Genomic DNA, 203,121 nt, shown 5'->3' on the forward strand with positions numbered 1-203,121 from the left:
GGCGAAGACACGGGTGTAGGTGGGCGCGTTCGCCTTGGCCTTGGCCTGGGCGCCCGTCACCACGTCGAACCGGCCCACCGCGTGCAGCTTGTCGGCCGAGGCCTCGGCCGGGGCGTAGCCCTTGCCCTTCTGCGTCACCGCGTGGATCAGCACCGGGCGGCCGTTCGGTTCATCCCGGATGTTCTCCAGGATGGGCACCAGCTGGTCCAGGTCGTGCCCGTCGATGGGGCCCACGTAGTAGAAGCCCAACTCCTCGAACAGCGTCCCGCCCATGACCATGCCGCGGGCGTATTCCTCAACCCGCCGCGCCGCGTTCTGCAGCGGCGAAGGCAGGGTTCAGCACCAAAAAACGCTGCTGGCATCCGAGTGCGAACGCGCTGACGTCCACGAGGGCCGCCAGGTTTGGCGGACGCACCGTCAGCCGCGCATGCGCCAGGAGCCCCACCGCCTGGTCTTCATCGATGAGACCGCTACAACCACCAAGATGGCCCGCCTGCGCGGCCGAGCACGGCGGGGACAGCGCCTCAGGGCCCAAGCCCCCTTCGGCCATTGGAAGACGCAGACCTTCATCGCCGCCCTGCCCTGCGATGGTCTGACCGCTCCATGGATCATCAACCAGCCGATGAACCGGGTTCTCTTCGAGGCTTATGTCGAAACCCAGCTGGCACCCACGCTCAGTCCGGGCGACGTCGTCATCCTCGACAACCTGGCCAGCCATAAGAGCGAGAAGGCCAAGGCCATCCTCAAGGAGGCTGGCGCCTGGTTCCTCTTCCTGCCGCCTTACAGCCTTGATCTGAACCCTATCGAGATGGCCTTCGCCAAGCTCAAGGCCCACCTCAGGCGCATCAGCGCCAGGACCATCGACGATCTCTGGAAGGCCATCGGAAACATCTGCGACCTGTACGATCCAGATGAATGCTGGAACTACCTCAAGGCCGCAGGGTATGCGTCCAATTAAAGGCTCGATGCTCTAATTTATCTATGGGTGCACGTAGGACACTTGAGCGCGCACCTATAAAGAGCCCCGGAAGGAAACTCTTCAGGAAAGCGCATCTGTACCAGGGTCACGCCGGTACGCACTGAAGCGCTTGTCTTGCAATTGGCTTATTCAAGAGCCCCGCTTGATCGCGTAAAGTCGCTTCAATTCCTTAAAATCACCTCTTAACAGCCGGCTAAGTAGCCGAAATGGCAAAGTAATTCTCCAAGATGTGGAATGGTACATTCCGGCGACCTGGCTGGTAAGGGCCAAGACCTGATGGGTCAGGTTGGCATCATGCCGCTGCAACGCCGCAGCTTCGATGAGCAGCTGCTCCTTCTCCTGGCGTAAAGCCTGCCCTTCGCTGGTTAGTACATCGTTGATCGCGGCGAGATTGTTAACATGTGCGATAATGCGGTCCCGCTCCTGCAGCAGAGTATTCTTTTCCTGTGCTAGGCTTTCATTGATGTCGGTAATATTTCTGACATGTACAGCCATGCGGTCCCGCTCTTGAAGCAAGGCATTATTTTCCTGCGCCAGACCTTCATTGATTGCGGTAATATTTTTGACGTGATTGACTATGCGCTCCCGTTCCTGAAGCAGAGCATCTTTCTCGTGCGACAGGTTTTCGTTGATCGCAGTGAGGTTATTGACGTGAGTGACTATGCGCTCCCGTTCCTGAAGCAGAGCATCTTTCTCGTGCGACAGGTTTTCGTTGATCGCAGTGAGGTTATTGGCGTGGGTAACCAGGCGCTCCCTTTCGCCTTGCATCGCGTGAAGCTGAGCGTGCAGCTGCTCCAGCTGAGACGCCTGAGATTGGATGGCATGGGCGGCGCGGTCCCTTTCCTCCGCCAGCATGACCTTGCTGGCGCGTGCCTCTTTCGTAAGGTCGTTCAATTGCTCGGTTATGGTGGTAGCGTAAGCGGCCGCCTGCTCCCTTTCCTGGGCCAGCAGGATTTTTTGGGCTCGGGCTTCTTTGACGCTGGCTTCCAGGTTCGCTTTCAGCGCGGTGGACTGCTCCGCCAGCGCTGAAGTTTTTTCCCGCTCCAGAATCAGGTCGGTATCCAAGGCCTGGATTTCCGCTTGTTGATCGTCAATGCGCTGCTGAAGCACGAGTGGCAGGGGAGGTGACCAAGGACGGCTCCCCCCATCCGGGACAAAGCTTACCAGATAGTCCTCCAGGTTTTCCCCCAGCAGGCTGTGGGCCGCCAGGGCCACCGTCTCCTGGTGTGAACGCCCCATCCAGGAGGCTGGGGCCCAGCGCGGGGTCGCCCACAGCGCCAACCGCAAATCCTCACGGCTTTCCACCCGCTTCAGAATGCATCCGGCGACCCGCAGGTCATCATCCAAGACGGGCGCTTCGCTTCGTGTGGCCCACAGTCCGGCTTCATAGCCATAGGGGAAGTCGACCGGCTCTGCCTTTTTGAAGTTGTCAGCCGTTGTCGCTGGAAAGGCGAAATAATAAACGGAGAAGCCCAGATCCAATAGAAATTCGGCCAGATCCAGTGAACCGGGAACCTCATTGCATTCCAGCCACAAGGTGGTGTCGGACGTGTCCAGGAATTCTTGATCATCCTGTAGGATGGCAAGCTCCAGTCCCTCAACGTCAATCTTGATCAAGTCGAAGGGGCCGTGCTCCTGCCGCAGCGCCGCCAGGGTCATGTGGCGGGCGGCTACGGGCACGGCGATCCTGTTATCGTCAGCCGCCATCGCCAGTGAAAAGCTGCCGGCGTTGCCGGGAGCCATGGATGCCTCGAATGGCAGGTTGCCCGCCGGTCCTATAATCGCCGCCAAGGCGACGGCCGACTTAAGGGAGGCGGGCTTGTTGGCGGCGATGTTATGATGCAGGAGCGGGAAGGTGGATGAATTAGCTTCCACGCAACACAAAGCACGGAGCGGCCTCAGCCCGGCCACGCCCAGCCCGAAGGTGCCCAAGAAGGCGCCGATGTCGGCCACTGCGGCGCCATCGGCCAGATTTGCAGCGACGAACCGCGTCTCACAGGAGCCCCACTCGCCATATGTCGCCAGGACACGGCTAATCAGATCGTTCGCAGGATCGACGACCTTCAGCCGGCCATACCGCGTTTCAACTTCCTGCACTTGCTTCTTACTCCCGTAACCAAGACCGTCATTGGCCGCCGGTTATTGCCAGCAGCATCAGTGTCGACCGGAGGTGATCCATGTGGTGGGACGTCAGCGTAGCCCTTCAGCCGCGCACCACGCTTGATAGCCGCTCGGACCGGACAGGAAGGGATCCTTAAAGTGATTACGCACATCCCAGCGCGCACGCCAAGTCAGCCGATGGGAACGGGGTATAGTCGTGCCATCGGCATAGGTGCCATATATCCACCATCGGTCGGGCAGCCCATCTGCCTTGTGGGCTGACAGCCGTTCACGGTACCAGCGCAATAACTCAAAAACCTCGGTGTCACCGTAGGAGTAGCGGGCCAGCATCCCCTCCCCGGCGGTGTTGACCTTCGTGAAGTGGAAGAAGCGCAATACCTCCCCGCCGGCGCGGATCATGCCGTCATCCCCAATAGTGATCGGCCGATTCCCCAGGTTCCACGATGCCACGTTATAGGCCGGATTGTGCAGGATCCCCACATCACGGAATAGGGCCGGTACCAGATCACACCACCGTTGATCCGTGAACAAGCCATTGGGGACGTCGTCGTGGCAGAACTGCAGCAGCCGATCCCGCCACCACCCGGCGAAGCGCTTGCCCTCGGTGCAGGCGCGGACAGCGACAAAGCCCAGATTGTAGACGCCGTGTTTGAGCGAACCGATTTCATTGTCCAGGATGCCGGCCAAGGACGATTCCGGCGTCGCGATGTGGGGGGTTAGAATCACGGAATGCCGCCCCAACATGTCCACGACATGATCAAGGGGAGAAAAGACGGCGATGTCCGGATCCAGGTAAACGACAAATTCAGCGCCTTCGCTGAGGAGCTTGTGCATCATCGGCCCTTTGACCGCCGTGCACAACTCCACCACATCATGGCCGAAAGCCCAGCTGCGATAGTCATCTATGCCCAGGTCACGGATGTTGACGACGTGGTCGAAATCTTCTTCCGCCAAGTCGAAACGGAATCCCGGCGGTGCGTCATCCGACAGCAGCAGCCACATCGTCCAATCTGGATGATGCCGTCTGACGGTTTCCGCCAGGACGCGCGCCCGGTCCAGGTAGCTGAATGAAATGCTCGTATAACAGTGGACCTTAGGCATCGCCGCTCTCTTGAAGCAGAATGGCACCCGTCCCCTGGCTGGGGATTAGGTGGCCGGTGCGGCGATCCGCCCCGGCCGCCAGTTCCAGAATATGGCCTTCAGCGAACAAGGCTTGCAACTCGACCTCCGTTTCGATCACGCAGGCGCGGTTGGGCGCCACGGCAGTCACCAGAGACCCGACGTTGCCCGCCCCCTTGCGCGCGATGACGAAGGCGCCGCCGGCCACCGCCTCCATGGCGGTGAAACTGAAGCTTTCGTAACAGAGGGACCAATTTATCGCCACGTCCACACCGGCCTCGATCACGGCTTTCACCATGGCGTGACGATCTTCCCGGCTGACTTGGGTGTAGATGTGGCGAATGTTGGGCACGTCTAGGGTCAGGGTTCCAAGCTGAATGAATTCATACCGCGGATCGCCCTGGTGCCAGCGGGCCAGCGATTCAAACGCCTGCCAACCCTTGGCGAATAGGGGTGCGCCCAGATGGCCCACGCGTAAGGGCCGCCCGCGGTTGAAAGGCGCTGCCTCCGACTGGAACTCTACACGGCACGGCGGGACGACGCGCGTCGGACCCGTGAAGCCCGTATGCCGCTGCCAAACCTTCAGGATGGTGGCGGAAGGGGCCAGCACCGTGGGGCACGTATTGGCCAGGAATGCACCCATGCGGGTGACATGGCCCGGTCGTTCACTTCCGGATGGGCAAATTCCGCAGGCGGGCGAACCGATGGGCGGGCTGCCGCAGAACGAGATGTCATTGCGCAGCAGATGGACACTGGGGCAGAGGGCGAAGAGATCGTGCGCCCAGAACACCGTCTGCGCATTGGGGCAGGCCGTGACCAACGCGGCGATCAATTCAGGCGCGTGGCCCAGCAACTGGTGAATGATGAATGTCAGGTTGCGATGGGTCCGGCCCAAAAGCGTGACGGTCGTCGCCACGTCAGCCATTGTAACAACGCCCAGCCGTACACCGTTCAGCGACGCGACCAAGCGCATCATGTGCGCCGGCACGGGGTCCGAAAGCATGGGCAGGGGCTGCACCGGACAGAAGTGTAGGTAAGTCCAGCCGGCGTGGCGCAGGGCTGCTTCCTCGTCGTTCATGCAGTTCTGCGTGCCACCGAAGACCGTGAGGTAGTGATCGTGGCTGAAAACGACGGCCCATCCGGCCGCCTGGGCGACACCCGCGTCTTCCAGCGCACTCAGCAGTTCCTCTCGGGGCAGCGGATCTTCCCGGGTCACAGGCTGCCAGTGCGCGGCGCGCGCGCGAGGCGAGATCGCGTGGTTAATTGTTTCGCGTGCCGGATCGCGGCGCAGCCGATAAGCCCAGCCCTCCAACGTGGGTGGAACTATCACCCCGCGCCGATCATAGTCATTCGGAATAGCATCCAATTCAATCTCCGCATAGCTATTAAGAATTACGCCCCGCAGGCAGCAGAACAATCCTCGGCAATATCTGGTGTTGGCACAGTTGGAGTCACCATTTGGAACATGCAACCCTTGGCGAACCTATGGCGAATTCTTCTCGAAATGAGCTTCCTATTTAAGCGCTCCAAGAATGAGGAGAGATGAGGCAATATAACAAAAAAGACCCAAGCAATTGACCAACGAGGAAAAATTACAGCAAGTTCAATGTTATTGAATGTTTATTTCTTTGTTTCGCCGCCTGACTTCATGGCACATTCTTGCGTTCCGTCATGTCTGCGTACGCCCTTCGGCGACGGAAATCACCGCCAAGTCTGTATTTTTAGTTGGAGAAGCGCGCGCCAATCAATGTCGACATGTGTCACCCCAAGGCGTCCTTCAGTAACATGTCCTTATTACGGGTTGCGCCCCAACTGTCGAAATTCTTGAGTGCAGCGACGGCGCCCGCCACGGGCTTGCCCGGGCGCCCCAACAGATCGACCAGCGGCCACGCCGTTTCCAGGGGCAGGGTCTTATCGGTCGTGGCGGCCGACCCGGACGCGCGCGCAGCCACCTGATCACGGGCATAGGCCTGCATGCCTTCGGCGACGGCGGCCGCAGCCGCAGACAATTCCCCTTTGGGATCGAACCGCCCGTCCTCAAGCCAACGGACGCCAGCGGAGCCCGGCTCCAGCCCGATTATGGAGTTATGCGGGGCGGTGAAGAATAGCTCGATCAGCACCCGATTGTCGTAAAGCCGACGTACTACGCTGTCGGCAACGCTGTCGGTGGAAAACAGCCCCCTCATAGCGTGGCGCCGTCGACGGCGTGCGGTGTCTGGGCTGTCGGCCAAGCAAAAATAATATCCCTGGACGCTCACGTCGACCATGGGCCGGACCGCAGTCTCAAACGCCTCCTGCGTGGTGCCATGCCAACCCACGTCGACCAGAGCGACGCGGGTGCCTCGCTGCAACTTCAGCTCTTTCAGATAATTGAACAGGCCGCGCCGATTGCGCCGGCAAACCGCCATGATTTCGAAGCGGTATTCATGCAGGAAGGCGTGCATGCGGGCGTGCAAGGCGGGCGACAGCATAACATCGTCCCCCAGCCCATACTGCTTCATCACTTCCGCAGCCGGCGCGGGCACGCCAATGCGCTCCAGCACCTCGTAAGGCGACAAGCCGTCGGATCCGGACAGGAGATAAGGAAGATACGTGGGAAAATTCTGATCGTTGATGGCGGCCAGGGTAAACGCGGTCCGGGAACCACCAAAATAGCTGCAGCGCGGCAGGTCCCAGGCTCCCAGGTTTTCACGGACGATGCGGTCCATGACATAACCATCGCGCGCCAGGAACAGTACATGATCGATACCGTCCTCGCGCACCTGCCGTTCCATCCAGTCCAGGAAAGCAACCGCGCAGCGCCCGCCTAAATTATATCCCAGTTCCCGGGGATCCACCGGCACTTCGTCGCAGGGCTTCGGCGCGACGGGGGACGTCACCGTCTCGCGCCGATAAAGGAAGGTGGCAAGACCCTTGGCATTGGCCTGGGCGATGTCGCCATGGGGATTGTCGCCGATATGCAGAAGCCGGGCTCGGGGCACCTGCAGGTAATCGGCCACCAAGTCGAACAGGTCACCGAAATCGCGCTTGGTGGCATCGCAGGCGCTGGAGATGAACAGCGGTACGGACGGAACACCGTAACGTTCCAGCGCATCCTTGAAAAATGGCTCCGTCAAATACATGTCGGAGGTAATAACGACCGGCTTACCCAAATTCAGCGCGTGGTGAAGCGCCCCCAATACAGTGGGATCGGGACGGATGACGTCAAGTTCCAGCGCATATTCCGCCGCCTGCAGCGACCGCACCAGAGCTTGGTCCAGGGGCAAGCATTCGTATATGCCGGTCAGCGAGATTTCATTGCGCCCGGCCTTGTGCATGCGGGCGAACGCCTCGGCTTGGGCAGCCTTCCGCTGCGCCCGGAAGTCGGGTAGGTCGAAACGGCGACCGATGATGTCGAAGACATCATCCGGGCTATCGACAATGCGGTAGAACAGCGTGTCAAAGAAATCGAAAGACACCGCATCCGCGGTGGCGACCGCGTGGTGCAACGCTGCCGCCATGCCTTCGTCCCCGCCCCGCATGTCGACAGTCGTGGCCATCGTCGTAGCAGCCGCGGCGCCACCCTGCATCACCACCGTCATCGCGCCGCCTCGAAATAGATCCCGTTGGGATGCAGGTTGGGGTTATGGAAGGGGTCGTGCTGATAGAAGTTGGGATGCAGGTCATACAAGCGGCGGCGATCACGCACCAACCGCTCCCTCTTTTCTTCGTTCATATGATCCACACCACGGCTGACGGATTCGTGATGGATCAGCCGCACCGCCTGGCACATCACATTAAAATATCCCGCCTCGTGCAGGCGCATGCAGATATCGATATCGTTGTACGCAATCGGCAGGCTGACGTCGAAGCCACCGATGGCCTGGAATTTCCGCCGTTCCACCATAAGGCAGGCGCCAGTCACGGCTAGCCAGTTGTATTCCAGGAGGTTGCGCAGGAAATAGCCAGGCGCGTCGGGATCCTGCCGCCAGAAGGCATGGCCAGGCCCATTCTCTAAATTGAGTACGCCGGCATGCTGCGTCTCGCGTCCGCCCGGATACAGCAGCTTCGCCCCCACGGCGCCCACGTGGTCCAACTGGGCATAACCGGTCATACGCTCGACCCAGTCGGCGGTCACCACTTCAGTGTCGTCGTTCAGGAACAGCAGCACGTCACCTGTGGCCGCTTCGGCCCCCAGGTTATTCAATTCCGAATAATTGAAAGGTGCATCATGGCGCACAACCTTAACCTGCGGCCAACCACGGATGCGGTTCAGATACGCCAGGGACGGCGGATCCTGTGTCCCGTTGTCCAAAACCACGATCTCGTACTTGTCATAGGAAGACTTGGCGCGGATGCTGTCGATGCAAGCGGACAGCACCCGCCAGTTGTCTCGCGTGGGGATGATGATGGAGACGGTTGGCGCGCCCCGCACATTGTACCGTACGCGGTAGTACCCCGGGACCTGGGGCAGAGGCTCCAGCGTGCCGTCCAGACCGCGACGGTTCAAGGCGTCCACGCGCAGCCTCTCGGACATGGCGATGGCATAAGGTTTGGCGTTCAAGTCGGCCGCGATGGATTGAGGAATGATACGCCAGTGGTAAAGGACCTTGGGGACATGCCGGATGCGGGTCGTCTTTTCCGCGATCCGCAGAACCATGTCCCAGTCCTGGCAGCCGTCATATTCCGACCTGAGACCACCCAATTCCTGTAGCAACGACCGGCGCACGCAGCTGACATGGCACGTGTACATCGTGCTCATCATCGTGTCGGGCGACCAATCCGGCTTGAAGAAAGGTTGGGCAAAGCACCCATCTTCCGTAATTTTATCTTCGTCGCTGTAGACGAAGTCTGGATCGTCGCGATCAATACACTGCGCCAGTTCGTATAAACAGTCGGGCGTCAGCTCGTCATCGTGGTCGAGAAAGACGATGAAGTCGCCCGTCGCCACCGCCAGGCCCGCGTTGGTCGCGCCCGCGATACCCCGGTTCTCCGTCAGCCTCAGCACGGTGACACGGGGGTCTCGCACCCCATCCAACACGGCGCTGGTCGCAGGGTCGGTGCCCGCATCGTCCACTAGAACCATCTGCCAGTGGGGATACCATTGCCCCAAGACTGAGCGCAGCGCCGCTTCCAGGATGGTGGGGGGCGTATTGTAGACGGGCACGACAATCGAGAATGTAATCGACCTGGACAGGGCGGAGATTGATGCCATCAAGTCCACGGGCGGACGGGGCATGCGGTAGGCATAGCCATCCGGCCCCAGACCGCACACCGGCGGAGCGTCGTTCTGGAGCACGGATACCGGCACGGATAGCATGCCGGGAGCAACACCGTGCAGCAGCCAGAACTTGATTCCGGGCACGCCATGATCGCGGCGTATGCGTAACAGATCGACGACAGGCGCCAGAAGGCCGTGGTTGCGCGCGGTGCGTGTCAGAGTTCGCAAGGCCACCTTGACCTGCCGGGCACGACGGGAGCTCCAGCGCAAAGGGGTCGTCAAACGCCAGCTGCGGGACTGATAAATTCGGGCCAATTCCAGACCTAGGGCCGTCTTGTCGGCCTCGATCGCTTGCAACTGATAGGCGCGCTCATCAACCAGCTGATTAAGACGCCCAATGTTGAGGTCACGATCCTCCAGCTGACGGATGAGTTCGGCGATACGCTCGTCCCGCTTATCCAAGGGGGACGCCAAACCGCCAGCCTTAAGGGAGGTCGGCATTCCTGTCAGGGCCATCGCGATTACCAAAATTTATTTCAAATAAATGTCTTCCAGCCCACAGGACTGGCACGATTACTTCAATGAGCAGGATAGACAAAGAAGCTGCGGCCAAGCTATATGGAACAGGCATTTCTGTCAACGAACGGGCTGGTTATTCAGTTACGGCGACGGCCACTGCGGTGACCGGGCCCGGTGCGCCGAACCGCCGTGCGACCGCGGCCCAGCCCTCCCGCCCCGCCGTGACCGCGGCGTCGGCCAGCGATAGCACCCGGTCGCGCTGCCGGTTCGGGGCGGCGCAGGCAGCGTGCAGCGCCTCGCCCAGCGCCTGCAGTTGCTTGAGGCCGGCACTTCCGGCGGTGGAGATGAGGTCGTGCGCCTCGGCGCGCAGCCCGTCCATGTCGCCGCGGGCGCGCAGCGCCGCCACTCGGTCCAGGCGTTCGCCCCCATGCGTCACCAGGCTTCTGACGAGACTCTGGAACTGCTCGCGGCCGGCGATAAGCTCCAGCCGCAGCAGCACGCTTTCATCCAGGACCGTGGCAGCCGGCAAAGGAGTAGCCGGCATGGCCGGCGCCACCTCGTGGGGTGAGGCTTTGGTCCATCGCGCTACGGTGCCCAGGAACTTGCGCTGGTCGAAGGGCTTGGCCACCACGTCGTCCATGCCAGCGTCCAGATATTCCTCGCGCATGCCGGCCATGGCGTTGGCCGTCAGGGCGATGATGGGCACACGCACGCTGCCCTGGTGCGCACGGATGAGCCGCGTGGCCTCCAGCCCGTCCATGCGCGGCATCTGCACGTCCATCAGGATCAGGTCGAAAATGCCACCCGGCGCGGTCGCCGCGCGCACGCCATCCTCGCCGTCTTCGGCCAGGGTGACCTCGTACCCCTCTTTCCGCAGCATCAGCAGCGCCACCTGCTGGTTGATCTGGTTGTCTTCCACCAGCAGCACGCGGCGGCCGGCGCCGGTGCCCACCTTGGCCGGGTCGGGCTTGACCGGGGACGCCGCCACTTGGCTTAGGAACAGGCGGCTCAACACGTCCAACAAGGTCTGCCGGCGCACGGGCTTGGCCAGCACGGCGGCGAAGACGTCGACTTCGGCGTTGCCCCGGTCCATGACCCCAAAGGACGAGATGAGCACCAGCTTGGTTTCGGCGAACCGGCTGTCGTCGTGGATGCGCTGGCCCAGCTCATCACCCCGGACGTCAGCCATGGAGAAGTCCACCAACACCAGATCAGGCGGCCGGCCCGCTTCCCAGCTTCTTTCCAGCGCCGCCAGGGCGGACGCCGCGCCGTCGGCCAGACTGACCACCAGGCCCAGATCGCTGAGCGCGCGGCTCAAGATCTTCTGATGCAGGGGGATGTCGTCCACCACCAGCACCCGCAGGCCTTTGATGCCGTCCACCAGAGTGTCCTGGTCCACCAGGGTGGCAACCACCGGTCGCAAGGGCACGGTGAACCAGAAGGTGCTGCCCTGGCCGGGAACACTGTTGACGCCGATCTCGCCCCCCATCAGCTCCACCAGCTGGCGGCAGATGGACAGGCCCAGGCCCGTGCCGCCGAAACGGCGGGTGATGGAGCTGTCGGCCTGGCTGAACTTCTGGAACAGTCGGGCACGCTGTTCCTCCGGGATGCCGATGCCCGTGTCGCTGACGGCGATGCGCAGCCGGCGGCGGCCGTCCGCGCCAACGGCGGCGCCGGGTTCCTGGCCGATCTCGATGGCGACACTGCCGGTGGTGGTGAATTTGATGGCGTTGGACACCAGGTTGGCCAGGATTTGGCGCAGGCGGGTGGGGTCACCGCGATAGGCGCCGCGCGCCGCGTCCTCCACATAGCAGACCAGGTCCAGGTCCTTTTCCGCCGCCTTGGGCGACAGCAGCATGGTGACGCTGTCCGCCAGCTCATCCATGGAAAAGTCGATCTCCTCCAGCTCGACCTTGCCGGCCTCGAGCTTGGAGACGTCCAGGATATCGTTGATGATGGACAGCAGCATTTCGCCGCTGTCATGGATGGCGGCGGCCAGTACCCGCTGCTCCGCATCCAGCGGCGTATCCAGGATCAGCTGCGCCATGCCCAGCACGCCGTTCATGGGCGTGCGGATCTCGTGACTCATGTTGGCCAGGAATTCCGACTTGGCGCGGCTGGCCGCCTCGGCCGCCAGGCGCGCCTGGTCACGCTGTTCCGCCAGGGTCGCCATCTCCAGCGCCTGGTGCTGCAGGGTGGCCTCGGCCCGGCGCCGCTCCGCCACCTCGACCTCCAGCCGGGCGACCGTGGCCGTCCGTTCCTCCAGCAGCATCTGCTTCTCATGGAAGCTGAGTTGCTTGCCCAGGGCGCCGCCCAAGGCCTTGGCCATCATTTGCAGCAGGGCCACGTCCTCGGCCGTGAAGGCGTCGGGTTCCGTGCCCATGACCTTCAGCACGCCGACCACGCGGCCCGCCTCGGACAGCGGCGCACAGATCATGGAGCGCACACCCACCATCCGGCAGGCGTTGCGGTCCACGCGGTCATCGGTCTCGCTGTCCCGGCACATCAGGACCTTCTCGGTCTCGACGCAATAGCCGGACAGGCTGCCCTTGCGTTTCAGGCGCACGCCGACGAACTGCGACACGGCACCGCTGGCGGCGCGGTAGACCATGTCGTCGCCCTCCGCCAGTTCGACCACGGCGCCCTTGGCGTGCATAAGGCGCTGCAGGCGGTCCACCACCGTCTGCATGAAGGCATCCAAGTCCAGGTCGGAATCGGCCAGTAAAGACTGGGTGAGCACCACTTCGCTCAGGCGCTCCACCTGATGCTCCAACGCACGGATGCGGTCCGCCTCGGACTCCGACCGGGTCACGCCTGCCTCTTTCACGCTCAAGCCATCGAACCTAGCCATACCAAGGCGCCACTATACGTGCACCTCGCCCTGCGAGCAGCGTTCAAGTTGGGACGCAAGGACTATCTTTGGCAGTAAATGGCAGGCGCCGCCAGCCAGGGCGCGCCCCGACGCTAGCCACGGCCCAAGCTATGGATCATGGTTCATGCAACCTTAACCTGGACGCTATATCGCTATATTTGGCGGAAAGCGCCCTGTCCACGTCAGGCTAGGTCCACGTCAGGCAAGCCAGGAGGTACCCCGGTGAACATCAGCAAGACCGTCTTGTCGGGGATCGGTGGCGTCGCCGCCCTCGCCGTGGCCCTATCGGGCATCATCGCCTTCGTCGCCGCCCGGGACCTGGCGGCACAGGCCGACGCCGGGCGGAACTTGGCGGCCTATAGCGACACCCTCAGGTTGGGCGCCCTGCTGGCCTCGGAACGGGCCGCCTGGAATGGCGCCTTCAGTGCGGACGGCCCGGCTGACACCGGTGCCAGCAGCGCGCCGGCCAGGGCCATGGCGGCCACGGACGCCGCCCTGACCGCCGCGCAGAGCAGTACCGCCGCCGCGCACCTGGACCTGGCCGGCCTGGGCCAGGCGGAAAAACTGCTGACCGACATGCGGGCCGGCGCCAAGACCGAAACCGCCAAGGCAAAAGCCGACCGGGCGGCGGACGGCGCGGGGCGCATGCAGGAGGGCATCGCCGCCGCCGCCGCCGCGGTGGACCATGCCGCCGACCTGGCCTTCCGCCGTACAGCCGCCTCGTCCGCCGACCTGACGGTACCCCTGCAGATCGCCGCCATGGCGCAGGACCTGCGCGCCGCTGCCGGTACCCGCTCCGCCATCCTCAGCCTGTTCCAGGCGGGCCAGGCGCTGGACGCCAAGCGCCTGCAGACCGCCACCCAGTTGACCGGCCAGGTGGCCACCCTATGGCGGCTGCAGACCCAGGCCGTGGCCAATCTGGGCAGCCCGGCCAAGCTGGCCGAGGCGCTGACCACTGAGGAGGCCACCCTGATGAAGGAGGGGGAGCCGCGCTATCAGGCCATCCTGGAGGCGGCTCGCACCGGCGCGACCAGCCCCATGGAAAACGCCGCCTGGCGGGCCTGGACCAGCCCCATGCTGGACAACGCCCTGATCCTGCGGGACCGCGCGCTGGAGACGGCGCGTGACATGAACCGCGACGCCCTGGCGGAGGCGCGCCTGCGCCTGGTGCTGGGCGGCCTGACCCTGGCCTTCGTCGCCGTCATCACCGCCCTGGTGGCCTGGGTGCTGCGCCGCCGCGTGACCCAGCCCATCAAGGACCTGACCCAGGCCATTACCCGCCTGGCGGAGGGCGACCTGGAGGTGGCCATTGCCGCGCCGCGCGTACAGGACGAGGTGGGTGCCATGGCGGTCGCCCTGACCGTGCTGCGCGACAACGCCGCCCAGGCCCGTGCGGCCGAGCGCGAGGCCGCTTCCGCCCGTCAGGCGGCGTTGGACCGCGCCCGGGCGGTGGACGGGCTGTGCCGCGACTTCGACAGCCGCGCCACCGTCGGCTTGAACGCCATGGAGGAGGCGGCGGATCATCTGGCCGCTACCTCCGCCGCCATGACGGAGACGGCTCAACACTCCAGCCGCCAGGCATCCACCGTGGCCAGCGCCGCCCAGACCGCGTCCAGCGGCATCAATACCGTGGCCGCCGCGGCGGAAGAGCTGTCAGCCTCCATCTCCGAGATCAGCCGGCAGATGGCCCAGTCCACCACCATCGCCAACGACGCCATGGCCAAGGCGGAGGAGACAGACCAGGCCATCGCCGTCCTGGCGGCCGCCAGCGCCAAGATCGGGGAAATCGTGGGCCTGATCACGGCCATTGCCAGCCAGACCAATTTGCTGGCCCTGAACGCCACCATCGAGGCGGCACGGGCGGGCGAAGCGGGCAAGGGCTTCGCCGTCGTGGCGGCGGAGGTCAAGAACCTGGCCAACCAGACGGCCCAGGCGACGGATGAGATCACCCGCCAGATCGGGGAGATCCAGTTGGTGACGCGCAGCGCCGTGGCCGGGGTGCGCGCCATCTCCGATGTCATCCACACCATGGGCGGCATCACCGCCGGCATCGCGGCGGCGGTGGAGGAACAGGGGGCGGCGACGCAGGAGATCGCCCGCAACGTGCAGGAGGTGGCCATGTCCACCCACCAGATCACCGCCAGCATCGATGACGTGCGCACGGCCGTGGAACAATCCACCACCGTGGCGGGCGATCTGCGCCAGGCGGCCACTTCCATGACCGACCGGGCGGAACGGCTGAAGGGCGACGTGGCCGGCTTCCTGGGCGGCGTGCGCACGGCCTGAGCTGGCCTGGCGGCCTGCTTGGCCGTACAAGGATTCCCAATGCAAATGGGGAATCGCATGGATCTGACCGACCGCTTGAGCCATCGGCCGCTGACACAGGATGACCTGGACCTGGTGTGCCGGCACCGCGCCGCCATGTTCCGCGAGTCTGGCCGGCCGGAGGACGCCATCGCGTCCATGGCGGCGCCCTTCCGCGACTGGCTGGCGCCCCGCCTGGCGGACGGGCGCTATTTCGGCTTCGTCCTGGAAGATGCGGATGGCGCGGCCGCGGCCGGCATCGGCCTGATGGAGATCGACTGGCCGCCCCATCCCGCACATCCCGGGGAAGCCCGGCGCGGCTATGTCCTGAACGTCTATGTCGAACCCACCCACCGCCGCCGGGGCCTGGCCCGCCAGCTGATGACTCTGGCGGAGGCGGAGTTCCGGCGGCGCGGCGTCGCCTATGCCATCCTGCACGCCACGGCGGCCGGCCGGCCCCTGTATGAGCAAGCCGGCTGGGCCCCGACCACCGAGATGGCCAAGGCCCTCACCTGACCGGATCAGGCCCGCGCCAAGCCCAGGCCCTCATCGATCCAGCCCGTCAGCCCGCCAATCATCTCCTTCACCGGACGGCCCATCCTGGCCAGCTTCAACGCCGCCTTGGTGGAGCCGTTGCAATGCGGCCCGGCGCAATAGACGACGAACAGCGTGTCGGCAGGGTAGTCGGCCAACCGCGCCTCGCTCAGCTGCCGGGTGGGGATGTTGACGGCACCCGGCACGTGGCCGGCGGCGTACATTGCCGGGGTGCGCACGTCCACCAGCACGAAGTCCCTGGTCTCATGGTTGGTGGCGTACCAGACGTCGGCGCAGTCGGTCTCAAACGCCAGCTTGGCTTCGAAATGAGCCGCGGCGGCCTGGGATGAGGCGGCTGGCGCCTTGGCGACGACGGAAGGGGAAGCGGGGATGTAAGCAGCGGTGGTCATGATCGGTATCCCTGTGAGACGATGGTGACGCGCACTTTGTCGCCCGGCGTCCGAATTCCCGCCAGTGGCGCGTCCGCCAATAGGCGGGCACTTCCAGCCAAGCGGCGCCTAACGGAAAAAGGCTGGCGCGAAGGCCCCGGATGCCCCACATTATGTCCCTAGATACGGGTAATTGATGAGGCGGCCATGGGCTCGCATGTGGCCTTCCTGGCGGAAGTGATGGCATCCGACGGCTTGGTCGCCACCGACCGCCTGGCAACCCAATTGCGCATCACCAAGACCGAACTGGCAGGCGCGATGGGCCTGTCCCGCGACGCCGTCTCCAAATCCGGCCGGTTGCGCGCGCCCAGCACCCAGGCCCGGCTGCGCGACGGGGTGGAGATCATCAATCGCATCCTGGCCTGGTCAGGTTCCCTTCCGCAGGCCTTCGCCTGGTACCGGGCGCAGCCCATCCCGTCCTTTGGCGATCAGACGGCCGAGGACCTGGTGAAGGAAGGCCGGGCCGAGGCGGTGAAGCGATACCTGAGCCGCATCGCCATCGGCGGCTACGCGTGAGGCTGACGGGCCTGGTCTACCGGGCACACAACCCGCGTTGGGCATTCCTGCCGGACTCTGGCGACGGGGCTGCCCGGTTCGGCGGACGCTTCAACCCGCCGGGAATGCCAACCCTCTATACCGCGCGCCGCCTTGAGACGGCTTGGCTGGAGGCGCAGCAAGCCTTCCCCTTCAAGGCGCAGCCCATGACGATGGTGGCCTATGAAGTGGACTGTGCGGGCATCGTGGATTTGACCGACCCCGCCGAACGGGCTGCCCATGGCATCGATGGGGCCGACTTGGCCTGCGCCTGGGAGGACCTGGCCGATCGGGGTCAGATACCAGGCAGCTGGCGAATAGCGCAGCGGCTACATCAGGCGGGGCATGTCGGCATCGTGGTGCCCAGCTTCGCCCCCGGCGCCAGCGCCATCGACATCAATGCCGTCTTCTGGACTTGGGGACCGATGCCGCCCCATCAGGTGCGGGTGATCGACGACGCCGGGCGCCTGCCCCGCAACGACCTGTCGTGGCGCTGATGCCCCGGGGGCCGATCCTGCTGACAGCTTCTGTCACCCGGCGCGGCTAGGAAGGTCCGACCAGACAAACGCAGGACAAAGGCACGCGATCCCATGCCCCGCCCCAACTACATCGAGCTGCCCACCCGCGACATCGCAGCATCACAGCGCTTTTACGAACAGGCATTCGGCTGGTCGCTGACCGGCTTCGGCCCCACCTACGCCTGCACCATGACCGGCGACGTGGACATCGGCCTGCAGGCCGACGCGGCGGAGGCGACCAAGGCCCCCCTGACCGTCATCGAGGTGGATGATCTGGAGGCGGCGCTGGCCGCCGTGACCGCCGCCGGCGGCACCATTGTCCGCCCGACCTTCAGCTTTCCCGGAGGCCGCCGTTTCCAGTTCACCGACCCCTCGGGCAATGAGCTGGCGGTGATGCAGCCGGACGCCCATCAGGATTGACCCGCGCGTAGTGTGCAACGCTGGGGCGGCACAGTCCTGCACCATGGGGTGGCGGGGCTGCCTTAAAATGCCCCCATCGCGGGTGGCCCCGGTCGTCATGGGGAGCCACCCGCGATGGGAGGTTCATATGGTTCATGCCCATTCCCTGCACAGCTTGGCCCTGCTGTTGCTGATTCTGGGCGGGCTGTTCGCCCTCGGTTTTGGCTTCGTGCTGTTTCACGTTCCGGGGGAGCCGGCCGATCGGCGCGCCATCCTGCCCTATTACTGTGCGGCAATTGTCATTCTGATGGGCACCGCGCTGCTGCTGGACCTGGGTCTGGCCAAGGGTTGGCCTGGGCTTTTGTTCCTGGTCGGCCTGGGGGTCGTGGCCTTGGCCACCTCCCGTGTCTGTAGCCGCTGCGGCATCGCCGTCCTGCCCCGCAGCTTGGTTCCGCCCGAACACTGCGCCCATTGCGGCCATGCGTTCGGCGGAGGGAGAGACGACCGATGACACCGGACTGGACCATCATCGGCACCATCCTGCTGGGCCTGGCCGTGGCACAGCTGGCCGCCGCCATAGCCTGGTGCCATCTGGTTCCCGGTAACCCGGTGCGGCGCAACCGGACCTACCACTGGTTCTATGCCGGCATCGCGCTGGCCGTCTTCCTTTACGCTTGGGTATGCTGGGGCTGGGCGCAGGCTTGGCCGCTGGCGGTGGCCACCCCCTTCATGATCGGCGTGGCATTGACGGGATTCCGGTTGTGCCCCACCTGCGGCGTCATCAGTGGTCACGTCGTCCGGCATTGCCCGCGGTGCGGTGCCGCGATGAAGGCCCCGGACGGTGAGGGCGCGCCACCATAGCCGTTCCGCCAATAGGCGGGCATTTCCCGCCATGGCGGCGATGCCCCCTTGGCGCCCCCGCCACGCCGGTGTTTCATGGGATGCCATGACCCTGCGCCGCCCCGCCCCCGCCGCTCCGCCGCCCCCGCGCAACCGCACGGTGGCCGTCCTGGCCTATGACGGCTTGTGCACGTTCGAGTTTGGCGTGGCGGTGGAGGTGTTCGGTCTGCCCCGGCCGGAGATGGTGGATTGGTACGAGTTCCGCGTCTGCGCCGCCGACACCGGCCCCATGCGGGCCATGGGCGGCATCCAGGTGCTGGCCGACGGCGGGCTGGAGGAATTGGCGGCCGCCGGCACCGTCATCATCCCCGGCTGGCGCGGCATGGATGCCCCGGTGCCGCCGGCCCTGCTGGACGCGCTGCGCCGGGCGCACGCCGCCGGGGCGCGGCTGGTGTCCATCTGTTCCGGGGTCTTCGTCCTGGCGGCGGCCGGCGTGCTGGCCGGCAAGCGCGCCACCACCCACTGGCGTTATGCCCAGGCCCTGGCGGAGCGATTCCCCAACATCCGCGTGGAACCGGACGTGCTGTACGTGGACGAGGGATCCGTACTGACGTCGGCCGGCAGTGCCGCCGGCCTGGATTTGTGCCTGCACATCATCCGCCGCGACCATGGCGCCCGCATCGCCAACCAGGTGGCCCGCCGCTTGGTCATCCCGCCCCATCGCGACGGCGGCCAGGCCCAGTTCGTGGAGGCGCCGCTGGCCGACGAGGCCGCGCCCTTGTCCGCCCTATTCGACTGGATCCGCCGCAACCTGGACCAGGACCTGCCCCTGGCCCGCCTGGCATCCCAGGCGCGCATGAGCGAACGGACCCTGGTCCGCCGCTTCCGCGAGGCCGCTGGCACCAGCCCCAAGGACTGGATCCTGACAGAGCGGCTGAACCGCGCCCGCACCCTGCTGGAAGCCACGTCGCTGCCGCTGGAGCAGGTGGCGGCCGACTGCGGCTTCGGCAGCGCCGATACCCTGCGCCACCATTTCCGCGCCCGCCTGCGCACCAGCCCCGCCGCCTACCGCGGCCGTTTTGCCGACGCGGCGGAGTGACCGGCTACAACCCTCCGCCAGCGGCATTCACGGCAGCCAGTACGGCGGCGACGTCCTCGGCCACCGTCTGATGGCCTCCGCCGACCAGCAGCGTCGCCTTGGCCGTGCCGCCCGGCGGGACCTCCGTTGGCAAAGGCGGGCGCAGCAGCGACACCGCCGACCCCCGCACCCACAGCGCCGATCCGTCCGGCCGCGTCAGGCGGGCGAAGTCCGACCCAAGGCCCAGGCGGGCCAGCAGGGCGTCCGGCGCCTCCGCCGTTGTCACCCCTTCGGCCAAGCCGCCCAGCGCCGTCCCGGATGGACCACCAACCAAGGTGCTGATGCCGCCGGCATCGATATGGATGGTGGTGCCGGCGGATGTCTTGATCTCGGCCATCGTCTTCCTCCTGACAGGGATTTTGCTCCAGCCAAACCCAGGGCTGCATCGGCGGCCTAGACGCGCATTCGGCCATCAGCCATCCGGCCTTGCCGCCAGGGCCGCACAAACCGGTTGCGCCAGTCCGGGCCAAACCCTAGAGTGCCCGCCATATGACAAGGTTGTCATATGCCCCGTCGGGCCCCCTCCGGCGGCAATAAAACTAGGGAGTAGACGTTCGTGCCCCATGCGCCGTTTGGGTCCTGCCTGCCTTCCACGCCCCGTGCCTTAACCCGCCGCCTTGCCGCCGGTGCCGCCCTCAGCGCGCTGATGATTGGGGGGGTGCCGACCTCGCCGGCCCACGCCCAGATCGCGCTGGAGGCCGAGATGTCGGCGCGGGCGACCGCCGCCGCCGTGCCGCCCACCCCGTCGGTGCCGGGGCCGTGGATGAACACCAAGCTGTCGCCGGATGAGCGCGCGCGCCTGCTGGAAAGCCAGCTGACCCTGGATGAGCGCATCGGCATGCTGCACGGCATCATGGCCCTGCCCTATAAGATCGAAGGCCTGCCGGACGGCGTCGTCTGGTCCGCCGGCTACATCCCCGGCGTGCCGCGCCTGGGCATCCCGGCCCTGCGCGAGACGGACGCCAGCCTTGGTGTGGCCACCCCCCACCGCCTGCGCCCCGACGGCGCCACCGGCCTGCCGGCCGGCCTGGCCATCGCCGCGACGTGGAGTCCGGAACTTGCCTACCAGGGCGGCGCCATGGTGGGCGATGAAGCGACGCGCAAAGGCTTCAACGTCCTGCTGGGCGGCGGGGTGAACCTGACGCGCGAGGCGCGGAACGGCCGCAACTTCGAATATCTGGGCGAGGACCCCCTGCTGGCCGGCACGCTGGCGGGCCAGGCCATCCGCGGCACCCAGGACCAGCACATCGTGGCGACGGTGAAGCACTTCGCCATCAACAGCCAGGAATCGAGCCGCCGCGCCGTGAGCGCCGTGATCGACGAGGCGCCGCTGCGTGAGAGCGACCTGCTGGCTTTCCAGTTCGCCATCGAGGCGGGCAAGCCCGGCTCGGTCATGTGCTCCTACAACCGGGTCAACGGCCCGTGGGCCTGCGACAGCGACTTCCTGCTGAACAAGGTGCTGAAGGGTGACTGGGCCTATCCCGGCTGGGTCATGTCCGACTGGGGCGCCACCCCGGCCCTGAGCGCCGTCACCAACGGCCTGGACCAGCAGTCGGGTGAGCAGATCGACAAGGAGGTGTTCTTCGACAAGCCGCTGAAGGCGGCAGTCGAGGGCGGCCAGATCCCGGCGGCCCGCGTGTCGGACATGGTGCGGCGCATCCTGCGCTCGCTGTTCGCCACCGGCGTGTTCGACGTGAAGGCGCCCACCGGCCCCATCGACTTCCAGGCCCACGCCGACATCACCCGCACGGTCGCCGAACAGGGCATCGTGCTGTTGAAGAACAGGGGCGACGTGCTGCCCTTCGCCAAGGGCAAGCGTATCGCCGTCATCGGCGGCCTGGCGGATGTGGGTGTGCTGTCGGGCGGCGGCTCATCCCAGGTGCTGGCGGCTGACGGGCCCAACCATGACTACAAGAACGGCGCCTTCGTCCACATCGGCGGCACCGGTGAGCTGGTCCACATCTCGGACGCCGTCTACCAGCCCGACGCGCCGCTGAAGGCCATCGAGGGCAAGGCCGGCAAGGACAACGTGTTCTTCGCCGACGGCCGCTACGTCAGCGAAAGCGTGGCCGCCGCCAAGGACGCGGACATCGCCATCGTCTTCGCCACGCAATGGAACATCGAGGGCCAGGACGTGCCGGATCTGAGCCTGCCCCAGGGCCAGGACGCCGTCATCGCCGCCGTGGCCGCCGCCAACCCCAACACCATCGTGGTGCTGGAGACGGGCGGCCCCGTCGCCATGCCCTGGCTGGACAAGGTGGCGGGTGTGGTGGAGGCCTGGTACCCCGGCACGCGCGGCGGCCAGGCCATCGCCAACGTGCTGTTCGGCGACGTGAATCCCTCGGGCCACCTGCCCATCACCTTCCCCAAGGATGAAAGCCAGCTGCCCAGCCCGGTGCTGGCCGGCTTCTATGAGCGCGACCGCACCAAGCTGATCGACGCCCATTATCCGGAGAAGTCGGATGTGGGCTACCGCTGGTACGCGGCCAAGGGCCTCACGCCCCTGTTCCCCTTCGGCTACGGCCTCAGCTACACTACCTTCGCGCAAGGCGGGCTGAAGGCCGCCGCCGGCACCAAGGCGGGTGAGGCGATGAAGATCAGCTTCACGGTCACCAACACCGGGAAACGCGCCGGCCAGGATGTGGGGCAGGTCTATCTGGTGTCGGGCCCGCAGGGCAACCGCACGCGCCTGCTGGGCTTTGGCCGCGTGGACCTGAAGCCGGGCGAGAAAAAGACGGTCAGCGTCAGCGTCGATCCGCGCCTGCTGGCCGATTTCGACGCCCAGGCCCATGAGTGGAAGGTGGCGGCCGGCAGCTACACCGTGGCCCTGGGCAGCGACGCCCTGAGTCTGGGGGAGAAGCAGACCGTGACGCTGAAGGCCCAGACCCTGAAGCCGTGACGGGATCGCCTGGCAAGTCGCCCCGGCGCTTGCCAGGCCCCACCCCTGGGGCCGACACTGGCGGCAAAACAGCCGCCTGGGAGAACGCCTCATGTCCGCCGCCGCACAAGCCGACATCTTCGACTACGTCGTCGTGGGCGCGGGGTCGGCCGGGTGCGTGCTGGCCAACCGGCTGTCGGCCGACCCGGCCGTGCGCGTGGCCTTGGTCGAGGCCGGCGGCAAGGACGACTGGATCTGGTTCCACATCCCCGTCGGCTATCTGTTCGCCATCGGCAATCCCCGCGCCGACTGGATGTTCAGGACCGAGGCGGTGCCCGGCCTGAACGGCCGCAACCTGGCCTATCCGCGCGGCAAGGTGCTGGGCGGCTGCTCCGCCATCAACGCCATGATCTACATGCGCGGCCAGGCCGCCGACTATGACGGCTGGCGCCAGATGGGGTTGCAGGGCTGGGGGTGGGACGACGTGCTGCCCACCTTCCTGGCGCAGGAGGACCATGTGGCGGGCGCCAGCCTGTTCCACGGGGCCGGCGGCGAATGGCATGTCGACCATCCCCGCGTCCGCTGGGCCCTGCTGGACGCTGTCATCGAGGCGGTCGAGCAGTGCGGCATACCCCGCACGGAAGATTTCAACCGCGGCGACAATGAGGGCTGCGGCTATTTCCAGGTGAACCAGAAGGGCGGCCGGCGCTGGAGTGCGGCCCGCGCCTTCCTGGACCCCGTCCGCCACCGCCCCAACCTGACCGTCATCACCGGCGCCCTGGCCGACCGCCTGGTGTTCGAGGGCACGCACGCCACCGGCGTGCGCCTGCGCGCCCCGAACGGCGTCCGCACCCTGGCGGCGCGGCGGGAGGTGGTGGTGGCCACCGGCGCCGTGGCCACGCCCGCCTTGCTGGAACGCTCCGGCATCGGCGCCGGCCAACGGCTGCGCGATCTGGGCGTGGAGGTCATCGCCGACCGCCCGGGGGTGGGGGAGAATTTGCAGGACCACCTGCAGCTGCGTCCCATCTTCAAGGTGACGGGCGTGCCCACCCTGAACCTGCTGTACAGGTCCCTGCCCCGGCGGGCGTGGATGGGTCTGCACTATGCCTTGCGCCGGCGCGGGCCGCTGACCATGGCGCCGTCGCAACTGGGTGCCTTCACCCGCAGCGGGCCGGAATACGCGACCCCCAACCTGCAATTCCACATCCAGCCCCTGTCGCTGGACAAGTTCGGCGACGCCCTGCACCCCTTCGGCGCCTTCACCGCCAGCGTCTGCAACCTGCGCCCCACCAGCCGGGGCAGCATCCACGCGCGCAGCCCCGACGCCACCGCCGCCCCCGTCATCCAGCCCAACTACCTGGCCACGGAGGAGGACCGGCGGGTGGCGGTGGACAGCCTGCGCCTGGCCCGCCGCATCGCCCAGGCCCCGGCGCTGGCCGCCTTCAACCCCGAGGAATACAAGCCCGGCACCCATCTGCAGAGCGATGCCGACATCGCGCAGGCCGCCGGCGACGTGGGCACCACCATCTTCCACCCCGTGGGCACCGCCCGCATGGGCGCCCCCGACGATCCGCACGCCGTCACCGATGCCCGCCTGCGCGTCATCGGCGTGCGGGGCCTGCGTGTGGCCGACGCCTCCGTCATGCCACGCATCACCTCGGGCAACACCGCCTCCCCCACCATGATGATCGCGGAGCGGGCGGCGGCGATGATACTGGAGGATGCGCGCTAGCGGGGACGGCGAACTCTATACCCGGACCTGCGCGTAGGCGCCCAGGATTGCCGCGATAAGGCCCGGGAAGCGCTGATCCACCTCGGAACAGCGCGAATGGTTGCGCATTTCCACGCCGTGCCGCTCGCACCGGATCAGCCCGGCCTCGCGCAGCACCTTGATATGGTGGGACAGCGAGGATTTCGGGATGACCTTGTCACCCACCACTGCAAATGCGGAGCACGCCTCCACACAGCCCTGCCCAGAAATCTGGGTAAAGATCGCCGCGCGCACGGGATCGGACAGGGCGTGGAGGATGGCTTCCGGTCGCATATCTCCGACCGCGGGGTGAAAGAGGGGCCTCATGATTTTTTTAATATGAGGGGGCTTGTTGCCTGCTTCAATAGTTCCGATATTCCGAACTATGGGACGAAGCCGGCATCCTGCGGCTGCCCCGACTCAAAAGAGGGAATGGAAAACATGGGAAAGCTTACCGGTAAGGTCGCCGTGGTGACGGGCGCCTCCAAGGGCATCGGCGCCGGCATCGCCAAGGCGCTGGCGGCGGAAGGCGCCGCCGTGGTGGTCAACTATGCGTCGAGCAAGGCCGGCGCGGACGCGGTGGTCCAGGCGGTCACGGCGGCCGGCGGCAAGGCAATCGCCGTGCAGGGCGACGTCGCCAAGGCCGACCAGGCGCAGGGCCTGATCGACGCAGCGGTCAAGGAATTCGGTCGCCTGGACATCCTGGTCAACAACTCCGGCGTTTACGAATTCGCCGCCATCGAAGAGGTGACCGAGGCGCATTACCGCCGCATCTTCGACGTCAACGTGCTGGGCCTGCTGCTGACCACCCAGGCGGCCGCGAAGCACCTGGGCGAAGGTGGCAGCATTATCAACATCTCGTCCGCCGTCACCAGCGTGCTCATGCCGAATTCGGCCGTCTATACCGGGACCAAGGGCGCGGTGGACGTCATCACCGGCGTGCTGGCCAATGAACTGGGCCCGCGCAAGATCCGGGTGAACGCCATCAACCCGGGCATCGTCGAGACCGAAGGCACGCATACCGCCGGGGTCATCGGCTCCGAACTCGAACAGGGCTTTGTGGCGCAGACCCCATTGGGCCGCGTCGGCCGGCCGGACGACATCGGGGCTGTCGCCGTCTTCCTCGCCTCCGACGACGCCCGCTGGCTGACCGGTGAGCGGCTGACCGCCAGCGGCGGCCTGCGCTGAGCGTCATGCCCCGTCTCGTGCGCTCCCCTTCACGGGGGGAGCGCACACTTACTCCGCCTGGCCCGGCTGGGCCGGCGCGCGTCAGGCGGGGCGCCCGAAGGCCAGACGCAGCCAGACCAGGGCGGCGATGGCGATCACCACCAGCGAGACCAGCGAGCCTTCGACCCCGAAGGCCCCGCCGGTCAGCCACGGCGCGCCGGCCAGATCCCCGCGCACCAGGCCGGACGTGACGGCGTGGCCCGACACGGGGACCGAGAACACCTGGCCCACGCTGTAATTCCAGGCGACATGGCTGCCGATGCACAGCCACAGGCGGCGCATCTTCATGTAGATGGCCGCCTGCAGCAGGCCGAAGGCACAGGCGGCGGCCACCGCCAACAGGGAAATGCCCTCGTTGGGCAGATGCACCAAGCCGAACAGCAGGGCGGAAATGGCAAGGGCGGTGCGGCTACCCCAGGCCCGTTCGGTCACGCCGAACACGATGCCGCGGAACACCGCCTCTTCCGCCAACGCGACCAGAACCAGTTCGGCCAAGGGCAGGAAAAGCGCCAGGCTGGCGCCATTCACCCCATCGACCCGATAGACGCCCAACAGGGCCAGCAGCGCGAAGACAGCCGTCACCATGGCGCCACCCAGCAGCAGGCCAAGGCCCAGTTCGCGCGGCGCTTGGGGCAGCGCCAGTTCCATCACCGGGCGCTTTTCAATGCGTCGCACATAAAAGCCATAACCGAACCAGACGAGGACCGCCGCCAGCAGCTGCGGCCACACGACGCGGTACGACTTATCCACCAGTTTGGTGGCCAGGATCATCACCATCGGCACCGGCGCGAAGGTGAGCAGCGTGCCAATGAGGATGCGCACCAGCGGGTGGGCCATCAGACGTGTGCCGAAGCGGGGACGGGGGACGGCCAGGGCCAAGGTGTGATCCATCATTCGCTTTCCGGGTTGGGGGATGAGGTGGCATCAGGCCGTGAGTGGCGGGCGGCGCGGATACGGTCGCCGAACGGGCGCTTGTGCAAGGCCTCGATGGCCTCGCGCAGGCATTGGGACAGGGGATAGGGCAGATCGGCATCCAGGCTGTCGGCGGCCTGGCGGGTCCTGTCCCAGCATTCCTGCAGCCGGCCCAGCAGGGACACGCCATGGTCGCTGAGCCGGACCAGGCGCTGGCGCGCGTCGCTGTCGCTGGCGGTGATGGACACCAGCTTGTCCGCCTTCATCAGCGCCAGTGTCTGCGTTACGGCCGGCTGAGTGATGCCGGCCAGTTCGGCGATGCGCCCCACCGTCAGGCTGCCGTGCGCCGCCAAGACCCGCATGACAGGCGTGTAGCGCGGCCGGTAGTGCAGCCCCGCCTCGCCGTAGGCGGCATCGACCGCCCCGTCGAGCAGGTCGATCAGATGCCGCAGCTGAGTTCCCAATCCCTGTTTCATGCGGTGATAATATCACCACTTATATAAGTGGTGATATAATTTTCTTCGATACGGTTTTGATACTGGTGGCCCCCCTCTGTAGACGAGACTCCCTAATCCAAGCCCCTTCCCAAATCGCCGCCCGACCGCTATAAGCGATTGCGAGTTATTTGCAATACCGGCGGTGGGACGCCGCCCGGGGGATGTGACAGTGACCAGCGTGACCAGAGACCAGGCCGGCGGCGACGCCGTGGCCAGCCAGAGCATTCGTGCGCCCGGTGAAGCGCGCCGGTTGTCGGTGAAGGGCCCGGCGGGCGGCGTCACGGGGCGGTGGGTGGTTTATCAACTGCACTGGCTGCTGGGCATCACGCTGGGCTTTGTGCTGGCCCTGATGGGCATCACCGGCGCCACCATGAGTTTCGAAGACCAGATCATGCGGGCGCTGAGCCCCGGCGTGATCACGGTGGCGCCGCGCGAGGCGCCGGTGCTGGCGCCCGACGCGCTGCTGGCCCGGGTGCGGGAGCAGCGGCCCGACACGCGGGTGGAGGGGGTGTTCCTATCCGCCCGCAAGGATGAGGCGGCGCGCGTGCTGTTCGCCGGCGGCATGGGTGGCAACCGGGGGGAACGCGCCTATGTCGACCCCTATGACGGCACGGTGCTGGGCCGCGCGACGGGGGAGGAGTTCTTCGCCTTCGTCCGCCGGCTGCACCGCTGGCTGGCCCTGCCCGGCAACGGCGACGGCGTCGGCCGGCAGATCACCGGGGCGGCCGTCATGGCCCTGCTGTTCTTCTGCCTCTCGGGCCTGTATCTGCGCTGGCCCCGCCGGCCGCTGGACTGGCGGGCCTGGCTGGCGCTGGACACGGGGGCCAAGGGCCGCGCCTTCCTGTGGTCCTTGCACGCCGTCATCGGCACCTGGGTGCTGCTGGTCTATCTGGTCATCGGCCTGACCGGGCTGTGGTGGTCCTACGACTGGTACCGCGACGCGGCCGTCCAACTACTGACCGGCCAGCCGCTGCCGGCGCACGAAGAGGGCCCGAAAGGCGAGAAGGGCGGCCGGGAACGGGGCAAGATTGAGGCCGGCCCCGTCTCCGTCGATACCGCCTGGGCCGCCTTCCTGGCGCGCGAGGGCGACCATTACGCCATGGCCCTGCTGACCCCGCCGGGCAAGCCGGGCGGCCCCACCCGTGTGCGTTATCGCCCCCTGGGCGCGCCGACGGACCAGGCCTATGACGAGATGGTGTTGGACACCGCCACGGGCGCCGTGACGTCGGAAAGCCATTACAAGGACAAGAAGCTGGGCGCTCAGTTGCTGGCCGGCGTGCTGACCGTGCACCGGGGCACCTATTTCGGCACCGGCGGCGCGGTGGTCTTCATGCTGGCCGCCGGGGCCATGCCCCTTTTCACCATCACCGGCCTGCTGATGTACCTGGACCGCCGTCGCAAGCAAAAGGCGGTGCGCCTGGCCCGGGGCGGTGCCCAGAATGCGGCCATCGCCGCCCTGCCGCCCACCGCCGCCAGCACCACCCTGACCATCGCTTACGCCAGCCAGACGGGCACGGCGGAACAGCTGGCCTGGCGCACGGCCGGCGCGCTGCGCGACGGCGGCCTGGCGCCCGAGGTGCTGCCGCTGGCCAAGCTGGATCCGAAGACCCTGCGCGGCCGCCTGCTGGTGGTGGCCAGCACCTATGGCGAGGGGGAGCCACCGGACGACGCCCGCGCCTTCGCCAGGAAGCGCATGGGCAGCCCCGCCGATCTGGCCGGTGTGGCGTTCGCCGTGCTGGCCCTGGGTGACCGGCAGTATGAGACCTTCTGCGGCTTCGGCCGCGCGTTGGACCGCTGGCTGGGCGACAGCGGCGCCACCCGCCTGTTCGAGCCCGTGCTGGTGGACGACAACAACGCCGAGGCCCTGCACCAGTGGCAGGAGCAGCTGCGGAGCATCGGGGCCGGCACCGCGCCTGACTGGGCGCCGGACGCATACGGCCGCTGGCGCCTGGTGGAGCGCCGGCTGCTGAACCCAGGCAGCCCGGGCGGCCCCGCCTATCACCTGTCGCTGGAGCCCCTGGACCAGCCCCAGCCCCTTTGGACCGCCGGCGACATCGCCCAGATCCTGCCCGGCAACGACGCCAGCGCCCATCACCGCGACTATTCCATCGCCAGCCTGCCCTCCTCCGGCCGCCTGGACCTGCTGGTGCGCCAGCAGACGCGGCCCGACGGCACCTTGGGCCTGGGTTCCGGCTGGCTGACCGCCGGTGTCGCGGTAGGGGATGAGGTGCGCCTGCGCCTGCGGCCCAACCCCAGCTTCCACGCCCCGGCGGCGGCGGTGCCCATGATCCTGATCGGTGCCGGCACCGGCTTGGCCGGCCTGCGCGGCCACCTCAAGCACCGCCAAATGCTGCGCCAGTGCGACGCCTGGCTGCTGTTCGGGGAGCGACATGCCGCCACCGACGCCTGGCATGCTGAGGAGATCGCTGCCTGGCAGGCGGACGGCACGCTGGCGCGCGTGGACCTGGTCTATTCCCGTGACGGCCAGGGCTATGTCCAGGACCGCCTGGCGGCCCTTGGCGACACGGTGCGCGAATGGGTGGATCGGGGCGCCGTCCTCTATGTCTGCGGCAGCCTGGAAGGCATGGCCCCAGGCGTCGACCAGGCGCTGGAGACCATCCTGGGCCGCGACCGCCTGGACGCGCTGACGGCCGAGGGGCGCTATCGCCGGGATGTGTACTGATACCTGCGCGCGATTACGTCGCGCGCACGACTAACCTAGTCGGCAGGATCAGCGAGTCCGGATGCTCGCCATTGATCAGCGCCAGCACGGCCTGCGCCAGCCGTACCCCGCCCTCCGTCCAGTCCTGGTGCACCGAGGTCAGGGCCGGCGTGTGGAAGGCGGCCATGGGGGTGTCGTCGTAGCCGATGACGGACACGTCGTCCGGCACGGTCAGCTTCGCCTCTGTCAGGGCGCGCATGGCGCCCAGCGCGATGGCATCGCTGCAGGCAAAGATGCCATCGAATCCACCTGGCGTATCGGTCAACAGGCCCCGCACCGCCGCCACGCCGGCGTTGAAGGTGAAGTCGCACGGCGCCAGCGCCACCAGCACCGCCCCGGCCGACGCCAGGGTTTCGGTGAAGCCGTGCAGGCGCTCGGCATTCTCGCGGTGACGGGTGTCGCCCAGGAAGACCAGGCGGCGGCGGCCGGTCTCGATCAAGCGGGCGGCAGCCAGCGCCCCGCCCTGGTGATTGTCGCTGCCCACGAAGACGGGATCCACACCCGGCTGGGGGGCGCCCCACACCACCAGCGGCACGCCCATGGGCAGCAGCTGGCGCACGGCCGTGTCGTCGGCGCCCTGGCCCAGCAGGATTGCGCCGTCGGCCGCCTGCACGGCGGCGGCCGGCTGCGACTGCCCCGTGGTCAGCAGCACGTTGTAACCGGCCGTGGTCAGTTCCTGGCAGATGCCGCCCAGCAGATCCAAGGGAAAGGGACCGGACATGGGGCGTTCCGGCGTGGGTTTCATGTCCACCACCACGGCGATGGTGTGGCTGCGCTGCAGGCGCAGGTTCCGCGCCGTGGCGTTGAAGCGGTAGCCCATTTCCCGCGCCAGGTCCTGGATGCGGCGGCGCGTGTCCTCACGCACGGACGGGCTGTCCCGCAGGGCGCGGGACACGGTGATGATGGACACCTGCGCCCGTTCCGCCAGGTCGGCCATGGTCAGGCGCGCGGCGTCACCGGGGACAGCATCCGCCATTAAGGACGAGGCCGCCGGGCGGCTGGACTTGGCGGGGCGCGGGCTCATCAGCGGGTCCGAAACGAGAAAGAAAGCCGGGAAGAAGGAACATCCCCATAAACGGACATTCCGGGTGATGACTGTTTCATAAACCCACTGTGCTTGCCAGACGAGGCCTTGCCAAGCGCGGGCTGGTCCTGCCCGGCGGCGGTATCGAGTCGCCGTCCAGTCCCATATGCGGATAGACGTTCCGCCCGGCCCAATCCCCTATCCTCCCTCTTTCCGCAGGTGGACCCGCGCCCATTCCCGGCCAGGGTCTACGCTTGTTCCACAGCCCAGCCCTAGCATTGAATGACATCGATAACAATAGTAACGGCCCACCTTACCCCGCATGAGGGAAGGAGGACGATACTGATATGCCAAGAGTTTGAAGGAAACGCGACACATCCAGGATTTATGCTGCGTCTGCGAAGTGCAGGCGCAGCAATATTGGCCCCGTCCACGCCCCTGGTGTTGCGCCGTTGCATCGCCCACCGCCCTCGTGAATTCCAAATGACATCGATGTCTTGTTATCGATGTCATTCGATGTTATCGATGGCCCCATTCAAGCAGGGGTGGTAGGCGACCCAACCAGGGCGTGCCATCCCGATAAGAAGCCTTGGGTCAGGGCGCGACGGGGCGAGCCAGTCCAAGTCACGATCACCACCAAGACATAAGGGGAGGGAAGAATGTCACATCCTCACAGGATAGGTGCGTTGTTGGGCGGCGTCGCGTTGGCCGCCCTGCTGATGCCGGCCGTGGGCTTGGCGCAAACGGCGGCCACCACGGCCACAAACACCGCACCGGCGCCGCAGGCCGCCGGCGCCGTGGACGAGCTTCAGGAAATCATCGTCACCGGCACCGCGCGCAGCGACGGCATGAAGAAGCTGGACGCCAGCTTCGCCATCAGCACCATCAAGGCCGAGGACATCGTCGCCCAGCAGCCCAACGGCACCGCCGACCTGCTGAAGCTGACGCCGGGCCTGTGGGTGGAATCCACCAGCGGCACGGCCGGCCCCAACATCGACGTGCGCGGTTTCCCGGGCGGCGGCGACGCGCCCTTCATCACCATGCAGATCGACGGCTCGCCCATCTACCCGGCACCCACGCTGTCCTTCATGGACAACTCCACCCTCATCCGCCTGGACGACACGGTGGAGCGGGTGGAGGTGCTGCGCGGCGGTCCGGCCACCGTCTTCTCCAACGCCCAGCCGGGCGCCACGGTCAACTTCATCCAGCGCAAGGGCACGGACACCCCCGAGGGCAGCATCCGCCTGACCGTGGGTGACGAGGGTCTGTACCGCGTCGACACCTACTACGGCGGCCCCATCACCAAGGACCTAAACTTCATGGTCGGCGGCTTCTACCGCTACAATGAGGGCATCCGCAGCACCCAGTTCCCTGCCGATGACGGCGGGCAGGTAGTGGCCAACATCACCAAGAAGTTCGAGAATGGCGAGTTCACGTTCTACGGCCGCCGCACGGACGACAAGAACGCCTTCTACACGGCCATCCCGCTGGTCAGCAGCAACGGCGGCAAGAACATCTCGGCCTTCCCTGGCACCGATCCGGGCACCTTCAGCCTGTACAGCAACGACGTCCGCAACGTCACCATCGAGACCGGCCCCGGCCAGTCCAAGAACGTGGACATCGGCGACGGCCGCGGCATCCAGCTGACCACCCTGGGCAACACCCTGGATTTGGACCTGAAGGGCTGGCAGCTCAGCAACAAGATGAACTTCGTCACCGGCCGGGCCTTCACCCAGTCGGAATTCACGGGCTCCAACCCCGAGACGCTGGGCCAGTTCATCAGCGACACCGTGACCTCGGCCAACGCCAACGCCGCCGTGGTGGCGGCGGCCGGCGGCATCGCCACCGGCGGCTCGGCCAAGATCGTCGGCTCGGGCGCCGCCCTGACCAACATGAACCAGCAGGTCATCGCCGTGGGCATGTGGTCGGTGGACAAGCGCATCCAGTCCTTCACCGACGACGCCCGCCTCAGCCATGAGCTGTTCCCCGGCAATACCCTGACGGTGGGCGCCTACTTCGCCCAGTATTCGTCCAAGGACCAGTGGTACCTGGGCAACAACTACCTGCTGACCATGCAGAACCACCCGCAGGCGGTGGACGTGGTGCTGAACAACGGCGCCAAGGCCTCGCGCGGCGGCCTGACCTCCGGTTCCTTCTACGCGCTGGACGCCAGCTACGACGGCACCGCCGTGGCGGGCTTCATCTCCGACGAATGGAAGATCACGCCGGACCTGCGCCTGGACGCCGGTTTCCGCATGGAACACCAGAGCATCAACGGCACCATCAGCAACGACAGCACCGGCGACCTGGATAACAACCCGCTGACGCTGTACGACAACGCCGCCAGCTACACCAACGGCACCTACTACGGCGTCAGTTCCCACCGGACGGAGCCGTCGTGGACCGTCGGCGCCAACTACTACCTGACCGACGACGTCAGCGTGTACGCCCGCGTCAACAGCGGCCACGAGTTCCCGCAGTTCGACGCCCTGCGCGGCGGCGACTACCAGATGGTCAACATCCGGCAGCAGGAAGTGGGCCTGAAGACGTCGTCACACTATTACAGCGCCTACGTCACCGGCTTCCACAACACCTTCTCCGGCCTCTTGTACCAGGCCGAGGTGGTGAACCCCGACGGCAGCGGCAGCCTGATCAACGAGATCTATGGATCGGAAGCCTGGGGTGCGGAGTTTGAACTGGCGGTGCGGCCCGTCACCAACCTGACGGTCAGCTTCCGCGGCACCTATCTGGATGCCAAGTACCAGGACAACCCCACTTTCAACGGCGACCAGGTGCTGCGCCAGCCCAAGTTCCAGTTCTCCATCGCGCCGTCGTACGAGATCCCGCTGGACTGGGCCAGCCTGCGCCTGTTTGGCACCTACACCCATGTGGGCGACCGCTACGGCGACCCGAACAACCAGCAGCCGCTGCCGGCCTACGACACCCTGGACCTGGGCGTCTCGGCCGAGTTCGACCGCTACACCGTCCAGCTGACCGGCACCAACCTGACGGACGAGTTGGGCATCACCGAGGGCAACGCCCGCGTGGTCGGGTCCGGCACCAGCAGCAGTGGCGTCTTCCTGGGCCGCCCGCTGTTCGGCCGGTCCATCCACCTGAGTGCCGCGGCCAAGTTCTGACCGCGGATTGATTAGGGGCGCCGTCCGCGGCGGCCCCCTCCGGTACGGGGCCGTCGCCCCGAAGACGGCCTCTGGGGATGGGCGGGCATTGCCCCGATCTTTGCCCGCCCATCCTCCTTTTCCATTCGGCTCCTTTTCCTTCGGCCTACAGTGAAGGTGACCATCCCGTGTCCAGCGCCGCCTCCCTCACCTCCGCCCCCCCCGGCCCGCCCGCGTTGACGGAAACCGACATCCCGGCCCGGCTGGATCGCCTGCCCTGGGGCCGGTTCCACAGCCTGGTGGTGGCCGCACTGGGCATCACCTGGGTGCTGGACGGGCTGGAGGTCACGCTGGCAGGTGCCGTCGCCGGCGCCATGAAGGAAAGCCCGTCGCTGGCGCTGAATAACGCCCAGGTTTCGGCCGCCAGCAGCGCCTATCTCATCGGCTGCGTGCTGGGCGGCCTGTTCTTCGGCTGGCTGACCGACAGGCTGGGCCGCAAGAAGCTGTTCAGCATCACCCTGCTGGTCTACCTGACCGCCACCGCCGCCACCGCCTTCAGCTGGGATTTCACCAGCCTGCTTCTGTTCCGCTTCATCACCGGGGCCGGCATCGGCGGCGAATACGTGGCCATCAATTCCACCATCCAGGAACTGATTCCCGCCCGCGCGCGCGGCTGGGTTACCCTGGTCATCAACGGCAGCTACTGGCTGGGTGCCGCCCTGGGCGCCATCGGCGCCGTCGTCCTGCTTGATCCGGGCTTGCTGGGGCCGGACATGGGCTGGCGCGCCAGCTTCTTCACCGGCGCCGTGCTGGGCCTGTTCATCCTGCTGCTGCGCCGCGCCATCCCGGAAAGCCCGCGCTGGCTGATGACCCATGGCCGCGTGCCGGAGGGTGAGGCCATCGTCGCCCGCATCGAGGCCGGCATCCAGGCCCAGGGCCTGACCCTGCCTCCCGCCGGCCCGCCGGTGCGCCTGCGTGAGCTGCGGACGGTATCAACCGCCGCCGTGGCCCGGTCGCTGCTGCGCGATTACGGCCGGCGCACGGTACTGGGCCTGTCGCTGATGACGGCCCAGGCCTTCTTCTACAACGCCATCTTCTTCACCGAGGCCCTGGTCCTGACCTCGTTCTTCGACGTGCCATCCAGTTCCGTGGGCTGGTACATCCTGCCCTTCGCGGCCGGCAACTTCCTGGGCCCCCTGATCATCGGCCGCTTCTTCGACACCATCGGCCGCGTGCCCATGATCGCCGGCACCTACGCCCTGTCGGGTGTGCTGCTGATCGGCACCGGCATCCTGTTCCAGCAGGGCCTGCTGACCGCCACCACCATCACGCTGGCGTGGAGCGTCATCTTCTTCTTCGCCTCGGCCGCCGCCAGCTCCGCCTACCTGACGGTCAGCGAATGCTTCCCGTTGGAGATCCGCGCCGTCGCCATCTCGCTGTTCTTCGCCTTCGGCACCGGCCTGGGCGGTGTCTGCGGCCCACTGGTGTTCGGCGCCCTGATCGACACCGGCTCCCGCACCAACGTGCTGTGGGGCTACGTCCTGGGCGCCGGCCTGATGATCGCCGCCGCCATCGCCGAACTGGTGCTGGGTGTGAAGGCGGAGGGCCGGTCGCTGGAAGACGTGGCTGCCCCGCTGTCTTCCACCCCGCACAGCTGAACCATCCCTGCCGGAGGGAACCCAGGCCCCCTTGCCCGGGTTACCCCCCAGGCCACCTGCAGATCGAAACCCCGCAGATCGAAACCACGTGGATCGCCCGTGACAGCCTCGCTCCCCCCCTTCCCCGCCATTCCGTCCGCCACCGATCCCTGGGTGGTCATTGCCCAGGGCGACAGCCCGGCGGCACTGAAATGCACCGAATCCCTGTTCACGCTCGGCAACGGCTTCATCGGCGTGCGCGGCGGCGTCGAGGAGGATGCACGCTCCACCGCGCCCGTCGTGCATCTGAACGGCGTCTATGAGATCACGCCCATCACCTATCACGAGAAGGCGCCGGGCTTCGCTGAGGCCAGCGACACCCGCATCCCGGTGCCGGACGGCACCCTGATCGGCCTGACCGTGGAAGGCGAACCGCTGGATCTGGCCACCGGCACCGTACTGGAGCATCACCGCTGGCTGGACCTGCGCACCGGTGTGCTGCACCGCGCCCTGCGCTGGCGCTCGCCTGCCGGCCGTACCCTGCGGCTGGCGACCGAGCGCCTGGTGGTGGAGGATCACCCCGGCCCCGTGGTCATTCAGTACCAGGTGACGGCGGAAGACTTCACTGCCGAGGTGGTCGTGGATTCGTGCCTGGCCCCGCACCAGCCGCCCTCGGGGGACGAGAGCGGCGTGCATGACCCCCGCGTGGGCCCGCAGCTGGCGGCCCTGGCCTTCCGCCGCTGGATCGAGGAAGACGGCAGCGACGGCATGGTGCTGCGCACCGGCCGCAGCCGCCAGGGCGTGGCCGTGGCCATGACCCATGGCGTGACCGTCACCGGCGACGCCCCCATCCTGACGGCCAGCATCCGCGACCAGGGCATCGTCAGCCACACCGTGCGCACGACCCTAACGCCGGGATCCGTGCTGACCCTGGTGAAGTGCGTGGCCTATGCCGCCGACAAGGGCGTTGACGGCACCCCCGCCGATGACGAGGCGCTGGCCCGCGCCGCCGTGGCCGCCCTGGCCCGAGCCAACGCCATCGGCCTGCCCGCGCTGCGCCAGGCGCGCACCCAGGCGCTTCAGGATTTCTGGCTGTCGTCCGACCTTGACATAGAGGGCGCGCCGGAGCTGGAGCGCGCCGTGCGTTTCAACCTGTTCCAGCTGCTGCAGGGGGCGGGGCGCGATGGCCTCACCTCCGTCGGCGCCAAGGGGCAGAGCGGCGAGGGCTATGAGGGGCATTACTTCTGGGACGCCGAGATCTTCGCCCTGCCGGTGCTGGTCTACACCCGGCCGGCCGTAGCCCGCGCCATCCTGGAATACCGGCACCGCACCCTGGACGGCGCCCGCGCCCACGCGCGCGCGATGGGCCATCGCAAGGGCGCCCTATACCCTTGGCGCACCATCGGCGGCGCCGAATGCTCCGCCTATTTCCCGGCGGGTTCGGCGCAATACCACATCAACGCCGACATCGCCCACGCCGTGCGCCAATACATGGACGCCAGCGGCGACGACGATTTCCTGGTGCGCCACGGCGCCGAAATCCTGTTCGAGACGGCGCGCCTGTGGCTGGACATGGGGCATTACAACCCCCGCCGCGGCGGCCGCTTCTGCATCCATGAAGTGACCGGGCCGGACGAATACACGGCCATGGTGGACAACAACCTCTACACCAACGCCATGGCCCAGGCGCATCTGGAGTATGCGGCCGAGGTGGCGGCCCGCCTGGGCCGGGAGAAGCCGGAGGCCCTAGCCCGCATCGCTGCCGCCATCGGCCTGGGCGCGGAGGAGCCGGAGGGCTGGCGCCAGGCGGCGGAGGCCATGTACCTGCCCCATGACGAGGCCAGCGGCATTTACCCGCAGGACGACAGCTTCCTGGACAAGAAACCCTGGGATTTCGCCGGCACGCCCGCCGACCACCATCCCCTGCTGATGCACTACCATCCCCTGGTGCTGTACCGCCACCAGGTGTGCAAGCAGGCGGACGCGGTACTGGCCTTCTGCTTGCTGCCCCACCGCTTCGAGCCGGAAGCCATGCGCCGGTCCTTCGCCTTCTATGAGGCGGTGACGGTGCATGACAGCACCCTGTCGGCGGGTGTGTTCGCCCTGCTGGCAGCGCGGCTGGGCCAGATGGACAAGGCGCTGGCCTATTTCAACGATACCGCCCTGGTCGATCTGGACGACCTGCACCGCAACACCGGCCATGGCCTGCACATGGCGGCCATGGCCGGCAGTTGGATGGCCCTGGTCCAGGGCTTCGCGGGGCTGCACGCCCTGGGCGGCACCCTGCGCTTCAGCCCCACCCTGCCCCCGGGCTGGACCGGATACCGCTTCCGCCTGGAGTTCCAGGGCAACCGGGTGGAGGTGGCCGTCGGTTGCGACGCCGCAACCACCTATCGCCTGCTGGCCGGCCCCGGCCTGGCGCTGAGCCATCACGGTCAGGTCGTGCACCTGACGCCAACCACCCCGGAACAGATGGCCCCGGAACAGATGGCCCCGGAACAGGTGATGGAGGGCGCCCGCGATGCCACGCTTTGATGCCGTGCTGTTCGACCTGGATGGGGTGCTGGCCGACACCGCCCACATCCATTTCGCCGCCTGGCGCCGCCTGGGGGAGGAACTTGGCATCCACCTCGAACCGGCCTTCGAGGAGAAGCTGAAGGGCGTGGACCGCATGGGGTCGCTGGAGTTGATCCTGGCCCATGGCCGTGTGGAGCGCACGGCGGAGGAAAAGCGGGTGCTGGCCGAGCGCAAGAACGGCTATTACACAGCCGCCATTGCCGAGCAGACGCCCGACGACCTGTTGCCCGGCGCCCGCCGCGTGCTGGAGGAGGTGCGGGCCGCCGGGCTGAAGATCGCGCTCGCCTCCGCCAGCCGCAACGCCCCGCCCCTGCTGCGACAGCTGGGCATCGCCCCATTGATCGACGCCATCGCCGACCCGGCGGCGGTCAAGGCGCCCAAGCCGGCGCCCGACCTGTTCCTGGAGGCGGCACGCCTGGTGGGCGCCGCACCAGAACGCTGCCTGGGCATCGAGGATTCGGTGGCCGGCATCATCAGCATCAAGGACGCTGGCATGGTCGCCGTCGGCATCGGCGACCCCACCGTGCTGACCCGGGCCGACTATGTCGTGCCCACGACCGAGCAGTTCCACATCGGCGATTTCCTGTAACGTGCCGGGCCATCCTTACGCCCCGGGGGCATTTCCCCCGAGGCGTAAGGGTATCCGTTCCCGCATATCCCTCCCGACCCGGCACGGACGGCGCCGCCGCCTGGCTTTTGGGTAAGGTCAGGCGACCGGTTCCGGCATCCGGCCCGCCGCCTGGGCGTGATGGAAGTAGGAACGCCCCCAGGAGGTGCGGATTTCCTCATGCCGGGGGGCGCGGTCGAAGCCCGGCTGGCGCAACGGCAGGGCCAACAGTTCGTCGCCCTCGCGCAGCAGCAGGTCCAACGCCTCCAGCTCCGCCACCGCCGCCGAAACGGCGGCCTCGCCAAAGCGGGGTGCCAAGGTCTTCAGCAGCGGGCCGGCACCCTGGATTTCGGCGCAGGCATCCAGCACCGCCGCGGCGACGGCAGTCAGCGCGTGTCGCCGGGGGGTGGCACCCCGGCCATCCTCCACCACCGCCGTGCCGTCATTGGCCGGCGTCAGGGTCAACGTCGCGTCGCCCCGGCGCCATAGGTCCAGCTGAACGGCGAGGGCGGCATGACCAGCCGCCAGATCCTCGTCCGGCCGCGCGGGCGTCATGTCGAAGTGATAGGCCAGGCGCGCGATGCCGTCCTCGTCGTGCGGGAATATGTGGCTGTAGCCGGGCACGGGACGGATGGTGACGCCGAAGGCCGCCGGGGTGTTGAAGTAAGGACTGAAGCGGTCGGCGCGCACCCGGTGGAAGCCGCCGGGCGGATGCAGGTGGGTGATCTTGGGCACCACCGCCGCGGCGGCATGGTAATGGGCCGCCGTCTCCCCCGGGAAGCCATAGAGGTGAGACCAGTCCACCAACACGCCCGCCTCCGCCGCCAGGCGCAGGGTCTGAACGTTGCGCAACAGGGTGGTTCCCTTGCGCATCAGGGCCAGCACCGGGGTGCTGAGCGATTCCACACCCGGTTGGATCTTGCGCACCCCCGCCTGCCCCAGCAGGGCCAGCTGGGCCGCGCGCAGGTTGGCCTTGACCTCGTAATGCAGCAGCAGCGGCCGGTCCAGCGCCGCCAGGCGGGGCAGGAAGTCGCCGAAGTAGCGGCTGTCCAGAATGTTGTCGACCACCATGATCTCACGCCCATAGCGGTCGGCCACCTCTGTCAGCTCGGCATAGGCGCGATCCTGGCTTTTGCTGCGATAGGCCATGCCCAGGCCGTTCAGGCCGCAGAAGGTGCAGTGGTGTTTCTGCCCCCACCAGCAGCCCCGGGCGCTTTCGAACAGGGGGAAGGCCGGGAAACGGTCAGCCACCGCCGGCAGGCGCGCCCGGTCGGCATAGAAATCGGCATAGTCCAGGGGCGGCAGGCTGTCCATGTCGGTGACCATGCCGGCGGGCACGGTGGCCGGAAGGGTCGTCCCATCGGCGGCGCGGATGGTGGTGCCGGGCAAGCCGGCCAGATCCAGCCCCGCCGCGTGGCGACGCACCAGCTCGGGCAGCACCTCCTCCGCCTCGCCGCCTACGACAACGTCGATGAAGGGATAGCGGCGGTGCAGCTCCACCCCCATCTCGTCGCTGCAATTGGCACCGCCGAAGACGATCAGGATGTGGGGATGCGCCGCCTTGATCCGCCGCGCCAGCGCCAGCGAGGCCATGGTCTGCTGGAAGGAGGTGGAGAAGCCCACGACGGCATAGCGCGACCAGTCGACCAGGCCGAAGCAATGCTCGATGAAGCCCGCCGCCTTGTTGCGGGCCGCCAGAATGCCCATTAGCCGCTGCGGTCCGAAATAGCGGCCGTATTCCCCGGTCAATAGGCCGTTCAGGAAGGTGAACGGCTCCCCCTCCGGCGCGCCCCCCTCTGGCGTGCCATGGGCGGCGCCGGCGAACACCCAGTCCCCCACCATGGCCAGGAAATAGCGGCTGTCCTCCACTGCGGCATAGACGTCGAAGCCGATATAGTCGGCGAAATCCAGGTAGAAATGGCGGATGTCCGCCGCCACGCCTTGGCGGGCCAGCGCCCCCTTCAGCAGGGACAGGCCAATGACGGGATAATGCAGGGCGGCGACGGGCATGGCCACCAGCAGGGTGCGGCCGTCACCGGCCTTCATCATTCCCGATCCATCGGCCATGCGCGTGCCTTGAAATTCCTCAGAACAAGCGATGCGTCCTACTGAGTTTCTCACTAGGGCGCGTCGCCCATGATCAAATCAGTACCAGACACTGGGAATCGGAAGGTTCGCAGCGGGCAGCATTTCCTCATCTTGAATGTCGCGCTCTTTAAGAGCACGGAGGAAAGCTTCGCTCGCCTCGGAAGCAGAGAGGCCGAAGGCTACCAAATTTTGCTCAATATCAGCAACGATCTGCGACATAGAAGTATCTCCCGATCTTTTGGTTTACTGGATGTGAGCAAACAAGAACCCCAAACCACAGGTGGGTTCATCTGAATACTAACGTCAATTATGCTAATATATTAAGGATGGGGCCCGCCACTTAGAGCGGGCCCTTATCTTTAGGACTGTCAGAACCAGGAATTGGGCAGCGGATTGGCCGCGAAGAAGCCCTCGATATCGCTGGCGGCATCGCTGAAAGGCTGGTTGCCCAGCTTGGCGAAGAAAGCCAGGGCTTCGGGCGAGGCCTTGAAGCCAAGGGTGGCAAGCGTTCCCGGAATGTCAGCCAGGAACTGCTTACGGAAACCGGGCTCCAACAGCGCCCGTCCCAGGACCTTTTGCACATCCTCGGGAGACATTTCACGTAAAAATTGCGTCATTTTCCCCTCATCTTTCACGCACAAGGCAAATTATTGCGCATCTTATACCATGCCCCATGCGAAACATAGCTCTTAATGAGTGTCAAACATCAGTATAGCACCCTCATAGAGGGTAGATTTCTTATACTGTCAATGGCGGTATTTGAATCGTTACGTGGGTACCACCCTCCGCTTCGCTCGCTACCACCAGACTGCCTTTTAGCCGCTGCGTCACCTGATTGAAGGCGACATGCAGCCCCAATCCCGGATGGCCGCTGCCACGGGCCGTGGTAAAAAAGGGCTCGAATACATGAGCAAGAACGTCGGCGGGAATGCCACAGCCATTGTCTGCGACTGTCAAGACCACGCTGCCAAAAGTATCCATCACCACGGAAACCATAACCTCGCCGCCCTGCCGGTCTGAAAAGGCATGGTCAATGGTATTCGCCAGAATGCGCGTCAAAGCATCCGTCAGCAGCTCCGGCACCGTGCGTATGCAAAGCCCATCCTCTATTTTAAGAGTCAGACCAATACCGCCCTTGTCGAAAGCGGGCCGAAATAGAGCGACCACATCCGTCAGCAAAATGGACAGATCGGTATCCAGGATGCGGCCGTCGCCCTCGGCAACGGCAACGGCGGAAAAACTTTTGACCAAGGTAGCGGTGCGGGCGGCATTGCGTTCCACGACCATCGCCAAGTCGCTCCATTCGGCAATACCTTGCTCAAGGGCGGCGCGAGTCAGCCTGCCCTGGCCCATTGCGGCCTTTAGATCTGCGACCCCGCCATGCAGACTTCCCGCGGCCGTCAATACGATGCCCAAGGGCGTGTTGATCTCATGCGCCACGCCGGCGACCAAGCGGCCGAGTGACGCCATCTTCTCCTGCTGGACGAGCTTGTCCTGAGTCGCCCGCAACTCAGCCAGCGTCGCTTCCAATTCATTATAGGAACATGCATTGGCTATGGCGATGGCTGCATAGGCGCATGCTGACCGCAGAACCTCGGCGGTCCGCTGGCCATAGGCATCGATGTCACGGCTTTGGGCGGTGATGAGCCCCAGCACGCGGCCGGAGACCACCAGCGGGCACCATATGGCGGCCTGGATCGGCCCACCAACCAACCCACCGGGGGTAATGGCCGCCGCCCATCGCTGCGCCTCCTCCCCCTGGATCAGGACCTCCTTCTCCTCGTTAAGGGCCCGGGCGGCTGGTTCGTTGATGACGGACAGGGCCCGAGGGGTAATGGAAATAGGGACGCCGTGCAGGATGAAGCGATCGAACAACAGCTCCCGGCCATCCCCTGACCGCCGGGCGATACCAAAGGCATCCATCGGGATGAGATCGGCCAAATGCTGGTGGAGCGCGTCGTGCACCTCGGCCAAGTCTAGAGTGGCCGTCAGCGCCCGGCCAGCATCACCCAATTGCCGCAAAGTTTCCGCCGAGTCAGCGAGATCGCTATTCGCCTGACGCAGTTCCGCCGTACGCGCCTCCACCTGTTGCTGCAGCAATTCGGAATTGATGCGCAGGCGCTGTTGATACCGGCCGATCAACCAAGCCAGTATCGCCACGCCAAGCATGACCGCCACCGCCGAGTACAGGAAGGTGCGCACCGTTTCAGCGGCTTGCCGGGTCGCCTCCTCCGCCTTGGACTGGGCGTCCTTACCGGTTTCCATGACGATCTGATTCAGATCGACCTGCATACGGCCGAACACGGCCCCAAAAGGCTCGATGAAACTTACCGTGCTGGCGAAATCTATGCTCAGCATGGAACCAACCCAGGCGACGGCACCTTTATAATCGGCCAAGCTGTGGAGGATTTCGTCCACGCGCGGCCGCTGGTCGGGCGTGGCGTACAGGTCGCGATAAGATTCCAGATCGGCGGCCAGAAGATCGACCTGCGCCGTGATCGCCCCCAATTCGACCGACACATCGATGGCTTGCCGCCCGGCCGACTTGACCGCCAGCAGCCGGTTGAAACGCGCGTTCACCGCCTGGACCCGTGTATTTATATCCGACAGCTTGATGCTGCTGGCTAGGTTCCGGTCGACAATCTGATCAATGGCGCCGGTCAGGCGGTAAAGGGTCCGTTCGCCGGTTCCAAAAAGGGCGACCATCAGGAACCCCGCCGCCAGAACTGGCAGAAGGATGCGCAGGGTCGCCCGGATGCGCGCGCCCTGTCGCAACTGTGCCAGGACGCCGGCGTCCCGCCGGCCCATATCGACGCTATCGCCCCGCACCAGTGCTCCCAATTCTGTCACCCGCCTGGCTTTTTGGAGACCGCTGCCACAGCCTTCATGGAGCTAAGGTCATAGCACCCGCACCAGTTGCGTCACAGAGTTATTTAACGACTGGCGATCGTCGCCACATTGCCCTGGGAGATTACCATGTTGGTGCCACCGCTCAGAAAATAAGCAGCCCACCCCAGCCGTGACCACGCGGGGCTGGCCCCAACCGCCCTCACAGCCGTGGGTGCCAATACTCCACCGGCGCCGACGCGAAGGTGCGCGCATCCACCGCACCGTCAATGCGCTTGTTCGCCAACGTGATCACCGTGCCGAACCACAGCGGCAACGCCGGCAAATCATCCGCATAAGCCTTTTGAACCTCCGTCAGCGCGTCGCGCCGGGGATCAACGGCACAGCCCGCCTGGGTCAAATGATCCAGGGCGTCATCCAGCGTCTTGATCCGCACGGCGAAATAGTTATTCCCCCGCTTGCCGTTGGCGGCGTTCGGGATCATCGTCGAATGGAACCAGAATCTGGCGGCTTCCAACCCCCCTTCCAAAGACTGGGAGAAACCGACAAGTCCGGAATACCGCTGGGTCGTATCCACGGCATCGCCAGACAGGGCGGCGTCTTCCACCAGGTCGACTTGCGCGCCAACGGCCTGCCAAGCCTCCGCGAGGCGCGGCGCCAATTGGGGCCAGGGATGGTTTCCCCTATATCGCAGCTCAAACCGTAGAGGCACGCCGGATATGTTATGGCGCATGCCGTCACGCCCCCTGACCCAACCAGCGACGTCGAGCAATTGGTTGGCCTTGGTGAGATTGAACGGATACCGGCTCACCGGAGCATATCCGGGCATGAAGGGACTTAACAGGCTTTGAGCGACGGTCCCCTTCCCCTCCAAAACCGAACTCACCAGGGCGTCGCGGTTCAGGCTGAATAACAAGGCCTTCCGGACCCGTAAGTCGGAAAGGATGGGGTTAGTGAAATTCACCTTCAGGTGGACCAGGAAATCGGACGGCGCGTAAAAAGCGTTGTAGGCATTGGCCAGATCCCGGGCCAGCCGGCTGCCGACATCAAAGGTAAGGGTAGTGAAAACATCCACCTTTCCAGCGCGGACGGCGGTTTCAAGGGCGGCCTGGTTGGCCGGAACCAGAAGGTCAACTTTTCCATAGGCGGGCTTTTGCCCCGGCCAGTAAATATTCTCCTCGAGATGCAAGGTTGTGCCGTCGGCGGCCACCACCCGATACGGACCACTATAAAGACCCGGGGTGCCTGGCTTCGTACGGTAAAGCGAGTTTGAGAAGTATTCCGCTGGGTTGGATTGCCAAATCGGCTTTTCCAAATGAGCCGGGAGCAATGGCGGCACTGAGAGCTGGTCGCTACAGGCGGAGCCCGTGTAAACGACGTCGAACCGCCGCTCATCGATCACCTGAATTGACTTCACGTTGATGATGCGCTGGTCAGAGTCCGCCAGGCCGCGGCCGGTGCTTGTTAAGACGTCCCAGGTAAATGCGACGTCAGCCGTCGTCATGGCGACACCGTCAGCCCATCGCACATCCGGGCGCATGATGTAGCGCGCGATCGTGATCCAGGTTCCATTCGAATCGCGCACCGTCCGCAAGGAACCATCGGCCACGGAGGGAACCGAGACGCAATAAACGCACGTCAGTCCACCCGGGCCGGCTTCCAGAAGTGGCCGGTTGACGAAGCGCTTCGCCATGACGTGGCCGAACTCGTCGCCTTGAAGCGGATGCAGGTCGACCGGCCAGCTGCCGATGACGGCGGTCGACACCACAGACTCCGCCTTGCCCGCCGCACGTGCTTGGTCGGACCATGCGGCCGAAGCCCCTATTGCCAAACAGACGATGACAAGGCCGGCGAACGCGTGGCGCGGCCACACTCGGGAAAAGCCGATATCAAACAACGAAGCGCCCCTGGTCTGCGGATAGGCGGAAGCCGAGGCACTATCATCCAACTCTCCACTCGATTGCAAAGGTCCATTAACGCACCATTGACATGGATCCTCTCGCCCCGCTGCGCCTGTCCTCGCACCCTCGGGGCGAAGGGGGATTCTGCCCGGATGCCATATTCCATCTACCCGTTCTGATTGTAGACTGGTAGCTTATCTGCCCAACTACAAACTCAACCGATGGGGGTAGTGATGCCGGACACCAGAATTGCGGACACCCAAGCGATCCTGACTGAAACCAAAGCGAAACAATCCAGCGGCAGCCTGGCCATTGTGGGCACGGGCATCCAGGCGCTGGGGCACCTGACCCGTGAAGCCGAGGGCCACATCCGCCACGCCGACGTCGTGTTCCATTGCATCCGCGATCCGCTGATGCTGGCGGACCTGCACGCCCTCAACCCCAACGTCATCGACCTCACCACGTTGTACGGCGCCGACAAGCGCCGCAGCCTGACCTATGTGCAGATGGCCGAGGTAATGGTGGCCGAGGTGCGGTCCGGCCGCCGCGTGACGGGCGTGTTCTACGGCCACCCCGGCTTCTACGTCGCCCCCGCCCGCCTGGCCCTGACCACCGCCAAGGCCGAGGGTTATGACACCTGCCTGCTGCCGGGCGTGTCGTCGCTGGACTACCTGTTCGCCGACCTGCGCGTGGACCCCAGCCAGTCCGGTTACCAAGCCATGGAGGCCACCGACTTCCTGCTGCGCAACCGGCCGCTGGTGACCAGCGGGCACGTCGTGCTGATGCAGGTGGGCCCGGTGGGCGACCTGTTCCGCCCGGTGACCGACAACCTGGAGCGCCGCGCCATCCTGTTCGAGCGCCTGATCGAGATCTATGGCGAGGACCACCCCTGCGTGGACTATGTCGGCGCCACCCGCCCGGGGCAGAAGCCCGTGCTGCGCCGCCTGAAGCTGGGCGCGTATCGCGACCCCGCCAACCTGAAGCGGCTGAGCAAGGCCAGCACTCTGTACATCCCACCCAAGGACAGCCTGGACAACGACATGGCCATGGCGGAGCGGCTGGGCATCAGCGCCATGGTGGGCAAGCCCCTGCCCGTGCCGGCAGAGGAATCCGCCCCCATCACGCTGGTGCCGTCCAGCCCGCCCGCCATGTCCCAGGCCTACTTCCAGGCCATGCAGCAGATCGCCCTGGACCCCGACGCGGCCCAGTCCTTCCGTGCCGATCCGGTGCGCTATGTCACCAGCTTCGGCGCGCTGAACGCCGATGAGCAGCGCTGGCTGGCCGCATTCGCCAGGCCGGCAACGCCGGTGAAGGTCGTCGCCGCCGTCGAAGAGGTTCAGGACCAAAACGTTTCGACCGAGGATGTCCAGGATCAGAACGTCTCCACGGAAGACGTCCAGGACCAGAACGTCTCCACCGAGGACGTCCAGGATCAGAATGTCTCTACGGAAGACGTCCAGGACCAGAATGTCTCCACCGAAGACGTCCAGGATCAGAACGTCTCCACCGAGGACGTCCAGGACCAGAATGTCTCCACCGAAGACGTCCAGGATCAGAACGTCTCCACCGAAGATGTCCAAGACCAGAACGTCTCCGTCGAGGACGTTCAGGATCAGAACGTTTCGGTCGAAGACGTGCAGGACCAAAACGTCTCTGCAGAATAAAAGCAGGTGAAATTACTGCGGGGTCTTGGCAGAAAGTCTGGGTACGGCATCGTATCTGGCCTGCTTGCCAAGGCCCCGTTTTACCGGGAGGCACATATCGCGACAGACTGATCGGTCATTACCCTGACGCCGCCGTTTGACGTATAAGATGAGCCTCATGCTGAATTTCGTTCAGGAAATTGGAAGATCGCTCAATAAAATCGGGCGCGCTGGCGTACTGATCGCCGTCTGTTTACCAATTCTCACGGCCGCACCGGCGCGTGCCGCCGAGATGTGGCGTAATTCGGTCATCGATCTGTTCACCCGGTACAACGAAGACAAAGGCAAAAGCATCGAATACATCACGGCCATTCAGCAGGACCGTGAGGGCTTTCTGTGGGTGGGCACTGCCGGCGACCTGGCGCGCTTCGACGGCTATCGTTTCAAATCCTATGGCGGTGGGGCCACCGGGCCCTATGGCCTGCCCGACAGCAACATCCGCACCCTGCACACCGACGTCCAAGGGCGGTTGTGGGTGGGCACCAGCGCCGCCGGCCTGGTGCGCTACGACGCCGCCACCGACCGGTTCGTGCGCGTGCCGCTGGATACGATGAGCCATATCGACGTCCGCAGCATCGAGGATGACGGGGCCGGCGGCCTGTGGGTGGGAACCGAGGGCGGGCTTGACCACCTGGCCGCCAACCAGGAACCGGCCACGCACCTGCACGGCGCCGACAATCCGGCGGGCGGCGTGGTGGGCGACAAGATCCAGGCGCTGAAGCGCGACCATCTGGGATATCTGTGGGTGGGAACGGCTAACGGCCTGGCCTATCTGCCGCCGGGGCAGACGGAATTTCGCAGCCTAACCCTGCCGCGGTCCGCGGCCATGGATGGCGTCACCACCCTGTACGAAGACGGCCATGGCCGCCTGTGGCTGGGCACCAGCCGCCACGGCGTGCTGCTGCTGCAGCTGGATAATACGGGCGTGCCGCAGTTCCAGGCCGTGCCGGCATCCTTCGCGGGCGTGGCCGGCGACTGGGTCAAGGCCATCCTTGAGGTGCAGCCCGACGTCTTCTGGATCGGCACCATGGGCGACGGGCTGCTGGAGGTGGACCTGGCCAGCGGCGCTGCAAAGGCCATCAAACGCAACCGCACGGTTCCGGACAGCCTGCTGAACGACAATATCCTGTCGCTGTACAAGGACAAGGCGGGCCTGGTCTGGGTGGGGACCTATCCCGGCCTGTGCCGCTTCGACCCCTCCGCGCAAGCTTTCCGCTTCCTCACCCCCATCTCCTCCAACCCCCAGACGGAAGACCGCAGCGCCCATTCGCTGATGGTCACCCCGGATGGCAAGCTGTGGCTGGGTCGCGGCCGGGGCGGCGTCGATGTCCTGGACGCTTCGGGGCAGCTGGTTTCCCACCTGGCCTCCGACCCCGGCAATCCCGAACACGCCCTGCCGGCGAAGGTGGCCCGATCCTTCGCGGTTCAGCAGAACGGTACGGTGTGGATCGGCACCCGCGACGGCCTGTACCGCACCGACCTCAGCGCCGGGGCCGTGCATCTGACCCGGGTGCCGGGGCTGGATGCCGCCCTGAACATCTCCAGCCTGCAATGGGATGGGACACACCTCTGGATCGGCGATTCCAACGTCGGCGTCTGGGCCTACAATCCCGCCACGGGAAGCGCGCACCCGCTGGGCCAGGGTACCGGCGGCCTGCAGGATCAGCGCATCACGGTGCTGCAACTGGCGGATGACCACGGCCTGTGGATTGGCACTTACAGCGGCCTGTACCTGGCCGGCATCGACAGCGGCACGGTTCAGAAGATCGACCTGGACAGCGGCAACCCCACCACCTTGACCAGCCACAACATCGCGTCGCTGGCCACCGACCGCCAGGGCCGGCTATGGGCCACCATCTACGGCCAGGGTGTCGCCATGATCGGCAAGCCGGACGCCAACGGCCGGCGGCCGGTGAAGTTCCTGGCCAGCGATGTGGAGCCCTTGCTGGCCACCGCCAACGCCGTGGCACAGGACGAGGACGGCTTCATCTGGGTGTCCACCGATACCGGAGTCGTGCGTATCGATCCCATCACCATGGCCATCCGCCCCTTCCAGCGGTCGGACGGCGTTTGGCTGACCACCCACTGGTCCACGTCCGTCGCCAAGGGCCCCAACGGTGAAATCCTGTTCGGGGCGGAGGACGGCGTCACCCTGATCCACCCGCGCATGCTGGCGGACTGGACCTACGTGCCACCGGTGGTGGTGACCCAGGCCTATATCGGCCGGCGGCAGATTCCAGGGTCGCAGGTGGCCCACGCCACCACGCCCCTGACCATCCATCCGGATGACCACGGCTTCCGCCTGGAGGTCGCCTCGCTGGATTTCTCCGCCCCGGAACGCAACCGCTATGCCTACAAGCTGGAAGGGTCGGATCGGGACTGGCTGGAGATCGACGGCAACTGGCGGCAGATCGCCTACACCAACCTGCCGCCCGGCAATTACACCCTGCGCGTGCGGGGCAGCAACCGCAGCGGCCAATGGTCGACGGCGGAGCTGACGGTGCCGCTGGCCGTCTTGCCCGCCTGGTACCAGACTTGGTGGGCACAGATGCTGGGCATCGTCGCCCTGGCCGGGGCCGTCGGCCTGCTGGTGCGGGGCCGCACCGCCATTCTGCGCCGCCGCCAGCAGGAGCTGGAGGCCGTGGTCGCGCAGCGCACGGTGGAACTGACGGAAGCCAACGCCGCCCTGACCCAGTCCGCCGCCATCCTGCGCCGCCTGGGTGACGCCGGGCAGGACATCACCGCCACCCTGATCCTGGACGCGGTGCTGAGCACGCTGAAGCGCTATGTGGGTGAGCTGCTGACCGGCCACCGCCTGGTGCTGTACCGACTGCAGGGGTCGTACCTGGAACCCGCCACCGCCGACGGCAGCGCCGTCGAGCCGGTCTACCTGGAGGATCCACTGTCCCTGCCCGCCCGCGCGGCGCAAAGCCGGCAGGAACTGACGGAGACGGTGGAAGACGGCGTGGCGCTGGCCTATCCGCTGGTGGTGGAAAACCGGGTGCTGGGCGTGCTGGTGGTGGTCGCCGACCATGCCTATGGCGACCGGGAACAGATGATCTTCCGCACGCTGTGCGCCTATAGCGCCATCGCCCTGGAAAACGCGGAATCCTACCGCCGTGCCGAAACCGCCTGGATGGAAACGGCCCAGGCGCTGGCAGATCTGCGCACCACCCAGTCCAAGCTGATCCAGCAGGAAAAGATGGCCTCGCTGGGCCGCCTGGTGGCCGGCGTGGCGCATGAGGTCAACACGCCCCTGGGCGTGGTGCTGACCGCCGCGGGCAGCCTGCGCGGCAGCCTGGAGGACGTGCGCGACAACATCGCCCAGGGCAAGCTGACCCGCAACGCCCTGGAAACCGGGCTGGAGGAATGGTCCGACCTGGCCGACCTGGTGGAACGCAACACCAAGCGCACGGCGGCCCTGGTGAAGAGCTTCACCGCCATCGCGGCGGAGGACGGCGAAAGCAAGGTGACGGAGGTCGACCTGTCCACCCTGCTTCCCGATGTGGCCAATGTGGCGCGGACAGCCCTGGCCCAAGGCGCCATAGAGCTGACGGTGGACGTGCCCTATGGCCTGGTCGTGCCCACGGTGCCGGAATCGCTGGTCAACGCCCTGACGCACATCCTGGCCAACACCGCCGACCATGCCTTCGACCCGGGTGCCCACGGCCATGTGACGGTCACGGCCTCGGCCGAGGGCGGTGTGGTGCTGATTTCCGTGACCGACAACGGGCGGGGCATTTCCGCCGAGGTACTGCCCCACATCCTGGACCCGTTCTTCACCACCGCCCGGGGTCGCGGCCATCCCGGCCTGGGCCTGCACGTGGCCTACAACCACGTGACCCAGCGGCTGAAGGGCAACCTGACGGTCGACAGCGTGCTGGGACAGGGCACCACCGTGACATTGGTCATCCCGTCGATGATCGGCGCCAGCCTGAGCGCCACCGCGGCCGACCGGCTGCGCGCCTTTCGTGCCTGATCCCTGACACCCGGATTCCGCGTCCGCCACCGTCCCGGCGGCCTTCATTTGCGACGTCGCAAATGCGGACGCCCGCCGCGTGCGGTCTATTGCGCTCATAATAGTTATTCTATATAAGTTAATAACCGGCCGCGAACCGGCCCTTTAAAGAAATGCAGTTGAGGAGGCCCTGAGGCCCATGCCCCAGTCCAAATATGCGGATCGTTGGAAGACCGTCCTAGTCGATGTCGTGGACGGTATCGCCTGGGTCACCCTCAACCGGCCGGACAAGCGCAACGCCATGAGCCCGACCCTGAACCGGGACATGGTCGATGTGCTGGAAACGCTGGAACTGGATGCGGACGCCCAGGTGGTGGTCCTGACCGGCGCCGGCGACGCCTGGACGGCGGGCATGGACCTGAAGGAATATTTTCGCGAGACCGACGCCGGCCCGGAAATCCTGCAGGAAAAGGTGCGCCGCGACGCGTCCACCTGGCAATGGCGGCTGTTGCGCTTCTATGCCAAGCCCACCATCGCCATGGTCAACGGTTGGTGCTTCGGCGGCGCCTTCTCTCCCTTGGTGGCTTGTGATCTGGCCATCTGCGCCGATGAGGCGGTGTTCGGTCTGTCGGAGATCAACTGGGGCATCCCACCGGGCAACCTGGTCAGCAAGGCCCTGGCCGACACCATTGGCCACCGCGCCGCCCTGCACCTGATCATGACGGGCGAGACGTTCACCGGCCAGGAGGCCGCCCGGATGGGCCTGGTGAACAAGAGCGTGCCGCGCGACCAGTTGCGGGAAGAGGTCACCAAGCTGGCCCGGGTCCTGTTGGCCAAGAACCCGGTGGTGCTGCGCGCCGCCAAGAACGGCTTCAAGCGCTGCCGCGAACTGACGTGGGAGCAGAATGAGGACTACCTGTACGCCAAGCTGGACCAGGCCCAGCTGCGCGACCCGGAAAAGGGCCGGGAGCAGGGCCTGAAGCAATTCCTGGACGACAAGAGCATCAAGCCCGGTCTGCAGACCTACAAGCGCGGCTCTTGAGAGGCGGGGGCTTAAACGCCCCCAGGCGGTAAGGATAAGCGCCGCCGCCCAGTTCCCGGGACGCTATCCTTACGTCTTGGGGGACAGCGCTGGCGGCCTGTGACAACGATAAAACCCCAGGGAGGGTCCCGATGACGACCACCACCATCGGCCTGCTGATCGGCGGACGCGACGTGCCCGCCGCCGGCGGCGCCACCTTCACCCGTGCCAACCCGGTCAGCGGCAAGGTCGTGACCACCGCCGCGGCGGCAACCGCGGCCGATGCCGACGCCGCCGTGGCCGCGGCGCAGTCCGCCTTCCCCGCCTGGGCGGCGCTCAGCCCTGGGGAGCGGCGCCAACGCCTGCTGAAGGCGGCCGACCTGATGGACGCCCGCACGGCGGATTTCATCGCCATCGGCGCCGCGGAAATCGGCGGCATGCCCAACTGGTACGGCTTCAACGCCATGCTGGCCGCCAACATGCTGCGCGAGGCGGCGGCCATGACCACCCAGATCAATGGCGAGGTCATCCCCAGCAACGTGCCTGGCAGCCTGGCCATGGCCCTGCGCCAGCCCTGCGGCGTGGTGCTGGGCATCGCCCCCTGGAACGCCCCCGTCATCCTGGGGACGCGCGCCATCGCCACGCCGCTGGCCTGTGGCAACACCGTGGTGCTGAAGGCCAGCGAGCAGTGCCCCGCCACCCATCGCCTGATCGGCCAGATCCTGACCGAGGCCGGCCTGGGCGATGGCGTCGTCAACGTCATCACCAACGCCCCCGCCGACGCGCCGGCCATCGTGGAGCGCTTGATCGCCAATCCGGCCGTGCGGCGGGTGAATTTCACCGGCTCCACCGGCGTGGGCCGTATCGTCGCCCAACTGGCGGCCACGCATCTGAAACCCGCCCTGCTGGAGCTGGGTGGCAAGGCGCCGCTGCTGGTGCTCCACGATGCCGACCTGGACGCGGCCGTTGCCGCCGCCGCCTTCGGCGGTTTCTTCAACCAAGGCCAGATCTGCATGTCGACGGAGCGGCTGGTGGTGGACTCCCGCGTCGCCGACGCCTTCGTGGACAAGCTGGCGGCCAAGGCCCGTACCCTGACCGCCGGCGACCCGTCCGCCCCTGGTTCCATCCTGGGCGCTCTGGTGAACGCCCAGGCCGGACAGCGCATCAAGGCGCTGCTGGACGATGCCGCGGCCAAGGGGGCCCACATCGCCGCCGGCGGAACGGTCGATGGCGCCATCATGCAGGCCACCGTGGTGGACGGCGTGACGCATGAGATGAAGCTCTATGCCGAGGAATCCTTCGGACCCGTGGTCGCGGTCATGCGCGTCGATGGCGACGAGGAGGCCATCCGCGTGGCCAACGACAGCGAGTACGGCCTGTCGGCCGCCGTGTTCAGCCGCGACGTCGCCCGCGCCCTGACGGTGGCGCAGCGCATCGAGTCCGGCATCTGCCACATCAACGGCCCCACCGTGCATGATGAGGCGCAGATGCCCTTTGGCGGCGTGAAAAGCAGCGGCTACGGCCGCTTCGGCGGCAAATGGGGCGTAGCCGAGTTTACGGAGCTGCGCTGGGTCACCATCCAGACCGGCCCCCGCCATTACCCGATCTGAGGCTCTCGAAAGCCGGCCATCCTTACCGTTTGGGGGATGGCTGGTCCCTTCCCGGCCGGAGTGCCGCGCGGTATCGCTCGACAAGCGGTGGTTCCCCTGGACGATCAGGACAATTACCGGGATACTTCCACCAACGCTATTGGCCCCGCCGCCCCGGCTGATATAAGGGCCTGAACCGATCATCCACCCTACCCTTTCACGCCGCTCCGCTTTTTTTTGAGACCGCTCCCATGCCGGCCCTGAAGAACACCACGCCCGCGACCGATGTGCTGACAGCTGAGGAAAGCCCCGACGAGTCCCTGCCCGCCACGGCCAAGGCGGAAACGGCGCTGGACTGTTCAAAGCTGGAGCGATTCGTCGGCTTCAACCTGTCGCGGGCGGAAACACTGGTGCGGCGCCTGGTGCTGGAGCATCTCGCCCCTTGCCAACTGACCTTGGCGGAATTCTCGCTCCTGAGCCTGGTGAGCGTGAACAAGGGCGTGAACCAGCGCCAGGCGGGTGAGGTTTTGGAAATCGCCCCGCCCAACATGGCCCACTTGGTCGACCGCCTGGCCAACCGGGGCCTGCTGAAGCGCGTGCGCGGCCGGCAGGACCGGCGGGTGCAGATGCTGAGCTTGTCGGACGCCGGACTTGAACTGTTGGTCCAGGCTGAAGGCCTGGTGGAAGAGCAGGAGGCCAAGGTGTCCGCCGTGCTGACGGCCGACGAGCAGACCCAGCTGCTGACCCTGCTGAACAAAATCCGCACTCTGTAAAGGCATGCCCGACTCGGCCGATCACGAAAATTAACTGCATCTTAGCTTTCTTCCTGGTCGCCAATAGCCAGCGAATCGGATAGCCGCGCGCGATTCAATATCCTTCGCGCCCCAGGTGGGCGACAGCACTGCGCGGCAAACCGTTGACAGGGGCCGTCGGCATCCGTCATAGCTGATTCTGGCAATGGATTTCTGCCTGGCCGTCTCCTGGCCGAACCGCCCCGTCCGGGGCTGATGATTCCTACCTTCGGTGTTTCGCCACCTGATGGTTGGAGTCCGTCCGCAGTGTCCGCGCCCTATCCTTACTTCATCAGTTCCGGGTTCCCCTCATGATCCCCCGTCGCCTGTTGGCCTCGTGGGCCGCGCAGACGCGCGCCCTGTTGAAATGGCTATGCCTGACAGCCCCTGTCGCCGCTCTGATCGGCAGCGCCTGCGCCCTGTTCCTGTGGGGCCTGGACCGGGCCACACAGGCCCGCTTCGATCACCCCGCCCTGCTTTACGCTCTGCCCCTGGCCGGCATCGCCATCGTCTGGGTCTATAGCCGTTTCGGCGGGCGGGCCGACGGCGGCAACAACCTGATCGTGGACCAGATCCACGAACCCGGCGCCGGCGTACCGTTGCGCATGGCGCCGCTGATCCTGGCCGCCACCGTCGTCACCCACCTCTTCGGCGGCTCAGCGGGCCGCGAGGGAACGGCGGTGCAACTGGGTGGCAGCCTGGCCAGCGGCTTCACCCGTCTGGTGAAACTGCCCCCGGTCGATACCCGACTGGTGTTGATGGCCGGCGTGGCCGCCGGATTTGGCGCGGTGTTTGGCACGCCCATCGCTGGCGCCATCTTCGCGCTGGAGGTGCTGAGCCTGGGTCAGGTGCGCTATGAGGCGCTCCTGCCCTGCCTGATCGCGGCCTTGGTTGGCGACTGGACCTGCCAGGCCTGGGGCATCGAGCATACCGCCTACATCATCGCCACCGGCGACGGCGGTTTTCACCTGCAAGGCTGGCTGCTGGCCAAGGTGACCCTGGCGGCGGTGATCTTCGGCCTGGGCGGCCTGGTCTTTTCCGAGCTCTCGCACAGCGCGGCGGCGCTGGTGCGCCGCCTCTGTCCCCAGCCCTTGCTGCGGCCAGTCCTGGGTGGCCTGCTGCTGATCGCCTTCGTCCACATCCTGGGCACGCGCGACTATCTGGGTTTGGGCGTCTGGTCGGCCGATCCAGCCGCGATCACCCTGCCCGGCCTATTCCAGGCCGCACCCTATCACCCGTTCAGCTGGCTGTGGAAGGCGCTGTTCACCATCACCACGCTGGCCACAGGCTTCAAGGGTGGCGAGGTCACGCCGCTGTTCTTCATCGGTGCCGCCCTGGGCCATGCCCTGGCTGGCGTAATGGGTGCCCCGACGGACCTGCTCGCCGGCTTGGGCTTCGTGGGGTTGTTCGCCGCAGCGGCCAACACCCCCTTGGCCTGCACCCTGATGGGGATAGAGCTGTTCGGCGCCGCGCACACCCCTTACATCGCGGTTGCCTGCTTCGTCGCCTATGCCTTCAGTGGGCATTCCGGCATCTATCTGTCACAGCGCATCGACGTGCCCAAGGGTCGGCTGTCACCGTCCTTACCTCTTGGGGGTACATTGCGGCAGGCGCGCGATCTGCCGCCAGCCCCCCTTACCCTGCATCGTCATATCCGTGTGCTGCTGAAGCGCCGATTGCGACGTCGCAATTAGCGGAGGATTTCGTCCAGCCGCTGGCGCAGCTTCTCCAGCCGCTCCCTGTCCTTGGCCGCCAGACCGTTGGGGCCGGCCGACACCTGCGCCAGGTCCCGCTCCATGCGCGTGATCAGGCGACCGGCAAGCGGTGGCACCTTGGGTGCCGGCACCGCCGACTCGGCCGGCTTGTTGGCGGCGCGCAAAGCCTTGATGGTGGCGCCACCCTTTATCAACCCCCACAGGCGATGGCGGGCGGCATCATCCTCGGCGTCGGCCAGGATGAACAGGTGGCTCTTGCTCACCTGGTCCCGATACGCGGGATATTCCGCCAGAATGCTGTCCGGCAGGCGCACCAGGGCCAACAGGCGCGAGACTTCGGACTTGCTGAGTCCCACGGCGCCGGCCAGCTGGTCCTGGGTGTATCGATGGGTCTCTCCCAGGCGGCTCAGGCCCCAGGCCACCTCCAGCGTGTCTAGATCCTGGCGCTGCAGGTTCTCGATCAAAGCGATCTCATCCAGCCCACCCTGGGTCACGATGGCGAAGATCGTAGCCTTGCCCAGCAGGCGGTGGGCGCGCCAGCGGCGTTCACCGGCGGCGATCAGGTAGCCGCCCTCCGCCCGCTTGCGCACGACGATGGGCTGGATCAGACCCTGGGCGCCGATGCTGTCGGCCAGCTCGCGCAGGGCCGTCTCGTCGAAATGGCGGCGCGGCTGATCCGGGTTGGGGAACACCTGGTCCAGGTCCAGTTCCACCAGCTCTGGAAAATCCTCCGACGTGCCATACAGCTTGTTCAGCGGCTTGGCCGTGGCCGGCAACAGGCTGGCCGCCGTCGCCGCCAGGGCGGGATTGCTGCGGGCCAGTTTACGCGACATGGGCGACGTCCTCTCCATCCGCCTCAAGCAGGGCTTGGGCAACCTCGCGGAAAGGTGCCACGGTTGCAGGGTCCGATGCCACATCGATGGTGGGCTGCCCGGCTGCCACGGACTGGGGGAAGATGGTGGCGCGCGGCACGGGGGTGAAGATGCGGATGGCGCCGCCGAACCGCGCTTCCAGGTCGGCCAGGGTGGCGCGGTCCTGGGTATGGCGGGCGGTGAACATGGTGGGCAGGATGCCGATGACGCTGAGGTCGGGGTTGCCGCGCCGGCGCACCTTGCTGATGGTGTCCAGCAGCAGGGGCACGCCCATGAGGGCCAGCATCTCCGTCTGTACGGGAATCAACACGCCGTCTGCCGCCGCCAGGGCGTTCAGGGTCAGCATGCCCAGGTGGGGCGGGCAGTCGATCAGGATGTAGTCATAGGCCCGGCGGACCATGGCCAACCGCTCCCGCAGCACCAGTGTGCCCATGGGCTCGGCGATCAGTTCCGTCTCCGCTGCCGATAGCAGGATGGTGCTGGGCAGCAGGTGGAAGCGGCCGTCGCACACCGGCACGGCCGCCTGGCCCGTCGCCTGATCCTTCAGCATGACGTGATAGGTGGTCTTGCCCGCTTCCGACATGTCGGCCTGGCTGATGCCCAGGTGCACCGTGGCACTGGCCTGCGGGTCGGCATCCACCAACAGCACCCGCTGGCCCAAGGCCGCCAGGGCGGCGCAGATGTTGACCGAGGCGCTGGTCTTGCCCACGCCGCCCTTTTGGTTGGACAGGGCGATGATGGCGGCCGTCTGGCGGGCGCGGCGGCGCGGGGTCAGCAGGTCGATGACCGCCTGGGGAATCTTCTCCCCGCCGGTTTCCCAGCGGCTGATGCGGCCCTTGTCGTACTTGCGGCCCAGGCTGGCGTTCAGCCAGTCGGCGAAGGTCTGCTGGGTTTCACCACGCGCTTCCCGCGCGATCCGCAATGCGGCGCCATCCATGGCCGTCCCTTCCGTTTTAAGCCCCAAGATGTTGGCATCAGAATAGTGGCGCCGAATTGGCGGCGTCAACAAGTCCCGTTGTGTTACGTCAACATCACGCAGCTGGTTGCGACGTCGCAACCGTTAGCGCAGGCGTCATCCTTACGCCGAGGGGGCGGGGTCGGCGGCCCTACCCTTACGGCGTGGGGGTGCGACGATCTCCACCCCGGTGATGGACCCGGAGGTCAGCGAGACCAGGACGCTGCGGATGCTGGGCTCGTGATTCATGCGGGCCGTCTGCGCCGTGGCGGGATGGCCCGCCACCAGCACCAGCCGGCGTTCGCCCCGTGCCGTCTCCTCGATGCGCTCAACCTCCAGGTCGCGCAGCAGGGGGGCGGGAACGTTCTTGGCCAACAAGGCGTGGCGGGCGGCGGCCCACAGGGCGTTGGCATCGTCGGCGTCGGGCAAGGGCGTGGCCTCGACCACCGCCGGCTCCAGCTTCTCCACCTTGCCGATGCGCCGTGCCCGCCGGCCCACACTGTGCCGTTCCCGTTCCAGGAAGGTGTCGGCGACCTCGTCCTCATCCTTGGCGAAGAAGTCCAGCGTGACCTCCTCCACCTTGCGGCCCCGGCGCACCATCTTGGCCTCCGGCATTTCCACGCGGAAGGGCGCCAGCTGGTTCACCTCGGCGATGGCGCGATCGATGGTGCGGGTGCGCAGAATGCCGAAGTCCTTGTATGCCCCCTCCGGCACGTTCAGCAGGCGGCGCAACGTGTCGATGTCCAGCGCCAGCGAGGGGAAGTCCATCTGGTAACGCTGCATGCCAATCTCGTAGAGCTTCAGCGCGTAGGTGCTGGTGACCTTCACCATGGCCGGGCCCGACAGCCGCGCCCACAGCTTGGAGGCGCGCTGCAGTTCCAGAAAGGCGTCGGTGAACTGGAAGTGGATGTCGGCGCTGTCGCTCTCGATCTCCTCCTCCGGGCGGACATAGCTGCTGAGGATGCGCAGCTCGGCACGCGACCGGCGGCCGCGGAAGGGGCCGATGACCACCAGGCTGGACTCGTAGATCTCCTTCACCGCGTCGAAGATGCGCTCATTGCCCTTGTGATTGCCGCGCACGACCTTCTTGGGCAGGCGGTAGAGCTTGTTGGCGAAGTTCTGGCTGCCGGCCAGGTGGATCATGAAGTTCAGCATCTTCTGCGCCGGCAGGGACAGGCGTGACCCGTTGGCGGGATAGGAATAGACCGCCTCCGCCGCCTTGATCAGGTGCTTGTAGCCATCCCGCTCGAACGTCGCTGCCGCCACCTTGGCCGTCAGGCCCAGCGCGTTCTCCTCCGCCAGCGCCGGCACGGAGGTGTCCATACCGCCGTCCATGTCGATGACGATGCCCGGTCCCGCCACGTCCTGTGGCCGATAGGGCATGAGGGCATCCCTGGTCGCGGCCATTGGGGGCGATACCAAACGATCAGCCGCAGGCCCCGTCGGTATCGAAACCGACGGTCTCAAGACCGGTTTATCGCTTTTGCGCGCCATGCCATCATCCCGTGAATGAATGGCCGCACTGTAGGGGCTTCCTTACATGGACCGCAAGTAAGGAAAGGGTGGAAAGCCCTGATTTGCCAACTCCTTACTTCCTGGGGGCGCAATAGAGCGCCGCCCTTACGCCCTGGGGCGGCAGGCGAATCGCCCCGGCCGGTAGGGATATCGCCCCCTGCTGGTAAGCATAAGGTCGCAAAACCCCAGGGTTTGCCAGGGTTTGCGCGTCCTAGAATCCTTTTTGAAAGGGAATACCTAAAAATAACGGTTCATTTTGAGGGTAAAAGGATCAACTAAGGACCAAGCTGGATGCCTTCATCACCTCGGTGACGACGACTCGTGAGGTAAGGATCTCGCGCCTCCTTTCCACTCGAATCATGAGAGGAGCCGAATGCCCATCCCTTCGCCTGCCCCGTCCGCGGAAACCTTACCGCTTGGGGGAACGAAGCCATCATCCTTACATCCCGGGGGCTCCCATGCCCTATCCTTACGGCGTGGGGGAGCCGCACGCGCAGGCATTCGGCGGGGAAAGTCAATAAACAGCTGAAATAGCTAAAGAAAGGCGGTTACGCGCCATCTCGGTCGCCCAAGGGGCGAAAGCGGGTGGAAATGGCCCCCCAGCGGTAAGGATGAACCGGCCGGTTCTCGAAAATCAACGGAGTCGCGGGCCCCCGATTGGTAAGGATACCGCATGACTCCGGTACAACACCGCCCTCAGCGTCTGGTCCGCCGCGACTCGCCCCCGGTGAGTAAGGATAGGGTGCCGCTACCGAGTCTCTTGGCTGGGGACCCTCCCCCAAAAAGTAAGGATGTCCCCCAAGCTGTAAGGACCCGTGGGGTGGGCCATCCGACCATGGCAGCCCGCCCAATGTCATCCTCATATGACTTTTGCCCTTACACCGGGTCCCTGGCACCTCACGCCGCTTCCCGCAAGGCCTCAGGTGCGCGTCTCCACCAGATGGAAGCCGCCAGGGATACCAGGCCCAGGAGGAAGAGGGCATAGCCCAGCGGCATGAAAGGCGGCTGGAAGTGGAAGGTGACCACCGATCGGCCGGCGGGCAGTTCCACGCGCTGGAACAGCGGTCCGTCGGCGTCCACGGGCTGGGCGACGCCGTTCACGGTGGCAGACCATCCGGCCATTGCCAATTCTAGCCGGCGCAAAGTGGCGGCGGCGGGACAGTTCGCCACCAGCGCCTCACGCGACTGTACATCCAGCGTACAGCCCTCAGCGGTGAAGTAAGGTGTTGCATTGTCCAGCTCATACACCGTCATGACGCTGTCGCGGAATACCGGGCGCAGGGGGCCGTCGGCACTCAATGTCAGGGAGAGCTTTGGTGCCTGCTCTTCGAACGCGAAACCGCCATCCAGCGCCTGGGTACGGATGCCGTCGGGCTGCACCGGATACATCCACACGGCCAGGGGCTGGGTGCCACCCGTCCGCTGCAGTTCCAACCGCGCATGGCCGCCGTTGACGGGCAGGCCGCTGTCCAGGGGAATGGGGAAGTACGTGTTGTCGGCCGGATGGTCTAGAACTGCAGATCCCTGGGCGCAGGTATCGGCCACACACAGCTTGACCGTCAGCAGTCCATCGCTCTTGCGGCCGTAGGTGCCTACTAGGATACCGACCTGGGTCACGACCCCGTGGTCGGGCAAGGGCAGGGTGAAGGCCGCATGGCCATCGCTGGGCAGGGGGGCGGCGCTATTGCCGTTCTGCTGTGCGGCACTCCCTGGAGGTGTCCAGTCATTGGCGTTGGTCGGTCCCCCCAGGACGTACTTCACACCCAGTTGCCGATATGCATCCAGGTTGCGCAGCAGGTTTTCGAGGGCCGTCGGTCCGCTGGCTGATGCCCGGCTGAAGCCGGTGAACAGCACATCTATGGTATTGTCGTCCAGATGTTTGACCACATGATCCACCCAGGCCCTGGGCAGGGGCATATCATTATGGTTGATGCCGGCGATACCGAAATAGGCGCCATAGTTGGGTGTCACCGGTCCCAGGGAATAAAAGCGCTGTTGACCCAGATGGTTTTGCAAGAAGGTCACGCCGCGCGTATCCACCACGGCCGCTGAGGGTAGGCTGCGCAGAGGCACAATAAACAGCAGCATCGCTTCCAACCCGGCCAGAATGGCTACCAGCATGGCGCGGCGTCTGGTTGCCAGGGGCAGTCCACCCAACAGAGCGAGGCCGCCCAGCACACCTTCTCCCACCATCAACGACCGCTGGAACCAAGGAGTAAGTGGCAGGCCGACAAGGGTGGGCGCGGCCGGAGTCAGGGCCGCTACCGTCACCGCGAAGGCTGCGGCCAAGCCGGTCCAGAATTCCCAGCCGGGGCGCCGCACCGACGCGGTGGCCAGATCCTGCACCGCGAAGCCCGCCAGGACGCTCAGCGAGAACTGCCACGAGGCGCAGAAATAACGGAAAAAGGCCGCTGTTCCCACGGCGGGAATGCTGGTGACCAGGGGGGTGATGACGGGTGCACCGTAGGTCGCGGTCATGGTCACGGCCGCCCAGGCGGCCAGGGCCAGGCGAAGAGCGCGGTACGTGCCGTCACGCAAGGCGCCAGCGGCGCCAACCAGCCCCAGGGCCACCAGGGCCATGCCGGCATAGCCGCCGACATTGCCCCAGAAAGCGCCGTTGCCGACAGGGACGGGCAATTCGCCCAAATGGCCGAAAAGATAAGGCAGCGTCAGGTTGACGATGTTGCCAGCCTGCAGGTGCATGTGTCGGAAGCCGTCGCCGCTGTGTCCGCCGACATTGGCCACGAGCAGGAAATCGGTGAAGGCGATCAGGATGGGAGCGGCCAGCAGCATACCCACAACGGCCCCGCCTGCCACGCTCGACAGGTAACGAGCGGCTACCCGGGCAGAGCCCAGGCCGATTAGGCGGACCAAGGTCCAAACACCGATCAGCAGGCCGTTAAGGTAAGCCGTTTCAGGAAAGCCGGCATACAGGGACAATGCCAAGCCTATTGGAATCCAATACCAACCGGCAGCACGACGCACCAACCCGTCATGGGACGGGGAAAAGCGGGCGCGCACCGCCTCCACCCCCAGCAGGATCATAGGTAGAAAGGCAATGGGATTGATGACAGCGTTGGCTAGCCAGGCGTAGGTGCCGTTGAACTCGTACAATACGCCGGCCAGGGTCGCAGCGACCTTGCCCGCCCCCAGGCGGCGCATGAGCAGTACCGTGAAGACGCCGGCGATAATCTGCAGGATGATATGCATGTATAACTGGCCATTAGGCAGGGCCAGCAGCGGTGTCAGTGGAAACAGGGCGGCGGACTGCATCTCACCCGCCAAGGGCATGCCCACGCCTTGGAAATAGTTCCACCAGGGCAAGTGACCGCTCAGCAGATCCAGCGCGGCGCGATGGCCCAGGGTCTGGCTGGTGAAGGCGATATTCGGATCCAGCGTCGGGTTGCCCGGATGGGCCATCGTGAGCTCGCTGGCCAGGCGACTGTAAAGCGGTGTCGGATCCGCGATGCGCAGCCCCAGGATCAGAGGCAGCTTCACCAAAATGGGGGCCAGAATGACCAGGGCCAGGGCCAGTCGATTGTTCCAGGTGGTACGGCCGGTATTATTTCGCATACGCTGCCTAATAAAGTGTAATCGTTTAAAAGTGGCGCCCTGGTCCGAAATAGGCAAAAAGGGCGACGCGCTTCCCAACGCGTCTACCGGTTTTGTCGCCTGTCCACAGAGCTGTCAAGGAAAGTCGGGGCCGCCGGCGCAGCCATCCCAACGCTGCAGCATGCGCGCTTCACCGTAGCATTCCTGCCAATTTCAATGATATAAATAGCGCTCTGCGCGCTCATTTCGTGCTTTGGCAGCGCAATTCTTGCAAACGGATTCGGAATAAAGATCGGTACGACTGATATGATTGACGCTGACTGGTTCTCCAATGTTACTTTTCTGGTTTATTTCACATTCGTAATTCTAGCGTTGACTTATTTGCCATGGGTGGCGGCCGTCACGGGCGGTGGCAGGTGGCTCAAATTGCCGGCTGAGAGAATTGTTTTGGGCGGCGTTAGCTATGGTGTGGCGGGTTACGTCACCTTTTTTGCTTATTTCTTTTCCCGGGCCATTGGCACCACCGTCACCTTAATAGGGGCCACGGGTTTCGTTGCCGCTGCCGTCTGCGCCTGGCGGGCGGGATGGCTGAGGAGGGAACGGCTGACCAACGATCCGGCCTTGACCGCGCTGGTGCTGGTCGGTCTGTTCACGCTGGCCCTTAGCGCCGCCGGGTTGATTTATGGTGGCATGGGGGATGTCCTACGGACGGCGGCTGTGCGCTTCTCGCATCATCTCCCCATAGACAACGCGTTGCCGCGCCTGTTCGAGGACGGTCTTTATCATAACTACATTCCCAGGCCTCTGACTGGTGATTGGCTGACCAGTGACCGCCCGCCGCTTCAGACGGGGTTGGCGCTGGAAGTGGCGCCGTTGGCGGTTCAGGCCGGGTGGCGCCATGATATGGCCTACGAACTCGCGTCCATCGGCGCCCAGGCGTTCTTCCTGCTGGGATTGGCAGCGTATCTGGCGGTCTGGCGGTTGAAGGATGGGGCCATCGCCGTTGGTCTTGTGGCGTGCGCCTTTTCCTCGGTCGCCATCATAAACGGATTCTTCGTATGGCCGAAGCTGATCGCAGCGGGCTTCATCCTGATGACGGCGGCGCTGCTGCTCTCTCCCTATTACCATGAAATCCGGGCCAGCTGGCGTCATGGAGCTCTGGTCGGTGCCACGGCTGCCTTGGCAATGTTGAGCCACGGCAGCACGGCCTTCATCCTGCTGGCCGTGGTTGTCCTTTTCCTTGCCATGGGACGAATCCCTACTTGGCGCTTTATCCTGGCGGGCGGCGTTTGCTTCATCGCCCTGATGCTGCCTTGGTCCCTCTATCAGGCCCTGGTCGATCCGCCCGGCAACCGACTGTTGAAGTATCATTTGGCGGACGTGACTCAGGTTGATCCCCGCAGCACCTGGGAAACGTTGCGCGACGTTTACGGGCCGCTATCCTGGCAACAAATCCTCCACACCAAGTGGATAAATTTCCAAAAGATTTTCGATGGGATGTGGGATATTCCCAAATGGATCGGGGAGGCCGGCGGGGCTTTGCTGGCCGGCGACAGCGCGCGGTATCACAGCCTGAGCGGGGGACTGCGTGGGGGACAGTTCTTCCTGGTGTCTAGCGTCGTCAGCGTGTTTTATTTGGGCTTGCCCGCCGTCTTGTTGGCCGTCCGCCATCAAAAGGATGCCGCCCGTTTCGTGTTGGTCACCGGAGGCGTGTTCCTGCTGACAGCAGTGGTATGGAGCCTCGCCATGTTCAAGGAAGGGGCTACCATTATCCATCAGGGCGCGCTGGCCATGCCGCTGATGGCGATTGCAGCCGGCGCAGTTGGTCTTTACGCCCTTTCGCCCTGGCTGGCCATCATCGTGACCGGAGCCGAAATCATGGTCAGCGTCGCCATATTCGGCATTGGGGTGCCGGACGATTTCCTGAAGGAGTATCACGAGCCCCTGATTAACCCGGGAATGGCTGTGGTGGCCGCGCTGGGCACGATTGGCTTCATCCTGGCCTGCCGAAGACTGGGTCGTCAGTTAGGAACCTAACGTCGCTTACTTGCGGAATGAAAAGTAACGATGGCCGAAATAGCTGGTCACGACCGGTGACAGCACGCCGATGATATGAGCGATATCCTCGGCGTGCCAGGTCAGGCCGATGGCGGGGAAGGCGAGGCGTGCCAGGCCTTCGCTGACCAGCCATACCTGTGCTGCGGCCACAGCGTTGACCATGCAAAAGCGGATGAATTCCTCATGGGCCTTGCGGCCCGACGCCTCGAACACGAAGCGGCGGGACAGCAGGTAGGCCGTGACCATGCCGAACAGATAGGCCACCAGCACGGCGGCCTCGAACGGCATGACGCGGTTCAGCAGGTAGCGCGCCACCACGTTCACGCCGGCGGAGAAGCCGCCCACGAGCAGGAAGCGGGCGAATTCACTGGCCATCAGCCTGTCCACGGGTGACGCGGGGCGTTTTTCCATGGCAGGGCTCACAGCGTGTCGACCATGCGCTTGGCGAAACGGATGCTTTCGGCGATGCCCCGATCCTCGGGGTAATAGTAGCAGGTGTCGGCCACCTGGAGGCCGGCGACCTCGGTCTGCACCGGCGGCAGCTTGTCCAGGAAATCGGGCTCGCATACCGGCTGGGCGTAGCGCAGGCGGCCGACGTGGGTATCGATCAGGTCGGCGTCGGTCAGGGCCGGGTTCAGGCGGTGCACGCAGGCCATCGTCTCCGCCACGAAATCGGCATCCGTCCAGCCCCACTTGGGGTGGCTGTGCGGCATGTAGTACGGGATGTAGACCACCGTGTCGGGCAGGGGCCGCAGGTTGGAAAATTCGATGATGCCGGGGATCTCCATCGTCGGATCATTCACGTTCAGCCAGAAGTGCCGGGTAACCGGCCGCTTCAGCTTAAGCATGACGCAGACCACGCCGATGTTCTTGATGGCGTCGTACTTGTCCTTGGTGGACTGGGTGAAGGCCGGGACGAGGCCCGCCACATAGGGCGTGGGCACAGTGCAGATGACGGCGTCGGCGGGGAAGAAGCCCTGGGCGGTGCGTACGCCCGTCACCCGGCCGTCCTCGGACACGATCTCCTCCACCTTGGCGCCCAGGTGCAGGCTGCCGCCGCGTCGCGTGACGTCGGCGGCGAGGGCCTGGACCAGGGTCTCCGACCCGCCTTCCAGATAGCCCAGCTGTTCTTTCATCAGGGATTGGCGGGAATTGCCGATGCGGCGGATGCGGGTGGCGATCCAGCTCGCCGAGACGTTATCGGCGTATTCGAAGAACTTCAGGTCCAGCAGCCGCTTCCACAGCACGTTGAACGGCTTCTCGCCCGCGCCGCGCTTGAACCAGGTGGCGGCGTCCAGATGTTCGATGGACTGGAAATCGCGGGCCTTGGTGGTCAGGAACATCTGCAGGCCCAGACGCAGCTTATCGATGGGGCCCAGCAGGGGGAAGGACAGCAGGGCCAGCGGATCGCCCCAGCGGTAATGCTTGCCGTCGATGAAATAGCCCATGGATGTGGTGCGCCATTTCAGCGTGTCGGCGATGCCCAGCTCCGCCAGCAGGTCGAAGGTCGGCTGGTCCGATTTGCAGATGAAATGGTAATAGCGCTCGATGCTCAGGCCGCCGAAATCGAAGTGCGCCGCCATGCCGCCGGGCTGGGTGTCGACCTCGTAGACCGCCACCTCATGGCCGGCCTTTAGGGCATAATGGGCGGCAGCCAGGCCCATGGCGCCGGCGCCGATGACGGCAAGTTTAGCCATTGCGGGAAACCCCTCGGGAAAATCAGAAGTCGAGGACGACGCTGGCGTAGCGCGGGTCGTTGAAAGTGACGGACAGCGCCTCGTCCAGCGGGGTGGAGCGCACGCCGAAGATGCCGGGCCAGTCGATGACGATGAATTCGTCGGGCGTCACCAGGGCCTTCAGCTGCTTGGTGGTGAAGGGCGGGTTGCGGTCGACCAGGGCGTAAACCGTTAACAGCGCGTGGAAGAGGCCGTAGGGAATGCGCAGCAAGGGCGTCTTGGCGCCCACCGCCTTGCGCAGGACGCGGATCAGCTCAATGTAGGTGATTTTTTGCTGGCCCGAGATGTCGTAGGTGCCCGTGCGGCGGCTTTCCAGACAGGCGATGATGATGGCGCTGAAATCTCCCACGTACAGCGGCTGGCGGATATAGCGGCCGGATCCGGGGATGGGGAAGACTGGCACCTTTTGCATGAAGCGGGCGAGCCAGCCCAGATGCTTGCGGTCGAACCATCCGAACATCAGCGTGGGGCGCAGGGTGACATGGGGGATGGGGCAGGCATCCACCAGCTTTTCCTGGGCCTTCTTGCTCTCGGTATAGAAGTCCACCGCCATGGAATTCACGACGGAGGAACTGGCGTGAACCAAGTAGGGCACGTCGGCGGCTTGCATGGCGGCCAGCACCCGCTCCGTCGCCGTGATATTGTTATCCTCAAACTCAGCCCAGTCCAGCCCGCCGATCTGGGCGTGCATCTGGATCACGGCGGCGGCACCTTCCAAGCTGTCCTGCCAGCCATCGTCCCGCGCCAAGTCGGCCTGGATGACGGTGAGGTCCGGGTGCATGCGGGCAAGCGCCGGGGTGTTCGCCGGATGCTTGTCGATGCAGACGATGTTGGTGTAGCCGGCATCCTTCAGGCGGACCACCAGGTTCTGGCCCACCAGGCCGGCGGCGCCGGTGATGACGATCTTGCCCACGGGCTTGCCATTGGGCATGTCGGTGCGGCTGGGCATCAGATTTTCATCCACCATTAGATTTTCATACGGTTGAAGATGGCGCCCGGCAGGTTGCGGATGATCATCATGATGCCCATCCAGAACCAGGGGGTGTAGAGGGTGGTGGCGCCCTTGGCGGCCGCCCGGTCGATGTCGGCCGCTACCTTCTCCGGCGTGGCCCACAGCGGCCCGCCCTTGGCCAGGCCATCGGTCATGGGCGTGTCGATGAAGCCTGGCTTCACCGTCAGCACCTTTACCTTCGTGCCGGCGAAGCGGTGGGCCATGCCCTGCGCGAACAGGGCCAGGCCGCCCTTGGCGGCGCCATAGACGTAATTGGACTGGCGTCCGCGATCCCCGGCGACGGACGCTATGGCGATCAGCGTGCCTTGGCCCTGGCGCTCTAGATGGTTGGCGGCGACGGTCAGCCAGGCGCAGGCGCTGGTCATATTGGTGATCAGCTGGCGGGCCATTTCGGCGGTGTCGGCCTCGGCTGCCTTTTGGTCGCCCAGGATGCCGTAGGCCAGCAGCACCGTGTCCACACGGCCGCCCAGCTTGGCGGCCATGTCGGCCCAGGCCGTGTCGAAGCCCGCTGCCGGGGCTGCCAGATCCATCATGGCCACCTCGGCACCGGCGGCACCGCGTGCCATCAGGTCGGCCGCGATGGCTCCAAGCCGGCGGCCGTCGCGGCCAGCCAGCACCAGGCGCGCGCCGCGTGCCGCGTGCAGGCGGGCGTAACGCTCCGCGACGGCGGAAGTCGCGCCCAGGATCACCACGGTCTGTCCGGTCATTTCGGTCACGCCTGCTTGCTCTTCGTAGGGGCCTGTTCCATGCGCCGCCAGAAGTCGGACATGAAGGCGGGGTCAATGTGCCGCTTGAAATCCGCCACAGCGGGATAGCCCGCCGCGAACAGGTCCGCCGGCATGCGCGCGTCCTTGGCGGGATAAAGCCGGCCGCCGGCGGCTGCCACCGTGCGATCCAGATCCGCCATCAGGGCCAGGGTGCGCTGACCCTGGTTAGGGAAATCCAACGCCAGGGTGGTACCGGCCATGGGAAAGGACAGGAGGCCGGCAGGCGCGACGTCGCCGAAGTTCTTGAGCACCACCAGGCAGGATCCGGTGCCCGAGGCCGCGATCCGGGCCAGCAGCTCCGTCACGGCCTCCCGCGCCACGGCGGGGGGCACGACGCATTGGTACTGGTAGAATCCCCGGGGACCGTACACGCGGTTCCAGTGATGCACACCGTCCAGGGGATAGAAGAACCCATCGAAGTGGCAGCGGCCGGCGAAGGTGGCGCCCGGACGGCTGTAATAGGCGGCGTTGAACGCGCGCAAGCTCAGGCCGTTGATCAGGCTGATGGGCGGGGTCAGGGGCACCGCGAGCTTGGCGCTAGCCGGCTGAGCCAGGCGCGGGCCATCCGGCGCGTGGCGCCCGCGGGAGAAGATGCCCCGCCCCAAGCTGGCGCCCTGGCTGAGGCAGTCGACCCAGGCCACGCTGTAAGGCCAGTCCAGGCTTTCGGCCGCCAAGTCGAAAAAGCGGTCGACATGGTCGAAGCGGATGTTCTCCACCTCCATGTCGGACGAGGCGATGGCTTGCAGCTGGATTTCCGCCCATTCGATCAGGCCGGTCAGGCCCAGGCCGCCGATCGTGGCGCGGAACAGGTCGGTATTGCGGTCAGGCGCGCAATCGACCAGGGTTCCATCGGACCGGCGCAGGCCCAAGGCCCGGACATGGTGGCCGAAGCTACCGGCCACATGGTGGTTCTTGCCGTGCACGTCGTTGGCCACGGCACCGCCCAGGGTAACGAACTTGGTGCCGGGGGTGACGGCCACGAACCAGCCGCGCGGCACGGTGATGACATGCAGATCGGCCAGGCTCAGGCCCGCGTCCGCCCGCAACACGCCGGTGGCGGTGTCGAAGGCGTGGCAGCGATCCATGCGGCGGGTGACCAGCAGGCCGCCGCCGGCGTTTAGCGGGCTGTCCCCATAGGAACGGCCCAGGCCGTGGGCCAGCGCGCTGCCGGTTTTCTCCAGCAGGGTGGTTAGCAAGGGCGCGGCATCTTCGCGAAAGGCGGGCGTCGCCACGTCATGTTCGACGCTGGCCAGATTTCCCCAGGACTTGATCGGCTGGCGCATGGGTCAGATCGCCGCTAGGACGATGGCCACCATAACGGCGCCGGTGATCAGGCTGGTGCGGTCGGTGGCGGCGAAGACGACGGGATCATCATGCAACTCGCCACGATGGGCCAGCAGCAGCAGGCGACTGATCCAGTATAGGAGGGGCGCGCAGGCCAGCCATAGCAGCGATGGATTGCGGTAAAGGACGTGAACCTCGGGGCTGTTGAAATACAGCGCCAAGATCAGGACGGAACAATAACCGCTGGCGCTGGCCAAGCCTGACAGGATGCTGAGATCCTCCAGCCGGTAGCCGCGACCTTTGGGATTGCCCTTGTTCGCCTTCAGGCTGCCGACCAGCTCGATGTAGCGTTTGATCAAGGCCAGGCAGAGGAAGACGAATACGGAAAAGCCCAGCAGCCAGGCGGATGATGGCCGGTCAATGGCGGCGCTGCCCGCCAGAATGCGCATGGTGTAGAGCCCGGCCAGCGTCAGCACATCGATCAGCATGTGGCGCTTGAGATGCAGCGAGTAAGCCAGGGTGATGATGTAATAGGCGGCCAAAACAGCGAGGAAATCGGCCGACACTATGAGCCCGCTCAGCACGGAAACACCCAGCAGCAGGGGCGCCAGAATGGCCCCGTGGATCAGGGGCAGGCGGCCGCTGGCCAGGGGCCGGTGGCGTTTGCTGGGGTGGGCCCGGTCATTGGGCAGATCCAGCAGATCGTTCAACAGATAAGCGCTGGAAGCCGCCAGACTGAAAGCCAGGGCCGCCAAAAGACTGTTGGCGATTGTGTGGCCGGTCAGGTCATGGCTGGCCAGCAGCGGTACCAGCACAAGCAAGTTCTTCAGCCATTGGTGCACTCGAATGGCTTTCAGATAAACCTTGATTCCGGCCTTGGGTGCCGTCAATTCAATGGCATCCCCACGTTCCGCCTTCAACCGCCGTACCAGGCGGGCCGTCGCGTTGGTCGCGATGGCCACGCGGCAACGGCGCCACACCGCGAAATCGACCCAATCATTGCCGATATAGTCGAAGCCCCGGTCGCCGAACTCACGGCACAGCATTTCGGCCTTGGCCTTGCCCGATAGGTTGATGGCCTCATTCGACCCGAAGGACCCATCGACGAAACCGAGATGCCGCGCCAAAGCCTCAACCAGTCGCTGGTTGGAGGCGGATGCCAAGTAAATACGACGACCATTTGCTTTTTCCTGAAGAAGAAAATCAACTACAGGCTGGTTAAGAGGAAGTGTCGTGACATCGACGCCGGCGTTAGCAGCCAGATAATCCTTCAACCACGCTTTGCTGCGCAGCGGCAAACGCCAGATGCCCAAGGCCGCCAAGGGCTTGGTGGCCAGCATGGTAAAGAAATTCTCAATTAGAAGATCAGTCCGAATAAGAGTGCCATCGATGTCCACCACCAATGGTACTTCGCCAACGTGGGCCAGGGGCTTGCTTTCAGCACCGTTCATCGGCTGGTGGACCCCCATAATATCATCGCCAGTGCGTTGAATAACTGTGCAAATATAATGCATCCTGTCCGTGACGAGGACGCTTGGGGCGAAAAAAGCCATAGGCCCGGGCCGGGCGTCAATCTTTTAATCTCCACCTTACAATCGCGAGGTTGATTGGGTCGAACGCGGTTGACCTTGGCGGAAGAGACCTGTTGGGCTGATGCGCGAATCGCTGCACCCGCGAACGGCGATACGGTCATTTTTTCCCGCCAGCAAGGGGAGAAAGCCCGCCGTCTCCGCCGAAGGTAATAGGCCTAATGGGCTAAAATCCCGGTCTGCTTGTCGATCGCTTTTCTTTGGCGGATGTGCTCCGGCGGCTTATGTCTAAAATTAAGGCGATAATCTTCTTGAATCCGTCTTGTGCAGCGGAACCGACGTGAATTATACCTACTTCCACGCGGGACTGGCGGAACGCGTTAATAAATTCGCCAAGGGGTTTTAACTGACGCGTCAGTGCCGCAGCGGGCTGCGGCTCCATAGCCAAAAGCGACGTTTTAGCGGGGGTATTAAAATATGCCGACTCTTTCCGGTGGTAACGGTACGGTTAGCTTCTCGACGGCTCCGACCATCTCGCAGGCGGATCAGAACAAGATCACGACGGCCCTGTCCGGTATCCTGGCGAACAGCACCGGCACGCTGAGCATCGCTAGCGTCGCGCCGACGTCGGCCAGCACCCCGACCCAAACCCTGTCCTCGACCATCACGTTCGGCACCAAGGCCGTTACCTCGGTCAGCAGCGTCGTCGTTTCCGGCTCCAGCGCCAACCCGACGCTGGCGGCTGTTGACCTGTCCCAGACAGCCGCGGGCACCTCCACCGGCAGCAGCATCGTCACCAACGTCGTGGCTGACAGCAGCCTTACTTCCGTCGTACTGACCGGCACCGCTGCCGGCAACACCACCGCCCTGTTCCTGGACGCCAGCTCTGGCGGCAAGGTCGTTGTTGGCGACGCCGGTAACAACTTCCTGGTGTTGAGCGGTGGCTCGGGCACTGGCTCGGGTGGCGTGAACACCGTCATCGCCGGCACCGGCAACGACAGCGTCATCGGTTCCTCCACCAACGACGTCATCAGTTCCAGCGTCGGCAACGACATCATCAACGGTGGCGCGGGCAATGACTCCATCGTCGGCGGCTCGGGTTTTGACACGCTGGGTGGTGGCGCCGGTAACGATACCATCGTTGCTGGCAGCGGCGGAGCCTACATCATTGGCGAGGCGGGCAACGACAGCCTGGTCGGCGGGGCCGGCAAGGACACCTTCATATTCAGCCCGGGTGACGGCAACGATACGGTCGCCGGCTTCGATGCGACGAAAGATGTGCTGGGCTTCACCAGCACCAATTACGGTGGCAAGTCACTTGACCTCGGTTCGCTGATCAGCAACGCCACGGTCAGCAACGGCAACACCATCCTGACCCTGCCGGACGGCAGCACCATTACCGTTCAGGGTGTCACGGGCGTGAACGTCAGCTGGTTCACCAGCAAGGGCTGATCCAGCCATCTATACATGAGGTACACTATGGCGGGCCCGGTGCCCGCCATAGTCGTTTCTGCACCACGGTTTTCTTGCATTCGACTTTATTCCAGGGCAGGGTTCGGTGCTTCCGCTCCCTTCTGTATTGGTAGACCCATGCAGCCTAATATCTTGGCGCCGGCCGGCACGACGGCGGTGACGACTCCCGCTCCCAGTGGCGATCCGGTGCGTGCGACGCCTAAGGTCATGGCCCTGCCGGAAGGCACCTATTACATCACCGTCCGTCTCGGCACCGAAGGACGGCAGCAGATCAAGGGCGTGACCTTCCCCTGTGTCCAACTTTCCTCACTGCCGGAACCCGGACGCAAGGCCCTGCAATTCCTGACACCCCACGGTCTCATCACCTCGACTTGGATCAACGGCTCGAACGGCGTGGCCGTGCTGGTCACGGCGGATTCGGCGCCCTTGCTGCTCACCACCTTGACCTTGAACGGCCAGCTGTCATCTTCGGTCTCCATCGGTGTGCAGCGATTGGGTGATGAGACGGTTCCTGCTACCATCGACGTACGGCTGGTTGCGCACATCCAGCGCATGGGCGATAAGGTGTTCGCTGGCGGCGAATGGGCCTCGGCCGGGGATCATCTGCTGTGGCTCGAGGGCTTCACCGTCGTCGGTTCGCCGGAGCTGGCCGATAGCTTGGAATATTGCGCCGCCAACCCGATTGACCAGACCGGTACCTGGGTGAAGGCCGGCACCTTGGCGGGAACCCAGGGCCGGGGGCTCCCCCTGTTGGGCGCCGGCTTCCGCTTGGTGGGACCGTTGGCCGCTACCCACCGCCTGGATTACACCGTTCGTTTCCTGCGCCACGGCGACATCGAGGGGCAGTCGGGGGTACTGTGCCGGTCCGGCCAGCCTCAGGATCCTTTGATGGCAATGAAGGTCGCGGTCCTGCCGCGATGATGCGATCCGCGTGATGTCCGGCTTATCTACTTCAACCCTGGGTCGGACGCTGCAGGACATGGAAGCGGCCGTGGCCGTGAAGGACTATGATACGGCCATAGCCTTGGGTTGGCTGGCGTTGGCCGAGCCTGAGACCCGGCTGGCCGCACTTCGAGGGTTGGTGCATGCCACTTTGGCGGCCGGCCGCCTGGAAGAAGCCGCCCATTACGCCGCCCGTTTGGTTCAGGGCGGAAAAATTGCGCTTGATGTCATCCTCGAAGGGGTCGTCGCCCTGAGCAGAGGCGAGCTTCGGCACGCCGCCGGTTGCTTCACCCGCGCCTTGGAGATGGACGGTACCCAACCCTTTGCGGCGGTCGGTTTGTTCCAGGCGCTGTCGGGATCCCGTGAAGACTTGGCGGTCGCCCTGGATCGCCTCGTCCCCGCGCTTTCTTGGAATGCCGAGGCCGACGATACCTGTCTTGCCGCCTTGCGGGGCTTGGTGGCAGGGGGCGCCGTGCCTGCGGTGGTCTACACTCGCGCGGGCCGGATCGAGGGCATCGCGGCGGCGCCCGGGGGACAGGCCGAACTTATATGGAAAGGCCTGACAGTGGATCGGGCTGCCCCGACTCCCGATCGGCGGGATCCCCGCTTGTGCCTTTTCAGCTTCACCGTGCCGTCGGAATTGGCGGGGAATGCCCAGGTCCAGGTCACCGTCAATGGCACGCTGGTGCCGGGCATGCCCCTGGCGGCTGCCATGACCCGTCCACCCCGCCTCATGGCGCGCTTCACCCGCGCACCCGTTTGCGCGATGCCGGGTTCCATTCCGCCGGGTGACCCCGAGTGGTCAGTGCTGGCCTGGGACGCCGCCCACCCGGCGCGTCCGGTCACCCTTGACCTGGTGGACCGGGACGGGCAGATGCGCCGGCTGGTATTCCGGCCGGAGCAAGGGGGCGCTCGGCCGGCGGAGCCACAGACGGTGTCGGCGGGGCTGGGCGTGCGGCCACTTTTCCCCGCCACCGGCGAACCCGCCTATTGGCAGGCCGGTGTGCTCCGTGTGGAAGACGCGGTCCGGCCTCGGGTGCCTCTATCAGGCCTGAGGCGGCCGGTGGACATCATCGTCCCCGTTTATGGCGACGCTGCCGTGACGCGGGCCTGTTTGGTGGCCCTGCGTGAGAGTATGGCGGGGGTGCAGATTGGACCACCGGTCGAAGTCATCCTGATCGCCGATGCTCCAGCGGACACGGCCGTGACGGCGCTGGTGGAGGAGGTGGCGACCGAGGGCTGGGCGACGGTATTACGCAATCCCGGCAACCTGGGCTTTGTGCGCACGGCCAACCGGGGCATGGCATTGCACCCGGACCGTGACGTGGTCCTGCTGAACGCGGATGCCATGGTTCACGGGGATTGGCTGGCTCGTCTGGTCGCCGCGGCTTACAAGGACGCCGCAATAGGCACGGTGACCCCACTGTCCAACGATGCCACCATCCTCAGTTATCCCGATCCCGAGGGTACTCAGCTGGCTGAGATCTCTGTGCCTTTCCTCGACGGGCTGGCCGCCGCGGCGTTGCCGGGCAAGGTCGCGGACGTGCCAACGGGCGTCGGCTTTTGCTTTTATATCCGTCGCGACTGCCTGGACGACGTCGGTTATTTCGACGCCGAAACGTTCGGCCTGGGCTATGGCGAGGAAAACGATTTCTGCTGGCGGGCCCGGGCGCGGGGTTGGCGTAACGTCGCGGCGCTGGATACCCTGGTCGGCCATGTCGGCGGTTCCTCCTTCGGTGCGGAAAAGGCGGATCGCATCGCCACGGCTCTGGCACTGCTGGACCAGCGGCATCCTGACTATCAGCCCGCTGTTCACGCCTTCATCGCCGCCGATCCGCTGCTGCCGGCCCGGCGGGCATTGGACGTGGCCTGGGCGCGCACCTTGGGCCCTCAGACCTGCCTGCTGCTCTGTCCCGTCCTTGGCGGCGGCACGGATCGTTTCGTCGATAGCCAGGCCGCATTGTTGAGGGCGCAGGGTGTCGGCGTGGTGGTGTTGCGGCCCGAGGGATGGGGAGACGAGGCCGGGGAGACGCCACGCGTCCGGTTGGAGATCGCGGCCGCACCGCAACTCCGGTCCCTGGTGTACGAAGGCTTGGCGGCCTTGCCGGACTTGCTGCGTGATTTGCAGGCCCTGGGCGTGGGCCGCATGGTGGTTCACCACGTCAAAGGCGTGCCAGCCGTTCTGCTGGCCATGCTGGCCGGTCGATGGTCCTATGACGTACATATCCATGATTACGTCTGGTACTGCCCGCGCATCAATCTGGTGGATGGCAGTGACCGCTATTGCGGCGAGCCGGCAGTGGCGGTGTGCGAGGCGTGCGTGGGTGACAATGGCCATTTCCTGCGGTCTGGGGATATGGCGGGCGACCGGCCGGTCGCGACCTGGCGCCGGTCCATGGCGGCCTTGCTGGCCGGAGCCCAACGGGTGATCTGTCCCACGCAGGATACGGCACGCCGTATGGCGGCGCAGTTCCCCCGGAACAGCATCCGCCTGGCGGTGGAACCCCACCCCGATCGGGAGATTCCGGCGGTGGAGCCAACGCCGGCCCGGCCGTCGATGGTGCGCGTGGCCATCGTCGGCGCCATCGGTGATGCCAAGGGATACGGCGTCCTGCTGGCGTGCGCCCAGGATGCCCAGGCACGGGCCCTGCCTCTGGAATTCCTGCTGGTCGGCTACTCCCGCGATAACGCGCCGTTGCTGGGTACCGGGCGCGTGCGCGTCACCGGCGCCTACACCGAGGATGAGGGCGTGGATCTTGTCCGGGCTTATCAGGCGCATCTGGGCTTCCTTCCCTCCGTCTGGCCGGAAACCTGGTCCTACACCCTGACGGAAATGCTGGCCGCCGGCTTGGCCGTCGCCGCCTTCGACCTGGGTGCTCAGGCGGAACGCCTGCGGATGCACGGCCGAGGCATGTTGCTGCCGTTGGGCATGACGGCGCCCCGCATCAATGATGCCTTGTTGGAATTGGCGCGCCGCCAGGGGATAGTACCGTCCGTCGATGCCGTGCCGGCGTCGGCGTGAGTTTGGGATTAAGTGGGCATGACCTTGGACACCCCGGTTTCACGCACCGTCCTGCATGTCGGATGCGGCGTCCACAAGCCGGAGAAACTGCACAGCCTGTTTCATAGCGGCGAATGGCGTGAGGTTCGGCTGGACATCGATCCGGCGGTCCGGCCTGACATCGTCGCGTCCATCACCGACCTGTCCATGGTGGCGGATGGCAGCGTGGACGCCATCTGGTCCTCCCACAATGTCGAACATCTGCACGCCCATCAGGTACCGGTGGCCTTGACTGAATTTCGCCGGGTGCTGAAGCCCGATGGCTTTGCCCTCATTACCTTGCCGGATCTGCAGGCGGTCGCCGCCCTGGTGGTTGAGGACAAGCTGGATGACGCCGTCTACGTGTCAGCCGCCGGCCCCATTGCGCCCCTGGACATGCTGTTCGGGTTGCGCAGCGCCATCGCGAACGGCAACGAATATATGGCGCACCGTACCGGCTTCACCGCCCAAACCCTGGGCAAGGCCTTGTTGGCCGCCGGCTTCGCCGCCGTGAAGGTGACCAAGGACAAGCCCAGCTTCAACCTGTGGGCCATCGCCTACGTCACGCCGCCGGCGGGGGCTGCCAAGCCATCATGAAGCTGCTGTTCATCCATCAGAATTTTCCCGGTCAATATCGCCATCTGGCGCCGGCGATGGCGGCGGCGGGGCATGAAGTGGTCTGCATGGGCGAGGACGGGAATGTGGTGGTGCAGAGCCCGCCACCCGGCATGGTTATCGTTCGCTATCCCCGGCCGGCAGGCGCCAGCCGCGGCAGTCATCATTATGTGGCCGGGTTCGAGGCGGCGGTCCGGCGGGGCCAGGCGGTGCTGCGGGCCTGCATGGAACTGGGCCGGCAAGGCTTCATTCCAGACCTCATCTGCGCCCATCCCGGTTGGGGCGAATCACTGTTCCTGAAGGACATCTATCCCCAAGCCAAGCTGCTGGCTTACTTGGAGTTTTTTTACAACGCGCGCGGTCAGGACGCGGGCTTCGACCCGGAATTTCCCGGCACGCTGGACGACACCTTCCGCATCCGCATCAAGAACAGCGTGCTGCTGCACGGGCTGCAGACCATGGACTGGGGTGTCGCACCCACCCGCTGGCAGGCGCAGCGCTTCCCGGCTGACGTCCAGCACCGCATTTCCACCGTGCACGATGGGGTTGACACCCGCCTGGTTCGTCCGGATGCGGCGGCGACCCTGACAGTCACGCCCGAGGGCGCTTCCACCCCTTTGACCTTGCGGCCGGGCGACGAGGTGGTGACGTTCGTGAACCGCAATCTGGAACCCTACCGCGGCTTCCATACCTTCATGCGCGCCTTGCCCGAATTGTTGCGCCGCCGCCCCAACGCCCAGGTGGTGATCCTGGGTGGGGATGAGGTCAGCTACGGCTCGCGGCCCACCAATCACCCGCACTATCGCGCCCAATACCTGGCGGAGGTGGGCGCGAACCTCGATCTGTCGCGCGTCCATTTCCTGGGCAAGGTCCCTTACGCCACGTTCCTGTCGGTGCTGCACGTCTCAGCCGTGCATGTCTACCTCAGCTATCCCTTCGTGCTGTCCTGGTCTCTGATGGAGGCCATGGCCGCCGGGTGCCTGGTGGTGGCGTCGGATACGGCGCCGGTGCGCGAGGTGGTCCGCCACGGCCAGAATGGCCTGCTGGTGGACTTCTTCTCGCCCGGCCAACTGGCGGAGACCGTGGCGGCGGCCCTGGAAAACCCCCAGCGGCTGGAACGCCTGCGCCGCCGGGCGCGGGAGACTATCCTGGCCCGCTACGACCTGGAGACGATCTGCTTGCCGACGCAAATGCGCCTGATCGAGGATCTGGCGGCCAGCCGCATCCCACTGCGGCGTCCGCCGGGTTCGAAACCGCTTCCCACCCCCGGGACGTAAGGAAGCGCTTCCCGCGGTGCCGATCGACAGGTTCCTGTCAGGAAATGCGTGGAAACTGGACTGGCCCGTCCCATATTGGAAACGGGCCTGCCGCCCGTCCCGGTCGGCTGATGCGGTTTCCCCGCCGGTCCTGGAGTTGAATGCTATGCCTGCCGTCCATTCATCCAAGCTCTTGGGTAAAGCCGTTGGCAAATCCGGGGTGTCCGCCCTGTTGCTGGTGGCCTGCCTCACCGCCATGGGCGGTGGCGCCTGGGCGCAGACTGGGACGGTGAGCACGCCGGCAAACGCCATCGACGAGGGCCCGGCGCGCCCGCCGGTGCTGGACGGTCCCGGCGTCGCGACGGCCGATGGCCGGGATGATGGCGTGGTTGCCGCCCGCCCCCCGGAGGATGATGGCTGGAAGTCCAAGGACACCAGCTGCCGGGCCGGTGGCAGTGTCACCATGGGCATCGGCTTCGGCGGCGGCATGATCGAACGCGGCGCGGGCGCCACCTTGAATTATGGCCAGGACGGCAATCCGCTGCGCCCCTGCGAGGACACGGGCATCGGCTTCTCGCTATCGGTGTCGCAGGGCAATGTCACTGGCCATCCCCGCAATGGGGGCTGGGGCGTTGGCCCCTGGGGTGGGATTGGCGGCCCATTGGGGCCGGGGCTGGTCGATGGCGCGGACGGTGCTTATCCCTATTATGGATCGGCTTACCCTTATGGCGGCACCTATGCCGCCCCATACGCCTATGGCCGCTGGCTGGATCGTGGCAGCCTGGACAGCTGGTTTCCCAGCCGTATCCATCCCTGACCGTGCTGGCCCTGACGGTGCCGGCGCCTCAGCCCCTGGTGCCATACAGCGTGTCCAGCCGGTCGATCAGGACCTTCACCGACAAGGGCTTGATGAAAAAGGCATCGGCGCCGCCGGCGCGGGCCGTGGCCTCGTCCACATTGGCGCTATAGCCGGTGCACAGCACGCAGATCAGACCGGGGTTCCTTCCCTTGGCGGCGTGGATCAGGCTCAGGCCCGTCATGCCCGGCATGGTCTGGTCCGTGATCAGTGCGTTGTAGCCTCTGGACTGATCGGCCAGCAGGGCCAGTGCCGCCTGCGGCTCACCGCAGACGGTGACGTCGTGCCCCCGCCGGGTCAGGCCCTCGCGCAGCAGTTCGCCCATGGCCTCGGTGTCGTCCACCACCAGCACCCGCAGCCGGGCCGGAGCCGGGTTGAGGGGTGAGGCCGTGGCCGCACTGCCAGAGGACCCCGCGGCTGCCCGGCCCGCGGTTATGCTGGGGCCCGACAGGCTGGGAAGGGTGATGCGGATGACGGTGCCGGCCCCGAGCTTGCTCGCGACCGCGAGGCCGCCGCCATGGGCCTTGACGATGCTGTGCACATTGGCCAAGCCCAGGCCGGTGCCTTTGTCCTGGCCCTTGGTGGTGAAAAAGGGTTCGAACATGCGGGAAAGGTGGTCGGGCGCCAAGCCGGTTCCCTGGTCGGTCACCTCCAGCACCACATGCGGGGCGTCCACCGGTGCCGGCAGGATGTCCGCCACCGCCCAGTCGTCGGGGAAGGTGAAGGGCAAAGGGCCCCGGTTCAGGCGGATGGTGATATCGCCCGTCTCACCCCGGCGGGCGTCGTGGGCGTTGATGACCAGGTTCATCAACACCTGCATCATCTGCGTCTGGTTGGCGCGCACGGGCGGCAGGCCTTCCTCAGTCATGCACGTCAGGCGGGTTGTGGCCGGCACGGTGGATCGCAGCACCACCTGCGCGTCGTCCACGATGGCGCGGGCGGGCACCACCTCCTGGACGCCGGCGTCGGTGCGGGCGAAGCCCAGGATCTGGCGGACCAGTTCCTTGGCGCTGGCGCCTACCGCCAGGATGCGGTCGGCATAGCCGCGCGCCGGGCTGTCCGCCGGCAGGTCGGCCACCAGGAATCCGGCATAGCCCAGGATGGCACCCAGCAGATTGTTGAAGTCGTGTGCCACGCCGCCTGCCAAGCGGCCCACCGTTTCCAACTTGTCCTGCTGCAGGATCTGGCGTTGCAGGATCTGGCGCTCCCGTTCCACCCGGTCACGTTCCGATACGTCTCGGGCCACGACCAGGATGTCGCCGCCGGGGTCGTTGCTGGCGGTGAACTCCACGGCCTCGATGCGATGGCCGGTCAAGGTTGTCCAGTTGTCAACCTGGCCCGTCCACACGCCGGCATGGGCCAGGCTAGCGGCGATGTGCTGGCGCAGTCCTGCCAGCGAGGCGGCCGTCTCGGGCGTGACGAATTGGGAAATGCGCCTGCCCAGCAGGGTCTCGCGGTCGGTGACGCCCACCAAGGTCAGCGCCTGGCTGTTGGCGTACAGCACCGTGTAGTCGCGGCTCATCATGTAGATGGCGTCATGAGCCACCTCGATGCAGGCGGCCACCCGCTGCAGGTCGCGGCGCAGATGGTCCCGTTCCACCAGGGTCCGGCGGAAATCCTCCAACCCGCGCGCTAGGTCGCCAATGACATCGGGGCAGTTCTGATCCAGCAGGGGGTGGTCGTACTCGCCCCGTTTCAGACAATCCACCCCCGCCTGCAGACGCTTCAGCGGCCTGGCCACGATTAGGCGGACGGCCAGGACCATCAGGCCGCTCAGCAACAGGGCGCACAGCAGCCCGGCCATCAGGATGGCGGTGCGGATGCCGGCGAAGGGTCGCGCCAGCCGGTCCAGGGGCACGTCCATGATCAGCAGGCGTCGGCCCTCACCCGGGAACAAGTCCACCGGCCAGGTAAAGCGGCGCAGCCGGGACCCGTCGGGCAGGCGGCGTTCCAGGCTATAGGGCTGGGCCTGGTTGACGAACACCCGTTCCCCTGGCGTGAACTGATAGTCGGGGCCGTCGCCGAAGGTGGCGGCAGTGCCCAGCCGGGCCGGGTCCGGGTGATAGCCCCAGACACCGGAGGTGTTGATGATGGCGATGGGCGCGCCGAACGGGTGGTGCCCCTCATAAACGTGGGCGCGCTGCCGCTGGTCCAGGTCCACGCCGGCCACGCCGATGAGGCGGTCGCCCACCATGGCCGGGAAGGCGTGGGAAACCAGGGCGGTGGGCACGCCCTGTATGGGGAAGATATGGACCGGCAGGATGGCCAGGCGGTGGCTGCGCTGGGCGCGGGTGTAATAGTCCTGGGCGTCGAAGTCCGGCGGCGGGGACTGCAGGCGCACGGCACCTTCCTGGCTGGTGGCATACAGGGCGTAGCGGCCGGTGCCCGCCATTCCCACCAGGGAATCCCGCAGGGCCAGCGCCGCGGCGTCGGGGCCCAGGGCGTCGGGCTCGGCAAAGAACCAGATTCCCACGGCCTCGGGATGCAAGGCCGCCGCCTGGCGCAGGTATTCGGTGATCTGCCGCCGGTCTGCCAGCGTGGGGGCGACCCCTTCCCGCTCCCGCGTGGCGGCCAGGGCGGAGACCAGGCGGGCGGCGCCTTCGGCCAGGGTCATCTCTTCCTGGATGCCGGCGCTGATGGCCAGCGCCTCGCGCTGGGCGGTGTCGCGGCCGTAGTCGTTGATGAAACGCTCCACCACCCGCTGGCTCAGATGCAGGGTGACCAGGATCATCCCCCCCAGCATGACGCCAGCGGCCGGCAGGATCGCCAGCAGCAGCCGCACGGGAAGGGAGAAGCGGATCATCCGCGGGTCCATGATTGGCGCCCGGGCCGGGCTCGGGGCGGGCGGGCGCGGCGGGGGTGGCCTGGTTGGCACAAGCGCCCGAAAAGCGTAGCGCAATCAACGTGGATTTGCGCCTTACCAAGAAGGTCAGGGTTGGGGCGTCACCGCCCGCTCGGCAGCGCTTCCCACGGCCAGGTCTCCCCCCGCCATTTCCGCCGCCAGGCCATCAGGCACACCCAGATCAATGAGGGGGCTGGTCAGGACAGGCCGCGTCGCGCGACGGCGCAGCAGGGCCGCCGGCAGGGATATGGCATTCGGCACCCGCAGCGCCGGCTCTGCCTCATCCGTCGCCTCTTCGGTTTGGCGCAGGCGGGTGTTCAGCGCCAGGACGAACACAGGGACCAGCCACACCAGCCGGTTCTGATAGCGGTCGTGCGGGTTGGACAGCGCGCCGCAGATCAGGGCGTTGCCGGCCAGCGCCGCCCATAGGAACAGCAGGGCGCCCAGGGCCATGCCGTCGCGACGCCTTACCGCTTGGGGGACCAGGACGGCCAGGGCAGCCAGCGCCAGATAGGCCAGGGGAACGGTCAAGTAGTTGGACAGGTCCGCCATGCCGGGGGTCGGCCCCTCGCTCTGCTGGTCGGCCTTCAGGTAGGCGGGCTCAAGGGGAGCCAGCCACTGGTGCATCGCCTCGCGGGTGCTGCGGTGGAACTCGTCCAGGCCGTCGCCCGTCTGCACGCGGAAGAACTGTTCCATTCCCGCCTGCAACGACGACAGGGCCAGGGCCAGGGGATAGGCCCGCATCACCGCCATGTTGATACGCGCGGCTTCGGGCTCCATGCCTTCCCAGCCGCCCAGGGCGACTAGGGGGGAATCCTCCGCCCACAGGAACTCATCTGCCGTGGTGGGCAGGCGTTGGCGATAGGCACACAGGGTGTAGGCGTGCGGGTCGTCGGCGCATCGTTCGTCCAGCAGGCGGCGCACCTGGCCCTGCTGCAGCAGACTGCCGAACAGGAACAGCGGCCCGCCGGGGGTCAGCCTGGTCTCGCCGGTGACGGCGCCATTCAGCAGGGGCAGGGTCACCATGCTGCCCGCCACCAGGGCCGCCGCCGGCAGCAGGCGCAGGGCCCGCCAGGATCGCGGGCGGCCCAGGACGCCAACGGCCTTCATCAGCGCCAGCACCGCCACCAGGCCGGCGCCCAGGGCCATGCCTGACATGTGCGACAGCAGGCCGATCAGGCCCACGGCGGCCGCGCCCAGGCGCGTCCCCCAGGGCAACCGATCCCAGCGGAAGGCCAGCAACCACAGCGTCGCCACCACCAGGGGGATGGCGATGTCCGGCATCAGCTGGGCCGTGTACCAGGCCATGCCGGTGCCCAGCGCCAGCACCGCCACCAGGCCCAGGGCCCCGAACCCATTGCCTTTGCCGCCCGGCAGTCCGTCGCCGGGCGCCAGGCCGGCGCACAGCAGGCGCAACAGCCACAGGGTCAGCAGGCTCTGCGCCACCACCGGCCCCCACAGCGTGCGCCAGTTCAGCGACGTCGCCTGCAGGAACAGGCCGTAGGCCAGCGACCGCCCCTCCACCAATTCACGCTCGGCCGCAGCCTCGATGTAGCCGCCGGTGTCGAAGAAGACGATGGGGAAGCCGTTCAGCAGTGCCGGCCACAGCATCAGGACCAGGGCGGCGAGGATGGCCAGCAGCGGAAGCAGGAAGCGCCGGGCCAGGCAGGTGCGCACAAGCCCGCCCAGCCGCGCACCAAGGTGGCGGACAGTAGACGACCCAGGCATGGCGGATGGGTCCCCCAAAACCAAAACTTCCCCAAAATTCTTATACTTAGCGTGTTAGTAGCACTGGCGTCGGCCCCCGCTGTCAAGGGCAAAGGGTGGGGATGGTTGCAGATGTGCGGCCAAGGTGGTTTTCCTGCCACGGGGGTGGCCCACCGTGCTGTGCCGCTACAGCCCCAGGTCGGGCCCGCCGCCGATCCAGGCGGGGTTGGCCGGGCAGGGGGCCGTGGGCCGCTCGGCGAATTCCGCCGCCAAGGCGTCGATGAAGCCGCGCACCGCCGGTACCAGGCCCCGGCGCGAGGGGAACACCGCGTGCACCACGCCCGCCGGCAGGGTCCAGCCGGGCAACAGCGCCTCCAGCACGCCCTGAGCCAGATAGTTGTCGATGATGAAGTGGGGCAACTGGGCGATGGCAACCCCGGTCAGCGCCGCATCGCGCAACAGGGCCATGTCCTCGGTGATCAGGCGGGGCTGATGCGGCACGGTGCGCAGGATGCCGTCGGGACCATAGAGGCGCCAGACGTAGTCGCCGCCCGTGCGCGGCATGTCGGCGGCGGGCAGGGCCGACAGCTCCTCCGGTGTAGCGGGCCGGCCGTGGCGGTCCAGGAAGTCTGGGCTGGCCACCAGGGCCGAGCCGTGGCTTTCCAGCACCTTGACGATCAGGTCGCTGTCCTCAAGCGGCGGCATGCGCACGCGGATGGCCAGGTCGTAGCCCTCCTCGATGACGTCGACGCGGCGGTTGCTGGCCTCCAGCCGGATGGTCACGCGGGGATGTTGCGCCATGTAGCGGGTGACGACCGCCCCCACGCGGGTGGGCACCAGGGCGGTGGGGCAGCTGACGCGCACGGTGCCCTGCGGCTCCGCCCGGGTGCGGTCCACCACCTCTTGTGCCGCTTCCGCCTCGGCGATCATGGCCAGGCAGTGGGCATGGTAGGTGCGGCCCACGTCGGTGACGGCGAAGCGGCGGGTGGAACGCTGCAGCAGGCGCACGCCCAACTGGTCCTCCAGCATCGAGACGCGGCGGCTGAGCGTGGACTTGGGCACGCCCAGCGCCCGCTCTGCCGCGGCGAAGCCGCCATGCTCCACCACCTGGGCGAAGTAGTAGAGATCGTTCAGGTCGCGCATGGTGAGGCCCCGATCGCCGTCCGGTTGCCGGGGACGGCCATTGTTCCAATCATGGAACATAGAGTGTGAAATCTGGCCCCTGATGGCAAGAGCGTTCCAGTGGCAATCTCAAGGGGTCTTCGGCGGCCGGGCCTCACCGGCGCCCATCCCAGAATTGAGAGTACGGATCATGAAGCTCCTGCATATCGACTCCAGCCCCCTGGCCCAGGCCTCCGTCTCCCGTCAGCTGACCGCCGCCGTGGTCCAGGCGTGGCAGCAGGCCAACCCGTCGGGCGAGGTGGTGTACCGTGACGTCGCCGCCGTGGCCCCCGCCCACCTGGACGCCGAGCTGCTGGCGGTCGCTAAGTTTGGTGCCGACCAGAACCTGACCCCCGCGCAACAGGCCGAGCGCGCGCTGGTCGATACTTTGGTGGACGAGCTGCTGTCGGCCGATGTCGTGGTCATCGGCGCGCCCATGTACAACTTCTCCATCCCCAGCCAGCTGAAATCCTACCTGGACCGCCTGGCCCAGGCCGGGCGCACCTTCCGCTACACCGAGGCCGGTCCCCAGGGCCTGGCCGGCGGCCGCAAGGTCATCGTCGTTTCCTCCCGCGGCGGCAAGTACGCCGGCACCCCGTATGAGGCGGCGCTGGACCATCAGGAAGCCTATCTGAAGGCCTTCCTGGGCTTCCTGGGCATGACCGATGTCACCATCGTCCGCGCCGAGGGCGTCGCCATGGGCCCGGATGCCAAGGCCGGCGCGCTGACCGCCGCCAACACCCAGATCGGTGACCTGTTCGTGGCCCAGGCCGCCTGATACCTTCGGTCCCTGAACAAAATTCCCCCGTTGGCGGTTGGAAGCCGGCGTCCCTGACCGTCAGGGGCGCCGGTTTTCTTTTGGCCGGCGCTGTATGCTGAGCGCCGGCCGTCGTGGAAACAAGGGAAGGGAGCCATGGACCACCCTGTCGACTCATTCACCGCCAGCCCACACTGGGACCTGCAACGCTTCGTCGATGCCCAGAACCCGCAGTTGGACACGGTGATCCAGGAGCTGACCACCGGGCACAAGCGCAGCCATTGGATGTGGTACTTCTTTCCCCAGATCGCGGGGCTGGGCCAAAGTGCGACGTCGCAACATTACGCCCTGGCTTCGCTGGGGGAGGCACGGGCTTACCTGGAGCACACCATCCTGGGCGGGCGCCTGCGCCAACTGACCGGCCTGGTCAACGAGCTGCCCGGCCATGACGCCCGGGCGGTGTTCGGTCCCGTGGACGCGCTGAAGTTCCGCTCCAGCATGACCCTGTTCCATCTGGCGGCCGGCGACTGCGACAGCCTGTTCCAGGATGCGCTGGACAAGTATTTTGACGGCCAACCCGATCATCGAACGCTGCAGCTGGCCGGTGCTGTCGATAAAATGCCTGCATAAGTAGTGGTGTATGGATCTATGCGCGTTTATCGGGCAGTTTATCCCGAAAGGGATACGCTGACGGGGGAACGTGCATGTCCATTATCGCGAAGCCGGGCCGGCGGGCGTCGGCCTTGGGGGGCTTGGCCCTTACGGCCCTGGCCGCCGGCCCCGCGCCGGCGGGGGAACTGGTCCAGCCGGCGCCCATGCCAGTGGTGGCCGGTGTGTCGCAACTGATGGCCTTCCCGCAGATCTTCACCCTGCCCAACGGCGACGGCGCGCCGCTGAAGGTGCAGGCCAACGCCTTCGTCAGCTTCGGCGACCGCAAGGGGGCGGAGGTGAAGGCGGCGGTGACCGCGCGCAAGCAAGTCATGGGCGCCGCCCTGCCGACGGGTGAACTGCTGGCCGGCCCCACCATTCGCGCCCATCCCGGCGACACGCTGGACATCCTGTTCACCAACGGCCTGCCGTTCGACGCGGACGAGGGCGACGGCACCATGTTCAACGCCGTGCCCCATGGCTTCGACGTGCTGAATCTGCACACCCACGGCCTGCACGTCAGCCCGCAGAAGGACGGCGACAACGTTCTGCTGGCCCTTTATCCGGCCGACACGCCGGCCGATGTCATGGCCATGTGCGTGCGGGACGCGAACGGCGACGCCAGCCTGTGCCAGAAGGGCGACTACCACTACCGCATCAAGATTCCGGAGCAGCATCCGGCCGGCACCTATTGGTACCACCCGCACAAGCACGGGGCGGTGGCCCTGCAGCTGGCCAGCGGCATGAGCGGCGCGCTGATCATCCAGGATGAGAAGAACGGCATCGACAGCCTGCCCGCGGTGCGGGGGGCGGCGGAAAAGGTGATGCTGCTGCAGAGCATCGAATCCGCGCCCAACCTGACCAGCCCGCAACGGGTGACGTGCAAGAGCGTCTATTCCTTCGCCCGCTGCACCTATGTCGACGGCCAGCCGGCGCCCGAGCCGGCGCAGAACGTCAACCAGAAACTGTCCGTCAACGGCCAGCTGAACCCCACCGTCACCATGACGACGAATGAGGTGCAGCTGTGGCGGGTGGTGAACACCACGGTGGGCACGGTGGTGCCCATGTGCCTGGTGCCCCAAACCGGCGTGGACGCGGCGACGGCGCCCGCCGCCTATGTCCTGGCGGCCGACGGCGTACCGGTGCAGCGTCCCCTGTCGCCGGGGGAAGAGGATTTGCCGCTGCGCCTGACGGCGCCGGTGGCCAAGCCGGACGGCAAGGGGGTGGTCAACAATGAGCTGCTGTTCCTGGCGCCCGGCCAGCGCCTGGACCTGATGGTCAAGGCCCCGGCCAAGCCCGGCCGGTACCTGCTGGTCCAGCCCGCCCCCGGCACGGTGGTGAAGCGGCAGCAATCCTCGCAGGATCCCCTGGCGCGCCAGCCCGGCATCGGCGATCTGTGCAAGCCTGGCGTTGTCCCCGACGCCCAGCTGGTGATGACGGTGAACGTGGTGGCGGCGGCATCCGGGCCCACGGCGACCGCCCTGCCTACCCAGTCCCAGCTGAACCGGCTGTACGCCCCCACCACCCTGGTGGACGCGGCCGACCGGCCGGCCTCTCCCACCCAGGGGGTGGTGTTCGGCTTCACCAGCGGCACCTACGCGGAATCGGCCGGTGGCGCCTCGGTGGTCAACGGCCGCCCCTTCAATGCCGAGGGCGGGCCGCAGCGCATCCTGACCCTGGGCCAGACGAACCTGTGGGGGGTGATGAGCGCCGCCGACACCCACATGTTCCACATCCACACCAATTCCTTCCAGGTGATGAAGCGGGGCACGGTCGACTATGCGTTCCCCATCTGGCGCGACACGGTGCTGATCAATTGCGCCCGGGCGGTGGGGGGGACGAACTGCACCTTCCCGGGCGGGTTGACCAACGTCGACGCCAACACCGGCTTCAATTACGGCGAGGTGGTGCAGTTCCTCAGCCAGGCGCTGGACTACACCGGCGCCATCGTCATGCACTGCCACAACACCAGCCACGAGGACAACGGCATGATGGAACTGGTGGAGATGGTGGAACCGGGCAAGGCGCCCACCATCACCCCGCATGCCCATCACCACGAAGGGGCAGGGCATCACTAAGCCGAAGGAGGCCGCCGGCTTTTACGCTTACTTCATCTCCCACACGTCGTTGGCCCGGTTGGTGTCGGGCAGGGCGTGGGTGGGGTCGATGGTGACGCGGGTGATGGCGGGGCCGCCGTCCAGCCGCACGGTGGTCTCGGCCCGGCCGCGCCAGGTCTCCACCGGAATGCGGAGGCTGCGCTGGCTGCCGTCGGCGTAGTCCACCTGCAGGGTGGCCGGCAGGACCAGGCGGTCCAGGGCCGCCAGGGTGACCAGGGCGCCCTTGTCTGGCCCGCCCTCGGCATAGGCGACCTTGCGCACGGCGAAATCGACCGCCCAGTTGTTGAAGTACCAGCCGCGCCAGAACCAGGTCAGGTCCTCGCCCGCCCCGGATTCCATGGCGCGGAAGAAGTCGGACGGTGACGGATGCTTGTAGGCCCAGGCGCGGATATAGCGGCGCAGGGCGGCGTCGAACCGCTCCGGCCCCAGGATCTGCTCGCGCAGCAGCACCAGGCCCAGCGCCGGTTTGAAATAGCTGACGGGGTGGCGGTACTTCTCCGACATGCCGTCGGGGGCGTTGACGATGTTGGGGGCGTCGGCGTCGGCCAGCAGGGGCAGGATCTCGTCTGCGGGGTTGCCGCCGCCGGGCGCATATTCCCCGTCGCGCTTGGGGGCGTATTCACCGTGGTTGAAGGCGTCCTGGGCATAGATGTCGATGAAGGTGTTGGACCCCTCATCCATCCAGGCGTCGCGCCGCTCGTTCGAGCCCACGATCATGGGGAACCATGTGTGGCCGATCTCATGCGCCGTGATCCAGTACAGGTTCTTGCCCTGGTCCTTATACCCGTCGAACACCATGCCCGGATATTCCATGCCGGCGCCGTGGCCGCCCAGGTTCACGGCGACAGGCCAGGGATAGGGGAACCACTGGCTGGAGAAATGCTCGATGGAAGCCTTCAGGTACTCCGTCGACCGGTTCCACTTGTCCGGCCCCACGCCCTCCACCGGGTAAACCGACATGGCCAGGGCGTGCTTGCCCTCCGGCAGGTTCACGCGCGCGGCGTCCCAGACGAAGGCGGCGGAGGCGGCGAACACCACGTCGCGGGTGTTCCGCATGCGGAAATGCCAGGTCATCTCGCCATTGGTGCGCGGGCGGCCTCGGGGGTCCGTCACCTCATCCGGCGTGCGGATCATGACCGTGGCGTCGCTGGCGCGGGCCTGGTCCAGGCGCTTCACTTGCGTGGGCGTCAGCACCTCCGCCCCGTTCACCAACTCGCCCGAACCCGCCACCAGCATGGTGGCCGGCACGGTGACGGTGTAGTCGAAGTCGCCGTACTCCAGATAAAACTCCGACCCCAGATAGGGCAGGGTGTCCCAGCCGCGCAGGTCGTCGTAAACCGCCATGCGCGGATACCATTGGGCGATCTCATAGATCTCGCCGTTCTGCGTCGGCGTGTGGGCGGTGCGCCCGCCCCAGGTACCGGGAATGGTGTAGGCGTAGTCGATGTGCAGCGCCAGCTTGCCGCCCTTGGCGGCCAGCGGCTTGGGCAGGTCGATCCACAGGCGGGTGTCGTCGATATGGAAAGGCAGGGCCACCGCCTTGCCGTCCCCCATATCGACCGCGACCGCCTTGATGGTCATGCCGTCGGTGTTGCCCCGGCTGGGCCGCCCGCCACCCGCCACGGCCGCGCGCGCGTCCTTGCGATAGATGTTCTGGTCCAGCTGCAGCCACAGCCGGTCCAGCGCGTCCGGGCTGTTGTTGGTGTAGCGGATGACGCCGCTGCCGCTCAGCGCGGGAGCATCAGGGTTGCTCAGGTCCAGGCGGGCGTGCAGCTCATAATCCGCCCGGTTCTGCCAATAGGCCGGGCCCGGCAGGCCGCTGCCCGACCGGTACTGGTTCACCGCCTGCGGCAGGGTCAGGGGCGCGAACGCCTCGAATGGGCGGTAGGCGGTGGTCAGCGGCGGTTCGGTGTCGGCGGGTTTTTCCAGCTGCTGGGTGATCCGGGTTGACGTCTGTTGCGTATCCACGTGCTGAGCGGTTTGGCTGCGGCCTGTTCCCGTCGTCGTCAAAGTCAACGTGGACACGATGAACATGGTACGGCGGAACCAGGACATGGCCATGGAGAAAGCAACCTCTGGCTATCGTTTCAGGGTGGCGGAAGGATAGGGGGACCGCACCCCATCCCCTGCCCTGGATGATGGCGCCGGTCGTTAAGTCCCTGCCATCATGAGGGATTTGGCAGAGGAGTGGAAGCCCTGCGGCGACCGGCGAGCACCCCGCTCCCTGGTTGATGACATCAAATATTAACCAAGGAAAGTAAAGTGCATGTCTGTGGACTTTAGAATCCGGCTAGACAGTCGATAGCATTAATACTACATTCACATCCCAACAAACACCCCTGTCAGAATCATCAGATGCACTGCTTGTTTTCAAGCGGTGCGCTGCGCTTTTACGGGGTGGCCCTTTAACCATCTTTAAAAGGGCGAATCCCTTACTTCGCGGAGTGGTTAATGTTTCGGTCTTTTCTGGCACGGCATATCCGGGACATGAAGGCAACGCTGGCCGCCCTGGGCAAATCCCAAGCCATTATCGAGTTTGCCCTGGACGGCACCATCCTCACCGCCAACGACAACTTCCTGAAGGCCATGGGTTACACCCTGGCCGAGGTTAAGGGACAGCATCACAGCCTGTTCGTGGCGCCAGGGTATCGGGACAGCCTGGAATACCGCCAGTTCTGGGACAGCCTGCGCCGGGGGGAATTCCGGGCCGCGCAGTTCAAGCGTTTGGGAAAGGGCGGCCGCGAAGTCTGGATCGAGGCCTCATACAATCCCATCCTCGACCGCGCCGGCCGGCCGTACAAGGTGGTGAAGTATGCCACCGACGTGACAGCGGCGAAGCGGGAACACGCCGACCTGCTGGGCCAGGTCACGGCCATCAACAAGTCGCAGGCGGTCATCGAATTCAGCCTGGACGGCACCATCCTGCGCGCCAACGACAATTTCCTGAACACCATGGGCTACACGGCGGCGGAGGTCGAGGGCCGGCATCACAGCGTTTTTGTGGAACCGGGCCAAAAGGACGCGCCGGAGTACCGCCAGTTTTGGGAGACCCTGCGCCGAGGTGAGTTCCAGGCGGGCCAATTCAAGCGCCTGGGCAAGGGCGGCCGCGAGGTTTGGATCGAGGCCTCGTACAACCCCATCCTCGACCCCGATGGCCGTCCGTACAAGGTGGTGAAGTATGCCACCGACATCACCCGCCAGGTGCGCATGCTGGCAAACCTGAAGCAGTTGATCGACAGCAACTTCAAGGAGATCGACACCGCCGTCGAACAGTCGGTGGGCCGGTCCGAGGGCGTGGCCGCGGCGGCGAACCAGACGGCCGGCGCGGTCCAGGGCATCGCCGCCGGCGCGGAAGAGCTGGCCGCGTCCACCCGCGAGCTGGCGGCCAACATGGCCCAGTCCCGCGCGGCGGTGGACAGTGTCGCGGCCGAGGCGGAAACCGCCGGGTCGGCGACCGAGCGCCTCAACGCCGTCGCCCAGTCCATGGAGCGGGTGGTGGACGTCATCCGCGGGATCGCCGGCCAGATCAACCTGCTGGCCTTGAACGCGACCATCGAGGCGGCGCGGGCGGGGGAGGCCGGCAAGGGCTTCGCGGTCGTCGCCACCGAGGTGAAGAATCTGGCCAACCAGGCGGCGAGCGCCACGCAGGGGATTTCGGACGAGATCACCGGCATGCAGTCCGTGGCCGGCGAGGTGGTCGGCGCCCTGGAGGGCATCCGCCGGTCCATCGATGCCGTGCGGGACCACGTCACCTCGGCCGTCGCGGCGGTGGAGCAGCAAGGTGCGGTCACGCTGGAAATGTCGCAGAACATGCAGCAGACGGCCGGCGCGGTGGACACCGTGACGGAAAACATCAACGACATCGGCCGCGCCATCCGGCAGGTGGAAACCATGGTGGACAAGACCCGGGAAGCGGCCCGCGTGTTGGCCCAGTAAGCGGACCATCTCACTACCGGTGATCCGGCGGCCGGTTCCTCCCCGTACAAGTCATGACCCGGCACCGCGCCGGGGGTGATTGAGGCGGAGGGGGCCATGACCTACAGCGTCGTCTGGTTCAAGCGCGACCTGCGCCTGGACGATCACGCCGCCCTGCATCGGGCGGCGGGGCAGGGCCCCGTGCTGTGCCTTTACGTGATCGAACCCAGCTTCTGGCGCCAGCCCGATGCCGCCAACCAGCATTACCAGTTCATCCTCGAATGCCTGAGCGACCTTGCGGCGGAGCTTCGCCGACGGGGTGGCGTCCTGCATGTGGTGACGGGCGAAGTGGTGGAGGTGCTGGAGTGCCTGTACCGCCAGGCCCCCTTCACCGCACTCCATTCCCATGAGGAAACAGGCAACGACCTGACCTACCGGCGGGACCGGGCGGTGGCCCGGTGGTGCCGCGACCACGGCGTGCCATGGCATGAGACGCCGCAATTCGGCGTCATCCGCCGCCTGGACAGCCGCGACGCCTGGCAGGCGGCATGGGAGACCCGCATGGCCGCACCCCGCCTGCCGGTGCCGGCGATGGTCTTCTCCCCGATTCCGTGGCCGGACGCACCGCCGCCGGGTCCGGCGGATCTGGGCCTGGACGCCGCCGACCCGCCCCTGCGCCAGGCTGGCGGGCGTCGCCAGGGGTTGGCGATCCTGGACAGCTTCTTGGATGATCGCAGCGGCCGCTATCGCGGCGGGCTTTCCTCGCCCCTTTCCGCGCCCACGGCCTGTTCCCGCCTGTCGCCCTATCTTGCCCAAGGCGCGGTCAGCCTGCGGGAGGTCGTGCAGGCGACGCGCCGCCGGCTGGCGGACCTGCCGGATGGGCCGGATCCCCGTCGCCAGGGCCTGGCCGCCTTCCTGAGCCGCCTGCACTGGCACTGCCATTTCATCCAGAAGCTGGAAAGCGAGCCCGCCTTGGAATGGCGCAACCTGCACCCCGGCTACGATGGTCTGCGCGAAGGGGAATGGAACGAGGCCCATTTCCAGGCGCTGGTGGCTGGGCGTACCGGCTGGCCGCTGGTGGACGCCTGTGTCGCCATGCTGCGTGAGACCGGTTGGATCAACTTCCGCATGCGGGCCATGCTGGTCTCGGTCGCGGCCTATCCCCTGTGGCTGCACTGGCGCCCGGTGGGCCTGTGGCTGGCCCGCCAGTTTCTGGACTACGAACCCGGCATCCACTGGAGCCAGATGCAGATGCAATCGGGCACCACGGGCATGAACACCACCCGTGTCTACAATCCCCTGAAGCAGGCCCGCGACCATGACCCCCAGGGCCGCTTCGTCCGCCGCTGGCTGCCCGCCCTGCGGCGGGTGCCGGACAGCTGGTTGTTCGAGCCGTGGCGCATGCCGCCGGAGGTGCAGGACCGCTGCGGCGTACGGGTGGGACGCGACGTCCCTTTGCCCATCGTGGACCTGGAAACGGCGACACGGGCGGCCAAGGCCCGCGTGCATGGCCTGCGGGCCCAGCCGGCGGTCAAGGCCGTGGTGCCGGCGCTGGTCGACCGCCATGGCTCGCGCAAGCCGGCGGCCCCGCGCTCCCGGCCCCGTCCCGTCGCACGCGGCCAGCTCAGCCTCGATCTGTGATCCCAGGAAGCGACGCCATGCGCATGCGGCGGAAATCGGACCTGCCCACCAAGATCTGCCCCCAGTGCGGGCGCCCCTTCGCCTGGCGGCGCAAATGGTCCCGGGTGTGGGAGGAGGTCAAATACTGTTCCGACCGGTGCCGGCGCGCGGCGCGGGGGCGCCCATGACGGTGCTGCGCCTGATCCTTGGGGATCAGCTCAATCCCCACCACCGGTGGTTCGACCAGGTGGACGGGGCCGTGGTCTACACCCTGATGGAGGTGCGGCAGGAGACGGACTACGTCCTGCACCACGCCCAGAAGATCCTGGCCATCTTCGCCGCCATGCGCGACTTCGCCCGGCACCTGCGGGCGGCTGGTCACCGGGTGGATTACCTGGCCATCGACGATCCCGCCAACCGCCAGGCGCTGCCCGCCAACCTGGACCTGCTGCGCGACCGGCATGGCGCCACGGCGTTCGAGTACCAGGCGCCCGACGAATGGCGGCTGGACCGCCAGTTGGCGGACTACGCCCGGCACCTGGGGCCGTCGGCCCGCATGGTGGACACCGACCATTTCCTCAGCGCCCGCGACACCGCCGCTGCGCTGTTCCAGGGGCGGCGGCGCTGGCTGATGGAGCATTTCTACCGCCACATGCGCCGCGTCCATGGGGTGCTGCTGGAACCGGATGGCGGGCCGGTGGGCGGTCAGTGGAATTTCGACCACGACAACCGCAAGCCCTGGCCGGGCCTGCCGGCTGAGCCCGATGACAGCCGGCCGCGGCACGACCATGGCGTCCTGTGGCGGGCCATCACCGCCGCCGGGGTCGGCAGCTTCGGTGATCCCATGGCGGATCGGCTGCCCTGGCCCCTGAACCGAGCCGAGGCGCTGGCGCAGCTGGACGCCTTCCTGGCGCAAGGCCTGCGGCACTTCGGTGACTATCAGGACGCCATGAGCATACGGGGCTGGCGCCTGTTCCATTCCCTGCTGTCCTTCGCCCTCAACACCAAGATGCTGTCGCCGGCCGAGGTGGTGGCGCGGGTGGAGGAGGAATGGCGGCGCGGGGTGGCGCCGCTGCCGGCCGTGGAGGGGTTCATCCGCCAGATCCTGGGGTGGCGCGAATATGTGCGCGGCGTCTACTGGGCCCACATGCCGGGATATGACGACCGCAACGCCCTGGGCCACGACCTGCCCCTGCCGTCCTGGTTCTGGACCGGCCAGGTGGGGATGCGCTGCCTGGCCCACGCGGTGGGACAGTCGCTGCGCCACGCCTATGCCCATCACATCCAGCGCCTGATGGTCATCGGCAACTTCGCCCTGCTGGCCGGCCTTGATCCGGCCGCGGTGCACCGCTGGTATCTGGGCGTCTATATCGACGCCTTCGAATGGGTGGAGTTGCCCAATACCCTGGGCATGAGCCAGTTCGCCGATGGTGGGCTGATGGCCACCAAACCTTACGTCTCGGGGGCGGCCTACATTGACCGCATGGGCGACTATTGCCGGGGGTGTCGCTACGACCGCAAGGCCAGGGTGGGGCCGCGCGCCTGCCCCTTCAACGCGCTCTACTGGGACTTCCTGGATCGCCATGCGGCCGCCCTGTCCGCCAACCCCCGGCTGGCCTTGCCCTATCGCCAGCTGGCGCGCATGGACCCCGCCGACCGCAAGGCGCTGCGCGACCAGGCGGCGGACACGCGCCGCCGCCTGGAAACGATCTGACCTGGGCCTGGAAGACACTTAAGCCGGGAAGTCAGTGCCAAGGGTGACCGGCCGCCAGCCGGCCAGATTGGCGGTGAACGCCTCCTGCCGGGCCTGCACCCGGTTCCAAGCGTCGGTGCCCAGCACCAGGTGCTGCGGCGGGTTGGGTGAGCGCACGGCGGCCACGATGGCGCGGGCGGCCAGCACCGGGTCCCCCGGCTGTCTGCCGTTCAGCGCCTGCAGGCGGGCCACCGCCGCCCCGGCCGTCGCGGCATAGTCCGCGATGGGGGCGCCGGTCAGCCGCAGGGAATGATCGGTCAGGAAATCGGTGCGGAAGGCGCCCGGCTCCACCAGCGTGATGCCGATGCCCAGGGGCGCCACCTCCTGCGCCAGGCTGAGCGACACGCCCTCCAGCGCGAACTTGGACGCGGCGTACAGGCCGGATCCCACGCCCGGGGCCAGCCCGGCGATGGAGGTGATGTTGACGATGTGGCCGGACCGCCGCGCCCGCATCAGCGGCAGGGCCGCCTGCATCACCGCCAGCGCGCCGAAGAAATTGACCTCGAACATCTGGCGCGTGGCGGCGGTGTCGGCATCCTCAACCGCGCCCAGAAGGCCATAGCCGGCGTTGTTGACCACCACGTCCAGGCGGCCGTGCAGGGCGTGGGCCTTGGCCACCGTCTCCTTGACCTGGGCCGCGTCCGTGACGTCCAGCGGCAGGATGTGCAGCCGGCCGTCGGCGGGCAGGTCGCTCCGGCCGTCGCGGGTGGTGCCGATGACCACCTGGCCCTGATCCAGCAGGGTGCGCGCCAACTCCCTGCCGAAGCCGCGCGAAACGCCGGTGATGAACCAGACCTGTTGGGTGTCGTTGACCATGATCCGCATCCTTCCTGAAGGCCGGCCCGGAAAATGGGCCCCAAAACGGGACCAGGGGCCGGGGGATGCGCTGAAGATGGGGCGTGTCCGCTCTGTGGGGTATGCGCCATAGTCGAAACGGTTAATGAAGGGGCCGGTATATAATCAGCCGTAGGTCGCGCGCATGAAATCGGTGAAGACGCGCAGCGGCAGGGGCGTATGCCGCTGCTTGGGATAGCACAGGAAAAACCCGGGGAAGGCGCCCGACCATTCCTCCAGGATGGGCACCAGCCGGCCGTCCTGGACATAGGGCAGGATGCGGTCCTCCAGCCATAGGGCGATGCCCACGCCCTGCAGGGCCGCGGCCAGCACCATGCTGCGGTCGGTGACGATGATGGGGCCCTTCACCGCGACGGAGAACCAGTCGCCGCCAGGTTCCTGGAATTCCCAATGGTAGATGCGGCCCGTCTCCGTCCAGCGCCAGTTGATGCAGGCGTGGTCCAGCAGGTCGCGCGGATGCTGCGGCACGCCGTGGCGGGCCAGGTATTCTGGGGTGGCGACGGCCACCTGGCGCAAACTGCCGCCCAGCTTGATGGCCACCATGTCGTCGGAGATCATCTCGCCCAGGCGGATGCCGGCGTCGTACCCTTCCGCCACGATGTCGCGCACCACGTCATCCACCGTGGTGTCCAGGACGATGTCGGGATAGGCGCGGTGGAAATCCCCCAGGATGGGCGCCAGGAACCGCTCCGCCCCGACGCGGGAGGAGGTCAGGCGCAGGGTGCCGGCCGGCCGCTCACGCAGGTCGTTCACGTCGGCGACGGCGGCCTCCAGTTCCTCCAGCACCGGCTTCAGGCGGGCATAGAGGCGCGAACCGGCATCGGTGACGGAAACGCTGCGCGTGGTGCGGTTCAGCAGGCGCACACCCAGCCGCGCCTCCAAACCCCGGATGGTCTGGCTAAGCGCCGAGGGGGAGACGCTCAACTGCACCGCCGCCCGCGCGAAGGTGCCATAGGCCACGATGGTGGCGAACGCGCGCAGATCCGCGAACTCACTGCCCCGCATTCTATCCCTTCCCCTTCAGGATCAACCGGGGACAGCTAGCATAGCGGATGGCGCCGTCGCTGTGTCAGCCGACACTACTTGATGGAAATCATGGCATAAGGCGGTTGCAGGGCTTCCCATGCCAATTGTCCGCATACGCATAATCCATGCAATAAGGGCAGGCCCGCAATATGGACGGGGAGGTGACCGTGGCTGACGATGATCTGTGGAAACCCCGTCTGGACCGCCGGGGCGGGCCGCTTTACCTGGCCATCGCCGACGCCATGGCGGCCGACATCGGCGCCGGCCGCCTGGTGCCGGGGGAACGCCTGCCTACCCAGCGGGCTTTGGCGGAGGCGCTGGGCATCGATCTCACCACCGTCACCCGCGCCTATGCCGAGGCGCGGCATCGCGGCCTGCTGTCGGGCGTGGTGGGGCGGGGCACCTTCATCTCCGACCGCGCGGCGGCGGATATGGCGCCCCTGGCCCAGGGCGACATCGACATGTCCATGAACGTGCCGCCGCAACCGCTGGCCTTGCTGCGCACCCACCTGGCGCAGGGGCTGGAGCGGTTCGTGCGGGCACCGGACCTGGGGCGCCGTCTGGGCTATCGCGCCGCGGGCGGCGGCGCGACGGAACGCACCGCCGGGGCCGCCTGGCTGCGCCGCCGCTACATCGCCGCCGGGCTGGCGGCCAACACCAGTCCCCATGCCGACCGCGTGCTGGTGGCGCCGGGGGCGCAGGCGGCGCTGCACGCCCTCCTGTCCCTGCTGGCGCAGCGGGCCGATGTGGTGCTGGCGGAAACGCTGAGCTATCCCGGCTTCACCGCCGTCGCGGCGCGCCTGGGGCTGCGGGTGCTGGCGGTGGACTGCGATGGCGAGGGGCTGGTGCCCGATGCGGTGGCGGCCGCCTGCCGCAGCAGCGGCGCCCGCTTGCTCTACTGCACCCCCACCCACCATAACCCCACCACCGCGACGATGTCGGAAGGGCGGCGCCAGGCCCTGGCCGCCGTCATCCAGGCCCAGGGTCTGACGGTGGTGGAGGATGACGCCTATGGCGCGCTGGCGGCCACCCCCGGCACGCCGTTGGCGGCCTTGGCGCCCGCCCAGGTATGGCACGTGGCCACCCTGTCCAAATGCCTGACGCCGGCTCTGCGCACCGCCTATGTCGCCGCGCCCGACGCCATCCAGGCGGAACGGTTCGAGGGCGTGCTGCGTACCCAGACGCAGATGCCCTCGCCCTTGGCCGCCGGCCTGGCGGCGGATTGGATCCTGGACGGCACCGCCGCCACCCTGGCGGAGGCCATCCGGGCCGAGGCGGTGACGCGCCAGCGCCTGGCGGCGGAGCTGCTGCCCCCGGGCAGCTACCAGGCCCAGCCCGACAGCCTGCACCTGTGGCTCAATTTGCCACCCGATTGGACGCCTCACGCCTTCGTCCAGCGCGCCGCCCGCACCGGCCTTACCCTGGTGGCGGGCGACGCCTTCCTCTCATCCGACACCCCGGTGCCCGCCGCTGTGCGCCTGGCCCTGGGCGCTGCCCCCGACGCGGCGTCGCTGAAGGGGGCGCTGATCCGCGTGGCTGGCCTGCTGGCGGGACCCAGGGGCGGGGCGACAGGGGTGATCTGACTTCAGCCCATGGTGCGGCCGCCATCCACCACCAGCGACTGCCCCGTCATCATGGATGAGGCGCGAGAGGCCAGGAACAGCACGGCGCTGGCGATGTCCTCGCCTGACAGGGGGCGCTTCAGACATTGGGCGGCCAGGGTTTCGGCCAGGGCCTCGGGCGTCACCCACAGGCGCTGCTGCCGTTCCGTCATGACCCAGCCGGGCACCACGGTGTTGACGCGGATGCCGTCGGGGCCGAACTCGCGGGCCAGCGCCCGGGTCAGGCCCGTGACGCCGGCCTTGGCGGCGACATAGGCCGGGTATCCCGCCAGGCCCAAATTATGGGCGGTGGACCCCAGGTTGACGATGGCGCCGCCGCCGGCGCGCTTCATGCCCGGCGCCACCGTCTGGGCCAGGAAGAACTGCGGGCGCAGGTTGATGGCCAGGTTGTCGTCCCACTCCGCCACCGTCATGTCGGCGGTGGCGTGGCGGTCATCGCGGGCGGCGTTGTTGACCAGCACGTCGAAGGCGCCCATCTGCGCCTCCGCCTCGCGCACCTTGGCCTGCAGCGTCTCCACGTCGCGCAGGTCGCAGCGCAGGAACAGGGGGCGCTGGCCGGTCGCGGCCTCCACCGCCTGCACCAGGTTCATGGCCGACTGCTCACGCAGGGCGATGAAGGCGACGCGGCAGCCCTGGGCCGCGAAGGCGTAGGTGAGATAGGCGCCGATGCCCGACCCCCCGCCGCTGATCAGCACGGCCTTGCCCGCCAGATCGCCATAGACGGGATAAAGATGCTGGGTGACGCCTTCCGGGGCGCCGGGCGGCGGCTCTTCCGGTGTGTCGATGGGACCGGTGGCGGTCTGGTTGCTGTCTGGCATGGGGGCGCCTTCCTTACGCATTGGGCCCATGGGCGCCCATGGGGCGTCGGGTCACGGGCGGCCGGGTCAGGAAGGATAGTTAGAGCGGTCCCACCCGGGCCGCAATTCCCCATGCCACCAAATCCCCTTTACAGAGGCTATTTTTGTCCGATAAATCATACCAAGAACCGGAGGCTGGGCGCCGGCTCGTGGGCTCGGGCCGGCACGGTCACGATACCGCGAACCGCGCCGGAACCTCCTACCATAACGACATTGGGTGGGGAAACGGCGGGTGCGGGCGGCCACTGTTTGGCGCCATGCCATCAGCCGCCGCTGGCGACCGGTTGACTTGCATGCCCAGGCCACGACCAGGCCTGCGCCTTGAAGGGTCCGGCCAGCCATCACCCTACCCAGTGCCCAAGGACAGGGGCCGTTCCAGGCTCCGAGGTGGACGGTAGACGATGACCGACGACGGCAAGCGGACGTTACGCAGCGCGCACAGCTATGGAAAACTGGACCGCGACGGGTTCATCCACCGCAGCTGGATGAAGAACCAGGGCCTGCCCGGCGACGTGTTCGACGGCCGCCCCGTCATCGGCATCTGCAACACCTGGTCGGAACTGACCCCCTGCAATTCCCACCTGCGCGAGGTGGCGGAGCATGTGAAGCGTGGCGTGTGGGAGGCCGGCGGCCTGCCGGTAGAATTCCCCGCCATGTCGCTGGGCGAGACGCAGATGCGCCCCACCGCCATGCTGTTCCGCAACCTGCTGGCCATGGAGGTCGAGGAATCGATCCGCGGCAACCCCATCGACGGCGTGGTGCTGCTGGGCGGCTGCGACAAGACCACCCCCGGCCAGATCATGGGGGCGGCCAGCGTCGACCTACCCACCATGGTCATCTCCTCCGGTCCCATGCTGAACGGCAAGTACCGCGGCAAGGACATCGGCTCGGGCACCGACGTGTGGAAGTTCAGCGAGGCGGTGCGCGCCGGCGAGATGACGCTGAAGGACTTCATGGGGGCGGAGGCCGGCATGTCCCGCTCGCCCGGTACCTGCATGACCATGGGCACCGCCTCCACCATGGCCTGCCTGATCGAGGCCATGGGCCTGTCGCTGCCCTTCAACGGCACGCTGCCGGCCATGGATGCCCGCCGCCGCGCCATGGCGCATGAGACGGGCCGCCGCATCGTCGCCCTGGTGAAGGACGACGTGAAGCCGTCGCGCATCCTGACCCGCGCCGCGTTCGAGAATGCCATCCGCGTGCATGCCGCCATCGGCGGGTCCACCAACGCCGTGATCCACCTGCTGGCCCTGGCCGGCCGGCTGGGCGTTGACTTGTCGCTGGAGGACTTCGACGCCTTGAGCGCCGACATCCCCCTGCTGGTGGACCTGCAGCCGTCCGGCCAGTACCTGATGGAGGATTTCCACTACGCCGGCGCGCTGCCGGGCCTGATGACCAAGATCAGGGACAAGCTGAACCTGGACGCCGTCACCGTCGGCGGCATGACCATCGGCGACATCGTGGCCGAGGGTGAGGTCTACAATGACGAGGTCATCCGCCCCATGGCCAACCCGGTGAAGCCCGTCTCGGGCATCTGGGTGCTGCGCGGCAACCTGGCGCCCGATGGCGCGGTGATGAAGCCCAACGCCGCCTCACCCGAGTTGCTGACCCATCGCGGCCGCGCCGTGGTGTTCGACACCATCGAGGATTTCAAGGCCCGCATCGACGATCCGGCGCTGGAAGTGGACGAAACCTCCATGCTGGTATTGCGCGGCTGTGGCCCGAAGGGGTATCCCGGCATGCCGGAAGTGGGCAACATGCCCCTGCCGCCCAAGCTGCTGGCCAAGGGGGTCAAGGACATGGTGCGCATCTCCGACGCCCGCATGAGCGGCACGGCCTTCGGCACCGTGGTGCTGCACGTGGCACCGGAATCCACCGCCGGCGGCCCGCTGGCCCTGGTGCGCACCGGCGATGAGATCGAGCTGAACGGCCCCAACCGCAGCCTGAGCCTGCTGGTGGATGAGGCCGAGCTGGCCCGCCGCCGGGCCGAACTGGCCGCCCAGCCCGCCGCCCCCGTCCCGGCGCGCGGCTACTACCGCCTGCATGTCGAGCATGTGATGCAGGCCGACAAGGGCTGCGACCTGGACTTCCTGGTGGGCGCCAGCGGCGACCGCGTCACGCGGGAGTCGCACTGACATGGCGGCACCCGTCTTCATCGCCGGCGACTGGGGCACCAGCAACCTGCGCCTGTCGCTGGTTGACGCGGACGGCGCCGTGCTGGACACCCGCACCGGCCCCGGGGCCGCCGCCGTGCCGGCGGGCGGCTTCCCGGACACGGTGCGCGGCTTGCTGGCCGACTGGGATGCCGCCCATGGCCGCCTGCCCCTGCTGCTGTGCGGCATGGTGGGGTCCACCCTCGGCTGGGTGGAGGTGCCCTACGCCGCCGCCCCGGCGGGGGCGGGGGAGATCGCCGGGCATCTGCACCGCATCGACCTGCCGTTCGAAGGTGAGGGGGGCCGGCCGGTCTATGTCGCGCCGGGCGTGAAGGGCACCAACCTGCAGGGGGCCCCCGACGTCATGCGGGGGGAGGAAACCCAGGTGCTGGGTGCCCTGATCACCCATCCGGATCTCGCCACCGGCGACCACCTGCTGTGCCTGCCCGGCACCCATTCCAAATGGGTGGACCTGTCGGACGGCCGCATCACCGGCTTCACCACCGCCATGTCGGGCGAGATCTACGCCCTCTTGTCCAAGCACAGCACCCTGGCGCGCGGGGCGGCCGACTGGGACGGCGCGCCGGACGCCGGTTTCCGCCAGGGCCTGGCCCGGGTGGCGGAGGCGGGCGCCGACGTCCTGCACCTGCTGTTCGAAACCCGCGCCCGGCAGATGGCGGGTCTGCTGAGTCCTAAGGACGCCTTGGGCTTCCTGTCCGGCCTGGTCATCGGCGGCGACGTGGCCGCCACGCTGGCCCGGCACCGGGCGCTGGGCAGGCCGGCGCCCACGCGGGTGGTCCTGGTCGGCGCCCCGGCGCTGAACACCCTATATACCCTGGCATTGGCCAGCCACGGCGTGACCGCCCTGGCGCTGAACGGCGCCGAGCAGTCCACCGCCGGCCTGCTGGCCTATTTCCGCCGCCTCTGAAGGGCCGCCTGTGAAGGGCCCGCCTGTTAAGGAACGCGTCATGACCGAAGCCTGGTTGAAGCATATGCCCGTGGTGGCCATCCTGCGCGGGGTGACGCCCGATGAGGTGGTGGCCGTGGCCCGCACCCTGCACGACGCGGGCATCCGCGCCATCGAGGTGCCGCTGAACTCGCCGGAGCCGCTGCGGAGCATCGAGCGGCTGGTGCAGACCTTCGGCGACGATTGCCTGGTGGGGGCGGGCACCGTGCTGTCGCCGGACAAGGTGGACGCGGTGCGCGCCCTGGGCGGCCAGCTGATCGTCTCGCCCAACGTCGATATCTCCGTCATCGCCCGCACCGTGGCGCTGGACATGGTGTCCATGCCCGGCTTCTCGACCGGGACCGAGGCTTTCGCCGCGATCGGCGCCGGCGCCCGCTACCTGAAGCTGTTCCCGGCCAGCAGCCACGCGCCTGGCCATGTGAAGGCGCTGAAGGCCGTGCTGCCGGCCGACGTCGCCGTCTACGCGGTGGGCGGTGTCACCGCCGCCAACCTGCAGCCTTGGGTGGACGCCGGCGTCACCGGATTCGGTTCCGGCGGCGACCTGTACAAGCCGGGCGTGGATCTGGGCCAGATGGCGGAACGCGCCGCCGGCCTGGTGGCCGCCGTGCGCGCCGCGCTGAAGCTTTCGTAAAGTCTGATACTGAGGACCCGCCACCGACCCTCGGTGGCGGTGGGACGCGGCCCGCATCCGCCGGACGTTTCCGGCGACTGAGGGGGCCTTGAAAAGGCCAAATAACATAAGGGGGGTAAGCCGATGGGTTTGGCGACGCTTGATATTGCGGTGCTGGGGTTCTACGCCGTGTTCATTTTCCTGCTGGCCCAGTGGGTGTCGCGGGAAAAGGTCGGCCATGAGAAGAACGCCAAGGATTATTTCCTGGCCGGCCGCTCGCTGCCCTGGTGGGCCATCGGCGCCTCCCTCATCGCCGCCAACATCTCGGCGGAGCAGATCATCGGCATGGCGGGCTCGGGCTACGCCATCGGCCTCGCCATCTCCTGCTATGAATGGATGGCGGCGCTGACCCTGATCATCGTGGGCAAGTACTTCCTGCCCATCTTCCTGGAAAACCAGATCTACACCATGCCCCAGTTCCTGGAGCAGCGGTACGGTCCCAGCGTGCGCCTGACGCTGGCCGTGTTCTGGCTGGGCGTCTACGTCTTCGTCAACCTGGCCTCCATCCTGTGGCTGGGCTCCATCGCCGTGCACGCGGTGGCGGGGGTGGACCAGATGTACGCCCTGATCGCGCTCGGCCTGTTCGCCTGCGCCTATTCCCTCTTCGGCGGGCTGAAGGCGGTGGCGCTGACCGACATCGTGCAGGTGGGCCTGCTGGTCATGGGCGGGCTGATCATCAGTTACTTGGCCCTGAACCAGATCGCGGACGGCCAGGGCGTGGTGGCCGGCTTCCACCAGCTGGCGGCCAACGTGCCGGAGAAGTTCAAGCTGATCCTGACCAAGGACAGCCCCTTCTACAAGGACCTGCCCGGCATCTCCGTCCTGGTGGGCGGCCTGTGGGTCATGAACGTGTCCTATTGGGGCTTCAACCAGTACATCATCCAGCGCGCCCTGGCCGCCAAGTCGGTGCGCGAGGCGCAGCGCGGCGTGGTGTTCGCGGCCTTCCTGAAGCTGCTGATGCCGGTCATCATCGTGCTGCCGGGCCTGGCCGCCGTGATGCTGATCCCCAACCTGCCGGTGCCCGACCAGGCCTACCCGGAACTGATGAAGATGCTGCCCACGGGCCTGAAGGGCCTGGTGTTCGCGGCCCTGGTCGCGGCCATCGTCGCGTCGCTGGCGTCCAAGATCAACAGCGTGGCCACCATCTTCACCCTGGACCTCTACGCCCACATCAAGACGAACGCGTCCCAGCATCACCTGGTGGCCGTAGGCCGCATCGTCAGCGTGGTGGCTGTGCTGATCGGCATCGTGGTGGCGAAGCCCCTGCTGGGCAACTTCGACCAGGCCTTCCAGTACATCCAGGAATTCACCGGCTTCTTCACGCCCGGCATCTGCGTCATCTTCCTGCTGGGCATGTTCTGGGCCCGCGCCAGCGCCGCCGGCGCCCTGACGGCCGCCATCGGATCCGCCGTGCTGTCGCTGGCCTTCAAGATCTGGCTGCCGGCGCTGCCCTTCATGGACCGCGTGGGCGTCGTGTTCCTGCTGTGCCTGGCCGGCGCGGTGCTGGTGTCGCTGGCGGCCCCGGCCGCCATCCCGGGCCAGATCAAGGTCAAGCTGAAGGGCATCGACTATTCCACCACCACCGGCTTCAACATCGCGGCCTTGGTGGTGCTGGTGGTCCTGTCCGCCCTCTACATCACCTGGTGGTAAAATGACGAACGCCCGTCCGCTGAACGCCCATCCGGTGCTCGATGCCCCGCTGGTCGCCACCTTCGCCCTGGGCAATACCCTGGGCGAAGGGGTCACCTGGGATGAACGTGACCAGTCGCTGTGGTGGACGGACATCCACGAACGCCGTCTGCACCGGCTCAACTGGGCCAGCCGCGCGGTGGAAACCTTCGCGGCCCCGGAACGCGTCTGCTCCTTCGGCCTGATCGAGGGTGACCCCGGCCGCCTGGTGGTGGCCTTCGAAAGCGGTTTCGCCCTGTTCACTCCGCGCACCGGCCACGTCGAATGGCTGGCGCGGCAGGACCTGCCCGCGGGCGTTCGCTTCAACGACGGCCGGGTGGACCGCCAGGGCCGCTTCTGGGCCGGCACGATGGTGGAGGATGAGGCGGCGCGGGCGGCCAAGTCGCTGGCCGGCGCGCTCTACCGCCTGGACGGGCGGGACCGGGCCACGCCCCTGGTGCATGGCGCCCTCATCTCCAACAGCCTGTGCTGGAGCCCGGACGGCACGCGCATGTACTACACCGACGGCCCCACCCGCCGGATTCGCGCCTTCGATTACGATCCGGCCACCGGCACGCCGTCGAATGAACGCGTTTTCGTGACGACGGAAGAGGGGGCCTACCCCGACGGCGCCAATATCGACGCCGCTGGCCACCTGTGGAGCGCGCAGTGGGGGGCGTCGCAGGTGGTGCGCTACGCCCCGGATGGAAGCGTGTCCGGCGCCATTCCCGTGCCCACGGCCCGCGTCAGCTGCGTCGCCTTCGGCGGCCCGGACCTGACCCTACTGTTCGTGACCACGGCGCGCGAAGGCATGACGGCGGCGGAGATCGCGGCCGATCCCAATGCCGGCACCCTGTTCGTATATGATATCGGTACCATCGGCGTGCGCGGCCTGGTCGATAGTGCGTTCAAATTGGCCTCGGCAGGGATATAAGTAGTTGTGAGGAATAATGTGGGGGAAGGGATGATTGCCAAGTTTCGCGGCCAAAACCTGACGTTCGCCATCGTCCAGGATCTGGGGGCCGCGATCGTTACCGGGACCTACAGCGCCGACAAGCCCTTCCCCATCGAGGCCGACCTCTGCAAGCATTACGGCGCCAGCCGCAGCGTGCTGCGCGAGGCGGTGAAGATGCTGACGGCCAAGGGTCTGCTGCGCGCCCGCCCCCGCCAGGGGACCTGGGTGGAGCCTGAGGAAAGCTGGAGCCTGCTGGACCCCGACGTCCTGCGCTGGATTCTGGAGCGCAAGTTCTCCCTGCCGCTGCTGGCCGAATTCACCGAGATCCGCCTGGCCGTGGAACCACTTGCCGCCCAGTTGGCCGCCGCCCGGGCGACACCGGCGGAGAAGGCCGCCATCAAGGTGGCCATCGACCGCATGTATGCGGCCGAGCGGGGGGAGGATGACCCCCTGACCACGGACATCAACTTCCACGTCGCCATCCTGAAGGCCAGCGGCAACCGCTTTTACCTGCAACTGCGGGAACTGATCGACACCGCCCTGCGTTTCAGCATCCGGCGCACCAACCAGTACAAGGGCGTGAGGCTTGCCAGCGTGGCCGACCACAACGCGGTGGCCGAGGCCATCCTCGCGGGCGATCCCCCCCGGGCGGAGGCCGCCATGCGCTACCTGATGCAAGAGGCGCTGGACCTGCTGTCGCAGGGCGAGGAGGCCGAGGGCAAGGCCGCGGCCTCGTGAGATCCCGTCTGAAAATCCGGAGTCTGCAGGATGCGTGAAGACGCCAGTCGTGAAAATGGCAGGCTGGCCATCGGGCTGATCGCCCATGACGGCAAGAAGCAGGCGATGGTCGATTGGGCCCTGGCCCATGCCGACTTCCTGCGGGCGGGCAAGATCTTCGCGACATCCTCCACCGGCACCCGGGTGGCGGAGGTCATCGACGGCCTGGACATGACCCGCCTGCGCAGCGGCCCCCTGGGCGGCGACCAGCAGATCGGCGCCATGATCGTCGAGGGTAAGCTCGACATCATGATCTTCTTCGTCGACCCGCTGGGCACCCTGCCGCACGACGTGGACGTGAAGGCCCTGCTGCGCCTGGCAACGCTGGCCGACCTGCCCTTCGCCTGCAACCCCGCCACCGCCAGCCTTCTGGTGGCGGCGATGGCGTGAAAAAAGGGCGGCCCATCAGGACCGCCCCTCTTTTGCCCGTGGTCCCGAGATTTACTTCGTCTTGTCCAGGGTCTTGGCCATTTCCAGATGCGAGGCGATGGTGGGTTCGGTCTTGGCGGCCCAGTCCTTGAGGGCCGCGTTGTCGCCGCCCTTGGCATAGCGCTGGAAGGCCGAGTCCGCGTCCTTGTGGGCACTCACCTGGTCCTCGCGGTACTGCTTCACGAAGTCGGCGCCGCTCAGGCCCTTCAGCTTGTCCAGCTTCTTCTGGTGGGCGTTGTCCAGTGCCGTGGGGATGGTCGCCTGCACGGTGCCGCCGGTGACGATGGTCTTCAGCTCCGTGGACGTCTTCTGGTGCGCCTGGATCATCTGGTTGGCGAAGGACTTGGTGGCCTCGTCACCCTTCTGCTGCGCCAGCTCGCTGGACTGGATTTCGAACATGTCGCTGATGGCGACTTCCTTCACGAAGTCCTCCGTGCGCGGGGTGACGCCCAGGACAGAATTGGCGCCGGTCTTCTCGCCCATGGACTTGGCCTTGTCGCCCACGGAATCCTGCGCCGACGCCTGGGTGGCGATGGCGGGGGTGAACAGCATCAGGCACAGGGCGGAGGCGGCGGCCGCCTTGCCGGTCAGGGTCCTCATGATGGCAACTCCTCATGACGGGGATGGGTCGGGCGGTCCGGGTGGGCCGCCCACAACCCCAGCAGAAGTGCCAAGGCGGCTGTTCGGTTCCGCCGGTCGCGGTTATTGCGCCGGCGGTCCCCCGCCTCCTATGGTGGCAACCCGCCGCTGGCGGGTGATGAGTGAGAGATGGGGGACGGAGTTGGCCCAGGTGGTCATTCTTGCGGGCGACGGCGACACTCCCGCCCTGACCGACATCGCCGGTACGCCCTTGCTGGGCCGGCAGCTGGCGATGATCGCCCGGTCCGCCCTGCGCGACGTGCTGGTGCTGAGCGGTTCGGCCGCCGTCGCCCAGTACTGCGGCGATGGCGCCCGCTGGGGCCTGGCGGTGCGGGCGGCTCCCAGGGCGGGGGAGGCGGCCGGGGAGGCCGGGACCATGGTGGTCCTGCCTGGCGACGTCCTGCTGGACGTGGACCTGGATCGCCTGCTGGACCATCACCGCGGCCAGGGTGCTGACGCCACCCTGCTGCTGCGGGCCAGCGACAATATGGCGGACGCCGACCTGGTCGACAGGGCGGAGGATGGCCGGGTGCTGGGCGTTCATGCCCCGCCGCACGTGGATGATTTCCATAACCAGGCATGGCCAGGCCCTTACGTCGTGGCGTGGTCGGCGCTGGCCGGTGGCGACCTGCGGGGCCGGCCGCTTGTGGATCGCCTGTTGCGGGCGGGCCGCCCGGTGCAGAGCTATCTCAGCCCGGAATATGTTCGCCGCGTCGGCTCGGCCGGCGACCTGGATCAGGCGCGGGCGGACGTGGCCGCCGGTCTGCCCGACCACCTGTCGCTGCGCTCACCCCAGCCCGCCGTGTTCCTGGACCGCGACGGCGTGCTGAACGTGGAGAAGGGCAGCGTCAACAGTGTGGCGGCGCTGGACCTGATTCCCGGTGCCGCGCCGGCCTTGGCGCGGCTGAACCGGGCGGGGTTCCGCACCCCGGTGGTGACCAACCAGGCGGCGGTGGCGCGGGGCCTGTGCAGCCTGGAAACGCTGGACGCCATCCACGCCCGCCTGGAAACCGGCTTGGGTGCCGATGGGGCCTACGTCGATCGGATCTATTTCTGCCCGCATCATCCCGACCCCACCCTGCCCGGGGGGGTGCCGTCGCTGCTGGTCCGTTGTGATTGCCGCAAGCCCAAGCCGGGCATGGTCCACGCGGCGGCGGCCGACCTGAACATCGACATCGCGCGGTCGTGGGTGGTCGGCGACAGCTCCAGCGACATGGGCCTGGCGCGGACCTGCGGCATGGGCGGCATCCTGGTGCGCGACGGTCATGGCGGGCGCGACGGCAAAAGCCCGGCACAGCCGCACGTCGTTGTCGACGACCTGGCCGATGCCGTGCGCTTCATCCTGGATGTCTGGCCGGGGCTGTCGGCGCATCTCGACGGCCTGGCCGCCGGTATTGGGCCGGGCGATGTGGTGCTGGTCGGCGGCCTTGCCCGCGCGGGCAAGAGCCTGCTGGCGCAGTGCCTGTCCTTGCGCCTGGGTCAGCGGGGCCGCCGGGCCGTGGTGCTGGGCCTGGACAGTTGGCTGAAATCCCACGACCGGCGGGGCGTGGGTGTCCTGGGCCGCTATGATTTGGAGGCGGCGGGCCAGGCGCTGGCCGCCGTGACGAACCGGGGCACGGCCATCACCCCGCCGCGCTATGACGTGCTGACCCAGACCAGCCACCCCGGCCGCGAGGAGGTTGTGCTGGGGCCGGACGACATCCTGATCGTCGAGGGCGTGCCCGCGCTGACACAGCCCGCCTGGCGGGCCCTGGCCACGCGCCGCCTGTACGTCGCCACGGACGAGGCGGGCCGACGGGCGCGCTTTCACGCGGAATACCGGCGCCGGGGCTGGTCGGATGATCGTATCGAGTCGACCTATGAGGACCGCTTGCGGGATGAGCGGCCCATCGTCCTTGCCAGCAAAGGTTACGCCGACGTGGAAACCAGCCTGGACGGCCTGCTGGACTGACGCCGCCGGCACGGGGGCGCGGCGTATCAAAAATTTCGCCGTTCAAATTATTAAAGAAACAATGCAAGATTTTTACATATGAATTGAAGGGCTAAGCTAAGATTTGGCCCATGCCAACATGCCTGCGCGGGGCGGGCCAACAAGATGGGGTTTGATGTCCGTGAAGTCTTCCGTCCTGTCCCTGGCCGCCGTGCTGGCGGCCGGTACCGCCCTGATGAGCCCGCTGTCGGCCGTGCCGGTCCGGGCTGATGAGGTTCTGCCGCAGCCGTATCCCGCCGCGGCCCCCATACCCGAGCCGCAGGACGTGGCCTATCCCGGCACCATCCGGCTGCAGGTCGATGCCACCGATACCGAGCGTCGCATTTTTTGGGTGAAGGAATCGGTGCCGGTGAAGGGCCCCGGCCCCATGACCCTGCTGTACCCGAAGTGGCTGCCCGGCAACCACTCCCCCACCGGGGCCATCGACAAGCTGGCCGGCCTGATCATCCATGCCAAGGGTGGGGCCGCCGACGGCCAGCGGGTGGAATGGGAACGCGACCCGGTGGAGGTCTATGGCTTCCACGTCGACGTGCCCAAGGGTGCCACGTCGCTGGAGATGGAATTCCAGTTCGTCTCCCCCACCGCCGACAACCAGGGGCGCATCGTCATGACGCCCGACATGACGAACGTGCAGTGGAACGCGGTGGCCCTCTATCCCGCCGGCTACTTCACCCGCCGCATCCCGGTGGAGGCCAGCGTGAAGCTGCCGGAGGGCTGGGGCTTCGGTACCGCCCTGGACGTGGCCAAGGAGGCGGGCAAGGACGGCGTCACCACCTTCAAGACCGTGCCCTTCGAAACCCTGGTGGACAGCCCCATGTTCGCCGGCCGCTACTACCGCCGGCTGGACCTGGACCCGGGCGGGCGCTCACCCATGCACCTGAACATCGTCGCCGACCGGCCTGAGTTGCTGGAGGCGACGCCCGACCAGATCGCCTTCCACCGCAACCTGGTGGTCCAGGCGGACAAGCTGTTCGGCGCCCGCCATTACGACCATTACGAGATGCTGCTGGCGCTCAGCGACAAGCTGGGCCACATCGGCCTGGAACATCACCGCTCCAGCGAGAACGGCACCACGCCGACGTACTTCACCGACTGGAACAAGTCGGCGGGGCATGAACTGCTGTCGCACGAATACACCCATTCCTGGAATGGCAAGTACCGCCGCCCGGCGGACCTTTGGACGCCCAATTTCAACGTGCCCATGCGCGACAGCGGCCTGTGGGTGTATGAGGGCCAGACGCAGTTCTGGGGCTGGGTGCTGGCCGCGCGCGCCGGCCTGACCACCCGGCAGCAGGCGCTGGACAACCTGGCCGGCGTGGCCGCAACGCTGGAAACCCGCGCGGGCCGTGCCTGGCGCGACCTGGCCGACACCACCAATGGCCCCACCGTCGCCATGCGCCGCCCGGCGCCGTGGATCAGCTGGCAGCGCGCCGAGGATTACTACATCGAAGGCCAGCTGATCTGGCTGGACGCCGACAGCCTGATCCGCGAGCGGTCGGCCGGCAAGCGCAGCCTGGATGATTTCGCCAAGGCCTTCTTCGGCATCAACGACGGCAGCTACGTTCCGGCCACTTACACCTTCGACGATGTGGTCAAGACGCTGAACCAGGTGGAGCCCTATGACTGGGCGACCTTCCTGCGCACCCGCTTGGACACCCACCAGTCAGCCCCCATGGATGGCCTGGCGCGGGGCGGCTACAAGCTGGTCTACACCGACCAGCCGCTGTCCGAGGCCAGCCGCGCCAACGAGGCGCCGGGTTCCCTGAACCTGACCTATTCCCTGGGCTTGGCCCTGGACAAGGCCGGCATGCTGACCAGCGTCCAGTGGAACGGCCCGGCCTTTAAGACGGGCCTGACCGTGGGAACCAGCGTGGTGGCGGTCAACGGCGTCGCCTACGACGCCGACCGCATGAAGGCGGCGGTGACGGCGGCCAAGGGCCAGGGCCCGGCGGTGGAACTGATCGTGAAGAACGGCGACCGCTATCGCACCGTGCGCATCGACTACCACGACGGCCTGCGCTATCCGCACCTGGAACGGGTGGAGGGCACGCCGGCGCGCCTGGATGATTTGCTGACCCCGCGCAGCTGATGGAACTGCCACCCCCGGCCCTGCGCGGGCCGGGGGTGTGCGCAATAAAATGTCCAGGACGGTGGACTTCTGCGCAATGCAGGCCCCAGGTTCCGGTGGTGGACATGGAACAAAATTATCCTATGGTGGCAACGCAAAATTTTCTGATTCAAATTTTTTGACCGGCCCCAACGCATCATGCGGGTGCGGGGGGCATGCGCGGGTGGGGCCCCGGCAGACGGTGCGCGTGCGAATAAAGGGCCGGGACCGATCCAACGGTTGCGGAATGGGGCCTAGCGTTTCAGGAGGAGGTGGGGGCGGCCGGGTATCTCCTGGTGTCGGCCCGTTGAGGAAGGTCGAGGAGTCCCAATGCAGATTTTGAGTACCCGGGCCAAAAAGCCGTCCATGCCTATCGGGGAGCAAATCCGCAAGCGTCGCAAGGACATGGGCCTGACGCTGCAGCAGCTGGCCGATCGCTCCGGCCTGTCGGCGCCGTTCATCAGCCAGGCGGAGCGCAACCTCAGCGTCCCCTCGCTGGTGTCCTTGCTGGCGCTGGCTGAGGCGCTGGAGGTCGACATCTCCTTTTTCATGCAGGTGCCCAACACCGGCACCATCGTGCACCGCGCCGCCAAGCCCAACATCATCGAGGTGGACAGCCCCGTCCAGTACATCGACCTGGCGTCGGACCTGGATGACCGCAAGCTGGACATCATCCTGATGAGGATCCCGCCGGGCCACACCTTCCCGGTGGACACCCGTAACGGCGAACACTTCCGCTACGTCCTGTCAGGTGAGCTGTACGCCACGGCCGGCAACACCCGCACCACCCTGAAGGCCGGCGACAGCATGCATTTCGATGCCCGCATGAAGCACACGGTGGAAAACCGCACGGACCAGGAAGCGGTGCTGCTGTACGTCGGCACGCCCAGCGTCTTCAAGAAGGCCCAGCGGGCGAAGTAAGCCCGGCTTGGCCTGGACGGCGGGCGCGATGTAGGGTGGCGCCGGCAGTATCAGGCATCAAGAAAGACGGGACATGGCGGCAGTGCGTCCGGAGGCAGGCGGATCCGGCTGGGAATTCTGGGTCGATCGCGGCGGCACCTTCACCGATGTCGTCGCCCGCCGGCCCGACGGCCGGCTGCTGACCGCCAAGCTGCTGTCGGAAAATCCTGAGCAATACCAGGATGCGGCGGTCGCCGGCATCCGCGCCCTGCTGGCGGACCATTCCGACTTCCCCGCCGACATCGATGCTGTGAAGATCGGCACCACCGTCGCCACCAACGCCCTGCTGGAGCGCAAGGGCGAGCCCCTGGTGCTGGCCATCACCCGGGGCCATGCCGATGCCTTGCGCATCGGCTATCAGGCGCGCCCGCGCCTGTTCGACCGTCACATCAGCCTGCCCGATGCCCTCTACACCCGCGTGGTCGAGGTGGCGGAGCGGGTGGACGCCGACGGCGCCATCCTGACGCCCCTGGATGAGCAGGCGACCCGCCGTGACCTGCGGGCCGCCTATGACGCCGGCTATCGCGCCGTGGCCATCGTGCTGATGCACGGCTACCGCTTCGACGATCATGAAAGGCGTGTGGCCGCCATCGCCCGCGCCATCGGCTACACCCAGGTGTCGGTCAGCCATGAGACCAGCCGGCTGATCAAGCTGGTGCGCCGGGGCGACACCACGGTGGTGGACGCCTATCTGTCGCCGGTGCTGCGACGCTACGTCGACCAGGTATCGGGCGCGCTGAAGGACGATGAGGGTGATACACGGCTGCTGTTCATGCAGTCGAACGGCGGCTTGGTGGACGCGCGGCTTTTCCAGGGCAAGGACGCCGTGCTGTCCGGCCCGGCCGGCGGCATCGTTGGCATGGTCAGCACGGCGGTGGAGGCCGGGTTCGACAGGGTCATCGGCTTCGACATGGGCGGCACCTCCACGGATGTGTCCCACTACGCCGGCACGTACGAACGCACGTATGAGACCATGGTGGCCGGTGTGCGCCTGTGCGCGCCCATGATGAACATCCACACCGTGGCGGCCGGTGGCGGCAGCGTCTGCACCTTTGACGGTTCGCGCTTCCGCGTCGGCCCGGAATCGGCGGGGGCGGTGCCTGGCCCCATCTGCTACCGCCGGGGCGGGCCCTTGGCCGTCACCGACTGCAACCTGATGCTGGGCAAGATCCAGCCGGCCTTCTTCCCCCACGTCTTCGGGCCCGGCGCCGACCAGCCGCTGGACCTGGACGCCGTCGCGGCCCGTTTCCACGCCTTGGCCGCCGAGGTCAAGGCGGCCACGGGGGAGGAACGCACACCGCATCAACTGGCGGAAGGGTTCATCACCATCGCGGTGGAGAAGATGGCCAAGGCCATCAAGGAAATCTCCGTGCAGCGCGGCTACGACGTGGCCCAGTACACGCTGGCCTGCTTCGGCGGCGCCGGGGGGCAGCACGCCTGCCTGGTGGCCGACGCCCTGGGTATGAAGCGGGTGATGATCCATCCCTTCGCCGGGGTGCTGTCGGCCTATGGCATGGGCCTGGCCGACCTCCGTGTCATCCGCGACCGCACGGTGGAACAGCCGCTGTCGGCGGGCCTGGATCTCACCACACCGGCCGACGCCCTGGCGCGGGAGGCCAAGGCGGCGCTGACCGCCCAGGATGTGCCCGTCGCGCAGGTGGAGGTCGAACTGACCGCCCGGCTGAAGTACGCCGGCACCGACACCAGCCTGGCCGTGCCATTCGGGGACGCCGCGGCATTGGCCGCCGCCTTCGCCGACGCCCACCAGCGCCGCTTCGGCTTCACCGCCCCGGGCAAGGCCGTGGTGGTGGAGGCCCTGGCGGCCGAGGCCATCGGCCATCCCGGCCGGGGCAGCATCACGGCCGCGCCGGGGGACGCGGCCACCGGCGCACCACGGCCCTTGGCCGAGGTCCGCACCTATATGGCGGGTGCCGAGGCCGGCACCCCTGTCTATGACCGCGCCGACCTGGCGCCCGGTCATGAGGTGAACGGCCCCGCCCTGATCCGCGAAGCCACGGCCACCACGGTGATCGAGCCCGGCTGGCGCGCCCGGGTGGACGGCCATGCCAACCTGGTCTTGGAACGGGTGGTGGCCCTGGCGCCCCGCACCGCCATCGGCACCACCGTGGATCCGGTGATGCTGGAGGTGTTCAACAACCTGTTCATGGCGGTGGCGGAGCAGATGGGCTACGCCCTGCAGAACACCGCCTATTCGGTCAACATCAAGGAACGGCTGGATTTCTCCTGCGCCCTGTTCGACCGTAACGGCGGGCTGATCGCCAACGCCCCGCATATGCCGGTGCACCTGGGCTCCATGGGTGACAGCGTGCGGGCCATCGTCGAGGCGCGGTCCAAGGATGGCCGGGGCATGCGGCCCGGCGACGTCTACATGCTGAACGCGCCTTACAACGGCGGCACCCACCTGCCCGACGTCACCGTGGTCATGCCGGTGTTCGACAACGACGGCAGCCTGCTGGTCTTCGTCGCCGCGCGGGGCCACCAGGGCGACATCGGCGGAATCACGCCCGGCTCCATGCCACCCGACAGCCGCACCGTGGAGGATGAGGGCGTGCTGATCGACAATTTCCTGCTGGTGGAGGGCGGCCGGTTTTTGGAGGAAGAGACGCGGGCCCTGCTGGCGAGCGGCCGCTATCCCGCCCGCAATCCCGACCAGAACATCGGCGACCTGCGCGCCCAGGTGGCCGCCTGCGCCAAGGGGGCGGAGGAGATGGCCGGGATGGTGGCGCAGTTCGGCCGCGACGTGGTCGAGGCCTACATGGCCCACATGCAGGACAACGCCGAGGAGGCGGTGCGCCGCGTCATCGACGTGCTGAAGGACGGCACCTTCCGCTATGAGATGGACAACGGCGCCGTCATTCAGGTGGCCGTCACCGTGGACCGGCGGGCGCGCCGGGCGGTGGTGGACTTCACCGGTACCAGTCGGCAGCTGGAGACCAACTTCAACGCGCCGCTCAGCGTTTGCCGCGCCGCCGTGCTCTACGTCTTCCGGACCCTGGTGGATGACGAGATCCCGATGAACGAGGGATGCCTGAAGCCCATCGTGCTCAAGGTCCCGGCCGGCTGCCTGCTGAACCCCGCCTATCCGGCGGCGGTGGTGGCCGGGAATGTGGAGACCAGCCAGGTGGTGGTGGACGCGCTCTACGGGGCGCTGGGCGTCATGGCCGGTGCCCAGGGCACCATGAACAACTTCACCTTCGGCGACGACGCCCGCCAGTATTACGAGACCATCTGCGGCGGCTCCGGCGCCGGGGCCGATTTCGACGGCACCAGTGCGGTGCAGACGCACATGACCAACAGCCGCCTGACCGATCCCGAGGTGATGGAGGTGCGCTACCCGGTGCTGGTGGAACGCTTCGGCATCCGCCGCGGCTCCGGCGGGGCCGGGCGCCATCGCGGCGGTGATGGGGTGGAGCGGCTGATCCGCTTCCGTGCGCCCATGACCGCCGCCATCCTGTCCAACCGCCGCCGCGTGCCGCCCTTCGGCCTGGCTGGCGGCGAGGCGGGGGCGCCGGGGGTGACGGAGGTGCACCGGGCCGACGGCACGGTCCAGGTGCTGGCCGCCACCGATACCGTCGCCATGAACCCCGGTGACGCCATCCTGGTCAAGACACCGGGCGGTGGCGGCTATGGCAAGGCGGGCGAGGGCGACGCCTGATGCTCAGCCTGGTCGGCATCGCCATCGTCGCCGCCGGCTTCGCCGCCCGCCTGAACCCGCTGCTGGTCGCGGTGGCGGCGGCCTTCGGCACCGGCCTTGCCGCGGGCATGGGCGTGCTGGAGATCGTCGCCGCCTTCGGCCGCCTGTTCAATGCCAACCGCTACATCTGCCTGGTCTACCTGTTCCTGCCCCTGATCGGCCTGCTGGAACGCCTGGGCATCCAGGTGCAGGCGCAGCGCCTGATCGGCGGCCTGAAGGCCGCGACGGTGGGGCGCACCTATCTGGTGTTCTTCATCCTGCGGCAGGTGCTGGCGGCCCTGGGCGCCAAGGATCTCAGCGGCCATGCCCAGACGGTGCGCCCCGTGCTGGCGCCCATGGGCGAGGCGGTGGCGGAGGAAAACCTGGGCCGCCCCCTGGCCCCGGCGGAGCGCACGCTGGTGCGGGCCCACGCGGCGGCGGCGGAGAACATCGCCCTGTTCTTCAGCGAGGACATCTTCGTCGCCATCGGCTCCGTCATCCTGATCAAGGGCTACCTGGCCGCCAACGGCATCGAGGTCAGCCCCTTGGACGTTTCGGTCTGGGCCATCCCCACCGCCCTCGTGGCCGTGGTGATCCACGGCGCCCGCCTGCTGCTGCTGGACCGCCGGCTGAAAGCTGGAAAAGGGGCGGTGGCGTCATGATCGGCATCAGCGTCGCCTATGACCTGGCCGGTCTGATGTTCGCCGCCATCGCCTGGCGCTCGGCGCGTGATGCCGGCAATCCCCGGCGCCTCGGCGCCAGCCTGTTCTGGGCCCTGCTGGCGCTCAGCTTTTTGGCCGGCGATTACCTGGGGGATCTGGGCAACGGCACCCTGGTTCTGGCCTTGGCCATCCTGGGTGGCTTCGGCCTCATGGGCCGGGGGACGGAGGCGGAGGCGCCAAGGGCGGAACGGGAGGCGCAGGCTCGGCACTGGGGCTATTGGCTGTTTCCCGTCCTGTTCCTGCCGCCCGTCATCGCCCTGGCGGGCACGATCTGGGGCCCGGCCCTGACCTGGAACGGCCGGCCGCTGGTGGACCCCAAGCAGGGCACGCTGATCTGGCTGGCGCTGGGCATCGTGGCGGCGCTGGCGGCGACGGTCCTGTACACCCGGCAGCGTTTGGGCACCCCCCTGCGTGACGCCCGGCGCCTCGTGGAACTGGTGGGCTGGGCCGCCATCCTGCCGCAGGTGCTGGCGGCCCTGGGCGGCATCTTCGCGCTGGCCAAGGTGGGTGACGCCGTCGCCGCGCTGGTGGGCCAGTACCTTACCCTGGACCACCGCTTCCCCTTGGTCTGCGCCTACACCGGCGGCATGGCGCTGCTGACCATCCTGATGGGCAACGCCTTCGCCGCCTTTCCGGTCATGACCTCGGGCATCGCCCTGCCGCTGTTGGTGGGCCGCTTCGGCGGCGACCCGGCCGTCATCTCCGCCATCGGCATGCTGTCGGGCTTCTGCGGCACGCTGATGACGCCCATGGCCGCCAATTTCAACATCGTCCCGGCCGCCCTGCTGGAGTTGCCGGACCGCAACGCGGTCATCCGGGCGCAGGTGCCGACGGCCCTGCTGGTCCTGGTGGCCAACACCCTGCTGATCCAAATCCTGGGTTTCCCCAAATGACCGATTCCGCTTTTCCCGGCCTCAGCGAGGCCCACGCTGTCCGGTTCGCCGAGATCGCGCTGGGCCACGTCACCCGTGAATACCCCAATGTCATCACCCATTTTCTGAACGGGCCGGAGGACGCGCGGACGCCGCGTGCCATGCACCCCATCTTCTTTGGCAGCCTGGACTGGCATTCCTGCGTCCATGGCCACTGGCTGCTGGCCCGCACCCTGCGGCTGTTTCCCGGCAGCCCGGTGGCCGACCGCATCCGCGCCCTGTTCGCCGACAGCTACACCCCGGAAAAGGTCGCGGGCGAACTGGCCTATTTCCAGCGGCCCAACACCGGCACCTTCGAACGGCCCTACGGCTGGGCCTGGTACCTGCTGCTGGCGGCCGAGCTGCGGCGCACCGGCATGGGCGCCGTGGGGACGGCCTGGGCCACGGCGCTGGCGCCCCTGACGGCGGAGATCGTGGGCCGGCTGAAGGCCTATCTGCCCAAGGCGACGTACCCGGTGCGCACCGGCCTGCACATCAACACCGCCTTTGCCCTGACCCTGTCCATGGCCTATGCCCGTCGCCGGGGCGACGACGGTCTGGCCGACCTGATCGCCCAAACGGCTCGGGCCTGGTACGGCGGTGATGCCGATGCCCAGGTGTGGGAACCGTCGGGTACCGATTTCCTGTCGCCGGTGCTGACCGCCGCCGTCGCCATGGCGGCCGTGCTGCCGCGTGCGGAGTTCCGCGCCTGGTTCGCCCGCCTGCTGCCCGGCGTGGCGGATGGCCAACCACGCACCCTGTTCACCCCGGCCACGGTCAGCGACCGCAGCGACGGCACCATCGCGCACCTGGATGGCCTGAACCTCAGCCGCGCCTGGTGCTGGCGTGCCATCGCTGCCCAGCTGGACCCGGCCGATCCGGTGGCGGTGCAGGCGCGGGCGGCGGCCGACGTGCACCTGGCCGATGCCCTGCCGCACCTGGAATCCGACTATATGGGCGAACATTGGCTGGCCAGCTTCGCCGTGCTGGCGCTGGATGGGGTGTGACGGTGACAGCTTGGATGAGGGAGGGGTGAGATGGGGCGGCGCGCGATCCTGCTGGACGGTGGCATGGGACGGGAATTGCAGCGCATGGGCGCGCCCTTCCGCCAGCCGGAATGGTCGGCCCTGGCGCTGATCGAGGCGCCTGATTATGTGCGCCGGGCCCATGACGCCTTCCTGGATGCCGGCGCCGATATCGTCACCAGCAACAGCTATGCCCTGGTGCCCTTCCATATCGGGGAGGAAAGGTTCGCCGCGCAGGGCGGGGCCCTGGCCTCCCTTGCCGGACGGCTGGCCCGACAGGCGGCGGACGCCAAGGCCGGCGCCCGCGTCGCCGGATCCCTGCCGCCGCTGTTCGGTTCCTACCGCGCCGACCTGTTCGATGCGGCCCGTGCGGCGGATCTGCTGGCCCCGTTGGTAGATGGCCTGGCGCCGCATGTCGACCTTTGGCTGGCGGAAACCCAAAGCGCGGTGGCGGAGGTGCGGGCTGTGCGCGCGGCTTTGGGGGGCGCCTTGGGGAAGGGTGAGGCCAAGCCGCTGTGGCTGTCCTTCACGCTGGAGGATGAGGCGGCCGATGCGGCCATCCATCCCCGCCTGCGCGGGGGCGAGTCGGTAACCCATGCCACCGAGGCGGCGCTGGCCCTGGGGGCCGCGGCCCTGCTGTTCAATTGCAGCCAGCCCGAGGTCATGGGGCCGGCGCTGGTCGCGGCCCGGGCCGCCGCCGCCGGCGCGCCATTGCCCTTGGGCGTGTACGCCAACGCCTTCCCCCCGCAGCCCAAGGAAGCCACCGCCAACGACGGCCTGGATGAGCTGCGCGCCGACCTGACGCCCGCCAGCTACCTGGACTGGGCACGGCGCTGGGTGGATGCCGGCGCCGCCATCGTCGGGGGCTGTTGCGGCATCGGGCCCGATCATATCCGCGCCCTGGCGGCGGCTTTGCCGTGAGGGGTGCCGAGTCCGCCGCCCTTAGGGACCGCCTGCTGGGGTGGGGCGCCCCCTGGCTGTTCATCCTCATCTGGTCCACCGGCTTCCTGGTGGGGCGGGCGGTGCTGCCCTATGCCGACGTGCAACTGTTCCTGGTGGCGCGCTTCGGCCTGACGGCGTTGCTTTTCACCGGCGCCACGCTGACGGCTGGCGTTTCCTGGCCGCGTGGCCGGGCGGCGGGCCTGCACCTGCTGGCCGGCGCCCTGATGCAGGGCGTCTATATCGGCTTCTCCTACTGGGCCATCGCCCAGGGGCTGGCCGCCGGCATCATGGCGCTGATGGGTGCCTTGCAGCCGCTGTTCACCGCCCTCATCACCACCCTGGTGTTCCGCCAGCGGCTCAGCCGCCTGGCCTGGCTGGGCTTGGCCATCGGCTTCGCCGGCGTCGCTTGCGTGCTGGCGCCGAAGCTGGCCCTGCACGCGGCGGCCGGGGCGGGGTCGGGTGGCTTGCCGCCGCTGGGCGCCGCCCTGGCCGTGCTTAGTGTCTTGTCGATCACCATCGGCACCCTGCTGCAGAAATCCTCCGTGGCCGGGGATGACCTGCGCCCGGCCGGCGCGCTGCAGAACCTGGGCGCCCTGGGCGTGGTCTGCCTGCTGTTCCTGACCGTGGGCACGCCGCACTGGGATCCGCATCCGGTGTTGTGGACGGCGCTGGCCTGGGCTGTCCTGGGGCCCTCGGTCATCGGCATCTCGCTGCTGGTGTGGATGGTGCGCCATGGCGAGGCCACGCGCGCCACGGCGCTGCTGCTGCTGGTCCCGCCGCTGGCGGCGCTGGAGGCCTTCTTCCTGTTTCATGAAACACTGACGCCGCTGCAACTGGTCGGCTTCGCCTTGGCCCTGGGCGGCGTCGGCCTGACCCGCCGGGGATGAGGGGTGCGGCCGGTTGCCCTCCGCCACGGGCGGTGTGCTAAGCTGCGCGGATCATCTGTGGCCTGTTGTTTGATCTGGGATGGGGAAGCCATGAGCCGCTTCGTCGGTTTGAGTTCCACGGTGGAAGGCTTGGCGGGGGGCCGGGTCATGGTCATCGGCGACGTCATGCTGGACCGTTTCGTGCGCGGCAAGGTGGGGCGCATTTCGCCGGAGGCGCCGGTGCCCGTGCTGCGCAATGCGCATGAGGACGTCATGCTGGGCGGTGCGGGCAACGTGGTGCGCAACATCACGGCGCTGGGCGGCCACGTGGTGTTCGGCGGCGTCATCGGCGGGGATGCCGCCGGCGTGCGCGTCAGCCAGCTGGTGGCGGCCGACGCCCAGGTCACCCCCATCCTGCAGGTGGATACCCGGCGCCGCACTTCGGAAAAGACGCGCTTCGTGGCCGATGGCCACCACCTGCTGCGCTCCGACTGGGACAGCGAGGAGGCGGTGGCGGAGGATACGCATCGCGGCCTGGTGACGGCCATGGCCGCGCACCTGTCCGGCATCGACGTCGTCATCCTGTCCGACTACGGCAAGGGCGTGTTCACGCCGCCGGTGCTGAAGGAATTGATCGCCCTGGCGCGCGAGGCCGGCAAGCCGGTAATCGTTGATCCCAAAAGCGCCGACTATGCCATCTATCGCGGCGCCACCCTGGTCACGCCCAACCGGGCAGAGCTGGCGCTGGCCGTGGGGCACAATCCCAGGACCACGGAAGAGATCGTGGCCGCCGCCGGCACCCTGATGCGCGACCATGGCATCGAGGGCATGCTGGTCACCCGCAGTGAGGAAGGCATGACCCTGGTCCGGGGCGATGGCACGTCCCTGAACGTGCAGGCCGAGGCCAAGGAGGTCTTTGATGTTTCCGGTGCCGGCGACACCGTGGTGTCCGTCATCGCCACCGCGCTGGCGACGGGGGCGGACATCGCCGAGGCGGTGGAACTGGCCAACGTCGCCGCCGGCCTGGTGGTGGCCAAGGTGGGCACGGCCGTGGTCAGCCCGGCGGAACTGCTGCACGCCCTGGCCGAACAGGACGACCGCCAGAACCTGTCCAAGGTGCTGGGCGGGGCGGAACTGCGGGAGCAGATCGCCCGCTGGCGCCGCCGGGGCCTGAAGGTGGGCTTTACCAACGGCTGCTTCGACCTGATCCATCCCGGCCATGTCCAGCTGCTGGCCGCCGCGCGCGCCACCTGCGACCGCCTGATCGTCGGCCTCAACTCCGACGCGTCGGTGCGCCGCCTGAAGGGGCCCGAGCGGCCCATCCAGGACGAGCGGTCGCGGGCCATCGTGCTGGCGGCTTTCGGCTCGGTCGATGCCGTCGCCCTGTTCGAGGACGACACGCCCCTGGCGCTGATCACCGAGGTGATGCCCGACGTGCTGATCAAGGGTGCCGATTACACCATAGACCAGGTGGTGGGCGCCGACGTCGTCCAGGCCCACGGCGGCCGCGTGGCCCTGGTGGAGCTGGTGCCCAACCAAAGCACCACCGGCATCGCCAAGCGCATCCGCGTGACGGGCTGACCCGGTCGCCCCTCTGGCGTGCGTTGGGGCGGCTTGCCCCGGGGGACGTGGCCCCCTATCAAGGCCGTGTCGGCCTCGACACCAGGGTCCGGCACGGATTTTTACGGGAAGCAGCAGTCCATGATCATCGTGACCGGCGGCGCCGGCTTCATCGGGTCCAATCTGGTGGCCGGCCTGGAACAGCGGGGCCTGGGCCCCCTCGTCGTGGTCGATCGGCTGCGCCAGGGGGACAAGTGGCGCAACATCGCCAAGCGCAACCTGCATGACTTGGTCACGCCGGAACAGCTGCCGGAATTCCTGGAGCGCCACGGCGACGCGGTAAAGGTCATCTTCCACATGGGCGCCATATCGGCCACCACCGAGACGGATGCAGACCGGGTGGTGGAGAACAACTTCCGGCTGACGCTGGACCTTTGGTCGTGGTGCGCCGTCACGGGCGTGCGGCTTATCTACGCCTCCTCCGCCGCGACATACGGCGACGGCGCCCAGGGATTTGACGATGATTCCTCGGCCGGGGCGCTGGCGCGTCTGCGGCCGCTGAACCCCTATGGTTGGTCCAAGCACCTGCTGGACCGCCGGGTGCGCGCCGCCCTGGACCAAGGGGCGCCCAGGCCGCCGCAGCATGTGGGCCTGAAGTTCTTCAATGTCTATGGCCCCAACGAGTACCACAAGGGCGGCATGCGCTCCGTCCCGGCCAAGCTTTATCCCCAGATCACGGGGGGCGAACCGGCCCGGCTGTTCGCCAGCGACCGGGCGGACTACGCCGATGGCGGCCAGCTGCGCGACTTCGTCTGGGTGGGCGATACGGTCGATGTCATGCTGTGGCTCTATGACAACCCGGGCGTCAGCGGCCTGTTCAACCTGGGCACCGGCAAGGCGCGCAGCTGGAACGACCTGGCGCATGCCCTGTTCGCCGCCGCGGGCCTGCCGCCCCGCATCGACTACATCCCCATGCCCGACCATCTGAAGGGCAAGTACCAGTATTACACCCAGGCGAACATGACCCGCCTGCGCGCCGCCGGCTACGATCGCCCCTTCACCGAGCTGGAGGAAGGCATCCGCCGCTACGTCCAGGACCACATGGGGACGGTGGATCCTTATGTGTGACGGCTTCGGCTCGCGCTGGTTCAGTTCCCCAACTTCTGCAGCCAGTTGATCACCGCCGCCTCCAGCGCGATACGGTGGTCGGACCAGCCATGGTCGGTGGCGGCGTGGGCGGTGCTGATCCGGGTGCCGCCGTGGGCGCGGATGCCGGCCACCAGGGCGTCGGTGTGGCTGGCCAGCCCGTCGTCGGATGTCAGGGCCAGCAGGGGCGTGTCCGTGAGGCGGGCGGTCAGCGGGGCGGTGGCGAAGGCGTCGGCATGGCTCTCGATGTCCTTGGCCATGCTTTCCGGCGTGACACCGGCCAGCGACTCGCGATTGTCGGCGGCCAGCGCCACCAGCTTGTCATGGGGCAGGTGGGCGATGACGCCAATGTCCCCCATGGAAATCAGGATCAGACCGGCCAGCTTGCCATCCTTGGCCGCGGCATGGGCGGCCGTCCAGGCGCCCATGCTGTGTCCGGCGATGACCAGGCGCCCGATATCGACACCCAGTTCCTGCGCATGGGCCGGATCGCGCAGGTAGGCCAGGGCCGCCGCTGCGTCCTCCGGATTGTTGGCGAAGCGGAAGCTGCCGGGGCTGCCCCAGGATCCGCGATAGTTCATGGTCACCACGTTCCAGCCGGCGCGGCGCACCGCCTGGGCCAGGTCCAGGTTCTTCTCGTTGCCCGGCAGGCCGTGCAGCAACAGCAGGGTGGGGTGGGGTCCGGCACCCGCCGCCAGATAGGCGACGCCGTTGATCTCCACCGGATGGCCGGTGCGGCCGCCGGTGGGGATGTGCAGCACCGCCATGCGGGCGGGGTGCTGGGAATCGGGGGCGGGATCGGTGCCGACGGCGGCCGGGATGGTCTGCGCCGCCAGGTTGATGTCGCCGGCTGGCGCTGTGGCACCCGCGACGGTTCCGGTCGCGACGGACAGCGCGCAAAAGGCCACGGCCAGGGCGGCGGTGGCAAGCGGATGCCTACGCATGATTGTCGAAGTCTCCCAGGTTTTCCCAGCCCGCATCCTGGCGCAGGAAAAGCGTCCAGGGAATCAGGAACTTCGCGCCGGTCCGGATGGGGATAAAAAAAGAAGCCGGGGCGACGCGCGCCCCGGCTTGGGGAGATAAGACCCTGGGAACGGGAGGGTTCTCTCAGGGCCATCGGGTAACCCCTGCCGGACCATGAGCGGGCCTCTGCAGGACTTGCCAGATGCGATGTGCCGACAGGGCCGGCGAAACTCGGGCGATGGGAAAACGGGAAGCGGTGGCCGTCGGGCCAACCCGCCGCACGCCCAGTGGGCGATGCCGCGTCTTCGGGTGTTTCGTCCCCCATCTTGGTCGATCGATCTCATAGGACCGTTCGCTTGGGATAAATAATATTTATATCCGGCTGTGTCGTCAAGTGACTTTTGTTAGCGGTAACAAATTTTAATGGCGTTACATGATTGCCCTCGCCCCTACCCCGGTAGGCCCCCCGAGGGTCATGTGCCATTTTTCCCAGGACCGGGGCGTCGCGTTTGCGCATTCTTGCACAGCCGTTTCGCGTACTTGCTACCTATGTCGCCAAGCTCCCCGCCCGGATAATGGCGATCCGCGCAGGGCCATGCCATGTCTTCAGCGGCACGCGGGTCCTAGGTCCAGCCGGAACCGCACACAGAATAAACAGGAGTGAATCCCCATGAGCACCACCGCCGCCCCGCTGGCCCCGCAACTGGATCCCTATGCCCTGGCGGCCGAGCTGTCAGGAAAGCACCTGATCGGCGGGCGCCTGGTGCCCTCGGCCTCGGGCAAGACCTTCGACGTGGTCAACCCGGCCAAGGGTGAGGTCATGGGCCGCGCCGGCTATGGCGAGGCCGCCGACGTGGATGCCGCCGTGGCCGCTGCCGTCGAGGCGGGCGTACCGTGGAAGGCCCTGCCGGCGCGGGAGCGCGGCCGGCTGGTGGCGGAATGCGGCCGCCTGCTGACCGCCCACACCGAAGAACTGGCCCGTCTGGTGGCGCTGGAGACGGGCAAGGCTCTGCGCACGGAAAGCCGGGTCGAGGCCGGCGTGCTGGCCGACGCCTTCACCTTCTTCGGCGGTCTGGGCGGTGAGCTGAAGGGCGAGACCGTACCCTTCAATCCCAAGATGCTGACCTTGACGGTGCGTGAGCCCCTGGGCGTGGTGGGCGCCATCATTCCCTGGAACGTGCCCATGATGCTGATGGCGCTGAAGATCGCGCCGGCGCTGGTGGCGGGCAACACCGTGGTGGTGAAGTCGGCGGAAGAGGCGCCGTTCGCCGTTCTGCGCGCCTGCCAAATTATGGCCCAGGTGCTGCCGGCCGGCGTGCTGAACATCCTGTCCGGTTTCGGCCCCGAGTGCGGTGCGCCCCTGGTGGCCCATCCCAAGGTGGCCAAGGTCACCTTCACCGGCTCGGTCGAAACCGGCCGCATCGTCAGCCGCACGGCGGCCGACAAGCTGATCCCGGTGACGCTGGAGTTGGGCGGCAAGAGCCCCATGATCGTCATGGGCGACGCCGACCTGAACCAGGCGGTGGCGGGCGCCATCACCGGCATGCGCTTCACCCGCCAGGGGCAGAGCTGCACCGCCGCCAGCCGCATCTTCGTGCACGACAGCCTGCACGACGCCTTCGTCACGGCGCTGAAGGCCAAGGTGGATGCCATGGTCATGGGCGACCCGCTGGATGAGAGGACGGACATCGGCACCATCGTCTCGCCGCAGCAGTTCGACCGCGTCCAGGGCTACATCGCCGAGGGCAAGCGCACCCCCGGCGCCACCGCTCATGAATGCTCCGCCCTGCCCACGGATGCCGCCCTGGCCAAGGGCCTGTACGTCCGCCCCGTCATCTTCACCGGCATGACCAACGACAGCCGCCTTGCGCGGGAGGAGATCTTCGGGCCGGTCACCTGCGTCATCCGCTTCACGGACTATGAGGACGTGATCGCCCAGGCGAACGACAGCGAGTTCGGCCTGGCCGCCACCATCTGGACGCGCGACCTGAAGACGGCGCTGGACGCCACCCAGCGTCTGCAGGCCGGCCTGGTGCAGGTGAACCAGAACCTGGTGGTGCAGCCCAACCTGTCCTACGGCGGCGTGAAGTCCTCCGGCCTTGGCAAGGAGGCGACGCTGGAGGCCATGCTGGAACACTTCACCCACAAGAAGACCATCATGCTGAACATGGCCTGAGGCCGGGCCGCGTAAAACCAAGAACAGGGAGGATAGGGCCCATGGACTTCAACCTGACCGAGGAGCAGGCGGCGTTCCGTGACATGGCGCGGGACTTCGCCGCCGAGCATCTGGCGCCGCACGCCGCCGAGTGGGATGAAAAGGAGATCTTCCCCCTCGACGCGCTGCGCGCCGCGGCAGCCCTGGGCATGGGTGGGCTCTATTGCGGGGAGGAACATGGCGGCTCCGGCCTCACCCGCCTGGACGCGGCCCTGTTGTTCGAGGAGCTGTCGGCCGGCTGCGTCGCCACCTCGGCCTTCCTGTCCATCCACAACATGGCGGCGTGGATGATCGATCGTTTCGGAAACGATACAATTAGGGCGAAGTACCTGCCGGGCCTGATGACCATGGACCGGGTGGCCAGCTACTGCCTGACCGAACCTGGCTCCGGCTCCGATGCCGCCGCTTTGCGGACCAAGGCGGTGCGCGACGGTGACCACTACGTGCTGAACGGATCCAAGGCATTCATCTCCGGCGCTGGCGTTTCGGACCTGTACGTCGTCATGGTGCGCACCGGTGGGCCTGGTCCCAAGGGCATCTCAGCCTTGGTGGTGGAGAAGGGCACGCCCGGCCTCAGCTTCGGCAAGAAAGAGAAGAAGATGGGCTGGAACTGCCAGCCCACCGCCCAGGTGATTTTCGAGGAGTGCCGGGTGCCGGTGGAGAACCGGCTGGGGGAGGAGGGTGCGGGCTTCGGCATCGCCATGAAGGGCCTGGACGGCGGCCGCATCAACATCGCCTCCTGCTCCCTGGGTGGGGCGCGGGCCTGCCTGGACCTCGCCACCCGCTACATGGGCGAGCGCGAGGCCTTCGGCCGCAAGCTGGCGGATTTCCAGGCCCTGCAGTTCCGGCTGGCCGACATGGCGACAGAGCTGGAGGCCGCGCGCCTGATGGTGCACCGCGCGGCGGCAGCCCTGGACGCCGGCGACCCGGAGGCCACCACCTGGTGCGCCATGGCCAAACGCTTCGCGACCGACGTGGGATTCCAAGTTTGCAACGAGGCGCTGCAACTGCACGGTGGCTACGGCTACATCCGCGAATACCCGCTGGAACGCTACGTCCGCGACGTTCGGGTGCACCAGATTCTGGAGGGCACCAACGAGATCATGCGCCTGATCATCGCCCGCCGCCTGTTGGCGAAGGGCTAAAAACTAATCATTACGGGAGAGAAACGATTATGAGCCGCATCGCGTTCATCGGCCTGGGCAACATGGGCCTGCCCATGGCCCGCAACCTGCTGAAGGCCGGTCACACCGTCGTTGGCTTCGACCTGGCGCCTCAGTCGTTGGCGGCCCTGGCCGAGGCAGGCGGCGTCATCGCCGGGTCCGTCGGCGATGCCGCCTCGGGTGCCGAGGTGGTGGTGACCATGCTGCCCGCCGGCCGCCATGTGTGCGGTGTCTATGAGGACGCCGGTAACGTGTTCGACACCGCGGCCCCGGGCGCCCTGCTGATCGACAGCTCCACCATTGACGTCGACAGCGCCCGCGCCGTGGCCGCCGCCGCCGCCGCCCGCGGCTTCGCCATGGTGGATGCTCCCGTCTCCGGCGGCACCGGCGGGGCCGCGGCTGGCACCTTGACCTTCATGGTGGGCGGCAGTGACGAGGCAGTGGAGCGGGCGCGGCCTTATCTGGCACAGATGGGCAAGACCGTGGTGCATACCGGCGGGCCCGGCACCGGCCAGGCGGCCAAGATCTGTAACAACATGATCCTGGGTATATCCATGATCGCCGTGTCCGAGGCCTTCGCCCTGGCCGACAAGCTGGGCCTGGACCGGCAGAAGCTGTTCGACGTCAGTTCCACCTCCTCTGGCCAGTGCTGGGCGCTGACGAGCTACTGCCCCGTGCCCGGCCCGGTGCCGACCTCCCCCGCCAACCGCGACTACACCCCCGGCTTCGCCGTCGATATGATGCTGAAGGACCTGAAGCTGGCCCAGGCCGCCGCCGCCTCCAGCGGTGCGGCCACGCCCTTGGGGGCCAACGCGGCGGCGCTATACGCCTTATTTTCCGCCGCAGGGAACGGGCATTTGGACTTCTCGGCCATCGTGAAGATGCTGCAGTAGTCGAGTAAATAGTCGGCGGTGAATAAGGGCCCAATCGGCTCAATTGGAGCTGATTGGCGCAGCGGCGGCTTCCGTCGCCGCCAAGAAAAGATGGTAGGGCGTGCTGCCCGGCAAATCCCGCATAGTGGGCACGCCCGTTTCATCCTGTGTTTCGATCCAGCGGCCGTCGGCCGGGTCAAGGAAGGCTGCCCGCAGATGGTCCATAAGCCTCTGAGCCAGCGCCCTTGCGGCATCGCCGGCGCTGGTCCCGTGGTGCCGGCGGGCCTGCGACAAGGCTGCCTTGATGGCTTCAGCCACCGGCCAGATGCGGCGGGTACGCAGGATGGGCGCGCCTTGGGGATCCATCTGGTCCATGATGCCCCCGTCGGGCAGGAAGCCATGCGCCACCGCCTTGTCGAACAGGGCGTCGGCCAGGGGAAGTACGGACGTGTCGCCGCCCTGGTTGGCGTAACGGTCCAGCAGCCAGGCCCACTCGAAATGGTGGCCGGGCTCGACGATATGCCCGGTGACGGGATCGGAACGCCAATCCTGGGTGAAGAATTCTCCCAGGGTATTCGTCGCGCCGTCAAAAAAGCGGGCCTGGAACAGGCGGATGACGGCGGTCGCCTCCGATAGCCACGCGCCGTCACCAGTAAACTCATGCAAGGCCAACAGGGCTTCCAGCAGGTGCATGTGCGGGTTCTGGCGGCGCGTCGCGCCGTTGGGGACCCAGTCGGCACTTGCCCCTTCCGCCAGGCCGCCCCAGCCGCCGTCCGCCAGCGCCGGCATGGCCAGGCGGTCGCGCATCAGCACCCAGGTTTCCTGCGCCAGCGTCAGGGCGCGGGGGGCGGCGAAAGCGGCATGGGCGTAGGCCAGGCCAAACAAGACGAAGGCGTGACCGTAAAAGTCCTTGGAGCTGTCCAAGGGTTGACCGTCGGGCAGCACCTTGAAGAACCAGCCGCCGTTACGGTCATCCCAAAAATTGCGGACCAGGAAGTCGTAGCCCTGTTCCGCGGCGTCTTGGCCGCTGCGATCTCCCGACAAAGCGCCATGGGCCAGCACGTACAGCTGCCGGGCCTGCACCATGGACCGCTTGTAGCCCAGGGGCAGGGGCTGTTCCGCCGGATCCAGTCGTTCATGGAAGCCGCCATGGATCGTGTCAGCGAACCGGTCGCGGCACAATGGCAGCAAGTGATCAAAGGCATAGCGGACGAAGGCGGCGGAAGATGACATGAGGCCCTCGGGCTGGAGCGGCCTCCCTTACCGGCGGGGAGGGAGCGCCATGGTGAAGGTAAGGGTCATCTGATCGACCGCGCTGGGCGCCGTCGCTGGGGGCGGATGATGTCCGTGTCCGCCCGCTGGCGCGGATGGCGCCGGTGGCACTTGCGCCACGCCGCGCACCGTCAGCACCGGCCGTCCCGCGCGGCCCAGCAATTCATACAACAGCGGTTGGGTGGAGGTCAGCGCGGCGCTGGTTTCCAGCGCCTGGATGCGGGCGACCGTTTCCGGCGCCGGGGCTCCCGAGACGGTGGCGGCCGACGCAACCTTGGTAATCGCGGCATCCACATGCTCCACCGGGGCGGTGGTGGGGCAGGCACCCGCCGCCATACCCGGCGTATTGCCGTCGCAGGTGAGATAGCGGGCCAGCAAGGTGGCCGCTTCGGCCATTTTTTCACGGCCCTCGGGCTTCAGCGCGGCTGCACCGGGCGCGAAGAACTGCGCGGAAGGCAACGTCAGGATGCCTTTGGCGGCGTCGGCCTCTACCGCGATGTGCCGGGCTTCCAAATCCCGGCGCAGCGCCTCCACCATGCGGGCACGCTCCGCCATGATCTTGGCGATGGTTTCCTGGTAGTCTTGCTCCGACTGCTGATCCTGCTGCTTGGGGGTCTCGTCGATGTTGTACATCGACAGGGCCATAAGCATGATCAGGAAGATGAAGACGATGCCGGCCATCAGGTCCGACATGGAAGCGAAGTAGCTTTCCTGGTCGTCCCCGTGTGCCCTGGTTCCCCGTCGCATGACAGCCTTCCCGTCTTACGGCGCCTGGCCGGCGATATCCGGCTGGGGTGCGGGGGAGAGCGGGGGGCGCGGCGCCGATACCGCGGCGGCCGCCCCGTCCTGTGTCCAGTCACCCATCAGGCGATGGGCAGAGATCAGGGGGAAGCAGAGTTCGATGGCGCGGCACAGGTCATCCAGCGCCGCCTGAACCTTGCGTTGCCAATGGCGGACCACCATCGACGTCACCAGTGACGCGCCGATGCCGACGACGGAACTGACGAACTTCATGGTAGATGCGGCCAGCAACTGGCCCAGCGCCTGCCGGGCCTGCGCCAGATCACCCATCTGCAGACCCTTGCTGGCGAAATACAAGCCGGCCACCAGGCCAAGGAAGGTGAACATCAGGCCCACGCCCACGAAGTAGTTGGGCAAGGCGACGTAAAAGCGGAAATCCAGGCCGCGGCTTTCCATGGCCTCCATGGAAAAATATTCCTGAGGACGAATGGTAGAGTAGGCGCGCCGCTGGGCACCCTGGCCGGCGTCCAACAATGTGGATTCGAACATCCGCCATTCGTCAATCAGCAGCGGACTGGATTCCATCAGGCGCTTCATCGATCCGACCCGGCGGTCGTTCGGTTCCCCCATGATCAGCATGGCGGAGCCCGTGATGGTCTTCAGTGTGTCCAGCGTGCGACGGACCTGGCCCGCCCAGAAGCCGCCCAGCAGGGCGACACAGGCCAGCATCATGCCGGCGGCCAGTACCAGGGCGAATTCCGGCTGACCGAACAAGGCCAGGTAAACCGTGGCCAGTGGCTTGGCCAATTCCCGGATGGTCAGGAAAAAGGACGCGGAATCCCCACCCTGGCTAAGCCTGAACACGAGGACGGCAAGCACGACGGAGATGCCTGCCCAGACGTATTTTCTGACCATGATCGACGGCGGGTTCCGGAGTGTCCCTGGGCATGCCCTGGGGATTGGGATGGGGCAAGCGGCGGGCTCAGGCCTCTGCCAGCGACTGCTGGTAGATGTCCGCCACCTCTTTCAGCGGACCGTAAGCGATCACGTTGCCGTTACGCAAGTACAGCCCCTTGTTGCACCACCTCTCCAGCAGATCCAGAGAATGGGAGGCCAGCACCATCAGGCTGGACCGCTGCACGAAATCTTCCATGCGTTTTTGGGCCTTGGCCAAGAAATGGCTGTCGCCCGCCGCCAGCCATTCATCCATCAGCAGGATCTCGGGCTCGACACAGGTGGACGCGGCGAAGGCCAGGCGCAACATCATGCCGGCGGAATAAGTGCGCACCGGCATGTCGATGTACGGACCCAGTTCGGTGAACTCGACCACCTCCTCGACATGGACCTGCATATCCTTGGGGTGGATGCCCATGTACATGCCGCGCAGCATGATGTTCTCGCGGCCAGTGGCATCCGGGTTCATGCCCATCTGCACATCCAGCAGCGCAGAAACGCGGCCTAGGGTGTGAAGGGTGCCGCTGGTGGGCTCATAAATCCCGGCCAGGGTCTTGAGCAGCGTCGTCTTGCCCGATCCATTGGGGCCGATCAGCCCGACGCGGTCGCCCTTGTCGATCGTCAAGGTCAGATGGTTCAGCGCGCGAACCAGGATGCGATTGGCGGCGTCACGGGCCAGGTTGGTACCCATGGGCGCCGAAAACAGCGCTTTCTTCAGTGAGCGGCCGTTCGCCTGATAGATGGGGAATTCGACCGTCAGGTCATGCAGATGCAGGGAGGCCATAAATCACACCCAGTAAGCGATCCGGGACCGGAAGCGGCTGAAGAAAATGGCGGTCACCAACAGTCCGCCCACGGTCATGATACCCACGATGGACCATGAATAAGGGGCGAACGGCTCGTCCAGCAATGGCGCGCGAACGACGTCGATGGCGGCAAACAGGGGGTTGAAGTCGCCCACATGCCGATACTTGCCCAGCGTTTCCACGGTCCAGAAGACGGGCGTCACGAAAAAGATGACTTGGAGCAGCGCCGCCACGATCGGCGGAACGTCACGGAACCGGGCGCTCAGCATACCCAGCAGGATGCTGATCCAGAAACCGTTGACGCACAGGAGGATAAGACCGGGAATCACCATCAGCGCGCCCCAGCCGATGCCGTGCCCCATCAACAGGAAGACGATGGGGATCAGGACGGCGTTGTGGCCCAGGATCAGCAGGTTGCGGAAGACGCTGCGCAGCACATGCACCGTATAAGGCAGTCGAACCTGTTGGATGGCGTGCTGCACCGACATGAAGGCGGAACAGCCGTCCGTGATCACCGACGAGATGAACTGCCAGACCAGCAGGCCTAGGGTCAGGAAGGGGACATAGCGTACCGGGTCCAGATGGAAGATCTGGGAGTAAACGAAACCCATGGCCGCGATCATGATGGCTGTGCTGAACGTCAGCCACAGCGGGCCCAGCACGGAGCCGCGATAACGTAGCACGATGTCCTGCATGGCCATGGCGCGCCAAAGCCAATGCTGGCCCAGGCCGCTTGCCAGGTCACGCAGGGCCAGACGTGCCCGGTTGGGCGTCGCGGCTGGCTTGGTGGGCGGAATGGGGTCCGCCTGGGCGGAAAGCGGCTTACCGGCGACTATCATGTGAAAGACGGCTCCAAAACTAATCTCACCAGCTCTCGGTCCCAGGACGGTGGCCACTCGACCTCTCTGGAGGCGCGGGCGCGCCGGAAACATCTGACTGTCGGCACCCGGTGGAACAAGGCCATGGCGGTCAGCCTCTTGAGGAAATCCGCCGCCACCTGAAAGGGCTGTGGCCCCAATCAGGGATGGCGCAGGGCATCCTCAACCGCTCAGGGGTTACCATAACCCCATCCCGCTGTTCCATCCTAAAACCTCAAGCCTCCCCGCGGCCAATCGCGGGGGCGAAATATCCGGAGGCTATCGGCCCCAAAGGCCCGGCCGCCCGGGCGGAGACCACACCTTTATACTGTGGCCTTTCCAAGGCGGCGCGGGCGTCATTCGACATCCCAGCGCCCGCGCCTAAGGATCGGGCATGTCCTCATCGGGCAATGCTTAAATATTGGGCAGTTTGCATCGATGCCGCGGCAACCGACCAACGCCCTCCTTACACGCCCAGGGCGGCTGGAATTGGCGCCGTTCTTGCTAGAAGCCGGGATGGGGTGCCGCATTGCGGCAACACTCGCGCGTCAAATATGTGCGTTGCGGCAAAATTTCGGTCGGGTCCTCGCTTTCTTGTTGGATTTGAAAGACCTTCGGTAGTAGTGGGGCTGCCGCAAACGAAATCTGCCGTGTACCCTCCCCCGGCTGTTCCCAGCCTAGCCTTTTGGCGCGGGGACCGGTGCGACGGGCAACGCAAAAGCAGGTCTGGCAAGGGCCTGGAAAAAGTGAAGGGATCGAGCATGATGAGGGTTGAGAAGAGCCGCGGGCTGAAGTCCGCGCTGCTGGGTATGTCGGCGTTGAGCCTGCTGGGTCTGGCCAGCGTGGCGCGGGCCGCCGATGACAGTTCCGACAAGCTGGACGAGATCATCGTGTCGGCCGAACGCCGGCCAGCGCTGGAGCGTGAGGTGCCGATCGCCGTCACCTCCATCAGCGGTGAAAAGCTGGACGTGCTGAACTCCGGCGGCCAGGACATCCGCTTCCTGGCGGGCCGCGCCCCCAGCCTGCAGGCTGAGTCGTCCTTCGGCCGCACTTATCCCCGTTTCTATATCCGCGGCCTGGGCAACGCCGACTTCGACCCCAACGCCTCCCAGCCGGTGTCGGTGGTGTTCGACGACGTCGCCATGGAAAACCCCATGCTGAAGGCCTTCCCGGTCTTCGACGTCGGTGCGGTGGAAGTGCTGCGCGGCCCGCAGGGCACGCTGTTCGGCAAGAACACGCCGGCCGGCGTGGTCAAGATCGACAGCGCCAAGCCCAGCGACACCTTCGGCGGCTTCGCCGACCTGACCTATGGCACCTATGACACGGTGAACTTCACCGGCGCCGTGGGCGGCCCCATCGTCAAGAATGTGCTGAAGTATCGTGCCTCGGTCAATCTGCAGCGCCGTAACGACTGGGTGCAGAACGAAGACATCTCCACGAAGAACGATACCGACTTCGAGGGCTATCGCGACCTGGCCGGCCGGTTCCAGCTGGAATACACGCCCAATGAGAACCTGGATGTCCTGCTGAACGTCCATGGCCGCCAGCTGGACGGGTCCGCCCGCCTGTTCCGCGCCAACATTATCCAGAAGGGCACCAACGACCTGGTCCCCGGCTTCGACATTGAGAAGGCCAACCAGGACGGCGCCAACCCGCAGAAGCTGAACTCCTTCGGCTCCAACCTGCACATCGTTTACGATGCCGGCCCCGTCACCGTCACTTCGGTCAGCGGTTATGAGCGCGCCAACGTGTTCAGCCGCGGCGACATCGACGGCGGCGTGCCCTCCGACGTGCCGTTCTCGGTGGAAACCGGCGGCTACAACTCCCCGCGCGAGCTGAGCCAGGAAGTGCGCTTCGCCTCCAACGACCTGGGGCCGTGGCTGCTGCAGGGCGGCCTGTACTACTTCAACTCTTACCTGGCCGGTAAGGATTACGACTACATCACCGCCACCGGCGCCATCGACGATCAGGTCCGCCACAAGGACCGCAGCGAGACCGACGGCGTCTTCGGTTCGGTGAAGTACAAGGTCACCGATGCCCTGACTCTGGGCGGCGGCGTGCGCTATTCGCACGACAACAAGTCGGTCGAGTCCATCCGTGACTTCGGCTACACCGGCCCGATCTACCTGCGCACCAGCGTCAACGGCGGCAACGCCTCCTGGGACGTGTCGGCCGACTATGCCATCAACAGCGACGTGAACGCCTTCGTCCGCGTGGCGACCGGCTATCTAGCCCCGTCCATCCAGGATCGTATCACTTTCGCCAACTCCACCTCGACCGCGAAGGCCGAGACCACCATCTCGTATGAGGCGGGTGTCAAGTCGTCGCTGTTCGACAAGCGCGCCAGCTTCAACCTGACCGGCTACTACTACGACACCAGCGACATGCAGCTGACCGCCGTGGGCGGCGCCAGCAATACCGCCCGCCTGCTGAACGCCGACCATGCCGTCGGTTACGGCGTGGAAGCGGAGCTGGAGGCCAAGCCGGTGGAGCACATGCTGGTCACCTTCGGTGGCAGCTACAACCACACCGAAATCCAGGACCCGAACGTGTCGGTCGCCACCTGCGGCGGTGGCTGCACCGTGACCAACGCGCTGAACGCCCAGGGCAACGCCCTGCTGGACGGCAACCCGCTGCCCGAGGCGCCGGAATGGGTGCTGAACGCCACGTTCCGCTATGGCGTGCCGGTGGGCGATAAGGGTGAGGTGTTCTTCTACACCGACTGGGCCTACCGCAGCGACGTGAACTTTTTCCTGTACAAGTCGACGGAGTTCACCGGCAAGTGGCTGCTGGATGGCGGCCTGCGCCTGGGCTACAAGAATGACGCCGGCTATGAGGTCGCGGCCTTCGTCCGTAACGTGTTGGACCAGGTGCGCGTCATCGGCGCCATCGACTTCAACAACCTGACGGGCATGGTCAACGAGCCCCGCATCATCGGTGTGCAGGCCAAGTACTCGTTCTGATGGTGTAGGCGCCTCTCCGGAAGCTTGGCGGCTGGTTGCCGCCAGGCTTCCGTGATACCGCTAGTGGAAGGGGCCGGCCGTGGCAGCGGCGGGCCCCTGTCCGTATCCGGCCCCCAACGGGGCGCGGCCCTTGGCCCTGACGGGGACCTTTTCCATGAACCGGCTGTCCCGGATCGCCTTCCTGTTCCTGCGGCTGTGCGCGGGCGTGTTCTGTTTCGTGCCGCTGGCCGGGCCCGGCTTGGCGGCCTCCACAGCGGCGACGCCGGCCCGGGAAAAGGTCATCATCGACACCGACATCGGCGACGACATCGATGACGCCTTCGCCCTGGCGGCGGCTTTGAACGACCCGCACCTTGACATTCTGGGCGTCACGGCCGCGTGGGGCGACACGGGCCTGCGCGTGCGCCAGCTTCAGCGCCTGCTGGCCATCGCCGGGCGCGGGGACATTCCCGTGGCGCAAGGACCCGCTACCCCCAACACCACCCCCTATACGCAAAAGCGTTGGGCGGAGGGGCAGCCGGCCCCGGCTTCGCCCGTGCCGTCCTCCGTGGACTTTATCCTGGAACAGGCGCGGCGCTACCCCGGGCAGGTCACGCTCATTTCCCTGGCCCCGCCCAGCACCCTGGGCGCCCTGATCGACCGCGACCCGGTCGGCTTCGCCAAGCTGAAGCGCGTGGTGATGATGGGCGGCTCCGTCTACGCCGGCTATGACGACACGGGCTACGGCCCGCTGAAGGGACCGACGCCGGAATACAACATCTATTCAGACATCGGCTCGGCCAAAAAGCTGTTCACCAGCGGCGTGCCCCTGGTGGTGATGCCCCTCGACAGCACTCGGCTGAAGCTGGATGAGGTGAAGCGCGACCTGCTGTTCGCCGCCGGCACGCCCATGACCGACGCCCTGGCCCTGATGTATCACCAGTGGCGCCACCTCAACGGCTGGGGCCAGATCACGCCCACGCTGTTTGACCTGGTGCCCGTGGCCTATGTCCTGGACCCCAGACTGTGCCACACGACGCCCCTGCGCCTGGTCGTGGGCGACAAGGGGGAGACGACGCCGGCGCCAGGCCCGGCCAACGCCCAGGTCTGCCTGAAGGAGGACAAGGAAGGCATCCTGGACCTACTGATGACCGGCCTGCTGGCCCGGCAGTAGGGAGACATTCCATGCGCCGCCTGCTGGCCGCCGCTTTTCTAGGTATGCTTGTGACCGGTGCCGCCGGGGCGCAGGACACCCAGGCGGTGCCCTACGGCAGCTGGAAACAGCTGATGATCAACGGCCCCGCCTGCCTCACTTGGCGGGAGGCTTGGGAGGGCGGAACGCGGGAGTGCGCGAACGCGGATTACGAGGCCTGGTTGGCGGATGTACGTCATTGGCGCCAGGAACGGCGCATCCGCATCGGCTACGACCCCGCCCGCTATGACGATCCCCGCCTGGCCTGGACGCGCACCAGTTTCGTTCAGACCCAGATGATGGTGGAGGATGGCTATTTCTATGACCCGGTGGCCGGCCGCTACACCATCGACCGCTACCTGGATGACCTGACGGCCCGCTTCGGTGGCATCGACGCCGTGCTGCTGTGGCCCGATTACCCCAACATGGGCATCGATGACCGCAACCAGCTGGACCAGGTGGCCAACCTGCCGGGCGGGCTGCCGGCGGTGAAGGCCATGGTGGCGGACTTCCATCGCCGGGGCGTGCGTGTGCTGCTACCCATGATGATGTGGGACCAGGGAACGCGGGCGCCGGACCGTCCCTGGCCGCAGGCCATCGCCGAGCTGGCCAGGGAGGTCGGCATCGACGGCATCAACGGCGACACCCAGGACGGCGTGCCCCTGGCGTTTTCCCTGGCGGCCGACAAGGCCGGCCACCCCCTGGCCTTCCAGCCGGAGGGGGTGCTGGCGGATGAGGCCGTGGCCTGGGACCTGATGTCCTGGGGCCAATACACCTTCGCGCCGGTGCCCAAGGTCGACCGCTACAAGTGGCTGGAGCCCCGGCACATGGTCAACATCTCGGACCGCTGGGCCCGGGACAAGACCGACGACCTGCACTACGCCTTTTTCAACGGCATCGGCTGGGAGGCGTGGGAGAACGTCTGGGGCATCTGGAACGGCGTCAGCGCCCGCGATGGCGAGGCGATGCGCCGCGTGGCGACCCTGGAGCGGGGCCTGGGGCCGCTGCTGTCCAGCCCCGATTGGCAGCCTTTTTACCCCACCCGCGCCGCGGGGGTGTACGCCAGCCGCTGGCCGGGTACGGACGGCCGGGTGGCCTGGACCATCGTGAACCGCAACGACCACCCGCTGGACCAGACGGTGTTGGCCGTACCGGCGGACGGAACGGCCCTGCGCTATTTCGACCTTTACCATGGCGTGGAGCTGACACCGCGGCGGGAGGGTGATCAGCTTCTCCTGTCCTTCCCGCTGGAGGCTCAGGGCTTCGGCACCGTCCTGGCGCTACCCGGCGCGCCGGACCCCGCTATACGCGGACTGATGGAGCGCATGAAGGCGCTGACGGTCACGGATCTGGCCAACCTACCGCGCGTGTGGGCTCCGCTGCCGCAGCGCCTGGTCGATATCCCAGCCACGGCGCCCGCCGCTACAGCGCCTGACGGCATGGTGGAAATCCCGCCCGGCGACTTCACCTTCCGCGTCCAGGGGCTGGAGATCGAGGGCGGCACCAGCGCCGGTGTCGATGTGGCCTACCCCTGGGAGGGGGAGGCGCGGCGCTATCATGAACATCGCCTGTCGTTGCCGCGCTTCTTCATGGACCGCTTCCCCGTGACCAACGCGCAGTTCAAGCGTTTCCTGAACGCCAGCGGCTACCGTCCCAAGGACGACCGCAACTTCCTGAAGGATTGGAAGGGCGGCACCTATCCCGCCGGCTGGGACGACCGGCCCGTCACCTGGGTGTCGCAGGAAGATGCGCGCGCCTACGCCGCCTGGGCGGGCAAGCGACTGCCGCACGAATGGGAATGGCAGTACGCGGCGCAAGGGCGGGATGGCCGCCGTTATCCCTGGGGCGACACCTGGCGGGATGACGCCGTGCCCGTGCCGGAACGGGGCCGCGCCGTGCGGCCGCCCGATGCCGTGGGCGCCCATCCGGCGGGGGCCAGCCCCTTCGGTGTCCAGGATCTGGTGGGTAATGTCTGGCAGTGGACGGATGAGTACCAGGACGAGCACACCCGCGCCGCCATCCTGCGCGGCGGCAGCCTGTACCAGCCCCAGGGCTCCATCTGGTATTTCCCGCAGGCCTACCGCAACGACCAGCACGGCAAGCTGTTGCTGATGGCCCCCTCCCGCGATCGCTCCGCCTTGGTGGGCTTTCGCTGCGTGAAGGACGCGGACTAGAGCAAGCTGCGATCAGCCATGATCGCGTTCCGCTAAGGGATCAAAGCCCAGGGGCGCGGCCCGCGTGGCGCCGGGCGATGCGTTCCAGCGTGCCGTCCGCGGCCAGGCGGTCCAGCCCCGCTTCCAGCCGTTCCCGCACCTCAGGATCCAGGTGGCGGGAGAAGACCATATATTGATCCTCCACCGCCAGCGGCTGGGGCAGTATGCGAATCCGCCCGTCCCAGCCGTTGCTCTGGATGACCTCGGTTAGGCCAGGGTTGCGAAAGATGAAGAATCGGCCCCTGCCGCTCATCAATTTGCGCAGGTTGGTGTCGCTGTGCGCGGCCCAGGCGTCGATGTTGCGGTCCTCGATGCCGGCGCGGTGCAGCCGATCCAGAAAGGCGGAGCCGGCGTTGACCAGGATGGTGTCGTGTCCATCCGCCAGCGCCGCGCGCAGCTCATCGAAGGTGGCGATGGCGGCCGGGTCGTTGGTGCGCACGGCCAGCACCGTTTCCATGCGGATGACGGCGCGGCGGGAATAGAGTATCCGGGCTTCCCGTTTCGCCGTGCGGTAGTAGCCGCAATCCGTGTCCAGCCGGCCCGCCGCCAGTTCCTGTACCGCCCGGTCATGGGTCAGCCAGTCAGTGGACCATACCAACCGCACGCCGGCCACCTGGCGCGTCAAGGCCAGCAGGATTTCCTCGCACATGCTGGGCGCTTTGGCATCCAACGGCCCGTGGCGTGGGATGCGCAGTTCCAGGACCGGTGTCGGCGCGCCGCTGGGTGCAGGGGACGCGTCCGCTCCCCCCCATACACCGAGAAGGGCGATTGTCAGCAGTGCCACGCGCCATGCCCATGGCCCCAGGCCTTTTTCTTGATGTCGGCTTTTCCTGTCCACGCGGGCCCCCGTTTCCCACGGACGCCAGTCTACACCCTGGCGCGGCGTTCTTCTAAGCGCGCCTTCGGTCAGGCCATGCCCAGACGCACGCGGCGGGCCAGGGCGTCCAGGTCCGCGCGCCGGGCCAGAATGGCGGCGTCCAGGGCCGCCACCACGGCGGCGCAGTCGGGCAGGCTGCGCCGGATGGCGAGGGTCCGCACCACCTGGCCCAGGAAGGGGCGCGGGGTATAGGCCAAGGTGCCGGTCAGGCCGGCGGCGCGGGCCAGATAGCCCATCTGCAGCTCATCATGGACAAAGGCGTCGATACGGCCAGCGGCCAGCATCTTCAGCACGCTGACGGGCTCCGGTACCACCGCCAGCGTGGGGATGGCGTCCACGTGCTCCGTCGCCCAGCCGTTGCCGACGTAGCTGCCCAGACGGAAAGCCGCCAGTTCCTCCAGGCTGCCAATCGACTTGAAACGATCGTCGTCGCGGCGGTGCCAGATGCCGATGTCGCTGGTCATCACCGGCTGCAGGCAGAACTGGACATAAGCGGCCCGATCGGCTGAGGGCACGGTGCAGAAGCCGTCGGCCTGGCCGGCCCGCACCATGGCCTGGGCACGGCCCCAGGGCATGAGGCTGGTGGTCTGGCTATAGCCGGCGGCCGAGGTCACGATGTCCACATCGTCTTTCAGCAGGCCGGTGGCGTTGCCGTCCGCATCAGCATAGCTGAAGGGCACCACATTATCGGCGTAGACGAAACGCAAGGGCGCCGCCACCGCGCGGGCGGCATACGGCCCTAGGGCCATACCCAAGCCAGCGGAACCAGCCCCCAGCAACAGGGCGCGGCGGTCCATGATGGTGCCACTCATCTAGCCCCCGCCTGTCCGGTCCTGGACGATCGAAGGTGTCGGGACGTGCGTTAACTAAGGTAGTCTGGAAACGGGTCGGTTCGTATTTCTAATCCAGATAGGCTACACCAGAGGGGCTGCGGGAGAAAGCGCCACCATCGGTAGTGGCGGCGGCGCCACCCCGGATCAGCGGACGGCGTCCGTCATCATGCGGACGAAACCTTCGCGGTCAGCGCGCTTGATGACGCGCATGTTGGGCACCTGGGGCACCAGGTCCGGATCGGCATCGGCCGCGTCCGGCAGGATGGCGGACGAGACGCTGGAATAGCCGCGCGTGAGCGTGCCGGCCGTCTCAACGTCCACCACGCACTCCTCCGCCTCCAGCACCAGGGCCTCATTCAGGGCGCAGGCGCAGGTCAGGGCGTCGGGATGGATGCTGCCGTCGATGCGCTGGCGTTCACGCGAGAAGGCCAGGCTGTCGCGGTTCACGCGGGTGAAGAACCGGGAAACAGGCGTGCCCAGGGCCGCGATGGCGTCCAACTCGGCGCTGGTGATGACACCCTCGACCATCGAGCGGGTCCAGGTCAGCAGGCTGGCCTTGAAGCCGGCGTTGACCACGATCTTGGCGGCTTCGGGATCGACGTAGAAGTTGAACTCGGCCGCGCTGGTGACGTTGCCCACGGCATTGTCGGTGCCGCCCATGATCCATAAATGCTTGGTGGCCTGGGCGATGGCCGGTTCCTTCATCACCGCCAGCGCCAGGTTGGTCAGGGGCGCCTGGGCGATGATGGTGACCTCGCCCGGGTGGGCCAGGACGGTGTCGATGATGGCGTCGACGGCGTGCTTGGCTTCCGGCCGCTGCTTGGCCGGCGGATAATTGGCGTCGCTCATGCCGTCCTTGCCGAAGACGTAGGCCGCGTCCAGCGGCTTGCGCATCATGGGCAGGCGGGCGCCCGGGTAGACCGGCACCTCCCCGCCGCGGCCGGCGGCCTCTACCGTGTACAGCGCATTCTCCACGCACTGGTCGAAGGTCACGTTGCCGTGGCAGATGGTGATGGCCTCCAGCGTCACCTTGGGATTGCGCAGGGCCAGCAGCAGGGAAAAGGCGTCATCGCCGGCGGTATCGGTGTCGATCAGAAGGCGCATGGGCGCGGTCTCGCTTCGCTGCTCAGGTGGGGGATGGGCCAGGGGATGCGGCGGTGGTTTTAGGGCCCTGGCCCTGGCCCCACAAGCCGCTTTCGGCCTCGGCGGCCACGGCCGCCTCGAAATCGTGGAAGTCCGCCTCCAGCCGCCATTGCAGGGCGGCCTTCTGGCTCTGATCCAGGAAGGTCTGGCAGGCGGCGGACGGGCTCGTGCCGGGATGATCGGCGGCGCAGGCGGCCGTCAGCTGCCCCGGCGTGCCCCACAGGCTGGCGCCCGGCAGGAAGGCGTGCTCCAGCCCGTTGCGGGAGAAGGCCTTCAGCGTGGCGTAATCCAGACCGTAGGTTTCCGCCGCGCGCACATACTCATGCGTCAGGTCGATGCGCGACACGCCCTCGTCATCGGTGGACAGGGCCAGGGGCACGCCGAAGGCGCGGTAGGCGGTGATGGGGTGGTCGCGGCCCGTCACGCCCAGGATGACGTCGTTGCTGGTCAGGTTGATTTCCACCAGCACGCCCCGGTCGGCCATGGTCTTCAGCACATGCTGGGCGTCCATCTCCTGCCCAATGTCCACGCCGTGGCCGATGCGCTTGGCGCCGGCCACCTCCACTGCCAGGCGGATGTGGTCGCGCAGGTCCTCCGGCGGCACCAGGCCCAGGGCCAATTCGCCGGCGTGCAGCGACAGGTTGGCCGCCGGCATGCGCCGGCCCAGATAACCCAGCAGGCGCATCTGCAGGCCATAGTCCCTCAGCGTCACCGGGTTGTCCTCCGGCGCCACCAAGTTGATGCCGACGAAGCGTGGGTCGGCGGCTGTCAGGGCATAGCCGTACAGGCTTTGCGCAAACACCTGCGGGGCGGGCAGCACGCGGATGACCTGGGCCAGATAGCGGATGCTGACGGCACAGCCCGGCTGGGCGTCCGCCGTGCCACAATGCAGGATGTGGCGCATCTGGGCTTCCGCCGCGTCGGTATCCGCCTTCGCGGCGGCGATGATGGCCGTCAGGCCGGGTTCCACCTTGGCGCGCCAGGCCTCGAACGTGGCGGTGTCGCCGGCGATGGTGCCGGGGGCCGGCGTGCCCAGCGGAACGGCCAGGGCCGCCGCCTTGGACATCCCGTTGGACCACATCAGTTCCAGGTACAGCACATGGCTGGCGGCAGCGCGGTTCGCCGCCTCCGCCAACATCTCGGGCACCCGGGTCTTCAGCGCCGGTTCGAACTTGGCGAAGCTGTCGAAGAAATGGTCGTGCCCGGATTCGGCACCCGCCACGAAGTTGCGCATGGACAGGGCGTTGATCAGCCGGTTGTACAGGCCGACATCGCGCCGCGCGTCGGCCGCCGGCACCAGGCCGCCGGTGCAGGGGGCTGGCTTCAGCACCAGCGCCTTGGGGTCGACGCACGCCGAGTCCGCCGCCGCCCAATCCACCATGTTCTCGGCATAGATGCCGCCGCTCATGTGGTTGTGCAGATCGGCGCCCTTGGGCATGCGGCGCAGGAACATGGCCAGCCGCACCGGGTCGGCGCGCAGGTGGGCGAACAGAGCGGACGTCCGGGATTCTGGTGTCTGGGGAGCTTCGGCCAGGGCGGGAGCGGGGGAAACGGACGCTGGTGCGTCGCCATGGCCGCCATCGGCGGCACAGGCGGCCAGAAGCACCAGGCCACACGCCGCCAGAATGGCGCGCATACGCGTCGCCCAGATACGCCCCGTCTGGGTGCGCCCCGTCTGGGTAGGCCCCCTTTGGGTACGCAATGCCCCCATACTCATGCCCCTCGCCCCTTGTCATTTCAACCGCCCACGGATGGCCCACCGCCGGGATGGGTCAGGGTCGGGCCGTCGACGCGTCCAGGGGCGGGGGCCACGGGGCGGATACGCCGTTGCCAGTCCAGGGCATTATGGGCGTTGGCGGCCAGCGGTGCCACCGCCCAAATCCGGGAAGACTTTCAAGCCGGTTATGGGTGTCCCGCCATAGCCGCCGGCTATCAAAACGGGATGTTGAACCTTAACCATTGGCCGCTAAACTTCCGGCTGATCAGGGCGCTCCCGTCCCGGGGCGTCTTTCCAGCCGTCAGGAGATCCCAAGGTGCGCGCCCTTTCCGCCCTCACCCTTTGCACCCCGCTTGCCGCTTCGCTGCTGCTGTCCCTGCCTGCGGCTGCCCAGAGCGCCCCGCCGGCCGATGCCGACAAGAAGGCGGTGATTCAGCAGCAGAAGGAGAATGAGGACGCGGAAACCCTCTGCCGCGTCATCAAGGACAAGGCCGATTACGACAAGTGCCTGGAACTGTATTTCTTGGACCAGGACCAGTTTCGCGCCTTCCTCGATGCGCACAAGCCCAAGCCCGCGCCCAAGGCCTGAGGAGCCCAAGGCCTGAGGAAAAGGAGACGACCGCCCCGGTGAACTCGCGGGGGCGGCCGTCGTCTCATTGACCGCCTTAGAACTTGTAGCTGACGCGGCCGTAGTAGAACGCCCCGTTGAAGCCGAAGGGCGAGTAGTTGCTGTAGGGATAGATGCCGCTCGTGCTGTTGGCGGCGATGACCTTGTCGGGATAGACGTCGAACACGTTGTCCGCCCCTATGGTCACGCCGATGGCATTCGTCACCTGATAGCTGATGGCGATGTCGGTGATCCACTTGGCCCCATAGGTCTGGTCCAGCGCCGGGTTGCTGCTGTCCAGTGAGGTGGTGCTGCCATAGCGGGTGGTGCGCACCGTGGTCGACAGCTTGTCCCAGTCGTACGTTGCCGCCAGGTTCAGCTTGTTCTTGGGCTGGCCCTTCTCGATGCGGCCCTTTTCCGACCGGCCGAAGCGGAAGACGGTACTCCCCAGGCTGGCCAACTGCGACGGATTGCCTTCCACCCGCGTCACTTCCGTGTCGTTCAGGTTCAGGCCGGCGGTCAGCGACAGGCTGCCCACGTCGCCCAGGTCGATGGCATAGCGGCCGACGATATCCACACCCCGGGTGCGGGTATCGACGGCGTTGGTGAAGAAGCGGCCGCCGCCAATGCCGGTGACGCCGTTGGCCGCCAGCAGTCGCACCACCGCCGCGCCCGTCAGGTTTTCCGACAGCACGATGCGGTCATCGATATCAATCTGGTAGAAATCCACAGTGGCATAGAAGTTGTCCGTGGGGCGGAACACCAGGCCGGCGCTGTAGTTGGTGGACTTCTCCGGCTTCAGCGGCTCGGCACCCAAGGCCTTCGCTGCCGGGTCCGTCACCGGGAAGGTGCGGACGTCATAGGGCACGCTGTTGATGAACACCGTGCTGGTGGCGGAATAGTGCGATTGGGCCAAGGATGGCGCGCGGAAGCCGGTGCTGATGGCACCACGCACGGACAGGGCCGAGATCAGGTCGTACTTGGCCGACAGCTCGCCGTTGGTGGTGTCGCCGAAGTCGCTGTAATGCTCGTAGCGGCCGGCCAGGTTCACCAGGAAGTCGGGCGTCAGCTTGGTTTCCAGCTCGGCATAGGTGCCGACGCTGCCCCGGCTGTTGGTGCCGGCGTCGGCCGGCTCGAAGCCGGGGAAGACCTGGGCGCCCGGGGCGGCCGCCGTGCCCCTGGATGGGCCGTCCAGCACCGGCACGCCGCCGTTGATGTAGCTGGCGGGTTCGCCGGCCTTGATCGTGTAATCCTCGCGCCGCACCTCGGTGCCTACGGCGATGGACAGCGTGTCGGGCAGGAAGCCGATGTGGGCCAGCTTGCGCACATCCAGGTTGCCCACCAGCTCGTCCGACACCAGCTCGCCAGCGTGGAAGTCGCGCGGGCTGGCCGTGCCCAGCGACACGTTGACGGAATTCTCCACGCCATAGTCGAAGCGGTTGCGGCCGTAATCGACGCTCAGGTCGTAGGTCCACGCGTCCGGCAGGTCGCCGCGCACACCCACCGTGGTCGACAGGTCCAACTGCTTGGACGTGATGTAGGGCAGATAGCCGTCTGGCGTCAGGGTCCGCACCGTGCGCACGTCCTGCGCCCGGCGGAAGAAACCGGCGCTCTGCCCGTCGCGCTGGCCCAAGCTGGCGAAGGCGTAGATCTCCGCCTTGTCGTTCACCGGCAGGCTGGCGTTCAGGAAAAGGTTGTATTCCTTGTCCAGCGGATCGCCGAAGCGGCTGTCGTGGCGGTCGAAGGTGGCCTCGCGCGGGTCACCGGCCGTCAGGTATTGCTGGCGCGGGTCGTCGCCGGACCGGTCCGTGGGCCGCGACCGGTGGGCCTCCGCCGACAGGGTGACATAGCCGTTGCGGGGCAGGGGCAGGCCGACATTGGCCTCCACCCGACCGGTCTGGCCGTCGCCGGCGCCGTACTCACCATATTCCACGGCGGCGCTGCCGCCGCTGTCCTGACCCTTCAGACGGATGTTGATGACGCCGGCGATGGCGTCGGACCCATATTGGGCGGCGGCGCCGTCGCGCAGCACCTCGATCTTCTCGATGGCGATGGACGGGATGGTGTTCAGGTCCACGGCGTCGGACCCGCGGCCCACGCTGCCGTTCAGGTTCAGCACGGCGCTGACGTGGCGGCGCTTGCCATTGACCAGCACCAGGGTTTGGTCGGGGCTCAGGCCCCGCAGGGTGGCCGGGCGCACATGGTCGGTGCCGTCGGTGTTGGCTGGCTGGGGAAAGTTAAAGCTGGGCACCAGGGCGCGCAACATCTGGGTGGTCTGGACCAGGCCGGTCTTTTCCAGTTCATCCACCGGCAGCACGTCGATGGGCACGGGGGAGGAGGCGACGGTGCGGTCGCTGCGCCGCGTGCCGGTCACCACCACCTCGTCCAGGTCGCTCAAGGCGGCATTGTTTTGCGGCGCGGGATCGGCCGCCTGGGCGTTCGGGATGAATAAGGGGGCGGCCAGGATCAACGCCAGCGCGGTGGCGGCCCGGCGCTGCTTGCCCTGGGGCAGGGACCTTGAGGAAACGGTCATGGATGAAGGCTCCCAATGGGGTGTCGCCGTCCGCCATCAGGATGACGGACATGAACAACACTTTTTTTGTGTTCAAATTTTTATTCAACATACGATGGAAACATGGCGCAGATCGTCGCAGTCCCGCAAGCGCCGACCTGGAATGGAGCGCGGCGGGGTGCCATGCCAGAATTGTATAGATAGCGTGGCGTTTGGCTAATCTATGGCCTGCCCAATTTCACGGTACCTCTAATGTGGTATGTAAGCCAAACGTCGCTTGACAGCGGGGGTGGACGCCATTGAGCATGGGGATCAATTTGCGGTCCCCTTGGGCTCGCCCCACCGGCGCCGGGTAGGAACACCCATGACGACACGGCCGACCATCGCCATCATCGGCGCGGGCTTCAGCGGTTCTTTGCTGGCCTTGCACCTCCTGTCCCGCGGGGCCGACTGTCCCCGCATCCTGTTGATCGAACGCGCCTCCGACTTCGGTCGGGGGCTGGCCTACGCCACCGGCAATCCCGCCCATCTGCTGAACGTTCGGGCCGGGAACATGAGCGCGTTCCCCGACCAGCCGGAACATTTCCTGGCCTGGCTGCGCCAGCAGGGCGATGCGGTGCCGGGGGCGGCCGGCGCCGGCCCCGCCAGTTTCGTCGCGCGCCAGACCTACGGCCATTACCTGCAAAAGCTGATCTCGGACGCCGCCAAGCAGTCACGCTCCGCCGGTCGCCTCATCCTGGTGCCGGATACGGCCGTGGCCCTGCGGCACGAGGGCGGGCGCATGGTGGTGCGCCTGGACGTGGGCCGGGAATACAAGCTGGACGCGGCCGTGCTGGCCATCGGCAATTTCCCGCCGCAGCCGCCGCACCTATTCGACGGCGCCTTTTTCCGGTCCAGCCGCTTCCACCCCGATCCCTGGGCACCCAGCGTGGCACGCGACATCGGCGTGCGCGACAGTGTGCTGGTGGTGGGCACTGGCCTCACCATGGTCGACACGGTGCTGTCCCTGCGGGCGCGCGGCCATCAGGGGCAGATCGTGGCGCTGTCGCGCCGTGGCCTGCTGCCTCGCCGGCATACGGACGCCGTGCCCCACGTGGTGCCGCCGCCGCCGGATATGCCCACCTCCCTCTCCCGCGCGCTGGCCCATGTGCGCCGCCTGGTGCGGCAGGAACAGGCGGCGGGGCGCGCTTGGCAGCCGGTGATCGACAGCTTGCGTCCGCGCACGGTGGCCTATTGGCAGGCCCTGCCCTTAGGCGAGAAGAAGCGTTTCCTGCGCCACCTACGCCCTTGGTGGGACGTGCACCGCCACCGCCTGGCGCCCGCCGTCGCCACCCAGCTGACGGCCCTGCAGGCCACGGGTGCGCTGATCGTCACCGCCGGGCGGCTGCAATCCATTGAGGAGGTGCCGGACGCCCTGCAGGGCCGGGTGCGCGTGACCTACCGTCCCCGGAACGAGGATGGCGACATCACCTTCCCGGTCGACCAGGTCATCAACTGCTCCGGCCCGGCGTGCGACATCCTGCGGGTGACCGATCCGCTGGTGCGCGACCTGCTGGCCCAGGGCACCATCCGCCCCGACCCCCTGCACCTGGGCCTGGACGTGGACGCCGAGGCGCGGGTTCTGGATGCCGGCGGCCGGCCGGTTCCCGGGCTGTACGCCATCGGCCCGGTCACGCGTGGCACCTTCTGGGAAATGACGGCCGTGCCCGACATCCGCATGCAGGCGGCCACCCTGGCCCAGCACATCGGCGCCTATATCGACCGCCATGCCAAGGTGGCGGTGGAGGCCTGACGCAGATTTTCCCGGCCCCTTGTCGAAGTCGGGGAAGGTGGAATTATATGCAGCGGTGGTTGGACCGCTCACGGCTCAGCCCGTTTTTCGTCATGAAAGAGTCCGTCCATGGGTTGCCAGGCCTGCCGCGAGGGTGCGGAGCTATCCTTTGACTTCACGATGGCTTTCCAGCCTATCGTTGATATCGCGGCCCGTACCGTCTTTGCCTATGAGGCCCTGGTGCGTGGGCCGAATGGCGAAGGTGCGGGCACCGTGCTGGCCGCCGTGGATGCTGACAACCGCTATTCTTTCGATCAAGCCTGCCGGGTCAAGGCCATAGAGCTGGCGGCGGCGCTGGGACTGCCGGGCACGGGCGCCCGCCTGTCCATCAACTTTATGCCGGCGGCGGTCTACCAGCCGGAAAATTGCTTGCGCACCACCGTGCAGACCAGCCGCGCCGTGGGCATGGCCCTGGATCGCCTGATGTTTGAGGTGACGGAAAATGAACCCATCAACGATCCGGCCCACCTGTTGGGGATATTCCATGAATACCGCCGCCGGGGCTTCCTGGCCGCCATCGATGATTTCGGCGCCGGCTACGCCGGTCTCGCCTTGTTGGCCAAGTTCCAGCCGGACGTGTTGAAGATCGACATGGAACTGACCCGTGACGTCGCCAACCGTTCCGTCAGCCGGACCATCGTCGCTGCCATCGTTCAGGTTTGCCAGACCCTGGGCATCACCGTGGTGGCCGAAGGGGTTGAGACGGCCGAGGAACTGGCCACCCTTCGCGATCTCGGCATCACCCTAATCCAGGGTTATCTGTTCGGCCGACCGGCGTTCGAGGCGCTGCCCAAGCCTTTAGGTCTCTAGGCGCGCGAGGAAATGGTCGAAGGACCGGTCCACCGCTTCCCGCCCGCCGCTGATGATGTTGCGGCCCCAGGTATAGCCATAGACATCCTCGAACCGGAGGCCGGCCAGCCGGTCGCGGATACCCCGCACATCCGCCGCCGTCATGGGCAGGTAATTGGGATAGCTGTACATGAAGGTGACGTGCCGGCGGTCCATCACCACCTGCAGCGCGTCGCCGGGGAACAGGGCGCCGCCGGGGCGGGGACCGTCGCGCCAGTGCAGGGCGGTGCTGCCGGGGAAATGCCCGCCACAGCGGATGAGGGTGACGGCGTCCGACAGGACCAGGCGGTCGCCCTCCCAGAATTCCACCTGCGGCGCCGGGCGCATGACCCAGTCGCGGTCGGCGGCATGCAGCAGGATCGGGATATTCCCCAGCGCCTCGCTCCACGACACCATGGACGCGTAGAAATGGGGATGGGAGATGACGATCCTGTCCACGCCACCCCGCGCCTTCAGCGCCGCCACCCCTTCCTCCGTCACCAGTGGCACGCATTCCCACAGGATGGTGCCGGCATCGGTGGGCAGCAGCAGGGCGCGCTGGTCGATGGCGAAGGGCGGCGTCATGCCCAGCGCGAACAGGCCCGCGTCTTCCTCCACGCGGCTGCGATGGCGGGCGGCCAGCCCCTCCATGGTGGTCCAGCGCTGGCCCCGCCAGCCGACATATTGGCGCTCATCCTCGCAGATGGGGCAATGGTCGGGTGGCGTTGTGGCGGTGAACTGGGTGCCGCAGGTCTCGCAGATGGCGTGCATGGCGGTGCGTCCGGTCAGGCCAGGGCGGGATGCGGGGCGACACCCTGGGCAGCGCACCAGGCCAGATAGGCGGCCCGCGCGCTGGCGCTGTTGGTGGTCCCTATCACTTGGCCCCGCTCATCCAGATAATCGATATCCCCCGTCAGGCTGATGTGGATGACGCAGGGCTCATCCCCCACGGTCCGCCAGCTGTCTATATTGCCTGCGGGCTCGTGGACGAAAACGCCGGGGCCGATGATCTCCCCCGTCTCGATGATTTCGCGCGATCCCGACAGGGTGTAGGCGTGAACCTCCCCGCTGTGACGGTGGCGGGGGATGACGGTGCCGGGCTCCACCCGCAGCTGCAGGTCGTAGCCGTCCTCGGCGAAGTGCAGCGGACGGAACGACAGGCCGGGGCGCAGCGGAACCCAGGCCTGGGCCAGGGCGTCGATGGGATGCGCGGTGGGGGCGCCGACGGTGGGGGTCATAATGGTTCCTCCGTTGTTCATATCGGTCAGCGGGCTTGGGCGACGGTGCGCTGGGCGGTGGCCAGGGTGATTTCCTCCGGCCCCAGGATGCGGGTGATGCGGCCCTTGGCATCGATGATGGCCAGGCTGGGCACCTCGCGCACACCGAAGGCACGGAACAGGTGGCCATCAGCGTCCAGGGTCAGGGGCAGGCCGCTCGGTACCGCCGTCTTGGGGTTGGCCTGGTAGTCGGCAAGGTCCTTGGCCGAAGCCCACAAGCCCGAGGCCACACCCAGCCAATGGGCCTGGCCCTGGTCGGCCAGGCTGGACGCCACCTCCCGTGCCTGGCGGCAGGCGGCCGCCATGGCCGGGCGACTGGTGGCAAGATAGGATTCGCACCAGGGGGAGAAGAACAGGACGGCGCGGGGCTTGCCGTCGCGGCTGGGGCCGCCCACGGGGAAGGCCTGGCCGGTGGTGATGCTGGTGGTCAGGCCGGGCAGGATGTCGCCCGGTTTGTAGCTCGCTTCCTGCGGATGGCCAGGGGCGGCGGCGATGCCGGCGGCACTCTCGCCCTCCGCCAGGGCTGCCCGCAGCGCCTGGTGCAATTTGTCGTCCGCCAGGTGGCCGACGTACAGGATGCGGCCGTCGCGGCCGATGACCACGTGTTGCGGCGTCACCCGCAGGTTCAGGGCGGCGGCCAGGCTGCCGTCGTCCACCGCCACCGGCATGCGCAGGCCCATCTTCTGCCGGAAGTCGCGCACCGTCGCCGGCTTGTCGTTGAAGCCGGTGTTGACGGCGATGATGGCCATCCTGTCGCCCAGGGCCTCATAATCTGCCTCGAAGCCCGGCATCTGCTCCCGACAGGGCACGCACCAGGTGGCCCAGAACTTCAGGTAGACCGGCTTCTTGCCGTAGTAGGCGCCAAGGTCGATGCGCTCCCCCTCCAGGGTGGTCAGCGTGGCCGCCGGACCGGGCAGGCCCAGCAGGCCGGTGCCCGCAGCCTCCGCCCGGCCTTGGCCGCTTTCCGCATTGACGGCTGGCGCGCTGTCCGTGGCGGCATGGGCAGGGAAGGTGGCGAGCGCGGCCATCAGCAGGCCGGCATGCAAAAGGGTGCGCATCAGGGCATTCCTTCAGGATCCGATAGGGACAGCATGGCGCGGAATTGGATCAGGAACGAGAGCCGATCCGTGGTATTCTTGGTGATCCAATTACGGATGCCGACACCTTGACCATCGCCTTGCAACTCGGCCTGACGCTGCCGCCGCCCGGCTCGCGCCATGTCCGCCGCGCCCTGCATGACCAGTTGCGCGCCGCCATCCTGGACGGGCGGCTGGCGCCGGGCCTGGCCCTGCCGCCCAGCCGGACCCTGGCGCAGGAACTCGGCCTGTCCCGCACCACGGTGGTGACGGTATACGACCTGCTGTTGAGCGAGGGCTATGTCGTCGCCCGCACCGGCGCCGGCACCTTCGTCGCCGACACAGGCTCCAAAGCCCAGGCCGGCGCCGCGGCCGGGGCACCGCCGCCCGGCCCGCCCAGCGGCGTGCGGCTGAACCCCGCGTTGCTGGCGCCCGGCGGCGCCCGCACGCCTACCCCGCCGCCGGAGGTGGCGGTCAATTTCCGCCTGGGACTGCCGGACACCAGTGGCTTTCCCTTCGACATCTGGGGGCGGCTGTACATCCGGGCGCTGCGCGCCTTTGCCCGCACCCAGCCCGGCTATCGCGAGCCGGCGGGCCGGTCGGCGCTGCGGGCGGCGGTGGCGGGCCACGTTTCCTTCACCCGCGCCGTGGCTTGCCGGGCGGACGACATCATCATCACCGCCGGCGCGCAGCAGGCCTTCGACCTGCTGGCCCGCGTGCTGGTGACGCCGGACCGGCCTGTGGTGGCGATGGAGGATCCCGGCTACGCCTCCGCCCGGGGCGCCTTCCTGGCCGCCGGCGCCCGGCTTCATCCGGTGCCGGTGGATGGGGAGGGGCTGGTGGTCGACGCCCTGCCGCCGGACGCGGCGGTGGTCTACGTCACGCCATCGCACCAGTTCCCCCTGGGCGTGCCGCTGTCGCCCCGGCGGCGTCAGGCGCTGCTGGCCTATGCCGCCGCCAGCGGCGCTGTGATCGTCGAAGACGATTACGATGGGGAATTCCGCTACGGCGGCCGGCCGCTGGATGCCCTGCAGACCCTAGATGGCGGGACCCGCGTCTTCTATGTCGGCACCTTCTCCAAAAGCCTGTTCCCGGCCCTGCGCCTCGGCTTCATCGCCGTGCCCGCCTGGGCGCGGGACCATGTGCTGAGGGCCAAGCAGGTGGCCGATTGGCACGCCCCGGTGGTGGAGCAGGACGCCCTGGCCGCCTTCATGGCCGAGGGGCATCTGGCCCGCCACGTCCGGCGCATGCGGGCCGTTTATGATGACCGTCGCACCGCCTTGCTGGGGGCCTTGGCCGCCCATTGCGGCGATCTGCTGGCGCCGGTACCGGCGGTGGCGGGGCTGCACCTGGCCACGCGCTTCCGCCGGCCGGTGGACGCGGACGCCGTGGTGGCCCGGGCCCTGGCCGCCGGCATCGGGGTGGAAAGCCTGGCCAACTATGCGCTGCGGCCCACCCAAGGGGGACCCGTCCCGGGGGATGGCGTCGCCGGTCTCGCCTTCGGTTATGGCGGGGTGGGGGTGGATGCCATCGCACCCGCCATCAGCCGGCTGGCGGCCATCCTTCGGGACGCAGCGCGGTCCGCAGGCTGAAGGCCAGCAGGCCGGCCGACAACAGCAGGAAGATGGCGGCATGCGGTTCCAGCCAGGTGCCGGCGATGGCGGCGAAGGCAACACAGCAGCCCATCCACGCCATCAGGCCGGCGGCGCAGATCCACGCCAACGCCCTATCCCCCGGCCGGCCGCTCCGCAGCAGGTTCAAGGCGCCCAACAGGATGACCAGGATGCTGGCGCTCAAGGCCCACAGCAGCACCATGGGCTGGCTGCCATACGCGTTGAAGGAGCCGGCGGTGTGCCCACCGGCGCCCAGGATCAGCAGCACCGCCAGCGCGCGGTCGACCATCTTCCCCATCGAGTCTCCTCCCCTTGGCCCCCATCTGTTTTCACCCGTTGGCGGCGGTCGCGTACAGGTCCAGGATGCCGCCCCAGCCACCGTCGCTGCCCACCTTGGCCCGCAGGCGCTCGCCATTCTCCGCGCCGAAGCGGTCCAGGTCGCGGTGTTCCAGCGTCACCCGGGTCAGGGTCTCATCCAGGGCGGTGAAGGTCACCTCCACCTCCGAATAGGTATCGGTGCGGACCTGGAAATCGCCGTCCAGGTGCCAGCTCAGCACCAGGCGGGCCGGCGGCTCCCACGCCAGCACGCGACCCCAGTCGCATTCCGATCCGTCGTCGCCCACCTCATACCAGCGGCCGTCCACCTTGGGTTCGATGATGGCGTTGGCCAGGGGCGCCTTGCCGATGTGGTGGGTCGCGGGCCACCAACTGGCGAAGCGGGTGTTGAAGACCGTGAAGGCCTGGGCCTGGCTGGCCCTCACCGTCACGGTCTTCACCACGGGGGCGATGGCGATGGTGCGTTCAGCAAGCGGCATGGCGGTGCCTACCTCTTATGGTTTGTCGCTCGTCCTCTCCGCTTCGGCCGCGAAGGCATCGAGCGCGGTCTCCCAGAACTGGTCCAGCCAGCGGCGCAGCGCGCCCAGGCCGTGCGGGTCGATGTGATAGATGCGCCGTGTCCCTTCCGCCCGGTCGATCACCAGTCCGGCGTCCTTCAGCACCTTCAGGTGCTGCGACACCGCCGGCCGGCTGATGGGCAGATGCCGCGCCAATTCCCCCACCGGCTGCGGCCCCGCCCGCAACCGCTCGAACACCGCCCGCCGGGTGGGATCGGCCAGGGCAGTCAGCGCTTGTTCGTAAGACATGGCTTACGGTAAGCGATGGCGAACGGATAAGTCAAGGGCCTTGGGTCGGGGGCCACAACGGCGTCCTCAGTCAATCCGCCAAGGATTTAAAATCGGCTGCTGCAACAGGCCAAAATCGGCGACGTTGCGCGTCACCAATGTAAGGTCGTGAATTTCCGCCGTGGCGGCGATGAAGGCGTCCATAACGCTAATGGATCGGCCGGTTGCCTGGCCGCGCGCCACGATGACACCCCAGGCATTGGCCACCGCCATGTCGATGGCCAGGACACGGCGATCGAAACGCAAGGGCAGGTCATCCCGCAACCATGTATCCAGTCGGGCTCGGCGCTGCCCCGGCATCAATCGCTGCACGCCTTGACGCAGTTCCGCCAGGGTGGCGACGCTGAGATAGAGACGATCCTCATCAGCCGTGGCCAGCCATTCGATGACGCCGGCGTCAGGGTGAGGTTTCACCCATTCCGACACCACGTTGGTATCCAGCAGATAGTTCACAGATCAATCTCGCGGGCGCTATCCGCCGCGCGTTCCACTATCAGGCCGGAATCACGCAAGGGGGACGCGGCGAAGAATTCGGCCAGATTGCCTACACGTCTCGTCTTGCGTTCCCACTCTTCGGCCGAGACGACCACGGCGGTGGTGCGACCATTACGAGAGATGACCTGTGGGGTCCCGGCGGCGGCGCGATCAATCACCTCACTGAACTTGGCTTTCGCTTCCGCGACGGTCCAGGTTTTCATGTTCGCCTCCTCCTGATGACTATATTGGTCATTATAGTCATCCGGGTGCTCGCCGGCAAGGTCTACAGGCCACAATGAAAACCGATAGCCAAGGCGGCAAGCCATCCCGTAAGACAGCGGTAGTCCTGCTTAAGCGTGATCAAGCCGTCATGATTCTCGACATCATCGCCGCCCTGGGTCTGCTGGCCATCCTTGCCATCTGCGTCCACGGCATGCGCACGCCACAGAAGCGCACGGGCTTCCTGCTCATGGCCGCCGTGACCCTGGTGGCCATCGGTGTGCTGGTGGCGGATAATCTGGTGGCCATCGGCCTGGTGCATGGCGCGCGCTTCGGCGCCGTGATCCTGGGCGTGATGGGTCTGATCAACGGCGCCCTGGTCCTGGCGCAGATCGTCAGCGGCAAGCCGTGGAACCCCCGCCGGCCTGGGCGGTGAGGCGGGGGCTGGGGCATCAGGCCGTCAGGAAATCCACCAGCGTCAGGGCCATGACCTCGGTCGCCTTGTACAGGTCGCTCAGCGGCAGGCGCTCATCCGCGCGGTGGGCGTTGGCTTCCTCGATGGTGTGGGGGCCGGCGCCGTAGAGCACGGTGGGGATGCCGGCGGCGGCGTAGTGGCGGGCGTCGGTGTAGATGGGCACGCCTTTGGCGGCCACGGGCTCACCCAGGATGCGGCTGGCGTGGCGGCTGATCGCGTCGGTCAGGCGGTCGGTGCCGGCGATGGGCTTCAGCGGCTCCGCCAGCAGGATGCGGCGCACGGTCACCGTCGCTTCCGGCCGTTCGGCGGCGGCCGCGGCGATGACCTGGCGCAGGGTGGCCTCCACCGCCGCGCCCTGCTCTTCCGGGATCATGCGGCGGTCCAGGCGGAAGGTGATGCGGTCGGGCACGACGTTGGTGTTGATGCCGCCGGAGATGAGGCCCACGGTCAGCTGCGGGCTGCCGATGCCGGGCACGGCCGAGACGGTGGCGGCATAGCCGGCGCGGTGCTGGTACAGCCAGCTGAGGATGACGGTCGCAGCCTCCAGCGCGTCGATGCCGGTGGCTGGCAAGGCGGCATGGGCGGACTTGCCCCGCACCTCCACCTCCAGATGCAGGCAGCCGTTGTGGGCGGTGACGATGCCGTAGCTGAAGCCGGCGGACACGGCATAGTCCGGCTTGGTCAGGCCCTGGTCCAACAGCCAGCGCGGCCCGATCTCCCCGCCCGCCTCCTCATCATAGGTCAGGTGCAGTTCCACCGTGCCGTTCAGGGCCACGCCCTGGCGCGCCAGCTCATCCAGCGCCATCAGCGCGTAGGTGTAGCTGGCGAAGTCGGACTTCGAGACGGCGACGCCGCGCCCGTACATCCAACCGTCCTTGACGGTGGCGGCATAGGGATCGACGGTCCAGCCCTCGCCCGGCGCCACTACATCGCCATGGGCGTTCAGGGCGATGGTGGGGCCGTCGGCACCAAACGTCCGGCGCACGATCAGGTTGGTGGCGCTGATCATGCCGTTGGCCTTGACCAATTCGTCGGGCACGACGTGGCGTTCCACGGAGTAGCCCAAGCCCTCCAGCAGCTCGGCGGCGCGGGCGGCGTGGGGCGCGCAGTCGCCCGGCGGGTTGTCGGAGGGCACCTTGATCAGTTCCGCCAGGAAGCGCACCTGCTCCTCCCGCTTGGCCGTCAGGAAGGTGTGGACGGCCCCCTGGATGGTGGCGGCGGTGTCGGCGGTCATGACAGGGGTCCTTCAAGGGGGGAAACAGGGTCGAAACGGCGCAGGAAGTCCAGCAGCACGGTGACGGCCAGGTCGGCATCCTCCACCGTGATGGCCTCCGCCGGGTTGTGGCTGATGCCGCCGGCGCAGCGCACGAACAGCATGGCCATGGGGCACAATGCCGCCAAGGCCATGGCGTCGTGGCCGGCGCCGCTGGGCAAATGGTGGGGGATGATGCCGGCCCGCGCCACCGCCTGGCCCAGCTGGCGCATCAGGCCGGGGTGGCAGTGGGCGGCGGGGGCGTCGTGCGTGGGCTGTATGTCCAGCACCACGCCCCGGCGCGCCGCGATGGCGGCCAGGGTGTCCAGCAGACCGGCGGCGGCCGCTTTGCGGCTGTCGTCACGCGGGCTGCGCAGGTCGATGGTGAAGCTGGCCTGGCCAGGAATGACGTTTACCGCACCCGGCTTGGCCTCGATGCGGCCCACGGTGGCGACCAGGTCGGGTTCCGCCCCGCCGGCCGTCTCCACCGCCAGCACCATTTCCGCCGCCGCCGCCAAGGGGTCGTGGCGCAGGGCCATGGGCACGGTGCCGGCGTGGCCCGCCTGGCCGGTGACGGTGACGGCGTAGCGGCTGGCGCCGTTGATAGCGGTGACGATGCCCAGGGGCAGGCCCCGGGATTCCAGCACCGGGCCCTGCTCGATATGCACCTCGACGAAGCCCAGCACCTGGGACGGGTCGCGCGCCACGGCCCCCAGGCCGTCGGGGTCGCCGCCGAAATCCTTCAGCGCGGCGCCCAGGGCGATGCCGTCGCGGTCGCGCGCGGCCATGGCGTCGGGGGCGATGGTGCCGGCCACGGCGCGGCTGCCCGTCAGGGTGACGGGGAAGCGCACGCCCTCCTCATCGCCGAAGCCCAGTACCTCGATGGCATAGGGCAGGCGCTCCCCCCGGCGGTTCAGTTCCGCCACGGCGGCCACGGCGGCCAGCACACCCAGGTTGCCATCGTATTTGCCGGCGTTGCGCACCGTGTCGATGTGCGACCCCAGCAGCAGGGCCGGTTGGCCTGGGGCCGCGCCTTCATAGCGGCCGACCACGGTGCCGGCGGCGTCCAGGTGCGCCTCCATCCCCGCCTCGCGCATCCAGGTCAGCAACTGCTCGGCGGCGGCGCGGTGCTCCCGCGTCAGGTACAGGCGGGTCAGGGCCGGCCGGTCGGCGCTGTGCCGGGCGAAGTCGTCCAGGCGCGCCATCAGGGCGGGGCCGAAGGTCACGGCAGCATCTCCTTCAGGCGCAGCAGCGCGATGCGCTCTACCTGGGCCGTCGCCGTGGCGAACTCGGTATCCGTATCATTGCCCACCCGGGCCTCGAAATTCTTCAGAATGGCGGCGCGGGTCAGGCCGCGCACCGCCAGGATGAAGGGGAAGCCGAAGCGCGCCTTGTAGGCGTCGTTCAATTCCTGGAAGCGCGCGTATTCCTCCGGCGTGCACTTGTCCAGCCCGGCGGAGGCCTGCTCCGCCGTGGAGTCCGCCGTCAGCTCCCCCCGCACGGCCAGGCGGCCGGCCAGGTCGGGGTGGGCCAGCAGCACGCCCAGGCGCCGCTCCCGCCCCGCCGCCCGGAACTGCGTCACCAGCGCGGCGTGCAGGCCCTGGGCCGTGCGCCCGTCGGCGGGCAGGCCGGCGTCCCACGCGGCCTCGGCGATCCAGGGCGAATGCTCGAACACCCCGCCGAAGCGGGCGACGAAAGCCTCGCGGCTGTCGAAGAAATCGCTCATGCCGCGGCGCCCTTGTAAGGATGGCGGGCGTGCCAATGCCGGGCGATGTCGGCGCGCCGGGCGAACCATACGCCCTCATGGGCCGCGGCATAGTCCAGGAACCGTTCCAGCGCCTGGATGCGGCCGGGCTTGCCCACCAGGCGGCAATGCAGGCCGACCGACATCATGCGCGGCGTCTCCGCCCCCTCCGCATACAGGGCATCGAAGCTGTCCTTGAGGTAGGTGAAGAACTGGTCGCCGGAATGGAAACCCTGGACCTGGACGAAGCGCATGTCATTGCAGTCCAGGGTGTAGGGCACGATCAACTGCGGCCTGTCGCCTACCAATTGCCAGTAGGGCAGGTCGTCGTCATAGGCGTCGGCATCATAGAGGAAACCGCCATGCTCCGCCACCAGGCGGCGGGTGTTGGGGCTGGTGCGGCCGGTGTACCAGCCGACGGGGCGGGTGCCGCTGACCTGTTCCAGGATGGTCATGGCCTTGGCCATGTGCGCCGCCTCTTCGGCCGGGTCCATATACTGGTAATTGATCCAGCGATAGCCATGGCTGGCGATCTCATGCCCCTGGTCCACCATGGCGCGGATGACGTCCGGATGACGCTCGGCGGCCATGGCCACGGCGAAGATGGTAAGGGGGATCTTCTTCTTCTCGAACAGCCTCAACAGGCGCCAGACACCGACGCGGGAGCCATATTCGTACAGCGATTCCATGGACATGTGGCGCACGCCGGGCAGGGCCTGCGCCGCCACCATTTCCGACAGGAAGGCCTCGGACGCGGCGTCGCCATGCAGGATGCAGTTCTCCCCGCCCTCCTCATAATTCAGCACCAGCTGAACCGCGATGCGGGCGGCGTTCGGCCAGTCCGCCTGGGGCGGGTTGGCGCCATAGCCGATCAGGTCGCGCGGGTAATCCGCCGTCATCATGCCCCCAGCATCCCCTGTTGTGCCCAGATCCTTTAGGCGCATCATCGCCCGATAGGGTTGCCGCCGCGACCCCTAAAGGTCCAGCATGGCGAGAGGCAGCATATCGTGCGCCTGGGTATGGGCGCTTTCCTGATTGTTTTGAAAGACTTTCCAGGGGCGGCTGGCTGACGGGGCGATGCCACCCCATGTACCTTTTGTGCATAAGCGAGATCAGGGCGACGAACGGGCGATCATCATGAGTGCAGGCCATATGAATGCGGGCCGGGGCGAAGGACGCCTGACCACCCACGTGCTGGACACCATGGCGGGCAGGCCCGGGGCCGGCATCACCGTCGTGCTGGACCGGCTGGGCGATGGTGGCGCCCGCACCCGCGTGGCGGAGGCGCGCACCAACGCCGACGGCCGCTGCGACGCGCCGCTGCTGGCGGGTACCGACTTGACTGTCGGCCGTTACGAACTGACCTTCGCCGTCGGCGCCTATTTCCAGGCGCGCGGCGTGGCCCTGACCGACCCGCCTTTCCTGGATGAGGTGCCCATCCGCTTCGCGATATCCGATGCCGGCCAGCATTACCACGTGCCCTTGCTGATCAGCCCCTACGCCTACTCGACATACCGGGGCAGCTGAGATGGCCCACCGCACAACCATCCGCTTCCTGCTGGGCAATGAACCACGCACCCTGACCGACGTGGATCCGACGCTGACCGTACTGGACTGGCTGCGCGGCACGGAGCGCCGCATGGGCACCAAGGAGGGTTGCGCCGAGGGCGACTGCGGCGCCTGCACCGTGGTGGTGGGTCGCCTAGTCGACGGTGCTGTGAAGTATGAGGCCATCAACGCCTGCATCCGCTTCCTCGCCACCCTGGACGGCTGCCAGCTGCTAACGGTGGAGCACCTGAAGCGGCCGGACGGCGCCCTGCACCCGGTGCAGCAGGCCATGGTGGATTGCCACGGCTCGCAATGCGGCTTCTGCACCCCCGGCTTCGTCATGTCGCTGTATGCCCTGAACCGGGCGGAGGCGGCGCCCTTAGAGGGTGTGCTGGATGAGCAGTGTATCGACGATGCCCTGGCCGGCAATCTATGCCGCTGCACCGGTTACGCCCCCATCGTGGCGGCGGCTCAACAGGTGCGTAATAGGACGCCGGACCATATCGACGACGCCCTGCCCAGCGTGACACGGGCGCTGGCCGCCTTGGCCGATGACGCGGTGGTGGAGACGGGCCGCGATGGTCGCCGCTTCCTGGCGCCGGCCACGGTGGACCAGCTGGCCGACCTGGTGCTGTCCAACCCGGACGCCACCATCGTTTCCGGCGCCACCGACGTGGGCCTGTGGGTGACCAAGCACCAGAGGGTGCTGTCCACCGTCATCTACACCGGCCGCGTGGCCGGCCTGGCGCGCATCACGGACCGGGGTGACGCCCTGGAACTGGGGGCCGGCGTCACCTTCACCGCCGCCAAGGCGGCCCTGGGCAGGCTGCATCCCGACCTGGACGAATTGCTGCGCCGGGTGGGGGCGGAGCAGGTGCGCAACGCCGGCACCATCGGCGGCAACATCGCCAACGGCTCCCCCATCGGCGACACGCCGCCCGCCCTGATCGCCCTGGGCGCCAGCCTGACGCTGCGCTGGGGCGCGCAACGCCGCACGCTGCCGCTGCAGGACTATTTCCTGGCCTATGGCAAACAGGACCGCCAGCCGGGCGAGTTCGTGGAAAGCGTGACCGTGCCCAAGCCGGGCAAGGGCGACCTGTTCGCCGCCTACAAGATCTCCAAGCGCTTCGACCAGGACATCTCCGCCCTGTGCGCCTGCTTCCTGGTGACGGTGGGCGACGATGGCCTGGTCACCCGCGCCCGTCTGGCCTATGGCGGCATGGCGGGCACGCCCAAGCGGGCGGATGCGGCGGAGGCGGCGCTGCTGGGCCGTCCCTGGGACGCGGCGGCAGCCCGGGATGCCAAGGCGGCCCTGGCCCAGGACTTCACCCCGCTCAGCGACTGGCGCGCCAGTGCTGCCTACCGCCTGGCGGTGGCCGGCAACCTGCTGCTGAAGTTCCAGGCGGAGAGTGTGGCCGACGCCCCCGCGACCCGTGTGCTCGCCCAGCGGACCCAGGGGCGTCCAGCGGGTTGCGACATCGCAAAGGCGGTGCCCCATGCCTGACAAGACGCCCATCGACATTTCCGCCGTCACCCCGCGCCGCATCGACGGCGCCGTGCACGACAGCCGGCGTCACGAAAGCGCGCACAAGCATGTGAGCGGGGAGGCGCTGTACGTCGACGACATCGCCGAGCCCGCCGGCCTGCTGCACGTGCAGTTGGGGCTGGCCACCCGCGCCCATGCCCGCGTGCTGTCCCTGGACCTGGACGATGTGCGCCGGGCGCCCGGCGTGGTGGCGGTGTTCACCGCCGCCGACATCCCGGGCGACAATGACATCGGCGCCGGCCTGCGCCATGACGAGCCGCTGTTCGCCGAAGACGTGGTGCAGTACCACGGCCATCCCCTGTTCGCCGTGGCGGCGGAGACCCGCGACCAAGCCCGCCGCGCCGCGCAACTGGCCAAGGCGGAATATGAGGATCTGCCGGCGGTGCTGGACATCGCGGCGGCGCGTGATCCGGGCACGCTGGTCACCCCGCCCATGACCCTGCGCCTGGGCGATGCCGAGGCGGCGCTGAAGACGGCCCCGCGCACCCTTTCCGGCCGCATCAAGATCGGTGGGCAGGAGCATTTCTATCTGGAAAGCCAGATCGCCATGGCCATCCCGGGGGAGGATGAGGACGTGCTGGTCCACGTCTCCACCCAGCACCCCAGCGAGGTGCAGCACATCGTCGCCCACGTCCTGGACATCCCCGACGGCGCGGTGACGGTGGAGGTGCGGCGCATGGGCGGTGGCTTCGGCGGCAAGGAGACGCAGGCCAACCTGTTCGCCGCCTGCGTCGCCCTGGTGGCCAAGAAGACGGGCCGCGCCGCCAAGCTGCGCCCCGATCGCGACGACGACTTCCGCATCACCGGCAAGCGCCATGATTTCGAGGTGGACTATCAGGTCGGTTTTGACGACCAGGGCCGCATCCTGGCCACCGACATGCTGTTCGCCGCGCGCTGCGGCTTCGCGGCGGATCTGTCGGGCCCGGTGACGGACCGCGCCCTGTTCCATGCCGACAACTGCTATTTCTACGGCAATGCCCGCATGTCTTCCCTGCCGCTGAAGACCAACACGGTGTCCAACACCGCCTTCCGCGGTTTCGGCGGGCCCCAGGGCATGGTGGCTGCCGAGCGGGTGGTGGAGGAGGTGGCCTTCGCCACCGGCCTGGACCCGCTGGACGTGCGGAAGGTGAACTTCTACGGCACCACCGACCGCAACGTGACGCCCTATCACCAGACCATCGAGGACAACATCATCGGCCCCCTGGTCGATGAACTGGAGGTCTGGTCGGACTATCGCGCCCGCCGTCAGGCCATCCGCGCCTTCAACGCCGCCAATCCCTATCTGAAGAAGGGCCTGGCCCTGACGCCGGTGAAGTTCGGCATCTCCTTCACCTTCACGCCCTACAACCAGGGCGGGGCGCTGATCCACATCTACACCGACGGCTCCATCCACCTGAACCATGGCGGGACGGAGATGGGGCAGGGCCTGAACACCAAGGTCGCCCAGGTGGTGGCCGATGAGTTCCAGGTGGACATCGGCCGCATCCGCATCACCGCCACCACCACGGGCAAGGTGCCCAACACCTCGGCCACCGCCGCCTCCTCCGGTGCCGACATCAACGGCAAGGCGGCGCAGAACGCCGCCCGCGTGCTGAAGGCCCGGTTGGTGGAATTCGCCGCCGGCCATTGGAACGTTCCCCAGGACGCCGTGGTTTTCACCGCCGACGGGGTGCGGGTGGGCGACCAGCTGCTGACCCTCAGGGAGGTGGCGAAGGCCGCGTACATGGGCCGCATTTCCTTGTCGGCCACCGGCTATTACAAGACGCCCAAGATCCACTGGGACCGGGCCAAGGGCCAGGGCCGCCCCTTCCTCTATTACGCCTATGGCGCGTCGGTGGCGGAGGTGACGGTGGACACGTTGACGGGCGAGTATGTGGTGGACCGCGTGGACATCCTGCACGATTGCGGCGACAGCCTGAACCCGGCCCTGGACAAGGGCCAGGTCGAGGGCGGCTTCATCCAGGGCATGGGCTGGCTGACGACGGAGGAACTGTGGTGGGACGCCCAGGGCCGCCTGCGCACCCACGCCCCCAGCACCTACAAAATCCCGGCCTGCGGCGATCGCCCGCGGCAATTCAACGTCCGCCTGGTGCGGAACAGCCCGAATGTCGAGGACACCATCCACCGCTCGAAGGCGGTGGGCGAGCCGCCGCTGATGCTGGGCATCAGCGTGCTGCATGCCCTGTCCGACGCCGTGGCCAGCGTGGCGGACCATAAGATCTGCCCGCAACTGGACGCGCCGGCCACGCCGGAACAAGTGCTGGCCACCATCGAACGCCTGCGGGAGCGGACGGCATGACGGTGACGGCGCCCAAGGTTCCGCTCTCCGCCCCCGGCCCGCAATCCGCCGGCCTGGCCGCCTGCCTGGCCCGGGGTGAGGCCGTGGTGCTGGTCACGGTGGCGGAGGCGCGCGGCTCAACCCCGCGTGAGGTCGGCGCCTGCATGGCGGTGGGCGCCGACTGGCAGACAGGCACGGTGGGCGGCGGCCGGTTGGAACATCTGGGCCTGGAAACCGCCCGCCGCCTGCTGGCGGAGGGCGGCGAGCCGGTGCGCCTGGACGTGCCCCTGGGCCCGGCGGTGGGCCAGTGCTGCGGCGGCCATGTCGTGCTGACGGTGGAACGGGTGGACGAGGCGGTGCTGTACCGCCTGCGCGCGGCGGAGGCGACGGCCCTGGCCGGACAGCCCTGGCTGATGCTGTTCGGCGCCGGCCATGTCGGCAAGGCGGTGGCCCGCGCCATGGCGCCCCTGCCGCTGCGCCTGGTGTGGGTGGACAGCCGCGCCTCGGAATTCCCCCCCGACCCGCCGGTGGATGCCGACATCCGCGTGGCGACGGAACTGCCCAGCCAGGTGGCCCTGGCGCCGCCCGGCGCCGGCTACCTGATCATGACCCACAACCACGACCTGGACTTCGCCATCACGGCGGAGGCGGTGCAGCGCACCGATACGGCCTATGTCGGCCTCATCGGATCGCACACCAAGCGCCAGCGCTTCTCCCGCTGGTACCAGGCGCAGGGGTATGACCCCAACCATTTGCGGCGCCTGATCTGCCCCATCGGCGCGGGCCTGTCGGGCGACAAGCGGCCGGAAGTCATCGCCGCCCTGACGGCGGCGGAGGTGCTGACGGCCCTGTTGCGCCGGCCGCCGCAGACCACGGTGATGATGGGCGACATTTACGGGGCCATCTAGTGGGGGACCATCCAGGGGAGGGCGGTCCGGTGGCCGGCGCCGGCATCGGCGTGATCTACCTGGATCATCTGGCCAGCACGCCCCTGGACCCCGCCGTGCTGGCCGCCATGCTGCCCTGGTTCCAGCCGGACCGCGCCGGCAACGCCCAGTCCGCCCATCACAATCCCGGCCGTCAGGCGGCGCGGGCCGTCGCCCAGGCCGCCCGCGCCGTGGCGGCGCTGGTGGATGCGCCGGCGGATGCGACAGTCACCTTCACCCCCAGCGCCAGTGAGGCCAACCGCCTGGCGCTCCAGGGACTGGCACCGGCTGGCGCCCCGCTGCTGGTCTCGGCCATCGAACATGACAGCGTGCTGCGCCAACTGGACGGCCTGCGCGCCAGCGGCCATGCCGTGACCCTGCTGCCGGTGGACGGCCAGGGCGTCATCCGCCTGGATGCGCTTGAGGCCGCCTTGAGCCGGCCCGGTCCCCGGCCCGTGCTGTCGCTCATGGCCGCCAACAATGAGGTCGGCAGCCTGCAGCCGCTGGCGGCCGTGGCCGACCTGTGCCGCCGCCATGGCGCCCTGTGGCACTGCGACGGGGTGCAGCGCGTGGCCACCGGGCCGTTGGCCCTGGGGAGCAGGGATCGTTCCGGACCCGATATGATCACCCTGTCGGCGCACAAGCTCTATGGGCCCCAGGGCGTGGGCGCGCTGGTGGCGCGGGCGGGGGTGGCGCCGGCGGCACCGTGGTCCTGGGGTACCCCGCCCACCGCCTTGATCATGGGCTTCGCCGAGGCGGCGCGGCTGGTCCTGCGGCGGCGCGGGGCGGATCGCGATCATCTGGTGGCGCTGACGGCGCGGCTGTGGGCGGGCCTGAGCGCCGCCGTTCCCGGCGTCACGCGCAGCGGCCCGGCCGATGGCCTGCCCGGCTGCCTCAATGTCACGCTGCCGGGCGTGGACGCCGCCGACCTTCTGCTGGACCTGCCCGACCTCGCCTTGTCCACCGGTTCCGCCTGCCGCTCCGCCACCGGCCAGCCCTCGCATGTGCTGATGGCGATGGGCCTGGACGCGGCGGCGGCCTTCGGCAGCCTGCGTTTTGGCCTGGGACGGGGGACCACCCCGGTGGATGTTGACCAGGCGGTGGCCCGTATCGCGGCGGTGCTGCGGACGCGCTAATATCCCGGATGCGCAAACGGGGGAATGGCCCATGCCTGAGCAAGACGCGGTGATTCTTTGGCTGACGCGCGCCGACCCGGCCATCCGCTGGCAAGTGATGCGTGATCTGCTGGACTTGCCGGAAGCGGATTGGGCGGCGGAACGCGCCAAGGTGGAAACGGAAGGCTGGGGTGCCCACCTGCTGGCCTGCCAGGATGCGGACGGGCAATGGGCTGGCGGCGCCTTCTTCCCCGCCGACTTCACCCCGGATGAGTGGCACCGCAGCGGCCAGCCGTGGACCGCCACCGCTTTCGCGTTGGACCAGCTGCGGGAATTCGGCCTGGACCCCACGACGGAGCGGGCCCGCCGCACTGTCGCCCTGATCGGTGCCCACTCCCGCTGGGATGAGGGTGGCCAGCCCTACTGGCAGGGCGAGGTGGAGGAATGCATCAACGGCCGCACGGTGGCCAATGGCGCCTATTTCGGCGCCGACGTCGCCGCCCTGGTCGAACGCCTGGTGGGCGACCGCCAGCCGGACGGCGGCTGGAATTGCGAGCGCGCCGCCGGTTCTGCCTGTTCCTCCTTCGCCAGCACCCTCAACGTGCTGGAAGGCCTGCTGGAGTATGAGCGCGCCACCGGCGGCACCGACCGGTCCCGCGACGCGCGGCGGACGGGGGAGGACTACCTGCTGACCCGCCACTTGTTCCGCCGCCTGACGACGGGCGAACCGGCCGACCCGCAGTTCCTGGACCTGCTGCACCCCAATCGCTGGCGCTATGACATCCTGCGGGCGCTGGACTATTTCCGCGCCGCCGGCCAATTCACCGGCGCCAAGCCCGCCCCCCGCCTGGCCGAGGCCATCGCCCACCTGCGTTCCCGCCGCCAGGCGGACGGCACCTGGCCGCTGGACTGGGACTTGCGTGGGCGGGTGTGGTTCAAGGTCAACGACGGGCCGGGCAAGCCGTCGCCCTGGATCACCCTGCGGGCGCTACGGGTGCTGAGATGGTGGGACGCCAACGCGGCCTGATCGGGCATGACGCCCGTCGGCTTTCCATGATTTTTGAAGCTGTTGCCGATACGCGAGCCCTGGCGCGGCGGCGCCCGTGCCCGTAGCGTTGTGCGGTTGCACAAAAATGCGGGGCGGCGGGGCCATGGAGTTCGTTTTCTGGGAATGGGTCAATACGCTGGCGCGCTGGCTGCATATCGTGGCGGCCGTGGCCTGGATCGGATCCTCCTTCTATTTCATGGCCTTGGATGCCAGCCTGCGCAAGCGGCCGCACCTGCCCCAGGGTGTGCAGGGGGAGGCCTGGCAGGTCCATGGCGGCGGCTTCTACAACATGGTGAAGTATCTGGTGGCGCCCAGCCAAATGCCGGCCGAGCTCACCTGGTTCAAGTGGGAGGCCTACACCACCTGGCTCAGCGGCTTTTTCCTGCTGTGCGTCCTTTATTACCGGGGTGCCGACCTGCTGCTGATCGACCAGTCGGTCATGGCGCTCACGCAAGGACAGGCCATCGGCCTCAGCGTCGGCCTGCTGGCCGCGGGCTGGATCGTCTATGACCTGATGTGCCGCTCGCCCCTGGGCAAGCATAACGGCGCGCTGGCGGCGGTGGGCTTCGTCTTCCTGGTGGCGGCCTGCTGGGGCACGACGCATGTGTTCAGCCCGCGCGGCGCCATGCTGCAGATGGGCGCCCTGATCGGCACCATGATGGTGGCCAACGTCTTCCTGCTGATCATCCCCAACCAGCGCAAGGTGGTTGCGACCCTGCTGGCCGGCGGCACGCCGGACGCCAGCCTGGGCAAGGCGGCGAAGCAGCGGTCCATGCACAACAACTACCTGACGCTGCCGGTCGTCTTCCTCATGATTGGCAACCATTATCCGCTGACCTACGCCACCCGCTACAACTGGTTGATCTTCGCCGTCATCCTGGTGGTGGGCGCCAGCGTCCGCCACTTCTTCAATACCAAGCATGCCGGCAAGCCGGCGCCGTGGTGGACCTGGGCGGTGGCGGCGGCGGGCATTGTGCTGACCGCCTGGCTCAGCGCCCAAGGGTCGGCCGACGGCGGCCCTGCCGCTGGCGCTGCAACCTCCACCACCGCCACCTTTGCCCAGGCGCAGGAGGTGGTGATGAACCGATGCAGCATGTGCCACACGGCGGCCCCGGCCTGGGACGGCATCAACGCCCCGCCGCATGGCGTCATCCTTGACAATCCGGGCGATATCCTGCGCCATGCCGACGACATCCGGCGCCAGGCCGCGCTCAGCAGCGCCATGCCGCCCGGCAATGTCACCCTGATCACGCCGGAGGAACGGGCCATCCTGGCCGCCTGGTCCGCCGGTGCGGCATCGCCCCATGTGGCATCCGCAAGCGTCCCGTAACCTGGATTTCGTCATGGCGTTCACCCCCGGCACCACCGCCCTGCGCGGCCGGCTTTTGACCTTCCTGCGCGCGCCCCAGGGCCCGGGTGACCGCGACAGCTATCGGTACATCGCCGACGGGCTGGTGGTGGTCACGGCCGGCCGCATCACGGCGGTGGGGGATGCCTCGGACCTGCTGCCCACCCTGCCGGCCGGGATGGCGGTGGACCATTACCCCGACAGCCTGATCCTGCCGGGCTTCATCGACACCCACATCCACTTCCCCCAGACCCAGGTCATCGCCTCCTACGGGGCGCAGTTGATGGAATGGCTGGAGAAGTACACTTTCATCGAGGAACAGCGGTACGCCGACCACGCGCACGCCAGCCGCAACGCCCGCTTCTTCCTGGATGAACTGGCCCGCAACGGCACGACGTCGGCCGTGGTCTACGGCAGCGTCCACCCCGGCTCGGTCAAGGCCCTGTTCACCGAGGCGGAGGCGCGCGGCGTGGGACTGGTGGCGGGCAAGGTCATGATGGACCGCCACGCCCCCACCGCCCTGACCGACACCGCCCAGACCAGCTACGACCATTCCAAGGCGCTGATCGGCGCCTGGCACGGCGTGGGCCGCCAGCGCTACGCCGTCACCCCGCGCTTCGCCATCACCTCCACGCCCGAACAGTTGGCGGCGGCGGGTGCGCTGCTGCGCGAGCATCCCGGCGTCTACATGCAGACCCACCTGTCGGAGAACCATGAGGAGATCCGCCAAGTGGCGCGCCTGTATCCGGAGGCCGCGGATTACCTGGACGTCTACGACCGCTACGGCCTGTTGGGTGATCGCTCGCTGTTCGGCCATTGCATCCATCTGAGCGAGCGGGAAATGGCCCGGATGCATGAGACGGCATCCATCGCCGTCTTCTGCCCCACCAGCAACCTGTTCATCGGCAGCGGCCTATTCGATCGCGCTGCCTTGGAGAACCCGGCCCGGCCGGTGCGCCTGGGCCTGGCCACCGATGTGGGCGGCGGCACCAGCTATTCCCTGCTGCAGACGGCGGGGGAGGGGTACAAGGTCCTGCAACTGCGCGGCCAAAGCTGGCCGGCGCTGGCCGCCTTCGACCTCATGACCCGGGGCAACGCGGCAGCCCTCGGCCTGACGGAGGAGATCGGCCAGATTGCCCCCGGCCGCTACGCCGACCTGGTGGTGCTGGACCCCTCCGCCACCCCCGCCATGGCCCATCGGCGCGAGGCCATCCAGGGCGACCTGGAGGAAGAGCTGTTCCTGCTGATGACCCTGGGGGACGACCGCGCCGTGCGCGCGACCTATATCCAGGGCCAGCGGGTGCACAATCGGGATGGCGGCCCCGCCCTTGCATGATATCGCCCCCGGGTGAGATTATCTGCCTGGAAAAACGGCCGTTTAGTCGGGGGACGGGGTGATGGCCCTGCTGGAGAACATGCAGGTCTTCGTGCGCGTGGTGGACCTGGGCAGCCTGTCGGCGGCCGGGCGCAACCTGCGCATGTCGCCGGCCCTGGTCAGCCACCGCATCCAGCAGCTGGAGGCGCACCTGGGCGCCCGGCTGCTGAACCGCACCACCCGCCAGTTGCAGGCCACCGAAACCGGCCAGGTCTTCTACCAGCATTGCCTGGAGGTGCTGGAGGCGGTGGAGCGGGCGCACAGCAGCATCGCGGCCGAGGGCGGCGCCCCCTCGGGTAGCGTGCGGGTGACGGCCCCCCTGGGCTTCGGCCGGCGCGTGCTGGGCCCCTTGGTGCCGGAGTTCCGCGCCGCCAACCCCATGGTGGACGTGCGCCTGCGCCTGTCCGACCACCTGCTGGATCTGCTGCGCGAGTCCGTGGACATGGCCATTCGCATGGCCACACTGAAGGACAGCAGCTTCGTCGTGCGCAAGATCGCCGACCTGCGCCGGGTGCTGGTGGCGGCACCCCGGTATCTGGAGGCGCGCGGCCGGCCCACGGCGCCGTCCGACCTGCTGGAGCATGACTGCCTGCTGCTGCGCTTCCCCGGCACGCAGCAGTACCGCTGGACGCTGACCAGTCCCGGGAAGGACGAGGGCAAGAGCACCAAGCTGTCCATCGCCGGCCCCATGGACGCCGACGACGGCGACGTGCTGACCCGTTGGGCCGTGGATGGCCATGGCATCGCCCTGAAACCCCTGTGGGAGGTGGCGGAGGAGGTGAAGTCCGGTGCCCTGGAAATCGTGATGCCCGAGCACCCGCCTGAGCCGGTGCAGCTGGCCATCGTCTATCCGCACCGCGCGCTGTTGCCGGCCAAGGTGCAGTCGCTGTCGGACTTCCTGGTGCCGCGGGTGCGCAGCCTGCTGGCCGCCAGCCATCCGGATGCCGTGCTGTGAGGGGGCGGCCCGTACGTCAAATGACGTATGGGGCCTGCCCATCTTTTAAGCGCACATCGACAGACGCCCAATTTCTGGGCGATGATCGTCGCCCGCGCGGGTGGGCGTGCCAAGCTGACCGCGTGGTCAACCCCTGGCACGGCGGTTGCGAACCGCCGGCCGGGAAACAGTGGGGTGGCCTGGGAATGACGCGGGACGGAACAGCGCCGAAGGGGAACGGGGGGTGTTGTGCCTGACGCCGCCTTGGGACCGGCCAGCCGACTGCAGCGCCTGGAGGGCCGCGTCGTCCTGGGTGTGAAGGCGGACGCGGACGGCATCACCCGCCTGGATCGCCTCTACCAGTCCGGTTCCGCGCGCCTGCGCCTGCCCAAGGGGCCGGGGGTGGAGGGCGTGCTGATCAACACCGGCGGCGGCCTGACCGGCGGCGACGTGCTGGAGACGGAGGTGATCGTGGCGGCCGGCGCCCGCGCCACCGTCACCACCCAGGCCGCCGAGAAGGTCTACCGCGCCAGCGCCGGGGAGGCGCGGGTGCTGAACCGCCTGGTGGTGGCTGGCCGGCTGGACTGGCTGCCGCAGGAGACCATCCTGTTCGATGGCGCCCGCCTGTGCCGCCGGTTGGAGGTGGACATGGCGCCGGACGCCACCCTGCTGGCGGCGGAGGCCACGGTGTTCGGCCGCACCGCCCGGGGGGAGCGGGTGACCCACGGCCTGTTCCGGGATGACTGGCGCATCCGCCGGGGTGGCCGCCTGGCCTATGCCGACGCCGTGCGGCTTGAGGGTGACATTGATGCCCAGCTGGCGCGCGCGGCGGTGGCCGGCGGCGGCCGTGCGGTGGCGTCCTGCCTTTATGTGGCGGAAGATGCGGAAGCCCGGGTGGACGCGGTACGCGAGGTGTTGCGTGTCGACGGTGTGAAGGCCGGGGCCAGCACCTGGAACGGCCTGCTGGCCCTGCGCCTGGTGGCGCCCGACGGCCAGGCCCTGCTGCGCGCCTGGGCGCCCCTGATCGAATTCCTGCGCGGGACGCCGGTCCCGCGCGTCTGGCGTTGCTGATGGAGGATATGCGGTGAACCTGACCCCGCGTGAGAAGGACAAGCTGCTGATCGCCATGGCGGCCATGGTGGCGCGCCGCCGCCTGGAACGGGGCGTGAAGCTGAACCACCCCGAGGCCATCGCTCTCATCACCGACTTCGTGGTCGAAGGCGCCCGCGACGGCCGCCCGGTGGCGGAGCTGATGGACCAGGGGGCCCATGTGGTGGGCCGCCACCAGGTGATGGAGGGCATCGCCGAGATGATCCCCGACGTGCAGGTGGAGGCGACATTCCCCGATGGGGTGAAGCTGGTCACCGTCCATAACCCCATCCGCTGAGGTGCCGTGATGACGATGATCCCGGGACAAGTCTACACCGATGAGGGCGAGATCGAGCTGAACGCCGGCCTGCCCACGGTGACGCTGGACGTGGCCAACACCGGCGACCGGCCCATCCAGGTTGGCAGCCACTTCCATTTCTTCGAGACCAACGCGGGCCTGAGCTTCGACCGCGCCCAGGCCTATGGCCACCGGCTGGACATCGCCGCCGGCACGGCGGTGCGGTTCGAGCCGGGGCAGACCCGCACCGTCACCCTGGTGCCCTATCGCGGCGCCCGGATGGTCCACGGCTTCAACGCCCAGGTTTCCGGTCCCCTTAAGGGAGGCAATTGATGGCCGTGAGGATCAGCCGCGCCGCCTATGCGGACATGTTCGGCCCCACCGTGGGCGACCGGGTGCGCCTGGCCGACACCGACCTGATCGTGGAGGTGGAGAAGGACTTCACCACCTATGGCGAGGAGGTGAAGTTCGGCGGCGGCAAGGTCATTCGCGACGGCATGGGCCAGTCGCAGGCCACGCGTGCCCAGGGGCCGATGGGGGGTGCCGTCGACACCGTCATCACCAACGCCCTGATCATCGACCACTGGGGCATCGTCAAGGCCGACGTGGGCCTGCGCGACGGCCGCATCCACCACATCGGCAAGGCCGGCAACCCCGACGTCCAGCCGGGGGTGGACATCATCGTCGGGCCGGGGACGGAGGTCATCGCGGGCGAGGGCAAGATCCTCACCGCCGGCGGCATCGATACCCACATCCACTTCATCTGCCCGCAGCAGATCGAAGAGGCGCTGATGTCCGGCGTCACCACCATGCTGGGCGGCGGCACCGGCCCCGCCACGGGCACCAACGCCACCACCTGCACGCCCGGCCCCTGGCATCTGGCCCGCATGCTGGAGGCGGCGGAGGCCTTCCCCATGAACCTGGCCTTCGCCGGCAAGGGCAACGCGGCGCTGCCGGCGGCGCTGGAGGAACAGGTGCGCGCCGGGGCGGCCGCCCTGAAGCTGCATGAGGACTGGGGCACCACCCCGGCGGCCATCGACACCTGCCTGGATGTGGGCGACCGCTTCGACGTGCAGGTGATGATCCACTCCGACACCCTGAACGAGTCCGGCTTCGTCGAAGACACGATCGCCGCTTTCAAGGGCCGCACCATCCACGCCTACCATACCGAGGGGGCGGGCGGCGGCCACGCGCCGGACATCATCAAGGTCTGCGGCCTGGCCAACGTCATCCCATCCTCGACCAACCCGACGCGGCCCTATACCCGCAACACGGTGGATGAGCATCTGGACATGCTCATGGTCTGCCACCACCTGGACCCCAACATTCCCGAGGACGTGGCCTTCGCCGAAAGCCGCATCCGGCGCGAGACCATCGCGGCGGAGGATGTGCTGCACGACCTGGGCGCCCTCTCCATCATCTCCTCCGACAGCCAGGCCATGGGCAGGGTGGGGGAGGTGCTGATCCGCACCTGGCAGACGGCGCACAAGATGAAGGTGCAGCGCGGCCGCCTGGGCGAAGAGACGGGCGAGAACGACAACGCCCGGGTGAAGCGCTACATCGCCAAGGTCACCATCAACCCCGCCATCGCCCACGGCATGAGCGCGTATGTGGGGTCCATCGCCGCCGGCAAGCTGGCCGACCTGGTGCTGTGGTCCCCGGCCTTCTTCGGGGTGAAGCCGGATCTGGTGCTGAAGATGGGCACCATCGTGGCCGCGCCCATGGGCGACCCCAACGCCAGCATCCCCACGCCCCAGCCGGTGCACTACCGCCCCATGTTCGGCGCCTATGGCCGGGCGGTGCGGCGCAGCGCCGTCACCTTCGTCTCGCAGGCGGCCTTGGACGATGGGCTGGGCCAGCGCCTGGGTCTGGAAAAGACCCTGTTGGCCGTGGCCAACACCCGGGGCGGCATCGGCAAGGCCGCCATGGTGCACAACAACGCCACGCCGCAGGTGGAGGTGGACCCGGAAACCTATGAGGTTCGGGTGGACGGCCAGATCGTCACCTGCGAACCCGCCGACGTGCTGCCCCTGGCGCAGCGCTATTTCCTGTTCTGAGGATCGCCGCCTTGAGTGAAGACCTTCCGCCTTTGACTGATTTGCCCCGGGCCCACACCGTCCTGCCCGCCGGCTATTGGGATGCCGCCAAGGCGGTGGGCACCGTGACGCTGGATTTCGACCACCGCTGCCGCCGGCGCCTGCGGCTGGAGCGGGACGGGAACGGTGGGGCCGTCCTGCTGGACCTGCCCAGCCCCCGGCACATCCGCGACGGCGACGGGCTGGTGCTGACCGGTGTCGGCACCGTGGCGGTCAAGGCGGCACCGGAGGATTTGATGGAGGTGCGGTGCGAGGCCATCGCCGACCTGCTGCGCATGGCCTGGCACATCGGCAACCGCCACATCCCGGCCGAACTGCGCGGCGACCGCCTGCGCATCCGTGCCGACCATGTGCTGGCCGACATGCTGACCGGCCTGGGCGCCATCGTCACCCCCGTCTCCGCCCCCTTCGACCCCGAGGGCGGCGCCTATGGCGACAGCCCGGCCGGCGGTGGGCATGGTCACTCCCACGGTCATGGGCATGATCACGACCATGGACACGACCATCACCACCACGGGCACGGCCATGGCTGAGGCCGTCACCGACGCTGCCGGCGTCTACCGCCTCATGACCTGGCTGACGGCCAGTTTCCCTGTGGGCGCCTTTTCCTACAGCCACGGCCTGGAATGGGGGGTGGAGGACGGCACCATCCGCACGGTGGATGCGCTGGCGGCCTGGGTGGACGATCTGCTGACCCTGGGCTCCGGCTGGAACGACGCCGTGCTGGTGGCGGCGGCCTGGCGCGCCTCGGCGGCGGGCAACTGGACGGGCCTGGCCGAGGCGGCGGAACTGGCGGCCGCCCTGACGCCTACGGCGGAGCGGCGGCTGGAAAGCCTGTCCCAGGGCCGCGCCTTCGCCGCCGCCATCGCCTCGGCCTGGCCGTGCGAGGCCGTCGACCGGCTGAAGGCGATGGGCGGTGACCTGGCCTACCCCGTGGCGGTGGGCGCGGTGGCGGCCGGCCATGGCCTCAGCCTGCCCGCCACCCTGCTGGGCTATCTGCACGGCTTCGTCGGCAACCTGGTGTCGGCGGCCCTGCGCCTGGTGCCCCTGGGCCAGACGGATGGTCAGCGCGCGTTGGCGCGGCTGGAACCGCTGGTGCTGGCCACCGCGGCCCGTGCGGCCCTCAGCACCCTGGATGATCTGGGCGGGGCGGCCTGGGTGGCCGACATCGCCTCCATGAACCACGAGACGCAATACACGAGGTTGTTCCGCTCATGAGCACGTCTACGTCTTCACCCCATGGCCCCCTGCGGGTGGGCATCGGCGGCCCCGTCGGCTCCGGCAAGACCGCGTTGATGGAGGCGCTGTGCAAGCGGTTCCGCGACATCTACAACATCGTCGCCATCACCAACGACATCTACACCAAGGAGGACGCGCTGATCCTGACGCGCGTCGGCGCCCTGGATCCCGACCGCATCCTGGGGGTGGAGACGGGCGGCTGCCCCCACACCGCCATCCGCGAGGACGCGTCCATCAACCTGGCGGCGGTGGACCAGATGAACGCCAAGTTTCCCGGCCTGGACATCATCTTGATCGAATCCGGCGGCGACAACCTGGCCGCCACCTTCAGCCCGGAACTGGCCGACATCACCATCTACGTCATCGACGTGGCGGCGGGGGAGAAGATCCCGCGCAAGGGCGGCCCCGGCATCACCCGGTCCGACCTGCTGGTCATCAACAAGATCGACCTGGCCCCCCTGGTGGGCGCCAGCCTGGAGGTGATGGACAGCGACACCAAGCGCATGCGGGGCGAACGCCCCTACGTCTTCACCAATCTGAAGACGGCGCAGGGACTGGACGTCGTCACCCGCTTCATCGAACGCGCCGGCGGCCTGGCCGCTTAGTGGATTCAGAGCGGCTTGGCCGCCAGAGCTTCATAGACATCGAACAGGGGAACCCGACCATGATGCACCGCCGCCTGCTGTCCGCCCTGGCCGTCGCTGCCGCTTTCGCCCCCGCCGTGGCGATGGCCCACCCCGGCATGCCCGGCCACACCCACGGCTTCACCGATGGCTTTGCCCACCCCTTCGGCGGGCTGGACCATCTGGCCGCCATGACCGGCGTGGGCCTGTGGGCTGGGCAGCAGGCCAAAGGGGGGCAGGCCAAAGGGGGGCAGGCCAAAGGGGGGCAGGGCAGCCGGGCGGTGTGGCTGTGGCCGCTGGCCTTCCTCGCCCTGCTGGTGGCCGGTGCCATTGCCGGCGCCAACGGCCTGGCGCTGCCGGGTGTCGAGTGGGGCATCGTCCTGTCGGTGGCGGCCCTGGGCTGGCTGACGGCCTTCGGCGCCCGGCTGCCCTTGGCCGCCGGCGCCGCCCTGATCGCCGCTTTCGCCCTCTGCCACGGCGCCGCCCATGGGGTGGAGATGCCGGCGGACGCCGATGGCCTGGCCTACGGCCTGGGCTTCGTCACCGCCTCCGCCACCTTGCATCTGGCCGGCGTCGCCCTGTCCCGCCTGGCGGAGCGTGCCGGCTTGGCCCTGGTCCCGCGCCTGGCTGGCCTGGGTTTAGCGGCCATGGCGCCGCTGTTGCTGGCGGTGTGATGAGGCGCCTGCTTCTCCTCGGTGCGCTGGCCGGTGTCGCCGTCCCGGCCATGGCGGCAGATACGCCGCGTTGGATGGGCAACGGCGACAAGGCCGGCCTCGCCCATGACGGGGCGGGGGAGTTTTCCGGCATGGCGTTGGGCTGTGAGGCCGGCCCCCTGACCCTGTGGCTGGAAACCGACTGCGGTGGGGACGACACCTGTCCCGTGGCCCTGGTCCTGGATGGCCGCCCCATGCTCCTGGGCGTGGGACGGTATGTCGCCGACGGGATGAGCGGCGTGCTGGTGCCATTCCCGGCCGCGGCGCTGGACCGCCTGGGCCGCGCCCGCCGCCTACAGTTTCGCATAGGGTCGGCAGTGAGCCCGGCAATCACCACCGAGGGCTTGGCCGGGGCAATGAGTGCATTGAAAGCCAACTGCGCGGCGTCCTAGCACCCCACGCCCACGGCATAGAAATGCCCGCCCAGTGCCGTGCGCACGCGATAGCCATAGGGGCAGGCGAGGTCGGTGTGCTCGGTCCGCGCCTTCCAGGAGGCGGATTGCCGCTCGGGCGGCAAGGTGATCTCATCGCTCTCGTCATAGACCAGGCTGGTCGAGGCGACGATGAAGCCACCCCAGCCCCAGACCAACAGCTTCGGCTCGCCAGTGCTGGGCAGCGCGCGGACCTGGGCCAGGTAGGAGGGGCGTCCCTTGGCGAAGTGCAGGTGGTCCCCCAGCGACTGCGCGCCGCCCATGACCAGGCGGGGGTGCACCACCGTCACCAGGAAGGCCAGGGGCAGTATCGCGAGTGATAGGGCGCGCCGGGGCCGCCTGTCACGGCGCGCCCGCACCGCCTGGCGTGCCGCCCCCATCGCAGCACCACACCAGAGCGCGAGGAGCGCGAGCAGCGCCAGGGCGTCGAACGGCGGTTCCCACTCAAGCGCGGTGTCGACCAGCACCAGGCCGGCGAAGAGGACGGCGACGGCCAGGATGGGCCAGATGGCGGGACGGTCGGGCGCAAGGGCGGCGGTGGGCATGGGGCAGCTCGGGCGGTTGAGGAATAGCCGCCACGCTAACCGTGTTGCCCCCGAGGCCGGCGCGCATTTTCTCTGAAAGAACAAGCACTAACTGTGCAGGATCTGTGCAGGCTGGGCCTCATTGCGCCCCTACTCGACCGGGCGCCATAACACCTCCCGTGTCGCCGGGTCCACGGTGATGATCTGGCGCTCCAGTGTCGCGCGCAAGGCCGGTCCCATGCGCTCTTCCGGCATGGGCGTATAACCGTGGCGGCGGAACCAGGGACCGTTCCAAGGCGGCGCCCGGAAGGTGGTCAGCGTCAGTGCCTCGGTCTCCAAGGCGCGGGCGTGGCCCAATGCCTGGGCCAGCAGGGCGGCCCCGATGCCCTGGCCGCCGGCCTCGGGCATCACCGAAATATTGGCGATGTAAAGCTGCCCATCCTGCGGCTGCAGCAGGATGAAGCCGGCGGCTACTCCCGCATGGTCGGCCACCCACACCGTGCCTGCCGCCAGGCGTTCGAGCGCGATGGGAGGGCGGCCGGCAACGAAGGCCAAGCCCGGCCAAGCGGCATAGCGGCGGCGGGCGGCGGCCTCCAGCGCTTGCAGGGCGGGCAGCTCATCGGCTTCGGGCGTGCGCAGCGTCACGCTCACGGCTTTGCCGGCCCGCTGTGCGCCACCACCCAGTCGTTGATCAGGTCCAGGGCCACGGGCGCGATCGTTTCAGGGATGCGGGCATATTCGGTGGGGGCGCCGGTGTCGGCGGTCTGGAACATGTGGTTCAGGCCGGGCACCTCGCGCACTTCGGCCTTGGGATCGTCGGCCAATGCGGAACGCAGGGCCGGCAGGTTCTCGGCGGCTGAGACCTGCAGGTCCTTGGACCCCACCAGGGCCAGAACGGGCAGGCGCAGGGTGCGCAGCGCGGGGGCGGGGTCGTAGGTCAGGAACCAGCGGTACCAGGGCTTGGTCACCGCCTCGATCACCGCTTCGGACGTGGCGATGCGGTTGTCGCCGCCCATCATGCCGCCCTGCAGCAGGATGCGCAGGCGGGCGCGGGCGCGCTCCGGGTCCGGTTCGTCCTTCACGATGGCGTATTCGCGGCGATCCATGTCCACCAGGCGCTCGGCCCCGGATGCCCCCACGCCGGTGGCGCCGGCGATCAGGCGCTTCTGGCTCAGCAGGATGGTCTCCCCATCCACCCCTGGGCCGGCCATCAGCACCAGCCAGGCGATGTCGCGGTCGCGGCTGGCCACCATGGGGGCGATCAGCCCGCCCTCGCTGTGGCCTATAAGGCCGATGCGGCGCGGGTCGATGTCGGCGCGGCCGCGCAAATAGGCGATGCCGGCGGCGGCGTCGGTGGCGAAGTCGGGCGTGATGGCGGCATCGAAATCACCGGTGGATTGGCCCACGCCCCGGTCGTCCACCCGCAGCACGGCGATGCCGCGCCGGGTCAGCGCGTCGGCCAGCACCAGGAAGGGCTTGTGGCCCTCGATGGTCTCATCGCGGTCCTGGGGGCCGGATCCGGTGATCAACAGCGCGGCCGGAAACGGGCCCTTGCCCGGCGGCAGGGTCAGGGTGCCGGCCAGCCGGACGCCGGATGCGGCCGGGTTGTCGTAGGCCACGCTGACCGCGCGGTAGGGGAAGGGCGGCCGGGGCACCTGGGGCCGCGCCTGCTCCGCCTGGATCTGCGCCGTGGTCAGGCGGGTCAGGACCAGCGGGCGGGACTGGTGGGCCTGCCGCCAGGTGCCGGTCAGGGTCTGCCCGTTGGCCGACAGCGTGCCGGTGTAGCCGCCCAGCACGGCCGGGATGTCGAAGGTGACGGCGTCGCCCTCACGGCTGATGCTGGGGATGGGCAGGCCCAGCACCTGCTGGTCGACGCTGTCCAGCGTACCGGCCAGGGCGGGGGTGCCATCGCCAGGGCCGGGGGCGGCGGTCACATGGAACTCCAGCCGCAGGCGGGTGAGGCCCGTGTCCAGCGTGCCCCGCCAGTCGCCGGTCAGGGCGGCGGCGGGTGCCGTCGTCGCCTGGGATGGCGGCGGTGGCGCCCCGGCGGCGCCAAGCGGGGGGCCGCCGGCGCAGGCGGCCCACATCAGCACCGTCATCCGCATCCAAGCCCGCCGTCGCACCGTCCAGAGCCCTTTGCCAACTGGTCGTCCCGACATAAGCGTGGGGTCGACGGGTGTCGCTGTCCAGGGGGCAAGAGGTGGTGTGGCGGTGGGACGGGCTCAGCCGCAAGGGTCAGGCGACGGCGGCGGCGCGCCGGATACTGGGATGGAAACGGCGGGTCGCCAGGATGCCGGCCACCACGAACAACAGCAGCAGAACGCCTTCCGCGGCGCCGAAGGGCGGCTCGCTGCCCGTGGGGGCCAGCGCGTGCAGGGCAGGCACCTTCAGGAAGGATTGGGCCACGGCGACGAAGGCTAGCAGGAAGACGCTGGCGGTCAGGCTGGCGGCATATATCCACCGCCAGGCCCCGCGCAGGCCGAAGGCGTAAAGCGCGGCGATGGCCATGGCCAGGATCAGCAGCGACAACGCCCCCACGCCATGCGAGGGCAGGAAGCCGGCGAAGGGGAAGCCGAAGCCGGTGAGGTCGGTCAGGACGGCCGCCGCCAGGTAGACGGCGGTCAGCGCCGGCGGCACCCGGCTGCCGAACAGGCCGTTGAGCAGGAGCAGTCCTGCCGCCAAGGCCAGCAGACTGAGATCGGTATGGAAGCCCACATAGCTGGTCGGATCGAACATGGCTTGCTCCCCTTGGTCGAAAGGGCGGTTCCCTGCCGCCCGTCGCCAATCTGCCACCCTCCGGCATGTGCGGTCTTGTATCGGCGGACCCTCTTCATTGATCATGCGCCGGATGCGGGGCGCCGGGAGCGGGGCCCCCGAGCCTAATAAACAGGCTGCGGGCGGGATGCGGTCAACAGGGTCGCGCCCCGTTCTCGGGAGAGGGCGCCGCACGGCATGATCGACAAGCTGGAATTCTTCATCGCGCTGGCCCGGGAACAGCATTTCGGCCGCGCGGCGGAGGCCTGCGGCGTCACCCAGCCCACCCTGTCGGCCGGCCTGAAACAGCTGGAGGACCAGCTGGGCGTGCTGCTGGTCAACCGTGGCGCGCGCTACATGGGCCTGACGCAGGAAGGGGAGCGGGTGCTGGACTGGGCCCGCCGCATCGTGGGTGACGCCCGCGCCATGCGGCAGGAGGTGCGGGCCTTGCGCCACGGCCTCAGCGGCCACCTGCGCATCGCCGTCATCCCGACGGCGCTGGCCATGGTGCCCATCCTGACCACGCCCTATCGCGAGCGGCACCCGGGCGTGAAATTCACCGTGCTGTCGCGCACCTCCATCGAGATCCTGCATCTGCTGGAAGGGTTGGAGATCGACGCCGGCCTGACCTACCTGGACAACGAGCCCCTGGGGCGGGTGCGCACCGTACCCCTGTACCGGGAGCAGTACCGCCTGCTGATCTCCCGCGACAGCCCGCTGGGCGCCCGCGCCCAGGTCAGCTGGGCCGAGGTGGGGGAGATACCGTTGTGCCTGCTGACGCCGGACATGCAGAACCGGCGCATCATCGACCGGCTGCTGGCCATCGCCGGCGCCACCTCGGCGCCGACCTTGGAATCCAATTCCATGATCGTGCTGTTCTCCCACGTGCGCACGGGCAAGTGGGCCAGCATCATGCCCGAGGTGCTGACCACGGCCTTCAACTTTCCGGAAGAGATCCGGGCCATCCCCATCGTCGACCCGGCGGCGGTGCATGACATCGGTCTGGTGGTGCCCTATCGCGATCCCATGACGCCCCTGACCGCCGCCTTGGTGGCCGAGGCCAAGAAGGTGGCCCGCACCTTTGGCGAGCCCATGGCTCCCTGACGGCCGCCCCCGGATCGCAAAAAAGAAACCCCCGGGGACGGCGGCCGCTCCGGGGGTTCCTCCATATGATGCCCAGCGCTCGGGCGGTACTCAGTTCGACGCCACCAGCTTCTGGCGGACGTCGGCCAGCAGGGCGCGGGCCTCGGCGCGGCGGCCGGCGTCCCACACGGGCTGGGTCACCGACACCGGCGCCTCCAGGGCGTGGGCCAGCACCTTGGCCGAGCGCTCGTACTCACCCTGCTGCGACAGGAACTCACCGTAGAAGTAGTTGGATTCCAGCCCGTTGGGGCTCAGCGCGATGCCGCGCTCCAGATACTTGCGCGCCTTGCTGTCGCTGCCGAAGCCGATGGGGAAGCCCGGCATCAGGTAGTAGAGCGAGCCCAGGTTGACCGCCGACGCGCCGTCCAGGGCGGTGGGGTCGATCTTGTCGGCCTGCTCGAACAGGTCGCGGGCCTTGCGCACCAGCTCCAGCGAGCCGGCGTTCTGCTCATAACCCGCGATGCTGCCCAGGATCAGGGCGGTGCTGATCATCGGCTCGGCCCGGCCCGGGTAGCGGGTCTGCAGGTCGGTGGCGCGCACCAGCAGATCCCGCATCTTCAGGGCCTGGGCCTTGTCGTCGTGCATCTGGTACTTGATAACCGACCAGTCGCGCAGCAGCTGCGTCACGTCCTGCGTCATCGCCGGATCGGTGGCCTGGGGGGCCGCCGGGGCCGCCGCCGTCACCGCCGCCGGGCTGTCGACCGAGGCGGCCTGCACCGCGATCGGGGCCACCAGCATGAGGCTCAGCAAGGTTGAGGTCGCAACAAAAATACGCGCACGCATGATCCACGTCCCAGTGACGGGCGTCCTATTTGGGCGTCCTATGTGATTTCGAGGTGCCGCGGGCGGGCATGTGCGGGCCGGGCGGCGTGATAGAAGTTTTCTATCGCAACATGGAACGGCTGCGTTGATTAAGTTCCGGCGATAGCCAACTTCTAATGACAGGGAGATTGCCTGAGAAGTGAGGCCGCTGCTGTGACGTCTGCCACAACAAGTACCCCGTGGGACCGTGAAAAGGCCGCTGAAGTCATTGCGGCGCACCAAAATCTTGAAGGGCCAGCATTGCCGATACTGCATGCCTTGCAGGAGACCTTCGGCCATGTGCCCGAGGATGCGGTGCCCTTGCTTGCGGACGCGCTGAACCTTTCGCGCGCCGATGTTCACGGAATTGTAAGCTTTTACCACGACTTTAGGGAGGCACCCGCCGGCCGCCACGTGGTGAAGCTGTGCCGGGCCGAGGCGTGTCAGTCCATGGGCGGCCATACCTTGGCGGAAGGCCTGCTGCGGCGCCTGGGCCTGGACTGGGGCGGCACCACCGGCGATGGTCAGGTGACGATTGAACCTGTCTATTGCCTGGGCCTGTGCGCCTGCGCCCCGGCGGCCTTGATCGACGGCCGCCCCCTGGGCCGCCTGAACCGCGAACGCCTGGACGCCGCCGTGAACGAGGCCCGCAACGATTGGTCGACGCCATGAGCACCCGCATCTTCATCCCCCGCGACGTGGCCGCCCTGGCGGTGGGCGCCGATGAGGTCGCGCGCGCCGTGGCGGCGCAGGCCGCCGCCCTGGGCAGCGCCGTCACCATTGTCCGCACCGGCTCGCGCGGGCTGTTCTGGCTGGAACCGATGGTGGAGGTGGAAACACCCCTGGGCCGCATCGCCTACGGTCCGGTGCAGGCTGGCGACGTGGCCGCCCTGTTCGCCGCCGGCTGGCTGACCGGCGCCAGCCACCCCTTGCGCGTCGGCCGTCCGGAGGACCACCCCTTCCTGGCCCGCCAGACGCGGCTGACCTTCGCCCGCTGCGGCATCGTCGATCCCCTGTCGGTGGAGGATTACAAAGCCGCCGGCGGCTATCGCGGCCTGGCCAAGGCCATCGAGGTGGGCGGTGCCGCGACGGTGGAGGCGGTGACCAAGTCCGGCCTGCGCGGTCGTGGCGGCGCCGGCTTCCCCACCGGCATCAAGTGGAAGACGGTGCGCGACGCGGTGGCGGACCAGAAGTACATCGTCTGCAACGCGGACGAGGGCGACAGCGGCACCTTCGCCGACCGCATGATCCTGGAGGGCGACCCCTTCTGCCTGATCGAGGGCATGACCATCGCCGGTTTGGCGGTGGGCGCCACGCGGGGTTACATCTACTCCCGTTCCGAATACCCGCACGCCAACGCCACCATGCGGGCGGCGCTGGATATCGCACGCGCCGCCGGCCTGCTGGGCCGCGACATCCTGGGCTCCGGCCTGGAGTTCCACCTGGAACTGCGCGTGGGCGCCGGCGCCTATGTCTGTGGCGAGGAAACGGCGCTGCTGGAAAGCCTGGAGGGCAAGCGCGGCGTGGTGCGGGCCAAGCCGCCGCTGCCGGCGCTGAAGGGCCTGTTCGGCCGCCCCACCGTGGTCAACAACCTGCTCTCCCTGGCCACCATTCCCGTGATCATGGATCTGGGCGCGCAATACTACGCCGACTTCGGCATGGGCCGGTCGCGCGGCACCATGCCCATCCAATTGGCCGGCAACGTCCTGCATGGCGGCCTGTTCGAGACGGCCTTCGGCCTGACCTTGGGTGAGATCGTGATGGAGGTGGGCGGCGGCACCGCCAGCCGCCGACCGGTCCGCGCGGTGCAGGCGGGCGGGCCCCTGGGCGCCTACCTGCCGCCCAGCCAGTTCGACACCCCTTATGATTATGAAGCCTTCGCCGCGCGCGACGCCCTGATCGGCCACGGCGGCCTGGTGGTGTTCGACGACACGGTGGACATGGCGCACATGGCGCGCTTCGCCATGGAATTCTGCGCCGAGGAATCCTGCGGCAAGTGCACGCCCTGCCGCATCGGTTCCACCCGGGGGGCCGAGGTGGTGGACCGCATCCTGGCGGGCCGCGACGTGGCGGCCAACATCGCCCTGCTGGAAGACCTGTGCAACACTATGAAGTTCGGATCGCTGTGCGCGCTGGGGGGCTTCACGCCCTATCCGGTGCTGAGCGCCATCCGTCATTTCCCCGAAGACTTTCATACACGCAATTCCCCGGGCCGGCCTCTGCCGGCCGCGGCTGAGTGAAGGAGGGTCCGGCCATGGGCTTGGTTCCTGAGATTGACTACGGCACCCCGCATCCCCGCGGCCTGAAGGGCGACACCGACGCCAAGATGGTCACGCTGACCATCGACGGCGAGACGGTGACGGTGGCGGAGGGCACCTCCATCATGCGCGCCGCCATGGACGGCGGCGTCACCATCCCCAAGCTGTGCGCCACCGACACGCTGGACGCCTTCGGCTCCTGCCGGCTGTGCCTGGTGGAAATCCAGGGCCGGGCGGGCACGCCCGCCTCCTGCACCACGCCGGTGGCCCCGGGCATGGTGGTGTCCACGCAGACGGAACGGCTGAAGCGCCTGCGCAAAGGGGTGATGGAGCTGTACATCTCCGACCACCCGCTGGATTGCCTGACCTGTGCCGCCAACGGCGATTGCGAGTTGCAGGACATGGCCGGCGCCGTGGGCCTGCGCGAGGTGCGCTATGGCATGGAGGGGGCCAACCACCTGGGCCAAGCCAAGGACACCTCCAACCCCTATTTCACCTTCGACCCGTCGAAGTGCATCGTCTGCTCCCGCTGCGTGCGGGCCTGCCAGGAGGTACAGGGCACCTTCGCCCTGACCATCCAGGACCGGGGTTTCGCCAGCAAGGTCTCGGCCGGCATGGACGAGGATTTCATGGACAGCGAGTGCGTCAGCTGCGGCGCCTGCGTCCAGGCCTGTCCTACCGCCACCCTGATGGAAAAGTCGGTCATCGAGATCGGCCAGCCGGAGCATTCCGTCGTCACCACCTGCGCCTATTGCGGCGTGGGCTGCAGCTTCAAGGCGGAGATGCGCGGGACCGAGCTGGTGCGCATGGTCCCCTACAAGGACGGCGCCGCCAACCGCGGCCATTCCTGCGTGAAGGGCCGCTTCGCCTGGGGTTACGCCACCCACCGTGAACGCATCCTGAAGCCCATGATCCGGTCCAAGATCACCGACCCGTGGCGCGAGGTGTCGTGGGAAGAGGCCATCAGCTACACGGCCTCGGAATTCAAGCGCATCCAGGAGAAATACGGCCGCGCTTCGGTCGGCGGCATCACTTCCTCCCGCTGCACCAATGAGGAGACGTACCTGGTGCAGAAGCTGGTGCGCGCCGGCTTCGGCAACAACAACGTCGACACCTGCGCCCGCGTCTGCCACTCCCCCACCGGCTACGGCCTGGGCACGGCCTACGGCACCTCCGCCGGTACCCAGGACTTCGATAGTGTCGAGGATACCGATGTCGTCATGGTCATCGGGGCCAATCCCACCGATGGCCATCCGGTGTTTGGCTCCCGCCTGAAGAAGCGGCTGCGCCAGGGTGCCAAGCTGATCGTCGTCGATCCACGCCGCATCGACCTGGTGAAGACCCCGCACGTGAAGGCGGCCCACCACCTGCCGCTGCGACCCGGCACCAACGTCGCCGTGGTCACCGCCATCGCCCACGTCATCGTCACCGAGGGCCTGGTGAATGAGGCCTTCGTGCGCGAGCGCTGCGATTGGGACGAGTTCCAGGACTGGGCGGCCTTCGTCGCCGAGGAGCGGCACAGCCCCGAGGCCATCGCCGACTACACCGGCGTGCCGGCGGCCGAGCTGCGCGCCGCTGCCCGCCTCTACGCCACCGGCGGCAACGCCGCCATCTACTACGGCCTGGGCGTGACGGAGCACAGCCAGGGCTCCACCACCGTCATGGCCATCGCCAACCTGGCCATGGCCACGGGCAACCTGGGCCGGCGCGGCGTGGGCGTGAACCCGCTGCGCGGCCAGAACAACGTCCAGGGCAGCTGCGACATGGGCTCTTTCCCCCATGAGCTGCCGGGCTATCGTCATGTCCACGACGACGCCACCCGCGCCATCTTCGAGGACATGTGGGGCGTGACCCTGGAGAGGGAGCCGGGCCTGCGCATTCCCAACATGCTGGACGCGGCCGTCGACGGCACCTTCAAGGGCCTGTACGTCCAGGGTGAGGATATCGTGCAGTCCGACCCCGACACCCACCATGTCACCCACGGCCTTGAGTCTATGGAATGCGTGGTGGTGCAGGACCTGTTCCTGAACGAGACGGCGAACTACGCCCACGTCTTCCTGCCGGGCTCCACCTTCCTGGAGAAGGACGGTACCTTCACCAACGCCGAACGGCGCATCAACCGCGTGCGTCGGGTGATGCCCCCGCGCAACGGCTACGCCGACTGGGAAATCACCCAGCTGTTGTCCAACGCCCTGGGCTATCCCATGAGCTACAGCCACCCGGCGGAGATCATGGCGGAGATCGCGGCCACCACCCCCGGCTTCCGCAACGTGACCTACGAAATGCTGGACGAACGCGGCTCCGTCCAGTGGCCGTGCAACGACGACGCGCCCGAAGGCACGCCCATCATGCACATCAACGGCTTCGCCCGCGGCAAGGGCAAGTTCGTGCTGACGGAATACATCCCCACGGATGAACGCACGGGCGCCCGCTTCCCCCTGCTGCTGACCACCGGCCGCATCCTCAGCCAGTACAATGTCGGCGCGCAAACCCGGCGCACGGCCAACAGCGAATGGCACAAGGAGGACAGGCTGGAAATCCACCCGCACGACGCGGAGAACCGTGGCGTGCGTGACGGCGACTGGGTAAAGCTGCAAAGCCGCGCGGGTGAAACCACGCTGCGCGCCCTGATCACCGACCGGGTGTCGCCCGGCGTGGTCTACACCACTTTCCACCACCCCATGACCCAGGCCAACGTGATCACCACCGACTATTCCGACTGGGCCACCAACTGCCCCGAATACAAGGTGACGGCGGTGCAGGTCAGCCCCAGCAACGGCCCGTCCGACTGGCAGGAGAAGTACAAGACCCACAGCGACCTCAGCCGCCGCATCGTCGGCACGGATGCCGCTGAATGACGGACCGGGTGACGCCGGTGCCGCAAGCCTTGCCGGATGCCAGCCGCCCGGTGACCCGGGTGGCCTGGCGCGATGGCGTTCCCCTGGACGGGGACCGGGTGGTGGCGGAGGAGACGGCGGTGGCCATCAGCTACGACAGCGCGGCCTATGCTGTGCTGATGGCGACCCCGCGCGACCTGGAAGACTTCGCCCTGGGCTTCAGCGTGACCGAGGGCATCATCACCGGCCGCGCGGACATCGCCGACCTGGACCTGGTGGTGGTGCCGGAAGGGGTGAACGTCCGCCTATGGCTGGCCAAGACCCCGGGAGAGGCGCTGGAGCGCCGTCGCCGCCGCTTGGCCGGCCCCATGGGCTGCGGCCTCTGCGGCCTGGAAAGCCTGGCGGAGGCGACACGGGCCCTGCCGGTGGTGCCGCAGGGCTTCACCATCGATGCGACCCAGGTGGCCGCCGCGCGCGACGACCTGGCCAACCATCAGCCGCTGTTCGAGGAGACGCGGGCCGTTCACGCCGCCGGCTTCTGGCGCCCCGGCACGGGCATGGTGGCGGTGCGCGAGGACGTGGGCCGCCACAACGCACTGGACAAGCTGGCGGGCGCCCTGATCCGGGGCGGCGTCGACGCCGCGTCCGGCCTGGTGGTGATGAGCAGCCGGGTGTCGGTGGAACTGGTGCAGAAGGCGGCCGCCATGGGCGTGCCGGTGCTGGTGGCGGTTTCCGCCCCCTCTGCACTTGCCATCCGGACAGCCGAGGCCGCCGGCATCACGCTGGTGGCGGTGGCCCGGCGCGACGGGTTCGAGGTGTTCACCCATGCCGGCCGGATCGTGCCGGGCGGCGGGGCGGAAGCGAAGCAAGGGAATACACGGCATGTCGCCTGACAAGCTGGTCTACATGGCCAATCAAATCGGCAAATTCTTTACCTCCCAGCCGGGCGACAAGGCGGCGGCCGGCATCGCCAACCACATCGCCAAGTTCTGGGAACCCCGGATGCGCCAGGCGATCCAGGCGCATGTGGCCCAGGGCGGCGGTGGATTGGACCCAGAGGTGCTGAAGGCGGTGGAAAGTTTGCCCAAAGTAAATTAGACTATCTGTGTAGAATAAAAACAGTACGCGAGGGAACCGGTGGCGCCACTGGCGGGGCAGCCACCTGCTTTTTACTGTCCATAAATAAAGCGGGAGACGTCAATGAGTGTGGCAACTTCGGGCCGCACGGGTGGAAGCTCGTCCGGCTCGATCCTGGATCGCGAAAGGATAGTCGCAAAGGCGGGTTTTAACCGGTGGCTGGTACCGCCGGCGGCGCTTGCCATCCATCTCTGCATCGGTATGGCCTATGGTTTCAGCGTCTTCTGGCTGCCGCTGTCCAAGACCTTGGCCGGTACGGACGAGGCGGCGTGCAAGAGCATCTCTCTAATTGCAGAGCTTACAACCACCACATGCAATTGGCAGGTCTCCGACCTGACCCTGATGTATACCCTTTTCTTCGTTGTTTTAGGCTCGGCAGCGGCGGTCTGGGGGGGCTGGCTGGAACGGGTGGGTCCCCGGCGCGCCGGTGTCGTCGCTGCTTTCTGCTGGTGTGGCGGCATGGTGGTGTCGGCGGTGGGCATCATGGTCCACCAGCTCTGGTTGCTGTGGCTGGGCGGCATCGTCGGCGGCGTGGGCCTGGGGCTGGGCTACATCTCACCCGTCTCCACCCTCATCAAATGGTTTCCCGACCGGCGCGGCATGGCCACCGGCATGGCCATCATGGGCTTCGGCGGCGGCGCCATGATCGGGTCGCCCCTGGCCAACATCCTGATCAATCAGTTCAAGAGTTCCGATAGCGCGGGCGTGTGGCAGACCTTTCTGGCGATGGCCGCCATCTATTTCGTCTTCATGATGGCCGGCGCTTTCGGCTATCGCGTCCCGCCCGCCGGCTGGCGGCCGGATGGCTGGACGCCGCCGGCGGCGGCGCAGCGGGCCATGATCACCCATGGACATGTTCACCTGGACAACGCGCACAAGACGCCGCAGTTCTGGCTGATCTGGGCGGTGCTGTGCCTGAACGTCAGCGCTGGTATCGGTGTCATCGGCATGGCCTCGCCCATGCTGCAGGAAATCTTCGCCGGCAAGCTGATCGGCCATCCCGAGTTGGGCTTCGATCAGTTGGACCCGGGACAGAAGACGGCCATCGCCACCATCGGCGCGGCTTTCACCGGCTTGATCTCGCTGTTCAACATCGGTGGCCGCTTCTTCTGGGCCTCCATGTCGGACAAGCTGGGCCGCAAGATGACCTATTGCGTCTTCTTCGTCCTGGGCCTGGTGCTGTACGCGGCGGCGCCCAGCCTAGCTCGCGCCGGCAGCGTAGCGCTGTTTGTGCTGGCCATCGGCGTCATCCTGTCCATGTACGGCGGCGGCTTCGCCACTGTGCCGGCCTATCTCGCCGACATCTTCGGCACCCAGTTTGTGGGCGCCATCCATGGACGTCTGCTAACCGCTTGGTCGGTGGCGGGTGTCGCCGGGCCGTTCGTCGTAACCCGCATCCGCGACGCTGAACTGGCGCTGAAGGTGCCGAAGGATCACGTCTATGACGTCACCTTCTATGTCCTCGCCGTGTTCCTGATCATCGGCCTGCTGTGCAACCTGGCCATCAAGCAGCTGGCGGCCAAATGGTTCATGAGTGATGCGCAGGTGGCGGCCTTGCAGGCCAAGACCGCCAACGCCAACGCTACCGGCGGTTCCTTCGGCATCGGTCGGGGCGGCCTGAACGGCCCGGCCCTGCTGGCCTGGCTGGCGGTGGGCCTGCCCATCCTGTGGGGTGTGTGGACCACCCTGCAGAAGGCGGCGCCGCTGTTCAACTAAGCGTGCGGTTGGGTCCTAACGACAAGGGGCGCGCCTGGATGTCAGGCGCGCCCCAAAATCGTATAAATGTAGATGGGCGTGTCTTAATTCAGGTTGCGGCGAATGGATGGAATTTGGAAATGGGTGGCTATTATTGGGTTTTCCGGGCTTGGTATCTTGGGTCTTGTTCTCATATTCCCAGTGTTCATCACCTTCGTGATGTCATTTGACGGCGGGAATGGGAATTATCAGGCATGGATAATAAGATTTATCATTATTTCTATTCCACTCTTGTTGATAATTTTCTCGTTGATGTCCTTCACCATATTTGGGAGAAGCCCCTATAAGGCCAAAGCTATCACTGTCATTGCGATCTGGTTTTTTCTGGTATTGGGCTGGCATCTAATTTAATCCCACTGACTGGACAAAAGTTAAGGGCGCCTCCCTGGGGAGGCGCCCTTTGTCGTGGGGAATGTTCGCACTTACTGCGCGGTCCAGCCGCCATCCATGGGCAGGGGCACGCCGGTCATCTGGGCGGCGGCGTCGGTGCAGAGGAAGGCGGCCAGTTCGCCCAGCTCTTCCGGTGTGGTGAACTTCTTGGACGGCTGCTTTTCCGACAGCAGCTTCAGCTCGGCATCCTTCTCGCTGATGCCATCCTTGGCCGCCATGTCCTTGATCTGCTTTTCCACCAGCGGCGTCAGCACCCAGCCGGGGCAGATGGCGTTGGCGGTGATGTCGATCTCGGCCGTTTCCAGGGCCGCCACCTTGGTCAGGCCGACGACGCCGTGCTTGGCCGCGACATAGGCCGCCTTGTGCGGGCTGGCCACCAGGCCGTGGGCGGAGGCGATGTTGATCAGCCGGCCCCAGCCCTGCTTCTTCATGTAGGGCAGGGCGTAGTGCATGCCCCAGAACACGCCGGACAGGTTGATGGCGATGATGGCGTTCCACTTGTCCTCGGGGAAATCCTCGATGGCCGCCGTGTACTGGATGCCGGCGTTGCTGACCAGCACGTCGATGGACCCGAAGGTTTCCACCGTGGTGTCGATCATCTCCTTGATGGAGGACGGCTTGGAAATGTCGGCGGCATTGTAGGCGGCGCGCACGCCGAACTCGCTTTCCAGGCCGCTGCGGATCTTCTCGATCTCCGCCGCGTCGCCGAAGCCGTTCAGCATGATGTTGGCGCCCTTGGAGGCCAGGACGCGGGCGATGCCCAGGCCGATCCCGCTGGTGGAACCGGTGACGACGGCGGATTTACCCTTCAGCATGACTACCCCTATAAGTTGAGGATGTTCGGTGAATCTCGATTCCGTTGGCATCGCGCGGCCGACCATGGCGACCGCACCCTGTGCCTGGTATGCCGCCTTGATATAAGGCCATGTGTGCGCCGCCGAAAGCCCCGCCCAAGGCCTAAGCCGTTGTCATAGGCCGATTGCCGCCGGAATCTACAAATCACGGCATCCGGTTCTGGTGCACCGGCGTCCTGGCATGCGGCGTCCGCGCATCAACGGTTGCCGGGTCATCACATAACTGTCACCGTCTACGGATATTACTGAAGAACACACTCTTTATTGCGGCCTGAAGGTCCGATCCCTCCTTGATCTTGATGCCTGAAGAGCGAGAGACCGGCATCCCCCGGCAGGGAACCCAGGGGCGTCCGGCCGCCGGATCGTCAGCGCCGCCCCCCGTCGTCCCGCCGGCGGGGGAGGGGGGCGCCGTCGCCTTGCCGGCCCGCTGGCGCGACGTTGTGGCGCACCTGCATCCCGTCTTCCAACCCATCGTGCAGATGCGAACGGCGCGCGTGCATGGGCATGAAGCCCTGCTGCGCGGGTGGGAGGCTGCGGGCTTCGCCAGTCTGGCGGCCCTGTTCCAGGCGGCCGCTGACGAGGGCGCGCTGCCGGCCTTGGAAGCGCACGTCCAGGCCGCCGCCGTGGCCGCCTTCCTGGCGGCCGGCGGCACGGCCGAGGTGCGCCTGTTCCTGAACATCCATCCCCTGGCCCAGGGTCAGGTGCCGCCCCCGCCGCAGGGCGAACAGGTGCACCTGGTCTATGAGACGACGGGCACGGGGCCCGTTCCCACCCGTGCCGGCCGTGACGGTGGCGACCGGCGGGGCCGTGTCGACATTGCCTTCGATCGCTTCGGCGTGGGTGTCGCGGATTTCCAGCGCCTGCTGGCCAGCCCGCCCAGCTATGTGAAGATCGATCGCGCCTTCATCAGCGGCGTGGACGGCGACCAGGCGAAGCGCGCCTTGCTGGGCCAGCTGGTCGGCAGCGCACACGCCCTGGGCCTGGCCACCATCGCCGTGGGCGTGGAAACCTCGCGTGAATTCTATGTCTGCCGGGATCTGGGCTGCGACCATGCCCAAGGCTTTCTGCTGGGCCGCCCCGGCGGTAGCCTGTTGGCCGAGGCCAGCGAGATCGCCGAGTCCCTGACCCGCAGCGACCGTCGCCGCCCGTCGGATGCCCGCCAGCGCCTGTTTGAGCTGATCGAACGCATCGCGCCCCTGCCGCTGGAGGCGCCCAAGGCCAAGCTGCTGGAGTATTTCGGCAACCTGGCCGCCCCACCGGTGGTGCCGGTGGTGGACCGGGCGGGCGTGCCGCGCGGCCTGATTCGCGAACGCCACCTGAAGCCCTTCGTCTATTCGCGCTACGGCACGGAAATCCTGCGCAACCGCGCCTTCGGCAACACGCTGAAGGATTTCGTCATCCCCTGCCCGGTCTGCGACATTGGGACGCCCCTGGAACGCGTGATCGAGCTGTTCGCCGAGGCGGCGGACAGCGACGGCGTCATCATCGTCGAGGGCGGCGAGTATGTCGGCTTCCTCAGCAGCCAGTCGCTGGTGCGCCTGCTGCACGAACACCGCCTGGCCACGGCGGTGGACCAGAACCCGCTGACACGCCTGCCCGGCAACAATGCGATCACGGCTCAGGTGGAGGCGCTGGTGGCGGATGGCGAGCGGGATCATGTGCTGGTCTACCTGGACTTCGACAACTTCAAGCCGTTCAACGACTATTTCGGCTTCCGCCAGGGCGATCGCGCCATCCTGATGTTCAGTGAGCAGTTGAAGGTCCAGGCTTCCGCCCTCGGCGGGTTCGCCGGCCACATCGGCGGTGATGACTTCTTCCTCTCGTGCAGCGGCCTGACCGCCGACCGGATGCGGGAACGGCTGGTGGCCTTCCTGGGCCGCTTCCGCTCCGACGCCGAAAGCCTCTACGACGTGGAAACCCGCGAACGCGGGTGGTTCGAGGCGAAGGACCGCGAGGGGCGCGTGCGGCGCTACCCCTTGCTGCGGGTCAGCGCCGTCATGGTGCAGCTTGTGGCGGGCGCGGCCCGTCCGGGTCTGGAAACACTTGTGGAACTGATCGCCGTCCATAAAACTGCGGCGAAGGCGGCGCCAGACAACCTGTTCCTGGTGGCAGGATGACGGATGCGGTCGTCAGCCGGCCGGTCCCGGATGTTTTGGGGCGCCGGCCGGAACATAAGACATTTGGGGCGCTATTCTCCTTGGTCAGGTACTCTTTCCACCACTCGGCGGGTGATCCGGCCGGCCCCGGCGGGGCTGCGGCAGGCATGGGCGGCGCTCCGACGGATGGCGCCGACACCCCTGACGATTCGCTGGCTGGGGTTCCCCCGGGCGGTGCGCCGGTCGATGGCGGGAGCGACGACGACGCCCGCGTGGCCGGCTCCCGTTTCCATTGGTCGTTCTGGTCCTCCCTGTCGTTCAAGGAAGGCGTGCGTGGCGCCCTGGCCGCCCTGCTGATCGGTTTCGCCTTTTCCGCGGTGGAGATCGGCTGGGCCGCCAGCCGTGAGCGTGAAAAGGTCCTGACCATCATCGATGACATCGCCGCCCAGGTCGAGGGCAGCGCCGCCATTGCCGCGTGGAACCTGGATGCCCAGCTGGCCAACCAGGTCATCATGGACAACCTGAAGCTCCACGCCGTTTCCGGCGTGGAAATCCTGCTGAAGGATAATGAGCGGCTGGCCGGTGTGCGGCGCAAGCCGGCGCAGGACGGCTGGCTTACGGGGCCGCTGTCGCGCCTGGTGTTCGGCGACCTGTCCACCATCCGCCGCCCCTTGCGCCAGCCCAATAGCCCCAATGGCGAGATCATCGGCGAACTGCGCCTGGATCTGGACCCCGTGGTGCTGGCCCGCGACCTGCTGATCCTGGCGGGCACCGGCCTGGTCAGCGGCGTGCTGCGCAACCTGCTGCTGGGCCTGGCGCTGGTGGCGGTGCTGCACCGCTACGTGACCCGGCCGCTGTTCGGCCTGGGCCGGTCCATTTCCCGCATTGATCCCGACCGGCCCATGGAAACGGCCCTTCCGCTGCCCGCGGGGCACGAGCGGGATGAGTTGGGCTACATCGCCGCGCGCACCAATGAACTGCTGGCCCGCCTGGCCTCCAGTCAGGAGGCGCAGCGCCGCATGGCCACGCGCGACCTGCTGACCGGCCTGCCCAACCGCGTGCTGCTGACGGAGGAACTGGGCCGTTCCCTGCCCAAGGCGGAGCGCGCGGGCTATCACGTCGCCGTCTTCCACCTGGATCTGGATCGGTTCAAGACCGTCAACGAAAGCTATGGCCTGGATGTGGGCGACCGCGTGCTGCGCGAGGTGGGCGCCCGCTTGACCAGCGTGCTGCGCGCCGGCGACAGCGTGGCGCGCCTGGGCGCCGACGAATTCGCCGTGGTGGCCGAGGACATCGCCCAGCCGGAGATGGCGGCCCGCCTGGCGGAACGCATCCTGGACACCCTGGCCGCCCCCTATGCCGTCGACGGCCATTCCGTGGCGCTGACCGCCAGCGTGGGCATGGCGCTGTTCCCCGGCGACGGGCGCGACCCCGAGCCGCTGCTGCGCGGCGCCGACGTCGCCATGTGCACGGCCAAGGCGGCCGGCGGCGGGCGTTACCGCTTCTTCGCGCGGGAGATGATGGACCGGGCCGTGGCCCGCCTGCACAACGAGACGGCGCTGCGCCGCGCCATCGAGGAAAACCAGTTCGTCCTCTACTACCAGCCCAAGCTGGAGACGCTGACCCGCAAGCTCAGCGGGGTGGAGGCGCTGCTGCGCTGGCAGAAGCCGGACCGGCTGGTCATGCCGGGCGATTTCATTCCGCTTGCGGAAGAAACCGGATTGATCGTGCCTATCGGCGCCTGGGTGCTGCGCACGGCCTGCGAACAGGCGGCACGCTGGCTGGCGGCGGGGCACACCGTGCCCGTCTCCGTCAACGTCTCCGCCCGCCAGTTGCAGGAGGCGGGGCTGGTCGATCTGGTGGCGGACTGCCTGGCCAAGTCCTATCTGCCGCCCGAGCTGCTGAACATTGAGATCACCGAGACCAGCATGATGCGCGACCTGGACCACAGCGAGGCGCTGCTGGCGCGCCTGCGCGACCTGGGTGTGGGAATCAGCGTCGACGATTTCGGCACCGGCTATTCGTCGCTGGCCTACCTGCGCCGCCTGCCGGTGACAGCGCTGAAGCTGGACCGCTCCTTCGTGAACGACATCCCCGCCGAAACCGCCATCGCCACGGCTGTGCTGGACCTGTCGCGCAGCTTCGGCCTCAAGACTGTGGCCGAGGGCGTGGAGACGGAAGAGCAATGGCATTGGCTGGCCCAGCAGGGCTGCGCCGAGGTCCAGGGCTTCCTGTTCGCCCGGCCCATGCCGGTGGATCTGGTGGAGCGCGACTTCCTGCAGGGCTAAGCCCTGCACCGAAGAAAGATGAAGTGGCCATACAACCATAGGACAATACGCCGGCTTCTGCGGCCGGCGTACCTTGGCGCATCCTCATAGCCTGAACCAAAGCCAGGACGACGCCATGATCAAAGTCAGCGTGCTGTACGCCAACGAACCCGGCGCCCGCTTCGACCATGATTACTACAGGGACCGCCACATGCCGCTGGTCCAGGAAAAGCTGGGCGCCGCCTGCCTGTTCTACACGGTGGACAAGGGCCTGACCGGTGCCCCGCCCAGCGAAGCGCCGGCTTATGTCGCCATGTGCCACATCTTTGCCGAGTCCGCCGACAGTTTCTGGGCCGCCTTCGGGCCCGTGGCCGAGGAGATCGTGGCCGACATCGCCAACTACACCACCCTGTCGCCGACCATCCAGGTGAGCGAGGTGGTGGTGGGCGCCGGCCGCGGCTGACCTCCGGCCCCCTCGGCCCTATCCCCGGGGCAGCGGGGCGTTCGCCAGTTCCACCACCAGGCAGCAGCCGTCCAGGCGGGTGTGGTCGTAAAAGGCGCGTCCGTCGTGCAGTTCCGCGATGCGCCGCACCAGGTAGAGGCCGACGCCGATGCCGGGCACACGCTCAGCTGAGGACAGGCGCACGAACTTGCCGAAGATGCGCTCCCGGTCGGCGGGTGGCACGCCGGCGCCGGCGTCGATCACCCGCACGGTGCTGCGCGTGGCCGTCTGGGCCAGTTCCACCCGGATAGGCTGGCCGGGGGGCCCGTACTTGGCAGCATTTTCCAACAGGTTGAGGATGGATGTCTTGAGAAGGGCGGGGTCGCCCTGAATCTCGTTCGGCACCATGCCCTCCAACCGCACCGCCTGCTCGGGGTGCGAGGCGCGCAGGGACCGGACGGCCTCGGCCACCACTTCTTCCAGGATCAGCGGCTGGGTTTCCAGGTGCAGCCCAGGCGACCGGTCGGTCTCACGGCGCAGGCCGACCTCGATGATCTCCACCAGGCGGTCCACGGCCCGGCCCATGCGCTTCAGCAGGTCATGGCCTTTGGCGCCCTCCGCCAAGGCGGCGGAGCCTTTGATCTGCAGGATGTCGATGCCGGTGCGGATGATGGACACCGGCGTGCGGTATTCGTGCGACACCATGTCAATGAACTGGATCTGTTCGCGCACCGCCTGGCGCTCGGCGGCCAGGGCCTCCTCCAGGCTCTCCTTGGCGGCCGACAGCTCCCGGGTGCGCAGCGCCACCATGTCCAGGGCCCGCTGCTCGGCATGGACAGAGGCCGACAACGCTGCCGCCTGCGCCTCCTTCCGTTCCTTTTCCGACCGGCGCACGCGCGACGCGATGGCGATGTTCATCAGGATCATGTGCACCAGCGACGCCGCCTGCGACGCGGCTTCGGTCAGGCTGATCTCGGGGATCACGCCCAGGGTGCGCATGAAGCCCATCAGGGCCGCCATGCAGGCGGAGCCGAAGGCCAGGCTGTACATCAAGGCGCCGGGATGCCCCCGCCGCGCCAGCCAGATGGCGCTGCCGATATAGATGAACATATAGGCCGACGTGACCGTGGCCAGCGTGGCGCCAGCCATCGTGTAATAGCCGGCGACGGTGGCGACGATACCCAGGGCGCCCAGGATGATGGGGATGCGGTTCAGCAGGCTGATCAGCGGCAGGGTGCGCCGCAGGTTCAGGAACTCCTCCGTCAGCAGGGCGCCGGCCAGGATGCCGCCGCAGACGCTGGTGCCGGTGATGAGGTTGGCCAGCTTGGGCGCGGGCCCGGGAAGGATTTGCGCCAGCGCGCCGAAAGACCCGAACGCCAGTCCGATCAGGCTGATCAGGTATAGGGCGTAGTAGAAGTAAACCCGCTCTTGCAGCCAATAACTATGGATGAGGTTGGAGATCAGCACCGCCACCGCCATGCCCAGCACGAAGCCCAACCAGATGGACTGTACGCTTACATGGTTCATCAGCGGGATCAGGCGATAGATTTGGCCGCTGAGGATGGTGGCGCTGGTGGTGTGGACATGGACATAAATCCAGGCCTGGCCGGCGCCGTCGAACACCAGCGGCTGGGTGAAGCTGCGGAAGCGCAGCATGCGGTTGGCCGTGGGCTCGCTGTCGCCCTGCACCGTCCTGGCATAGGCCTCGGCTGGCGGCGGCGGCGCGTCGGCGGCCGTGTAGGCGACGTTGGTTTCCACCGTGTCGAGGAAGCTGGGCAGCAGTTCCAGGTACCAGGTGTCGTTGCTCCCTGGGGCTCGTGCGACGCGCATCCTGACCCAGGTGTCGGTCAGGGTGAAGCCGCGGTTGAGATTGCCCGGCAAGGGCTGGAAGCGCCGGCTCGCCTCGCCAGCCGTCACATCGGCCAGGGTCAGCGACCCGTCAGGATCGACCAGGAATTCGAGGTGGCCGGCAATGGGCAGCGTCCGCGTTTCGGCCCCCAGGCGCAGAGGCGGCGCCGTCCAGCCGTCGGGGCCCGCTCCGGCCCATGCGGGCGGCACGCACAGCAGGGCCAAGGCGACAATGCACAGCCATAGCCACCCACCCTGAGGCCATCCGCCCCAAGGCCATCCGCTGGGTCGCCGCCGGGTGGGCGCTACGAAGGGCGGGGCGGTGGCGGTCATGGTGCGGTGGGGGACTACAGCTGCTTGATGGGGGCGGAGAACAGGTAACCCTTGGCATGGACGGTCTGGATAGGAAAGGCCTCACCCACCGCGGCCTCGATTTTCCGGCGCAGGCGGCTGACCAGGGCGTCCAGACCCCGGCTGCCTTGCACCGTGTTGGCGTAGTCCAGCGTTTCCAGCAGGGCGGTGCGGTCCACCGCCCGGCCCGGGTCCTGGGTCAGGGCCACCACCAGGTCGAATTCCTTGGCGGTCAGACGTACGGGCAGGCCGCGCGGCGACAGGACGGACCAGCGCGCACTGTCCAGCACCCAGGGCTCACTGGAGGATGGGGCATGCAGGCTGGGAAGATCGTTGACATCCGGCCCGGCGGCCAGGCGGCGCGCCAGGTTGGTGGCGGCGATGGCCAGCTCCCGGCAATCCACCGGCTTCACGAAGTACAGGTCGGCGCCGCTGGTGAAGCCTTTCAGCCTATCGTCCACCCGCGACCGGGCCGTCAGGATGATCAGGCCCATGTTCGTGTTGGAGCGCAGGAAACTGGCAATGGCGTAGCCATCCTGGTCGGGCAGGCCGATGTCCAGGATGACGATGTCCGCCGGTTCCTTGGCGATCTGCTGGTACAACTCCAGCCCCGAGCCCGCCGTGGTGACCGCCAGGCCTTGGCTGCTCAGGCAGTGGGCCAGTAATTCCCGAAGGTCCACATCGTCTTCCACCAAAACCACGCGCGGGGCGACGACTCCAACGCTCGCATCCAGGTCTGCCATAGAAAATCTTTTCTATTAAAAGGTTTTAGCGATGGTTCGGTTACAAATTTTTTGGGCCATGTCCCCAGATCGGCCCTGCCGCTGGAACTATTCTGATGCGCATTCTAATTTTTCATTAATTTTATAGCAATACGATGCGTGCCGCCTCGATTCCTGGCGGGTATGTGCGCCATCACCTGCGGATTTCAGCTCCCGGTGGCATGAAGGGCGTTGCCGCCGACGGCCCGGTTGTTTACGCTCTTCCCTTCACGAAAAAGGTCGCCGGCCTGGATGGGACGGCGCCAAAAGAACCAGTCCGCCGGCCGCGCCGGTGCCAAGGCTGGATCATCGGGGTGTCATCGATGGGTCAGGCGAAGCAATGGACGCTGCTGCGCGCCGCCGAGCAATGCTATCGCGTTGCCGCCAGCGTGCCCTCGGGTCCTGAGCGGGACCTGTGGATCCGCCGGGGCGGCATGCTGGAGGCGGATAGCGTGGCCGCCCTGCTGACCGGTCCTTGGCCTGAGCGCTGGCCGGCTCGGACTGTGGCGGATGATTTGCCTTATGATGAGGCCGCCGAGTCTCCATCGGTTTCGTCTGTGTCGGCCGACACCGCCAAGCCCAGTCTGGTCGAATAATTTCCCGGGACCATCGCCGGCGTGTTCATTCCTGACCAACCTCTTGTTACGTGCGACGCAACGGCGCCCTGCGGTCGCCAGTAATTGACACTGGCAGATGGCTGGCAGAGTGTGCCCAGCTTATACGACGCGTCATCATCTTCGAGGTTTCTTCAAGTGACCGGCCTAGTTTCTTCCGCCGCACCCTCTTCCTCGGGCCGTTACCCCTCGGGTCGTGAATTGCTGGAGGCCATGGGCCTCGCATCGCGCCAGACCGAACAGCGCATGGAAGCGCTGCTGCCCACCCCCGCCCGCTACATCGGCCGGGTGCAGGAAGCCGCCCGCTACGCCGTGTTCGCCGGCGGCAAGCGTTTGCGCCCCTTCCTGGTGAAGTCGTCGTCCGCCCTGTTCGGCGTGTCCGAGGACAACTGGCTGCAGGCCGCCGCGGCGGTGGAGATGGTGCACACCTACAGCCTGGTGCACGACGACCTGCCCTGCATGGATGACGACACCCTGCGCCGGGGCAAGCCCACCACCCATGTCCAGTTCGATGAGGCGACGGCCCTGCTGGCCGGTGACGCGCTGCTGACCCTGGCGTTCGAGGTGCTGTCCCAGCCGGCCGCCCACGCCGATCCGGCGGTGCGCTGTGCCCTGATCGCCAAGCTGGCCCAGGCAGGCGGCACGTTGGGTATGATCGGCGGCCAGATGATGGACATGGAAGCGCCGAATTCCGATTTCGGCTACGACGAAATCCTGACCCTGCAGAAGCTGAAGACGGGCGCGCTGTTCGAATTCTGCTGCGAGGCCGGGCCCATCCTGGGCGGCGCCAGCGAAGCGGAACGCGCCCTGCTGCGTGACTACGCCGCGGATTTCGGCCTTGTCTTCCAGATCTCCGACGATCTTATTGACGCCACCGGCGACGCCGGCAAGGCGGGCAAGACCGTCGGCAAGGATGAGGCCCAGGGCAAGGCGACCCTGATCTCCTTGCTGGGCCTGGACGCGGCCCGTGCCAAGGTGGTGGAACTGGCCGAGCAAGCGGCGGCCCGTCTGGATGGTTTCGGTCCGGCGGCGGATTCGTTGCGCGGCCTGCCCTTTATGCTTATCGACCGAGAGTCGTGATTTATCACGATCTGTGCAAAAGTGTTTGTCTGTCACCGGCCCGTAAGAGGTCGGTTAGAATTATTTGGGAGCCGATGAATGGCGACGAAGACCCCGTTGTTGGACCAGTGTCCGACGCCTGAGCGCCTGCGCGCGCTGCGT

At 67.3% G+C, this 203,121-nt stretch carries 163 protein-coding genes, 2 pseudogenes and 1 riboswitch; of the genes and pseudogenes, 97 read left to right on the forward strand and 68 right to left on the reverse strand.

Annotated elements, in window-relative coordinates:
• A pseudogene (locus P5F91_RS05230) lies at nt 1-333 on the reverse strand (1-deoxy-D-xylulose-5-phosphate synthase N-terminal domain-containing protein); the annotation flags it as partial.
• A gap of 7 nt (nt 334-340) precedes the next feature.
• Here P5F91_RS05230 and P5F91_RS05235 point away from each other — a divergent pair.
• Nucleotides 341-958: pseudogene (locus P5F91_RS05235) on the forward strand (IS630 family transposase); the annotation flags it as partial.
• Nucleotides 959-1,108: 150 nt separating this feature from the next.
• Here the strand turns inward: P5F91_RS05235 and P5F91_RS05240 are convergent.
• From P5F91_RS05240 to P5F91_RS05265, 6 genes are all read right to left on the reverse strand, one after another.
• On the reverse strand, nt 1,109-3,076 hold the full coding sequence (locus P5F91_RS05240) for an FkbM family methyltransferase (protein ID WP_277906711.1): 1,968 nt from the start codon (nt 3,074-3,076) through the stop codon (nt 1,109-1,111).
• A gap of 93 nt (nt 3,077-3,169) precedes the next feature.
• Complete coding sequence (locus P5F91_RS05245) at nt 3,170-4,201, reverse strand: hypothetical protein (protein ID WP_145612940.1); 1,032 nt, start codon at nt 4,199-4,201, stop codon at nt 3,170-3,172.
• A complete protein-coding gene (locus P5F91_RS05250; RefSeq protein WP_277906712.1) occupies nt 4,194-5,585 on the reverse strand; it encodes a hypothetical protein in 1,392 nt (463 codons plus the stop codon). The genes P5F91_RS05245 and P5F91_RS05250 overlap by 8 nt, the downstream gene beginning before the upstream one ends.
• 394 nt (nt 5,586-5,979) lie before the next feature.
• On the reverse strand, nt 5,980-7,800 hold the full coding sequence (locus P5F91_RS05255; RefSeq protein WP_145612942.1) for an HAD family hydrolase: 1,821 nt from the start codon (nt 7,798-7,800) through the stop codon (nt 5,980-5,982).
• Entirely contained in the window at nt 7,797-9,881 is a 2,085-nt protein-coding gene (locus P5F91_RS05260) for a glycosyltransferase family 2 protein (protein ID WP_277906713.1), read from the reverse strand. The genes P5F91_RS05255 and P5F91_RS05260 overlap by 4 nt, the downstream gene beginning before the upstream one ends.
• A gap of 190 nt (nt 9,882-10,071) precedes the next feature.
• A complete protein-coding gene (locus tag P5F91_RS05265; protein ID WP_277906714.1) occupies nt 10,072-12,750 on the reverse strand; it encodes a response regulator in 2,679 nt (892 codons plus the stop codon).
• Between the two features lie 282 nt (nt 12,751-13,032).
• Between P5F91_RS05265 and P5F91_RS05270 the strand changes: the two genes are divergently transcribed.
• Nucleotides 13,033-15,096 carry a methyl-accepting chemotaxis protein gene (locus P5F91_RS05270; RefSeq protein WP_186454932.1) on the forward strand — a complete coding sequence of 688 codons (2,064 nt, stop codon included), beginning with the start codon at nt 13,033-13,035 and terminating at the stop codon, nt 15,094-15,096.
• A gap of 57 nt (nt 15,097-15,153) precedes the next feature.
• A complete protein-coding gene (locus tag P5F91_RS05275; protein WP_277906715.1) occupies nt 15,154-15,630 on the forward strand; it encodes a GNAT family N-acetyltransferase in 477 nt (158 codons plus the stop codon).
• 5 nt (nt 15,631-15,635) lie between these two features.
• Here the strand turns inward: P5F91_RS05275 and P5F91_RS05280 are convergent, their stop codons facing one another.
• On the reverse strand, nt 15,636-16,058 hold the full coding sequence (locus tag P5F91_RS05280) for a rhodanese-like domain-containing protein (RefSeq protein WP_277906716.1): 423 nt from the start codon (nt 16,056-16,058) through the stop codon (nt 15,636-15,638).
• A 186-nt stretch (nt 16,059-16,244) separates the two neighbouring features.
• On the opposite strand from P5F91_RS05280, the gene P5F91_RS05285 reads away from it, so the two are divergent.
• From P5F91_RS05285 to ftrA, 6 genes are all read left to right on the forward strand, one after another.
• The gene (locus P5F91_RS05285; RefSeq protein ID WP_145612947.1) at nt 16,245-16,613 is read left to right on the forward strand and encodes an antitoxin Xre/MbcA/ParS toxin-binding domain-containing protein; all 369 of its coding nucleotides are present in this window, start codon (nt 16,245-16,247) and stop codon (nt 16,611-16,613) included.
• The gene (locus tag P5F91_RS05290; RefSeq protein WP_186454933.1) at nt 16,610-17,128 is read left to right on the forward strand and encodes an RES family NAD+ phosphorylase; all 519 of its coding nucleotides are present in this window, start codon (nt 16,610-16,612) and stop codon (nt 17,126-17,128) included. The genes P5F91_RS05285 and P5F91_RS05290 overlap by 4 nt, the downstream gene beginning before the upstream one ends.
• 93 nt (nt 17,129-17,221) lie before the next feature.
• Nucleotides 17,222-17,569: a VOC family protein gene (locus P5F91_RS05295; protein WP_145612948.1), complete on the forward strand. Its 348-nt coding sequence runs from the start codon at nt 17,222-17,224 to the stop codon at nt 17,567-17,569.
• 127 nt (nt 17,570-17,696) lie between these two features.
• Nucleotides 17,697-18,059, forward strand: coding sequence for a hypothetical protein (locus P5F91_RS05300; protein ID WP_145612949.1), 363 nt, complete (start codon nt 17,697-17,699; stop codon nt 18,057-18,059).
• Complete coding sequence (locus P5F91_RS05305; protein ID WP_145612950.1) at nt 18,056-18,409, forward strand: hypothetical protein; 354 nt, start codon at nt 18,056-18,058, stop codon at nt 18,407-18,409. The genes P5F91_RS05300 and P5F91_RS05305 overlap by 4 nt, the downstream gene beginning before the upstream one ends.
• Before the next feature lie 85 nt (nt 18,410-18,494).
• Nucleotides 18,495-19,487 (forward strand): transcriptional regulator FtrA, encoded by a 993-nt coding sequence (gene ftrA, locus P5F91_RS05310; protein ID WP_277906717.1) that lies wholly within the window; start codon nt 18,495-18,497, stop codon nt 19,485-19,487.
• 4 nt (nt 19,488-19,491) lie between these two features.
• Here ftrA and P5F91_RS05315 read toward each other — a convergent pair whose 3' ends face one another.
• The gene (locus tag P5F91_RS05315; protein ID WP_277906718.1) at nt 19,492-19,863 is read right to left on the reverse strand and encodes a hypothetical protein; all 372 of its coding nucleotides are present in this window, start codon (nt 19,861-19,863) and stop codon (nt 19,492-19,494) included.
• A gap of 321 nt (nt 19,864-20,184) precedes the next feature.
• Between P5F91_RS05315 and P5F91_RS05320 the strand changes: the two genes are divergently transcribed.
• Complete coding sequence (locus P5F91_RS05320; RefSeq protein WP_277906719.1) at nt 20,185-22,425, forward strand: beta-glucosidase family protein; 2,241 nt, start codon at nt 20,185-20,187, stop codon at nt 22,423-22,425.
• 91 nt (nt 22,426-22,516) lie between these two features.
• Nucleotides 22,517-24,136, forward strand: coding sequence for a GMC family oxidoreductase (locus tag P5F91_RS05325; RefSeq protein ID WP_277906720.1), 1,620 nt, complete (start codon nt 22,517-22,519; stop codon nt 24,134-24,136).
• Between the two features lie 15 nt (nt 24,137-24,151).
• On the opposite strand, the gene P5F91_RS05330 is transcribed toward P5F91_RS05325, so the two are convergent.
• A complete protein-coding gene (locus tag P5F91_RS05330; RefSeq protein WP_277906721.1) occupies nt 24,152-24,448 on the reverse strand; it encodes an ArsR/SmtB family transcription factor in 297 nt (98 codons plus the stop codon).
• 147 nt (nt 24,449-24,595) lie between these two features.
• Here P5F91_RS05330 and P5F91_RS05335 point away from each other — a divergent pair, with 147 nt between their 5' ends.
• Complete coding sequence (locus tag P5F91_RS05335; RefSeq protein WP_277906722.1) at nt 24,596-25,342, forward strand: glucose 1-dehydrogenase; 747 nt, start codon at nt 24,596-24,598, stop codon at nt 25,340-25,342.
• A gap of 81 nt (nt 25,343-25,423) precedes the next feature.
• Here the strand turns inward: P5F91_RS05335 and P5F91_RS05340 are convergent, their stop codons facing one another.
• Nucleotides 25,424-26,275 (reverse strand): CPBP family intramembrane glutamic endopeptidase, encoded by an 852-nt coding sequence (locus tag P5F91_RS05340; protein ID WP_277906723.1) that lies wholly within the window; start codon nt 26,273-26,275, stop codon nt 25,424-25,426.
• On the reverse strand, nt 26,272-26,769 hold the full coding sequence (locus P5F91_RS05345; RefSeq protein WP_277906724.1) for a MarR family winged helix-turn-helix transcriptional regulator: 498 nt from the start codon (nt 26,767-26,769) through the stop codon (nt 26,272-26,274). Before P5F91_RS05345 ends, P5F91_RS05340 begins: the two co-directional genes overlap by 4 nt.
• 190 nt (nt 26,770-26,959) lie before the next feature.
• Between P5F91_RS05345 and P5F91_RS05350 the strand changes: the two genes are divergently transcribed.
• Nucleotides 26,960-29,473 (forward strand): sulfite reductase flavoprotein subunit alpha, encoded by a 2,514-nt coding sequence (locus tag P5F91_RS05350; protein ID WP_277906725.1) that lies wholly within the window; start codon nt 26,960-26,962, stop codon nt 29,471-29,473.
• Between the two features lie 13 nt (nt 29,474-29,486).
• Here the strand turns inward: P5F91_RS05350 and P5F91_RS05355 are convergent, their stop codons facing one another.
• The gene (locus P5F91_RS05355; RefSeq protein ID WP_211107120.1) at nt 29,487-30,536 is read right to left on the reverse strand and encodes a LacI family DNA-binding transcriptional regulator; all 1,050 of its coding nucleotides are present in this window, start codon (nt 30,534-30,536) and stop codon (nt 29,487-29,489) included.
• Between the two features lie 689 nt (nt 30,537-31,225).
• On the opposite strand from P5F91_RS05355, the gene P5F91_RS05360 reads away from it, so the two are divergent.
• From P5F91_RS05360 to pgmB, 4 genes are all read left to right on the forward strand, one after another.
• Nucleotides 31,226-33,673, forward strand: coding sequence for a TonB-dependent receptor (locus P5F91_RS05360; protein ID WP_277906726.1), 2,448 nt, complete (start codon nt 31,226-31,228; stop codon nt 33,671-33,673).
• A 167-nt stretch (nt 33,674-33,840) separates the two neighbouring features.
• Nucleotides 33,841-35,310: an MFS transporter gene (locus tag P5F91_RS05365; RefSeq protein ID WP_244410983.1), complete on the forward strand. Its 1,470-nt coding sequence runs from the start codon at nt 33,841-33,843 to the stop codon at nt 35,308-35,310.
• Nucleotides 35,311-35,409: 99 nt separating this feature from the next.
• A complete protein-coding gene (locus tag P5F91_RS05370) occupies nt 35,410-37,824 on the forward strand; it encodes a glycoside hydrolase family 65 protein (protein WP_277906728.1) in 2,415 nt (804 codons plus the stop codon).
• On the forward strand, nt 37,811-38,455 hold the full coding sequence (pgmB, locus tag P5F91_RS05375; RefSeq protein ID WP_277906729.1) for a beta-phosphoglucomutase: 645 nt from the start codon (nt 37,811-37,813) through the stop codon (nt 38,453-38,455). The genes P5F91_RS05370 and pgmB overlap by 14 nt, the downstream gene beginning before the upstream one ends.
• A gap of 117 nt (nt 38,456-38,572) precedes the next feature.
• Here pgmB and P5F91_RS05380 read toward each other — a convergent pair whose 3' ends face one another.
• The 5 genes from P5F91_RS05380 to P5F91_RS05400 form a co-directional block, all read right to left on the reverse strand.
• Nucleotides 38,573-40,522 carry a RiPP maturation radical SAM C-methyltransferase gene (locus tag P5F91_RS05380; RefSeq protein WP_277906730.1) on the reverse strand — a complete coding sequence of 650 codons (1,950 nt, stop codon included), beginning with the start codon at nt 40,520-40,522 and terminating at the stop codon, nt 38,573-38,575.
• Between the two features lie 96 nt (nt 40,523-40,618).
• Nucleotides 40,619-40,780, reverse strand: a complete 162-nt coding sequence (locus P5F91_RS05385; RefSeq protein ID WP_186454936.1) for a hypothetical protein — start codon at nt 40,778-40,780, stop codon at nt 40,619-40,621.
• A gap of 149 nt (nt 40,781-40,929) precedes the next feature.
• Entirely contained in the window at nt 40,930-41,196 is a 267-nt protein-coding gene (locus P5F91_RS05390; protein WP_145612962.1) for an Os1348 family NHLP clan protein, read from the reverse strand.
• A gap of 103 nt (nt 41,197-41,299) precedes the next feature.
• The gene (locus P5F91_RS05395; RefSeq protein ID WP_145612963.1) at nt 41,300-43,402 is read right to left on the reverse strand and encodes an ATP-binding protein; all 2,103 of its coding nucleotides are present in this window, start codon (nt 43,400-43,402) and stop codon (nt 41,300-41,302) included.
• 208 nt (nt 43,403-43,610) lie between these two features.
• Nucleotides 43,611-45,305, reverse strand: a complete 1,695-nt coding sequence (locus P5F91_RS05400; RefSeq protein ID WP_186454937.1) for an ABC transporter substrate-binding protein — start codon at nt 45,303-45,305, stop codon at nt 43,611-43,613.
• Between the two features lie 237 nt (nt 45,306-45,542).
• Here P5F91_RS05400 and P5F91_RS05405 point away from each other — a divergent pair, with 237 nt between their 5' ends.
• From P5F91_RS05405 to P5F91_RS05430, 6 genes are all read left to right on the forward strand, one after another.
• Complete coding sequence (locus tag P5F91_RS05405; RefSeq protein ID WP_277906731.1) at nt 45,543-46,973, forward strand: SAM-dependent methyltransferase; 1,431 nt, start codon at nt 45,543-45,545, stop codon at nt 46,971-46,973.
• 271 nt (nt 46,974-47,244) lie between these two features.
• Nucleotides 47,245-50,991 (forward strand): two-component regulator propeller domain-containing protein, encoded by a 3,747-nt coding sequence (locus tag P5F91_RS05410; RefSeq protein WP_277906732.1) that lies wholly within the window; start codon nt 47,245-47,247, stop codon nt 50,989-50,991.
• Between the two features lie 178 nt (nt 50,992-51,169).
• Nucleotides 51,170-52,012 carry a p-hydroxycinnamoyl CoA hydratase/lyase gene (locus P5F91_RS05415; protein WP_145612967.1) on the forward strand — a complete coding sequence of 281 codons (843 nt, stop codon included), beginning with the start codon at nt 51,170-51,172 and terminating at the stop codon, nt 52,010-52,012.
• 131 nt (nt 52,013-52,143) lie between these two features.
• Entirely contained in the window at nt 52,144-53,601 is a 1,458-nt protein-coding gene (locus P5F91_RS05420; RefSeq protein WP_145612968.1) for an aldehyde dehydrogenase, read from the forward strand.
• Nucleotides 53,602-53,831: 230 nt separating this feature from the next.
• Nucleotides 53,832-54,353, forward strand: coding sequence for a MarR family winged helix-turn-helix transcriptional regulator (locus tag P5F91_RS05425; protein WP_145612969.1), 522 nt, complete (start codon nt 53,832-53,834; stop codon nt 54,351-54,353).
• Between the two features lie 171 nt (nt 54,354-54,524).
• Nucleotides 54,525-54,604: riboswitch (Fluoride riboswitch) on the forward strand.
• Nucleotides 54,605-54,682: 78 nt separating this feature from the next.
• Nucleotides 54,683-56,065 (forward strand): voltage-gated chloride channel family protein, encoded by a 1,383-nt coding sequence (locus tag P5F91_RS05430; RefSeq protein WP_145612970.1) that lies wholly within the window; start codon nt 54,683-54,685, stop codon nt 56,063-56,065.
• Here P5F91_RS05430 and P5F91_RS05435 read toward each other — a convergent pair.
• The 4 genes from P5F91_RS05435 to P5F91_RS05450 all read right to left on the reverse strand — a co-directional run bounded on the left by P5F91_RS05435 (nt 56,062) and on the right by P5F91_RS05450 (nt 63,001).
• Entirely contained in the window at nt 56,062-56,919 is an 858-nt protein-coding gene (locus P5F91_RS05435) for a ParB/RepB/Spo0J family partition protein (RefSeq protein ID WP_186454940.1), read from the reverse strand. The genes P5F91_RS05430 and P5F91_RS05435 overlap by 4 nt on opposite strands.
• The gene (locus P5F91_RS05440; protein ID WP_277906733.1) at nt 56,909-57,895 is read right to left on the reverse strand and encodes an AAA family ATPase; all 987 of its coding nucleotides are present in this window, start codon (nt 57,893-57,895) and stop codon (nt 56,909-56,911) included. Before P5F91_RS05440 ends, P5F91_RS05435 begins: the two co-directional genes overlap by 11 nt.
• Nucleotides 57,896-58,036: 141 nt before the next feature.
• The gene (locus P5F91_RS05445; RefSeq protein WP_246134547.1) at nt 58,037-59,296 is read right to left on the reverse strand and encodes a replication initiation protein; all 1,260 of its coding nucleotides are present in this window, start codon (nt 59,294-59,296) and stop codon (nt 58,037-58,039) included.
• 1,029 nt (nt 59,297-60,325) lie between these two features.
• A complete protein-coding gene (locus P5F91_RS05450) occupies nt 60,326-63,001 on the reverse strand; it encodes a glycosyltransferase family protein (RefSeq protein WP_277906734.1) in 2,676 nt (891 codons plus the stop codon).
• Between the two features lie 285 nt (nt 63,002-63,286).
• Between P5F91_RS05450 and P5F91_RS05455 the strand changes: the two genes are divergently transcribed.
• Entirely contained in the window at nt 63,287-65,017 is a 1,731-nt protein-coding gene (locus P5F91_RS05455; RefSeq protein WP_145612974.1) for a hypothetical protein, read from the forward strand.
• A 6-nt stretch (nt 65,018-65,023) separates the two neighbouring features.
• On the opposite strand, the gene P5F91_RS05460 is transcribed toward P5F91_RS05455, so the two are convergent.
• From P5F91_RS05460 to P5F91_RS05485, 6 genes are read right to left on the reverse strand one after another with little or no spacing between them, the layout of a single operon-like run.
• Nucleotides 65,024-65,449: a GtrA family protein gene (locus P5F91_RS05460; RefSeq protein WP_277906735.1), complete on the reverse strand. Its 426-nt coding sequence runs from the start codon at nt 65,447-65,449 to the stop codon at nt 65,024-65,026.
• 8 nt (nt 65,450-65,457) lie between these two features.
• On the reverse strand, nt 65,458-66,735 hold the full coding sequence (locus tag P5F91_RS05465) for an NAD(P)/FAD-dependent oxidoreductase (RefSeq protein ID WP_145612975.1): 1,278 nt from the start codon (nt 66,733-66,735) through the stop codon (nt 65,458-65,460).
• A gap of 22 nt (nt 66,736-66,757) precedes the next feature.
• Nucleotides 66,758-67,723, reverse strand: coding sequence for an NAD-dependent epimerase/dehydratase family protein (locus P5F91_RS05470; protein ID WP_246134549.1), 966 nt, complete (start codon nt 67,721-67,723; stop codon nt 66,758-66,760).
• A gap of 17 nt (nt 67,724-67,740) precedes the next feature.
• Nucleotides 67,741-68,493, reverse strand: coding sequence for an SDR family oxidoreductase (locus P5F91_RS05475; protein WP_145612977.1), 753 nt, complete (start codon nt 68,491-68,493; stop codon nt 67,741-67,743).
• Nucleotides 68,494-68,498: 5 nt separating this feature from the next.
• Nucleotides 68,499-69,836, reverse strand: a complete 1,338-nt coding sequence (locus P5F91_RS05480) for an FAD-binding oxidoreductase (RefSeq protein ID WP_145612978.1) — start codon at nt 69,834-69,836, stop codon at nt 68,499-68,501.
• Between the two features lie 3 nt (nt 69,837-69,839).
• Nucleotides 69,840-71,288, reverse strand: a complete 1,449-nt coding sequence (locus tag P5F91_RS05485) for a UbiA family prenyltransferase (protein WP_145612979.1) — start codon at nt 71,286-71,288, stop codon at nt 69,840-69,842.
• A 555-nt stretch (nt 71,289-71,843) separates the two neighbouring features.
• Here P5F91_RS05485 and P5F91_RS05490 point away from each other — a divergent pair.
• Together P5F91_RS05490 and P5F91_RS05495 are read left to right on the forward strand one after the other, a co-directional pair.
• Nucleotides 71,844-72,818 carry a calcium-binding protein gene (locus P5F91_RS05490; protein WP_145612980.1) on the forward strand — a complete coding sequence of 325 codons (975 nt, stop codon included), beginning with the start codon at nt 71,844-71,846 and terminating at the stop codon, nt 72,816-72,818.
• 228 nt (nt 72,819-73,046) lie between these two features.
• Nucleotides 73,047-73,760, forward strand: a complete 714-nt coding sequence (locus P5F91_RS05495; protein ID WP_277906736.1) for a hypothetical protein — start codon at nt 73,047-73,049, stop codon at nt 73,758-73,760.
• 31 nt (nt 73,761-73,791) lie between these two features.
• On the opposite strand, the gene P5F91_RS05500 is transcribed toward P5F91_RS05495, so the two are convergent.
• Nucleotides 73,792-74,055, reverse strand: a complete 264-nt coding sequence (locus P5F91_RS05500) for a hypothetical protein (RefSeq protein ID WP_277906737.1) — start codon at nt 74,053-74,055, stop codon at nt 73,792-73,794.
• A gap of 333 nt (nt 74,056-74,388) precedes the next feature.
• Here P5F91_RS05500 and P5F91_RS05505 point away from each other — a divergent pair, with 333 nt between their 5' ends.
• The 4 genes from P5F91_RS05505 (at nt 74,389) to P5F91_RS05520 (ending at nt 79,509) form a co-directional block, all read left to right on the forward strand.
• A complete protein-coding gene (locus P5F91_RS05505; RefSeq protein ID WP_277906738.1) occupies nt 74,389-76,803 on the forward strand; it encodes a glycosyltransferase in 2,415 nt (804 codons plus the stop codon).
• Nucleotides 76,804-76,821: 18 nt separating this feature from the next.
• Nucleotides 76,822-77,418 carry a class I SAM-dependent methyltransferase gene (locus tag P5F91_RS05510; protein WP_145612983.1) on the forward strand — a complete coding sequence of 199 codons (597 nt, stop codon included), beginning with the start codon at nt 76,822-76,824 and terminating at the stop codon, nt 77,416-77,418.
• Nucleotides 77,415-78,713, forward strand: coding sequence for a glycosyltransferase family 4 protein (locus P5F91_RS05515; RefSeq protein ID WP_145612984.1), 1,299 nt, complete (start codon nt 77,415-77,417; stop codon nt 78,711-78,713). Before P5F91_RS05510 ends, P5F91_RS05515 begins: the two co-directional genes overlap by 4 nt.
• A gap of 199 nt (nt 78,714-78,912) precedes the next feature.
• Complete coding sequence (locus P5F91_RS05520; protein WP_277906739.1) at nt 78,913-79,509, forward strand: hypothetical protein; 597 nt, start codon at nt 78,913-78,915, stop codon at nt 79,507-79,509.
• Between the two features lie 28 nt (nt 79,510-79,537).
• Here P5F91_RS05520 and P5F91_RS05525 read toward each other — a convergent pair whose 3' ends face one another.
• The 3 genes from P5F91_RS05525 to P5F91_RS05535 form a co-directional block, all read right to left on the reverse strand.
• Nucleotides 79,538-82,363, reverse strand: a complete 2,826-nt coding sequence (locus P5F91_RS05525) for an ATP-binding protein (RefSeq protein ID WP_277906740.1) — start codon at nt 82,361-82,363, stop codon at nt 79,538-79,540.
• A gap of 114 nt (nt 82,364-82,477) precedes the next feature.
• A complete protein-coding gene (locus P5F91_RS05530; protein WP_277906741.1) occupies nt 82,478-84,118 on the reverse strand; it encodes a hypothetical protein in 1,641 nt (546 codons plus the stop codon).
• Nucleotides 84,119-84,283: 165 nt separating this feature from the next.
• Nucleotides 84,284-85,240: a LysR substrate-binding domain-containing protein gene (locus P5F91_RS05535; protein ID WP_145612988.1), complete on the reverse strand. Its 957-nt coding sequence runs from the start codon at nt 85,238-85,240 to the stop codon at nt 84,284-84,286.
• A 169-nt stretch (nt 85,241-85,409) separates the two neighbouring features.
• Between P5F91_RS05535 and P5F91_RS05540 the strand changes: the two genes are divergently transcribed.
• The 3 genes from P5F91_RS05540 (at nt 85,410) to P5F91_RS05550 (ending at nt 88,741) form a co-directional block, all read left to right on the forward strand.
• Nucleotides 85,410-86,036 carry an FMN-dependent NADH-azoreductase gene (locus tag P5F91_RS05540; RefSeq protein WP_145612989.1) on the forward strand — a complete coding sequence of 209 codons (627 nt, stop codon included), beginning with the start codon at nt 85,410-85,412 and terminating at the stop codon, nt 86,034-86,036.
• Nucleotides 86,037-86,171: 135 nt separating this feature from the next.
• Nucleotides 86,172-86,645, forward strand: a complete 474-nt coding sequence (locus tag P5F91_RS05545) for a DUF1810 domain-containing protein (RefSeq protein WP_145612990.1) — start codon at nt 86,172-86,174, stop codon at nt 86,643-86,645.
• 74 nt (nt 86,646-86,719) lie between these two features.
• Nucleotides 86,720-88,741 (forward strand): multicopper oxidase family protein, encoded by a 2,022-nt coding sequence (locus tag P5F91_RS05550; protein ID WP_277906742.1) that lies wholly within the window; start codon nt 86,720-86,722, stop codon nt 88,739-88,741.
• A gap of 27 nt (nt 88,742-88,768) precedes the next feature.
• On the opposite strand, the gene P5F91_RS05555 is transcribed toward P5F91_RS05550, so the two are convergent.
• Nucleotides 88,769-90,841, reverse strand: a complete 2,073-nt coding sequence (locus P5F91_RS05555; protein WP_145612992.1) for a M1 family metallopeptidase — start codon at nt 90,839-90,841, stop codon at nt 88,769-88,771.
• Between the two features lie 426 nt (nt 90,842-91,267).
• On the opposite strand from P5F91_RS05555, the gene P5F91_RS05560 reads away from it, so the two are divergent.
• The 4 genes from P5F91_RS05560 (at nt 91,268) to P5F91_RS05575 (ending at nt 96,029) form a co-directional block, all read left to right on the forward strand.
• Nucleotides 91,268-92,716 carry a methyl-accepting chemotaxis protein gene (locus P5F91_RS05560; protein ID WP_277906743.1) on the forward strand — a complete coding sequence of 483 codons (1,449 nt, stop codon included), beginning with the start codon at nt 91,268-91,270 and terminating at the stop codon, nt 92,714-92,716.
• Between the two features lie 96 nt (nt 92,717-92,812).
• Nucleotides 92,813-94,336: an FAD-binding domain-containing protein gene (locus tag P5F91_RS05565; protein ID WP_145612994.1), complete on the forward strand. Its 1,524-nt coding sequence runs from the start codon at nt 92,813-92,815 to the stop codon at nt 94,334-94,336.
• Nucleotides 94,337-94,359: 23 nt separating this feature from the next.
• Nucleotides 94,360-94,503, forward strand: a complete 144-nt coding sequence (locus P5F91_RS05570) for a DUF2256 domain-containing protein (RefSeq protein WP_145613074.1) — start codon at nt 94,360-94,362, stop codon at nt 94,501-94,503.
• Complete coding sequence (locus P5F91_RS05575) at nt 94,500-96,029, forward strand: cryptochrome/photolyase family protein (protein ID WP_145612995.1); 1,530 nt, start codon at nt 94,500-94,502, stop codon at nt 96,027-96,029. Before P5F91_RS05570 ends, P5F91_RS05575 begins: the two co-directional genes overlap by 4 nt.
• An 18-nt stretch (nt 96,030-96,047) precedes the next feature.
• Here the strand turns inward: P5F91_RS05575 and P5F91_RS05580 are convergent, their stop codons facing one another.
• Both P5F91_RS05580 and P5F91_RS05585 read right to left on the reverse strand, forming a co-directional pair.
• Complete coding sequence (locus tag P5F91_RS05580) at nt 96,048-96,884, reverse strand: oxidoreductase (protein ID WP_277906744.1); 837 nt, start codon at nt 96,882-96,884, stop codon at nt 96,048-96,050.
• A gap of 144 nt (nt 96,885-97,028) precedes the next feature.
• A complete protein-coding gene (locus P5F91_RS05585) occupies nt 97,029-97,928 on the reverse strand; it encodes a LysR family transcriptional regulator (protein ID WP_145612997.1) in 900 nt (299 codons plus the stop codon).
• A gap of 188 nt (nt 97,929-98,116) precedes the next feature.
• On the opposite strand from P5F91_RS05585, the gene P5F91_RS05590 reads away from it, so the two are divergent.
• The gene (locus P5F91_RS05590; RefSeq protein WP_246134550.1) at nt 98,117-99,532 is read left to right on the forward strand and encodes an aminotransferase-like domain-containing protein; all 1,416 of its coding nucleotides are present in this window, start codon (nt 98,117-98,119) and stop codon (nt 99,530-99,532) included.
• A gap of 2 nt (nt 99,533-99,534) precedes the next feature.
• Here the strand turns inward: P5F91_RS05590 and P5F91_RS05595 are convergent, their stop codons facing one another.
• On the reverse strand, nt 99,535-100,389 hold the full coding sequence (locus tag P5F91_RS05595; RefSeq protein ID WP_081486692.1) for an SDR family NAD(P)-dependent oxidoreductase: 855 nt from the start codon (nt 100,387-100,389) through the stop codon (nt 99,535-99,537).
• Between the two features lie 440 nt (nt 100,390-100,829).
• On the opposite strand from P5F91_RS05595, the gene P5F91_RS05600 reads away from it, so the two are divergent.
• The 7 genes from P5F91_RS05600 to P5F91_RS05630 all read left to right on the forward strand — a co-directional run bounded on the left by P5F91_RS05600 (nt 100,830) and on the right by P5F91_RS05630 (nt 108,008).
• Nucleotides 100,830-102,563 carry an IlvD/Edd family dehydratase gene (locus P5F91_RS05600; protein WP_277906746.1) on the forward strand — a complete coding sequence of 578 codons (1,734 nt, stop codon included), beginning with the start codon at nt 100,830-100,832 and terminating at the stop codon, nt 102,561-102,563.
• Between the two features lies 1 nt (nt 102,564).
• Nucleotides 102,565-103,509: a 2-dehydro-3-deoxygalactonokinase gene (locus tag P5F91_RS05605; RefSeq protein WP_277906747.1), complete on the forward strand. Its 945-nt coding sequence runs from the start codon at nt 102,565-102,567 to the stop codon at nt 103,507-103,509.
• A gap of 40 nt (nt 103,510-103,549) precedes the next feature.
• Nucleotides 103,550-104,179 carry a 2-dehydro-3-deoxy-6-phosphogalactonate aldolase gene (locus P5F91_RS05610; RefSeq protein ID WP_277906748.1) on the forward strand — a complete coding sequence of 210 codons (630 nt, stop codon included), beginning with the start codon at nt 103,550-103,552 and terminating at the stop codon, nt 104,177-104,179.
• Between the two features lie 123 nt (nt 104,180-104,302).
• The gene (locus P5F91_RS05615) at nt 104,303-105,868 is read left to right on the forward strand and encodes a sodium/sugar symporter (protein ID WP_277906749.1); all 1,566 of its coding nucleotides are present in this window, start codon (nt 104,303-104,305) and stop codon (nt 105,866-105,868) included.
• Nucleotide 105,869: 1 nt separating this feature from the next.
• The gene (locus P5F91_RS05620; RefSeq protein WP_145613003.1) at nt 105,870-106,820 is read left to right on the forward strand and encodes an SMP-30/gluconolactonase/LRE family protein; all 951 of its coding nucleotides are present in this window, start codon (nt 105,870-105,872) and stop codon (nt 106,818-106,820) included.
• Nucleotides 106,821-106,850: 30 nt separating this feature from the next.
• Nucleotides 106,851-107,579, forward strand: a complete 729-nt coding sequence (locus P5F91_RS05625; RefSeq protein ID WP_044562306.1) for a FadR/GntR family transcriptional regulator — start codon at nt 106,851-106,853, stop codon at nt 107,577-107,579.
• A 30-nt stretch (nt 107,580-107,609) separates the two neighbouring features.
• Complete coding sequence (locus P5F91_RS05630) at nt 107,610-108,008, forward strand: methylglyoxal synthase (protein WP_145613004.1); 399 nt, start codon at nt 107,610-107,612, stop codon at nt 108,006-108,008.
• A 51-nt stretch (nt 108,009-108,059) separates the two neighbouring features.
• On the opposite strand, the gene P5F91_RS05635 is transcribed toward P5F91_RS05630, so the two are convergent.
• Nucleotides 108,060-108,647, reverse strand: coding sequence for a DUF4142 domain-containing protein (locus P5F91_RS05635; protein WP_246134551.1), 588 nt, complete (start codon nt 108,645-108,647; stop codon nt 108,060-108,062).
• A gap of 157 nt (nt 108,648-108,804) precedes the next feature.
• On the opposite strand from P5F91_RS05635, the gene P5F91_RS05640 reads away from it, so the two are divergent.
• The 11 genes from P5F91_RS05640 to rfaD all read left to right on the forward strand — a co-directional run bounded on the left by P5F91_RS05640 (nt 108,805) and on the right by rfaD (nt 124,591).
• Nucleotides 108,805-110,637, forward strand: coding sequence for an HAD-IIIA family hydrolase (locus tag P5F91_RS05640; protein WP_277906750.1), 1,833 nt, complete (start codon nt 108,805-108,807; stop codon nt 110,635-110,637).
• A gap of 154 nt (nt 110,638-110,791) precedes the next feature.
• The gene (locus P5F91_RS05645; protein WP_211107126.1) at nt 110,792-112,765 is read left to right on the forward strand and encodes a M61 family metallopeptidase; all 1,974 of its coding nucleotides are present in this window, start codon (nt 110,792-110,794) and stop codon (nt 112,763-112,765) included.
• Between the two features lie 384 nt (nt 112,766-113,149).
• Nucleotides 113,150-113,704, forward strand: coding sequence for a helix-turn-helix domain-containing protein (locus P5F91_RS05650; protein ID WP_246134552.1), 555 nt, complete (start codon nt 113,150-113,152; stop codon nt 113,702-113,704).
• 73 nt (nt 113,705-113,777) lie between these two features.
• Nucleotides 113,778-117,419, forward strand: a complete 3,642-nt coding sequence (locus P5F91_RS05655) for a hydantoinase B/oxoprolinase family protein (protein ID WP_277906751.1) — start codon at nt 113,778-113,780, stop codon at nt 117,417-117,419.
• Nucleotides 117,419-118,099: a DUF969 domain-containing protein gene (locus P5F91_RS05660; RefSeq protein ID WP_145613008.1), complete on the forward strand. Its 681-nt coding sequence runs from the start codon at nt 117,419-117,421 to the stop codon at nt 118,097-118,099. Before P5F91_RS05655 ends, P5F91_RS05660 begins: the two co-directional genes overlap by 1 nt.
• A complete protein-coding gene (locus tag P5F91_RS05665) occupies nt 118,096-119,052 on the forward strand; it encodes a DUF979 domain-containing protein (protein ID WP_186454944.1) in 957 nt (318 codons plus the stop codon). Before P5F91_RS05660 ends, P5F91_RS05665 begins: the two co-directional genes overlap by 4 nt.
• A complete protein-coding gene (locus P5F91_RS05670) occupies nt 119,049-120,077 on the forward strand; it encodes a DUF2891 domain-containing protein (protein ID WP_145613009.1) in 1,029 nt (342 codons plus the stop codon). Before P5F91_RS05665 ends, P5F91_RS05670 begins: the two co-directional genes overlap by 4 nt.
• Nucleotides 120,078-120,107: 30 nt before the next feature.
• Complete coding sequence (locus P5F91_RS05675) at nt 120,108-121,016, forward strand: homocysteine S-methyltransferase family protein (protein ID WP_277906752.1); 909 nt, start codon at nt 120,108-120,110, stop codon at nt 121,014-121,016.
• Entirely contained in the window at nt 121,013-121,924 is a 912-nt protein-coding gene (locus tag P5F91_RS05680; RefSeq protein WP_277906753.1) for a DMT family transporter, read from the forward strand. The genes P5F91_RS05675 and P5F91_RS05680 overlap by 4 nt, the downstream gene beginning before the upstream one ends.
• A 90-nt stretch (nt 121,925-122,014) precedes the next feature.
• Nucleotides 122,015-123,484, forward strand: coding sequence for a D-glycero-beta-D-manno-heptose-7-phosphate kinase (rfaE1, locus tag P5F91_RS05685; protein ID WP_277906754.1), 1,470 nt, complete (start codon nt 122,015-122,017; stop codon nt 123,482-123,484).
• A 120-nt stretch (nt 123,485-123,604) separates the two neighbouring features.
• A complete protein-coding gene (rfaD, locus tag P5F91_RS05690) occupies nt 123,605-124,591 on the forward strand; it encodes an ADP-glyceromanno-heptose 6-epimerase (protein WP_145613012.1) in 987 nt (328 codons plus the stop codon).
• Nucleotides 124,592-124,611: 20 nt separating this feature from the next.
• On the opposite strand, the gene P5F91_RS05695 is transcribed toward rfaD, so the two are convergent.
• On the reverse strand, nt 124,612-125,553 hold the full coding sequence (locus P5F91_RS05695; protein ID WP_211107134.1) for an alpha/beta hydrolase family protein: 942 nt from the start codon (nt 125,551-125,553) through the stop codon (nt 124,612-124,614).
• Nucleotides 125,554-126,242: 689 nt separating this feature from the next.
• On the opposite strand from P5F91_RS05695, the gene P5F91_RS05700 reads away from it, so the two are divergent.
• From P5F91_RS05700 to mmsB, 3 genes are read left to right on the forward strand one after another with little or no spacing between them, the layout of a single operon-like run.
• Complete coding sequence (locus P5F91_RS05700; RefSeq protein WP_277906755.1) at nt 126,243-127,748, forward strand: aldehyde dehydrogenase family protein; 1,506 nt, start codon at nt 126,243-126,245, stop codon at nt 127,746-127,748.
• Between the two features lie 41 nt (nt 127,749-127,789).
• Nucleotides 127,790-128,932, forward strand: a complete 1,143-nt coding sequence (locus P5F91_RS05705; RefSeq protein WP_145613014.1) for an isobutyryl-CoA dehydrogenase — start codon at nt 127,790-127,792, stop codon at nt 128,930-128,932.
• A 29-nt stretch (nt 128,933-128,961) separates the two neighbouring features.
• Nucleotides 128,962-129,843 (forward strand): 3-hydroxyisobutyrate dehydrogenase, encoded by an 882-nt coding sequence (mmsB, locus tag P5F91_RS05710; protein ID WP_145613015.1) that lies wholly within the window; start codon nt 128,962-128,964, stop codon nt 129,841-129,843.
• A 39-nt stretch (nt 129,844-129,882) separates the two neighbouring features.
• Here mmsB and P5F91_RS05715 read toward each other — a convergent pair whose 3' ends face one another.
• The 5 genes from P5F91_RS05715 to P5F91_RS05735 all read right to left on the reverse strand — a co-directional run bounded on the left by P5F91_RS05715 (nt 129,883) and on the right by P5F91_RS05735 (nt 134,434).
• Nucleotides 129,883-131,055 carry an AGE family epimerase/isomerase gene (locus P5F91_RS05715; protein ID WP_277906756.1) on the reverse strand — a complete coding sequence of 391 codons (1,173 nt, stop codon included), beginning with the start codon at nt 131,053-131,055 and terminating at the stop codon, nt 129,883-129,885.
• 27 nt (nt 131,056-131,082) lie between these two features.
• Nucleotides 131,083-131,841, reverse strand: coding sequence for a hypothetical protein (locus P5F91_RS05720; protein ID WP_145613017.1), 759 nt, complete (start codon nt 131,839-131,841; stop codon nt 131,083-131,085).
• 15 nt (nt 131,842-131,856) lie between these two features.
• Nucleotides 131,857-132,750 carry a hypothetical protein gene (locus tag P5F91_RS05725; RefSeq protein ID WP_277906757.1) on the reverse strand — a complete coding sequence of 298 codons (894 nt, stop codon included), beginning with the start codon at nt 132,748-132,750 and terminating at the stop codon, nt 131,857-131,859.
• A 67-nt stretch (nt 132,751-132,817) separates the two neighbouring features.
• Nucleotides 132,818-133,573, reverse strand: a complete 756-nt coding sequence (locus P5F91_RS05730) for an ABC transporter ATP-binding protein (RefSeq protein ID WP_145613019.1) — start codon at nt 133,571-133,573, stop codon at nt 132,818-132,820.
• 3 nt (nt 133,574-133,576) lie between these two features.
• The gene (locus P5F91_RS05735; RefSeq protein WP_186454945.1) at nt 133,577-134,434 is read right to left on the reverse strand and encodes an ABC transporter permease; all 858 of its coding nucleotides are present in this window, start codon (nt 134,432-134,434) and stop codon (nt 133,577-133,579) included.
• 779 nt (nt 134,435-135,213) lie between these two features.
• On the opposite strand from P5F91_RS05735, the gene P5F91_RS05740 reads away from it, so the two are divergent.
• From P5F91_RS05740 to P5F91_RS05750, 3 genes are all read left to right on the forward strand, one after another.
• Entirely contained in the window at nt 135,214-137,415 is a 2,202-nt protein-coding gene (locus tag P5F91_RS05740; RefSeq protein ID WP_277906758.1) for a TonB-dependent receptor, read from the forward strand.
• Nucleotides 137,416-137,569: 154 nt separating this feature from the next.
• Nucleotides 137,570-138,568, forward strand: coding sequence for a nucleoside hydrolase (locus P5F91_RS05745; protein ID WP_277906759.1), 999 nt, complete (start codon nt 137,570-137,572; stop codon nt 138,566-138,568).
• 11 nt (nt 138,569-138,579) lie between these two features.
• Complete coding sequence (locus tag P5F91_RS05750) at nt 138,580-140,760, forward strand: formylglycine-generating enzyme family protein (RefSeq protein WP_277906760.1); 2,181 nt, start codon at nt 138,580-138,582, stop codon at nt 140,758-140,760.
• Between the two features lie 40 nt (nt 140,761-140,800).
• Here P5F91_RS05750 and P5F91_RS05755 read toward each other — a convergent pair whose 3' ends face one another.
• The 4 genes from P5F91_RS05755 to P5F91_RS05770 all read right to left on the reverse strand — a co-directional run bounded on the left by P5F91_RS05755 (nt 140,801) and on the right by P5F91_RS05770 (nt 145,288).
• Nucleotides 140,801-141,448, reverse strand: a complete 648-nt coding sequence (locus P5F91_RS05755; protein ID WP_145613023.1) for a substrate-binding periplasmic protein — start codon at nt 141,446-141,448, stop codon at nt 140,801-140,803.
• Between the two features lie 257 nt (nt 141,449-141,705).
• The gene (locus tag P5F91_RS05760) at nt 141,706-142,488 is read right to left on the reverse strand and encodes a substrate-binding periplasmic protein (RefSeq protein ID WP_277906761.1); all 783 of its coding nucleotides are present in this window, start codon (nt 142,486-142,488) and stop codon (nt 141,706-141,708) included.
• A gap of 165 nt (nt 142,489-142,653) precedes the next feature.
• Nucleotides 142,654-143,613 (reverse strand): nucleoside hydrolase, encoded by a 960-nt coding sequence (locus tag P5F91_RS05765; RefSeq protein ID WP_277906762.1) that lies wholly within the window; start codon nt 143,611-143,613, stop codon nt 142,654-142,656.
• Nucleotides 143,614-143,635: 22 nt separating this feature from the next.
• Nucleotides 143,636-145,288: an adenosine deaminase family protein gene (locus tag P5F91_RS05770; RefSeq protein ID WP_277906763.1), complete on the reverse strand. Its 1,653-nt coding sequence runs from the start codon at nt 145,286-145,288 to the stop codon at nt 143,636-143,638.
• 397 nt (nt 145,289-145,685) lie between these two features.
• Here P5F91_RS05770 and P5F91_RS05775 point away from each other — a divergent pair, with 397 nt between their 5' ends.
• Entirely contained in the window at nt 145,686-145,958 is a 273-nt protein-coding gene (locus P5F91_RS05775; RefSeq protein ID WP_145620355.1) for a hypothetical protein, read from the forward strand.
• A gap of 76 nt (nt 145,959-146,034) precedes the next feature.
• On the opposite strand, the gene P5F91_RS05780 is transcribed toward P5F91_RS05775, so the two are convergent.
• Nucleotides 146,035-148,509 carry a TonB-dependent receptor plug domain-containing protein gene (locus tag P5F91_RS05780; protein ID WP_277906764.1) on the reverse strand — a complete coding sequence of 825 codons (2,475 nt, stop codon included), beginning with the start codon at nt 148,507-148,509 and terminating at the stop codon, nt 146,035-146,037.
• 343 nt (nt 148,510-148,852) lie between these two features.
• Here P5F91_RS05780 and P5F91_RS05785 point away from each other — a divergent pair, with 343 nt between their 5' ends.
• Both P5F91_RS05785 and P5F91_RS05790 read left to right on the forward strand, forming a co-directional pair.
• The gene (locus tag P5F91_RS05785) at nt 148,853-150,280 is read left to right on the forward strand and encodes an FAD/NAD(P)-binding protein (RefSeq protein WP_145613029.1); all 1,428 of its coding nucleotides are present in this window, start codon (nt 148,853-148,855) and stop codon (nt 150,278-150,280) included.
• A gap of 159 nt (nt 150,281-150,439) precedes the next feature.
• Nucleotides 150,440-151,129, forward strand: coding sequence for an EAL domain-containing protein (locus P5F91_RS05790; protein WP_211107136.1), 690 nt, complete (start codon nt 150,440-150,442; stop codon nt 151,127-151,129).
• On the opposite strand, the gene P5F91_RS05795 is transcribed toward P5F91_RS05790, so the two are convergent.
• From P5F91_RS05795 to P5F91_RS05805, 3 genes are read right to left on the reverse strand one after another with little or no spacing between them, the layout of a single operon-like run.
• Nucleotides 151,118-151,918, reverse strand: coding sequence for an MBL fold metallo-hydrolase (locus tag P5F91_RS05795; protein WP_277906765.1), 801 nt, complete (start codon nt 151,916-151,918; stop codon nt 151,118-151,120). The two genes, P5F91_RS05790 and P5F91_RS05795, sit on opposite strands and share 12 nt — an antisense overlap.
• Before the next feature lie 14 nt (nt 151,919-151,932).
• Nucleotides 151,933-152,385 (reverse strand): cupin domain-containing protein, encoded by a 453-nt coding sequence (locus P5F91_RS05800; RefSeq protein ID WP_277906766.1) that lies wholly within the window; start codon nt 152,383-152,385, stop codon nt 151,933-151,935.
• A gap of 26 nt (nt 152,386-152,411) precedes the next feature.
• Entirely contained in the window at nt 152,412-153,482 is a 1,071-nt protein-coding gene (locus P5F91_RS05805) for a redoxin domain-containing protein (RefSeq protein WP_211107138.1), read from the reverse strand.
• A 107-nt stretch (nt 153,483-153,589) separates the two neighbouring features.
• Here P5F91_RS05805 and pdxR point away from each other — a divergent pair, with 107 nt between their 5' ends.
• Nucleotides 153,590-155,092 (forward strand): MocR-like pyridoxine biosynthesis transcription factor PdxR, encoded by a 1,503-nt coding sequence (gene pdxR, locus P5F91_RS05810; protein ID WP_211107139.1) that lies wholly within the window; start codon nt 153,590-153,592, stop codon nt 155,090-155,092.
• Here the strand turns inward: pdxR and P5F91_RS05815 are convergent.
• The 5 genes from P5F91_RS05815 to P5F91_RS05835 form a co-directional block, all read right to left on the reverse strand.
• Nucleotides 155,043-155,411, reverse strand: a complete 369-nt coding sequence (locus tag P5F91_RS05815) for a hypothetical protein (RefSeq protein WP_145613033.1) — start codon at nt 155,409-155,411, stop codon at nt 155,043-155,045. The genes pdxR and P5F91_RS05815 overlap by 50 nt on opposite strands.
• A gap of 31 nt (nt 155,412-155,442) precedes the next feature.
• Nucleotides 155,443-155,928, reverse strand: a complete 486-nt coding sequence (locus P5F91_RS05820) for an SRPBCC family protein (protein WP_277906767.1) — start codon at nt 155,926-155,928, stop codon at nt 155,443-155,445.
• 15 nt (nt 155,929-155,943) lie between these two features.
• A complete protein-coding gene (locus tag P5F91_RS05825; protein WP_277906769.1) occupies nt 155,944-156,255 on the reverse strand; it encodes an ArsR/SmtB family transcription factor in 312 nt (103 codons plus the stop codon).
• Nucleotides 156,256-156,321: 66 nt separating this feature from the next.
• On the reverse strand, nt 156,322-156,747 hold the full coding sequence (locus P5F91_RS05830) for a type II toxin-antitoxin system VapC family toxin (protein ID WP_277906770.1): 426 nt from the start codon (nt 156,745-156,747) through the stop codon (nt 156,322-156,324).
• On the reverse strand, nt 156,744-156,992 hold the full coding sequence (locus P5F91_RS05835; RefSeq protein ID WP_088875162.1) for a type II toxin-antitoxin system Phd/YefM family antitoxin: 249 nt from the start codon (nt 156,990-156,992) through the stop codon (nt 156,744-156,746). The genes P5F91_RS05830 and P5F91_RS05835 overlap by 4 nt, the downstream gene beginning before the upstream one ends.
• A 149-nt stretch (nt 156,993-157,141) precedes the next feature.
• On the opposite strand from P5F91_RS05835, the gene P5F91_RS05840 reads away from it, so the two are divergent.
• Complete coding sequence (locus tag P5F91_RS05840; protein WP_277906772.1) at nt 157,142-157,426, forward strand: hypothetical protein; 285 nt, start codon at nt 157,142-157,144, stop codon at nt 157,424-157,426.
• Nucleotides 157,427-157,442: 16 nt separating this feature from the next.
• On the opposite strand, the gene P5F91_RS05845 is transcribed toward P5F91_RS05840, so the two are convergent.
• Genes P5F91_RS05845 through puuE form a run of 4 tightly spaced genes read right to left on the reverse strand, consistent with a single transcriptional unit; the run spans nt 157,443 to nt 161,363 of the window.
• On the reverse strand, nt 157,443-158,699 hold the full coding sequence (locus P5F91_RS05845; protein WP_277906773.1) for a M20/M25/M40 family metallo-hydrolase: 1,257 nt from the start codon (nt 158,697-158,699) through the stop codon (nt 157,443-157,445).
• Nucleotides 158,696-159,943, reverse strand: a complete 1,248-nt coding sequence (locus tag P5F91_RS05850) for an allantoate amidohydrolase (RefSeq protein WP_246134553.1) — start codon at nt 159,941-159,943, stop codon at nt 158,696-158,698. Before P5F91_RS05850 ends, P5F91_RS05845 begins: the two co-directional genes overlap by 4 nt.
• The gene (gene uraD, locus P5F91_RS05855) at nt 159,940-160,443 is read right to left on the reverse strand and encodes a 2-oxo-4-hydroxy-4-carboxy-5-ureidoimidazoline decarboxylase (protein ID WP_145613039.1); all 504 of its coding nucleotides are present in this window, start codon (nt 160,441-160,443) and stop codon (nt 159,940-159,942) included. The genes P5F91_RS05850 and uraD overlap by 4 nt, the downstream gene beginning before the upstream one ends.
• On the reverse strand, nt 160,440-161,363 hold the full coding sequence (gene puuE, locus P5F91_RS05860) for an allantoinase PuuE (RefSeq protein ID WP_422394446.1): 924 nt from the start codon (nt 161,361-161,363) through the stop codon (nt 160,440-160,442). Before puuE ends, uraD begins: the two co-directional genes overlap by 4 nt.
• A gap of 235 nt (nt 161,364-161,598) precedes the next feature.
• Between puuE and uraH the strand changes: the two genes are divergently transcribed.
• From uraH to P5F91_RS05950, 18 genes are all read left to right on the forward strand, one after another.
• Nucleotides 161,599-161,988, forward strand: coding sequence for a hydroxyisourate hydrolase (uraH, locus tag P5F91_RS05865; RefSeq protein WP_246134554.1), 390 nt, complete (start codon nt 161,599-161,601; stop codon nt 161,986-161,988).
• Between the two features lies 1 nt (nt 161,989).
• Nucleotides 161,990-163,513 (forward strand): xanthine dehydrogenase small subunit, encoded by a 1,524-nt coding sequence (xdhA, locus tag P5F91_RS05870; RefSeq protein ID WP_145613040.1) that lies wholly within the window; start codon nt 161,990-161,992, stop codon nt 163,511-163,513.
• Entirely contained in the window at nt 163,506-165,854 is a 2,349-nt protein-coding gene (gene xdhB / locus P5F91_RS05875) for a xanthine dehydrogenase molybdopterin binding subunit (RefSeq protein WP_277906774.1), read from the forward strand. Before xdhA ends, xdhB begins: the two co-directional genes overlap by 8 nt.
• Nucleotides 165,851-166,741: a xanthine dehydrogenase accessory protein XdhC gene (gene xdhC / locus P5F91_RS05880; RefSeq protein WP_277906775.1), complete on the forward strand. Its 891-nt coding sequence runs from the start codon at nt 165,851-165,853 to the stop codon at nt 166,739-166,741. The genes xdhB and xdhC overlap by 4 nt, the downstream gene beginning before the upstream one ends.
• Nucleotides 166,742-166,770: 29 nt before the next feature.
• The gene (locus tag P5F91_RS05885; protein ID WP_277906776.1) at nt 166,771-167,895 is read left to right on the forward strand and encodes a cysteine desulfurase family protein; all 1,125 of its coding nucleotides are present in this window, start codon (nt 166,771-166,773) and stop codon (nt 167,893-167,895) included.
• Nucleotides 167,896-167,926: 31 nt separating this feature from the next.
• Nucleotides 167,927-168,901 carry a hypothetical protein gene (locus tag P5F91_RS05890; protein ID WP_277906777.1) on the forward strand — a complete coding sequence of 325 codons (975 nt, stop codon included), beginning with the start codon at nt 167,927-167,929 and terminating at the stop codon, nt 168,899-168,901.
• A 124-nt stretch (nt 168,902-169,025) separates the two neighbouring features.
• On the forward strand, nt 169,026-170,252 hold the full coding sequence (locus P5F91_RS05895) for a urate hydroxylase PuuD (protein ID WP_277906778.1): 1,227 nt from the start codon (nt 169,026-169,028) through the stop codon (nt 170,250-170,252).
• A gap of 13 nt (nt 170,253-170,265) precedes the next feature.
• A complete protein-coding gene (guaD, locus tag P5F91_RS05900; protein WP_277906779.1) occupies nt 170,266-171,606 on the forward strand; it encodes a guanine deaminase in 1,341 nt (446 codons plus the stop codon).
• 61 nt (nt 171,607-171,667) lie between these two features.
• A complete protein-coding gene (locus P5F91_RS05905) occupies nt 171,668-172,600 on the forward strand; it encodes a LysR family transcriptional regulator (protein WP_145613046.1) in 933 nt (310 codons plus the stop codon).
• 228 nt (nt 172,601-172,828) lie between these two features.
• Nucleotides 172,829-173,650, forward strand: coding sequence for an urease accessory protein UreD (locus P5F91_RS05910; protein WP_145613047.1), 822 nt, complete (start codon nt 172,829-172,831; stop codon nt 173,648-173,650).
• Nucleotides 173,651-173,663: 13 nt separating this feature from the next.
• The gene (locus P5F91_RS05915; RefSeq protein WP_004273333.1) at nt 173,664-173,966 is read left to right on the forward strand and encodes an urease subunit gamma; all 303 of its coding nucleotides are present in this window, start codon (nt 173,664-173,666) and stop codon (nt 173,964-173,966) included.
• A 15-nt stretch (nt 173,967-173,981) separates the two neighbouring features.
• Nucleotides 173,982-174,299, forward strand: a complete 318-nt coding sequence (locus P5F91_RS05920) for an urease subunit beta (RefSeq protein WP_145613088.1) — start codon at nt 173,982-173,984, stop codon at nt 174,297-174,299.
• Complete coding sequence (gene ureC, locus P5F91_RS05925) at nt 174,299-176,023, forward strand: urease subunit alpha (RefSeq protein WP_277906780.1); 1,725 nt, start codon at nt 174,299-174,301, stop codon at nt 176,021-176,023. Before P5F91_RS05920 ends, ureC begins: the two co-directional genes overlap by 1 nt.
• Nucleotides 176,024-176,034: 11 nt before the next feature.
• Nucleotides 176,035-176,595 (forward strand): urease accessory protein UreE, encoded by a 561-nt coding sequence (locus tag P5F91_RS05930; protein WP_246134557.1) that lies wholly within the window; start codon nt 176,035-176,037, stop codon nt 176,593-176,595.
• On the forward strand, nt 176,555-177,280 hold the full coding sequence (locus P5F91_RS05935) for an urease accessory protein UreF (RefSeq protein WP_277906781.1): 726 nt from the start codon (nt 176,555-176,557) through the stop codon (nt 177,278-177,280). Before P5F91_RS05930 ends, P5F91_RS05935 begins: the two co-directional genes overlap by 41 nt.
• Complete coding sequence (gene ureG / locus P5F91_RS05940; RefSeq protein ID WP_145613050.1) at nt 177,277-177,906, forward strand: urease accessory protein UreG; 630 nt, start codon at nt 177,277-177,279, stop codon at nt 177,904-177,906. Before P5F91_RS05935 ends, ureG begins: the two co-directional genes overlap by 4 nt.
• Before the next feature lie 59 nt (nt 177,907-177,965).
• Entirely contained in the window at nt 177,966-178,598 is a 633-nt protein-coding gene (locus tag P5F91_RS05945; RefSeq protein WP_277906782.1) for a HupE/UreJ family protein, read from the forward strand.
• On the forward strand, nt 178,598-179,029 hold the full coding sequence (locus P5F91_RS05950) for a hypothetical protein (RefSeq protein WP_145613052.1): 432 nt from the start codon (nt 178,598-178,600) through the stop codon (nt 179,027-179,029). Before P5F91_RS05945 ends, P5F91_RS05950 begins: the two co-directional genes overlap by 1 nt.
• On the opposite strand, the gene P5F91_RS05955 is transcribed toward P5F91_RS05950, so the two are convergent.
• The 4 genes from P5F91_RS05955 to P5F91_RS05970 form a co-directional block, all read right to left on the reverse strand.
• Nucleotides 179,026-179,613: a hypothetical protein gene (locus P5F91_RS05955; protein ID WP_277906783.1), complete on the reverse strand. Its 588-nt coding sequence runs from the start codon at nt 179,611-179,613 to the stop codon at nt 179,026-179,028. The genes P5F91_RS05950 and P5F91_RS05955 overlap by 4 nt on opposite strands.
• A gap of 129 nt (nt 179,614-179,742) precedes the next feature.
• Nucleotides 179,743-180,243, reverse strand: a complete 501-nt coding sequence (locus P5F91_RS05960; RefSeq protein WP_145613054.1) for a GNAT family N-acetyltransferase — start codon at nt 180,241-180,243, stop codon at nt 179,743-179,745.
• The gene (locus tag P5F91_RS05965; protein ID WP_277906784.1) at nt 180,240-181,691 is read right to left on the reverse strand and encodes an alpha/beta hydrolase family protein; all 1,452 of its coding nucleotides are present in this window, start codon (nt 181,689-181,691) and stop codon (nt 180,240-180,242) included. Before P5F91_RS05965 ends, P5F91_RS05960 begins: the two co-directional genes overlap by 4 nt.
• A 136-nt stretch (nt 181,692-181,827) precedes the next feature.
• Nucleotides 181,828-182,328, reverse strand: coding sequence for a hypothetical protein (locus P5F91_RS05970; protein ID WP_277906785.1), 501 nt, complete (start codon nt 182,326-182,328; stop codon nt 181,828-181,830).
• 216 nt (nt 182,329-182,544) lie between these two features.
• On the opposite strand from P5F91_RS05970, the gene P5F91_RS05975 reads away from it, so the two are divergent.
• Nucleotides 182,545-183,450, forward strand: a complete 906-nt coding sequence (locus P5F91_RS05975; RefSeq protein ID WP_088874227.1) for a LysR family transcriptional regulator — start codon at nt 182,545-182,547, stop codon at nt 183,448-183,450.
• Between the two features lie 90 nt (nt 183,451-183,540).
• Here P5F91_RS05975 and P5F91_RS05980 read toward each other — a convergent pair whose 3' ends face one another.
• Nucleotides 183,541-184,272, reverse strand: a complete 732-nt coding sequence (locus P5F91_RS05980) for a tetratricopeptide repeat protein (protein WP_277906786.1) — start codon at nt 184,270-184,272, stop codon at nt 183,541-183,543.
• 192 nt (nt 184,273-184,464) lie between these two features.
• Here P5F91_RS05980 and P5F91_RS05985 point away from each other — a divergent pair, with 192 nt between their 5' ends.
• The 6 genes from P5F91_RS05985 (at nt 184,465) to P5F91_RS06010 (ending at nt 192,238) form a co-directional block, all read left to right on the forward strand.
• Entirely contained in the window at nt 184,465-184,962 is a 498-nt protein-coding gene (locus P5F91_RS05985; RefSeq protein WP_145616640.1) for a formate dehydrogenase subunit gamma, read from the forward strand.
• Complete coding sequence (locus P5F91_RS05990) at nt 184,959-186,530, forward strand: formate dehydrogenase beta subunit (RefSeq protein WP_277906787.1); 1,572 nt, start codon at nt 184,959-184,961, stop codon at nt 186,528-186,530. The genes P5F91_RS05985 and P5F91_RS05990 overlap by 4 nt, the downstream gene beginning before the upstream one ends.
• Nucleotides 186,531-186,544: 14 nt before the next feature.
• On the forward strand, nt 186,545-189,406 hold the full coding sequence (gene fdhF, locus P5F91_RS05995) for a formate dehydrogenase subunit alpha (RefSeq protein ID WP_277906788.1): 2,862 nt from the start codon (nt 186,545-186,547) through the stop codon (nt 189,404-189,406).
• Nucleotides 189,403-190,278, forward strand: coding sequence for a formate dehydrogenase accessory sulfurtransferase FdhD (gene fdhD, locus P5F91_RS06000; protein ID WP_277906789.1), 876 nt, complete (start codon nt 189,403-189,405; stop codon nt 190,276-190,278). The genes fdhF and fdhD overlap by 4 nt, the downstream gene beginning before the upstream one ends.
• A complete protein-coding gene (locus P5F91_RS06005; RefSeq protein ID WP_040846996.1) occupies nt 190,268-190,483 on the forward strand; it encodes a formate dehydrogenase subunit delta in 216 nt (71 codons plus the stop codon). Before fdhD ends, P5F91_RS06005 begins: the two co-directional genes overlap by 11 nt.
• Nucleotides 190,484-190,723: 240 nt before the next feature.
• A complete protein-coding gene (locus P5F91_RS06010; RefSeq protein WP_338424065.1) occupies nt 190,724-192,238 on the forward strand; it encodes an OFA family MFS transporter in 1,515 nt (504 codons plus the stop codon).
• Nucleotides 192,239-192,699: 461 nt separating this feature from the next.
• On the opposite strand, the gene P5F91_RS06015 is transcribed toward P5F91_RS06010, so the two are convergent.
• Nucleotides 192,700-193,482: a 3-hydroxybutyrate dehydrogenase gene (locus tag P5F91_RS06015; protein WP_004273105.1), complete on the reverse strand. Its 783-nt coding sequence runs from the start codon at nt 193,480-193,482 to the stop codon at nt 192,700-192,702.
• A gap of 338 nt (nt 193,483-193,820) precedes the next feature.
• Between P5F91_RS06015 and P5F91_RS06020 the strand changes: the two genes are divergently transcribed.
• From P5F91_RS06020 to P5F91_RS06030, 3 genes are all read left to right on the forward strand, one after another.
• Nucleotides 193,821-195,638: a GGDEF domain-containing protein gene (locus P5F91_RS06020; RefSeq protein WP_246134559.1), complete on the forward strand. Its 1,818-nt coding sequence runs from the start codon at nt 193,821-193,823 to the stop codon at nt 195,636-195,638.
• Nucleotides 195,639-195,784: 146 nt separating this feature from the next.
• Nucleotides 195,785-197,905, forward strand: coding sequence for a putative bifunctional diguanylate cyclase/phosphodiesterase (locus P5F91_RS06025; protein WP_145613063.1), 2,121 nt, complete (start codon nt 195,785-195,787; stop codon nt 197,903-197,905).
• A 115-nt stretch (nt 197,906-198,020) separates the two neighbouring features.
• On the forward strand, nt 198,021-198,347 hold the full coding sequence (locus P5F91_RS06030) for an EthD family reductase (RefSeq protein ID WP_040847536.1): 327 nt from the start codon (nt 198,021-198,023) through the stop codon (nt 198,345-198,347).
• 18 nt (nt 198,348-198,365) lie between these two features.
• Here P5F91_RS06030 and P5F91_RS06035 read toward each other — a convergent pair whose 3' ends face one another.
• Nucleotides 198,366-200,384 carry a sensor histidine kinase gene (locus P5F91_RS06035; RefSeq protein ID WP_277906790.1) on the reverse strand — a complete coding sequence of 673 codons (2,019 nt, stop codon included), beginning with the start codon at nt 200,382-200,384 and terminating at the stop codon, nt 198,366-198,368.
• A 137-nt stretch (nt 200,385-200,521) separates the two neighbouring features.
• A complete protein-coding gene (locus P5F91_RS06040) occupies nt 200,522-201,268 on the reverse strand; it encodes a response regulator transcription factor (protein ID WP_145613065.1) in 747 nt (248 codons plus the stop codon).
• Between the two features lie 341 nt (nt 201,269-201,609).
• Between P5F91_RS06040 and P5F91_RS06045 the strand changes: the two genes are divergently transcribed.
• Both P5F91_RS06045 and P5F91_RS06050 read left to right on the forward strand, forming a co-directional pair.
• On the forward strand, nt 201,610-201,882 hold the full coding sequence (locus P5F91_RS06045; RefSeq protein ID WP_145613066.1) for a hypothetical protein: 273 nt from the start codon (nt 201,610-201,612) through the stop codon (nt 201,880-201,882).
• Nucleotides 201,883-202,113: 231 nt separating this feature from the next.
• A complete protein-coding gene (locus P5F91_RS06050) occupies nt 202,114-202,980 on the forward strand; it encodes a polyprenyl synthetase family protein (RefSeq protein WP_145613067.1) in 867 nt (288 codons plus the stop codon).
• Nucleotides 202,981-203,121: the final 141 nt, after the last annotated feature.

It is taken from the genome of Nitrospirillum amazonense (genome assembly GCF_029594735.1).
GTDB lineage: Bacteria > Pseudomonadota > Alphaproteobacteria > Azospirillales > Azospirillaceae > Nitrospirillum > Nitrospirillum amazonense.

Coding starts and splice junctions, on each gene's coding strand:
- P5F91_RS05245 (WP_145612940.1), bottom strand. CDS start 4,201: ATGCCTAAGGTCCACTGTTATACGAGCATTTCATTCAGCTACCTGGAC.
- P5F91_RS05255 (WP_145612942.1), bottom strand. CDS start 7,800: ATGACGGTGGTGATGCAGGGTGGCGCCGCGGCTGCTACGACGATGGCC.
- P5F91_RS05275 (WP_277906715.1), top strand. CDS start 15,154: ATGGATCTGACCGACCGCTTGAGCCATCGGCCGCTGACACAGGATGAC.
- P5F91_RS05280 (WP_277906716.1), bottom strand. CDS start 16,058: ATGACCACCGCTGCTTACATCCCCGCTTCCCCTTCCGTCGTCGCCAAG.
- P5F91_RS05285 (WP_145612947.1), top strand. CDS start 16,245: ATGGGCTCGCATGTGGCCTTCCTGGCGGAAGTGATGGCATCCGACGGC.
- P5F91_RS05295 (WP_145612948.1), top strand. CDS start 17,222: ATGCCCCGCCCCAACTACATCGAGCTGCCCACCCGCGACATCGCAGCA.
- P5F91_RS05300 (WP_145612949.1), top strand. CDS start 17,697: ATGGTTCATGCCCATTCCCTGCACAGCTTGGCCCTGCTGTTGCTGATT.
- P5F91_RS05305 (WP_145612950.1), top strand. CDS start 18,056: ATGACACCGGACTGGACCATCATCGGCACCATCCTGCTGGGCCTGGCC.
- ftrA (WP_277906717.1), top strand. CDS start 18,495: ATGACCCTGCGCCGCCCCGCCCCCGCCGCTCCGCCGCCCCCGCGCAAC.
- P5F91_RS05315 (WP_277906718.1), bottom strand. CDS start 19,863: ATGGCCGAGATCAAGACATCCGCCGGCACCACCATCCATATCGATGCC.
- P5F91_RS05325 (WP_277906720.1), top strand. CDS start 22,517: ATGTCCGCCGCCGCACAAGCCGACATCTTCGACTACGTCGTCGTGGGC.
- P5F91_RS05330 (WP_277906721.1), bottom strand. CDS start 24,448: ATGCGACCGGAAGCCATCCTCCACGCCCTGTCCGATCCCGTGCGCGCG.
- P5F91_RS05335 (WP_277906722.1), top strand. CDS start 24,596: ATGGGAAAGCTTACCGGTAAGGTCGCCGTGGTGACGGGCGCCTCCAAG.
- P5F91_RS05340 (WP_277906723.1), bottom strand. CDS start 26,275: ATGATGGATCACACCTTGGCCCTGGCCGTCCCCCGTCCCCGCTTCGGC.
- P5F91_RS05345 (WP_277906724.1), bottom strand. CDS start 26,769: ATGAAACAGGGATTGGGAACTCAGCTGCGGCATCTGATCGACCTGCTC.
- P5F91_RS05355 (WP_211107120.1), bottom strand. CDS start 30,536: ATGAGCCCGCGCCCCGCCAAGTCCAGCCGCCCGGCGGCCTCGTCCTTA.
- pgmB (WP_277906729.1), top strand. CDS start 37,811: ATGCCACGCTTTGATGCCGTGCTGTTCGACCTGGATGGGGTGCTGGCC.
- P5F91_RS05380 (WP_277906730.1), bottom strand. CDS start 40,522: ATGATGAAGGCCGGTGACGGCCGCACCCTGCTGGTGGCCATGCCCGTC.
- P5F91_RS05385 (WP_186454936.1), bottom strand. CDS start 40,780: ATGTCGCAGATCGTTGCTGATATTGAGCAAAATTTGGTAGCCTTCGGC.
- P5F91_RS05405 (WP_277906731.1), top strand. CDS start 45,543: ATGCCGGACACCAGAATTGCGGACACCCAAGCGATCCTGACTGAAACC.
- P5F91_RS05410 (WP_277906732.1), top strand. CDS start 47,245: ATGTGGCGTAATTCGGTCATCGATCTGTTCACCCGGTACAACGAAGAC.
- P5F91_RS05415 (WP_145612967.1), top strand. CDS start 51,170: ATGCCCCAGTCCAAATATGCGGATCGTTGGAAGACCGTCCTAGTCGAT.
- P5F91_RS05420 (WP_145612968.1), top strand. CDS start 52,144: ATGACGACCACCACCATCGGCCTGCTGATCGGCGGACGCGACGTGCCC.
- P5F91_RS05425 (WP_145612969.1), top strand. CDS start 53,832: ATGCCGGCCCTGAAGAACACCACGCCCGCGACCGATGTGCTGACAGCT.
- P5F91_RS05430 (WP_145612970.1), top strand. CDS start 54,683: ATGATCCCCCGTCGCCTGTTGGCCTCGTGGGCCGCGCAGACGCGCGCC.
- P5F91_RS05435 (WP_186454940.1), bottom strand. CDS start 56,919: ATGTCGCGTAAACTGGCCCGCAGCAATCCCGCCCTGGCGGCGACGGCG.
- P5F91_RS05440 (WP_277906733.1), bottom strand. CDS start 57,895: ATGGATGGCGCCGCATTGCGGATCGCGCGGGAAGCGCGTGGTGAAACC.
- P5F91_RS05445 (WP_246134547.1), bottom strand. CDS start 59,296: ATGCCCTATCGGCCACAGGACGTGGCGGGACCGGGCATCGTCATCGAC.
- P5F91_RS05450 (WP_277906734.1), bottom strand. CDS start 63,001: ATGCGAAATAATACCGGCCGTACCACCTGGAACAATCGACTGGCCCTG.
- P5F91_RS05455 (WP_145612974.1), top strand. CDS start 63,287: ATGATTGACGCTGACTGGTTCTCCAATGTTACTTTTCTGGTTTATTTC.
- P5F91_RS05460 (WP_277906735.1), bottom strand. CDS start 65,449: ATGGAAAAACGCCCCGCGTCACCCGTGGACAGGCTGATGGCCAGTGAA.
- P5F91_RS05465 (WP_145612975.1), bottom strand. CDS start 66,735: ATGGCTAAACTTGCCGTCATCGGCGCCGGCGCCATGGGCCTGGCTGCC.
- P5F91_RS05470 (WP_246134549.1), bottom strand. CDS start 67,723: ATGCCCAGCCGCACCGACATGCCCAATGGCAAGCCCGTGGGCAAGATC.
- P5F91_RS05475 (WP_145612977.1), bottom strand. CDS start 68,493: ATGACCGGACAGACCGTGGTGATCCTGGGCGCGACTTCCGCCGTCGCG.
- P5F91_RS05480 (WP_145612978.1), bottom strand. CDS start 69,836: ATGCGCCAGCCGATCAAGTCCTGGGGAAATCTGGCCAGCGTCGAACAT.
- P5F91_RS05485 (WP_145612979.1), bottom strand. CDS start 71,288: ATGAACGGTGCTGAAAGCAAGCCCCTGGCCCACGTTGGCGAAGTACCA.
- P5F91_RS05490 (WP_145612980.1), top strand. CDS start 71,844: ATGCCGACTCTTTCCGGTGGTAACGGTACGGTTAGCTTCTCGACGGCT.
- P5F91_RS05495 (WP_277906736.1), top strand. CDS start 73,047: ATGGCCCTGCCGGAAGGCACCTATTACATCACCGTCCGTCTCGGCACC.
- P5F91_RS05510 (WP_145612983.1), top strand. CDS start 76,822: ATGACCTTGGACACCCCGGTTTCACGCACCGTCCTGCATGTCGGATGC.
- P5F91_RS05515 (WP_145612984.1), top strand. CDS start 77,415: ATGAAGCTGCTGTTCATCCATCAGAATTTTCCCGGTCAATATCGCCAT.
- P5F91_RS05525 (WP_277906740.1), bottom strand. CDS start 82,363: ATGGACCCGCGGATGATCCGCTTCTCCCTTCCCGTGCGGCTGCTGCTG.
- P5F91_RS05530 (WP_277906741.1), bottom strand. CDS start 84,118: ATGCCTGGGTCGTCTACTGTCCGCCACCTTGGTGCGCGGCTGGGCGGG.
- P5F91_RS05535 (WP_145612988.1), bottom strand. CDS start 85,240: ATGCGCGACCTGAACGATCTCTACTACTTCGCCCAGGTGGTGGAGCAT.
- P5F91_RS05540 (WP_145612989.1), top strand. CDS start 85,410: ATGAAGCTCCTGCATATCGACTCCAGCCCCCTGGCCCAGGCCTCCGTC.
- P5F91_RS05545 (WP_145612990.1), top strand. CDS start 86,172: ATGGACCACCCTGTCGACTCATTCACCGCCAGCCCACACTGGGACCTG.
- P5F91_RS05550 (WP_277906742.1), top strand. CDS start 86,720: ATGTCCATTATCGCGAAGCCGGGCCGGCGGGCGTCGGCCTTGGGGGGC.
- P5F91_RS05555 (WP_145612992.1), bottom strand. CDS start 90,841: ATGGCCATGTCCTGGTTCCGCCGTACCATGTTCATCGTGTCCACGTTG.
- P5F91_RS05560 (WP_277906743.1), top strand. CDS start 91,268: ATGAAGGCAACGCTGGCCGCCCTGGGCAAATCCCAAGCCATTATCGAG.
- P5F91_RS05565 (WP_145612994.1), top strand. CDS start 92,813: ATGACCTACAGCGTCGTCTGGTTCAAGCGCGACCTGCGCCTGGACGAT.
- P5F91_RS05570 (WP_145613074.1), top strand. CDS start 94,360: ATGCGGCGGAAATCGGACCTGCCCACCAAGATCTGCCCCCAGTGCGGG.
- P5F91_RS05575 (WP_145612995.1), top strand. CDS start 94,500: ATGACGGTGCTGCGCCTGATCCTTGGGGATCAGCTCAATCCCCACCAC.
- P5F91_RS05580 (WP_277906744.1), bottom strand. CDS start 96,884: ATGGTCAACGACACCCAACAGGTCTGGTTCATCACCGGCGTTTCGCGC.
- P5F91_RS05585 (WP_145612997.1), bottom strand. CDS start 97,928: ATGCGGGGCAGTGAGTTCGCGGATCTGCGCGCGTTCGCCACCATCGTG.
- P5F91_RS05595 (WP_081486692.1), bottom strand. CDS start 100,389: ATGCCAGACAGCAACCAGACCGCCACCGGTCCCATCGACACACCGGAA.
- P5F91_RS05600 (WP_277906746.1), top strand. CDS start 100,830: ATGACCGACGACGGCAAGCGGACGTTACGCAGCGCGCACAGCTATGGA.
- P5F91_RS05605 (WP_277906747.1), top strand. CDS start 102,565: ATGGCGGCACCCGTCTTCATCGCCGGCGACTGGGGCACCAGCAACCTG.
- P5F91_RS05610 (WP_277906748.1), top strand. CDS start 103,550: ATGACCGAAGCCTGGTTGAAGCATATGCCCGTGGTGGCCATCCTGCGC.
- P5F91_RS05615 (WP_277906749.1), top strand. CDS start 104,303: ATGGGTTTGGCGACGCTTGATATTGCGGTGCTGGGGTTCTACGCCGTG.
- P5F91_RS05620 (WP_145613003.1), top strand. CDS start 105,870: ATGACGAACGCCCGTCCGCTGAACGCCCATCCGGTGCTCGATGCCCCG.
- P5F91_RS05625 (WP_044562306.1), top strand. CDS start 106,851: ATGATTGCCAAGTTTCGCGGCCAAAACCTGACGTTCGCCATCGTCCAG.
- P5F91_RS05630 (WP_145613004.1), top strand. CDS start 107,610: ATGCGTGAAGACGCCAGTCGTGAAAATGGCAGGCTGGCCATCGGGCTG.
- P5F91_RS05635 (WP_246134551.1), bottom strand. CDS start 108,647: ATGAGGACCCTGACCGGCAAGGCGGCCGCCGCCTCCGCCCTGTGCCTG.
- P5F91_RS05640 (WP_277906750.1), top strand. CDS start 108,805: ATGAGTGAGAGATGGGGGACGGAGTTGGCCCAGGTGGTCATTCTTGCG.
- P5F91_RS05645 (WP_211107126.1), top strand. CDS start 110,792: ATGTCCGTGAAGTCTTCCGTCCTGTCCCTGGCCGCCGTGCTGGCGGCC.
- P5F91_RS05650 (WP_246134552.1), top strand. CDS start 113,150: ATGCCTATCGGGGAGCAAATCCGCAAGCGTCGCAAGGACATGGGCCTG.
- P5F91_RS05655 (WP_277906751.1), top strand. CDS start 113,778: ATGGCGGCAGTGCGTCCGGAGGCAGGCGGATCCGGCTGGGAATTCTGG.
- P5F91_RS05660 (WP_145613008.1), top strand. CDS start 117,419: ATGCTCAGCCTGGTCGGCATCGCCATCGTCGCCGCCGGCTTCGCCGCC.
- P5F91_RS05665 (WP_186454944.1), top strand. CDS start 118,096: ATGATCGGCATCAGCGTCGCCTATGACCTGGCCGGTCTGATGTTCGCC.
- P5F91_RS05670 (WP_145613009.1), top strand. CDS start 119,049: ATGACCGATTCCGCTTTTCCCGGCCTCAGCGAGGCCCACGCTGTCCGG.
- P5F91_RS05675 (WP_277906752.1), top strand. CDS start 120,108: ATGGGGCGGCGCGCGATCCTGCTGGACGGTGGCATGGGACGGGAATTG.
- rfaE1 (WP_277906754.1), top strand. CDS start 122,015: ATGAGCCGCTTCGTCGGTTTGAGTTCCACGGTGGAAGGCTTGGCGGGG.
- rfaD (WP_145613012.1), top strand. CDS start 123,605: ATGATCATCGTGACCGGCGGCGCCGGCTTCATCGGGTCCAATCTGGTG.
- P5F91_RS05695 (WP_211107134.1), bottom strand. CDS start 125,553: ATGCGTAGGCATCCGCTTGCCACCGCCGCCCTGGCCGTGGCCTTTTGC.
- P5F91_RS05700 (WP_277906755.1), top strand. CDS start 126,243: ATGAGCACCACCGCCGCCCCGCTGGCCCCGCAACTGGATCCCTATGCC.
- P5F91_RS05705 (WP_145613014.1), top strand. CDS start 127,790: ATGGACTTCAACCTGACCGAGGAGCAGGCGGCGTTCCGTGACATGGCG.
- mmsB (WP_145613015.1), top strand. CDS start 128,962: ATGAGCCGCATCGCGTTCATCGGCCTGGGCAACATGGGCCTGCCCATG.
- P5F91_RS05715 (WP_277906756.1), bottom strand. CDS start 131,055: ATGTCATCTTCCGCCGCCTTCGTCCGCTATGCCTTTGATCACTTGCTG.
- P5F91_RS05720 (WP_145613017.1), bottom strand. CDS start 131,841: ATGCGACGGGGAACCAGGGCACACGGGGACGACCAGGAAAGCTACTTC.
- P5F91_RS05725 (WP_277906757.1), bottom strand. CDS start 132,750: ATGGTCAGAAAATACGTCTGGGCAGGCATCTCCGTCGTGCTTGCCGTC.
- P5F91_RS05730 (WP_145613019.1), bottom strand. CDS start 133,573: ATGGCCTCCCTGCATCTGCATGACCTGACGGTCGAATTCCCCATCTAT.
- P5F91_RS05735 (WP_186454945.1), bottom strand. CDS start 134,434: ATGATAGTCGCCGGTAAGCCGCTTTCCGCCCAGGCGGACCCCATTCCG.
- P5F91_RS05740 (WP_277906758.1), top strand. CDS start 135,214: ATGATGAGGGTTGAGAAGAGCCGCGGGCTGAAGTCCGCGCTGCTGGGT.
- P5F91_RS05745 (WP_277906759.1), top strand. CDS start 137,570: ATGAACCGGCTGTCCCGGATCGCCTTCCTGTTCCTGCGGCTGTGCGCG.
- P5F91_RS05750 (WP_277906760.1), top strand. CDS start 138,580: ATGCGCCGCCTGCTGGCCGCCGCTTTTCTAGGTATGCTTGTGACCGGT.
- P5F91_RS05755 (WP_145613023.1), bottom strand. CDS start 141,448: ATGTGCGAGGAAATCCTGCTGGCCTTGACGCGCCAGGTGGCCGGCGTG.
- P5F91_RS05760 (WP_277906761.1), bottom strand. CDS start 142,488: ATGAGTGGCACCATCATGGACCGCCGCGCCCTGTTGCTGGGGGCTGGT.
- P5F91_RS05765 (WP_277906762.1), bottom strand. CDS start 143,613: ATGCGCCTTCTGATCGACACCGATACCGCCGGCGATGACGCCTTTTCC.
- P5F91_RS05770 (WP_277906763.1), bottom strand. CDS start 145,288: ATGCGCGCCATTCTGGCGGCGTGTGGCCTGGTGCTTCTGGCCGCCTGT.
- P5F91_RS05780 (WP_277906764.1), bottom strand. CDS start 148,509: ATGACCGTTTCCTCAAGGTCCCTGCCCCAGGGCAAGCAGCGCCGGGCC.
- P5F91_RS05785 (WP_145613029.1), top strand. CDS start 148,853: ATGACGACACGGCCGACCATCGCCATCATCGGCGCGGGCTTCAGCGGT.
- P5F91_RS05790 (WP_211107136.1), top strand. CDS start 150,440: ATGGCTTTCCAGCCTATCGTTGATATCGCGGCCCGTACCGTCTTTGCC.
- P5F91_RS05795 (WP_277906765.1), bottom strand. CDS start 151,918: ATGCACGCCATCTGCGAGACCTGCGGCACCCAGTTCACCGCCACAACG.
- P5F91_RS05800 (WP_277906766.1), bottom strand. CDS start 152,385: ATGACCCCCACCGTCGGCGCCCCCACCGCGCATCCCATCGACGCCCTG.
- P5F91_RS05805 (WP_211107138.1), bottom strand. CDS start 153,482: ATGCGCACCCTTTTGCATGCCGGCCTGCTGATGGCCGCGCTCGCCACC.
- P5F91_RS05815 (WP_145613033.1), bottom strand. CDS start 155,411: ATGGGGAAGATGGTCGACCGCGCGCTGGCGGTGCTGCTGATCCTGGGC.
- P5F91_RS05820 (WP_277906767.1), bottom strand. CDS start 155,928: ATGCCGCTTGCTGAACGCACCATCGCCATCGCCCCCGTGGTGAAGACC.
- P5F91_RS05825 (WP_277906769.1), bottom strand. CDS start 156,255: ATGTCTTACGAACAAGCGCTGACTGCCCTGGCCGATCCCACCCGGCGG.
- P5F91_RS05835 (WP_088875162.1), bottom strand. CDS start 156,992: ATGAAAACCTGGACCGTCGCGGAAGCGAAAGCCAAGTTCAGTGAGGTG.
- P5F91_RS05840 (WP_277906772.1), top strand. CDS start 157,142: ATGATTCTCGACATCATCGCCGCCCTGGGTCTGCTGGCCATCCTTGCC.
- P5F91_RS05845 (WP_277906773.1), bottom strand. CDS start 158,699: ATGACCGCCGACACCGCCGCCACCATCCAGGGGGCCGTCCACACCTTC.
- uraD (WP_145613039.1), bottom strand. CDS start 160,443: ATGAGCGATTTCTTCGACAGCCGCGAGGCTTTCGTCGCCCGCTTCGGC.
- puuE (WP_422394446.1), bottom strand. CDS start 161,363: ATGATGACGGCGGATTACCCGCGCGACCTGATCGGCTATGGCGCCAAC.
- uraH (WP_246134554.1), top strand. CDS start 161,599: ATGAGTGCAGGCCATATGAATGCGGGCCGGGGCGAAGGACGCCTGACC.
- xdhA (WP_145613040.1), top strand. CDS start 161,990: ATGGCCCACCGCACAACCATCCGCTTCCTGCTGGGCAATGAACCACGC.
- xdhB (WP_277906774.1), top strand. CDS start 163,506: ATGCCTGACAAGACGCCCATCGACATTTCCGCCGTCACCCCGCGCCGC.
- xdhC (WP_277906775.1), top strand. CDS start 165,851: ATGACGGTGACGGCGCCCAAGGTTCCGCTCTCCGCCCCCGGCCCGCAA.
- P5F91_RS05890 (WP_277906777.1), top strand. CDS start 167,927: ATGCCTGAGCAAGACGCGGTGATTCTTTGGCTGACGCGCGCCGACCCG.
- P5F91_RS05895 (WP_277906778.1), top strand. CDS start 169,026: ATGGAGTTCGTTTTCTGGGAATGGGTCAATACGCTGGCGCGCTGGCTG.
- guaD (WP_277906779.1), top strand. CDS start 170,266: ATGGCGTTCACCCCCGGCACCACCGCCCTGCGCGGCCGGCTTTTGACC.
- P5F91_RS05905 (WP_145613046.1), top strand. CDS start 171,668: ATGGCCCTGCTGGAGAACATGCAGGTCTTCGTGCGCGTGGTGGACCTG.
- P5F91_RS05920 (WP_145613088.1), top strand. CDS start 173,982: ATGATCCCGGGACAAGTCTACACCGATGAGGGCGAGATCGAGCTGAAC.
- ureC (WP_277906780.1), top strand. CDS start 174,299: ATGGCCGTGAGGATCAGCCGCGCCGCCTATGCGGACATGTTCGGCCCC.
- P5F91_RS05935 (WP_277906781.1), top strand. CDS start 176,555: ATGGACACGACCATCACCACCACGGGCACGGCCATGGCTGAGGCCGTC.
- ureG (WP_145613050.1), top strand. CDS start 177,277: ATGAGCACGTCTACGTCTTCACCCCATGGCCCCCTGCGGGTGGGCATC.
- P5F91_RS05945 (WP_277906782.1), top strand. CDS start 177,966: ATGATGCACCGCCGCCTGCTGTCCGCCCTGGCCGTCGCTGCCGCTTTC.
- P5F91_RS05950 (WP_145613052.1), top strand. CDS start 178,598: ATGAGGCGCCTGCTTCTCCTCGGTGCGCTGGCCGGTGTCGCCGTCCCG.
- P5F91_RS05955 (WP_277906783.1), bottom strand. CDS start 179,613: ATGCCCACCGCCGCCCTTGCGCCCGACCGTCCCGCCATCTGGCCCATC.
- P5F91_RS05965 (WP_277906784.1), bottom strand. CDS start 181,691: ATGACGGTGCTGATGTGGGCCGCCTGCGCCGGCGGCCCCCCGCTTGGC.
- P5F91_RS05970 (WP_277906785.1), bottom strand. CDS start 182,328: ATGTTCGATCCGACCAGCTATGTGGGCTTCCATACCGATCTCAGTCTG.
- P5F91_RS05975 (WP_088874227.1), top strand. CDS start 182,545: ATGATCGACAAGCTGGAATTCTTCATCGCGCTGGCCCGGGAACAGCAT.
- P5F91_RS05980 (WP_277906786.1), bottom strand. CDS start 184,272: ATGCGTGCGCGTATTTTTGTTGCGACCTCAACCTTGCTGAGCCTCATG.
- P5F91_RS05990 (WP_277906787.1), top strand. CDS start 184,959: ATGAGCACCCGCATCTTCATCCCCCGCGACGTGGCCGCCCTGGCGGTG.
- fdhF (WP_277906788.1), top strand. CDS start 186,545: ATGGGCTTGGTTCCTGAGATTGACTACGGCACCCCGCATCCCCGCGGC.
- fdhD (WP_277906789.1), top strand. CDS start 189,403: ATGACGGACCGGGTGACGCCGGTGCCGCAAGCCTTGCCGGATGCCAGC.
- P5F91_RS06005 (WP_040846996.1), top strand. CDS start 190,268: ATGTCGCCTGACAAGCTGGTCTACATGGCCAATCAAATCGGCAAATTC.
- P5F91_RS06010 (WP_338424065.1), top strand. CDS start 190,724: ATGGCCTATGGTTTCAGCGTCTTCTGGCTGCCGCTGTCCAAGACCTTG.
- P5F91_RS06015 (WP_004273105.1), bottom strand. CDS start 193,482: ATGCTGAAGGGTAAATCCGCCGTCGTCACCGGTTCCACCAGCGGGATC.
- P5F91_RS06020 (WP_246134559.1), top strand. CDS start 193,821: ATGCCTGAAGAGCGAGAGACCGGCATCCCCCGGCAGGGAACCCAGGGG.
- P5F91_RS06025 (WP_145613063.1), top strand. CDS start 195,785: ATGGGCGGCGCTCCGACGGATGGCGCCGACACCCCTGACGATTCGCTG.
- P5F91_RS06030 (WP_040847536.1), top strand. CDS start 198,021: ATGATCAAAGTCAGCGTGCTGTACGCCAACGAACCCGGCGCCCGCTTC.
- P5F91_RS06040 (WP_145613065.1), bottom strand. CDS start 201,268: ATGGCAGACCTGGATGCGAGCGTTGGAGTCGTCGCCCCGCGCGTGGTT.
- P5F91_RS06045 (WP_145613066.1), top strand. CDS start 201,610: ATGGGTCAGGCGAAGCAATGGACGCTGCTGCGCGCCGCCGAGCAATGC.
- P5F91_RS06050 (WP_145613067.1), top strand. CDS start 202,114: ATGGGCCTCGCATCGCGCCAGACCGAACAGCGCATGGAAGCGCTGCTG.